The following is a 230,686-nucleotide window of genomic DNA, read 5'->3' on the forward strand; positions in this document are numbered from 1 at the left end:
TTTATCAGGATTATTATCCTTTGCTTTAAAAATTAAATGTACATGGCTTGGCATAATACACCAGCAGAATAATTGTAAACCCAGATTTGTTATACTATATTTCAAACTATCTACTAAAACATCATTATATAATGGCCTCACAAATACCTGCCTACCGCAGGCAGGCATCTATCCAATATACTGTTGCAAAACTTACAAAGTATAAACCTTCTTTATTGTAGAATTTATATTTACGGCTCATTACTATTCCTATTGTTTTTCTTGCTATTTGTTTACTATTCACACGCGGCACGCGTGCGCCAGCGAAGGGGTGGTTTGGAGTTGACTTCAATCTAGACTGGCTTTTATCCCAATACTTAATTAACATTTGGAAATTAACTTTTTGAAAACCTTTCTATTATCAATAATCTGAAACAAAACAGGATGAGAACCATCTGAATATATTTTCTTTTCGTATAACAAAACTTTAATTGAAGCCATTTGGTGTAAATATTGGTGTAAATATGGTGTAAACATTTACCTTAAAAACACGAATATAAACGAAAGCCACCGTATAATAAAATGGCTTGAAACAAAAAAGGGAACGTATTAAATACGTTCCCTTTTCGTTGATGTACGATAATGTGGAGAATATCGGATTCGAACCGATCACCTCTTCACTGCCAGCGAAGCGCTCTAGCCAAATGAGCTAATCCCCCAATAATAAATATTCAATAACCAGGTAAATTATTATTAAATATAAGCCATTTGCTTAATGCAGCAAAAATAGCAATTACTTTCTCTAAAGCAAATGAAAATTAATCTTTAAATCTGAGGGGAAAACAATTTTAAGATAAGATTATCCAGATATTAACTCAGTTGATTTTTCATGAAGTAATTCCTGGTAAGCATCAACAAATTGCGAAACATGAAATCCATCCATTAAGGCATGATTTGCATGAATTGAAACCGCCATAATTTTCTTTCCGTTTTCATCCCTAACTTTACCGAAAGAGATTTTTGGGCAGCTATCTTTATACGAGTAATTACGGGCATGAGACAATGAAGTAAAATTTAACCAGGGAATTGCGGAGTAATGAATTACATTTTCGCCCGATGAAGCAGGGACTAAACCAGTAGTATTTTTAACCCTTTCAATCTCTTTACTTGCGTCAAGTCTAAAATCTTCGAAGTTTTCATGAAAATCCATATAGCTAAATCCGAATGTTCCGTTGGGACGGTTAATGGTTGCAGATGCATGCACCTGCTCATATTTCCAAACCTCCCCATCAATAATTCGATATTTAAAGTTTTCGATTTGATTTGCAGCAACCAGCGATTTATGCAGGTAAAGTAAGAAGAACGAAACTTCAAGTGCTTTCGCTTCCTTGTAGGTCGCAGTGCAATCTACATCAACTGTAGCACCAAAAAATGGCTCTTCAAAAGCATTGAAAAAGTTAAAATGATCTTTTCTTAACCAAGTATTGATATCTATTTTTTCGTTCATGATATTAATTTTTTTAAAACATCAAATAGGCTTTCCATTTGATAAAAGTTAGGGTGTTCAATGGTATGTTCAATATGCTCATGCGCCCATGTAGTATGGTAAGGAATGTGAACGGCATATCCACCGATTGCTAAAACGGGCAATACATCCGATTTTAAAGAATTACCCAACATCAGAAATTCTTCTGGTCTACAATCCAAATGCTTCAGCAGTTTTTGGTAATCCTTTTCCTGTTTATTGCTCATAATTTCGATGTGATGAAAATAATGATCCAATCCGGATTTGGTGAGTTTCCGTTGCTGGTCTAGCAAATCGCCTTTGGTAGCCACTACCAATTTATATTTTCCATGCAAAGCTTTTAAAACTTCTTCCACACCATCTAATAATTCGATGGGCTTATTCAACATTTCCTGTCCCAATTGTATCGCTCTGTTTATAATTTCAGGATTTGCTTTACCCTCGGTTATCCTTAAAACAGTTTCAATCATGCTTAACATAAAGCCCTTAATACCATAACCATAAAGCGGTAAATTGGCGATTTCAGTTTTATACAATTCGGCCAAAATACTATGGCGAGGCAAATAATCTTCCAATAAACCCCAAAACTGTTCTTCCGTTTCGCGGAAATAAGGTTCGTTAACCCAAAGCGTATCATCAGCATCAAAGGCGATAACCTTTATTTTATTCTTCATTGTTATACTTACTTTAGTACCACAAAATTAAACCAATTCAAATCATTAAGAAAGGACATTTGTCTCGCTTAGAATTATGTTACGTACTAACCTTACCTTTTTAACCTTTATTGAGCGTTTTTATGCAGAAAACAATCAGCAAAAAAACATCAACCTAAAATCCTTTCCTGCCGGATTTAGATTTATAGCGCAAGGCGAAAAAATCAGAAACATTTACATTATAAAAGATGGAATAACCAAATGCTTTATATCTGAAGAAAACGGCAAAAATTTTATAATCGAATTTTTAGGTAAAGGCGAAGTTGTAGGCGAACTGGAAGCCATAAAAAAAATTGACTGCCTTTGTAATGTTGAAGCAATAAGTGAAGTAACCGCTTATGCCATTCCAGATCATTTTTTCTTAAAACTTACCGAAGAAAATACAGAATTCACTAAAATTTTACTCCAGGAATTATCTACCAGAATTATTCAAACCAGTTCCAGGGCTTCTTTTCAACAGCTTTATACTTTAGAATATGGCTTAATGAAATTGCTCAAACTACAAAAGGATGAAAATATTTCGGTATCTAAAGAAGATATGGCTGCTTACCTTGGGATTTCTGTAAGGAGTTTCAACAGAACCTTGAAACAACTTAAAGCAAAAACTAATTTTAGTGAAGATGATGATTTGAAAAAGCTTTTGGAAAGGTTGGGATAAAAGATTTATAGAATCTTTATTTGAAACCTACAATTTAAAGACCTTTTAATTGCTAAGGCCAATTCAATTTTTACCAGAAAAAGCAAATTCGACAGTTAACAATTAATTCAAATAAATCTTATTTAATCTTCACGATAATATTTCCGTTGATAAACTTAAAACAATAAAATCTTTCATTAATTTTAGAGCATACAGAATTAGCTTCTGGAAAAGATTATTAAATCAATAATTTCAATTTTAAAAGATGAATTTACAAGACGTATTCAAGAACAATGAAGAATGGATTGGCAAAAAATTAGCAAACAATCCTGATTATTTTACTGATTTGGCAAAAGGCCAAAGTCCTGAATTTTTATATATTGGTTGCTCCGATAGTCGGGTAACCGCCGAAGATTTAATGGGTATACAACCAGGGCAAGCTTTTATTCATCGCAATATTGCTAACCTGGTAAATAACGTTGATTTAAGCGTAATGACGGTTTTAAATTATGCCGTTCGCCATTTAAAAGTTAAACATATTATTGTTTGTGGCCATTACAATTGTGGTGGGGTTAAGGCTGCTATGCAACCAGCAGATATGGGGATTTTAAATCCCTGGTTAAGAAACATCCGCGACGTTTACCGTACGCATAAAGATGAACTTAACGCTATTGAGGATGAAGGCGTTCGCTACAACAGATTGGTAGAACTGAATGTTCAGGAGCAATGTGTTAACTTATTAAAAACCGCAGCTGTACAAGAAGCAATAACTTTAAGAGGTTTAACCGTTCAAGGATGGGTTTTTGACATCCACACCGGTAAAATAATTGATTTAAAAATCGATTTTGATAACATTTTAAAAGATATCAAAGAAATTTACAACCTTTTTTAATAAGGAAGTAGTCAATAATCTAGCCTTAAAAAACCTTGATTATTTGAAAGCGTAAAATCAACGAAAGTCTGAATTTTTGGGTTTTGAGCCTAAAATTCAGACTTTTCTTTTTATAAACCTATCTTCCCATCCAGCCGCCATCAACAGTTAAGATTGTGCCATGAACATAATCGCCTGCTTTTGATGCAAGAAAAACTGTCGGACCTTTAAAATCTTCTGGGGTTCCCCACCTACCTGCAGGAATACGAGCCAAAATTGATGTACTTCTATCTTCATCCTCTCGTAAAGCGGTTGTATTATCTGTAGCAATATACCCTGGTGCAATTGCATTAACATTTACGCCTTTAGCTGCCCATTCATTTGCAAAAGCTTTGGTTAATGATGCAATGGCACCTTTACTTGCAGCATAGCCTGGTACTGTAATACCTCCTTGAAATGATAATAAAGATGCTGTAAATATGACTTTACCACTTCCTCTCGCAACCATATCTCTACCAATTTCTCTTGTTAAAATAAAAGGGGCAGTTTGGTTTACAGCAATCACCTCATCCCACATTTCATCCGGGTGTTCGGCAATTGGTTTACGTAAAATTGTACCTGCGTTGTTTACCAAGATATCAATTACAGGATGATCTGATTTTACTTTCACCGCAAATTCTGTAACAGCCTCTCTTTTACTGAAATCGCATTGGTAAGCATAAAACTTTTTACCTAAGGCTGTAACTTCTTTTTCTATTGAGCTGCCTTCAAGTTCCAGACTAGCAGAAACGCCAATAATATCGGCACCAGCTTCTGCTAAAGCCAAAGCCATTGCTTTTCCAATTCCTCTTTTACATCCGGTTACCAAGGCAGTTTTACCAGCCAAATCAAATATATTTAACATCCTATTTTATGTATTTCCAAAATTTATTTTAGTTCTGTTATTGCACAATGGTCCATATCTCCATAATCCAAATTTTCGCCTGCCATTCCCCAAATAAATGTATAATTACTTGTTCCGGCACCTGAATGGATTGACCAATTTGGAGAGATTACAGCCTGATCATTCTGCATCCAAATGTGACGGGTTTCTTGCGGCTGACCCATAAAATGGCACACGCTTTGGCCTTCAGGAACCTCAAAATAAAAATAAGCTTCCATTCTTCTATCATGTGTATGAGCAGGCATAGTATTCCAAACACTTCCCGATTTTAGCTCTGTCATACCCATTTGCAACTGACAAGTTTGCAAAACACTATTTACCAAAAGCTTATTAATTATTCTATGATTAGCTGTTTCAGGCGCACCCAATTCTACAATTTCAGCATCGGCTTTACTTACTTTTTTTGATGGATAAGCATGATGAGCGGGTGCAGAATTGATGTACAATTTAGCAGGCTGGTTACCATCAACAGATTCAAAAGAAACTTCTTTAGTACCTTTACCAATATACAGGGCTTCCTTATAGTTTAGTTCAAACTTTTCGCCATCAGCTGTAACAATAGCCTTTCCACCTACATTAATTATCCCCAATTCTCTTCTTTCTAAAAAGAAATTTGCTTTTAAATCATCAGGATTTGGCAAATCTATTTTTTGCCCTACAGGCATTGCTCCACCAACAATATATCTATCAAAATGAGATAAAGTTAGATTCACTTGGTTTGCTTCAAAAACATTTTCTATTAAAAAATTTTCTCTTAAGGCAGATGTGTCCATTTGCTTAACCTCTTTCGGACTTTGAGCGTAGCGGCTTTCGAATGTATTCATTGATTAAATTTGAGATTGATTTTGGGTGTGAATGATAATAGCAAATATATTTATACAAAGGCTAATAAGTGAATGATTAGGTAAATTATTGCAATTAACGCTAACACAACGTTTTTTAATTTGACAATACAATCATTACAGGAACACATTGAATATACACAAACTTGTAACTGAATTATTTGTTAATCAATTGTATCATAAAATAACTCCGAAACATCAATGCGTTTAATACAATTAACCTGTCTATTTTTAATAGCAACATTTCTATCTTGCAAAACTGGCTCAATTAATTTATTTAAAGCTGCATCACCACATGAAACTTATCAGCGCAAACTGATTACTGCTGGTTTGGAGAACACCGCTTTAGGTTCTGCCTGGATTAATGCATCTACCCTAAGCACGCAAAAAGCGTTAAAGATAAATTTACCATATAAAGAAACTGGTTATTTTTCTGCCGAGAAGGCTAATGCTACAGCCTACAAATTTATCGCTACGAGAGGAGCAAAGATTAATATATCACTTAAGAAGAAGCCTGAAAATGGTGTAGCCATTTACCTTGATATTTGGCGTTTACCTACTGATGGTGAGGCTAAATTATTAGCATCTGCCGATACCTTAGGCAACGACATTCAGATTGATGTGGATGAAAGCGGAGATTATTTAATCAGGCTACAACCAGAACTATTAAGAAGTGCTGAATACACATTGGAATTAACATCAGGACCATCTTTAGGTTTTCCAACGAAAACAGGGCGGGCAAATATTGGTAGTTATTGGGGCGATGGCAGAGATAAAAATAATCGTAAGCATGAAGGTGTTGATATTTTTGGCTCTTTTAGAAGCCCTGTTGTAGCAACCAGCAATGGAACAGTGACAAGAATTAACGAAAATAATTTAGGCGGCAAGGTAATTTGGTTTAGGCCATCCGGTAAAGATTATACACTTTATTATGCCCATCTTGATGAGCAAATTGCTAAAGAAGGTGCCCAGGTTTTAGCAGGCGATACTTTAGGATTGATGGGAAATACCGGAAATGCCCGTACCACACCACCGCATTTGCACTTTGGTATTTACACTTTTGGTGGCGCTGTAGATCCATTACCATTTATAAATCCTACAATTAAAACTCCACCAAATGTTGCTGCACCAATTTCTAATCTAAATAAAACGTTAAAAACTTCAGGGAAAGCAAATTTGTTAGATGGCAATACAATAAATGCATCAAAACTTACACAGTTGCAAACCGGAACGATTGTTAACGTTAATTCGGCGACTGGAAACTATTACAAGGTTACTTTACCCGATGGGAATATTGGTTTTATTAAAAGTGCTGAACTCACGCAGATATCAAAACAGAATAAAAAAATAAAGGTTACCAATACAAACACCGCGATTTACGATAATCCAGATGCGTTAGCACGAATTAAGGGAAATTTACAAGCAGGTATAAATGTAAATGTATTGGGTAATTTTGGAGATTATAACCTTATTATTGATGAGGAATCAAATACTGGTTGGATAAAAAAATAGAAATGAAAATATATCAGAAAGCATTTGCAATACGAGAAAGAAAACGAGGATTTCACTTAATAACGGATGAAATTGTTAATGCTTTCCCTGAAATTGGAAATTTAAAAATCGGTATTTGCCAGGTTTTCATTCAACATACATCAGCTTCATTAACCATAAATGAAAATGCAGACCCTACTGTCAGAATAGATTTTGAAATGTTTTTTAACAAAGCTGTACCCGAAAATGATCCTGACTATGAACATGATTACGAAGGTTCTGACGATATGCCTGCACATTTAAAAGCTGCTTTACTTGGTAATTCAGTCACCATTCCAATTAGAAACGGCAAACTAGCTTTTGGTACTTGGCAAGGCATTTATCTATGCGAACACAGAAATTATGGCGGAAAACGAAATATAATTGTTACCGCTTGGGGAGAATAAAATATCCACAATTACTATTTATCAGGAACTTGTTCTCGTATTTCTTTGTGATTGTCTTGTATGGAGTTTCCTTCGGTTTCTATTTCTATTTCTTTAGTTGTTACTGCGTAGTGCGATGGATGAATTTCTGAACCGTAAGCTATTGCATAGGCTTTAGTAAACTCTGCCCCGAAATATAAAATGATTGATGAATAATATGTCCACAATAGCAAAATGATTAATGAACCTGCTGAGCCGTAAGTGCCGCCCACATTACTAGAACCAATATAAAATGAAATAGCAAATTTACCTATCATAAATAGCACTGCAGTAACTATAGCACCAGATATTACATCTCGCCATTTGATTAATGCATCTGGCAATACCTTAAAAATCACACCGAATATAAGTGAGATTACGCCAAGCGTTATAATTTGATTTATGATATAGAAAACTACAACAGATACACCTTGAAAACGAGCTTGCAATCGATCATTAAATCCATCTAAAACTGTTGTAATAGATAGTGAAACCAATAAGATAAACCCTAAACTTATTATCACTGAAAATGAAAGAAAACGATTTTGTAACATCTTCAGCCAATCTCTTTTTGGTTTAGGTTTTAAACCCCAAATCATATTAATGGAATCCTGAATATCGCCAAAGACAGTAGTTGCACCAATAAGCAGAGTGATTAAACCGATGGTAAAGGCCACTGTACTTTTGCCATTTAAGTAAGCGCCTTTAATTATTTCTTGTAACTCTAATGCAGTTTCTTTACCTAAAAAACCAGCCAATTGCCCGTAAACCTGACCTTCTGCAGCTTCTCTTCCTAAAAAAATACCACAAAGTGAGATGATAACCACTAGTAGCGGTGCCATCGAAAAAACGGTATAGTAGGCTAAAGATGCACTTAACTTAGTTACTTTATGAGTGGTAAAACCCTTAAATGAAGCTTTTAAGACCTCCCATATTCCTTTTATTGATACTTTCTTCCTTTTCATAAATGCTCCGGCTGATATATATCACAACCGAAGATTTTTACTTATTGTTTGAGAAACCTCAATAAAAGATTAGAAAGGAGCGTAATTGAATATTCTTAATCCTTTTAAAACACTTTAATTTTGAATATTAAATAGATACCATAAATGATTGGTAAGAATTCAATTTTTGCGTTACTTAATTTTTATCCAGGCTACAATATCGTTAATTAGTGTTGCTGATACGCTGGAGAATGCTTGGTATTGAGCACCTGTACCCTTTTCAACTTGCTGACTTAAAAGATGATTTAATTCAGGATAAAATTTAAACTCTGCATTTTTGTTATTTGCCAACCCAGCTTTCCATAAATCAAAATCCTGTTTTGAAACCTGATAATCATTTCCACCTTGTATAATAAAAATCCGTGGTTTAGTTAATTTTTGTGCAGCAGCAACCTGATTGTAATTGTTAAGGTCTATCCAGTAAGAAGCAGGTAAACCCAATACTATCGAATCTGGCTTAATCGTACCCAATTGAGTTATTCTACCTTTATCAATTTCTTTAATCGCCAAATCAAATTGCGATTTAGCATTTTTAGCGGTATCATTTGATTTCTCAAATAGATATTTATTTTGTTCCTCAATCATATCGGCCAATTTTCTTGCAGGTGCAGCGGCCAAAATAATTCCGCCTAAATCAGGCACAGCAGCTGCAATTCTTGGGGCAAGCATACCGCCTAAACTATGACCAAAAAGATAAATGTTTTTCAAATCAGCACCTGGAATTGTTTTTGCCATAGCCAGTGCCGATTGCGCATCATCCATAACTTCTTCCTTAACTGTAAAAGCCTTTCCAAATTCGTAAGGATAAATTAAAGTTCTTTTAACGTATCTGATAGATCCAATGCCTTGAGCCGCTAATCCTGCTGCCAAATCTTTAAATGGTTTATTTGGACCAATCGTTTCGTCCATATCACCAGGACCAGAACCATGTACAAAAACTACCATAGGAAAGTTTTTATTGTTTTTTGGCGTGGTAATCACCGCAGCAAGTTGATGCTTGGCATCGGTGATGTAAGCCTGCTTTTCTGAATACAATGTTGTATCTGCGTATGATGGAGCTAAGTATTTTGTAACTGATGGTTTAGGAGCAAGAAAAAATCCAACGATTTTTTGTGTCTTGTTAAATCCCAAAATGAAATTCTGAGAACCTCTTTCAAACTCGCCTTCTACAGTTACAGCAAAAAATTCTCCTTGGGTTTTACTTTGGGTTGCATCCAATGCTTTAGCCTTACCTAAACTTTGGTTAATATCTGTCCAAAGTTTTTTTAATTGCTCTTCTGATAATTTTGCTTTCACAGTTTCATCAAAATTGCTATAGGCTTCAGTATATTTTTCCTCTGTCAAAAGTTGAAAAAAGTTGTTGGCACTATTAAATAGACTAATTACGTTTTGTGAGAATGATGCTTTTGATATAAATAATAGCGCAAATACTAATAAAATGCTTTTTTTCATGAAGTTACAATGTATTGTTTATTGGTTTGATACACCAAAGTTAATAATATTTGATTCCTATTTTGTTAAATTAAAACGAATTGGTTAGTTTTTTATTTAAAAACCATCAATGGATTTTCACGCTATTAAGATGTCGAACAATAGCGTTCAATTCCAACCAGCTGTAAAGGTTAAATTGTGATATCAAAAAAGTAAAAAAAAATTTAACCTGCTCACAATAATTTCGATTCTCAGCGTTTATGTATGTGAGAGCGTTAATTTAGATGACGGGGATGCTGCTTCGGCGGAATCCCCGTTTCTTTTTATATCAGGCTTGATTCCTCTACTTTCTGTACATTAAAAAGGGATACCTTTTTAAAAATGTCCCTTTTCAGATATATGATAGAGTTACGAATTTTAACTTTTTATTTCATGCACACTTGAAGTGTTTTGAAAATCATTTGAGAAATTTTTGAACTTGCGAGGTTTTAAAATTATACACAAACCTAAACCGATAAGCACCAAAGCAGTTGTAATTTTCGATAGTTCAAAATCTAAAATGGTGATATCTCTCAGTGTAAATATTGCACCAATTATAGTTAAAGCCAACCAGCCACTACCTTGGAAATTTTTACGATACCCTATCCACAAACCAGCACCGAGCATGATGGTATGCCAGCTTAATACCCAATGTGGTATGTCAATTCCAGTATTTCGCAGCAAGAATACAGAACCGATTACAACGATTAAAATGCCTAAACCCATTTGTTTATCTGCGTGGTTTTTTTTGATTAGATTTTCCATGACCTTTGTTTTTATATATCAAATGTATCATGAAAATGAAAGCCGGAGAATGGCTTTTCTTTAAATTACTTTAATTTATCGGTGAGTGAAGCAAAAGTATCGGTAGAAAGATTCGGCTGTTTTTAAAGATTAAAAAAATATCGGTAAAACACATAATTGCCGTCATCCTGCTACTCAAAAACTAAAATTTTATCGCCTTCAGCCATAATCACACTAGATGTTAAGCCGATAAATAGTCCATGAGCCAGCAAGCCATCAATTTGATTTAAAGCGAGTGCAAGTTTTTCAGGTTTATCTAATAGTCCGAAATCAACATCTACAATATAGTTCCCATTATCACTTATAAAGGTCATCTCATCCTTTTTTCTTAATACAGCTTTGCCATTCAAAGCTGCTAATTGATTCAAAACATATTGTAAGGCCAGCGGAACAACTTCAACAGGAACGGTAAATGCACCGAGCCTATCTACTTTTTTTGATGAATCGGTAATTATAATTGAGTTCTTACTTAAGGAAGCAATGATTTTTTCTCTGAATAATGCTCCACCTCCACCTTTAATTAAATTAAGAGATTCTGTAAATTCATCGGCGCCATCTATGCTGATATCTATTGAGCCTAACGTTTCGAGTTTCAAGATTGGAATGCCTAAAGAAAGAGCCAATTCTTCGGTTTTTACAGAGCTTGCCGCAGCTTTTATTTTTAAACCAGCCTGAATACGCTTAGCCAATTCTTTTATTGCAAAAGTTGCAGTACTGCCTGTACCTAAACCAACAACATCATTATCATTAACAAGTTGAACAGCAGCCTTTGCGGCTGCTAATTTTTCTTGGTCTTGCTTATTCTTATCAATGCCTTCCATAAAAGCAAAAGTAGAGATTTAATATTTATTTGCTACCAAAACAAAGAGCAACTCAGCTATTGGAAAGAATATCTATAAAAAAATAATCTCTACACAATAAATCTATTTTACAGCGTTTATATATTCGAGAGCGTTAATTTAGATGATGGGGATTCTGCGAAAGTGGAATCTCCATTTCTTTTTTAAGGCAGTTTACAAATCAGCTATAAACAAGAAAGGTTGTATCATAAAACGAAATGTCATCCTGAGCTTGTCGAAGGACTTGCAAAAACTGCCCTTTGAGGCATTTCGACAGGCTCAACGTGACAAGATTCATAGATAAATGATTTATGAGACGGCCTCTTCCTTATTTAATTCAATATAGTTATAACAAATTAAAACCTTCCAACTAACGAAACCCCATAAGTTTTCGGATTTCCTAAATGTGCTGCTCCAAAATCGTAAGCATAATCTATATAAGTTTTATTGCCAAGGTTTCTTCCCCAGAAAAACAAATCGAATCTCTTATTCGATACGCCCAATTTAGCGTTGAACAAATTATAACCTTTTTGCTCAATTTGATTGGCCAAATCGTAAAACTGATTGCCAGTAAACAACCATTCTCCACGGGCAATTAAATTAATTTTTAATGATTTATCCAATTCGTAAGCGTATTGAAGTGCAAGCATAGAAGTAATTTGGGGTGTGTATATTTGTCTGTTGCCGTTTAAATTTACTGTGGCACCATTTTGAGGCAATTGTAGCGAAGTATATGTTGCATCTGTATAACCAAAATTATAATCTACATTTAAGCCTTTAACGGGCTTCGCAGAAAGTTCTAGCTCCAAACCTTTACTTGTTAGTTCGCCAGCATTTCTGGTAATCGTAACGGCATCTGGCAAAACCAATACAGGAATTTGTGCATCTGTTAATTTAATATAAAATGCGGCAACGTTGATGCTCAGGCGATCATCTAAAAAAATATTCTTAGAACCTATTTCGAAATTATTACTGTATTCAGGTTTGTATGCCACTAAGGGTAAAACCGATGGATCAGAACCTAGCTGTGTAATACCACCTGCTCTAAAACCTCTGCTATAGCTTGCATAAATAGTAGTATTATCTTCAATTGAATACGCTAAACTAAATTTTGGGGAAAAAGCTTTGAAATTTGCTGTTGCAGCGGTATCGTTTTGTGTAACAACAGGTTCCATACCATCCATTAAAAATTCGCCTAAAGCAGTTTGTTTTTTATGTTCGTAATCGTAACGCAAACCAACTGTAGCAGCCAACTTATCGGTGACAGCGTACGTTATTTGTCCGAATGCAGCCAAACCATAACTTTTACCTGTATTGGTATTTAAGCTGGTAAAAAACGGAAATGGTGCGCCAACCAAAGCTGCATCAGCACCAAAGTATGTTCCTTGCTTTACCGGACTGTTTTGATGAAAACCATATAAACCTGCAACCCATTTTAAGTTTGAATTATTAGAAGCCGGAGAACTCAGTTTAAATTCTTGCGTGTAAACCTGAACTTTATTAAAGTCTTTTCCATAGTTATTTACAATGGAAACACCATCTATTGGAGAGAAATCGCCATCTATTGGTTGTGTATAATAACGGTAATTTGATTGATAAGCAGTTTGAGAACTAAAATTTATTGATTCGCCAGCATAATTAGCAGATAATGAAGTATTAAATAAGTTATCTACCATCTTGGTTGTTGCATTCTGATTCAACACAAATGGATTTTCTAAAGCATCGTTAACCGAACCCGCTAGCGGGAAAGTACCATTATTACGGTTTTCGTTGTGCTTAACATTTAAGGTTAATGCAAATTTATCGCTTGCTAAAAACTTTAAATAATAGTTACCTAAATAGCCATGCAGCTTATCAAATTTAGAATTGTTAAAAGAATTGGTGTAAAAACCATCCATACGGTTGTACAAACCCGCAGCTCCAAAAAATAATTTGTCTTTTACCAGAGCCGTCCGAATACCTGCACTATATCGCTGCTGACCAAAATTACCCACATCAACGCCTGCAAAACCCGAAGTATAATTTGATGGTTGCTTTGTAATGATATTAATTACGCCACCCATTGCATTTCTGCCATAAAGAGTTCCCTGCGGGCCACGTAGCACTTCTATTCTTTCTACATCAAATAATGATGCGATGTAAGTATCCAAACCGAATTGATTTACACCGTCGATGTATGTTGCAACAGCAGGATCGTAAGACGTTGTTCCAATCCCTCTTATTGAAGTTATATTCCGACCATCACCAGGGTTACTGCTATAAAGATTTGGAACAATCGTAGCTAAATCACGTGTGTTTTGAATTCGGTAATCTGTTACTTTTTCTGCAGTAAATGCAGTTATTGCCGAAGGAATTTTTTGAATATTTTCTTCGGTTTTTTGTGCCGATACCGTTACTTCATCCAATCTGGAATTCGATTGCTGCAATACCACATTTAAGGTTTCACTTCCACTAACAAGTTTTATAATGGTAGCATAACCTATTGCACTAATTCTTAAATTTATTTTGCCTGATGGAACATTGTTTAACTCAAATTCGCCATTAGAATTTGTTACTGTACTTAAATTTGTATTTAAAACCTGAATATTTACAGCAGAAATTGATGCAGCATTTGCATCTTTAACTGTTCCTGTAATTTTACTTTTTTGCTGTGCATTCACTGCAAAGCAGATTAACATACTTATGCCTATCAACGATAAGATTCTTTTCATTTTTTCGCTCTATCCATTTTAAAATAAAACGGCTGGTGTTTCCACCAACCGTTTAACCAACTAAACTAACTATCTTTTTTTATTTATCCAATGAATTAATCCATGCAGCAATTTTTAAAGCATCTGCCTTAGTTACCTGAGGCATTGGCGGCATTTCTGTTGAATAACCCGGCCAGTTTTGAGGCTGAGGATTATGAATTAAATTATAAATTTTCTCTGGAGAATACTTGCGCTTTGCAATTTCTAAAAACGGCGGACCGATTTGTCTTTTAGTGGGATTATGACAAGCTAAGCAGGTATTTTTCGTCAACAATCCTTCTACCTCTTTATACGTTGGCGCTTTTGATGATGCTAATGTTGTACTAACTTTTGCCCGGGTAGTATTTGTGGCACTTTTTGCTTCTGGCTTAGTTCCAGTTGATGCCTTTGGTTTAGCAGAAGGTTTAACTGGCGTAGACGAAGCTTTCGGTCCGGATTCCGAATTTTTTGTGCTTACTTCACTCATCGGTAATTTATCCCCATCAGCAATTTGATTTAAGGTATAATAAGCTACAGGATGAACCAAAGAATAAAAACCTTCTTTATCACGAACACCATCTAAAGTTAACGTGTGGATATAATACTGACGAAGATTTGGAATGATAAGTCGTGCTTTCATACCATCGGCAGAAACTTTTACACCAGTAATTTTTAAGGTTTCTACATTTACCGGAGGCGAACCATAAACCGGATGATATTTATAAATAAAACTTTCTGCTGCATACGATGCCAAATCTTCTGCTGATTTACGATCAACAGGTTTTGTAAATTCAACCTCAAATCCATCTGGCATTGAACGAACAGCTTTCATTTCGAAAGGCACTTTGTTATTGTAAACCAAGCGTTCTAAACCTTCGTTTGCATCACCAGCCGAACCCCAACCACGGTTGGTTTCGCCAACAAATAATGAACCATCAGTACCCCATGCTAATCGCAATACACCAGAACGAAATCCTTTTCTAAATAAGAAAGCAGCACCTTGTTCCTCGCCTTTTACAGTTTCAAGGAAAATTCTTGAGATAATACTCATGCCTTGGTCGCCAGCTAAAATTTGCCCTGCAAAAGGACCAAATGTGTTTTCCGGAATTTTAACAGGTTCTGATGATGAGATGCCTAAAATGCCATAGGGCAACCAAACAGAAGGCAGACGTAATTCTGGAAACACTTTTTTCATGTCAAAAAGCGTTTTAAAGGTTTCGTTAACTCTGTTTTCTGGTTTGATGTACCTACCTTGTTCGTTTTTAATGCGGCGTTCATCTATATTAGCATAGAAAAAATCTGATTGTAATTTCACAGGAGAATCTGGTCGGTCGCTCCATTTTAAACTTGCCGGATGACCCATAAAATCACCTTTATTCACTTTCCATAAACCGCCTGATCCTACCCAATCGCCTTGGTTTTCGGTATAATAAAATTGATTATCAATCATGCCAATACCAGCAGGAGAACGAAAGCCAGCTGCATAAGGAGTCATTTTACCATCTTCGGTAATGTTCATAGCCCAGCCACGCATTGGCACCTTACTTTCTCCTCTCCACCATTCTTCATCGCCGAAAGCTACATTCGCTGTTACCAGAAATGTTCCATCAGCAGCTATTTTTGGTCCGAAGCTATATTCGTGGTAATGCCCGCTAATTGGCCATGCATAAACCGTTTCATAAACATCGGCTTTGCCATCCATATTTTTATCAACCAATTTGGTTAATTCGCCACGTTGCGCAACATAAATTGCACCGTTCTTTTGGGCTATACCTAAAATCTCGTGTAAACCTGTTGCAAACTTGCGGAAATAAGGTTTCGTGCTTGTTGGGTTTTCAACAATCCAAACATCACCTCTTCGGGTAGAAATTCCTAAATCTCCGTTTGGCATAGTAACTAAACCCCCAACTTCTAAAATTGGTCCTTCTGGTACACGTACTTTATTAATTCTGAAAAAATCTTCTTCCTTTGGTGTTTCCTGGGCAAAAAGCGCAGAGCAACTTAGGCTTAGCGCCATCATTGCTAATGTTTTAAATGTATATCTCATCGTAATACAGACTAAAATAAAATAGAGTAATTTAATTTGCTTCCAATTGCTATAATCAGTTGCTTTTTACCGTTAACATCTTTAAGGATTGGTTTTTCGCCATTTGGAAATTGAAGATAGTATGCTTTATCATCAACAACGTACAAGCCTTTAGCCACTTCATTTATGTCGGCCACTTCGCCTAAAAGCAAGTATAAATCTTTAGCAGGTTGCTCCAAAGTAACCTCTCTCGATAAACCTTGTCCGTTATCCAAAACCTTTACGGCATCGGTAACTTTATTTCCATAAATCTGGTATTTAAATTCCGGGCGATCTTGATTATCCATTACATAACCTTTAGTACGAAAGCCTGTTCCTGCGGTATCGGTCACCCATGCAGCATCAGCGGTTGCCAATTTTGAAATGGCCATTACCGGTTTTTTTGTAAAGCGGGTTACACTACCCAATGGGCGAGAAGTTCCGTTACCGCGACCATCCCACATTGGGGTTGCATCTAAGAAACCTCCATGCCAGCCGTGTAATAATGTTCCATTGTCTAAATCGTAACTGTAAGCGGTTTGCTGCGGACTACCAACTGAAATGGCATGCACAGAACGTACGCCTGGCATTACATCAACAAAACTTCTAATCATGGTATTAACTGGTGCATCTACATAAATTGGATCTGCTCCACCTCCGCCACGACGACCGCCTTGTGCAGCTGCTGCAGGAAGATCAGTAATGGAAATATTTCTGAAAGCTATAGAACCATGGTCGCCTTGAATGCGGATTGGTGCCATTGCCTTTTCTGTTCCGTAACCACCTCTTGTAGCACCCCAAAGTTCTACGTTTTCGTGAATGGTTACACCATTTAAATCAACACTAATTAACCTAGCATTTGCTGTTTTTTTACCTGAACCATCAAATTTTGGTGCCTGAAAAACAATTTTAATGTGCTGCCATAAACCTGGTGCTTTACTTGCGTTTTGGCGTGGCGCAATACCACCATAACCTTTTTCACCCTCGGGCTTGTCATTATCCCAACGTTCGTACAAACCGCCGTTGTTTGAAGAAAGCGGATTTTTAACTGTCCACGAATCTTCCAATTGTATTTCGTAATTGTTTTGTAGATAAATGCCAGAATTGGTTCCTCTTGCTGTAAGGTAATCCAGTTCTAAAACCATGTCGCCATATTCCTTTATTGTAGTTAAATCAAAACCTACTTTTTTTGGTTCAGATATGTTTAACAAAATACCAGTTCCTTTGGTACCTTTTATAGAATTTAGCTGATCTAGATTTACGGTAACATCACCCACTAAAGACCAAGAATTTCCGGGTTCTTTAAATGCTGATAAATCTGTAAGTGCAATGTTGGGTTGTTGGGCTAATGCCATACATGTTCCAAGCAACCAGATAAAGGCCGTTGACCCAATTTTTAAGACGTTAATCTTCATAATATTTGGTTTAGTTAATAGTGCTGTATTGGATAATCAATTTAGTGATTAATCTATCAATCTGTGCCAGATTGAGCTTGTCGAAATTTAAAAGTTTTCGACAAGCTTATCAGACAAATAATTTTTATAGTTTATTTTTCTGTAGATAATGAATATGGGAAATCTACCGGGTTCGACCCTCTTGTTTTGTTAGGCGTTGCCGACATATTAAAATTTAAAACGGCACCTTTTTGCAAACCACTATGGCTTATCCAGTTTTTAGAGTAGGCTTTTCCATCCATTTGTAGCGATTGAACGTAACGGTTTTCATTACTATTTGCAGCAGCATTAATTACAACAGTTTTACCATTTTCTAAAGTTAGCGTTACCTTTTTAAATAAAGGAGCTCCTAAAACATACTGATCCGTTGCAGGCGTTACCGGATAAAAACCCATTGCAGAAAATACGTACCAAGCAGAAGTTTGTCCGTTATCTTCATCACCACAATAACCATCGGGAGTTGCTTTGTACATTCTATCCATAGTTTCACGAACCCAATATTGAGTTTTGTATGGAGCACCACCGAAATTGTATAAATAAATCATGTGTTGTATGGGTTGATTTCCGTGAGCATATTGCCCCATGTTGGCGATTTGCATTTCACGAATTTCATGAATTACGCCTCCGTAAGCACTTTCATCAAATACAGGTGGCATCGAGAAAACTGAATCCAATTTAGTTACAAACTTTTCGTGTCCGCCCATAAGCTTGGCCAGGCCATCAACATCCTGAAAAACAGACCAGCTGTAGTGCCAGCTGTTGCCTTCTGTAAAAGCACCACCCCATTTAAACGGACTGAAAGGACTTTGGAATGTTCCATCTTGATTTTTTCCACGCATTAAACCCGATGATGGGTCGAACAGGTTTTTATAATTCATTGCCCTTTTCTTGAATACTTCTATTTCAGAGGCAGGTTTTTTCAAAGCCCTTCCTAATTGGTAGATGGTGAAATCATCATAAGAATATTCCAAAGTTTTTGCAGCGTTTTCATTTACCTTCACATCGAAAGGTACATAACCTAACTCATTGTAATATTTTACGCCGTTACGGCCAACAGCTTCTATTGGACCTTCGTTATTAGCGCCGTGTTTAAGTGCTTCCCATAAGGTATTAATATCATAGCCACGCAAACCTTTAATGTAGGCATCAGAAACAACAGAAGCAGAATTATTGCCAACCATAATGTTTGCATAACCCGGGCTGCTCCACTCAGGCAACCAGCCACCTTCTTTATAATCATTAATTAAGCCTTCCTGCATTTCTTTATTTATTGAAGGATATACCAGATTTAAGAAAGGATATAATGCTCTGAAAGTATCCCAAAAACCTGTACCAGCAAACATATAACCCGGTTTAATTTCACCAGTGTATGGGCTCCAGTGTACAATTTGGTTTTTAGCATCTAGCTCATATAATTTATTTGGAAAAAATAATGTACGGTATAGGCAAGAATAAAAAGTACGCATTTGGTCGATTGAACCACCTTCAACAGCTATTTTGCTTAAGGTTTTATTCCAAACGGCTTTTGCTTTAGCTTTAGTAGCATCAAAACTATCACCAGCCAATTCTCTTTTTAAGTTTAACTCTGCTTGTTCAAAACTGATAAAAGACGAAGCCGTTTTTGCAGTAACTTTTTCTCCTTTGGTGGTTTTAAAACCAATTACTGCACCTGTATGGTCGCTGGTAAGTTCTAAATCATTTCCAAGGGTTTTTCCACTCCAGGTTTTAGCCAAAGTAAAATCTTTATCGAAGTAAATAACAAAGTAGTTTTTAAAATTTTTAGGTAGAGGCCCACGAGCATATTTGGTTGTGTAGCCAATAATTTTTCTTTCTTTGGGAAAAATTTTAATGTACGAACCTTTGTTTTGTGCATCTACTACAACGAAAGAACTATCGGTTTTAGGAAAAGTAAATCTAAACTGAGCGGCTCTTTCTGTTGGTGTCAATTCTGTTGTAACATCAGCATCAGCTAAATAAACACTATAATAATAAGGTTTTGAAACCTCTGCTTTGTGGCTAAACCAGCTCGCACGGTCATCATCAGCAAATTTTAATTTTCCGGTTACAGGCATAATGGCAAAAGCACCGTAATCATTCATCCATGGAGAAGGCTGATGCGTTTGTTTAAAGCCACGGATTTTATCGGCATCATAAGTATATGCCCAACCATCGCCCATTTTTCCGGTTTGTGGAGTCCACATGTTCATACCCCAAGGCACGCCAACGGCTGGGTAAGTATTGCCGTTTGATAAGCTTGGTTTTGATTGCGAGCCCATCAAAGGATTAATCCATTCTATAGGATCGGTAATTTTGCCTACCTGTTGTGCAAAACTTCCCGTTGCTGCAAAACTTAATAAGGCGATGAATAGTTTTTTCATTATTTATATATCAGTTTATGTGTTTGCTAAAATTTTAGTGTTACCCAGCTTCTAAATTTGAGGATTTTTAACGTAGTCTGCCCAAAGTCCATCTAAATCTTTACCTGTTAAGTTAGTCCAGATTGCAGATGTATAAGTATGATCTCTTAATGATGCATCAACGGCTTTAATCGTTCCTGATTTAACATTTTTCTCAATCCAGGTGAAAAATCTAGCGGTAATGCGGTAGCTGTTTTTGTAAGAATGCTCAGGCTTTAAATCGGGCATAGTCCATTTTGCACCAGGGTTATCGATACCAAATTTCGAACGAACATAATCTGCAATACCTTCTGTTAACCAACCAGGACCAACACTTCTGCCATAATCCTGAACAATGTGCATTACTTCATGCGTTACAACATCAATATCTTCAGGATGCTTAACCATCCAAATCGAACTGAAAGTTACCTTTCCATTACTTGTCGCGGCAACACCTTTATAATTAGTATCAACAGAAAATTTTACTTCTTTTAATGTATTTGGATTATATTCTTTAGCTAATTTAGGATAAACCTCAAAAAAGGTTTCTATTAATCGCTTCTTTAGCTTCGGATCTAATTCAGCAAAGTTGCTTTCGAAACTTAATGTGTAGCCTTTTTTCTTAATGATTTCCTGGGCTTTTAATTGTGTTAAAGGAATCAGTGCAACAAAAAACAAAATGCTAATTAATTGTATTTTTTTCATGTGTTTAATTTTATATCTGATTTTTAAGTTGTGGTTTATAAATTATTTGCCAATAATCAGTAAGGAATAAAAATATTGATTTTAAATGATTACTAAATGGTTTTACCAATCTATCTAAAAAAAAGGTTTTACCCTTTATTAATAAAACTTTTTACCTCATCGCCTAAACTTTCGGCAGTATTTTCATGGCGGAAAGTTACATCGCAACAGCTTGCCGCACCAATTAGTGCTGCGTTTTCTTTTAGCTTCGTTACCCTAATATCTGCATCAATTGAATTGCCTTTTAAAGTTGCAATTAATTCTGGAGAAAATGCAGCAAATGCACCTGATATATTACCACCGATAATTACCACATCGGATTTATTTTTTTTGATAACCGGCATTAAAAACTGGGCTAGGTTGTACCCAAACTCCATAAAAACTCTGGTAGCCGAATAATCTGTAGCGTTTAAAGCTGTTAATTCTTTTACGCCTGCAACAGTATTATTACTCAGTTGCTGGTAACGTTTTACAAACCATCGGGTTGATAGGTAATCTTCAGCAATACCATTTAAAAATGGTGAGTTCCATAAATCAGCATCTTTTGCCACGCCACCTACGCAATAGGCAGAACCCAGTCCGGTGCCAAGCGTTAAACCTAAAACATTTGAATTACCCCGACCGGCTCCACCAAAAACTTCACCTTGTAAAAAACCTGCTGCATCATTAATAAAGTGAATGTTTGCAGCATCAATGCTTAATCTTTTAGATAGTTCATCTTTAATGTTTACGCCATAAAGCGCTTTAAATTTATCTTGATCTTTTATTAGTGATATGCCTTGTTCATAATCAAACGGACCTGGCATGGCAATTCCAATTAACTTAACATCACTTGGTGATTTTTCAAAAGCCTTTTTTATAATTTCACACCAAGCGGTCAATATTACTTCTTTACTCTCCTGCGAATCTATTGCATTACGTTCAATGGAATTGTGAACGATTGTTCTAGTTTCTAAATCTACTAACGCCGCCGTGATGTGCGTGCCACCTATGTCTACACCTAATGCAACAGGTTTTTCCATTGTATCTATCTTGTCTTAATAATTACTCCCCCGCAATATCCCAAAATCACTTCAGGCATTGCATTTATTTGCTTAAAGAAAATGGTTTATCTCCTTCTAATTGTCCTCTACTAAAATTTGGCTTGCTATCCATTTCAAATTTAAGCGTACCACCTTTAACAATATCGCTATGCGATAAAAAGTTGCGAGTATAGTTATTTCCGTTCAAAGTTGCCGACTTTATATAAATATTTTTCGGGCTGTTCGATGAAGCTTCTATTACAAATTTTCTTGAACCGACTAAATTAATTGTTATTTTATTAAACATCGGACTGCCGAAAACATATTCGCCACTTCCAGGTGTTACACTGTAGAAACCTAATGCGCTAAGAACGTACCAAGATGAGGTTTGTCCCTGGTCTTCATCACCTGGATAGCCGTTTTCTGTAGCGTTGTATAATTTTGTCATGACTTCGCGGGCATGAAACTGAGCTTTCCATGGTTCGTTTGCGTAATTGTACAGGTAAATCATGTGTTGAATGGGTTGATTTCCATGAGCGTATTGCCCTAAATTTGCCATAACCATTTCGGTCATTTCGTGAATCATACCGCCATAAGTTCCAACTTTAACTTTATTCGGCTCAGTGAAAACTGAATCCAGTTTCGCTACAAAGTTTTTATTCCCACCCATTAAATTAATCAAACCTTTGGTATCTTGAAAAACCGACCATTGCCAATGCCATGCATTCCCCTCGGTAAATGGTCCGCCCCATTCTATTGGGTCAAAATTTGGCGACCATTGTCCTTTAAGATCTTTACCTCGCATAAATCTTGATGAGGCATCATACACGTTTCGATAATTGTACATTTTACCTTCAAAAATATCGATGTATTTTTTATTCCCGGTCATTTTTGCCAATTGATATGCACAGTAGTCATCGTAAGCATATTCTAAAGTTTTGGCAGTAGCTTCACGATATTTCGGGTAAGGAACATAACCCATTTCATTGTATTCTTTAAAACCATCTCTGCCATTTGCTGGTCCCCATGGCCCCTTATTTGTTACTTCGTGAAGGTAAGCTTCTAATGCTTCTTTTGGATCGAAAGTTTTGATGCCTTTTGCCCATGCATCTGCAAAAAGAGAAATTGCATGATTACCAATCATACTTCCTGCTTCACTAGGGAAAGACCATGATGGCAACCAGCCGCATTGTTTGTAAGCATCTAACATCGCCTGCATATATTGCCCATGCATTTCTGGCTGTACCAATGTGTTTAGCGGAAATTGCGCCCGAAATGTATCCCAAAAACCGGTATCCGTAAACATATATCCTGGATGAACTTTGCCATCGTAAGGACTAAAATAATAAGGTTTTCCTTCAGCATTTAACTCATAAAATTTTCTGGAGAAAAGACTGGCTCTGAAAAAACACGAATAAAAAGTCTCTTTATCTGCTTGAGATCCGCCTTCAACTAAGATTTTACCTAAAGATTTATTCCAAACTGCAGCAGCTTTAGTTTTCGTTTGTTCTAAAGTCTTGTCGTTACCTAATTCGTTTTTTAAATTTAGTTCTGCTTGTTCTAAACTGATATAAGATGATGCAGTTTTTACCTGAACATTTGTACCTGCTTTAAATTCGACATAAGCACCTTTGCCCAATCCTTCCGCAACTACAGAATCTGCATTAACTACATTTTTTTTATTTTCCCAGGTTCCGTAGGATTTTATCGGCTTATCGAATTGAATAACAAAATAGCTTTTCCATTCTTTTTTAAATTCTTGTCCGTTACTTACATAACCTGTAATTTTATTGTCCTTGGGATAAATTTTAACGCCGCTGGTGCGGATATATCCATCTAAAACCAGGTAGCTTTTTTTCCCTTTCGGATAAGAGAAACGAATGTGTGCACCACGTTCTGAAGGAGAAATCTCGGTTGTTATCTGATTATCGAACTTTACTTTATAGTAATTTGGCTTGGCAATTTCGTTTGTATGGCTAAACTTAGCTTCACGCAGGTTTTCATCAACAATTAGATTGTCTATCATGGGCATCAAAGAAAAAACCGCGTAATCGCGAGTCCACGAGCTGCATTGATGCGCTTGCTGAAAACCACGAATTGCATATTTAAAATATTGATACTTCCAGCCATCACCATTTTTTCCGGTTTGTGGTGTCCAGGTGTGCATTCCAAAAGGTAATGCTGTTGTTGGATAAGTATTTCCTCGGGTTAATTCATGCTTAGAATTCGTACCCTGCAAAGTATTAACATACTGAACCAAATCTGTTTGTTGTGCAAACACATTAATGCTCAGCATGCAGAAAACAACAATGAAGGTATTTTTAAATTCCATTTAACGGGCTGACTTTAATTTTTAACACCCCACTTATCAGCCAATAACTTTATAAAATATCCACCAACTACACTCCTTGCCTGAAAACCAACTTTAGCACCAGTTGTTGTTTCATGCCAATCGTTAAGTGGTACTCGGCTTTCGGTTTCATTTGCAAACTTGTAAATCGGCTTAACAAACTTTTGAAAATCAGCCTGATTATCTGCAAGCGTTGCCGTCCACATAATCCAATCAGATTTGGTATAAGTTTTACGACTATCCAATGGTAAACCAAAAGCATTTTGCTTGGTTAAGTAATAATTAATTTCCTTTTTATAAACCGATTCAGGGAAAAGTTTTAGGCCTAACAGTTTATCCCAAACCAAGTTGTATTTCTGGCTCCAGGTATTTTTATCATTAAAGGTTAAGGCAAAATGATCACCATCGTTTGCCATTTGCTGCCACTTTTTCGCCATATCTAAAGCAATATTTCTATACTTCGAAGCTTCATCTGTTTTACCAAGTTGTTGTGCCAATTGTGCATAAGCACCAAGTGCCACAATCGCTTTTACAGATAAATTTGCATTTCTGGCAAGATGACCAGCAAAATCATCGGTACACAATTGGTTGGCTGGGTCAAATCCTTCTTTAGATAAATAATCTGCCCAGATGGACATTATAGGCCAATGTTTTTCGGCATATTTTGCATTGCCTTGCGCTTTAGCAATTGCAGCAGTTAAAATAATCATGTTTCCGGCTTCTTCAACCGGCATATCTTCGCCATAAGTTTGGCCATTTGCAAAAGGATAAGTTCCCAAATCGTGCGCCGGATAAGGTTTTTTCCATTTACCACTTTCAGAGTAATAGAAAATTCCGTTCAGCATACCCGTTAATAATTCAGGATTATAGATTAAATATTCTGGTGCAGATGGATAGGTAACATCTACCGTATTGATAAAACCGCCACTAAAGTTTTCTTTAGATAGAAATAAAATATCGCCATTTGGTGCATAAGCAATTTTATGGGCGGCAATACTTTGGCGATAAGCTAATTCACATAGTTCTGCATATTCTTTACCACCAGCTTTCTCCGCATCAGCATATAGTTGAGAATTAAATTCGCTGCATTTTTTTATAATGGCTAAGTAATCTCTATCTGCATTTACCAATTGTATTTCAAACTGCTCACCAGATTTTTTCCACATGGGAAGCAATTGTGTTCCAAAATATTCAACAGATTTAAGATCATCATAACCCATCATTAAATATTTTTCTACTGGATTTGATGTAACAGAGCCAAAAGGTATAATACTTGTAAGGTTTAGTTCTTTTCCATTCGCAGCATCAGCAGTTTTGGCATATTTTCCATTTAAAAAACCAGCCAAACTTTCGGTTTGCTTTGTAATATATTGAGTTGCTTTAAATTTCTCAGGAACAGCAACGTACAAATATCCCCAGTCTATTCTTACATCGTCACCCTTTTTCTGCAAAACTGGTTGTTCTGCTGTTCCGGCGCTTAAAATAGACAGATTACTTGCTTTGCTTTTCCTGGCTGTAACTTCCTGATCTGGTGTATTTACAGCGATATTAGTTGATGCACTAAAGTACAAATCAACTTGATGTGCTTTACCATCTTTAGATTTTACTGCATAGCTGATGTAGCTGATTGGCCTGGCGGTAAGTTTGATATCAGTTAATAGCAAAGGAGACGTAAACGTAACATCCAAATCCACTTCACCACAGGTGAAATTGTATTTGGTAGATGTGGCTTCAACCTTTACATGGTTTTGTTTAGCTAAACCAACAGGTGATTTCTGTGGAACTTCTTCGACGATTCCGGCATCCAGGTATCTTCCACCAGCGGTGTTTTTTACATGAATGGCCAACAAGTTTTCGCCGGCTTTTAAAACTCCTTCTTCAATAGGAATGTAAATGTACTCGTGTACCCAACCTGTTTTTTTATAAATTGATTTACCATTTATGGTTACATCAACATCATCATCGTGGTTAAGCTTTAAATATTTTTTTATCGCAGATGATTTAGCGAGAGAGAATTTTCTTCTGTAATATAAATCGTTGCTATCCCACTTGGTTTTAGCCGATTTATCATCGCCAAATGGCGCTGTTCCTTTTTGCCAATTGGCATCATTAAATGCAATATTCGCCCAATTTTCAACCGGCTTATCAAATGTATAATTTGCCTGGTAAGCTGCTTCATCAGCTTCTGGAAGTATGGTTTTGTATTCTTTTGATTCAGCACCTAAAAAACGGTAAAACTTATCATCTACTTTTAAAACGCCGGTTAAAGATTGATTTTTACCTGTCCAATGTTTTGTAACAGATTGATTTAGTTCATCTCCGAAAGACCAGATGCTAAAGTATGTATCATGTGTAATGAGCGGATATGCAGGGGCTTTATCCTGAGCATAAAGCTGAAATGTGGTGAGGAAGCTTAATATTAGAAATGAGTAATATTTTTTCATAAATAATGATTTGAAGCTTAGGCTTTTGGTTTAGTTTGGTTTCGATTGGTAAAACGATTTACCAATATTCAATATTAGCAAAAATGGGTGTAGGAAAATGCTACATGTTGTAATTTGTGAGTTACAAATGGTTTTGAGAAATAAAAAAGGTGCTCGTATTGAGCACCTTTTTTATTAAAAGTGTTAATTAATTATAACCAGGATTTTGGGTTAAATTACCGTTTAAATCTCTTTGTCTTTGAGGGATTGGATATAATGCTTTATTAGCAGCCGATGGAGTATGATCCCACCATGAAGCTGTAGCAAATTTACCAAAGCGAATTAAATCATCTCTTCTCATACCTTCAAAAATGAATTCTCTACCTCTTTCTGCAAGAAGTTCATCCATAGTTAAAGTAGCGGGTGTGTATGCTCTTGTTGCAAAATTAGTAGCAGTATAAGCACGTTTTTTGCAATCATTAATCAATTGAACTGCCTCTGCGTTAGCAACATTTCCGTTCTTACGCATAATTGCTTCCGCTTTAGCAAAATAAATCATAGTTAATCTGTAGATGTTCCAATCACCATTATTGTAATTTGCATCAATTGCAGGAATTCCACCAGGACCAGCAAACTGGTTACCAAGTTTATATTTATTAAAACGAACACCGCTGTTTTCTTCGCCTTCACTCATGTTAGAAACCGTAGAATTTGTTTTGTTTTTACGAATATTATCAACAAAAATAAGTTGAGAACCATTGTATTCTTCAGACGCTAATACTGGCTGAGTCGGTGCTACAAACTGAAACATTGGACCTTCTAATAACCATTCGCGTTTTCTTAAATCTTCATTTTCGTAGGTAGTAAATACACCTGGTATAAGTACAATACCATCGTTACCATTTCTACCACCACCATAAATTTGTTGTTGTTTAAAGTGATAAAATTCTCCTGGCCAAGAAGGCTGGAAATTTGCTACTGAATAATTGTATGCAATAGAAAAAATAACCTCTTTTGATAAATCATTAGTTGTTTTGAACTGATCTGTGATATTTGGATCTAAAGCCATTGCACCATTTTGAGCACCGCCATCACCAGCAATTAATTTATTAGCAGCAGCAATACAATCATCCCAACGTGCTGTACCTGTCCAAACTTCTGCATTTAAATACAATTCTACCAACATTGCATAAGCACCAGCCTGACTCATACGACCAAGCTGGCTACGAGATAATTTAGGAGCTTTATCAATGTTTGATTTTATTTCTGATTCGATAAAATTAAAAACATCCTTACGAGATTTTGTTTCTGGCTTGGCCGGAACACCAACTTGAGTAACGATTGGAATGTTACCAAATAAATCCATCAATTTTAAATAATGGAATGCTCTTAAAAGTTTTAATTCTGAAATAAAAGCATCTTTTTCTACCTGGGTAATACCCATTGAAGAAATTTCGCGTTTCTCAATGTTTTCAATAGGGTCATTACATAAACCCATACCCCAAAACATTAAAGACCATGCATTGTTAATTCCGCCTTCATCTGTTGTCCAGGTATGATAATGTAATCTTTTCCATTTACCTCCATCTTCCCCATGGCGACCTTTTGTAGGCCACGCCAACTGATCTCCAGACATCTCAGCCAGGCGCCACCAACCATCCTGCCCGGATGGTGTAACCCAGGCATTCGCATGGGTATATGGTCTTAAAACTGCTGATAAAACCTCTGATTTGTTGTTATAAAAGTTATCTGTTAATAGCTCGTTGTAAGCATTTTCATCTAACTTGGTACATGCATTAATAAGGCATAATACACCTGCAAGTAAAGTATATATAATTGATTTATTTTTCATTTTATTAATCTTTAAAATCCAATATTTAATCCAAATAAGAAAGAACGAGTACTTGGATAGGCACCACTATTATCTACACCAGGACCTGTACCATTATCATTAACAAAATCGGGGTCGCTACCTGTATATCCGGTAATAGTTGCTAAATTCTGACCAGTAGCGTAAATACGCATATTTCTTATCAATTTGGTTTTTAATTTGAAGTTATAACCAAGGGTAACCTCATCTAATTTTACAAAAGTTCCTCTTTCTAAATAGTAGTCAGAATACTGGTAAGTATCATTTATCTGGCTGTATTTGTCGAAAGTACTGCTTAATAAATTACCAGACCAGGTTTTGTTCGCGTAAGAAAGCGTATTTCTGTTTAAAATGTCGTAATCAAATTTACCTCTTAAAAATACCCTCATATCAAATTGTTTATATCTGAAATTGTTGCTTAATGAAGCGTAATACTTAGGAATTGCATTACCTATTCTTTGCAAATCAGTTACGTTTTTATCTCTGGAGTTGTTAATTTGAGCATTTGGTACAGCTTGTCCGGCTCTATTGTAAAACAACCATTTACCATCTGGTGTAAATCCAGCAAATTTCTTTCCCCAGAACTCCCCTAAATTACCACCTTCATAGGTAACAATAGCATCACCTAATGCACCAGCTCCACCAATTCCACCAAAAGTTTTAAATAGAACTTTGTACTCATCGTTTGAATAAGAATCTAGTTTATTACTTAACGTACTTGCTGTCGCATCAATATTCCAGCTAAAATTATCAGTATTATAAGCTGCGTAACTTAAAGCCAATTCTATACCTTTTGAAGAAATGGTACCTACGTTAGTGTAGATAGAACTTTGAACAAATGGAGGTTGAGGAGAAGTATAGGTATCTAATAAATCTTTTGTAGTACGTTTAAACAAATCTAAAGTACCCGATAATTTATTTTTGAATAAACTAAATTCTAAACCAATATTTGTTTCCATTTTAGTTTCCCATTTCAGGTTTGGGTTAGGATTTCTGTTTGGTCCATAAGTTTCTAAGTACTGACCATCAGGAAATAAATACCTACCACCGCCACCAAGCGTAACCCTTGAAGCGTTATTAGCAAAACCACTATTTCCCGTTTCACCGTAACCTGCTCTTAACTTTAAGTTATTAACCCAGGTAATACTTTTCATAAAGCTTTCTTGAGTAATATTCCACGCACCTGAAACAGCTGGGAAATTACCCCATTTGTTATTATCTCCGAAACGAGATGAACCCTCTCTTCTTAACGTCGCTGTTAATAAATACTTACCATCGAAGCTATAGTTAACACGTCCAAAGAAAGCAATTAGTGTGTTATCACTTTTTGCACTTCCAATTGATGCTTTACCTAAGCTTAAGGCAGTACCTTGACTTAAATTATCTTCATTAAATAAATCGTTTATAAATCCACGATTACTTGCTGATAAACTTTCACTCATACCATATCGGTAGCTATAACCTACCAATGCTGTTACATTATGTTTTGATGCTATTGTAGTATTGTATTGTAAAGTAGGTTCTAAAGCCCAATTCTGGGTTAAAAAATCAGATTTACCAGCATAACCACCACCAGGGAAGTCAGTATTTTCAATTGAATTTTCACTGGCTTTAACTCGGTAAGCACCATCAAATCCATTATCTCTTGTAACTGATCCAAAAATGGAAGCCTTTAAACCTTTAACAATATCCAAATCAACTTTAACGTCAGCAGAACTGGTTTGCTGTTTACGATATGATGTTTCTTGGAATAATCGGGCATATTCATTTGTACTTGTTAAATCAAAACGATAAGTACCATCTGGATTAAAGTTAGACAGCGTAGGGTTTTTGGTTTGTTCACTTTCCCAACCACCACCACCTAATAAATTGGCTCTGTTAAAATTTGTAACTAAATTGGCTTGAATTTTCAACCTATCGTCTAAACCAGTTTGGTTAATGTTAAATCTTAATGTGTATTCTTCACGCCCATTTTCTTTTGCAATTCCTTGCAAATCACGATAGTTTATACTTGCTCTATAGCTCGTTTTATCTGTACCACCACTAAAATTTAAATTGTGGTTTTGAGATAAGTTATCACGATTTATTAATTGATCAACAAAATCGGTTTCACTACCAAAATTTTGTTGTTTAATTTCTCCTGAAGCAATTCTTGCTTTATACTCTTCTGGTGACAAGAAATCTAAAAACTGATTGTAATACTCTTTCCTAGCATAGCCCGAATAGTTAAATTGAGGCGGACCAGACTTACCTTTTTTAGTTGTGATTAAGATAACGCCTGCATTCGCACTAGAACCATAAATTGCCGCGGCTGAACCATCTTTTAAAACATCAATAGATTCTATATCGTCTTGTTGTAATAAATCCGGATTACCACCAGGAATTCCATCAATAACAAATAAAGGGCTCGTACTACCTGTAACAGATACAACTCCACGTAGCTGAACACCTACCGCAGAATTTGGGTTAGAACCACTTCGAGTGATATTTAAACCAGCAACTTTACCCTGAATAAGGTCAAGAGCATTTCTGGATCCACTTTGTCTGAAATCTTCAGCACCAACATGAGCAACTGCAGAAGTAACTTCTCGTTGCAATTGAGTACCGTAACCTACCGCTACTGTAACCTCTTCTAATTGAGTACCTGCAGAAAGTGCAAGCTTAACACTAACCGTATTGTTTGAACCAATTGTAACTTTTTGTTCTTCGTAGCCGATGAATACAAACGATAGAACATCGCCCACATTTGCTTCAATACTGAACTTTCCATTCCCATCAGTAACTGTTGTTTTACTAGAAGTTTGATTTTTGATACTAACACCCGGTGCTGGAGAGTTCTTATCATCAACCACCGTTCCAGTAATAATTTTTTGCGTTTGAACTTGCTGCCACAGCTTGTTCCCCTTCAAGAATCCACTCGCCCCTTCCCACTCCGAATTCATTGAAAACGCAGGACCATTTAGCAATATAATTGCAGCAGATAGCCCCGTAATTTTGAGTAAATTAATTTTCATTAGCGGTTTTGTTAAATTTTAAATTGATTAGTTATAATATATTTTCTGTTACTCTTATTTTATACCATTTAAATGCTCTGATAACATTTAAATCGATTTACTAAATGACAAAAGTTTATCACTTTCAACTATATTTTTTAGAAATGATTTGTTGGTTTCCTCGTTGTACGCAAAGATTTGGCAGATACTTGTAGATGAATAAAATATCTACATAACATACAGCTAGGGTACTGCGAAAGTCTCATAAATAAATTTGGTTATAGTAAAACGTTTTACTACACCAATGATAGATAATATTTTTATTTAATAAAACGATTTAGTTGTAAAAATAACGTTACACCAAGAGAACTTATTTATAATGTTAATCTCTGATAATAAGTTTAGCTGGAATAATAACCTGCTGATTAGGAAGTTTAGTTTTAGATGATAACTGATTTAATAACAGCTTAATAACCGTTTCGGCAATATCTTCTAATGGTTGCTGTATGGTTGATATGCCTGGAGTATGCAATTCGAAAGCTTCGTGATCATCGTATGCGATAACAGAAAATTCGGAACCTATTTCCTTCTTTATTTGTTTCAATACTTTTAATCCGCTTATAGCTAAGTAATTGGTTGCAAAAAGAACTGCATCTATTTTTTGATTATTAAATAAATTTTTAATTTGGTTTATGGTTGTTTCTTCATCCTGATTGAAATGAATTTTCAGTACCAATTCTTCGCTGTAAGCCAAACCACTATCTAGCAAGGCTTTCTTGTAACCATCAAAACGTTCGGTAATTTGTTCTACATCAATATCTGTAGTAACTAAGGCAATATTCTTCTTGCCTTGTTCTACAAAACTTTCTATGGATTGGTATGATGCATTAAAATGATTGGCTCCAACATAATTCACATTTACATCAGCCAAATTTCTGTCAAACAAAATAACCGGTTTATCATCGCTCAACAGCATTCGAATATCTTCTTCAATACCTTTAATTGGCGAAATGATATAAGCATCAACTTTACGCGTTTTAAACATATTTATCAGTTCCTGAGCTTTCTCAACGCTATTTTCTGTGCTTGAATAGATGATTTTATAGCCTCTTTTGTAAGCTTTATCTTCTATCAACCTAGCTATTTTAGCGAAAAAGGAATTAGAAATATCTTCTACTATTAAACCGATGATGTTAGAATTTCCTGTCCTTAAACTTCTGGCAATCTGATTGGGTTTATAACCACTTTCTTTTATAATTTTTTCTACCTTCTCAATTACAGCCTCACTAATAGATTTCTCTTTAGCTTTACCATTAATAATAAAGGAAACTGTTGTAATAGAAACATTTGCTTTAATGGCAATATCTTTAATGGAGAGGGCTTTCATCGTACAGATTGATTAATTATGAACAAAGCCAAAACTAACCAAAAAAACGAGATTTAAGATACCACTCCATTTCTCCCATATTTATGATTTAGGCTTTTAAATAATTCAGTATAAGTTTTGCCGTTTTTGCCGATGCTCCTGGCGTTCCCATAAGGGAAAGCAATGCATCATAGTTGGTTAACATTTCAACTCGGCTTTTGCCATCTACAATTAAAGCCAACTCCGAATTTACTTTGTCCGTACTGCATTCTTCTTGAATAAGTTCGGTAACTATCTTTTTATTTACGATAAGGTTTACCAAAGAGATAAATTTTATTTTAACCAACATCCTGGCAATGGCAATTGAAATTGCACCGCCTTTGTAAACAACAACTTGAGGAACCTTAAACAATGCCGTTTCTAATGTAGCCGTACCTGATGCAACAATAGCAGCATGAGCATTATGGAGCAAATTGTAGGTGTTGTCAAATAAAAGCTTAACCTTTTTATCGCCAATAAATTGATAGTAATAGTTTTCGCTAAAGGTAGGTGCTGCAGCAATTGCAAATTCGCAGTCCGGATAATTATCTGTGATACTCAACATTACGGGCAATAATCGTTCTATTTCCTGCTTTCTGCTTCCGGGCAATAAAGCAATGATTTTACCTTCCCCAAAACGATTATTTTCCCTAAACTTAGAGTCGGGCTTGAATTGAGCAATTTCATCTAAAAGAGGATTACCTACATAATCAACCTTCATTCCCCATTCCTTGTAAAAATCGACTTCAAAGGGTAAAATGCAGAACATATGATCTACAACCTTCTTAATTTTAAGTACTCGCTTTTGATTCCATGCCCAAACTTTTGGCGAAATGTAGTAGCAAACCTTAATCCCGTTAGCTTTTGCAAATGCTGCAATTTTCAAATTAAAACCCGGAAAATCTATCAGAATGATTACATCGGGTTTCCAATCGATGATATCGTTTTTGCAGGCGTTTAAATTTTTATAAATGGTTTGGAGATTTAACAAAACTTCGGTGAAACCCATAAACGCCATATCGGCATAATGTTTTACCAACTGGCCACCCTCGGCTTGCATTTTATTGCCGCCAAAAAACCTAAAAACAGCACCGCTGTCTTCTGCCTTTATCGCCTTCATTAAATTTGCACCATGTAAATCGCCTGATGCTTCTCCTGCTACGAGGTAGTATTTCATAATTGATGGAAAATGTTTTAATGCTTTATGAATGATGGTAGATGGTGGATGGAAAATGGTAAATGGATGATGGTAGATGGATGATGGTGGATGGGAGATGGAAAATATCATGTTAGCTAGCGGTTACATCATCCATCTACCATTTTCCATCTTACATATTACTTCCATCTTACATATTACTTCCATCTTACATCCTCCATCTTACATATTACTTCCATCTTAAAAAACTTTATAATAGAAGAAGACAAAAGCGCATACAAATGTTGCCGCCAATATGCCTCTGCCAATATTTTCTTTATAATGTTTAAAAAAATACTGCATGCTATAGGCATTAATAGCAATGGCACCAATGTATAACAAATCGGCTTTTGCTAAGTGAAATACATGATTTATAATGTAAAAAACGATTATAGAAAGGATGGCCGGAAATACTAAACCTATCGCCAAGCCTATCCATACAGAATCTTTAAGTTTAATTATTTGATGAATCATTGCGTTTAATTAGCCTAGGTTTAAGCCATCAGGAGCGTTAATGTTTTTCTTATCCGCTCCTACTGATTTCTCTTCGTTAAAAGTCCACCCGTTTAAAATTGGAATGGCATGGTGTGCAGTTAAATCGAACTGAACCGGCACAACCGAGACGTAATTATGTTCTAGTGCCCAGACGTCCGTATCTTCTCCTTTATCGAAATTCTGAAAAACACCTGTTAACCAGTAATAAGGTCTTTTATATGGGTCAGTCCTTTCTTCAAATTCTTCTGCCCATTTCGCATTTGCCTGTCTGCAAATTTTAATACCTTTTATATTATTGCCTTTCGGGAAATTTACATTCAACAAAGTTGCTTCGGGCAAACCATGTTCTAAAACCTGTTCACAAATGGTTTTGATGTACTTTTTACAATGTGTAAAATCTGCATCTTGTGCAAAATCATCTAATGAAAATCCTACTGAAGGAATTTTTTCGATTGCTCCTTCTACAGCGGCAGACATTGTGCCTGAGTAAATCACATTGATGGAATTATTTAAACCATGATTAATCCCAGAGACACATAAATCGGGCTTTTTACCTTTAAATATTTTGTTTACAGCAATTTTAACACAATCTACAGGAGTTCCACTACACTTGTACATTTCTACACCAGGATACAAATCTACTTTATCAAAACGAATGGGTTTGCCGATTGTTATTGCATGCCCCATTCCACTTTGTGGGCTGTCAGGCGCAACTACAACCACATTACCTAATTCCTGCATAACTTCCATCAGGTTTTTAATTCCTGTTGCCGTTATACCATCATCATTAACCACCAAAATATTGGGTTTTGTATTTTGCTTCGTCATTCGGTAAAAATACAGATTATAAAAATTGTAGTTGTAATAAACTAAAATTTTATCTGTTAAAAATTGTCGCAGATTCGCATATAAGGAAAATATAATGTTTTATAAAAAATCTACTAATGTAGTGTCAAAAAGCGCTTTTAAACATGAATTAAAAATTATTTCATTCAATAACTTAAACCCTATATATTTGGGCAAATAACTTATTACTGGCGAATTGTATTTGTAAGTGTTCCCAACTCATTACAATTATATTTTCGTTGCCATAAACCAAACTCAAATAAATGAAATTTAAACTATTTACCCTGGCTTGCTTTCTATTAACTGGAACGTTTGTTAATGCACAAACTTACCAATGGAAAACAAGCAATTCTGGTGGTTACACTTACAAATATGTAACTAGCGACCCTTCTTCAACCCGTTTTTACACCTTGAAAAATGGCCTGACTGTAATTCTATCGCCAAATAACAAAGAGCCAAACATTCAATTTCGCATGAGTGTTAGAGCGGGTAGCAATACCGACCCAAAAAATGCGACAGGTTTAGCGCATTATTTAGAGCATCTTTTATTTAAAGGAACCGATAAATTCGGAACGGTAGATTGGGCAAAAGAAAAACCTTATCTCGATAAAATCGATGCACTTTATGAAAAGTACAACAAAACAACCGATGCAACCCAGCGTAAAGAAATTTACAAGGAAATAGATAAAACTTCTGGTGAAGCATCGAATTTTTCTATCGCTAACGAGTACGATAAAATGATGTCGGGTATTGGCGGTAATTCTTCAAATGCACATACCTGGTACGAAGAAACTGTTTATAACGAAGACTTTCCCTCAAACGCAACAGATAAATTTTTAGCCATTCAGGGTGAACGTTTCCGCAAACCTATTTTCCGCATTTTTCATACTGAACTAGAAGCCGTTTACGAAGAGAAAAATCGAGGTTTGGATAACGACCCAAATAAATTGGATGAAGCAATGATGGCATTGTTGTTTCCAACACACAACTACGGACAGCAAACCACCATCGGTACAATTGAGCATTTAAAAAACCCATCACTTGTAGAAATAAGAAATTATTACAACAAGTATTATGTGCCAAATAATATGGCAGCAATTTTCACAGGCGATTTTAATCCTGATGAAATGATAAAAAAGGTGGATAAAACCTTCAGTTACATGGTTTCAAAACCCGTAACACTTTACAATCCTGCTCCAGAAAAACCATTAACAAAAATTCAAAAAGTTGATGTTTATGGCCCAAGTGCAGAAATGGTAGAAATTTATTACCGTGGTTATGCAGAAAACACACCTAATAGCATAATGCTCAATTTAATTAAAAGCATTTTGTTTAATGGTAAAGCTGGCTTAATTGATATTAATTTGAACAAGCAGCAAAAAACGCAACGCTCAAGCGCAAGCTACCAACAAATGAAAGATTATGGTGTGTTTAATTTATCGGCACAACCTCGTCAAGGACAATCGTTAGAGCAGGTTTCTAAGTTATTATTAGAGCAGATAGACCTTTTAAAACAAGGAAAATTTGACGATGAACTTTTAAAAGCCATTGTAGCAAATCAAAAACTTAGTTTTTTACAGGCTTTTGATAGCAATAATAACAGAGCTGAAAATTTATCTAATGAGTTTATTTTAAACAGAGGAACCAAATGGGATAAAAGCCTAAGTGAAATTGAAGCAACAGCTAAAATAACGAAAACGCAAGTGGTAGCTTTCGCAAACACTTATTTTAAAGATGATTATGTAATTGGTTTTAAGCACAAAGGTGAAGACAAAAACATTGTAAAAGTAGAAAAACCAACCATTACACCAATTAATGCAAATGGAAGTTTAACTTCTCCTTTTGTAAGAAATGTTTTAGATGCGCCTACAAAACCAATGGCACCTAAATTTTTAGATTACAAAAAAGATATTACAACTGGTAAGGTTGGAATTGCTGATGTTTTAACAACCAAAAATACAGAAAATTCTATCTTCAGAATGACCTACAGATTTAACCACGGAGCAAACAATTACAAATTATTGCCTTACGCTGCTGGTTACTTGCCATTTTTAAGTACCGATAAATATACTGCAGAAGATATTAGCAAGGCATTTTACAATATTGCTTGTACTTATAGCCTAAACGTTGGTACAGAAGTAACAACAATTAATATAAGTGGCTTGCAAGAAAATTTTGATAAAGCAGTAAGCTTGGTTGAACATATTTTTGCTAATGTTAAACCTAACGAAAAAGCATTGGCTGATTTAAAAACAACAATTTTAAAAAGTAGAGAAAATAACAAATTAAACAAAGGTCAAATTATGGCTGGATTAACATCGTATGCACAATACGGAAGTGTTAACCCTTACAATAACGTTCTTTCTAACGAAGATGTTAAAAACATGAAAGCAGAAGATTTAATTTATCTTTTGAAAAACCTGAGTAATTACGAACATGTGATTACGTATTATGGTCCTAAAGATGTTTTAGCTTTTACTACTGAGCTTAAAAAAGAGCATTTATTGCCTTCAGAATTTACACCTGCAGCGCCTGCAAAGATTTACAGCTATACCGTTCAGGATACTAACAAAATATATTTTGCCAACTATGATATGGTTCAATCTGAAATTCGTTGGTTGAGAAACACAGGCTTATACAACAAAACAGACAGGGCAAATATTGAAGTGTTTAATAATTATTTTGGTGGTGGTATGGGTTCTATTGTTTTTCAAACCATTAGAGAATCTAAAGCATTGGCTTACTCCACTTATGCTACTTACCAATCTCCTGATAAAGCAGACAGACAATACAGCATGATTGCTTACGTTGGCAGCCAGGCTGATAAAATGACTGACGCAGTTAACGGAATGAATGAATTGTTAAATGTTTTACCACAAAGTGATAAATCTTTCGATGGTGCAAAAGCCAACGTTTTAACCTATTTAGAATCAAACAGAGTAACTAAAGATGGCATTTTCCAATACTATTTTGCGGATAAAAAATTAGGCTATGATTATGATTCGAGGATTGACTTATACAGTGCATTAAAGCCAATCACTTTTGCCGATATCAAAAATTTCCACGACCAAAAAGTGGCTAATAAACCATATACCTATTTAATTGTAGCATCTGATAAAAAAGTTAAATTAGAAGATATGCAAAAATTTGGTAATGTAACTACTTTAACGTTAGAGCAAATTTTTGGGTATTAAAAAATAGAATGTAGAAGGTAAGAAAACCTAAAATATTAAACTTATAGAGCAGCTTTCTTTAATAGAAAGCTGCTTTTTTTTACTCGAAACTTAATAAATTGAGTTCGATTCTTAAACTTAGTAAGTTTGCTATTTTATCGCCGTAATGCTTGTATGATACGTCTTGCTGAATTTATTTCAGCATCTTTCCTGCAAAAAAGACCCTGAAATAAATTCAGGGTGACGTAAACTAAAAAAGCAGCTTTAATAATGCTGATCTTTTTTTGCCCTTTGCTGTCTGCACCATGTATCCCCCTCTGGAGGGGGTAAGGGGGAGGATTTTATGTTAACTAGAGTTCGATTCTTAAACTTAATATTTTGCTGTTTTATCGCCGTAATGCTTGTATGATACGTCTTGCGGAATTTATTTCAGCATCTTTCCTGCATAAAAGACCCTGAAATAAATTCAGGGTGACGTTAACTAACCTAAAACTTAGTATTTATTCCTTTGATAATCAACTACTATTCCGTTTGCGAACATATTTCTACCGCTAGTGGTTATTTTACTGCTTGATGGGGTTTCAACAATCAGCACAGAATTTCTGTTTCCAACCATTATTTTGGTTGTGGCAGAAACATTTTTAGCAATAAATTTTTGTGCAATCGCGTCGTATAAATCTACTTTTTTATTGCCTTTAATGTTATAGATGATGCTTTTGTTCTCCTGATAAGGATTGTAGATTAAATATGTTGGATAAGCTTTGCTTCGATAGAAATCAGTTGCGAGAACATCTAATTTTAAGATTCCATCTACATTAGTTTTTGCCACAATTGAGCCGAAAATACCTACATGTCCGCTTCCATAAACACTAAATTGTGAGACTGCAGGATTTTTCCCGGGCACCCATTTTGGTCCATCGCCTTGTGCCACCGGACTAATTTTATCTGTATAAAGCGTATCAAAGGTTGAAGATTTCGCAAAACCTTCGTAAGCTATAACACCTTTGGTAACCGCAGCAAATTGAGGAATTGTTTGTCTGTTCGCTGGCATGTACTGAGGGTAAAAAAAACGAGAAGCATTTACGGCATTTAACATCCATTTACCAATTGCATTTGCATAAGCAGGTTTGTAACGCACTATTGGTACTAAAGGCCAGGCTGCATCAAAAGTATTCATTAAAAAACCATAACCACCATGATCAACCGTGCTGCCAACCACACCAGAAATATCATACCCATTCCACTTGCCTGTTAAAACGCCCCAACCCTCACGACAAACGGCAGTGCCATCGAAAGTCCAGCCCAAGAGTTTTTCAACATCAAAATTGGTTCCTTGTTCTACATTCATTCTTGCAGCCAGATAAGCTCCAAAAGGCATTAATAATTCGTAAGTTGGGTTTATTTTATTTGCTTCTAAAGCAGTCATAGCACTAATTGCACCTTTGAGGTAACGCTTATCTCCAAATTTTTTATAAGCGGCATACAAAACCCAGGCATGGCCAGCAGCTGCATCTTGTTGTGCACAAATCAGATTTTTCATCGGTTTCATTTGTGCATAATCAAAATACGAATAATTGTAATTGCCATTCAAAATAGAATCTGCTTTGTAGAACTTGTCGGCAATGCTTTTGGCAATCCAATCGAAATCTTTTTCGTTAGGATATTTTTCGCAAATGGCATAAAATAGAAGATTGGGATAAACATCATACCACCAATCTCTGCCATAACCTCCACCCAAAAGCGCAACTTCTGGTGCGGTATTATTCATCATGATATTCCATTTGGTATCGCTATTGAAATAATTTTTAAGCATGGCAACATAGTTCATATTGCCTTGTTTGCTTTTATCAATTCCGATTAAAGTTGCACCTAAAACTGAACCCATGTTTGCTAAAGCTTCATGAAACATGCCTTTGTTATGCTGCGCTCCTTGCCGAACGTCGCCAACAGCGGTATAGATTCCCATTACAGGCTGAGCGAAATTTTTATTCGTGCTATCCATCCAAACCATTGGCCAATAATCGCCCTTTGCTTTAAAGTTGTAAATAGTTTTATCAAAATTTTGCGCCATTAATTTCCAATCTATAATTTTTAATGGCTGGGGTAAATTAGCCATTTCATCTACCCTTGCTAGCTTAAGTTGTTTAACCTGAGCTTTAACAAAACCACAACCAAAAATAAATATGGTTGTAAAAATTATTTTTGAAGTAAATCTCATAACATCTGAATTTATTTTATTTTGTTAGCAAAGCTTATTCTAACATTTGGTCTGGATAGTCTAAAATTTGAAATACTTATTCGGTAATGTTATAAATTAATTTGGATAATATTTCCTGAATAGAGAATTGAGCGCCACAAACAAATTCATCTGATGCACCGTAATAAATTGTTAGTTCATCCCCATTAATAATATGTCCGTTGGTAAAAACAACCTGACCAAAAAAACCATTTAATTCGTAATCTTCCGTTGGTTTCATAATAGGTTCATCTGTTTGGGCTAAAACTTTTGACGGGTTATATAAATCCATAAGAAAGGTGCCTAAACAATATTGGTTCTCGGCATTGGCACCATGGTAAATTTCAAGCCAGCCTTTATCGGTTTTAATTGGCGCTGCACCAGCACCAACACGTTCACTATCCCATTTATTTTTTCGTGTTTTAAGAATACATTTATGATTTCCCCAGTGAATACCATCGAGAGATTCGCCAAGCCAAATGTAGTTGCCGCCTAAACCGACGCTACTTGGTCGATGAAGCGCATAAAACTTTCCACTTATTTTTTCTTCAAAAATTGCACAATCTTTATTATGCGGCGGAATAATCATACCATGTTTTTCAAAAGATTTCCAATTTTTAGTTGTTCGCATGCCGACACCTACACCATGTTCTGAAACTGCCGTAAACGTTAGGTAATAAGTTTTTTCAATTAAAGCAACCCGGCAATCCTCAATGCCAAATGTTTCATCAGATCCTTCACCTTGTAACAAAGGATAATCTGAGGGTTCATAAAAATTTAGGCCATCTTCACTACAAAATAACCTTAAATGAGAAAGTGTTGTTAAATAATCTACACCTTTATAATTAATTACACGAGGATCGCTGGCTATCAGATTTGGATCACTTTCCTTTATTTCGATAATTTCAATTCCATTATCTTTCAAAATTGGAAAAGAAATTACGCCGTCTTTTTGCTGAGGTCTTTCTGCTACACGGATAAGCAACCAGATTTTATTCTCAAATCTAAACACTCCCGGATTCAAAAGACAGGCAATTTCTAAACCTTCATAACTAGGCACTAAATCTTTTGGCGATAGAATTGGGTTTTGTGTAAATCTTTGAGCGATATCTGCCATAATAAATTGTTATTAAACAAAACAGGCAACCGTAATTGATTGCCTGTTTTTATTACACTTTATAAATTTATTTATAATGAATTAATCCATTTCACTAATTCATCTCTTCCTTTGCCTGTTTTCTGCTGCAATTTTCCCAATAACTCATCATCCTGACCTTCTTCATGTTTTAAATCATCGTCAGTTAATTCAGCATAGGCTTGTTTTACCTTGCCTTTTATCTCATTCCATTTGCCTTTTAATTCTAACTTATCCATGTTGCTATCGTTTTATATGTTTTACTATTTGTTTTTGTTATTAATCAACAAATAATAATTACACATTGTTTCAAATACAATAAAATTCTTTCGATCATCAAAAAATAATATCCATCATTATTTTTTAGCTATTATTTGTGTTACATTTAAATATCATTCCTATTTAAAGTAAAACATTATTAACTAAAACCTAAAATTTGATGAAAAAACTACTATTAAGTTTCTTTTTATCTTTTTGTGTAATTTCTTTTGTCTTTGCTCAAGACAAAGTGATTAGCGGAAAGATAACCACACCAATTGCTGAACCAATTCCCGGTGCCAGTATCTCAGTAAAAGGGTCGCCAGCAATTGGCACACAAACAGACGCATCAGGAGTTTACAAACTATCTGTTCCTGCTAACACAAAAATACTCGTTATTAGTTTTATTGGCTATAAAAGTAAAGAAGTTGCAGTAAGTGGCTCAACGATTAATGCAAGCCTAGAAGAAGAAAATACAACCTTAACTGATGTTGTTGTGGTTGGTTATGGTACGCAATCGAAGCGTGATTTAAAAGGATCTCAGTCTTCAGTAAGTGCAAAAGATTTAGAAAATCTTCCTGTAACTTCATTTGAGCAAGCTTTGCAAGGTAAGGCAGCAGGTGTTTTAATATCTGCTCAAAATGGTAAACTTGGTCAAGGTATTACAGTAAGAGTTAGGGGTGCTGCATCCGTAACTGCGGGTAGCGAACCACTTTATATTGTTGACGGCATTCCTATAACTTCAGGAGATTTGTCAAGCACATCTGCACCAACGAGCGCATTAGCAGACATCAACACAAACGATATTGAATCTATCGAGGTATTAAAAGATGCTTCTGCATCAGCTATTTACGGGGCAAGGGCATCAAATGGTGTGGTTTTAATAACCACAAAGCAAGGTAAAGTTGGTAAAACAACCATTAATTTTAGTGCTTTAGGTGGTATTAGTACTCCATCAAACCATAGAGAATTTTTAGATGCACAGCAGTATGTTCAAATTCTACGTAGAGCTGGTGATGGTGCTGCAAATCAAGATTTTTTAAACGGCGATTACGCAACTTTAGCAGCAGCTAAAGCAGCATATTCGGCTAGCGTAGAAAGCAGATTGACTCGCTATTCGGCGGGTAATACCGATTATCAAACTTATAAAATAAACTCAAACTGGGAAGCTGCATCTTTTCAAAATAATCCAGTTACACAGCAATACGATTTAAATTTAACCGGCGGTAACGAAAAAACAAAATTCTATATTGGTGGTCAAGCTTTAGATCAACAAGGTATTATTGTTGGAAACAGTTACAAACGTTATAGCGGTAGATTAAATTTAACCAATAAGGTTACAGACTTTATTGAGGTCGGTGTAAACTTAAATTTCTCGAATAGCATAAACAATAGATTATCGAATGATAACGCTTTTTCTAGTCCGTTACAATCAGTTGCTTTATCTCCAATTACACCATTCATCGATCCTCGTTCTGGCTTAATTAGTGGAACTTTACCAGGAGCTGCATCTAACTACCCTGTTTACTACAATCCCTTTATTGGCATTGATAATTCATCTTACAAAGCAACTGTTTACCGTACAATTGGTAAAGCCTTTGCAAATGTTAATTTAGCTAAAGGATTAAAATTCAGCACCGAATTTTCTATTGATAACTTAAATCAAAATGAAGAGGCCTATTATGGTGCTTTAACGTTTAGAAATACAGGAACATCAAATGGCGATGGTTTAAATATTTCGACTTTTGTTATTAATACCAACACCAATAACTTCTTTAGTTATAACACAAATATTGGCGATAAAGGTAAATTTGATGCCATTTTAGGAACAAGTTATCAGAAATCGACAACAAAATATAGTACTATAGAGGGCCAGGATTTCCCAAGTGATTCTTACATTAAATTAGGAAGTGCGGCTACTAAAGTTACTGCAACGAGTAATGAAAGTGCATTTAGCTTCTTATCTTATTTCTTTAGAGCGAATTATAAATATAACGATCGGTATTTAGTTGGTTTTAGTGTTAGAGCAGATGGTTCATCACGTTTCGGTGCAAACAATAAATATGGTTACTTTCCTGCAGGTTCATTAGCTTGGATTGCATCAGAAGAAGATTTCTTAAAAACGAGCGAAACCATCAGCTTATTAAAAGTGAGAGCAAGTTATGGTTTAACTGGTAATGCACAAATTGGTAATTATTCTGCTCGCGGTTTATTTAGTGGAACAGGTGCTTATGGAGGTTCTGCAGGACAAATCCCCTCTCAAATTGCTAATCCTGACTTAACCTGGGAAAAAACAACTCAACTAGATCTTGGTTTAGACTTCGGTATTCTTAAAAACAGAATTACGGGCACGTTTGATTACTATCAGAAAAAAACTACTGAATTATTATTAAATGTTCCAATTCCTCAAACAACTGGTTTCTCTATTAAAACCCAAAACTTAGGTAAACTAACAAATACAGGTTATGAATTAGGCATAAATACGGAGAATTTTGTTGGCGCATTTAAGTGGTCAACCGCTTTAACTGCATCGATAAATAATAATAAAATAACCGATTTAGGTGGACAGGTTTTAAATACAAACGAGATCAATGCCGCAATAGCTGGTCAACCAATTGGTGTGTTTTATTTACCAGAATATGCGGGCGTAAATCCTGCGAATGGTGATGCAATATATTACTTAAACACGGTTGACGCTAATGGTAATGTAAATCGGACTACAACAAACGACATTAACCAAGCACAAAGAATTTTTGCAGGCAATCCAAATCCTAAATATATCTTCGGTATAAACAACTCTTTCACTTACAAAAACTTTGATTTGAGTGTGTTTTTGCAAGGTGTAAGTGGAAACAAAATTTTTAATGCTGGCGGGCAATATATGAGCGCAAGTGCATCAAATGGTTATGATAACCAAACTGCCGACCAAATGGCTTATTGGGATAAACCAGGCGATATCACTTTGGTTCCAGAACCACGTTTGTTTTATGCTAACGGAGTTGGAAACTCTACAAGATATTTGTCTGACGGTAAATACATTCGCTTAAAAACTTTAACATTAGGTTATACATTCACTCCTGAGGTTTTAAGCAAAATTAAATTAAGCAAACTGAGGATCTTTGCTACAGCGCAAAACTTAGCAACAATTACAGGTTACAAAGGCTGGGATCCAGAAGTAAACGCCGATTATCAATCTACAAATATTAATCAAGGTGTAGATTTCTATTCAGCTCCACAACCAAGAGTAATATCATTCGGTATAAACATTGGCCTATAATTTCAAAAAGAGAATCATTATGAAAAAGACATATATATATAAATTAATATTTGCATCAATGCTTTTATCTGCAGCATCTTCTTGCAAAAAGGCCTTAGAAATTAACCCTGTAGATACTATCGAACAAAGCCAGGCTTTACTTACCTCTAAAGATGTTGAAGTTGCTTTGGTGGGAAGTTACTCTGCTTTTGGAAGTAGAAACTTTTACGGAGGTCGACCGTTTTTAATGGCCGATTTTTTAGCCAATACTAACGCAATTGAATGGTATGGTACTTATGAAGAGCTTACTCAAACCATCAATAAATCACTTTTAAAAACAAACACATTTGTTGATAATGTTTGGGCCGATGGTTATACAGCTATTAACGATGCTAATAATGTAATTGCAGCTATTGCTAAAGTTGATGCGGCTAAAAAGAACAAAGTAGAAGGTGAAGCCAAATTTATAAGAGGCGCTTCTTACTTTGAATTGGTTAGGCTATTTAGTAAGGCTTATAATGATGGGAGCCCAGCAACAAACTTAGGTGTGCCTATTGTTTTAACACCAACAACTGCTATAACTGATGCAAGCTATGTTAGCAGAGCAACTGTAGCAGCAGTTTATACGCAAGCAATTACTGATTTAACTGATGCAGAAGCTAAATTACCTGCAACAAATGGGTTTTTCGCAACAAAATCATCGGCAGCAGGTATGCTTGCAAGATTATATTTACAAATGGGAAATTATGCGGCAGCAGCAGCAGCAGCAAATAGAGTAATTACCTCGAATAATTATTCTTTAAATGCTGCCTTTATTGATGCCTTTCCGGCAATGGGTTCAACGCCCGGTGTCAATTCATCTGAAGATATTTTCGCTATGCAGGTTACAACTTTAACAGGTTTTAATGGCTTTAATGAATTTTATGGTTCATCAACCTATGGAGGTAGAGGCGATGCGGTAATTTCTCAAGCTTGGATTACCAGCACTTATGCAGCTAACGATGATAGAATAAATGCTTTTTATGATGATGGCGATATGTTCACATCAAAGTATGCAAATGTATATGGAAATGTTCCTGTAATGAGGTTATCAGAAATGTATTTGATTAGAGCTGAGGCTAATGTTCGTTTAGCACCCGCTGCTCCGGTTGGAGGCAGAACGCCTTTACAGGATTTAGCTGTTGTAAGAAGCAGAGCTGGTTTAACAACAACAACTGCAACCTTAGCAGATATTTTAAACGAGAGAAAACTAGAACTTGCTTTCGAAGGTTTTGCTTTACACGATGCAAAAAGAACGCAAACTAATATTGGTTCTATCGCATGGAATGCAAACAACTTAGTATTTCCAATTCCTCAAAGAGAGATGGATGCAAACAAAAACTTAGTACAAAACGCAGGTTATTAAAAAACCAATTAAATCAAAAAAAATGCCTCCCAAAATCTGGGAAGCATTTTTTGTTTAACCTAATTAAAAATTATTGCTTTTTCGCCGCCTCAATAATTTCATCAACTACCGCCGGATCAAGCAAGGTTGATGTATCGCCTAAATTCCCTGTATCACCTTCGGCAATTTTCCTCAAAATCCGCCGCATAATTTTCCCTGAACGTGTTTTTGGTAAACCTGAAACAAATAATATTTTATCAGGCTTAGCAATTGCGCCAATAACGCGAGTTACAGTTTGTAAAATATCTTTTTTAGTTAATTCGGCTTCACCATGCATTTCCGGATTGATAACAAAAGCGTAAATTCCTTGACCTTTAACATCATGCGGGTAACCCACAACTGCACTTTCAACTACTCCGGCATGCATGTTTATTGCATTTTCAACTTCAGCTGTACCAATTCTATGGCCCGAAACGTTAAGAACGTCATCCACGCGGCCTGTAATTCTATAATAGCCATCTTCATCACGCAGGCAACCATCACCCGTAAAATATAAGTTTTCGTAAGTAGAAAAATAAGTTTGCTTACATCGTTCATGGTCGCCGTAGGTTGTACGTAACATACCAGGCCAGGGGAATTTTATACAAAGATTTCCGCTTATGCCGTTGCCTTCGATTTCTTTGCCATGTTCATCAACCAGAATTGGTTGAATACCAGGTAATGGTAAAGTGGCAAAACCCGGTTTTGTTGGCGTTACCGTTGCAATTGGAGAAATCATGATGCCGCCAGTTTCCGTTTGCCACCAGGTATCAACGAGAGGTGCCTTACCATGTCCAATTTTTTCATCAAACCAATGCCATGCCTCTTCATTAATTGGCTCTCCTACCGAGCCTAATACACGAATAGAGCTTAAATCTTTTCCGATTAGCGGTTCTTCTCCAAAACTCATCAGCGACCGAATGGCCGTTGGAGCAGTATACAACGTATTTACCTTGTGTTTTTCTATAATATCCCAGAAACGCGATGGATTTGGATAAGTTGGAATTCCTTCGAACAAAACTGAAGTTGCTCCCTGCGAAAGTGGCCCGTAAACGATGTATGAATGTCCTGTAATCCAGCCAATATCAGCTGTACAAAAATAAACTTCACCAGGTTTGTAATTAAAAACATTGGTAAAAGTATAACCTGCATAAACCATATAACCGCCACAAGTATGCACAACGCCTTTTGGTTTTCCAGTTGAGCCTGATGTGTAAAGAATAAATAACATATCTTCCGCATCCATTTCTTCCGCTTCGCAGATATCGTTAACATGTTTCACTTCATCTTCCCACCAAACATCTCTGCCTTTTAACATCGAAACCGGTGTACGAACATGTGTTAAAACAATACATTTTTCTACAGTTGGGCAACCAATTAATGCATCATCAATTACCTCTTTTAAAGGAATTTGTTTATTTCCACGATAAGCGCCATCAGCGGTAATTACTAATTTACATTGTGAATCATTAATTCTATCGGCGATTGATTTTGCAGAAAAACCACCAAAAATAACCGAGTGTACCGCACCAATTCTTGCGCAAGCTAAAACCGCAATTGCCAATTCAGGCACCATTGGCATATAAATGCAAATGCGGTCGCCCTTCTTAGCTCCGTTTCTTTTTAAAACATTTGCAAAACGACAAACACGTTCATGAAGCATTTTATAAGTATAAGTAACAGACTCTTCTTCAGTATTATTTGGCTCCCAAATAATAGAGGGCTTATCTCCATTAGCCGCCAAATGTCTATCCAGGCAATTTTCTGTTATATTCAATTTTGCGCCTTCAAACCATTTAATTTCTGGGTCTTTGAAATTCCATGATAATACTTTATACCAAGGTTTACGCCATTGGAAATTTTGTGCAACCTCTCCCCAAAACTGTTCAGGATTTTCTACACTTTTTTTATAATCTTCTTCGTACTGCTTAAAAGATGTGATTTGCATTTGCTCGATGATTTTTTTATTTAGTACCGGCTAATTTAAATAAATATTAATACTTGAAATGATGAAATCGTATCAAAATATATACTTAATAACCATTTTAAAAATATATTAAAATATTTGGCTACACTATTGCCGTTTACAATTATTATTCAGATATTTGCACACTCTTAAAAAAATTAAGCGGACGATATTAACAACTATATTTACAAGTCATGTCAAGAGTTTGTGATTTAACAGGAAAAAAAGCAATGGTAGGTAACAACGTTTCTCACTCAAACGTTAAAACCAAACGCAAATTTTACCCAAACCTACAACTTCAGAAATTTTATATTCCTGAAGAAAACCGTTGGATTACGTTGAAAGTTTCTACTTCAGCGATAAAAACCATCAATAAAGTAGGCATTAGCGAAGCGATTAACCGTTTCGTAAAAAAAGGATTTTTGTAAAAAACATTAACTGTTGAGATTAACAGTTTTCAATTTATATTAAAATGGCAAAAAAAGGTAACAGAGTTCAGGTTATTTTAGAATGTACTGAACATAAAGAAAGTGGCATGCCCGGTATGTCTAGATATATTTCTACCAAAAACCGTAAAAACACTACAGAAAGATTAGAATTGAAAAAATTCAATCCGGTATTGAGAAAAGTAACCGTACACAAAGAGATAAAATAATTGAATGATAGATTGATTGAATGATTGAATTTCATACTCACTCATTCTAACATCCACTAATTCAATCATAAAAATTTTTAGAAAACATGGCAAAGAAAGTAGTTGCAACCCTTAAAACAGGTACAGGTAAAGAATATTCGAAAGTAATTACAATGGTTAAGTCACCAAAAACTGGTGCTTATTCATTCAAAGAACTTATCGTACATAACGACCACGTAAAAGATGCTATCGCATCTAAATAAGGTTAATATTTTTAATTAAAATATTAAAGGCCGTTCCGTATTTATCGGGAGGGCTTTTTTTGTTATATAAAATTATGCCTTAGAAATATTTGGTTACCTTTATGTCAATAGCACAAAACCTGCACTCTACCTACCCAATTCTTAGAAAAATATAAACACTAATGGGCTTATTCGATTTTTTCAAAAAAAAAGAAAATGCACCTGAAGCTCTGGAAGCTTTGGATAAAGGTTTGGAAAAAACCAAAGATGGTTTCTTTAATAAAATAACAAAAGCAGTTGCAGGAAAATCTTCTGTTGATGATGAAGTGTTAGATAATTTAGAGGAAGTACTCGTAACATCCGATGTTGGCGTAAGTACTACATTAAAAATTATCAAACGTATTGAAGAAAGGGTATCAAAAGATAAATACTTAAATACATCCGAACTAAATTTTCTTCTTCGTGATGAAATTCAACTCCTTTTATCAGAAAACAACAGCAACGATTTTCGCCAGTTTGAATATGGCGACCACAAGCCTTATGTGATAATGGTTGTTGGCGTAAATGGCGTAGGTAAAACTACAACAATTGGTAAACTTGCCCACAAACTAAAAGAAGCAAACCTTAAAGTTGTTTTAGGTGCTGCTGATACATTTCGTGCCGCTGCTGTTGACCAACTAAAACTATGGGGCGAGCGTGTTGGCGTTCGTGTTGTGGCTCAACCGATGGGTTCCGACCCTGCCTCAGTTGCTTTTGATACCTTACAATCTGCAGTGGCCAGCGGCGAGGATGTGGCAATTATTGATACGGCGGGTCGTTTACACAACAAAGTTGGCTTAATGAACGAACTTGGTAAAATCAAACAAGTTATGCAAAAGGTTGTTCCGAATGCACCTCATGAAATTTTATTGGTACTCGATGCATCTACCGGGCAAAACGCATTTGAGCAGTGTAAACAATTTACAGAGGCAACTGATGTAAATGCCCTAGCCATTACAAAATTAGATGGCACAGCTAAAGGTGGCGTGGTTATAGGTATTTCAGATCAATTTAAAATTCCTGTAAAGTATATTGGCGTTGGCGAGAAAATAGGTGATTTACAGCTTTTTGATAAGAAAGAGTTTGTGAATAGTTTGTTTAAGTAGAGATTTTTATAATTTTTAGCACTTCGTGTGTGATTTCAATGATTGGAAGATTTCACTGATTTTTAGTAATTTCAGGAATGGAAGTTTACGAAAATCGTGAGTTAACGCAAATTATTATAGGTTTCTGCTATAAAATTCACACCCAAATCGGACCAGGTTTTCCTGAGAAGATATATGCTAATGCTTTAAAAATCAAACTCCATAAAGCCAATTTAGAATTTTGTATTGAAAAAGAATTTGCAGTTGAATTCGAAAATCAAATAATTGGAAAATTTCGCTGTGATTTAGTTGTAGAAAATAAAGTAATAGTTGAATTAAAAGCAGTAGCAGGTTTCCAACCTAAGTTATTCAAAAGTCAAGTTATTTCTTATTTAAAAGCAAGCAATATTAAAACAGGATTATTAATTAACTTTGGAAACTCAAGCTGTGAAATAAACAGATTTGTAGTATAGGACCGAATTCTGTCTTATCCTAAATCTGTGCAATCCTACATCAGTGTAATCAAACCGAAGGAAAATTGACCCTGTGCTATCAACGATATGAATACCAAAATAATAAAAAGTAAGCCATTAATTAAGCAACCTAAAATCAATGTGATTACGTTAGGTTGTTCAAAAAATATATATGATTCGGAAGTTTTAATGGGACAGCTTCGTGGTAATAACTTAAATGTTGTACACGAATCTGATAAAATGGGTAAAGATGATATCGTTGTAATTAACACCTGCGGCTTCATCGATAATGCTAAACAAGAATCTATCGATACTATCCTGCAATTCAGCGACTTAAAAGCAGCTGGAAAAATTGGAAAGGTTGTGGTTACAGGTTGTTTATCCGAACGGTACAAACCAGAGTTAGAATCAGAAATTACAAACGTTGATGCATTTTTTGGCACAAATGATTTACAAAATATTTTACATGAATTAGGTGCGAATTACAAACACGAGCTTATTGGCGAGCGTTTACTAACAACACCATCTCATTTTGCTTATTTCAAAATTGCAGAAGGCTGTAATCGTCCTTGTTCTTTTTGTGCTATACCACTTATGCGTGGTAAACACTTAAGCAAGCCAATGGAAGAATTGATTAACGAAGCTAAAATTCTCGCTAAAAACGGCACTAAAGAACTCATTCTTATTGCGCAAGATTTAACTTATTATGGCTTAGATTTATACGGTGTTCGTAAATTAGATGAGTTGATGCGCCGTTTATCTGATGTTCCTGGAATTGAATGGATTCGTTTACAATATGCTTACCCTTCGGGTTTCCCAATGGAAATTTTGGATGCCATGAACGAGAGAGATAATATTTGCAAGTATTTGGATATGCCACTGCAGCACATTACCGACAACATGTTGAAGTCAATGCGTAGAGGTACAACCAAACAAAAAACGATCGATTTAGTGAATCAAATTAGAGATAAGGTTCCAAATATTGCTATGCGTACTACGTTGATATGTGGCTATCCTGGTGAAACTGAATATGATTTTCAGGAGATGAAAGATTGGGTTGCTGAAACAAAATTTGATAGATTAGGGTGTTTCACTTATTCTCATGAAGAAAAAACGCATGCACACACCTTAATTGATGATATTCCGGATGAAGTAAAACAACAACGCGTTGATGATATTATGGAAATTCAACAGGGTATATCTTTCGATATTAATCAGGAAAAAGTTGGTAAAACCTTTAAAGTTTTGGTCGATAAAAAAGAAGGAGAATTTTTCATCGGCCGAACAGAATTTGATTCACCTGAAGTTGATAATGAGGTGCTTATCAACGCCTATACCGGCTACGCTGCTAACGGAAGTTTCGTTAATGTTAAAATAGATAGAGCTGAAGATTTCGATTTATACGGTCAAATTGTATAAATACAAAAAAAGCATGATTGAATATTCAATCATGCTTTTCTATTAAATTTAACTTTTAATTACTTCTTTTCAACTCTGGTTTTAATTTGACTTGGTTTTAACCAAATTTTTGCTCCTTTAGAGTTTACGTAATATTTTTCGTTTTTTGAGTTGATGTACACATCAGAGCCATCTGGTGCCATTTTACCTTTCCAGGTTTTATCAGCTACTTTCGAACCACCTTTAACGGCAACTTCAGCAGTTTTATTACCAACAGATTTAGCACCTTTACCAATTGCTTTACCAGTTTTATCTAAAGTTTTACCAACCTCAGTTTTCTTTTCTTGTGCGTTTACATTAAGGGTTAAACCACCAATTAATGCGATTGATAACAATCCTATTGCAAATTTCTTTTTCATGACAGTTATATTTTATTTGAATGAATAACGTTTAGGATTAGATTTTGTTTCAGCATGAAACAGTTTTAAAGTTTACTAAAATTAAAAATTCAATAGCTTCTAATTTTAAATAAATCTACTGGTTTTTTAGGTATTAATTTATTAACGCTGTAAGAAATATACGACTGGGGATTCAAAATTAATTTAGCTTCTCTGCAAGTAATTTCATCTCAATATGAGGCGACCTACCTTCATATAAAATGTTATGAACCGCTTTACAAATAGGCATTTCCACATTGTGCTCGTTATTTTTAATATGCATGCATTTTGCGGCGTAATATCCTTCAGCTACCATATTCATTTCCAACTGAGCGGATTTTACGGTATAGCCCTTCCCTACCATATTGCCAAAAGTTCGGTTTCTACTAAATTGCGAATAAGCTGTTACCAACAAATCGCCTAAATAAGCAGACTCCATAATATCACGGTTTATTGGATGAACAGCATCTACAAACCGCTTAATTTCTCGGATAGCATTACTAATTAAAACGGCCTGAAAATTATCGCCATAACCAATTCCATGACAAATTCCACTGGCTACTGCATAAATATTTTTCAGTACCGCTGCATATTCTGTTCCAAAAATATCATCAGAAACATTAGTTTTAATATACCTGGTATTTAAAAAAGAGGCGAAGTTTGATGCCTTTTTTAAATCTGTACAAGCGATGGTTAAGTATGAAAGTTTTTCGAATGCAACTTCTTCTGCGTGACAAGGACCGCTTACCACAAGAATATCGTGATAAGGGATACCATATATTTCATGCAGAAATTCGCCGATTATTAAATTATCTTCAGGAACAATTCCTTTAATTGCAGAGACTATTTTTTTACCCTTTAAATCTTCGGCAGTGATACTTGAAAGCGTATCTTTTATAAATGCAGCAGGCACATTCAAAATAACATAATCTGCTTCTTCTATAATGCTATGTATGTTTGATGAGATATTATCTGGTAATAATTTAATCTCAACAGAACTTATATAATGTGGATTATGTTTAAACTTTTTGATGTGGTCGATTGCTTCGGTATTGCGCATCCACCAATAAATTTCTTTTTCCGTTAAATTATCGGATAGCATTTTTACAATGGCAGTTGCCCAGCTTCCGCCACCAATCATTGCTATTTTAGGTATCATGATTAAAAAGGTTTTAAGGTAAAACTGTAAGCTAAATGGTAAAAGGTGTAAGGCTTATGGCTTAGACTATTTGCCTCAAACCTTAAATCTTACACCCCAAACCTTATATTATACCTTACACATTGCAAGATAGTATTTCTTGCGATTAATTATACCTTACTTTTTGGCGTCTTTGCTAAACAATTGGTCTTTAGTGGTTTTCTCTACCACCATTCCATCTTTTAACTTGTTTTGAATAGCAGAATATGGTCCTGTAACGATCTCCTGACCAGCCTTGATGCCTGATTTTACGATTATAAATTGATCATTTTGAATTCCTGTACTTACTTCACTTTGCTTAACTTTTTTGGTTGCAGCATCGTAAACATAAACAAACTGCTTAACAGTTTTATCTGCCAGTTTTGATTTTTGCTTGTCGCCATTTTCCTGATTATTTGCAGTTGCAGAAGCATCGACAGATTTATTTTTACTATCGGTAAAAACGGCCTGAATTGGAACGGATAATCCTTTTAAAGACTCACTTTCAATATCAACTGTTGCAGACATGCCCGGACGGAAAATTGATTGTTGTTTACCAGATAACTCTTCAGTAATTCTGATTTTTACCGAGAAGTTTGTTACCTGATCTACAGAAGTAGAAGTTGTGGTTCCTACGGCTGTTGATGAACTTGCAATTTCAGTAACTGAACCTCTAAATTTTTTATCAGAAAATGCATCAACTTCAATTGAAGCTTTATCGCCAACTTTAACTCGTGTAATATCGTTTTCATTAACATCTACATTCACTTCCATTGATGATAAATTCGAAATACGCATAATCTCAGTTCCGGCCATTTGTGAAGTACCTAAAATACGATCGCCAAGTTCTATTGATAATTTTGAAACCACACCATCTACAGGAGCGTAAATTGTAGTTTTAGCTAAGTTTGCACCCGCTTCTTTTACATTTGCACCTGTTTGCTGCAGTGTAAATTTAGCTCCGGTAACATTTTCTTTAGCACTTGCTAAATTTGCTTTTGCTGTTAAATAAGCAGCTTTGGCAGCATCGAATTCGGATGCTGAAATTACCTTTTTGTTGAATAATTCAACATTACGTTTGTAAGTAGCTTCTGAATTGACAAAATTTGCCTGGTTTTGAATTAATTGTTGTTGAGCTGCAGCAACACTTGCTTTTTGAGCATTGAATGAAGCAACTGTTCTTTCATAACCCGATTGCAATACATCTGGTCTAACTTTACAAAGTAATTGTCCGGCTTTAACAATATCTCCTTCTTTAACTTTAAGTTCAACCACTTCGCCCGATACTTCAGAACTTAATTTTACTTCTGTTTCAGGTTGTATTTTACCACTAGCCGTTACGGTTTCAACAACGGTTCTATCAGATGCTTTTTCTGTAGTTACTTTTTCGGTTTTATCGCCGCCAATAACACCGGCAAGTCTTAATCCGATTAGAACAACCAGGATAACACCAATGGTAATTAAAATGTGCTTTAGTTTCATAATTGTTTAATGTATTGTACGATTGGTTAATTGTTAAATTGTTTTTCTTCGGGATGATTACACTGGTAAAATGATTTTACAGATGTTATTCCTTGGTCTTTTGGCTTAAAAAGTAATCTGTTTACCTAAATAATAGTCAATAACTTTGGCCCTGAATAATAAGTCGTATTTAGCTTGTATAAAATCAATTTCAGCTTTGTTTCTATTGGTTTGTGCTGTACTAAAATCCAATGAGTTAACTAAACCAACATTATAACGTTGTTCAACAACGTAAAATGCATCTTTTTGAGCATTAAAAGCATTTTGTGTTGAGCCGTAACGACTTTGAGCTGCTTTTAAATCTGTTGCTGCCTGAAAAATAACTTTATTTAAATTATTTTTGGCAAGCTGCTCGCTAGTTAATGTATTGTTATATGTAATTTTCGCTCTACGAACGTTCGAACGTGCAGTAAATCCGTTGAAAATTGGAATTTGCAAACTCATTCCAATGCTTTGACCTAAACGCTGATTAATCTGATCTGCAAATGATGATTGAGGAAATGCGCCAGCATAGTTAAACTGATAAGAATAAGAGGTATTAATTCCGGCACCTAAACTTAACGATGGAGCATAAGCACCTTTTGCAACAGCTATAGCTTGTTTAGCAGCAAGCGATCTTAGGTTCGCCAGTTTTATATCAGGAAATATATTTAATGCATTATTATAAATTTCTTCAGTACCTGCTGTTGTAGTTACAGCCTTTAAATTATCAATTAAAGGTGCCTGAACAACAAATTTTTGACTTGGCTGCATTTCCATAAGCTGACCCAAAGTTAGGTAAGAAATTGAAAGTGCATTTTGGGCATTTGTTAAGTTAAGTTCAGCGGTTGCAACCTGCGATTTTGCCTGAGAAACATCGGCTAAGGTTTTATTACCTGCATCAAGTAAAGCATTTTCTCTAACTAAAGTTTTATTCGCAATATCCAATTGTTCTTTGGATGCCCGTTCTAAATCAGTGTTATACAAAACCTGAAGATAAGCTGTAACAACATTCAAGATTAAATCGTTTTTAACTTTCTCTACATTCGTTTGATCTGCCTGTAGCAGTAGTTTGTTCTGTTTTATCTGATTAATTTTAGAGAAACCCTGAAACAAATCAACATTGGTACTTAAATTACCACTTGTAAATAAAGATGTTTGATTGGTAACTTGGAAAGTGGTTTGATCCAAACCACGACCGAAAGTTAAATTTGGATTTACACTGGCATTTAAGTTTGGATACAAAGCATATTTAGATTGCGTTAAATTCTCATCAGTTATAGCAGCACTAAACTGAGCCTGTTTAATGGTAAGGTTATTTTTCAAGGTATTATCAACCGCTTGTTGGATAGTAATTACTTCTTGCGCCTTAACAGCTTGACTAAAGCTTAGAGCAACCAATAACGTAGCGCCTGTAAAAAACTTTGTTTGGGTAAACATTTTCATAATTTGTTTCAAATCTATATAAACAACTTTAATAATTTCAATCTATCCGGGCAATTACTAACTTTGATGTAATGTACCTGGTCAAATCGCCGCTTCTGCTTAGATGGTATTATCCATCATTATTATGGAGTAAACCCCGAACCGAAAAAGTTATTTATTTGACCTTTGACGATGGACCTATACCCAATGTTACAGATTTTGTATTAAAAACTTTAAAAGCTTTTAATGCTAAAGCGACTTTCTTTTGCATTGGCGATAATATAACTAAACATCCGGAAGTTTTTAATCGCGTAAAAAAGGATGGTCACGCTATCGGAAACCATACTTTTAATCATCTTAAAGGATGGATAACCGATGATGAAATCTATGTTCAAAATGCTTTAAAATGCCAGCAATTAACCCAAACAAACCTGTTCCGTCCACCTTACGGAAGGATAAAAAAAAGCCAGGTTAAGAAGTTAGTTGCCAGTTACCAGTTACCAGTTACAGGTTTACAAGCCGAAACCGGTAACAAGCAACACAAAACACACAACACATCGCCACAAATTGTAATGTGGGATGTTCTAAGTGGTGATTTTGACCAAAAGCTTGCTCCTGAAAAATGCTATCAAAATGTGATAAAAAATACTAGAAATGGCTCGATTATAGTTTTTCACGATAGTTTAAAAGCATTTGACCGTTTAGCGTATGCATTACCTAAGGTTTTAAAATATTTCTCTGATAAAGGTTTTACTTTTTCAACGCTTTAATAATTAGCGATTGTTGTGCCAACAACATAACGGCCTAAACAGTAACATTTTAAGAAAATTCTCATTTCTAAAATGTTCGTTTCCGAACATTTGCGTTCGGTATTGAACACTGTTTGACCAACCATTCCTATTAACACTAACCCGAAGTTATTAGCCCCGATTGAACGAAAAGCCCGCAGCGCAGCGAGGACTTGTAGAGAAAGCGGGAACAAACTTTAATTGAAAAACAGGCATTGCGCTTCAAGATAATTTGATAATGATTATCATATTCTATTTAGAATTCTTCCAAATAATACAATGATCCTGGTATGACTGTAAGAGGTGCATTTTTTTTGTAAATTCGCAGCTATTAGAATAGAAGTATTACCTTTTAACCAATAAAATCGATGGCTTTTGATATAGACATGATTAAAAAGGTGTATGCAAACTTCGGTAGCCGCGTTGATGCAGCTCGTAAAGTAGTTGGCAGACCTTTAACATTATCTGAAAAAATATTGTATGCTCACCTTTGGGACGGAGATCCGAAAAAAGCATTTTCTCGCGGAACTGATTATGTAGATTTCGCACCAGACCGTGTAGCAATGCAGGATGCAACTGCTCAAATGGCGCTTTTGCAATTTATGCAAGCTGGTCGCCCGCAAGTAGCAGTACCATCTACTGTTCATTGCGATCACTTAATTACGGCTAAAGAAGGTGCTGCAATAGATTTGCCTCATGCAAAAACAGAAAGTGCTGAAGTTTTTGACTTCTTATCATCTGTATCAAATAAATATGGTATTGGTTTCTGGAAACCAGGTGCTGGTATTATTCACCAGGTTGTTTTAGAAAATTATGCATTCCCGGGTGGAATGATGATTGGAACTGACTCGCACACTGTTAATGCAGGTGGTTTGGGTATGGTTGCAATTGGTGTTGGCGGTGCTGATGCATGTGATGTTATGGCTGGTTTACCATGGGAATTAAAATTTCCTAAATTAATTGGTGTAAAATTAACAGGTAAGTTAAACGGCTGGACGTCTGCTAAAGATGTTATTTTAAAAGTTGCCGGTATTTTAACCGTAAAAGGTGGTACAGGTGCAATTGTAGAATATTTTGGCGATGGTGCCATTAACTTAAGTTGTACAGGTAAAGGAACCATTTGTAATATGGGCGCCGAAATTGGCGCAACTACCTCTACTTTCGGATACGATGAAAGTATGGAACGTTATTTACGTGCTACTGGTAGAGATGAAGTTGCAGATGAAGCAAATAAAATTGCAGCGTATTTGACAGGTGATGACGAAGTTTACGCAGACCCTGAAAATTATTTCGACCAAGTTATTGAAATTAATTTAGATGAATTAGAGCCATATTTAAACGGTCCCTTTACACCAGATTTAGCTACTCCGGTTTCTCAAATGAAAACTGAAGCAGAGAAAAACGGCTGGCCTTTAAAAGTAGAATGGGGATTAATTGGTTCTTGTACCAACTCATCGTACGAGGATTTATCAAGGGCAGCTTCTATAGCGAACCAAGCTATAGAAAAAGGTTTGGTTACTAAATCTGCTTTCGGTATTAACCCAGGTTCTGAACAAGTTCGTTATACAGCTAATCGCGATGGTTTCTTAAAAACTTTCGAAGATTTAGATGCTACAATATTTACCAACGCCTGCGGACCATGTATTGGCATGTGGGATAGAACAGGTGCAGAAAAAGCAGAGAAAAATACTATTGTACACTCATTCAATAGAAATTTTGCTAAACGTGCCGATGGAAATCCAAATACTTTTGCTTTCGTTGCTTCGCCAGAAATGGTTGCTGCAATTGCAATTGCAGGAGATTTAGGTTTCAATCCATTAACAGATACTTTAACAAACGATAAAGGCGAGCAGGTAAAATTAGACCCACCTACTGGTGATGAATTGCCTACAAAAGGTTTCGCGGTAGAAGATGCAGGTTTTCAGGCTCCTGCTGCTGATGGTTCATCAGTAGAGGTTTTGGTTTCTCCGACTTCGCACCGTTTACAGTTACTAGATCCTTTTACACCTTGGGAAGGAACAGATTTAAAAGGTTTGAAACTTTTGATTAAAGCTAAAGGTAAATGTACAACCGACCATATTTCTATGGCGGGTCCGTGGTTAAAATTCCGTGGGCATTTAGATAACATTTCTAACAACATGCTTATCGGCGCAGTAAATTACTTCAATGATAAAACGGATAATGTTAAAAATGAATTAACTGGCGAATATGGTCCTGTTCCTGCTACTCAACGTGATTACAAAGCCGCTGGTATTGGTTCAATTGTAGTTGGTGACGAAAACTATGGTGAAGGTTCATCTCGTGAACACGCCGCTATGGAACCTCGTCATTTGGGTGTTCGTGCTGTATTGGTAAAATCATTTGCCCGTATTCATGAAACTAACCTTAAAAAGCAAGGTATGTTAGGTTTAACCTTTGCCGATAAAGATGATTACGATAAAATTTTAGAAGACGATATTATCGACATTTTAGGCTTAACGGAATTTGCACCAGATAAACCGTTAATATTGGTTTTACACCATGCAGACGGTACTGAAGAGCAGTTCGCTGTTAATCATAGTTACAATGCCCAGCAAATTGAATGGTTTGTAGCCGGTGGTGCTTTAAATATTATTAGAAGAGACGCTGCTGCAAAGGCTGCACTTTAAGAATAAGGATAAAAGAACAAAGAGATAGGGTTTAATAAAAACTCTTGTAATTATCTTTATTCATTAATCCAAATAAAAAAATCCCGTTTTGATTAATTTCAGAACGGGATTTTTTTATTATCGTCAATTTTAATTATGCACAAGCTCATAAACCCTTTGCATAAAAGTTGCCTCTTCAATTTTCTCAAAAAATTCCCGCCACTCCTCTCTGGTAAATACCAAGCTAATATCAGGAAATGGTGTTGAAAGAATTACAACCTCTTTACCATCAGGTCGGTTTTCTATATAATTATTAAATTCAAGTTTTTTGGTTGCACAGTAAAAAATATCAAATTGTTCAAATGAAAAGTTCATGAGTAATCCTGCCCTCCAAATATTTAAAACACGACAGTTACAACATTGTGCGATTGTTATATTTTCATTTTGAGCGAGAACTAATGTTTTACACATAAGAAAATAATTAAATTGAACGATAGTGCCTGATTTACCCGCACACATTAATGCGGGCAAACAGGACTTATTAATCAACAAAAACTAACCAAAATATAATGTTGAATACTTTCAAAACCACAATTCAAATATACATTATTTAGATTAAGTCTAAATAAAAATATAATAATTTTTCACAAAAAAAGCAAGCATTTGATTGTGCTTGCTAAAATCATGTTTTCAAGAGTGTTTAATACACCAATTTCGGTTTACCGTCTGCGCATTCAATACGTTTGGGCGCTAGTATCAATGCACAATCTGAATACAATTTCCATTTTTCATTAAATGCTTTTTCTTTCTGCGTGTATTGTTCTACCTTTTGAAGAAATAATGCAGTATCTATTTTAGCTGAGTATGCGATAAAACTACTTGCCCCACCACAGCCTTTGGCTCCAATTGGAACTATTCGCCAATCAGCAGCATTATCACAGCTAATCTGGTCAGACATTTTTAGAATATCACTCATTAATAAACTTTAATTCCATTTCATCTCTTTCTTTTGATTTAGAAAGGACACTATCATCTTTGCAAGATATAATTGTACAAATTATTACAATAAATAATGCAGCTGAGCTGGTTTTGAGAATATTCATTTATGAAATGGTTTATAATTTGAACATATAACGCATTCCTTTAATAAAACGCTACAAGCAGATTAAGACTTCAAAAACTTCTGCCACCAATAACCAGAGTTTTTTATTAATCTTTCCTGTGTTTTAAAGTCAGTATGTACCAAACCAAACCTTGCATTAAAACCCTCTGCCCATTCAAAGTTATCCATTAGTGTCCAGGCCATATAGCCAGTAATCGGCATACCTTCATTTTTAGCTTTAAGCAAGGCGGAAAGATATAATTGAAAATATTCTATCCGCTCAGCATCATTCACCTTACCATCGGTTACCTTGTCATGGTAGGCTGCTCCATTTTCAGTAATCATAATATTTTTCACATCGGGGTAAGAAGAGAATTGTTTTATAATATTGTAAAAACTGTCTGCATTAATTTCCCAGCCCATTGCTGTATGTGGTTTTTTTCTGCTTTTAGCTTTAACTTCCCAAGCCTGAATTACAGGAATAAAAGCATTGTATTTTACGGTTAAAGGAAAATAATTTTGCAAGCCAATGAAATCAAAGTCAAATTTATAACGGTCGATGTGCCGCCAGGTTCCGTATTCAATCTGAAATTTCTCCAATACATCCCAGTCAGCAGATGGGAAACCCAAGCCTAAAGTTGGCTCGATAAAAAGCCTGTTCATTAAACAATCTACCCTTTTTGCGGCAAGAATGTCGTTATCACTTTGTGTATAAGCTAAAATTTCGGAGCATGAAAATGTTGTACCAATGTTTGCATTATTTATTTCTGCTCTAAGTATTTTACCTCCTTCTGCTTGTGCCAAAGCGGTATGGTGAACCGCCGAAAAAAAATTAGACAAGCCTGTTTTACCTGGCGCATGAACCCCAAGCATATAACCTAAAGAAGTATAGCCAAAAGGCTCATTGATCACAATCCAGTTTTTAACCTTATCTCCGTATTCAATTGCACAAATACTTACAAAGGTATTAAACGCTGCATTAATGCTAAAGCTTGTCCACCCACCTTCATCTTCTAAAGCCTGAGGCAAATCCCAATGGTATAAAGTTATATAAGGTACTATGCCATGCTCCAGGCATTCATCAATTACATTATGATAAAACCGGATTCCTTCAGGATTTACCTCTCCCTTGCCAAAAGGTAAAATTCTCGACCACGCTATTGAAAATCTAAAGGTTTTAAAGCCCAAAACTTTAACTAAAGCAATGTCTTCTCTAAACCGATGATAAAAATCGCAGGTTACATTTATTTTGTGCCCCTTTTTTATTTTACCACTTTTAGCAGCAAAGGTATCCCAAATAGAAGGACCTTTGCCATACATATCGGATGTACCTTCTATTTGAGCTGCTGCAGTTGCAACACCCCATAAGAAATCTTTACCAAAATCTGTGGATTTTATCATTCCGTATATTTATCCTATAAATATGAGAAGTTAATGTTAACAGATGATTAAACTTTAGTTTACTAATCGAGTGTTAAACCAATCTCTTTTAATAAAATGGCTGCGTTAAATGTTTCGCAAGGACCATTTTTCAATTTATAATCAAACAACATTTCGCCATTATTTATCGTAATATCAAAATGGTAATTACGCAATGTATGTTGATTTTGTTGCTTCAAATCTGCCAATTGCAAATCATGTGTAGCAAAAAGTGCTGGCGTTTTTTCGGCAATTAGTTTTTCTACAAATACCTTAGAACCCAAATATTTATCACGACTGTTGGTACCACGCAACATCTCATCGATTAAAACAAAAGTATTTTTATCTGTAACTAAGTTATTTAAAATCATTTTTAAACGATTTAATTCAGCCTTAAAAGTTGATGTACTTTCATTTAACGAATCTTTAATACGCATATACGTATTTATGGAAAATACGGACAAATTCATTGATTTAGCACAAACCGGAGCACCAGCATAAGCCAAAACCATGTTAATACCCAATGTGCGCAAAAATGTACTCTTTCCGGCCATATTTGAGCCGGTAACAATATCAACAGTAGGCGTAGTTTCTAAATTGAAATTGTTTACGATGCGCTTGCTTTCTTTAATTAATGGATGACCAATTGCAGTTGTTGATAACGAAAATAACTCTTCTACTTCAGGAAAAACCCAAGCTGGCTGATTATGGCTAAGTGTACCAAAAGAAATTAATTCTTCAAAATCGCCAAGATAATTTAGAGCCGATATTACGTTTTTAGATGAAGACTCTACCCATTTATCCAAACTTATGCAACACCTAAAATCCCATAAAAGCAATGCGTTTAAAAGGCTTCCAATCATCAAGTTTAATCTGGAATCGAAGTTCTGGATGATTTTGGAAAGACTTTTTATCTGCCCACTAACTGGAGTATCAGAATCAAATAAATTTAAAATATAGCTGCTTTTCCATTTTTGATTTTCTGTCCAGCTGATTGCTTTTGCGTATTCGTTTAATAAATTTGAGCCGCCGCTAAAACTATGAAAAACCAAATCTATTTTACTACTAAAACGTGAATTCCAAGCGATGTGCGCAAAGAAGAAAAAGGAGAAGAGTTTCCAAAAAACACCTCCATAAAATAGCCCACCAAGCAGCAAAAACACAGTGATAAAAGGGACTAATCTGACATAAAGCCTTAAAAAAGAATTCTTGGTAAATACTAATTGTTCGCCGAGCTTACTTTGCAACTGTTCTTTTATAAGTTCTACCTTATTTGTATTATGACCTAAAAGATGTGCTCTAAACTCAAAGGTTTCGTTAATATAAACCGTTATTTCCTTTATCGATTCCTGGCGTTGCCGAATATTTTCCTTTGTACTTTTATTGGCAAAACTGGCCGCCAAAACATCATTTCCACTTTTTGTACTGCAACGATTAACCAACTCAAATAAAGATGAAGCACCAAAAACATCAAGTTCGGAAGTGTAAGGATGAGCGTCTGATTCGAAAGCTGATCCATTATTATAGCCATTTTCCAAGCCACTTAAACTGTGTAGTTCATTTTGGTAAATCCATAACAGTTTCTTTTCAAATTCTAGCTGACTATCTAATTTACTTTGTTTACGAACAATAAATACAAATCCGAAAACAGGAATAATCATTAGAAATTGAACAACTATTCTCCAAATATCATCGGCAGAATTTAAAAGCAATACAAAAAACAGAACCTCAACCATAAAAAGGCCTATCCTAATAAATGACAACTTATCGATTAGCTTTTTAGTATTTTCGATGTTCACGGAGGCTTCAGCGAGTTTTTGGCTGTATTTGTCTATTATTTGCTGTTGTGTTTTAACCATAAGGTTTCGTAAATTAGATATTCTGTAAAGGTATTAAAGCGCGTGATAATATATTTTGTTGATGCATTTTTATCTAAGTTTGTAGCACAAAAGTGATAAATACCAGTAAAATTTAAATGAAGATTACCCTCATCGCCATTGGCAAAACAGAAGATAAGTACTTAATTGAAGGCATTGAAAAATACATCAATCGTTTAAAGCATTATATTAACTTTACATTTCTGGCAATTCCTGATGTTAAAAACGTTAAAAATTTATCAGAAGCACAACAGAAAGCGAAAGAGGCCGAGCTATTGAACAAACAAATTAATAATGGTGATGTTGTTATTTTGTTAGATGAAAAAGGGAAAAAATATAGTTCAGTAGAATTTTCGAATTACCTGAACAAACAAATGGTTGGAAGTGTACAGCACCTCATTTTTATTATTGGTGGTCCTTACGGTTTTGATGATACGATTTACAAAAGAGCAAATGGGCTAATATCTTTATCAGACATGACCTTTTCACATCAAATGATTCGTTTGTTTTTTGTGGAGCAACTGTATCGGGGTTTCAGTATTTTAAAAGGAGAGCCTTATCATCATGCATAATATGGATGATGTAAAATGGATGTGGAATTTTATTAGCTAATTATATAAATTTGGTGTGGAATTGAATAAATAAGATCATCATTAAATAAAAAAATATGTTACTAGATAAATATAAAAGACAATATAGATTTAAAAGCAGACAAAGTGGAAGCGACAAATATTTTTGGATTAGCATAATTGCATCTTCTCTTATTTGCGGTTTAATCTGGTATTTCTCGAAATAAAAAATGCCTATCTAAGCCAAGTCTTTAACAAAAAATAGCCGCAGACTAACAGATTGTAAAAAGCTAATTTTTAATCTGTTAATTTGTGGCTAAAAAAATCGAAGCAGCACAGCACTTCAATACAATAAAAAGGAGTTTAAACTCCTTTTTTACTTGTCATACTAGCTTTCTTAGCTGGTGCAGAAGTTTTTGTTGTTGCTTTAGCACTTGCAGATGCTTTAGAACCTGTAGCTTTTTGCTTTTTATCAGCAGCAGCTTTTTCTTCAGATAATTTAACTTCAGCTGGCGAACCTGGTGTTTCAGGAGTTTCTTCAGTAAACAAAGGCAACTCTTTAATAATGTTATACCAGCCAATTATTTTTTTCATATCAGAAGCATAAACTTTATCTTCATCATGTCCTGGTGCAACCTCGTTAAAATAAGCACGAAGAGTGGACGTGTCTGCTTTGCTATCAGGTGTTGTTCCTTTAGCTGAAATTTTAGTAAAAACATCAACCAATTTAATTTCTTCCTCCTCACCGTAAACAGTAATATCTTCTAACGATGCAAGTTTGGTATTTGTGATGTTCGCCACAACTTTAAGTTTTTGAGCGTCTAGACCCTCTAAAATATACCCAACTTTATTTTGTCCTACCAGTTTAAACAAACCTGGCCTGCCCGAAACGGCAACTATTCCTCTTAAATTCATAATAATATTTTTTAAGCGTTTAGCGGATGGTATTTAGCGAATTACGCATATCGCCAAACGCTTAGCGCAATTTAATCTTCTACTATTTCAACGCCTAAAATTTTATCTCCCTGACGGATATCATCAACAAGATCAACATTTTCTATCGCTTTACCAAATACCGTATGAACGCCATCTAAGTGAGCTGTATTTGTTCTACTGTGGCAAATGAAAAATTGCGAACCACCTGTATTACGACCTGCATGTGCCATTGACAACACACCACGATCGTGATATTGATTTTCACCATCCAATTCACAATCTATTTTGTAACCCGGACCACCAGTACCAGGCATTCCTGTTGCGCCATCTTTTGAATTAGGACAGCCCGTTTGAACCATGAAATTAGGAATTACACGGTGGAATGTTACACCATCATAAAACCCTTCGCTTGCTAATTTTTTAAAGTTTGCAACTGCTTTCGGAGCATCTTTTTCAAAGAACTCTACAGTTATATTACCCTTTTCGGTTTTTATTATTGCTTTACTCATATCAATTTTTATTATTAAAATTACCTTAATGGCTATTAAACTTTTTAAGGAACCGCAAAAATAACAAAATTGTATAAATAGAACATCTTTAAAGATTTAAATTGCAAATAATACTTCAAATTTTCAGAAAACTACAATATTTTGTAAATGAACAGTAAAGTAATTCTTGGCATCTTCAGCCCCGCCATACGCTGTAGCCCTCGTAAAAACTCGGGGCTGCCGCTTCTGTCGGGTTTAAAAACAGAGGTAAAATTTTCTTCGCTTAGTTTTTAGGAGCAAGCTTATATGTTCTTAAATCTCTTATATGGTAAAGAATTATCTGCCTAGCTTGTGTTCTCTGTGAATTCCTTTGCGACCTCTGCGGTAAAATACATTTAAGGAGAGTGAACAATTTAATTTTTAGAAAGCAAGGGTAATAAGATTTTCGGAAACTGCAGTTGTGCACCAAACACATTAATCATTGCTTACTACTTTATAAAAGCAAATTAATTGCTAAGCATCTTTAAATTAACCTGAAACCAATCCAAGAATAAAGGCAAGCATATAAATCATTAAAATTTTAATAAACAGACTAAATCAGGTATTTTAGTGTTTTATGTAAATATGTTAACTAAGAAAAAGTATTTCATTTTGGTTTTCTGCTTGCTGTTAGGGTTGTGGGCAAAAGCATCATCTTTATTAATTTATATGGATGAAGACCAAAAAAACCACCTTAAGGCTTATGGAATTGCATACTGGACAATCAGCAAACAAGTTGAAGTAGATTGGCTTCTGAATTATAGAGGAGGGAGTTTTTTAATCAAATACAATAAAACGGTGGAAGATGAGTGCAAAATCAGAGGTGTTTCTTACGAAGTTTTAGCTGATGGAAAAGTGGTTAATTTATTAAATGAAATAAGCGACCCATCGGTAAACATGGAAATGGTGAAACTGGAAAAAACACCAAAAATTGCTGTTTATTCGCCAAAAAGCAAGCTTCCTTGGGATGATGCCGTAACGCTTGTTTTAACTTATGCCGAAATCCCTTATGATGTAATCTATGATGATGACATATTGCAAGATAAGCTAAGTAAATATGATTGGCTTCATTTGCATCACGAAGACTTTACTGGTCAGTATGGCCGCTTTTGGTCTTCTTTCAGGTATGCAAACTGGTATCAGGAAGATGTTAAAAATCAAGAAGCCTTAGCAAAAAAAATGGGTTATAAGAAGGTTTCTGAAATGAAACTCGCCGTTGCCAAACACATTAAAGAATATTGCGCAGGTGGCGGATTTATGTTTGCCATGTGTTCTGGAACAGATAGTTTTGACATCGCTCTAGCAGCAGAGGGTGTTGATATTTGCGCAGCTATGTTTGATGGTGATGGTGCCGATCCTAATGCTCAATCAAAACTCGACTTTAATAAAACTTTAGCATTCCAAAATTTTAAATTGGACAACAATCCGATGAATTACGAATTTTCGGATATAGACGTAACCAACAGCCGCGGATTAAATGAATCGAACGATTATTTTACTTTATTCGATTTTTCTGCTAAATGGGATTTGGTTCCAACCATGCTAACTCAAAATCATGATAAGGTAATTAAGGGTTTTATGGGCCAGACCACTGCTTTTAAAAAGAACTTAATTAAAACAAGCGTTACCGTTTTGGGCGAAAACAAAGGTGCCGCAGAAGTTAGATATTTGCATGGTGAAATTGGTAAAGGCCAGTTTACCTTTTATGGAGGCCATGACCCAGAAGATTATCAGCATGCTGTTGGTGACCCACCAACTGATTTAAACTTACACCCCAACTCTGCAGGTTACAGATTGATCTTGAATAACGTTTTGTTTCCCGCTGCAAAGAAGAAGCCACAAAAGACTTAATCACGAGTTAGCGGTTTGGTTTTACCAAATTATTTGTGTTTGAGAATTATATCTGTTTTCCGTGACTTCTGTGATTCTGTGGCTATTATTTTTTACCAGTTTTTTCCTGCAGAAACGCAGAATAACACAGAACTAAAAGCATATTTTCCGTGCCTTCTGTAATTCTCTGGCTATTATTTTTTGCCATTTTTTTCTCGTATAAGCGCACAGAACTATTGAGCTCCCGAAAAACAGTGCTCACCAAACCAATTTCAATGAATATAAAACACGTCGCTTTTTCAATTATTCCTGATTTCTATACAGCTTTTTTAAGGTGGCATTTGGTACAGGAAGTAGCACATTATAAATAAAATCATTAAAAAAATACGCTGTAAACCAACATTTTAGCAGCTAAATTTGTAACAGGCGTGATACTTTGGCATAGCTTTTGGAAATGGGGCTGTTAATTAACAAGGTTTCGACCTATAAAATTTAAAAAGAAGATTCTTTATCTAAAAGAAAAAATATTATGAAAAAGTTATTATTAAGTGTGTCGGTTATTTTATTAGCAACAGGTGCTTTTGCACAAAACAAAATGTCAGGTTCTGATGCAAGATTTGGATTAAAAGCAGGTGTTAACTTAGCAAGATTTCACTCAAGCGGTACCACTGGTTCTGATTCTTTTAACGAAAATGTTAAAGACAATGTAGGTTTTAGTGTTACAGGTTTCGCAGATTTTGGTGTTGGAAACAATTTCTTTATCCAACCTGGAATTTCATTGCAAAATAAAGGTGCTAAATTTGAATCAACAAGTTCAATCACTTCTGGTAATACTACGATTACTAACGTATCTACTAACAAAACAAGCTTAATGGCTATAGAGGTACCAATTAATGCAGTATTCAGAATCCCTACTGGTGATGCTGGTGCAGTTCAAATTAGTGCTGGCCCTTATGTTGGCTTCAACATTTCTGGTAAAAACAAAATAGAAAACACTACTACAACACTAAACAACACCACAAATACAAGCACTGTTGTAAATGGTTCAGATGAAAATGATTTATCATTTGGTAGCACAACAGACAAAAATTATGGCAGTACAGACTTTGGTGCTAACTTCGGTTTAGCTTACCGCACAACTTCAGGTTTCTTAGTTGGTGCTAACTATGGTTTAGGTTTATCTAATTTAATTGCTAAAGATTCTAGAGTTGGTGATGCAAAATTAACCAATCGTGTATTAGGCTTTACAGTGGGTTATTCGTTCTAATCAACCTGCTTACAAAGGAAGCGTCTCAATCTAATAAATTGAGACGCTTTTTTTTACCAATGAAATTAATCGTAAAAATTCCAGGTTACACCAAATTTTAATAATGCATCTGGCATTGGATAGCGATTTACAGTAAAATATCCAGGCGAAATTAATCCTTGATTCAGGTAATCGTACTTTACAAAAATATTTGCACGTTTTAAATTCGCCTTCAAAAAAACATCAACAACAGGTGTAGATTTTAAAACCGTTTCATCGCCAACATAGAATTGTGACAGCGCCGGCGAATAAGAGTAATTTGCATAAGCAGTATTATATCTTACATCAAAACCTATATTAGTTTTTAATACCTTAAAAAAGGTTTGGTCAAAATAAATACTATTACAAGTATAAAACTCTGGCGTTCTTAAAACACTATTATTATCAGTTTTTTGATAAGCTAAGTAATTCTCCAACACAAATTTTCCAAATCTCCATTTTTTAGAAATATCTATTCGAATTAAATTTATATCAGTGCTTTCCTGAATTGGCTTAGCATTAACATCGTTAATGCCTTTTATAGTTGTTTCAAAATAAAGATAATTACTAGTTAGAAAGTATTTCGCTCCCGCTTCCAACATTAATTTATCGTTTATATAATTGAATGACAGATTTGCAACTTTTGTGTTTTTTAAGTCAGCGTTTATCCAGGTAAAATGATTTCCATTGTAGTAATTAAAAATTTCTGATGGCGATTGATTTTGAAGATAAGCCCCTAATTCTATCCTTCCAATGGTTTTACTCAAAGCAATTCTGCTTTTCGCCTCATATAGGAAATCTCCTGCATTTCTACCTTGAAAAATCTGTTGAACATCAAGATTCAAATCAATATTACTTGTTAAACGATATCCTAAAGCACCCAACAAACTTAAATTTTGAAATCCGAAAGATCTGTCTTCGTAAGTAGAACCATTACTTCTTGAGCCTAATGAGCGATACTGATAATAATCGTGACGGATACCAGCATCAACTTTTAATTCGTTTTTAATAACCGATGATTTTTTTGGCCTTAAAAAGAAACTGTAGATAAATTCATTTTTTACATGCTGCACATGGGTAGAGTCATTGGTAAAAAAGTCATCAACATTACCATCCCGTTTGGTTAACGCTCTGGGAATTGCCGTATTGTCATCATCTTCATTTTTAGAGAAATCGTAGCTATCATTATTGTATTCTACTGTGTACGTAATTTTGTTTGTTGGCTGAACAGAGCCATTTATGGTAGTCGAACTATCTATACGACCAACATAATAAGTCTGTTTTAAGAATATAGTATTTTTACGATACAGATTTCTGGCTGTTGATAGACGCGTTGCTTCTGCATCTCTGCTAATTTTATCATAACCAGGCTCAAAAATACTGCTATCACTTCTAACACCGCCGTTTTCGAATGCACGCATGGTATTAAAAATAGCGGATGCCCACATATTATATCTCTTACTCGGAGATTGATACCAGCTGAATAAAGCTATATTTAAATTATCTCCTCTTTGCCTGCTGTAAAAACCTCGCGAATCCATACGGTTAAAGTTGAAACCTGCATTCCAGTTTTTCTTTATGTTTTGGCTATGTATGCCTCTAAATAATTGTTCTTTCTGACCTGCACTTATTAAATATAAGCTTGTAAAAGGCGACCTCGCTTGATAATAAATAATATCTTCAGGTGTTAGCGCATAGTTATCCAACGAGTGGAAGCCAACATCAAAACCTATGCGTTTAGCTGGTTCAAACAACAGCGGCCGTGCAGCTTGGCCCATACTACCAGTAGTAATATAAGGATGCTTTGGCTGCATTAAAGGACTATAATTTTGAATATTTGTTGTTGATGTATCTAAAGGTAAAAGCACAATACTGTCTTTACTTAAAGATAACTTTGTAAAACGAATATATTTCGCATTAAAAACCACAGAATCTTTAGCTCCTTCTTCCTTTTTACGTAAAGAATCGAGCTCTTTGTTATTACCAACATTTGTTTTTAAATCTTGCGCTAAAGCATCCTTTTTACCGATTAACAGTAAGATTACAAAACAGAACAGAACAACTTTACGCATTTTATAATTCAGCAATTAGTCTGGTTAAAATTTCAGTCATTTTAGGTTCAGCCTTTGCCGCTGCAGCTAAAATTTCATCTAAATTAAAGGGCTGCAAATCTTCGGGAAAACCCTCATCGGTTAAAACAGATATTGCAAAAACAGGTAAACCTGCATGGTTAGCAACGATTACCTCCGGCACAGTACTCATTCCTACAGCATCGGCTCCAATTAAACGAAGGTATTTGTATTCCGCTTTAGTTTCTAAATTAGGGCCAGATACAGCAACATAAACGCCTTTATGGCAATTTATATCAACATCATTTGCAATTTTTAAAGCTTTGGCAATAATACTTCTTTTATATGGCTCGCTCATATCAGGAAAGCGAGGGCCTAATTCACTTTCTATTAAACCTCTAAGCGGGTTATCAGGTTGAAGATTTATATGATCCTCAATAATCATCAAATCGCCTTTTTTAAATTCAGGATTTATAGAACCTGCAGCATTAGAAACAATTAAATTTTCAATGCCTAAACCTTTCATAACCCTTACAGGAAAAGTGATTTGTTGCATGCTGTAGCCCTCGTAATAATGCAAACGCCCCTGCATGGCAATAATTTTTTTTCCGTTTAAGGTTCCAAAAATTAATTTACCGCTATGGAATTCTAAAGTAGATATTGGAAAATTTGGGATATTGGAGTACATCAACTGAAACTCCACCTCTATTTCTTTGACTAAACCACCCAAGCCTGTACCTAAAATGATACCAACCTCGGGTTTAAAGTTTTCAGTTTTACGCTTTACATACTCAACTGTTTCTTCTATTGCTCTTAACATAGTTTAAAATAAGTTCATCAAAGATAATCTTATCTTCCTCAAATAATTCAACCTCTATTGGTAAAAAATATATTGGCAAACTTAGAGGTAAATCTTCAAATCCGATAGCTCTTAAACGCTTACTATCCTTTTCTGTTGTGATGATAACTTTTTTGGTATTGTTTGACTTATCGAATGCAGATACAAATTTTTTAATTTCTTCTGATGAAAATCGATGATGATCGGCAAAGGCTTCGTGGTGAATGTTTTCTGTATACTTCTGTAATTCTTCAATTAAAGGTTCAGGATTTGCAATTCCCGTTAAAAGAAAAATTTCAAAGCTTTTGATGGACTCTAATGATAAAGTCTTATCGCTGTTTATTGCCCTCAAATCGCCATATTTTAAATAAGAATGCAAAACAGGTTGATTGTTGTTTGGTTGTAATTCGTTTATTGATGCTTGCTGAGCCACATGCAGCAATGGAACTGGTGATTTCGTAACCAACAATACATCAGCTCTTTTACGTGATGAAAAAACATCTCTTAAATTACCAGCTGGGAGCAAAAATTGCAAAGTTCCTAATTTTCTAAACTCAAAGAGTAAAATGTTAAAACCAGCTTTTACAGCCCGATGTTGAAAAGCATCATCAAGAATAATTAAATCGTGATTTTCTTTTAGTTTTTCAATTCCCATCATACGGTCTTCGCAAACGGCAACGGTTACATTTTCAAATTTATTAAAATATTGTAATGGCTCATCGCCAATGGTTTCAGCAGTTGAACTTACGTTAGCTAAAATAAATCCTTTAGTTTTTCGCCCATATCCCCTGCTTAAAATGGCAATCTTATAATGGGCTAAAAGCCTTACTAAATACTCTGTTGTGGGCGTTTTTCCAGAACCCCCAACGGCTAAATTACCCACACAAATAACAGGTAATTCGAATTTAATCGATCGCATGATACCCCAATCGTATAGTTTTTTACGAAGGATAATTGCTAAACCATATATTAATGAAAAAGGAAGAAGTAAAAGACGTAAATAGTTAAGTAGCATACCGTGTTAGTTTCAAAAATACAGATAATTTAAAAAAATTTGGCATCGCCTTTAGCGATGGCTAATTAATCAACCCGCAACAGACAGAAAGGTTTGTAAGACTTTTACTGAAATCTATTTTTTAAATTCCCAGCTGCTAAAAGTCATTTATTTGCTATCAATACTTAAAATTCAGTATTATTGTTATCAACAAAAAATGATTTAATGTCTTCAAAACGTTTAGTAGTTGGCCAAGGCCAAATTAGTGGATATATTTCTATATTTTTAGCCATTTTGGCTTTGCTTGGAATTTTGTGTTTTCACTACCCCGAAAAGCTTACAACACCAGAATTTCGTGAAATTTATACAAAAAATAGTATGGAATTTTTAATGCTTGGTGGAGTTATTGCATCTTTCTTTTTTGCTGGTCTAAGCATTATTTTGAGCAAAAAATTAAAATTTGGATGGCCAGGTTTTGCTTTAGCAGCTTTGGCTGTAATTTTAGGAGCACTTGGTGTTGAGGGTAGAGATGTTGCAAAATCAAGCTGGCACTTCGGATTAGACTGGATGATTTTAGACTTACTTTTAATGGTTGCAATTTTTGTCCCGCTAGAACTATTCTTCCCAAAAAACACTGAGCAAACTAAATTTCATGAAGAGTGGCGAACAGATTTAACATACTTCGTAATTAGTCATTTATTTATTCAGTTTTTCGGTATTGTTACGCAGAAACCTGCGGTATTATTTTTTGGCTGGATGGGTTTAGACCAACTGCATACCTGGATACAAAGTTTACCTTTTGCCATAGCTTTATTTTTGGCGTTTTTCAGCACAGATTTATTTCAATATTGGGCACATCGCTTTTTCCATACCAGAGTTTCCTTGTGGCGTTTTCACTCCATTCATCACTCTACACAAAACATGGATTGGTTAGCAGGCAGTCGTACGCACTTTATCGATATCTTTTTTACGAGAGCAATGACGTTTATTCCTTTGTACATTTTAGGTTTTTCGTCAACTGTTTTTAATGTTTACATTATTTTTATTGCCATTCATGCCGTTTTAATTCATGCCAATACCAGGATTAATTTCGGCCCGATAAAGTACATTTTCACTACGCCACAATACCACCATTGGCACCACTGCGAAGACCCAAAATATTACGGCCATAACTTTGCATCAATATTTCCTTTTATCGATATGATTTTTGGAACTTATTATTTACCTAAAAATGAATGGCCAGCCGGAACCGGCGTTCATGAAGCATCGTACCCGAAAGGTTTTGTCAATCAATCTATTTATCCCTTTACAAAAAGTCCGTTTGATACCGATTTAAATATGGAAGAACGGAGTGATAGGTAGATATTTCTCTCCCGCAGAGATTTAAGAAGATTAACGCAGATTTTATAGGCAGCAGTTTTATGCCTATATCATTGTATGTGTCTCCACTACAAGTGTTCGGAAGCGTTAGACGATCATCTAATGCCTTAATCAAAAGCAATTTATTAAGCTAAAATTATTTTAATTAACTGGTTTTTCTGAACTATTGAGCGCACGTACGATAAATATTTAGTGTCGTATTTTACTATATAACGATGATATAAGTCTAGTATAAAAAAAATTGCTTGTCGAACAAAGGTGGATGTAAAGTGTTACATTGTAATATCTTTAAAACTATATGCCGCTTGAAACAGAAATCTTAATAATTGGTGGTGGATTAGCCGGTTTAACCGCAGCTATACATCTTCAAAGACTAGGCTTAGCAGTAACTCTAATTGAGAAACAAACTTATCCTCATCATAAAGTTTGCGGCGAATATATTTCAAATGAAACTTTACCATACCTAAATTGGCTCGGTATTCATGTAGATAATCTGTTGCCTACACAAATAACAAATTTAGAATTTACAGCCATTTCAGGCAAATCTGTTAATACAAAATTACCATTAGGTGGTTTTGGTTTAAGCCGATATGCAATTGATGAATTCTTATACAATATAGCTATTAAAAAAGGAGTAAGCATTTTTCATGATACTGTAATCCATGTGAATTATACGAATAACCAGTTCAATATTGAAACCGCTGCAGGTAAAACTTTTAGAGCAGCTCATGTTATTGGCGCTTATGGTAAGCGAGCATTAATTGATGTTAAATTAGAGCGTGAATTTATCATTAAAAAATCTCCTTATCTGGCAGTAAAGGCACATTATAAGTCAAATTTTCCCAACAACCTGGTTAGCTTAAACAATTTTAAAGGTGGTTATTGTGGGGTTTCAAAAGTAGAAAACGACACATTGAACATTTGCTATTTAGCCAACTACAATAGCTTTAAAAAGTATAAAAGTATTACCGCTTATCAGGAAAATATTTTGTACCAAAACAAAAATCTAAAGAATATTTTTGAACAATCTGAAATGATTTTTGATACGCCGCTTACGATCAGTCAAATTTCTTTCGATGCAAAAGAACCCATTTTCAACCATATTTTAATGATTGGAGATACAGCAGGATTGATTCATCCGCTTTGTGGAAATGGAATGGCTATGGCCATTCATAGTGCTAAAATTGCATCTGACCTTTTAAACAAACACTTTAAAGGGGAAATTAATTCAAGAGCAGAATTAGAGGTAAGCTATGCCAAAAGTTGGAAAGAATTATTTAATAACAGATTAAAGATGGGGCGAGTGCTAAGTTCCATTTTAAAAAACAACATACTCGAAAGCTTTGCTATGAATTCGATTACAAAAATGCCTTTTGTATTTAATAAAATAATCAAGCATACTCATGGCCGACCAATTACAATTCCAAATTAATGGCAATAGATACAAGTTATAGAAGCAATGCCCCTGAAATGATGGATGATTTCCAAATGGAAGGAGAAATTTTAAGAGATGCCTTAGATAAAATCGCAAGGATCAATCAACTACTTGGAGGCAACAAGGTTACACTTAGTGGAATCAAAACCTTAATATCAGGCAAACCAAATAAAGAAATTATACGTATTACTGATATAGGTTGCGGTAATGGAGATATGTTAAGAACATTAGCTGATTACGCAAGTAAAAACAACCTAAACTTTGTTCTAAAAGGAATAGATGCCAACAAATTTACGATAGAACACGCTGAAAATCTATCTAAAAACTATAGCAACATTTCATACGAATGCAGCGATATTTTTGATGATTTAGCCAAAGATGAACCTTGTGATATTATTATTTGTACATTAACGTTACACCACTTTAAAGATGAAGATATTATTAAACTTTTGGCAAATTTTAAATCATCGGCAAAAACAGGAATAGTAATAAACGACTTAGAAAGAAGCGCATTGGCATATAGACTTTTTAAGGTTTTATGTTTTGCATTTGGCTTAAATGATATGTCGAGAGAAGATGGCTTAGTTTCTATCTTACGCGGATTTAAGAAAGCAGATTTACGTTCATACACAGAAAAATTAAATTTAAGATATAGTTCAATTAAATGGAAGTGGGCTTTTCGATACCAATGGATAATTAAATCAGTATGAGTGTAATTGTTAAAGCAGTTGGTAAAGCATTACCAGAATTTTGGAGAGCAACAGAAGATATAATTCCTTTTTTAGATATTTGGCTAAAAGACCAGGATGAACGATTTATTAGAAAAGTTAAAAAGATTTTTGAGGGTGCAGCCGTAGATAAGCGATATTCATTCATGTCGCCTGAAGAAGTTTTCAGCAATTTAAGTTTTGAGCAAAGAAATGACATTTACATAAGAGAAGGCATAAAATTAGGCGTAAAGTGTTTAGAAACTGCGCTAGAAAAAGCAAAATGGCAGCCAAAAGATTTAGACTATATTATTACTGTTAGTTGTACAGGCATTATGATTCCATCTTTAGATGCTTATTTAATTAATGCACTAAAACTTCGTCAGGATATTGTTCGGCTACCGGTAACAGAAATGGGTTGTGCTGCCGGAGTTTCGGGAATGATTTACGCTAAAAACTTTTTAAAGGCTAATCCTGGTAAACGCGCTGCTGTTATCGCTGTAGAATCGCCAACTGCGACTTTCCAACTTAACGATTTTTCGATGGCTAATGTGGTTAGTGCTGCTATTTTTGGAGATGGTGCCGCTTGCGTTTTATTGAGTTCGAACGAAGAAGATGATGGTCCGGAAATTTTAGCCGAAGAAATGTATCACTTTTATGATGCAGAAGAAATGATGGGTTTTAAATTAACCAATACCGGATTACAGATGGTTTTAGATGTTGAAGTACCCGAGACAATTGCCCTTCATTTCCCTGAAATTATTCATCCCTTTTTAGCCAAAAATAATCTAGAAATTAGCGATATCGACCACCTGATTTTTCATCCCGGAGGGAAAAAAATTATACAGGTTGTAGAAGAATTATTTGGAAAATTAGGCAAAAACATAAACGAAACAAAAGAAGTTTTAAGGCTATATGGTAATATGAGCAGTGCCACGGTTTTATATGTATTAGAAAGTTATATGAACAAAAATCCTGCTCCTGGAGAGAAAGGATTAATGCTCAGTTTTGGCCCTGGTTTTTCGGCACAAAGAATTCTTTTAAAATGGTAATATGAATCTGCAAGAAATAATTAAAAAATTACCTTACGGAAAAGATTTTTTATTTGTTGATGAACTATTACAAATCGATAAAAATGGAGCAATTGGCACCTATACCTATAAAGATAGTTTATCATTCTATGAAAGCCATTTTAAAAACGAACCCATAACTCCAGCAGTAATTCTAACAGAAACTATGGCTCAAATCGGTTTGGTTTGTTTGGGTTTATTTCTTTTAAAAGACGAATTGAATAATGAAAAAACATCATTGGTTATGACATCAAATTCTATTGATTTTCTAAAACCTGTTTATCCCAGTGAAAAAGTATGGGTAACAAGTGAAAAGATATATTTCCGCTTTAATAAATTAAGTTGCAAAGTAAAAATGGAGAATATTCTGGGCGAAGTTATATGTAAAGGAACTATTTCTGGAATGTTAATTTCTAACCCTGATGAATAGCAATCGGGTAGTAATAACTGGTTTAGGTATTTGTGCGCCAAATGGCACAACAATTCCTGAATTTACGAATGCTATAAAAAATGGTATTTCAGGAATAACACATCAACCTGATCTAGAAGCCCTCGGTTTTTCATGCCAAATTGCAGGAAAGCCTCAGCTCAGTGAGGAAAGGATTGCACAATATTTTACGCCCTTAGAACTACGAAATTTAAACAGCACCGGAATTATTTATGGTGTTGTAGCAGGCTTAGATGCCTGGAAAGATGCGGGTTTGGAAAAAAGTGATGATGAAGAACCTGACTGGGATAGCGGAACAATTTTTGGTACTGGAACCTCAGGAATTGACAAATTTAGGTGGGCGATTAATAAAATTGATGACATGGAAATCCGAAAACTCGGAAGTTCAGTTGTTATACAAACCATGGCAAGTGGTGTAAGTGCATTTATTAGTGGCAAATTAGGCTTAGGAAATCAAATAAGCACAAATTCATCTGCATGCGCAACGGGTGCCGAAAGCCTTTTACTTGCTTACGAAAGAATTAAATCTGGACAGGCAAAACGTATGCTTGCCGGCAGCACAAGTGATAGCGGGCCATACATTTGGGGCGGTTTCGATGCCATGAAAGTTTGCACATTTAAGCACAATAATGAGCCTGAAAAAGGAAGCAGACCGATGAGCTTAATGGCAAGTGGTTTTGTACCCGGAAGTGGTGCAGGTGCATTGGTTTTAGAATCACTTGATTCTGCTTTGGCAAGAAATGCGAATATTTATGCCGAGGTTTTGGGTGGTCATTTAAATTCTGGTGGGCAAAGGGGTACAGGAACCATGACAGCACCAAACCCCATGGCAGTTCAACGCTGCATTCAGAAGGCTGTTGAAAATTCGGGAATACAATTACACGAAATTGATGTGATTAACGGTCATTTAACAGCTACGAGTAAAGATGCCCTCGAAATTGAAAACTGGAAAATTGCACTTGGTTCATCTGCTGATAACTTTCCTTATATAAACTCTTTGAAAGGAATGATTGGCCATTGTATCAGTGCTGCCGGAAGCATCGAATGTGTAGCATCAGTTTTAGAATTAAATCAAGATTTTATCTTCCCAAATATAAATTGCGAAGATGTTAACCCAGAAATAACTACTTTGATAAATAAAAATCGAATTCCTCAAACACTCATCAAAAAATCGTTCAATATTCTGGCTAAGGCTAGCTTTGGCTTTGGCGATGTAAACGTTTGTCTGATATTAAAAAAATATACCCATGAATAAAAATGAAATTATTTCAGCACTGAAAACTATTATACAACCTTACAGCGAAGAAACTTTAGCTTTAGAAAACATTGATGAAAACACCGATTTTATTGCCGATTTAAAAATAAATTCAGCCAATCTGGTTGATATCGTACTCGATATCGAAGAAGAATTTAAAATTGAAATTGATAATGATTCTATGGCGAAAATGTTAACTGTTAAAGCCACTGTAGAAATTATAGATAGCAAGCTAAATGCTGGGAAATGATATCGTAGATTTAAATCTTGCCAGGGTACAAAGTAATTGGAGACGTAATGGCTACCTTGAAAAAATCTTTACGCAAGAGGAACAACTCCTTATCAACTCGGCAACAAATCCCGATTTAATAGTTTGGTTGCTTTGGAGTATGAAAGAATCGGCTTATAAAATTCATAACCGTAAAACCGGTATACGGAATTTTGCGCCAAAAAGTTTCCAGTGCAAATTATTATATATTGATACTAAAAAGTCGTTTGGTTTCGTAAAAAGGAATGAATTATTGTTTTTAACGAAGTCAGAAATAAACAGCACGTTTATACATACCATAGCAACCAGCGAAGATTTAATTTTCAAAAACCTTATAGTTAAACGAGTTTACAATCAATCCAACTATTCAAATATCTTTAATCTTTCAAAAAGATTTTATCTCGCTCACAATGAAGCATCCCTTCCAGAAATTACCAACCTTAAAACAAAAACTAAACATATTACATCTATCAGTCACCACGGAGAATATTTAAGAATTGTTTTCAATAAGAAATCGAAAACCGAATGAATAAGCATACCGACTTCCCCTTACTTTCTTTACAGTAGAATAGAATTGCATCCCTCAAAAACCCTTATCTTTGCCCAAATCATAAAAAATATACTATGCTTAAAGGATTTTTTAACGTACCCATTCCGGTAAACGAACCTATATTAAATTATGGCCCAGGCAGTAAAGAACGCGTTCTTTTAAAAGAGGCACTTGCTGAAGCTCGCTCACACCAACAAGATATTCCGATGTATATTGGTGGTAAACAAATTCACACCATTAAAAAGGGTAAGGTTGTTCCTCCACACGATCACCAACACGTTTTAGCCCAATTTAGCATTGGCGACAAAACTCATATTACACAAGCCATTAATGCTGCTTTGGCTGCAAAAGAAGACTGGGAAAACCTTTCTTGGGAGCACAGAGCGGCAATCTTTTTAAAAGCTGCTGATTTAATTGCGGGCAAATACCGTTATAAATTAAATGCAGCGACTATGCTTGGTCAAAGCAAAAATGCCTATCAAGCAGAAATTGATGCGGCTTGTGAACTCATTGATTTCTTACGTTTCAATGTAAGTTACATGGCCGATATTTACAAACAACAACCGCCTGTCTCTCCCCGTGGCAACTGGAACCGTGTAGAACAACGCCCGTTAGAAGGTTTTGTATTTGCACTTACTCCATTTAACTTTACTGCTATTGCTGCTAACTTACCTGCTTCGGCAGCGATGATGGGCAATGTTGTAGTTTGGAAACCTGCTGATACTCAAATTTACGCAGCCAACCTTTTAATGGAAATTTTCCGTGAGGCGGGCGTACCTGATGGTGTAATCAATTTAGTTTATGCCGATGGCCCGGAAACTGGCGATGTTATTTTTAACCATCCAGATTTTGCAGGCATTCATTTTACAGGTTCTACAAAAGTTTTCCAGGAAATTTGGAAAACAATTGGTACAAATATCCATAAATATAAATCCTATCCTCGTATTGTGGGCGAAACTGGTGGTAAAGATTTTATCCTGGTTCACCCATCGGCGCAAACCGATATTGCGAGTACTGCAATTGTTCGTGGTGCTTTCGAATACCAGGGTCAAAAATGTTCGGCTGCAAGTCGTGTTTACATTGCCGAAAGCCTTTGGCCAGAAATCAAGAAGTTAATGTTACGCGATTTGGCGACATTCAAAATGGGTGGAACTGAAGATTTTACCAATTTTATTAATGCTGTTATAGATGAGCGCTCATTTGATAAATTAGCGAAATACATTGACCAAGCTAAGAAAGATAAAGGGGTAGAAATTATTGCTGGTGGTAACTACGATAAGAGCAAAGGCTATTTCGTTGAACCAACTGTTTTAGTAGTTGACGACCCGAAATACACCACCATGTGCGAAGAATTGTTCGGCCCGGTTTTAACAATCTACGTTTATGCAGATAAAGATTTCGATTCGATTTTAAAGGTTATCGACACCACTTCTCCTTATGCTTTAACTGGCGCATTAATCGCACAAGACCGTTACGCAATTGATAAGGCATCGCATGTTTTACGCAACGCAGCCGGCAACTTTTACATTAACGATAAATGTACAGGTGCAGTTGTTGGACAGCAACCATTCGGTGGCGCCAGAGGTTCAGGCACAAACGATAAAGCCGGCTCGATGATTAATTTGTTGCGTTGGGTTTCTCCTCGTACCATTAAAGAAGTTTTCGAATCGCCAACGGATTATCGTTACCCGTTTTTAGCAGAGGATTAGTTATTGAGTTTAGAGTTGACAACTTTCTGGCAATATTGCTTAAAAGTTGTCAACTCAATAAATTTTCAAAACCCTTGAACAATCAGGGGTTGTTCTTTTTATAGGGATTTGTAAAGCAAAGGCAATGATAACTTTACTGGTAGTCGGGCTTTACGCTAAATCTTTTTTGTAATAGCTAACAAATTCTTTCTAACCTGCTATTAAAGTTGTCAACTCTTAAAAAACAAAAAAGTATACCGCTCCAATCCCGTTTAAGATATTTGGTTTTTGCAACTATTTAGGGCTGCAGGGCGTAAGATGCACAATCTTAAATTCCTCAAACCCGACAGTAGCGTAAATCCTTTTGATTGCTTTTTAAAGTTACTAACTCTCTTAAGCAGCTGGCCATTCAGAGTTAGTAACTTTGCAAGAAAAAGATTGCAGCGCATGGCGGGACTACAGCATCCACGATACACTAAACAGTCATTTCCAAATCCTTATCACTCTTTTAAAACCATCTTTGCTTTCCACTGTTCTTAATAAAAAAAACATCATGGCTAATCAAAACGAAAATTTAAAAGATAAAAACGCGGATAATGCTGCAGATAAGACAAATATGCCAGATGGATTGGTTCCCCGTCATCACAGCGATGAAAATAACGAAAAAAACAAAGTAAAATCTGATGCGGGTAACCTGGGTAGAAATTTTGGAAAAGGCGATTTTGGTTCGGAAGAAGCCCGTGAAGATTCTGAAAAAGGAAACGAGGGACACGCAGGCAACATGCCGAATAGTAAAGAAAAGTAAAGAGGATGTATCATAAATAAAATTATTTTTGAAACTTGTTACGTTGAGCTTGTGGAAACGCCCTCAAAGGCAATTTTTTACAAGTCTTCCGACAGGCTCAAGATGACATTTCATATTTATGATACAACCTCTTTGTTATTTAATACCGGCGAATTTATTGATAAGCCAATTTATTTTATAAAACCCTCAAACTGCCAAAATATAAGTCTAGACTTTTTAACTATTGTGGCCTTAAATGCTATAACCAGCTTACAATACCAGTTTCTACATTATAATTCGCGCCTACTATTTTTATTTTCCCATCTTTTTCCATTTGGTTTAAAGTGGTACTTTGGTTGCGAATATCTTTTATGGTTTGCTTTACATTTTGTACGTTCAATCTTTCCAACAAATCATCATTTTTAGACGAACGTTCTTCTCCTTCTGTAATAACTTCATTAATAATTGCATTAAAATGATCTACTAAATGAATAAGGTTTTCCATTCCTGTCTCTCGGATTGCAGCAGAATCTAATCCTCCTTTTAAAGCTCCGCATTTTGAATGCCCTAAAACAACAATTAATTTAGATCCTGCAACATTACAGCCAAATTCCATAGAACCCAAAATATCTTGGTTCGCAAAATTCCCAGCTATTCTCACACTAAAAATATCTCCTAATCCTTGGTCAAAGATCAATTCTGCAGAAGTACGACTGTCTATGCAGCTTAATATTACAGCAAATGGCCATTGTCCTGACCTGGTATCATTTACTTGTGCTAGTAAATCTCTGTTGGCTTTTAAATTTTGTACAAATCTTTCATTACCCTCTTTTAGTATTTCAAATGCTTTTTCAGGGGTAATTGTTGCTTGTGTTTCTAAAGTATGTGCCTTCATTATTTTTTATTATTTATTTCTTCTACAATCTTGTTATTTAATTTTGGTACAGTGTAATGTTTCTGTACGTTTTCTAAGGTTACTATAATGCCTTTGGTATAGGCATTATGTTTGTAATTGAAAATGGTTTCTAATACATCGGGGTCGATATACCGGGCATTAGTACCATCAATAATTACATTTGTTTCTCGTGGAATATTCGTTAAAACAACCTGTATAGCGGCTTTATTTAAAAAGGAAACTTCCTCTGCCAGTTTAATTCTAATGTTCTTTTTATCGCCCTCATTGGTAATTCTATAGAAAAAAGGATTACGCATGTTTGTCCGCAATAAGTAGAAAATTGAAACCAACATACCTACTGCAACGCCTTTTAGTAAATCGGTAAACAATACCGCTACAACGGTTACAACAAATGGCACAAACTGATCCCAGCCTTTATGGTACATGTGTTTAAATAGGCTGATGCGTGTTAGTTTATAGCCTGTTACCAATAAAATTGCTGCCAAACATGAAAGCGGAATCATATTAATTACCTGCGGAATAAATAATAGCGAAAGCAATAACCAAATACCATGAAAAATGGCTGACATTTTGGTTCTACCTCCTGAATTTACATTCGCAGAGCTTCTAACAATTACCGAAGTCATTGGTAAACCACCTACCATGCCGCTGGTAATGTTTCCTATACCTTGTGCAATTAATTCGCGATTTGTTGGCGATACGCGTTTAATCGGATCTATTTTATCAATGGCTTCGATACTTAATAAAGTTTCTAAACTTGCTACTACCGCAATGGTTACAGCAACGATATAAACATTCTTATTGGCCAGTTGAGAAAAATCGGGCAAGGTAAACAAGCCTAAAAATTCGCCAAAACCGTTAACAACAGGAATTTTCACCATCTGATCAGCCCGAAGTGGATGATCTGTCCCGGCGAAAATTATTGTACCAATAATACCTAATGCCACAACTAATAATGGTGCAGGCACAATGGCAAGTCTTGGAAATTTTGGCCATATAATTAAAATCGCTATCGATAACAAACTGATAACTACTGCTGCCAAACTGAAATGGCTTAGTGCAGCAGATATTGCAGAAAAAGTATTTTCATGATCTTGTTGAAAGAAACCTTCATCACCACTAAAATCAGTGTCGACACCCAAAGCATGTGGAAGTTGTTTTAAAATTAAGATTAATCCAATAGCAGCCAGCATACCTTCAATTACACTCGAAGGAAAATAATTACCAATTGTACCCGCTTTTACCAAACCTAAAATTAATTGAAAAACACCTGCCAGTACTACGGCTAGCAAAAACGTTGGATAACTTCCAAGCGATGTAATTGCACCTAGAACAATTACAGTTAAACCCGCTGCCGGACCACTAACACTCAGCTGTGAACCACTAAATGAAGCAACAACGATTCCACCAATAATACCAGTTATTAAACCGGCAAATAAAGGTGCACCAGAAGCCAGTGCAATACCTAAACATAATGGCAAAGCAACTAGAAAAACGACTATACTGGCGGGTAAATCTTTCTTTAAATTCTTTTTGAGAATATATTTTTTCACATCCGAGCCTGAAAAGGCCGGGTTAAACTTTTGCATAACGATATAATTATCAGGTAAATTTTAACGAATAAAATCTTGGTGTTAAAGCAAAGTGAATTTAGATAAATTCAATATATACCAATTAATAGCTATGTATTGTTTATCCATAAATTCTATCGAGAAAAATGCGATTCCACCTAAATTTAGCTAAAGTTAGGCGGCGGTGTTGGTACGGTAGGATGATATGGATCTACATATCGTTTGAAATGCTCAATAAAACTACTCTTCAGCACAAAATGACTTGAGGAGAACTCATAAGAAAATATTGGATGACTTAATTCAACAAATTTAAACTCGCTGAACTTCGATGTGTCTTTGGCGGTATCTTTACCGCCATCATGCTCTAACTCAATTTGCATGATAACAGCATTCATAATTTCTTTATCAATACAAGTACAAAAAACCGGAGCGCCAGAAATAGTCATCTTCGCGGTGAAGATGAGCATAAATGCAGCAACGATTATAAACTTGTATTTCCTTAAAAACATTTATTTTATTCTAATCTCGTTTTAATTTAGTTACAAAAATAAACGGATAATTGGTTTTTCAATACTTTAAGCTGTAAAAAAAATGTAATATAAGTGATTGACAAGAATTTAAACATCAAATTACTCAAATCTCGCAGGTTTTAAAAACCTTCAAGGTTTATTAAGAGCAACAAAAAAGAATTTCAGGTTTGTAAATAAAGATTCAGGTTATTGAGTAAATAACAACATATCAACCTTGCAATACCGATTGTAATTTTTAATTTTAAAATCTCATGTCATTAATATGGATAAGAAAATAGCATTACTTAAAGATAAAATAAATCAGGCAAACCTCGGTGGCGGGCAGGTGAGAATTGATAGTCAGCATAAGAAAGGAAAATTAACAGCCAGAGAACGTATTCATTTTTTAATGGATGAAGGCAGTTTTGAAGAAATTGGCATGCTGGTTACGCACCGCAGCACTGATTTTGGTATGGAAAGTGAAAAGTATTTAGGCGATGGTGTAGTTACAGGTTATGGCACAATTAATGGCCGTTTAACCTATGTTTTTTCTCAGGATTTTACTGTTTTTGGTGGTTCTTTATCAGAAACCCATGCAGAAAAAATTTGCAAATTAATGGATATGGCCATGAAAAACGGCGCTCCATTAATTGGTTTAAACGACAGTGGCGGTGCTCGCATTCAGGAAGGTGTGGTTTCTTTGGGTGGCTATGCCGATATTTTTTACAAAAATGTTCAGGCTTCTGGAGTTATTCCACAGCTTTCAGCAATTATGGGCCCCTGTGCAGGTGGTGCAGTTTATTCTCCTGCCATCACAGATTTTATTTTGATGGTTGAAAATACCTCATACATGTTTGTAACCGGACCAAATGTGGTAAAAACAGTTACGCATGAAGAAGTAACCTCAGAAGAGCTTGGTGGGGCAAGTACACATGCAACTAAATCAGGGGTAACACATTTCGCTTGTGCAAACGAGATTGATGCAATAGCTCATGTTAAAAAGCTTTTAAGTTATATGCCTCAAAATTGTGAGGAAATGGCAGAACCAATCCCATACGAACCAGGTGATGAAAGCAGGATTGAGCTGAATACTTTTATGCCTCAAAATGCATCGCAACCTTATGATATTAGAGAGATAATTTCAATCGTTACAGATGTAGATAGTTTTTTGGAAGTTCATAAGGATTTTGCAGAAAACATTGTAGTTGGTTTTGCTCGATTAGCAGGCAGAAGTATTGGAATTATTGCTAATCAACCTGCTTATCTGGCAGGTGTATTAGATAGCAATTCATCTACTAAGGCGGCTCGTTTCGTTCGCTTCTGCGATTGCTTTAATATCCCGTTACTCGTTTTTGAAGATGTTCCAGGTTTCTTGCCCGGCACAGATCAGGAATGGAATGGCATTATCACCAATGGTGCAAAATTACTTTATGCTTTTAGTGAAGCAACTGTTCCGCGGATAACAGTAATCACCAGAAAAGCTTATGGCGGTGCTTATGATGTTATGAACAGTAAACACATTGGTGCAGATATGAATTACGCATGGCCAAGCGCCGAAATTGCGGTGATGGGTGCAAAAGGAGCAGCAGAAATTATTTTTAAAAGAGAAATTACATCAGCAGAAAACCCTCAGGAAAAATGGTTGGAGAAAGAAAAATTGTATTCAGATATTTTTGCAAACCCGTACCGGGCAGCCGAACGTGGTTTTGTTGATGAAGTTATCGAACCTGCCCAAACAAGGATTAAATTAATAAAAGCTTTCAAAATGCTCGAAAATAAAGTTGTAAATAATCCAAGAAAAAAACACGGAAATATACCTTTGTAGGGATGGGAGATGGAAGATGGGTAATGGAAGATGGGAAAGGGAAAATGGCTGATGGGAAAGGGAAGATGGATGATGTAGTAAACAACCATCATCCATTTTAACATTTTACATACTTTATATCCAAATTTGCTATGTTTAATCTAACATGAGTCAGTCGGAAGCTCCATCATCCATTTTACATTTCTACATTTTAAATATTTTATGTATCCCAAATTTGCAAGGTTTAATCTAACATAAGTAAGGCGGAAGCTCCATCATTCATTTTACATCCTCTAAATTTACATCCGGTAGTGGAAGATTTAGGACACAACCATCATCCATTTTACATTATACATATTAATCCATTTTACATCCTTTAAATATGTTAAAACGAGCCGATATAATTTTAATGGCCTTTTGCACAGGCTTAATTGTTGCAAACATTTACTACTGCCAGCCTTTAGTTATTCTTGTTGCTAAAGATTTTAACCTTACAGAAAGCCATGCTGGGCGAATTACCTATTTAACACAGATTGGTTATGCCTTAGGTTTATTTCTTTTGGTTCCGCTTGGCGATATGTTCGAGCGTAAAAAACAAATATTAATTATAACAGGCCTGGCCATTGTGGCACTTTTAGCTGCCGCTTTTTCAACAACCTTTTTCTTACTCGAAATTGCTTCCATTTTAATTGGTGCCTGCTCTATTGTTCCTCAACTCATTTTACCATTGGCAGCCAACCTAAGTTCTGATGAAAATCGAGGTGCTAATATCGGTATGATTATGAGTGGCTTACTAGTTGGTATTTTAGCATCAAGAGCCTTAAGTGGAAGTATTGGATTTTGGCTCGGCTGGCGAGCAGTTTATTTTATGGCTGCCGGCATTTGTGCTTTACTAATTGTATTAATGGCCAAGCGTTTCCCACAGAGTTATCCTGCTTTTAAAGGGACATACAAAGAATTAATGAGTTCGATGTTTAGTTACATCAAAACGCAGCCAGCTTTACGCGAAACATCAATAATTAATTTTTTAGCCTTTGCAATTATTAGTGCCTTCTGGACAACCATGGTTTTGTTTTTGGCAAACCCACCGTTTAGTTTTCAAACCCTACAAATTGGTTTATTTGGAATTGCAGGCGCAGCTGGTGCATTAGCTGCACCATTAGTTGGAAAACTCAGCGACGGCAACAATCCACGTAAAAACTTATTGATTGGCTTTATCCTTCAAATCATCAGCATTGGATTATTTTACTTTACTGGAAACCATTTGTATTTATTTGTAATTGGAATTATATTGATTGATATCGGTCAGCAGGCAATTCATGTGACTAACCAAACCAGAATTTACACGCTAATACCTGAAGCGAGAAATAGATTAAACACCATATTTATGTCGGTAAGTTTTATTGGCGCAAGTTGCGGTTCTGCTTTAGGTTTATTCCTTTGGGATAAAGGCGGCTGGAATTTATTTTGTTACGGAATGACGGGAATTATCGTTCTAAATAGTTTAATTTACACATTCTACGGAAGAAAACAATAATAATCTGGAAACATTAATTCAAATAGAGCAAATTTTTCCATCACTAACCTGGCGGATAAGGCACGAAGCAATGTACCCGGACATGCCTTTCGATGCTGTAAAATTAAAAGACGATTTTGAGGGTATACATTTCGGATTATATGCAGACCACAAATTATCTGGTGTGGTTTCCTTATTTCCACAAGGTGATGTTTACCAATTTAGAAAACTTGCGGTGTTGCCAGCAGCTCAAAAACTAGGTTATGGCACTAAATTGATGGACTATATCTTAGATTTTTGTAAAATTCAGAAGGCAACCGAGCTTTGGTGTAACGCCCGTGTTAATGCAAAGGAATTTTATTTTAAATTTGGCTTCCGCGAAACAGATGATACTTTTTTTAAAGACGGCTTTGATTTCGTAGTGATGGAACTGGGATTTTAGATTGTAGATTTACGATTTAAATCACCCAGATTTAAAAAATTAAAATTCAAATAAATAAAAACTAGATTTCGATTTGTTTTGCTCCATACCAATCTAAATTCGTAAATCTAATATCGTAAATCAAAATCATGGCGAAGAAAAAAGAAGACGAAAAGAAAAAACATGTTGCTGTTGTAACCAAAAAATCGTTACAATTTCTTGAAGAATACATAAACAACCCCGCTCCTACGGGTTATGAATGGGAAGGACAAAAACTATGGCTTAATTACCTTAAACCTTATATTGATGAACATTTCATTGATAACTATGGAACAGCAGTTGGTGTAATCAATCCTAAAGCAGATTACAAAGTGGTAATTGAAGCACATGCTGATGAAATTTCGTGGTACGTAAATTACATTACTGCCGATGGTTTAATTTATGTGATTCGTAACGGCGGATCTGATCACCAGATTGCACCATCGAAACGAGTAAATATCCATACTGAAAAAGGTTTGGTTAAAGCAGTTTTTGGCTGGCCTGCAATTCATACTCGCCATGGAGAAAAAGAACAAGCCCCTGAATTAAAAAATATCTTTTTAGATTGTGGTTGTACAACAAAAGAAGAAGTAGAAAAATTAGGTATCCACGTTGGTTGCGTAATCACTTATGAAGATGAATTTATGGTTTTAAACGACCGTTATTATGTTGGTCGTGCCTTGGATAACCGCGTTGGTGGTTTTATGATTGCCGAAGTGGCCCGCCTGTTAAAAGAGAACAAAAAGAAGCTTCCATTCGGCTTATACATAGTAAATTCTGTACAGGAAGAAATTGGTTTACGTGGGGCAGAAATGATTGCACAACGCATTAAGCCTGATGTGGCAATTGTTACTGATGTAACACACGACACAACCACACCAATGATTAACAAAAACATTCAAGGCGATTTAGCGGCAGGCAAAGGCCCTGTTGTTTCTTATGCTCCGGCAGTACAAACCAACCTGAATAAGTTATTAATTAAAGTAGCAGAGAAAAATGATATTCCATTCCAACGCCAGGCTTCATCACGTTCCACAGGAACAGATACCGATGCCTTTGCCTATTCAAATGGCGGCGTTCCTTCGGCTTTGATTTCTCTACCATTACGCTACATGCACACAACGGTAGAAATGGTCCATAAAGAAGATGTAGACAATGTAATCAGCTTAATTTATGAAAGTTTATTAAACATTAAAGATGGTCAGGATTTCAGAGAGTTTAAATAATAAATTATGGATGAGGTAAATTATCAGAAAATTATTTTTAAAACGTTTTTAAAGTTGCTGCTAATGATTTTCATCTTCGTTTCTATAAATAATTGGCCTCAAATTAAAGGTAGCATTCATGGGGAAATCCCACCTCTGAATGTATGGCTCGACCATAGCATTAGGGTTAGCAACGTCTTTTTTATTATCGTGGCAACAATTTATTTCTTTTACGTTGAATTTAAAAAGCAGAAAGAATTAGTTGACGGACATTCCAACTAAATAAAAAGACAAATAATAATTAGGCTTGAAGTTATTTCTTCAGGCCTTTTTTATAACTTGTATTATCGATCTTTAACATCAATTACTAAATGAAAAAAATAGTTTTACTCCGCCACGGACAAAGCCTTTGGAACTTAGAAAATCGCTTTACAGGCTGGACTGATGTCGATTTATCAGAAAGCGGATATCTGGAAGCTAAAAGAGCAGGTCAGCTTTTAAAGAAGCATAATTTTAACTTCGATATTGCTTTTACATCGTTGCTAAAAAGGGCTATTAAAACACTTCATATCGTTCTTGAAGAACTCGATCACCTTTGGATTCCCGAGCAGAAGACCTGGCATTTAAATGAACGATTTTATGGTGCTTTGCAAGGCCTTAATAAAGATGAAACAGCGGAAAAATATGGCCTTGAACAAGTAACAAAATGGCGAAGAGATCCTGATGAAGAACCGCCTGCAATAACTAAAAGCGATGAAAGATATCCAGGAAATGATTTACGTTATCAATTTTTAAAACCTGAAGAATTGCCTTTAACCGAAAATTTGAGTGATACCATTGGCAGAGTTCTGCCGTTTTGGAATGAAGCAATAGTACCGGCGATTAGCATGAATGAAAAAGTTATAATATCGGCCCATGGTAATAGCTTGAGGGCACTAATTAAATACCTTGATAACTTAAGCAATGAAGAAGTTACAGCGTTGGAGATTCCAACAGGTACACCGCTTGTTTACGAATTAGATGATAATTTGCAGAAACTAAGACATTATTATCTGGAGTAACATATTTCCTAAATTGGAAACATTCCAGGCTGTGTAAATTGATTAAATAATTTTTACATTCAATTATCTATTAAAATGGCAAAAAACAAAACAACAGAAAACGCTGATAGCGTTACTACATTTCTAAATAAAATTACCGAAGAAATTAAGCGTAAAGATAGTTTCGAGTTAGTTAAGATATTTGAAGAGGTATCAGCTCATGAAGCTAAAATGTGGGGTACTGCGATTGTTGGTTTTGGAAGCTATCACTACAAATATGCAAGTGGACATGAAGGCGATGCACCACTCGCTGGCTTTTCGCCCAGGAAAGATGCGTTCGCATTATACTTTTTATTCAACAACGATGATAGAGAAAGGTTACTTGAAGTATTTGGCAAACATAAAAGCGGAAAGGCTTGTGTGTACATTAAAAAACTTAGCGACATCAATCCTTCTATTTTGAAAGAAATGATAATTACTTCGATTGCTGAAATTAAGAAACTGTATCCTGAATAGAGAAATGGGTTTTATTTGCCACAAGCAGTAAACTTGCCGAATAAAACTGTATTAAACGGATAGCCCGAAGACCAATTTAAACCACAACATCTATTTTTATTATGGTCGCGTATTTGTAGCCAAGGCTTTTCGGGCAAGGACTATTAGTGAAAGCAGGACTGATTTTTACAAAGAATTACTGTATTTACTTTTTAAATTATTTTTAAGCTTGTAAATAAGCAGTTACGCTACATTTTAGGTCGGTTTATTTTGCAATATTTGATTATTCTTTGTCAAATAACCAAACCGGATTATGTTTAAAAAACTACACTTCTATTTTTTAATATCAAGCGCTTTCATTTCAATAAATGCAGCAGCACAAGATGCCGTAAGCTATCAACTTCCACCTAAAGAAATTGCTGATTTGTTGCTTGCCAAACCAACACCCGGTGTTAGCATTGATGATAGAGCAGAATGGATTTTATTTAGTGAACGGAATTCGTATCCATCTGTTGAGGAGTTAGCAATGCCCGAATATCGTATTGCTGGATTACGCTTAAATCCAAATAACTATTCGCCAAGCCGCATTACTTATATTAACAATTTCAGTTTAAAGAACATTAAAGCTGATAAAACATTTCCTGTTACCGGTTTGCCCGCTCCTTTGTATGCGAGTAACATCAGCTGGAATCCTTCGCAAAATAAAATTGCCTTTACAAATACCACGCAAAAAGGTGTCGATTTATACATTATAGATATTGCTACAAAAAAAGCAACAAAAACCAATAAGGCCTTTTTAAATGTGGTTTTAGGTAGTGGTTTAACATGGTTAAATGACAACACAATTATTTATAGAGCCGTAACTAAACCAGCTACTTCTGCACCGATAAAACCGCTTATGCCTAAAGGCCCAACAGTACAGCAAAATTTGGGTAAAGCAGCGCCAAGTCCTACCTATCAGGATTTAATTAAATCACCTTATGATGAGCAACTTTTCGAATTCTATGGCACATCGCAACTGGTAAAAAACACGGGCGGTGTAGAAATGCCAATTGGTAAACCTGCAATTTATAGTTCAGTGAGCTTATCGCCTGATAAAACTTTTATGCTAATAGAAACCATTCGTAAACCATTTTCTTATTTGGTCACTGCAAACGGTTTTCCATCTACTGTTACCGTTACCGATTTAACTGGTAAAGCGGTTAAAGTTTTGGCAGAATTACCATCAGCTGAAGGAACACCTTCAGGATACGATAATATGCAAAACCTTCCTCGTGGTTTTGATTGGAGAGACGACGAACCGGCAACCATTATCTGGTCGAAACCGTTAGATAGTGGTTTAATTAAGAAAAACGTCCCTTTTCATGATGCAGTTTATTCCTTAAGTGCTCCTTTCTCAGGAACTGAAAAAGAATTATTTAAAACGCAAACCCGTTTTCGCGGTGTACAATGGGGCGATGCAAATTTAGCTTTGGTTATGGAAGGTTTAAGAAGTAAGCAAACCAGCAAAGTAAGCAGATATAACCCAACAACAGGTGCTTTAGAAGAATTATATAGCCGCAACCAAACTGATGCATATGGTAACCCAGGTACACCAGTAACTACAAAAAATAAGTACGGTCGCTCAGTAATTCATACCATAGATAATGGCACGAAACTTTTAATGAATAATACTGTTGGCTCTTCAGATAAAGGCGATTTGCCATTTTTAGCAAAATTTGATTTAGCAACTAAAAAGAATGAAATTATTTGGCGTAGTGCAGAAGGTACATTTGAGTATGTAAGTGATGTTATAGACCCAGAAAAGCTTGTTTTGCTTACCAGAAAAGAAAGTCAGAAATTGGTTCCGAATTATTACATTAAAAATCTGGTACTTCGAGTTGCCGATAGGCCTGTTACTGCCTTCTCAAATCCATACCCTTCTTTAGATGGTGTTGTAAAAGAAAAAATTTCTTACAAAAGGTCTGATGGTGTTGATTTAACAGGTGATTTATATTTACCAAAAGGCTACAATAAAGAGAAAGATGGCCTGCTTCCAACTATTATTTGGGCTTATCCCCGCGAGTTTAACTCTGCTGCCGATGCGGCTCAAATTCGTGGCTCAAAAGATAAATTCACCACAATTTCATGGGGTTCTCCAATTTACTGGGTTACCCGTGGTTATGCAGTTTTAGATAACGCAGAAATGCCAATTGTAGCAAAAGATGGCAAAAAACCAAATGATACCTTTATTGATCAATTGAGTTTAAATGCAGAAGCAGCAATTAATAAACTTTCTGATTTGGGCGTTGGCGATAGAAAACGCATGGCCGTTGGCGGACACAGTTATGGCGCATTCATGACCGCTAATCTTTTAGCACACACCAATTTGTTTGCGGCAGGCATTGCTAGAAGCGGCGCTTATAACCGTACTTTAACACCGTTCGGTTTCCAAAACGAAGAACGTACATATTGGCAAGCTCCTCAGTTATATTACGAAATGAGTCCGTTCAGTTATGCAGATAAAATTAAAACACCGTTGTTGCTAATCCACGGAGATTCTGATGATAACACAGGTACTTTCCCGATAAATAGTGAGCGTTTATTTGCTGCAATTAAAGGCGCTGGCGGAACAGTTAGATTTGTATTTTTACCTTACGAAGCACATGGCTATAGAGGTAAAGAAAACATATTGCATGCCCTTTGGGAGCAGGATCAATGGCTTGAAAAATACGTGAAGAACAAAAAATAAAATCTCGATCACATCTACAAAAAATGCCCCGAAATCCGGGGCATTTTTTGTTTAAATTAGCGTTATTCATGGTTAATAACTAGTTTTACATTTTCCGAAACCAAACCCCAACATTCAAATTACTTATTTGTTTACCACTTATGGATTACATTGATTACTATAAAGTTCTTGAAATTAACAAAGATGCGACCACAGATGATATTAAAAAAGCCTATCGGAAACAGGCAAGGAAATACCATCCTGATTTAAATCCTAATAATGAAGAGGCAAATAAAAAATTCCAGCAAGTAAATGAGGCGAATGAGGTTTTAAGCGATCTGGAAAAACGAAAAAAATATGACCGTTATGGTAAAGACTGGCAACATGCCGATCAATTTAATGCTCAACAACAAAACAAGCAATCGCATGGAGCAGGCAGAGGTGGATTTTCAGGTTTTGGAGGAGAGGATTTTTCAGACTTTTTTTCATCTATGTTTGGTGGTGGCGGCGGTCGAAGTAGCAGCAGATCGCCTTTTAAAGGGCAGGATTTTACAGCAGAATTGAACCTTAATTTAATTGATGCTTATACAACCCATAAACAAACGCTTACTGTAAATGGAAAACAGGTTCGCATAACAATTCCTGCCGGTGTAGAAAATGGACAAAAAATAAAACTTCCCGGTTACGGAGCGGCAGGACCAAACAATGGGCCTGCAGGCGATTTATACATTACATTTAACATTGCCGAACACCCTAAATTTAAGCGAAAAGGAAATAACATTTACATTCAGGAAGACGTTGATTTATATACAGCAGTTTTAGGTGGAGCGAAAATTGTTGAGACGTTAAATGGTAAGGTAAAACTCAATATACCTGCCGGCACACAACCTGACACTAATTTAAGACTTAAAGGAAAAGGATTCCCATTTTATAAAAAAGAAAATCAATTCGGTGACTTATACATCAAATGGCAAATTAAAATACCAACAAATTTAAATAATCAACAAAAGGAGTTATTCGAAAAGCTTTCCAAGTCTTAACCAATTACCGAAACTATTTTCCTTTCGGTTTAAGACTTTGTAACCATAATAAATTTAAATCAGTTCTGGTAAGCAATAAATTAATTTTTAACGAATGGCCTTAAAAGGATGCAATAAAAATCCTTTTTTTAATATTAGTTTATTAAATTGGGGCATTAAAACCTTAAAATAATGAGTGATTCTGCTTCAAAATTTATCGAAAAAATAAAAGCTTCTTATGCGCCAACAGGCTCATATATTTACCTCGGGGCGGGCATTTTAGATGGGCAGGTTTATGAGGATGCCGAAGTAAATCTATCCTTAAAAATGATGAACAGGCATGGTTTAATTGCCGGCGCAACTGGTACAGGAAAAACCCGCACCCTTCAATTACTTTCAGAACAGCTTTCTGATGCTGGGGTTCCGGTTTTTATGCTTGATGTAAAAGGCGATTTATCTGGCTTAAATCAACCCGGAAGCATAAATCCAAAAATTGAAGAAAGAGCTGCTCAATTAAAAAAATCTTTTACACCAACGGGCTTCCCTGTAGAAATTTACTCTCTTTCCGGAAAACTTGGCGCACAGATGAGGGCAACCGTTTTAGAATTCGGGCCAACACTTCTATCAAAAGTTTTAGATTTAAACGATACACAATCTGGTGTAATGGCTGTTATCTTCAAGTATGCTGATGACAACAAAATGCCAATAATCGACCTAAACGATTTAAAGAAATTAGTTTCATATTTATCAGAAGGAGCTGGTGCTGCTGAAATTAAAGAAAGTTACGGCACCATTTCAACCGCAACATCCGGAACCATTTTAAGAAAAATCGTCGCCATTGAACAGCAAGGTTTAGCCGGAATGTTTGGTGAAAAATCTTTCGATTCAGAAGATTTATTTGAGCGTGTTGACGGTAAAGGCGTTATCAGCCTTTTAAACATTGCAGATGTTCAAAATCAACCTGTTTTGTACTCTACATTTTTGCTAAGCTTGCTTGCTGAACTTTTTAGCACATTGCCTGAAGTTGGCGATTTAGACAAACCAAAATTGGTTTTCTTTTTTGATGAAGCACACTTACTTTTCAACAACTCTTCTAAAACTTTTTTAGAGCAGATTGAAACAATTATCAGATTAATCCGATCAAAAGGTGTAGGTGTTTTTTTCTGTACGCAATCGCCAACCGATGTTCCTGAAAGTGTTTTAGGGCAATTAGGAAATAGAGTTCAACACGCGCTTAGGGCTTTTACACCAAACGATGTAGATGCTCTGAAAAAGACAGTTAACACTTATCCAAAATCTGATTTTTATGAAATTGATAAGGTTTTAACCTCATTAGGAACTGGCCAAGCTTTAGTTACCGTATTAAATGAAAAAGGAATTCCAACTGAAGTATCTGCAACAATGCTTACTCCACCAAGGGCTGTAATGGGACCTCTAACTGCCGCAGATTTTGATAAAGTTGTTTCTGGAAGTGCGATGTATACTAAATACAAAGACCCGATTGATCCAGAAAGTGCTTATGATATTTTAACCAAAAAAATTAATGATCAAACTATCGCATCCGAACAGCAAAAACAAGAAGTTGAAGCACAAAAACAAGCTAAAATTGAAAGCAAGCCAAAGTCTGGCGAGAAAAGTTTAGTAGAACAGGTTATGGGGGCAACAATTACCCGTCAGATTGGTAAGGAAATTGTTCGTGGCCTTTTTGGCATGTTAACAGGAAAGAAAACACAAAGCAAAAACGGCGGTGGTTTCTTCGGATTTTAAATTAGTAATACGAAAATTCAATTATCTGCTATTACTGCTTTAACGAGTAAATTTTTTAGATTTTAAACCAATAATAAACCTATTATTGCTTTATTTAAAAAAAATCAGGATCTTAATAAATTATTTTAGTCATTAAATAAAATTAAACGCTTCCCTAATCAAAAATCAATTAGGGATTATTATTTTCGCAATATGAAACCTACGTTATTAATCCTAGCTGCCGGAATGGCAAGCCGTTACGGAAGCATGAAACAAATTGATGGATTTGGCCCTAATGGGGAAACCATTATCGATTATTCGATTTACGATGCAATCAATGCCGGCTTTGGCAAGGTTGTATTTATTATCAAAGAAGAATTTGTAGAAAACTTTAAAGCCATATTCGAACCAAAATTAAATGGAAGAATTGAAACGGATTATGTTTTCCAAAACTTTGATTTAAAACAATTTGGCATAGAAGAAGAAATATATAGAGAAAAACCTTGGGGTACGGCTCACGCAATTCTTTCGGCAAGAAAAGTGGTAAAAGAACCATTTTGTGTAATTAATGCAGATGATTATTACGGATACGACGCATTTAAAAAAATGGTCGATTTCCTGTCTGATGAGTCTTCAGAGAGTAATTTCTCCATCATAGGTTATGAGGTTGGCAAAACACTTTCAGAATTTGGTGCTGTTTCTCGTGGTGTTTGTAAAGTAGATGCATCAGGCAATCTGGAAGAAATTGTAGAACGCACAAAAGTTTATCCGAAAGATGATAAAATATTTTATGAAGAAGATGGTGAAGAATTTCCACTAAGTTTTGACACCCCAGTTTCGATGAATTTTTGGGGCTTTACCCCTGCTGTTTTCAAAATAACAGAAAAATTATTTGTAGAATTTGCATTAGCCAATAAGGATAAACCTAAAGCCGAATTCTTCATTCCTTTAATAGGCGAGAACTTAGTAAAAAGTGGAGAAGCAACTTTTAAAGTAGTACCGACTTCAAATAAATGGTTCGGCGTAACTTATAAAGAAGATAAACCTTATGTTCAAGATAGTATTAACCAATTGGTTAAAAACGGAACATATCCTGAAAAACTATGGAATTAAATTTAGATTCTGAAGTTTTAAAAGCATACGGGTACAATAAACAAAATATTAAAATTGCACAAATAGGTACGGGTTTAATTAACCGTACTTATTTGCTTTCTACCCAAGCAGAAGCAAAACAATATATCCTTCAAAACATTAATACTTCAGTTTTTAAAAATCCAAATGCAATTGCTGATAATCTCAAAAAAATTGCGGATTACCTGTTTAAAAGATATCCTGATTATCTTTTCATAAAATCAATTTCTACGATTAATGGGGAAGAAATGGCTCTGGTTAATAACGAGTACTGGAGAATGCTGCCATATATTCCTAATACGGTTTCGTTAGACGTACTAAGCGAACCAGATCAAGCTTACGAAGCAGCAAAACAGTTTGGAAAACTATGCCGATTGCTGAATAATTTTAAGGCGTCTGCTTTAGAACCAACAATTCCAGGTTTTCATGATTTAGCTTTCCGTTTTGACCAATTTACATCTGCTTTAAACGAAACATCTAAAGAACTAAAAGCGCAAGCAAAATACGAAATTGATAATGCTTTAGAACATAAATACATTTTAGATTACTTTAAATCTTATTCTCACAGAGCAGATTTCCCAGATCGGGTAATACACCACGACACAAAAATTAGCAACGTGTTACTTAACTCAAAAACATTCGAGGGCATTTGTGTTATCGATTTAGACACGATTATGCCAGGTAAATTCATCTCAGACTTAGGCGACATGTTGCGTACTTATCTCTGTGCGTTTTCAGAAAATGAAATTGATTTAAATAAAGTTAAAATACGCCTAAGTTATTTTGAAGCTACGGTTAAAGGTTATTTATCTGAAATGAAAAACATCCTAACTGATACAGAAAAAGAATTAATTTTATTTTCTGGCAGATATATAATCTACATGCAGGCCTTACGCTTTTTAACCGATTTTTTGAACGGAAACCGCTATTATCCAATAAATTATCCGACACAAAATTTGGATAGAACTAAAAATCAATTTAAGTTACTTCAGGAAATTTCTGCAAATGAAAAAGAATTGCAAAGTATAATCGACGAGAATTTGTAAATCTTGAATAATGAAAAATTAGATATTTGATTCTCTTTTCAGACAGGCAATTGAAAAAGCGTGAATATCTAGTTTTTGAAGGATTAAATTATGCAATCTAAATGTTACTTGTTTTTTTCTTAAGAAAAAACCATTTGCCAATTTCTATCGTAAGTACTCCAATTATAAACTTAAACAAAAAACAAAAAGCATGAAAAAGCAATTTTTAAGTCTAGCAATGGGTGTAACATTTTTAGCTTCTATCGTAGCTTGTAGTTCTCCTAAGAAAGATTCATCTGCAGACAGTACAGTAGTAGATTCTAGTGCAATGGCAATGGATACTACAGCAACAGAAACCGGTGTTGAAGTTGGCGGCGCAATGATGGTGCCTTCAAAAAACATTGTAGAAAACGCAATTGAATCTAAAGATCACACAACATTAGTAGCAGCAGTAAAACAAGCAGGTTTAGTTGAAACTTTAAGCGGTACAGGACCATTTACAGTATTTGCTCCAACAAACGAAGCATTTGCAGCAGTTCCTAAAGCTACTTTAGATGGTTTGATGAAACCAGAAATGAAAGCAGATTTAACTAAAATTTTAACTTACCACGTAGTTCCTGGTGCTTTAAAAGCTGCAGATTTGAAAGATGGTGAAGAGTTAACTACTGTACAAGGTGGTAAACTTAAAGTATCTGTTAAAGATGGTAAAGTGATGATTAACGGTGCAAACGTAACCATTGCCGATGTTGTTTCCAGCAATGGAATTACACACGTTATCGATGGCGTTTTAATGCCAAAATAATCTGGATTATTTTTGTTATCACCTTTCATTAATTTACAGCATTAAAATGCTAAAGAACTTCTGAAATTCAATACAACAAAAATTTATATTAAAAAAAAGCGTCCCGATGTAAAATCGGGACGCTTTTTTTATGGTTACTCAACTGAAAATTGTCAGTTAAAAACTAAAGATTGACTATTTTTTCTCTTCGTCTTTTACTTCTTCGAAATCAACATCAGTAACATTATCGCCACCAGCTTGAGGCTGACCATCAGCTTGTGGTTGTTCACCACCGCCTTGAGGTTGCTCACCAGCTTTGTACATTTCTTCTGAAGCTACATTCCATGCATTTTGCAATTCAGCTTGTGCTGCATCGATATCTGCAAAGTTACGAGACAAGTGTGCTGCTTTTAATTTTTCTAAACCAGCTTCGATTGGTGCTTTTTTATCAGCAGATAATTTATCACCAAACTCTTTTAATTGTTTCTCAGTAGAGAAAATTAATGCATCAGCACCGTTAATTTTATCAGCTTCTTCTTTTTGCTTAGCATCATCTGCAGCATTAGCTTCAGCTTCTTCTTTCATTTTCTTAATCTCTGCATCAGTTAAACCAGATGATGCTTCGATACGGATTTTTTGCTCTTTACCAGTAGCTTTATCTTTAGCACTTACATGTAAAATACCGTTAGCATCAATATCAAAGGCAACTTCTACCTGAGGCACACCACGTGGAGCTGGTGGAATACCATCTAAAATGAAACGACCAATTGTACGGTTTTGACCAGCCATAGGGCGCTCACCTTGTAAAATATGAATTTCTACTGATGGCTGATTATCAGCTGCAGTTGAGAAAGTTTCTGATTTTTTAGTTGGAATCGTTGTGTTAGACTCAATTAATTTAGTCATCACACCGCCCATAGTTTCAATACCTAATGATAAAGGCGTAACGTCTAATAACAATACATCTTTAACATCACCAGTTAAAACACCACCTTGAATAGCAGCACCGATAGCTACAACCTCATCTGGGTTAACACCTTTACTTGGCTCTTTACCGAAGAAAGCTTTAACTGCTTCCTGAATTGCTGGAATACGTGTTGAACCGCCAACTAAGATAATTTCATCGATATCACTTGTGCTTAAACCTGCATTTTTCAAAGCCGATTTACATGGATCGATAGTACGTTTAATTAAATCGCCAGCCAATTGCTCAAATTTAGCACGAGATAATGTACGCACTAAGTGTTTCGGTCCGCTAGCATCAGCAGTAATATAAGGTAAGTTAATTTCAGTTGATGTAGTGCTCGATAACTCAATTTTAGCTTTCTCTGCAGCTTCTTTCAAACGTTGTAAAGCCATTGGGTCTTTAGCCAAATCCATGCTGTTTTCAGCTTTGAATTCTTCTGTTAACCAATCAATAATAATGTGGTCAAAGTCATCACCACCTAAGTGTGTATCACCATCAGTAGATTTTACTTCGAAAACACCATCACCTAATTCTAAAACAGAAACATCATGCGTACCACCACCACAATCAAAAACAACAATTTTCATGTCTTTGTGTGCTTTATCTAAACCATAAGCTAAAGCAGCTGCAGTTGGCTCGTTAATGATACGTTTTACAGTTAAACCTGCAATTTCACCTGCTTCTTTAGTAGCCTGACGCTGTGCATCATTAAAATAAGCAGGTACAGTAATAACCGCTTCAGTAACTTCCTGGCCCAAGAAATCTTCAGCAGTTTTTTTCATTTTTTGTAAAATCATTGCAGAAATCTCTTGTGGAGTATATTTTCTGTCGTCGATTTCTACGCGAGGTGTGTTGTTATCACCCTTAACAACTTTATAAGGTACACGTCCGGCTTCTTTCGCACTTTCGTCGAAGCTGTTACCCATAAAGCGTTTAATCGAATATATCGTTTTTGTTGGGTTGGTTATAGCCTGACGTTTAGCAGGCTCGCCAACTTTACGCTCACCGTTTTCTGCAAAAGCAACAATAGACGGTGTAGTACGTTTACCCTCACTGTTTGCGATAACTACAGGCTCATTGCCCTCCATTACGCTCACGCAAGAGTTTGTTGTTCCTAAGTCTATTCCAATAATTTTTCCCATTGTATTTTTAATTTCTCTTTTAAAGTATTATAATTTCTACTGCTATTAAACAATGCTTGTGCCAATCGGTGTTTGGCAGATATTATTGCTAAAAGACTGATAAAATGTAAAAAAGGAGGCGATAGATTACTGACAGTGTGACAGAAAGAAGACTAAAGATTAAAGCCAAAAAGCTGGAGTGAAAATTAAATTTTAGAAAATACTTTGAAAATGAAAGTTAGAATCTTTTCGGGAACACCTGCCCCGCTGTCCACTTTACTCCGTTACACTTCGTGTTCGCTTCCATCGGGTTTATGAACGAAGTTTGAAGCTCTTGGGTAAGAAAAAACTCACCTCCATAAAAACTACCTCAACCCTCCTTGAAAATAAAGAAGAAATGTGGTTACTGAAGGTATAAAAATTTCTTCTAAAATGTTCGGTTAAAAGCACAGAATATTATTTAACAAATATTATTGCCACAATAAAAACTTTCGAAGTAGCGAGAACTGGCATTAGAAGATTTGGAATTAAATACCAATAAATCTTTATTTCAATTTTATTTCATAAACCAGTGAAATAAGAAATACTAAGAATGTTGTACAAATCTTAAATTGCCAGAAGAGTTCACACGGCTTAGGATTATGCCTAAAGATTTGTTGAGAATTTACAACAAAGCTTCGCAAGTCTTAATTTTTTTTTACTTTTTTATCAAGAAAAAAGTAAAAGCCTGCCTGGATAAGGCAAACCCAAAAATAATTGTATCTTCATTTTACCAAACAAAATAATATGCAACTAGCAGCACAAATTTTAATCGGCTTAATCGCCATTATCCACATTTACATCCTTTGGTTAGAAATGTTCGCATGGACAACCAAAGCACCGAAAGTTTTTACTATTTTACCCAAAGAACTTTTTCCTCAAACCAAAGTATTGGCAGCAAACCAGGGATTGTATAATGGATTTTTGGCCGCGGGCTTAATCTGGTCATTATGCATTAGCGACCATCAATGGAAATTCTATGTAGCAATATTCTTTTTAAGCTGTGTTCTAATTGCAGGAATTTATGGAGCAGCAACAGCAAGTAAAAAGATACTTTTTGTACAAAGCGTACCAGCATTAATTGCGTTGATTTTATTGCATTTGTAATTTTTCGTGGATAGGCAGGATTACAAGATAAGAGTTTCGATTTTTACTGTATAAGATATTTAAGAATCATGTAAACTGGATCTATGTTAAGATCGACTTTACTTCTTACATTCCTATATGGTGCATAATTCTCAAAATCTATTCCGTTACCTCTAGAAGTCTGTTATTACAATTCTAATAATCTTTCCAAGTGATGATAGCCAATCCCAAAATATTCTTTACTCGCTTTAATTTTCTGTAGAACTACCATTTGCTCCTCACTTATCGGACTTCCGATTAAAGACTTCGGACTTTTCTTAACTCCTACAACCAATACATTCTTTGGCGTATGCGCATCAGAAATAAATTCAAAAACCTTAGTCTTATATCCAAAGTATTCCAGAATTAAAGCACGAATCCCATCAGTAACCATTTCTGCCTGACGCTCTAAAAAGATGCCGTACTTGGTCAAAAACGAAACATCATTTTTTACTTTGTTTTTTTCAATCTCTCTGCGGATTTGTTTATGACAGCAAGGCGCAACTACAATTAATTCGGCTCCAGCTTTAATACCTTTAAAAATGGCATCATCTGTTGCAGTATCGCAAGCATGAAGCGCAATTAGTAGATTTACATTTCCTGCATTGTAATCTTCTATCGTTCCTTGCACAAAATTTAGTTGATCAAAAGCAGATTTCATTGCGACATCATTACATAAATCAACCATATCCTGACGATATTCAACACCAACAACCTCAGAATTTAATTTCAAAACCGAATGTAAATAATCGTACAAAGCAAAAGTTAAATAACCCTTACCCGAACCCATATCTGCCACCTTTTTAATCGTTCCATCAGGCAATTCTTTAATTAAAGAGCTTAATATTTCGATATAATGGTTAATCTGACGAAACTTATCCTGGGCATTTTTAAAAACTTTTCCATCAGCATCTGTAATCTTTAGTGCAGTTAAATATGATTTAGATTCTGCTTTAATTAATCTCAACTTCTCCTTATCATGACTACCGTCTGGAATAATCTTAGTTGATGGCGGCAATTCTCTTAAAACAATTTTTCCATTGTTCAATTCTTCAAAAACCAAATCCTTTTCTGTGGTGAACAATGTTCCAATTTTAAAACCAGTTTGTATATATTCAGAAACTAAGTTTAAGACTTCCATTAAATCGAAGTTCTTTACAACATCGCGGGTTTTGTATCGAAAGGTAAATGCAAATTTATCTTCACGTTTAATGATTACCCTTCTTACCAAAATCTGTTTCAGAGCCTCTTCTTCACCTTTATAATTCCCAAAAGTAATTTTTACAAAGTTTTGCAAATTTAAGCTATCTTCTACTGCAGATATGAATTGTTCTAAATGTTCTGAAAATACCATCAATTAAATTTATACCACAAAGATAAATCATTTTATTTGGAGCGCAATCTCGTGAAATAATGTAACAAATGAGCGACCAAGAAAATCTCCCGAATGTTGAAAATTTTTCAATTCAATAAATAATTATAAACTGAGAATCGCTTAACCAAAATAACTAATACGATTTAGGAATAAAAATTATCAACATTAATCTGTAATGATTCCAAAATAGAAAATGATTGATAATGTATTTTCTATTTCCAAAATTTAGTTTTAGATTAGGATTTTGATTATTTTCATAAACTTAATTCATGAGTGACTTTCAAATAAAAAAATCGCCAATTGTTTACGATGCCATTGTAGTTGGTTCAGGTGCGGGTGGTGGTATGGCTGCTTACGTACTTGCAAACGCAGGCCAAAAAGTTTTAATGCTCGAAGCTGGTCAATATTTCGACCCAAGATTGGATTCACATCAATTAAAATGGCCGTGGGAATCTCCTCGTCGTGGTGCAGGAACAACCCGTCCATTTGGAGACTTTGATGCTTCGTATGGTGGCTGGGAGTTAGAAGGAGAACCATATACTCAAAAAAATAAAACAGAATTCGAGTGGTTTAGGTCGCGTATGCTTGGCGGTCGTACGAATCATTGGGGTAGAATTTCATTGAGAATGGGTCCGCAAGATTTCAAACCAACTGATGGTTTAACAGATGAGTGGCCAATTACCTACAATGATGTGAAGCCTTTCTATGACAAGGTAGACCGAATGATAGGCATTTATGGAACGGTAGAGGGTTTAGAAAATGAACCTGATGGGATATTTATGAAACCACCAAAACCAAGATTGAATGAGCTTTTTATAAAAAAAGGTGCTGAAAAAGCAGGTGTCAAAGTAATTACAGGCCGTGGAGCAGTAATGACAGAATCCATAAAGGGAAATAACGACCGTGCTCCTTGCTTTTATTGTGGTCAATGTGGCCGAAGTTGTAAGGTTTATGGTGATTTCTCATCTTCTTCCTGCCTAGTTATCCCTGCTGTAAAAACTGGTAATTTAACAGTAATCACCGATGCTATGGTGCGTGAGGTAATCACAGATAAAGATGGAACTGCAAAAGGTGTTTCTTACGTTAATAGAAAAGATCTACAAGAATATCAGGTTAATGGTAAATTGGTTATTTTAGGTGCTAGTGCATGCGAATCAGCTCGTATTCTCTTAAACTCAAAATCTTCTGCTCACCCAGGTGGCCTGGCTAACAGCAGTGGTGTAGTTGGAAAGTATTTACACGACTCTACTGGTGCTGGCGTTTCTGGTTTTTTACCTCAATTAATGGATAGGAAACGTTACAATGAGGATGGCTTAGGGAGTGTGCACATTTATTCGCCTTGGTGGCTGGATAATAAAAAGCTAAACTTTCCCCGTGGCTATCACATTGAATATGGCGGAGGAATGGGTATGCCATCATACGGATTTGGTGGAGGCGTTTCAAAAATAAACGGAATGGTTCCAGATCGGAATGGAAACAAAAAAGAAGCAGGAGGTTACGGTAAATCTTTAAAAGATGATTATCGTCGCTTCTATGGTACAAATGTAGGAATGGCTGGTAGAGGAACAGCGATTGCTAGGGAAGACAATTATTGCGAAATAGACCCTAGTATGGTTGATAAATATGGTATTCCTGTACTAAGATTTAATTATACCTGGGCTAAAGAAGAGATTCTCCAGGCGAAACACATGCAAGAAACCTTCCTTTCTATTATGAAAGAAATGGGCGCAGTAGTTACTTCCGAAATTCATGGAGCAGATACAAATTATGGCTTATTAAATCCAGGAAAAATTATCCATGAGGTTGGAACAATCCGCATGGGCGATGACCCTAAAAAATCCGCTTTAAACAAATACTGTCAGGCGCATGATTGTAAAAATTTATTCGTTGTTGATGCTGGCCCTTTCGTACAGCAAGGTGATAAAAATGCAACATGGACCATTTTAGCCTTATCAATGAGAACCGCTGAATATATTTTGGCAGAAAAGAAAAAACAAAATATTTAAGAATTATGAACAGACGTGATTCCATAAAAGCATTAGGTATAACAGCACTAAGTACAGCTGTATTGGTTGAAGCCTGCAAACAACCAGAAACCAAAACTGAAGTTGCAGCGCCTAAGGAAACGGCCAAAGAAGCAGGAAGAGAACAATGGGAAATGGACAGGGACAAAAACCTTAAATCTGAAACATTTTTCACTAAACATGAAATGGCTACAATTACAGTTTTGGCAGATATAATAATTCCCAAAGATGACGTTTCAGGAAGCGCATCGGATGCGAAAGTTCCTGAGTTTATCGAATTCATCGTAAAAGATATCCCTGATCATAAAGTGCCAATGCGTGGTGGCCTAAAATGGTTAGATATTTATTGTTTTAATAAATTCCACAAATCATTTATTGAGGCATCAGAAAGTGAACAAATATCAGTAGTTGATGAAATTGCTTATCCTAAAAAAGCACGATCAGAAATGCAGGCAGGAGTTGCTTTTTTTAATAGAATGAGAGACTTAACAGCATCTGGGTTTTATACAACTGAAATTGGCGTTAAGGATATTGGTTATGCTGGTAATGCACCCAATCAGTGGGCTGGAGTACCTGATGATGTTTTGAAAAAATACGGCATGCAAAATGTAAAAATTTAATTTAGCAAGCTCATTTTTTCGACCATAGCGGAGAAATCTTTGTAATCAATTCAAAGATTTCTCCCTATTTACCGAAGTGACGTATATACTATATCCGTTTTTAAAGCTACTATTCAATAATTAAAATCAAACCTTTCCCTTTTTCAACCAAAATAGATTTTCCATCAGAGTAATTTCCTGCTGATTGAAATTTATCGATATTTGGAGCTGAAATTTTCGCTTTATCGGCTGTTATACCTAACTTATTCCAATCAATAGCCAGATTAATCTTAGTATCACTTTCATCCCAACTTGCCAAGGCAACCATCACTTTATTCTTTTGCTTATATACCGTAGTTAAAACTTTTGGATTATCAGTTTTAACAGGGCAGTTTCGCTCCAGTAACCTATCATCTTCGAGTCTTTAATCCCGAAGTCGCTCCACACTTTCCACAATGGTTTTGGGTCGCTCTTGTCCGACCAACCCAAGCGGCTCGTCATTCCATAAATCATTCCTCTCCACGGATTTCCATCATCTTGTAGCATTTCTCCCATTAAACCAAAAGGTATTCCACTCACCTCCGTTAAAAAGAAATCAGGATTATTTTTTTCATAATCAAAATATTCACCAAACCACAATCGGTTTAGGTAAGGGAAATGTTCCATGTATAAAATGGCGCTATTGTTAAAACCATCGCTTTTATTATACTGGTTTGCTGAATGCAAATCAATAATGCCTGGATGGTTATTTTGCGTTAAAACACGCTTTATCCGCTTCATTGTCACTCGGTCAAAAGCAACATCATCTAAGTAAACACCATCAATACCTACATTATTTACCAACCAATTCATGCCCTCCACATAATAATTATGCCAACGATTCATTCCACTATTAATGATTGCTGCATCTTTAATCTCAGGCACAAACCATGCAGCGATATAATTAGAATCTAAATGCTCCTGCAACCAACTGAAACCACCACCTTTTCCTGGCGAATAAACTTCAGTACCCAAACTTCTCAAAGCCGGCCACTCGTAAGCATGGTTGGAAAGCTCGCGAACAGTATTGTAAATTTTGACTTTTAATTCCTTTTGGTGTGCATTATCAACATAACTTTTCATCTTTTCCCATTCAATGAAAGGATAATTTATCCAAGGATTGATTGGCGTAGCGTGGTGAATATTTACAACCGTAGCACCAGTCGATTTAATAGAATCTAAATCTCCATACTTATGATAGAAGCGATTATCCCATTGAAAATTAGTATCCAATAAATGAAAAGGAGTTATTAGCAAATTAAAATTATAATATAGCACATCACCTTTTTTCATAGTCCTTGGCCCTGTAAAATTATCAGCCAGCATCGAACTTCCTTTTACATTAATCTGGATACCACCTTTGTTTTCATTCCCCCAAGATTTTGGAAGCAACAAAGGCTTTTGCAAATAAAAATTGGTGTTTAACGGGCGAACATAGTTTTCATCTCTCAAATTATAATATAAACCGGCGTTAACATTACCAATCCAAACTGCATCTTGATTTTTATTTGCTACATCCCACTTCCATTTTAAAGTATCTGGTCTTACTCCGCCTTTTTCGCCTAAACCCATCAGGTATTTTGTAGAACTCTTTTCAAAAGGAATGTGGAAATTAATATTGCTAAAATTTACATCCTTTAATGCTGTAACTTTTACAACATAATGCACATAGCCATCAAATTCTAATGCACCTTCCAAATCCATTTCTAAATTCTCTGAGGTATTTGTTGCCACCCATTTTACTATTCCCGCTTCTTTATTTGTAATTTGAAAATTACTAGACGTAAATTTCTCTTGAGTTTTAGGTGTATTGTAAAAATGAAAATGAAAAGGTTCGTATAATATATTATTTGGCTTTTCGGAATAAGCGGTCATCTCATCATTAAAAAAAGTTTGTATCTGTTTTGGGAAGCCATCTGCATTAATTTCAAATTTTCTGCCGAGCAATGAAATCATGTTCCCCTCAACTGTTAGCGGCGTGTAAGGTGCTACTACAGTATTTGCTTGCGCCATGGTAGAATTTAACCAAGTTAAACGGGTTTGTTTACTCGGAGTTCCAACACCGGCATCGGCCAAAACTTGGTTGGATACGGTCAATTTTAAATCTACAATGCTTGATTCACCGTTTGATTTAATTGTTAACCTTCCATTGTAGATACCGGCAGTTGTCGTGCTTGGAATATCAATTGTAATCCACATAGGCTGCACCTTTCCTGCTGCCACATTTACAACTTGTGTTAAAGGTTTATTGTTATAACTAGTGCCGTTTGTATTTAAACAGTTTATAAATTTTGATGGAATCACCTTTCCTTTTAATGTTCTTAAATCTCCAAAAGTAACCTTAACATTTTGCAAGTTTTTTAAAGCATAAATACCCAATTGAAATGCATAATTTTCACCTCTATTAGCAGAGCCACAAAAAGATTTAGACACTCCCTTTTGTATCCACCGATAGGGCAAATCGTTTTGCATTTTGATGGGATACATTCTATCTTCCGGAAAAACGATAAAAGATGTAGCTGCATATTTTGATTTTAAAGCAACTGTTTCTTTCGCTGTTGCAATAACTTCCATAGGATAGAAAGAGTTAAATGCATCAACAGATTGAATTTCTAAAACAGGTGAATTAACAGGTACCTTGTTAGATTTATTGGGGGCAGTGTAATTCGCCTTTAAATAAACGCCTTTGGGATAATTACTTCTACCTTCATTTTTATAAGGTAAGTAATAAACAAAGTATTTACCTCTGTTGGTGGCTTCAAAATAAATATCTGCACTTTCACGATTAAAGTTTTCAACTCCCAAAACCTTAACGTCATTGCCATTTGCATCTTTTATAATTAGCTTCTTATTTTCTGGGTGTTCGTCTCTTCTTCTCCAATCTATTTTGGTATGTGCCACCCTTCCACTTCCATTATAAAGAACAATAACCCTATGGTTACCTAAAGAATCTGCATTCCATTGATTGTTTCCATTTGTATATTTTAAAGTTTGCGCATTTAAAGAAGATGCAAAGCAAAGCAGGCAGATGAAGATAAACTTAAATGTCATTACAGATATTAATTTAGGCTAATTTATAGATACCGAACTGAAATATCGCTTTGTAATGAAAAAATGAGGCAAACGTTTGATTAAAGGATATTATTGTAAACAAAAAAAGTCCTGTTCGAGTGAACAGGACTTTTCAAAACTTAAAGTATAGTGAATTAAACTATTCTCCTTTTGATTCTTCTGTAGTTTTTTCAACAGCAGGAGTTTCTTCAACGGGAGCAGATTCTTCAGTAGTTTCAGCTTTTGCTTCTGTAGCTTTAGGTGCTGCAGCTGTTTTACTTCTACCACGACGAGTTGTTTTCTTCTCTTCTTTAGCTTCTACATCTTTACCGTAAACAGTATTGTAATCTACCAATTCAATTAAAGCCATTTCAGCATTATCACCTAAACGATTATTTAATTTAATGATACGTGTATAACCACCCGGACGGTTTGCAACTTTCTCAGCAATTTCGCGGAATAAAATTGTTACTACTTCTTTATCTTGTAAGTAAGCAAATACAGTACGACGAGAGTGTGTAGTATCACTTTTAGATTTAGTGATAATTGGCTCAACATACATACGTAAAGCTTTTGCTTTAGCTAAAGTTGTTGTAATTCTTTTGTGCAAAATAAGTGATGAAGCCATATTAGCTAACATCGCTTTTCTGTGGCTTGCGGTTCTACCTAAGTGGTTTACTTTTTTACCGTGTCTCATTGTTTTTTAATTGAGTGCATACCGTCTCGTTGCAATTAAGCTGAGGGAATTATGCACTGTGAAATAATATTTAATTTTCAACCTCAATTCACAGCTTTCAGTTTCTAGAACTGAAAACAGTTAACTGAATACTGAATTATTCTTCGTCTAATTTAAATTTAGACAGGTTCATACCAAATGATAAACCTTTTGATTTTACTAATTCTTGAATCTCAGTTAAAGATTTTTTACCAAAGTTTCTGAATTTCAACATATCAGCAACGTCGTAAGATACTAAATCAGCTAAAGTACGAATATCAGCAGCTTTTAAGCAGTTTAATGCTCTAACTGATAAATCCATATCAACTAACTCAGTTTTTAAGATTTTACGCATGTGTAAAATTTCCTCGTCAACTTCTTTAGTTTCTTCTTTTGCTTGAGATTCTAATACTAAGTTCTCATCAGAGAATAGCATAAAGTGTTGGATAAGAATTTTAGCCGCTTCTTTTAATGCCTCTTCAGGATGAATTGAACCATCTGTAGAAATATCTAATACCAATTTCTCATAATCCGTTTTTTGTTCAACACGGAAGTTTTCAATTGTATATTTTACGTTTTTCATTGGAGTGTAGATCGAATCGATAGCGATAACACCTACAACAGCATCAGCAACTTTATTTTCTTCAGCAGGTACATAACCACGTCCTTTATTGATGGTTAATTCCACTTCTAAAGTAACAGATTTATCCATATTGCAAATAACATGCTCAGGATTTAATACTGTAAAGTTGTTAGAGAATTTAGTGATATCACCAGCTTTGAACTGATCCTGACCGTTAACAATGATAAATACTTTTTCAGCATCACCAGAATCACCAGTTTTCTTAAAACGTACTTGCTTTAAATTTAAGATGATATCAGTTAAATCTTCTACAACACCTTTCATGGTAGAAAACTCATGCGAAACGCCTGAAAAACGAATAGTAGTAATAGCATAGCCTTCTAATGAAGAAAGTAAAATTCTTCTTAAGGCATTACCAATTGTTACACCGAAACCGGGCTCTAAAGGACGAAATTCAAATATGCCATCGAAATCAGTTGATTTCTGCATGATCACTTTGTCTGGTTTCTGAAATGCTAAAATTGCCATTTATATTTTTTTAAATTCGTTATTGAATATATAGTAACATGAAAAAAGTTAATTACCCTTTTGAGGTAATTAACTATATCATTTATTACTTTGAGTATAACTCGATAATTAAGTTTTCCTTAATGTTTTCAGGAATCTCGTCGCGTTGTGGATAAGTTAAAAACTTACCTGTTAATTCGCCAGAATTCCACTCTAACCAAGCAAACTTGTTAATAGTTCTGCCTGCAACTGAGTTACTAATTGATTCTAATGATTTTGATTTCTCACGAACCGCAATCACATCACCAGCTTTTAACTGATATGACGGGATATTTACAACTTCACCATTTACAGTTACGTGTTTGTGGCTAACCAACTGGCGTGCACCAGAACGAGTTGTTGCAATACCTAAACGGTAAACTGTATTATCTAAACGTGCTTCTAATAATTGAAGTAAGTTATCACCGGTAATACCAGCACGAGAAGATGCTTTTTTAAACAAGTTACTGAACTGTTTTTCTAATACACCATAAGTGTATTTAACTTTTTGTTTCTCCATTAACTGGATAGCATATTCAGATTGTTTTCCTCTTCTTTTTGATGAGCCATGTTGCCCAGGAGGATAATTTTTTCTGTCTAACACTTTATCAGGACCGAAAATTGGTTCTCTGAATTTACGTGCGATTTTACTTTTTGGGCCTGTATATCTTGCCATTTTTGTTGTGTTTTAAAGTATCATCCAACCTTTAGCTGGCGATTCTTAGCTTTAAAATTAATTAAACTCTTCTCTTTTTAGGAGGACGACATCCGTTATGAGGAAGTGGAGTGATATCTTTGATAGACATTACTTCAATACCTGCTACTTGTAAAGTTCTGATTGCAGATTCACGACCTGAACCCGGACCTTTTACAAATACTTCAACTTTACGTAAACCTAAGTCAAATGCAACTTTACCGCAATCTGAAGCTGCTTGACCAGCTGCATAAGGTGTGTTCTTTTTAGAACCTTTAAAGCCCATTTTACCAGCAGAAGACCATGAGATAGTCTGTCCGTTGTTGTTCGTTAACGTAACGATAATGTTGTTAAACGTAGCGTTAATATGTGCCTGACCAACAGACTCTATAACAACAATACGCTTTTTGGTAACTTTTTTACTCTTAGCCATTTTTTCTTTTAGATTTTAGATATGAGAATTGAAGCATGAGATTTTCTCTACCCCGGCACTCAGTATCCTAATTTTTATCTTTTTAATCCAGATTTGAGCAGATTTAGATGCAATTCTAAAACCTCACTTCTCACATCTATCTATTATTTAGTAGCTTTTTTCTTGTTAGCAACTGTTTTTCTCTTACCCTTACGAGTACGTGAGTTGTTTTTAGTACGCTGACCACGAGAAGGTAAACCTTTTCTGTGACGCAAACCACGGTAACAACCAATATCCATTAAACGTTTAATGTTTAATTGAACCTCTGAGCGTAAAGCACCTTCTACTTTTATCTCATCGTTAATCATTGTACGAATTGCTGATAACTCATCATCAGACCAATCTTGTACTTTTTTGTTAAGATCTATACCTGCTGTTGTTAAAATACGTTGTGCAGTCGTTTTACCTATACCGTAGATATATGTTAAACCAATCTCTCCTCTTTTGTTTCTTGGTAGATCAATACCTGAAATCCTTGCCATATTTATTTATGTTTTATAGTAACTCCGAACGGCGGGCCACCGTTGTGCGGTTTATTACAATATTTTTAATTACCCTTGACGTTGTTTGTATTTAGGATTTTTCTTGTTAATAACGTAAAGTTTACCTTTACGACGAATAATCTTACAATCAGCGCTACGTTTTTTAATTGATGATCTAACTTTCATTTTATTTATATCTATAAGTGATGCGACCTTTTGTTAAATCATACGGAGACATCTCTAATTTTACTTTATCACCAGGAAGAATTTTGATGTAGTGCATCCGCATCTTTCCTGAAATATGCGCAATTATCTCATGTCCGTTTTCGAGTTCTACTCGAAACATAGCATTAGATAATGCTTCTCTTATTACTCCGTCTTGTTCAATTGAGGCTTGTTTAGCCATATTTTATTGATTGTTACTTAATTAGCTGCTTCTAAACAGGGTTGCAAAATTAAATAAAAATTTTTAATTATTTAATTTTTTTTTTGTAAAACTTCTTCTATTAAAGAAAAGGTCGATAAAACGTCTGCTTTGCCCTTTTTAATTGCTACTGTATGTTCAAAATGTGCTGAAGGTTTATTATCACTACTTGTTACTGTCCATCCATCACTATGGAATTTAACGCCTGCCAAGCCTGCATTAATCATCGGTTCAATTGCGATTACCATTCCTTCTTCAAGTTTAGGTCCGCTACCGCGTTTTCCATAATTAGGAACTTCTGGTTTCTCGTGAAGTTTTATACCAACACCGTGTCCTACTAACTCTCTTACCACACCAAATCCATTCGATTCTGCATATTGTTGAACAGCGAAACCGACATCTCCAACCCTCATCCCGGCAACTGCCTTTTCAATGCCTAATTCAAGGCATTTTTTGGTAACCTCTACCAACTTCTGCTTTTGGGCATCTACATTCCCAATGGAAAAAGTATATGCTGAATCGCCGAAATAATTATTTTTAATTACGCCACAGTCAACAGAGATTAAATCACCTTGCTCTATTACATAATCACTTGGAAAACCATGAACAACTTGCTCATTTGGTGATATACATAGAGAATTGGGAAAACCATTGTAATTTAAAAATGCAGGTATTGCTCCGTTATCACTAATAAATTCGTAAGCCAGTTTATCCAACTGATTTGTTGTAACTCCAGGACCAATAATTTTAGCTACTTCAGCTAAAGTTTTGGAAACCAACAGAGAACTTTCTCTTATTAACTCAATCTCTTCTAAAGATTTGTAATAAATTTTAGACATTCATTTTAGTTTTGAATGCGTAAATTTTGAATGAGTAAATAGCTAAAAAGCAATTCACTCATTCTATCATTCAAAATACTATAATTCATTTTACAATGCGGCGTTACTACTTGCAGCAGGAACTCCTGTTCTACCAGTAACACGACCCGTTTTCATTAATCCATCGTAATGACGCATTAACAAATAACTTTCAATTTGTTGTAAAGTATCCAAAACAACACCAACTAAGATTAGTAACGAAGTACCACCAAAGAAGTGAGCAAATTCTTGTTTAATACCAAACTTAACAGCTATTGAAGGCAATACAGCAATAATGGCTAAAAATACAGCACCTGGAAAAGTAATTTTAGAAATTACATCATCAATAAAAGTTGATGTCGCAAAACCAGGTTTAACACCAGGGATAAAACCACCGTTCTTCTTCATATCATCACTCATTTGAGTTGGATTTACAGTAATTGCTGTATAGAAGAAAGTAAATGCAATAATTAAAAACGCAAAAGTTAAGCTGTAAGCTAACGATGTTGTGTTACTGAATTGTATTAACCACGAACCTTGTAATGAAGGAACAAACTGAATTAAAGCACCTGGAATAAACATTAATGCTTGTGCAAAAATGATAGGCATTACACCTGCTGCATTAACCTTTAAAGGAATGTATTGACGAACACCACCAAATTGACGATTGCCAACTATCTTCTTTGCATACTGAACAGGCACCTTACGAACACCTTGTACAATTAAAATAGTAAACATTACAATGGCAAATAGAGCAACAACTTCCAACACTAAAGCAACAGGGCCACCACCAGTACTTGATGCCCCAACTTTATCAGAAAATTCCTGACTGATGGCTTGTGGTAAACGAGCAATGATACCAGTCATGATAATCAATGATGTACCATTACCAATACCTTTATCTGTAATTTTTTCACCAAGCCACATTACAAATAATGTACCGGCTGTTAAAACAAATGTAGACACGACGTAAAACATCGTCTGACTCATTACAGGTAAAATTGCCTCTGGCGGAACTTGTGTTTTAACATAACCAACAGATTGAACAATCGTGATGGCTACTGTCAAATAACGTGTAATCTGGTTGAGTTTTTTTCTACCACTTTCGCCCTCTTTCTGCATTTTTTGGAAAGTCGGAACAGCAATACCTAATAGTTGCACCACAATGGATGCTGAGATATAAGGCATTACCCCTAAAGCCAAAATAGAAACACGAGAGAAAGAACCTCCGGCAAACATATCAAGTAAGCCTAAGATACCTGACTTTTCGTTAGCTCCTAAAGCTGATGGATCTACACCTGGTAAAACCACATGAGATACGAAACGGTATACCAAAAGAATCATGACCGTAAATAATATACGCTCTTTTAATTCCTGAATTTTCCAGATATTACTTAAAGTAGTAAATAGCTTCTTCATTTATTAATTACAATTTTACAATTGAACCACCTGCTGCTTCAATAGCTTTTTGTGCGGTTGCAGAAAACGCATGTGCTGTAACATCTAATTTTGCTTTTACTTCACCACGACCTAGAACTTTTACTAAGTCATTTTTAGAAGCTAAACCATGCTCTTTCAAAATAGCAAAATCAATTGTTGTTAAATTGAATTTTTCTGCTAATTCTTGAATTACATCTAAATTTACACCAACATATTCAGTACGGTTAATTGGTTTGAAACCAACCTTAGGCACACGGCGTTGTAAAGGCATTTGACCACCTTCAAAACCAATTTTGGTTTTGTGACCAGAACGAGAACCAGCACCTTTATGGCCACGAGTTGAAGTTCCACCACGACCAGAACCAGTACCACGACCAATTCTTTTACTGTTTTTTACTGAACCTGTAGCAGGTTTTAAATTACTTAAATTCATTTCTTTGAATTTGTGTTGCCCTTCGCTTTCACTAAACAGGTACAACGATAAATAAATAATGATTGAATTTTGAATAATTGAATTTTTGCATTATGCTCATTCCATCATTCAAAATTCATCACTCAATAATTCTACTAAATTGTCTCAATAGCTACTAAATGATTCACTTTGCGAACCATACCAATGATTTGTGGAGTAGCTTCTACTTCAACGCTTTGATTCATTTTAGATAAACCTAAAGCCTGAACAGTTCTTTTCTGGCGCTCGCTTCTGTCGATAACGCTTTTAATTTGTGTTATTTTGATCTTAGCCATGATATTATCCGTTAAAAACTTTGTTTAAATCGATACCACGAGTTTGAGCTATTGTATATGCATCACGCATTTTTGTTAATGCATCAACAGTTGCTTTTACCACGTTGTGAGGATTTGATGAACCTTTAGATTTTGCAAGTACGTTATGTATACCAGCACTTTCTAAAACAGCACGCATTGCACCACCTGCAATAACACCCGTACCTACTGCAGCTGGTTTGATTAAAACAAAACCACCCGAGAATTTACCAATTTGCTCATGAGGAACAGTACCATGTAATATTGGAACTTTAACTAAATTCTTTTTAGCATCATCCACACCTTTAGCAATTGCTTCGGTTACTTCTTTCGCTTTACCTAAACCAAAACCTACTACGCCGTTTTCATCACCAACAACAACAATTGCTGAGAAGCTGAAAGTACGACCGCCTTTAGTTACTTTGGCAACACGTTGTATACTAACCAAACGATCTTTTAATTCGATATCGGTGGTTTTTACTCTTTTTATATTGATAGTTGACATCTTACTTTTTCTTCAGATTAAAATACTAAACCAGCTTCGCGGGCACCCTCTGCCAACGATTTGATACGTCCGTGATATAAATAACCGTTTCTATCGAAAACAACTTCTTTAATACCTGCAGCGATAGCTTTTTCAGCAACTAACTTGCCTACTGCTACTGATTGCTCACTTTTATTTCCTTTACTTGCAAAATCTTTAGATAAAGATGATGCTGAAGCTACTGTTGTACCTGTAACGTCGTTAATTACCTGAGCATAAATCCCTTTATTGCTTCTAAATACAGATAACCTTGGGCGTTCTTCCGAACCAGTAAGTCTTTTTCTGATCCCTTTTTTAATACGATCTCTTCTTGATAATTTTTTACCTGCCATGATTACTATTTTTTAGATGCTGATTTACCTGCTTTTCTTCTTAACACTTCACCTACAAACTTGATACCTTTACCTTTATATGGTTCTGGTGCACGTAACGAACGGATTTTCGCTGCTACCTGGCCAATCAACTGTTTGTCAATACTTTCTAAAATAATTTTAGGTGTTTGACCTTTTTCTGATGAGGTGGTTACTTTAATCTCTTCTGGTAATTGAAATACATAATGGTGAGAATAACCTAAAACTAAATCTAATGTATTACCTGTGTTTGTAGCACGGTAACCAACACCTACTAATTCTTGAGTTAATTTATAACCATCCGTAACACCAATAACCATATTGTTAAGCAAAGAGCGATATAAACCGTGTAATGCTTTGTGTTTCTTTTGTTCTGAAGGACGATTTACCGATAAAATTCCGTCTTCCTGACTTACAGTGATATCTGAATCTACTGCTTGTGTTAATTCACCTTTAGGGCCTTTTACACTTACAACGTTATCTTTCGATACGGTAATTGTAACACCTGCAGGGATTGTAATTGGGGCTTTTCCTATTCTTGACATTGTGCTGTTCTCCTAATAATTAATAAACGTGACACAATACCTCACCACCAATATTTAATTTGGCTGCTTCTTTATCAGTCATTACACCTTTAGAAGTAGATAAGATTGCGATACCTAAACCGTTTAATACTCTTGGCATATTTTCAACACCAGCATAGTTTCTCAAACCTGGTTTACTAATTCGCATCAAAGTACGAATAGCAGGAACTTTAGTTATTGGATTGTATTTCAAAGCGATTTTAATAGTGCCTTGAACTGTTGTATCTTCAAACTTGTAGTTCGCGATGTAACCTTTATCGAAAAGAACTTTAGTAATTTCTTTTTTAAGGTTTGATGCAGGAATTTCTACAACACGGTGGTTGGCCTTAATGGCATTCCTTACTCTTGTTAAATAATCTGCTATTGGATCTGTATTCATTTTTTATTGTTTTTGATAGTGGTTTCCTTCTGCTACCCAGCTGTGGGACCTTCTATCGGTTAATTTTATTTTTAGTATCAAGACATAAGTATCAAGTATCAAGAAACCATTCGGTCTCGATACTTGATACTCAGTACTAGCTACTTTATATTACCAAGATGCTTTTTTAACACCCGGTATTTTACCGTCTAGTGCCATTTGTCGAAACGTAACCCTTGAAATACCAAAGGTACGCATGTAACCACGTGGGCGACCAGTTAATTTACAACGGTTGTGTAAACGTACTGGAGATGAGTTTCTAGGTAATTTATCTAAACCCTCGAAATCTCCTGCAGCTTTCAATACTGCACGTTTTTCAGCGTATCTAGCTACCAATTTTTGGCGCTTAACTTCGCGTGCTTTTACACCTTCTTTTGCCATTATTCTGCTGTTTTTTGATTTTTAAATGGTAATCCGAATTGCTTCAATAACTCTAAAGCTTCAACGTCAGATTTTGCCGAAGTTACGAAAGTTATATCCATACCTAAAATTTTATTGATTTTATCGATATTAATCTCAGGAAAGATGATTTGCTCAGTAACACCTAATGTGTAATTACCTTTTCCATCAAAACCTTTATCATTAATACCTTTGAAATCACGAATACGTGGTAAAGCTACAGAGATCAAACGATCTAGGAACTCGTACATATTGTTATCACGTAAAGTAACGCGTACACCTACAGGCATACCTTTACGTAATTTAAAGTTTGAGATATCTTTTTTAGATTGGGCAGGAACCGCTTGTTGACCAGTAATGGTTGACAACTCAACGATTGTAGTGTCCATAATCTTTTTATCTGTTACAGAAAAACGACCAACACCCTGATTGATACAGATTTTCTCCAATTTAGGAACCTGCATTACAGTTTTATACTGGAATTTTTCTTTTAACGCAAGTACAACTTCTTCTTTGTATTTGCTTTTTAGTCTTGGTGTAGTAGCCATTATTTAATCTCCTCTCCTGATATTTTAGCAACTCTAACTAATTTACCTTCTGCATTAGCTTTACGGCCAACGCGGGTAGCTTTACCAGATTTTGGATCAACCAACATCAAGTTAGAAATATGAAGAGCAGCTTCTTTTTTAATAATACCACCGTTAGGGTTTGCAGCATTTGGTTTAGTATGTTTAGATACTAAGTTAACGCCTTCTACAATGGCTCTGTTTTTTGCAATGATTACTTGCAATACTTTTCCTTGCTGACCTTTTGAATCGCCGGCAATGATTTTAACTAAATCTCCTGTGCGGATTTTTAATTTTCCTGGTATAATTATTTTATTTCCCATTTTATAATACCTCCGGTGCTAATGATACAATTTTCATGAATTGTTTTTCACGCAGTTCTCTCGCAACCGGGCCAAAGATACGTGTACCTCTTGGCTCATCCTGTGCGTTCAATAATACAGCTGCATTATCGTCAAAACGGATATAAGAACCATCTTTACGACGGATTTCTTTTTTAGTTCTTACAACAACTGCTTTAGACACTGTACCTTTTTTAATATTACCTGACGGTAAAGCGCTTTTTACAGTAACAACCACTTTATCACCAATTGAAGCATAACGTTTGCCGGTTCCACCTAGCACACGAATTACTAATACTTCTTTAGCGCCGCTATTATCAGCAACGTTTAATCTCGATTCCTGTTGTACCATCTTATTTAGCTCTTTCTAAAATTTGTACCAATCTCCAGTTCTTGTTCTTACTCAAAGGACGAGTTTCCATAATTAATACAGTATCACCGATACCGCATTCATTTTTCTCATCGTGAGCCATAAATTTGGTAGTTTTCTTTACGAACTTACCATAAATCGGGTGCTTTACTTTACGCTCAACGCTCACTACAACAGATTTATCCATCTTATTGCTCACCACCAACCCGGTTCTTGTTTTTCTTAATTGTCTTTCCATTTCGACTCTCAAATTAATTAGTTTCAGTAGCTGACTCAGTATTCTTTACTTTAGTCAGTTCAGTGTTTAAACGGGCTATGTCTTTCCTTACTTTAGCAATACGTGAAGGATTTTCGATAGCTGAAATAGTGTGTGCGAACTTTAATTTTGATAAGTTCTCTTTTTCTTCCGCAATCTTAGCTACTAATTCTTCTTTTGAAAGCCCTGTGATTTCTGAATTTTTCATTTTTATTTTTCTTTACGGTTGAGTGTAGCGGTTATAATAAACAAGTATTTACAACATTCATCTCAACAACTTTACTATGCTTCTACGTAATCTCTACGTACTACAAATTTAGTTTGGATTGGTAATTTTTGTGCTGCTAAACGTAATGCTTCTTTAGCAACTTCTAAAGGCACACCTTCAGCTTCGAAAATTACGCGCCCTGGTCTTACTACTGCAACCCAGTATTCAGGAGCACCTTTACCTTTACCCATACGTACTTCAGCAGGCTTTTTAGTTACCGGTTTATCCGGGAAAATCCTGATCCATACTTGGCCTTCACGTTTCATGAAACGAGTTACGGCAATACGGGCAGCCTCTATCTGGCGACTTGTGATCCAAGTTGCTTCTAAAGATTTGATACCGAAAGATCCGAATGCTAATTCAGCTCCACGTGAAGCTAAACCCTTCATTCTGCCTTTTTGCATCTTCCTGAACTTCGTTCTTTTTGGCTGTAACATTTTATTTTGTTCTAATCGTTAAACGATGTTAATAAATCAATTATTTACGAGGACCTCTGTTAGCGCCTGCGCCACCACCTCTATTTGCTCCGGGACCACCTTGACCTGGACCACGACCACCACCTTGGTTTCCACCACGTCTGTCGTTACCACCGCCACGTCTGTCGTTGCCACCACCTCTGTTATCTCTTCCACCGAAAGCTGGTTTGTCTGATGCTCCTTTAGGACCGTTATTTGTTGCACCAATATTTGGAGACAAATCACGTTTTCCATAAACCTCACCTTTACAAATCCAAACTTTAACACCTATTTTACCATAAGTAGTCAAAGCTTCTGCTAAAGCGTAATCAATATCAGCACGGAATGTATGCAAAGGCACTCTCCCTTCTTTGTACTGCTCAGAACGTGCCATTTCAGCACCACCTAAACGACCAGAAGTCATGATTTTAATACCTTCAGCACCCATACGCATTGTAGATGCGATAGAAGATTTCATTGCTCTACGGAATGAGATCCTTGCTTCTAATTGTTTTGCTACACCTTCTGCAACTAATTGTGCATCAAGTTCTGGGCGTTTAATTTCAAAGATGTTAATTTGAATTTCCTTTTTAGTCAATTTCTTTAACTCTTCTTTAATTTTATCAACCTCAGCACCTGCTTTACCGATTACAATACCTGGGCGAGCTGTGTGGATAGTTACAGTGATACGTTTTAACGTACGTTCGATAACTACTTTTGCAACACCACCTTTAGCAATACGAGCAGAAAGGTATTTTCTTATTTTCTCATCTTCAACTAATTTATCGGAGTAGTTGTTGCCACCGAACCAGTTAGAATCCCATCCTTTGATGATACCTAACCTGTTACCTATTGGATTTGCTTTTTGTCCCATTTCCTAAAATTAGTTTTGAGTTGTTTCTGTACTTTTACTATCTACAATCAGCGTTACGTGGTTAGAACGTTTACGAATTCTATATCCACGGCCTTGAGGAGCCGGACGTAAGCGTTTAAGCTGACGGCCACCATCTACCATAATTGTTTTTACAAACAGTTGGTTTTCTTCAGGGCGAGCACCTTCATTTTTAGATTCCCAATTTTTGATAGCAGATAATAATAATTTCTCAACTCTTATTGCTGCTTCTTTATTAGTAAACTTTAAAATGCTTAATGCTTTTTCTACACGTTCACCTCTGATAAGATCTACAACCAAACGCATCTTACGCGGTGAGGTTGGACAATTGTTTAATTTTGCTATTGCTTCCATTGTCTAATTATTTTTTCTTTTCAGCGTGTCCTCTGAATGTTCTGGTTGGAGCAAATTCTCCCAACTTGTGACCAACCATGTTTTCTGTAACGTACACTGGAATAAATTTATTTCCATTGTGTACAGCAAATGTATGATTCACGAAATCTGGTGAAATCATTGATCTGCGAGACCAAGTTTTGATTACAGACTTTTTGCCTGAATCATTCATAGAGTTTACTTTTTTCTCTACGTTATGGTCAATATAAGGTCCTTTTTTTATCGAACGAGCCATTATTTCTTCCTTCTCTCTATGATGTAACGATTAGAATATTTTTTAAGTTCTCTGGTTTTGAAGCCTTTAGCTAAAACACCATTTCTTGAACGAGGGTGACCACCTGATGATCTACCTTCACCACCACCCATTGGGTGATCGACAGGGTTCATCGCTACCGGTCTAGTTCTCGGACGACGGCCCAACCAACGTTTACGACCTGCTTTACCTAATACTTCGTTTGCGTGATCTGAGTTAGATACAGCACCGATTGTAGCAAGACAAGTAGTCAAGATTAAACGGGTTTCGCCAGAAGGCATTTTTAAAGTAGCATATTTACCATCGCGGGCAGCTAATTGTGCGTAAGCACCTGCACTACGAGCTAATTGTGCTCCTTTTCCAGGATGGATTTCTACGTTGTGAACGATAGAACCTAATGGAATGTTCGATAATTTTAAAGTGTTACCTACTTCTGGAATTGCAGTATCGCCCGATAATAATACCGAACCAACTTGTAATCCTTCAGGAGCAATAATGTAACGCTTCTCGCCATCTGCATAATGTAATAATGCGATGCGGGCAGTACGGTTTGGATCGTATTCTACAGTAGCTACTGTAGCAGGAATATCAAATTTATCGCGTTTGAAGTCGATTAAACGATATGATTTTTTGTGACCACCACCCATGTAGCGCATAGTCATCTTTCCTGTATTGTTACGTCCACCAGACTTATTTGATGATACAACCAATGATTTTTCGGGCTTGGTTGCTGTAATCTCCGTAAAGCTGGCACCAACTCTAAAGCGGGTTCCCGGAGTAACTGGTTTAAATTTTCTTAAGCCCATAGTTATAATTAATAATTAAATTAAAGATTTGCGTAATAATCTATTGTTTCACCGTCTTTTAACGTTACGATAGCTTTTTTATATTTCGGGCTACGACCAGAAACAAAACCTGCTTTTGTGTAACGAGACTTAGCTTTACCATCTACAACCATGGTGTTGATTGAAGTAATGGTTACACCATAAAGTTTCTCAATTGCAGATTTGATTTGCAATTTATTTGCTTTGTGGTTTACACTAAATGTAAAAACGTTTAATTTTTCAGTTAAAGCTGAAGCTTTTTCGGTTAATATTGGTTTTTTTAAAATTTCCATATTACTTGGCAAATGCCTCCTCCAAAGTTTTAACAGAATCTGTGGTTAAAACTAGTACACCTGCATTTAACACATCATATGTGTTTAAATCTGCTGCAGTAATTACTTTAGTTTTTTCAACGTTTCTGCTTGATAAATAGATATTATTATTTTGTGCAGGTAAAACCAATAAAGTTTTTTCGTTACCTACGTTTAACGCAGCGATTAAGTTTATGTAGTTTTTAGTTTTAATGGTATCGAAACTAAAATCTTCTAAAACTACCACGTTGTTATCTTTCGCTTTGTAAGCTAAAGCTGATTTACGTGCTAATACTTTTAATTTCTTATTCAATTTAAAACTGTAATCACGTGGTTGAGGACCGAAAACACGACCACCACCGTTAAATAACGGAGATTTAATGCTACCGGCACGGGCACCACCTGTACCTTTTTGTTTGTATAGCTTGCGGGTAGAACCTGCAATCTCATTACGTTGTTTAGATTTGTGAGTACCCTGACGTTGGTTAGCCAAGAATTGTTTCACATCTAAATAAATCGCGTGGTCGTTAGGCTCAATACCGAATACCGATTCAGGAAGTTGCACCTTGGCACCTGTTTCTTTACCTGAAATGTTTATTACTTTAACTTCCATCTGATTACTTATCTAAGATTACGTAAGAACCTTTAGCTCCTGGAATGGAACCACTAACTACTAATAAGTTTTGCTCAGTATAAACTTTCAAAACTAGTAAGTTTTGAACTTTCACTCTGTCTCCACCTGTTCTTCCAGCCATGCGCATTCCTTTGAATACACGTGAAGGGAATGACGATGCTCCCAATGAACCTGGGGCACGTAAACGGTTATGCTGACCGTGAGTCTGCATACCAACACCGGCAAATCCGTGGCGTTTTACAACACCTTGAAAACCTTTACCTTTTGAGGTACCTACAACATCAACAAAATCGCCTTCTGCGAAAGAATCAACTGTTACAACATCACCTAAATTAAGTGCAGTTGTAAACGAATCAAATTCTACCAGCTTGCGTTTTGGAGTTGTGTTTGCTTTCGCGAAATGGCCTTTTAACGGTTGAGTTGTGTTTTTCTCTTTTTTCTCATCGTAACCCAATTGGATTGATGAATACCCGTCTACTTCTTCGGTCTTCACTTGTGTAACTACACAAGGCCCAGCCTCGATTACAGTACATGGAATGTTTTTTCCATCTGCATCGAAGATACTGGTCATTCCTACTTTTTTTCCAATAATTCCTGACATTTTATCTTTTCTTTTTAACACCCATCGAAGCAGTAGGGCTTCGTTCAAGGTGGTTGTTCGTCCCTTTTAAGGGAGGGCAAAAATAGGAAAGATTTGTTAATATTCAAATAGTTAGCGAAATATTTTTTCAAATAATTTGCTGATACGATGGGATTTAGGCTAAAAAGGGTGATTAATGTGCCAAGCCACCATTTAAACTGATGGTTATGATGGCTAATATGATTAATCCAATTAATACATAGAGATAATCTCTTTCGATTAAAAAGCTAAAAATTGCGAAAACAATACGAGCGATCGGCGTAAATATGAGCATCAGGATACCGAATTGTACAATGGCATCGCCCTGAAAAGTTAAAACACCTTTAAAAATTGCATTAATTGATGAAAATTTAGAGAGCTCAGGTTTAAAAACTTTATAATCTGTTATCGCACCCTTATTATGAACCAAGAAAATTGTACCGCCAACTAAAACAATACTCATGGAAATAATTACTCCCGCACGTAGCAGCGTGCCCAGAATTACCTGAATGTCTTTATCGTTTAAATTTTCTTTATTAACTGTATTCATTATAATCCGCTTATACCTTTATAAATCATTTGCAGTGCTAAAAAAGTAACAACCACAGCAAAAACTATTTTAAGCTTATCTGTTTTTGTTTTCAATAAAATCTTTGAACCAATTGATGCACCTGTTAAAACGCCGATACATACAGGCATTGCAATCCCAGGATCAATTTGACCGCGATGCAAGTATACTACAGCACTTGCAGCAGCTGTAACGCCCATCATAAAATTGCTCGTGGTTGTAGATACCTTAAAAGGCAATCGCATAATGTTATCCATTGCAATAACTTTTAAGGCACCGCTACCGATACCCAATAAACCTGAAAGTGTTCCGGCAAAAAGCATCATTAAAAACCCACCAGGAATATGTTTAACAGCATATTTATGCTCTACACCTTTATCAGGATAAGAACCATTCAATTTGAAAAAATTAGCCCATTTATCTGAATTATCCAAAGTAGAATGATCTACCTTTTTCTTTAAAGTCATGATGGCTGAAAAAATAAGAATGCAGCCGAAAATTATGGCGATGTAATTTGCGTTGAGGTAAACGGCAACAATTGCCCCACAAACCGCTCCTATCGTTGTAGCAATTTCGAGAAACATTCCAATTCGGATATTAGTGATACCCTCTTTTACATAAGCCGCTGCCGAACCCGATGAAGTTGCAATAACCGAAACGATAGAAGCGCCAATTGCATAATGAATATCTACACCTAAAGCCAAAGTTAATAGTGGAATAATGATAACGCCTCCGCCTAAACCTGTTAAGGAGCCTAATAACCCGGCTAAAAGGGCGCCTACTAAAACGATAATTGTAAATAACAAAACCGACATGCGGGCAAATATAAGCGACTGTTGTTGGCTAAACGAAAAATTTATCGAATAAAATAAAGTCTATATGTTATATGGATGAAGTAAGATGGGAAATGGAAAATGGTGTGCTAAATAAATAAGGAGATTTACTCACGCCTATTTTCAAAGAGAAAATCGCAAATACAATCGAATTAATTAAGGAAATGAATAAACTTTGGCAATGGCATTTTAAATAACTCCCGCTTCTCTAAGCCTTTGAATAATTTTCTCCGCATCAATGGTATCATATTCACTCTTAAGATAAATATCAGCTAAGTAAACAGTTTGATGGTCAATTAAAACATAGGTAATTATTCTTGCTCCTCCAGATTTTCCTTTGTTGGAACCAGAAATGGCTAAGCGAAGTTTGTAAATATTTTGACCAAGATGAACACCAAGAGTTGGATTGATTTCAAGCTCATCAATTAAATCCGAAATATCATACTTAATTAATTTGTGCTTTTTTGATATCTTTTTTACCTCTCTATCAAAGTTAGATAAAGTTTTAACACTATAACTCATCTAAAAGTTCTCTGGCATTTCTAAGTTTAATCTTTCCTTCCTGATGTAACTTAATTTGTTCGAATGAATTTTTAAGACGATTGTAAATAGCTTGTTCACCCTCATTTAAAGGCTCTTGTTCTGAATTTGTTGTTTTATTTTCAGCATAACTCAAACCCAAAGCTTCTAAAATAGCTTTAACAGCCTTTTCAGTTTTCTTATTCTCGATTTTCACAGTTAAAGTAGTCATACTAACAAAGTTAAGAATTAATTTTAAGGATAAATTAGATGATCAAAATAATTAGAAGTTATAAAATTCCATCTTGCCTACTTGCCCAACCTTTTAATCATTTCTGCGCTTAAATCTCTTCCATCATTTAAACGATTGGCAAAAAACGACTTGGCTGCTTCAAAATGTTCTTTATAACCTTTCAAATCGCCGTAACCAATTATCGATGCCCATTCATGCACTGCGGTATGAAATTCCAAATCATCGCCACGGATGGACTTATCGTAAAGTGCGGTATGAATCGATTCTTCTAACATGGCCTCGTTCTTGAAAAGGTATTCGGCAATTCCTAAACGCAATTTGAAAGGTGGGGTTTGACAGATTAAGTTATCATAAGGATTTACGCCCATCTTGTACCATGCATAAACCATACTTAACAAACTCAAGTGTGAATTTGGTTTTTGTTTGTGATCCGCATCTGATAAGCTAAACTCTTTCATAATTTTATCATCCAGCAATAGTAGATTTCTACTTTCGTGAAAAACAAAATCGCGGGCTGCATAAATTTTAGTCCTGAACTCGGTTTCGTTTTCGCAAATCATCAGTTTATACAACTCAGACTCTGCTTGTGCATAATATTTAACTTGTTTTTGAGCATAAGGATTCAAAATGGCTAAGCCGGCATAGATGTGAGATTTGTAACTAAATATTCTTAGCGTGGTTAAAATTTTCACATTATCAATTCCGCCTGCATAGGCTGGGTTATCCCATGGAAAAAATCCTGCATTTTTCCAGGCGGAGCCCATGCTTTCGAAGCCCATGTGGGTAACCGCCTGTGTATCGGCTACAATTCTATCATGTTCTTTGTAATCATCTAACTCAATTATATTCGATTTAAGCGATTTATAAATTTCTAATGCTTGATTGTATACCTCATCAGTGGCACGGTGTCTAACCACAACTAAAGTTTGTCCTTCAGGACTAAAAGCTGGCCCATGTAAAGAATGGCAAGTTACAATTTGGGTTTCCTTTGGTAGATATTTTTCAAATGCTGCAATTTCTGGATGCTTCACTGAGGTTTGCCCGGCAACAATGGCACCGTACTTAGTTGATAATGCAAAAGCAGCAACCACTTCATCTATCTTCTCTGCCTCAACACAATAAATAATGAAATCAGATTTTCTGGAAACTTCATGACCATCAATTAATACTTCTATGTTTTTTGGTTCGAGTTCTTTTTTTAAATCATCAAAACGTAAAGGCATATCAGCTCCGCACACCTTGTAACCTGCATTTGCAAATGATAGGGCATATAATTTCCCCATATCACCCAAACCAATAATTCCTATTTGCATGAAACAAATGTAATCTATCAGAAATTAATTTATAATAAATTGTATAAAAATGTAGTTTTACATTTTAACATTACATTTAAACTATGCAAAAATTCAAACACATCCTTTATTGTTTAGGGGCGTTATTATTTTTAAACGTCTCATTTGCCCAGGCACAACAAGATACTTCGAAAAATACTGATCCATCATTAAACGGGCAGTATCAGTTCATGTTAAAAAAATCGAAAAGCCTTTATGGAGCAAGATTAATTAATCCTTCCAGGTTATCATCTTTGTGGAAAAGTGTAAGCGATACTTTGCGAAAAGAAAGAAAGCAATTACAGGAGGCAAAACAGCAAATTAAATCGCAAGCAGATAATATTGCAAGTTTAAAAGGCGAAGTAACAGGGAAAGAGAGTTCTTTAGCTAGCGCAACGGCATCGGTAAACGAAATTACTTTTCTAGGCATCTCTTTTAATAAAGGCACCTATAATACAATTGTTTGGGCAATAATTATTATTCTTGCTGCCGGTTTGGCGATTGTAATTTTGCAAACGGGCAAGTTTAGAAAAGAAGCCACTTATAGAACACAACTTTATCAGGAGGTTGCTGATGAATTTCAGGCGCACAAGGTAAAAGCAAAAGATAAAGAAATGAAGCTTGCCAGAGAATTGCAGGATGAAAGAAATAAATGGGATGAAGGCGGTCGACGATAACATTGAATTAGTACACAAAAAGCCAATTTTGCAGATGCAAAATTGGCTTTTTTTTGATACGTTAATTATTTACAGCTTCTACGTTTCTGAAGGAAAAGATATGCCTTTAATGTTTCGGTATAAATCTACAGCATACAAATCAGTCATGCCGGATACGAAATCCAATACGCTTTGCGTTCTCGAATAAATATCTGTTAAATCTGTATGGTATTGTTTTGGAATTAATTTAACCAACTTTTTGTAATAGTGTGTATTGTTATGAATTAATGCTGGCACAAATTCTTCGAGCAAACCTGCCATAATTTTGTAACCAGCAACTTCTTTTTGAATAACAGAAGAAAAATTATAAATCCTTTCAACCGAAACTTTTTCAACCGCTTTCCACGCCGAGCGGTAAGGCTCCGGTATTAAATCAGTAAGGCTTTTATTGAGGCTTCCATTTAACAATGACTCCTGTTCGCGATAAAAAATATCGGCACAAGTTTTTGTTAATGTATTTATAGCTTTCGCTCTTAATAAACCAATTTTTGCATCATCATCTTCATAATCGTTTGTTAATCTATCTTCAATTGTTTTAGAATTGGCAAATGGCAGCAAATATCCTTTAACTTCCTCATAAGAAAGAATTTTTAAACGATGTGCATCCTCAAGGTCGATTATGCTATAACAAATATCATCTGCAGCTTCTACAAGATAAACCAAAGGGTGGCGTTTGTAAATAAGATATTCATTGGTTTCTTTTTCTAAACCCAATTCATTGGCAATTTTTTCGAAAGACTCTTCTTCAGATTGAAAAAAACCATACTTCTTTCTATGTAATAACTCTTTTCTTTTCCCGGCGATAGAAGCACATGGATATTTTGCGATTGAGGCAAGTGTAGAATAAGTTAATGCATAAGCATCGTTACCCTTGCCTTTTAAGGGGTGTGTTAAGATTCGGATTGCATTTGCATTTCCTTCAAAATTTATTAAGTCATGCCATTGTGCATCATTCATATCTTTTTGATACACTTTACCATCACCATCTGTAAAATACCTGGAAATAGCAGCTTCGCCAGAATGACCAAAGGCAGGGTTACCCAAATCATGAGCTAATGCTGCTGCTGCAACAATGTTTCCGACTTCGGTAATAAGTGGTGCATCCTTTATAAGCTGAGGATTTTTGGATTCAATATTATTAAGAAAAATATTTGCCATAGAGCGGGCAACACTTGCAACTTCTAAACTATGTGTAAGCCTGTTATGCACAAAAACACTTCCAGGTAAAGGAAAAACTTGTGTTTTATTTTGCAACCTTCTAAAAGGTGAAGAAAAAATTAGTCTGTCATAATCACGCTGAAAATCTGAACGTGCTTTATCAGAACTTGCTCCGTACTGCTCTTGCCCAAAACGTTTATTAGAAAGTAATTTTTTCCACTCCATTTAACTTCATCTCTTAATTAGGCTACGAAGTTAATCAAAAGCGAAAAGGGCAGTGAAATTTATCCTATAATTTTTAACCTCATGAAATCGAAAGTGAAGACAGCAAACCATTTAAATTTTAATATGTTACCCTATAATGAAAACGAACGCATATAATAAAGAAGAACACATTGAAGGTTATGTTGGTTCTGAAAAAAGCACTGCTGAAAAATCTGATGTTCAGAAAAAATATGAAAAGCAAAATGAGGGAAATGAAGTTACTGCATACGGTAAAGAAACAAGCGAGCTGATAAATGGAAATACTTTAGCTAAAGATGGTTTTGATAATACAGGGACGCAAGGGAAAGATTCATTAAGCGATGATGGTTTTAATGGTGTTGACAAAAATACAAATGTAGAAAGTGCAGAAAGCCATACCGGAAGTTTATCAAAAGATTTCGAAAATAAACCTAAAACAGAATCATCACAGCGTGACGAGGACGATGTGTTAAACACAGGAATTTAAAAAATAGATTATGAGCTTATTAAAATATGTAGTTCTTGGAGCAGCCGCAGTATATGGTTTCAAGTATGCAACAAGGAAAAGGGCAATAGATGGTAAATCCTTTATAGATGATTTAAGAGATCAAACTCCTGATTATTTAAATAAGGCTAAAAAATTTGGTGAAAGGATGAAGCAAGACTTTAGCCAAACAAACCAGATGTATTAAATTAAAGTCCAGCAAAGTGCATGATTTATTGTTTAATGAGTAATGCGATTGCTCATTAAATAATTTTTCCACCTATGCCTTTATCCTGATTCTCATTTCTTGATGAAACATCATCATTAATAACAAGATTAATATTTTTTAATTTTGAAGATGCGTCCAATTCATCATTCTTTTCCTGTTGTTCATTTAAAAAATGTTGATGCTTTTCATCCGGCTCATTTTTTTTCTTTATCAAATCTAAATTTTCAATATGGCCATAGGTATCATTGTCCCATTCGCCTTGATTTTCGCTACTTAAATGTTGACTTGCATCTTCTTTTAGATTTTCTTCGCTTTGATTTTTACCTCTATTCATGCCAATATGATTATTAATGGTTAGATATCTAGATAACAATTAATTTATTAAAAAGGTTTAGCATTATTTCGTATAGTGGTTAACAAAAAAAATTGCAGTTAGTTAAATTCATTTCTGTAATATGAACAATTTGTTCGATTAAAATCAATTATAGATTAGCAGATTTAATTAAAAAACTTATATTTGAATTAGCTATATAATAACATATCAATTACTTTTCTTTTTTAAAATACATCAGGGTTTTAGCTGTTATCCTTTAAATTTTTAAAAAATTAGTCCACTTAAAAAAGTGCTAAAATAATGCCATTATACGTATTTATATGACGATTTTAGGTATAAACACGTACTTTACGATACCAAAATATTTAGATATTTGAGCTAAATCAAACTGTTTTACATAATTATAAATTGAAAAGCGCAATAAAAGTACTACTTGCTGAAGATCACACTATTGTAAGAAATGGCATCATCGCTTTATTAGATGATGAGCCTAATATAAAAATCGTAGCAGATGCAAAAAATGGCCACGAAGTTTTAGATTATTTAAACTCGGGTATTCAAACAGATGTTGTTCTGACCGACATAAACATGCCAGATATGAACGGCATAGAATTGATTTCAAATTTACGTACAAATTTTCCGGATGTAAAAATATGCGTATTAACCATGCTTGATGATGAGAAGCATGTTAACCAATCTTTAGATGCAGGAGCATCTGGGTATTTATTAAAAAATGTAAATATTGCGGAGATAATTTTTGCCATTAAACAAATTACACTGGGTTATAAATACATTTGTACAGGAATTTCATTAAAACTTTTATCTCAAATTAATCTCCGAATTAACACTGGTTCAGCCCATTTAAAATCAGATGTTGAAGTATCAAAAAGGGAAATAGAGATTTTGGGCTTAATAGCTCAAGGTTACACAAACAGCGAAATTGCTGAGAAACTATTTACAAGTAAAAGGACAATTGAAGGAAACCGTCAGAATTTGTTAGAGAAAACAGGCACTAAGAATACAGCTGCTTTAGTAAATTTCGTAGTGAGAAACAGAATTATTGATTGATAGATTCTAAAGGAATTTAACTAAACATCATTTTGTGATAGTCTGATTTACTTCCTGAGAAATAGATGTGGTTACTTAATTGACAATTGAGTTAATCTATACCTTTTCTTTGCTCCACATATCCTTTTGCTTTTTTTGTATCGGATTTGCTTGAGCCATTGGTATCTCTATTTTTCGGCGGGTTTTCCATTCTACTTTCTTCTAATTCGGTAAAATCGCCGCCTTTTTGATTTGATACTTCGCCGTGCGACGATGGTTTTTGATTTTCATCATCTGTTTTAGCAAAATCTTGGCCTTTAACAGGCTCTTGGTCATTTTCTATTTTTTTCTTATTATCCATATCAGCGATTTGTATTATGGCTTAACTCAGAATTTGGTCTTTTGTTTTAGGCAGAGTTGTTGTATTGCGAAAAAAAATAAATTATAGATATCTCTAAACTAAAAAAGTCCCGATTTTCATCGGGACTTTTTAATTCGCTTTAAAATCTATCACACTTTGATTTCAACTTCAACACCGCTAGGTAATTCAAGTTTCATTAAAGCATCAACTGTTTTAGAGTTAGAGCTATAAATATCTAATAAACGCTTGTAAGCGCATAATTGAAATTGCTCTCTAGCTTTTTTGTTTACGTGTGGAGAACGTAATACAGTAAAGATTTTTTTCTCTGTAGGAAGTGGAATTGGTCCGCTTACAACTGCACCCGTAGGTTTAACAGTTTTTACGATTTTCTCAGCAGATTTATCTACTAAGTTATAATCGTAAGATTTTAATTTAATTCTGATTCTTTGGCTCATCTTATTTAATTTATGATTTCTTGTTAGAGCTATTAACAACAGAAACCGGATTTATCTTTTTTAGTAGCAAGTATTTAGTATCGAGTATCAAGACGTAATGTCAATCTTGATACTTTTATCTTGATACTTGATACTTTTATCTTTATACTAACTAATCTATAGCTTTTACTCTACCTTTTGATTTAGCAATTACTTCATCCTGTACGTTTTTAGGCGCAGCTTCGTAGTGGTCAAATTCCATTGTAGAAGTTGCACGACCTGAAGTGATTGTACGTAACTGCGTTACATAACCAAACATTTCAGAAAGAGGCACAGTTGCTTTAATTACCTGAGATCCGTTACGAGTATCCATACCTAATAACTGACCACGACGACGGTTCATATCACCGATAACATCACCCATGTTTTCTTCAGGGGTTAAGATTTCAATTTTCATGATTGGCTCCATCAAAGTAGGTTTACATTTAGGTAAAGCCTCACGGTATGCCATTTTAGCTGCAAGCTCAAATGATAAAGCATCTGAATCGACCGCGTGGAATGAACCATCCGTTAAACGAACTTTCATATCAGGAAGTGGATAACCCGCTAACACACCATTTGCCATTGAAGCAGCAAAACCTTTTTCTACCGAAGGAATAAATTCACGTGGAATTGAACCACCTGTAATTTCGTTTACGAATTGTAAACCACCTTTTTCAAAATCAGCATCAATTGGAGAGATAACAACCGAAATATCGGCAAATTTACCACGACCACCTGATTGTTTTTTATACGTTTCACGGTGAGTAGTTGTACCGAAAATTGCTTCTTTGTATGCTACTTGTGGTGCACCTTGATTAACTTCAACTTTAAATTCGCGTTTTAAACGGTCAATTAAAATATCTAAGTGTAACTCACCCATACCAGAGATAACAGTTTGACCAGTTTCTTGATCAGTTTGAACTCTAAATGTAGGATCTTCTTCAGCCAATTTACTTAAGCCCATACCCAATTTATCAACGTCAGCTTGAGTTTTAGGCTCAATAGCTAAACCGATAACTGGCTCAGGGAAGTTCATTGATTCAAGAATGATTGGGTGTTTTTCATCACAAAGGGTATCACCTGTTTTAATATCTTTAAATCCTACTACCGCAGCAATATCTCCAGCAGCCACATTAGGCACCGGGTTTTGCTTGTTAGCATGCATTTGGAAGATACGAGAAATACGTTCTTTGTTTTCTGAACGTGTATTGTAAACGTAAGAACCCGCTTCTAAGTTACCCGAATAAACACGGATAAAACATAAACGACCTACGAATGGGTCAGTTGCAATTTTAAATGCTAAAGCTGCAAATGGCTCATTAATGCTTGGTTTTAATAAAACTTCAGCACCTGTATCTGGGTTAGTACCAACAACACCTTCGCTATCCATAGGTGAAGGCAATAATTCCATCACATAATCAAGCATGGTTTGTACACCTTTATTTTTGAAAGATGAACCACAAACCATAGGTACAATTTTAGCATCTAATACTGCAGCACGTAAAGCATCTAAAACTTCGCGTTCTGTAATTGTTTCAGGAGCATCAAAGAATTTCTCCATCAACGACTCATCGTAATCAGCTACAGATTCTAATAACTTTTCTCTCCACTCCGCAACTTCATCAATCATATCTTCTGGAATAGGCACTTCAGTAAAGGTCATACCTTTATCATGCTCATTCCAAACGATACCACGGTTGTTAATTAAATCAACCACACCTTTGAATCCGTCTTCAGCACCGATAGGCAATTGCAATGGAACTGCATTACTACCTAACATATCTTTAACTTGCTTAACAACTTTTAAAAAGTCAGCTCCGGAGCGGTCCATTTTGTTAACGAAACCAATACGGGCAACATTATAGTTATTAGCTAAACGCCAGTTAGTTTCCGATTGAGGCTCAACACCATCAACTGCAGAAAACAAGAACACTAAACCATCTAATACGCGTAACGAACGGTTTACCTCAACGGTAAAATCCACGTGTCCTGGTGTATCGATAATGTTCATGTGGTAAGCCTGACCTCTGTATTTCCACTCAACCGTAGTTGCAGCAGAAGTGATCGTAATACCACGCTCTTGCTCTTGTGCCATCCAGTCCATTGTTGCAGCACCTTCGTGTACTTCACCAATTTTATGACTAACACCAGCATAATAAAGGATACGCTCAGTTGTTGTAGTTTTACCTGCATCAATGTGAGCTGCGATTCCTATATTTCTTGTAAATTTTAAATCTCTTGCCATTGTTTTTATTAATGAATGAATGACAAAATGATTGAATGAGTGAATGTGTATAACACGACTCATCATTCAATCATTCAATCATTCAAAATTCAATCATTTGAATGTTTAGAATCTGAAGTGAGAGAACGCTTTGTTAGCCTCAGCCATTTTATGCGTATCTTCTTTCTTTTTAACAGCAGCACCTTCACCTTTAGCAGCAGCTACAATTTCACCAGCTAATTTCTCTTTCATGGTTTTTTCACCACGTTTACGAGCATATGAAATTAACCATTTCATACCTAAAGCTGTTTTACGCTCTGGTCTAACCTCAGTTGGAACCTGGAAGTTAGCACCACCAACACGACGAGATTTAACCTCTACAGCTGGCATAATATTAGTTAAAGCACGTTTAAATATCTCTAAACCGTTTTCACCTGCTTTTTTCTCAGCAATTTCAACAGCATCATAAAAAATAGAGTAAGCGATAGATTTTTTACCATCGTACATCATATTATTTACAAAACGAGTTACCTGAACATCATTAAATTTTGGATCAGGAAGAATAATTCTCTTTTTTGGTTTTGACTTTCTCATTTCTTATTTCCTCCCGATTATTTCTTTTTACCTTTTGTTGGTGCCGCAGCTACTTGTCCTGGTTTAGGACGTTTAGTACCATATTTAGAACGACGTTGATTACGACCAGCTACACCTGATGTATCTAATGCACCACGGATGATGTGGTAACGTACACCTGGTAAATCTTTAACACGACCACCACGTATTAAAACGATTGAGTGTTCTTGTAAGTTGTGACCTTCTCCAGGAATGTATGCATTAACCTCTTTACCGTTCGTTAAACGAACACGGGCTACTTTACGCATTGCTGAGTTTGGTTTTTTAGGGGTAGTGGTGTACACACGTGTACATACACCTCTTCGCTGTGGACAGCTGTCCAACGCTGGAGACTTACTCTTGAACTCCAGTGCTACTCTACCTTTTCTAACTAATTGTTGAATGGTTGGCATTGTGCTTTTTTAATTTTTTATTTAATTATCTACCGCTCCCCCGGCATCCTTACAGATAGCCCATAAAACGGACTGCAAAAGTAGAACAATTCTTTTTAAAAATCAAGGGGTTAGCGCAAAAAGTTTTCGGTTCGCAATTATCAGTTTTGGGTTGATGATTAAGGAGTTGCAAATTCTTTTGCAAATCCATTAACACACTCGTCATCGCTGAACTTGTTTCAGCATCTTAATAGTATAATTATTATCTTTTTTTTGGAAAGCAATTGCAGCAGCTCTTTTGTTAGGTTCGGCCCCGCTAATGCTTCAAGCTGCAAAAAAATGCAGGCTTTACGCGTATATCGGGTTTAGCAAACAATGGCTTGAGCGTTATTAAAAAAGCCTGCCAGATTAAATCAAATCTAAATCTATAACTATAGGAATCTTTTAATCTGTGGCTAGCATTTCACATCAACAACGAACGGTCGTCTTCCTGAACTTGATTCAGGATTTCAATATCCAAAACTTAATAAGCTCCAATTAAACTTTCAGCTGGAATATTCAAAACCTCATGCAATTTTCTAATCATACTTAAACTCAATTTGCGCTTACACTTAGTATTTCAGATTGACCACTTCTCACTACAAACATTTTTGACAGTTCTGTTTGAGTTTTACCCAATTGATCTAATCTAAATTTTATAGCTTCAATCGGAGATGAGGGCATTATTGGGTAATTTGCTTCTTCATAATGCTCAATTAATAGTGTAATTAATTCAAGTTCATCGGCTTGGTCAGATCCCAAAACAATATCTTCCTGCAGTAATGAATATGCTTTTTCTAAAGCCAATTCATACTCTTCCTCAGTTTTAATTATTTTTAACATAGCTAATTTCCTCCACTTTAATCTTGTCACAATTGATTTCTAAATTAATTACAATCCTTAAAACCATCTTTCAGCACCCTTAATTTAGCAACCGCAGCTTCTAATTCTTTTGGTGCTTTACCATAATCGAAAGTAATTTTATATTGCTTACCTTCTACATTTACCGAAATCCACTCTGCGCCACCATCGGCACAATCCGGGCAACCGATAACTTCAGGTAAAGTTGAAATTTTATCTGCATTAACATTAAGCAAATCTCTTAGTGCATTCACTTCAGCTTCAGAAATTGTTTTAGTGCAGGTTTTGGTATCTGGCGCTTGTCCGTTTTTACTTTTTGAGAAGGTAAGTTTTAAATTACTGATTAAAAGATTTTGCGAGCAATAACCGGCACACATTCCGAAAGAAGTTCCATAACTAATGCTATCCAAATCCTTTATTTTATTCTTTTTACAGGCCAACAACATCGTAAAACATAAAAAACCAATAAGGAGAAAATTTTTCATTAATTCAATAGATTTAAGTTTAATAAAGATATAATTTAAAAAGTTGTAAAGTTATAAAGTTATAAAAAAATGGCCACCTGATAAAACAGGCGGCCATCATTGCTAAAATCAAAATTGGGTTTTTTTTAAAGTTTTACGTAAGCCTCAAAGTTAGCCAAACATGGATATGGCGTACCTTCTAACAAAGTAATTTTTACATATCTGATTGGTGCTGCAGGAGAAACCGTAAATTTTTGTTCGGCAGTTGTAGCCGGGTTAAAGTTTCTGTTATCACCAAGCTGCGTAAAGTTAGTTCCATCTGTACTGCCGGAAATAGAGAATTTAGTAAAGCCTTGTTTAGCATCGGTATGTGCATTTAAACCGATATAGCTAGGCAGACTGGCTTTTTTCATATCTACAATAATCCAGTGTGGATATGGGTGCAATACATCATAGTCGGCTTGCCAAAACGAAGGCATACTTGCAGCTGTAGGGCTTTTTGCCGAAATAACATCAACAACATATGCAGCCAGGTTGGTCTCATCGCCAGGATAGTTTACTTCACTTGATGCCGTTGCTATCCAACCTGTTTTACCTAAGGCTACATCTGTAATTGGTACTCTCTCTTGCAAACCTTTTACACTAAACTCTGCTAAAAAAGTAATAGAGCCAGTTTGTGTGGCGGCTTTTTCTAACGCTGTTAATTTAATAAAGCGTACGTTTCTGGCCGGACTAACTACAAAAGCCTGCTCCGTAGTTAAAGCCGGATTAAAAGTAAACTCACCAAAGTTTACAAAGGTGGTTCCATCGGTACTGCCTTCAAGCCTAAACTTAGTAAAGCCTTTTACGCTGTTTTGCCTGGCTGTTAAATTTACCTGCGTAATTACACTTTGCTTTTTCATATCAACCAGCAACCAATGCGGGAAGGGCGTTTCGCCACCAGTGTAGTTGGTATGCCAAATGGTGTTTACATCTCCATCTAAAACCGCAGTTGCAAGACCAGTGTTTTCACCGGTTAATTGCTGACTTGAAGCGGTTATAGTCCATTTAGATCTATCAAGAATAGTTTCCTCCAGATTAGAAGTTAGCTCAGGGCTTTTATCCTTCTTGCAGGAACTAATTACCCCTATTACAAAGAGTAAAATCAATAAGCCAGATAATTTTATTGTTTTCATTTTGTTTTTTTAGTTAGTTGGTAAAGTTGTTAAGTTTACGGCTGGTTCTACCCCGGTAGCGGTGCGGATAAAGTTGGTGTTGTTTGGAACAAAATCATTAAAAAATGCTCCGTTTTGTAAGTAAAACTTACCGTCTTCTACGCCACCCTTAAAATCCATACGCTGTTGAGTAGAACCTGTTGGGTCGCAGGTAAATCTCGCCGAAGTAATTTCAGTCCAGATACCTGATGTACTTCTTGTCCACATGTTATTATATAAGGCTTTTCTCCCTGTATAACCTAAATCAACATTAAAGTTTTCGAGGAAAGAGTTTAACCCTGTAACATAAGTTGTGGTTGATGGTCTTTTAAAAGTAGCCATGAATTTCCACAAGCCTAATTCAGGGGCAAAAAACCACGATGAATATATTGTATTGCCTGTGCCATCGGGTTTTATCTGGGTTAAAAATTTATACGTATTTCCGGCTTTCCACTTGTACACTAAATAACTCTGTCCGCCAGTACCTTCGCCTGCAAAATTACCATTAACCACATCTGCACCTTTGCTGGTAAGTACTGTTTTACCGCCAGAGTCGGCATCCCAAACTGAGAATAACACCCATCGTTCGGTAGTTGATTTAACCTGAATACCGAAATAACCACCATTAAAACCGTTAGACATATAGTAAGAGCCAATATTATCTTGCCCTGCCGGCACGGTGATTTCGTTATACATCCATTCGTTATCACCAGCCGGAGCGGTATAGTTTAAATGTACCGATGGCCCTCTTCTAGACCAGTAAAACTGATTATCAGTACTCACACTTGCATATTGTAAATTGCTTGCGGTAGCGGATCCACCAATCATAATATCCGAAACCTCGGCAAAGGTTGTTCCTTCTTTACTTATACCTTGCAAATCTACTTTCACATAACCTGTAGTTTCAATATCAACCACCCCGGCCGGATATACCGCAGCTGTAGTACCGCTTAGTGTTACCTCAAAAGAAGTTCCATTAACACTTAGTTTAACTACACTTTTTCCAGTAATTACACTTCCTTTAATGGCCATATTTAATTTACCTGCCTGCCCGACTTTAAAATATGTACTAATTACACTACTCGTGTTTTTCCAGTTAGATAAAGTTGAGCCTATTGTTTCAGTTGCATCAGCAGCTGATTGGGTTATGAAACTATTCCCCTGTACTGGGATGGCTATACCAGTTTCTATTACTACGGGGCGAAGCTTAAAAGTATTCTCTTCGGTTTGCCCGCTTTTTTTGCAGCAAAATAACAAGAAGCCGAAACTCAGTAATGTTAATACACTATATATTAGTTTCATATCTTGATGATTAAGGGTTTTGAGCAAGATTTTTATTATTATCAATCTCATATTGAGGAACATAAAAAATAATCCGCGCATCTGTAGGTAAAATGGTTTGAGTAATGTTTGTATTTGGTGTGTTATTTAGTGCGTGTGTTCCAGGATAATTTCTGGTCATTGGTCTGTTATTTCTAAACAAATCATAAGCACGCTGACCTTCGAAAGCGAACTCAAGTCTGCGCTCTTCCAATACAACATCTAAAATCGTTTTTCCTGCAGTTGATATTCCTGCAACAGTTAAAGTTGGGATACCTGCACGTGTACGAATTGTATTTACATCATCTAAGGCAAGTTGTGCATTACCCAATTTGGTATTAGCCTCAGCCTTGTTAAGGTACATTTCTGCCAGGCGTAAATAAACCGGTGAACTTAAATTGGCAATTCCTTCTTGCAAATTGTATTTTGTAACATAGTACATTGGCACATTTGGAGAAATTTTAGTGTTTACCTGCTGTACACCATTAATTTTGTATGGTGCAATAAAACTGTGTCTTAAATCTGCAGGGTTTTTATCCAATTCTATCATGTATTGTTGTGAAGCATAAATCTCACCATAACCTGTGTTTCCCTGGGCACCAGGTGTAGATAAAGCGCCCGGTGTCCCGCTATAATACATAGAACCAATTGCTCCAAAATCCTGATCTTCGGTTTTAGTATAACGAATTGCAAAAATGGTTTCAGTGTTTGCTTCAGGTATTTTAGTAAAATAGCTGGAATAATCTGCTCCCTGTAATAACTTATAGCGACCAGAGTTGATTACCAGATCAGCATATTTAATGGAATTAACATTATCTCCCATATTTAAATAAATTCGGGATAATAAAGCATAGGCCACTTCTTTTGAAGCAAAAATATCTGACTTGGCTACGGACATTAAATCTGCTGCTTTTAATAAATCAGAAACTGCGGCATCATAAACCTCTTTAACTGTATTTCTGGTTGGCGAGGCTAGATTTGTACCTTCTTTTAAAATTGGCACCCCAGGATTAGCACCATTACCCTGGGTGTAGGGTCTTCCAAAAACACGTACAAGGTTAAATTCCATCATTCCCTTTAGAAATAAATTCTCTCCTTTTAACTGTTTTAAATCAGCGGTTGCATTATCCGGAATTGCAGCGATAATTTTATTTGCAGCCACAATTACATAATAAGCTTGTTTCCAAAAGTTAGCACCATGTGTACCTGTCGGGATATGTGTGTAACGGTAGCATCTTGATAAATCATCTGAAGAAGGCTGGCCTTGAGCAATATTATCTCCCTGATATTCGGTTAAGAAATGAGCACTCCTAACATAAGTTGCATTTCGAAGTACAGCATAGGTACCAATGGTAGCAGTTTCAATATCACCAGGATTTGTTAATGCAGACTGGTCATCAATTGCGGTTGATGGTTTAACTTCCTTTTTACATGCGCCGACACCACAAATCAATGCAATTGCTATTGTATATAATTTTATTTGAATCTTTTTCATTTTTTTCCTCTCCTATAAACCAATGTTTACACCAAACAATACCTTTTTATTAAGTGGATACCTGAAACTAGACACTCCTGAAGTCAAATCTACTTCAGGGTCTATACCCGAAAACTTAGTTCCTGTCCAAAGGTTATCTCCGCTTACAAAAACTCTGGCGCTGCTAATTTTAATTTTACTTAACCAGCTATCTGGGATTTGATAACCTAAGGTGATGTTTCGCAAACGAATGTAACTTCCGTCTTCAAGGTATCTTGTAGATTGCTGATTTGAATCGTGATTACCACCCAAAACTGGTTTAGGATGTGTAGCAACATCTCCAATTTTTTCCCATCTGTTCCAACCTGATTTTAACACCATTGCATTATAGCTTTCGTACAAACCATCATTATCAAAATAAGCACGGCTATCGTTATACACTTCGTTTCCGTAAACAAAATTGAAGAAAGTACTTAATGAAATACCTTTGTAAGAAAAAGTATTGGTAAAACCACCAGTAAATTTTGGTGTAGCAGATGTACCTGTATATTGACGCGTAGCCTGAGCATAAGTATTCGTTACTGCAATATGTTGTACACCATCTGCATCGGTAATTACTTTTTCCCAAAGCGGATCGCCGTTATTTGGATCTACACCTGCCCAAATTGGCATTTTCCAATCAAAAATATCGCGGCCAACAGCACTTGGCTGAGACCCTCCCGGATTAATGGCATCTTTATCGTTGGTTAATTTTAGAATTGTATTTCTGTTAAATGCCATGTTTAAATTAGTTTCCCATTTAAATGCTCCGGTAAAATTCTTAGTGGTTAAATTAAACTCCAGTCCTCTGTTTTTTAATGCTCCAACGTTATCAAAATAACCTTTGTAACCTTCAGTAGAAGGAAGTGGAACAAAGAATAATAGGGCATTCGAACGTTTATCATATAAATCAACACTTAAATCTATACGATTCCAAAAACCGATATCGAAACCGATATTAGCTGTTTTTTGTTTTTCCCAGGTTAAATTAGGATTTCCTTTTTGAGAAGGGCTTGCTCCAGGAAGACCCCCATAACTAGCACCTGTATCAATAGAATACAAACCTAACGATGGATAATCACCAATTTCGGCGTTACCGGTTGTTCCATAACTTGCTCTTAATTTTAAGAAACTAATCGGCTTAATGCCCTTTAAAAATTGTTCATTGCTTAAAATCCATGAGGCACCCATCTGGTAAAAATCACCTCCACTTTTGTTTATACCAAAACGTGAGGAATTTTCATGTACAAAAGATGCGATTGCAAAATATTTACCTGCATAATTATAATCTACCTGACTTAAATATTTACTAAAGTTATATTCATTTGTGCCGCCAGATGGATTACTAATAATATCAGTAGCTGTTGACATAACCGGACGACCAGCAGGTAAGTTTTTACCATTTAAATTGGCTTCATCATAATATGATTTCTCTGCCTCGCCTACTGCTAAAACAGTCAGGTGATTTTCGCCAAAACTATTTTCATATTTTAATCTGTTCGAGCTTAACAACCTATTTTTATATGTTGTAGAGTTGTATAAAGAACCATTTGTTGCTCCTCCTTCTTTAGTTCTTTTATCATAATAGTCTACAGAAAAAGTGTTGTAAAAAGTTGTTCTATTGTAACTTGAAAAAGTTAAGTTTTTAACGATATTATAATCCAGGTTTACATCGGCACTTAAATTTAGGCTCCTTGCGTATGAGAGGTTGTATTGTGTGGAGTGTAAAAAGTTTTCTACATCACGTCCTAACCAGCTTGGCGTAATTCGCGGATCAACTGGCGTGCCGTCAACATTATAGGCAGGATCGAAAGGTAAATTTAAATATCCATCACCCAAACTATTGCTGTTTGCATAGTTATCTCTGGTAAAAACACCATTTAGCAACAAACTCAATTTAAGCTTTTTAGTTAACTGGCTACTTAAATTTGTACGTAAATTATAGGCATTTTTATCATTGCTAATTACTGTGCCCTGCTCCCTGTAAAAATTTCCTGCTACATAATACCGGGTTTTTTCAGTACCTCCTGAAGCTGAAACAGTGTAGTTTTGAGTCATACCGTCGCGTGTAGCCAAATCCCACCAATTGGTATCATTATTTAATACTGAAGAATTAGGATTTGAAAACGTTTTTTGGTAATCGTACAGCTGCTGGCTATTCATCAATTTGAATTTACCAGTAGATGGTGAGTTAAAGCCTACAACCGAATTGAATTCTATTTTGGATTCACCAGCTTTACCAGTCTTAGTAGTTACTATGATAACACCACTACCAGCACGTGAGCCATACAAACCAGTTGCTGCAGCATCTTTTAATATAGTTATAGATTCTACATCATTTGGACTGTAAGTTGCACCCTCCGAACCATAAGCGCCCAAAATATTTCCATCAACTACTAAAAGTGGAGCAGTACCGCCGTTTATACTACTAATACCTCGGATATTGATTTTTGGTGCTGCCGTTGGATCTCCTGATGCAGATGAAACCACAACACCTGGTGCTTTACCCTGAATCATTGAAATTACATCGTTAGAGGCGACACCTTTTAGTTTTTCTGCTGAAATTATAGAAACAGAACTAGATAATTCTCCTTGCTTTTTTGTAGAATAACCTACAACAACTACATCTGATAAATTATTATTTTCTTCTATTAAAGTAATATTGAATATGGTTTTACCCTGAACAGAAATTTCCTGGGTTTTGTAGCCCACAGATTTTACAATTAAAATTCCATCGGCAGGCACTTTTATTACGAAATTACCTTCTCCATCGGTTGAAGTACCAACGCCCAAGTTAGATTTCAAACTGATTGTTGCACCAGGGATTGGACCAGATTTATCAGTTATTTTGCCCTTAATCGTTATATCATCCGCAAGTGCTGGTTTATAATGAATAATTTTTAAGGTGGTTTTGTTACTTAGGATGTTTGCCGCCTGACTGTTGTTTAGCCATAACAAGCCAACTCCTCCCAGTAATAGTAAAGATTTGATCTTCATTTTGTTATTTATTAGTTCGTTGATAGGTTGTTTTGAGTTCGTTTATATTTTCTTAATTTCATTCATAGGCAACTCATTTTTAGTAATACTATGGAAGTTTTTCTTTCGAAATTTATACGCTAGCTCGGCAATTTTTATCAGGATGCACGTAAAAAACAATCTTTTTAATTGATTATGATAATGGACATTCCATATAAAAAACCTAATTTATATGATTAGAAGACCACTTTTTTTTCAAACACTACGCAAACGTTTGACAACAAACCTCATAAACGTATCATTAAGCGTTTAAAAGATTTCGGATGATTTACAAAAGGCTTAAATTTTTCCTAAAGAAAATCCAATCTATTTTTTTAAGCGATTTTAATTTGATTTAGAATAAAAGAAAGATTGAAAACAAATTATGTGTGCGGGTTTACTTTGAGAAATACATAGTCATCTTAACAACAACAAACGTTTGCGTTGAGATTTATAAGAGACTGAATAATAAAATGGAATTATCCCTGGCTCAGAATATAAAAACCAGTAAGAAAAAATATACTTTACTAAACTTTATTTAATATTTAAAACTTAGTTAATCGTAATAAGAGAATTATTTTTTGCGATTTTTAGTTCTGTAGCAGTTTGTGCGTTTAAAATAAAATGGTAAAAGCAGTTTATTAGTACTTTACTAAAAAGTTAACTGATTTCATTTTGCAACATTAATAAAACTCTACAAAAAATGAAGAATTGATGAATTATAGCAATTCAAATTTTATTAAATCTTTACTTATTAAAAGTATCCAGATACAAATCTTCCACCTTTTTACGAGCCCAATCCATTCTACGCAAAAACTTTAAACTCGATTTAATGCTTTGATTATTATTAAAACAATCTATTTTTATAAGCGAGCCCAATTTCTCCCACCCATAGTGTAGCTGAAGATCTGTTACAATTTTTTCAAGTGTAATACCATGCAAAGGGTTGTTTTTTTGTTCGCTCATATTTTAAAGTTAAATCATTTATTTTTCTCAGAATTATATAATATATCAAAACAATCATCCTCCAACTGCTGTTGCATCAATTTCAATTAGCATACCTCTTAAAGCTAATCTCGTTACGGGTATAAGAGTGTTAACAGGAAACTTTAAATCAGGCCAAATTTTAGTCGATTCCTCTATTATAACCTGATGTTTTTCATCATCATAATTCACAACCAATGTGGTGAGTTTAGCAATGTTTTGCATTTTTAAACCTTTACTTGATAAAGCAATTTCAATGTTATCGAAAACGATTTTAACCTGGGTTCTAAAATCTTCGCTTAAAACTCCATCGGTTCTACTCCCGCCCTGACCTGCAACAAATACAAATAAATTATTTGCAGCGACTGATGCAACATGAGAATAGCCATGCGCTCGCGGATCGTAAATACCTTCCGGATTACTTATCTCTAATAGATTTTCTTTCATTACTTTTTTCATGGCGCTAAACTAAAAATTAAGGGTGATCAAAATGTTTACCTTTTGCAATAAAAAAGCCCTCAATTTTATCGATTGAGGGCTTTTCAAAAATTTGAAATCTAAATTAGTTTGATGGCGCATTCCAGGTATTGTTATCTGGATTAGAATCTGGCAATACTTTATTCGGGTCTAAAACAACAGATATAACTTCTTCAGTTGTTGGATAGCGAACCAGCCATGTTGTATTCTTCATCCAAACATCAACAGGAAGTTTTATGACATCTGTTTTACCGCTTTTGGTTTTTACCTGAAGGATGATTGGCATTGGCATTTTTTCCAAATTATTTACCCTTATTGTGTAAGCTGTAATTTTATCATCAGTTTTCACAGCTTGAACATCAGCAATAGCTTGGTCCATTTTCCAGTTATTCAAGAACCAGCTTCTCCAGAACCAGGCTAAATCTTCACCTGCTCCATTCTCCATAGAACGGAAAAAATCGAATGGTGTTGGATGTTTAAAAGCCCAGTTTTTTATGTACTCGCGGAAGGCATAATCAAATCTATCCTCACCTAAAATTTGATTTCTTAATAAATCCAATCCCCATCCTGGCTTGCTATACAAGTTGACACCAATATTTCTCTCGGCCATACCATCGGGCATTAACATAATATTTTCTAATGCAGGGTTACCAATTGCCGATTTACCAACACGATTCATATCTGTAGGGCGAGGTTTATATTCGCCATTATTGAAATTCTGAGCAGAAATGCCATTAATGAATGTGTTAAAGCCTTCGTCCATCCAACCATATTTACGTTCGTTCGAACCCACAATCATCGGGAACCAGCTGTGTCCAAATTCATGGTCGATTACACCCCAGGCAGCTCCTTTTTTAGCTTTCCAACCACAGAAAACGATACCCGGATATTCCATGCCACCTATGTTTGTAGCAACGTTAACTGCCATTGGGTACGGATACTCAAACCATTTTGTTGAATAATGCTCGATGGTAGATTTTACATACTCTACACCACGACCATAGCCATCAGCACCATTGCTTTCTATTGGTTGTGCGGAAACCGCTAAACCTTTTCTTCCACTTGGAAAATTTATGCGGGCCGCATCTAAAACAAATGATTTTGATGAAGCCCAGGCAGCATCTCTGGCATTGATAATTTTAAATTTCCAGGTTAATTTATCTTTTGCCGGGCGAGATTTAGGATCAGTAACTTCTTCTGCCGAACGAATGTGAATTGTTGCGTCGCTTGCTTTTGCAGCATTCCATCTTTTTAATTGTTCGGCCGTGAAGACCTCTTGCGGATTTAATAATTCACCCGAACCCATAACAATATGATTTGCTGGAGCAGTAATTGCAAAGTTTATATCACCATACTCACAATAAAACTCACCTCCACCCCAATAAGGTAAAGTATTCCAACCCAAAACATCATCATACACACACATCCTAGGAAACCATTGCGCAATTGCAAAAATTTCTCCGTTTTGCGTAGTTAAGTGTCCTGTTCTATCTGAGCCTTCTTTAGGAACGGTATAAGAATAATCCATTTTTATGGTAACAATACCTCCATTGGCAGCTAATGGTTGAGCCAAACGAATTTGCATTCTGGTGTCTTCTATAATCGAGGTAAACTTTACAGCACCAGCTTTTTGAGATACATTTAAATTCTGAATTTTGTAGCCACCATCAAAAGCTTCGCCCTGAGCACCATAACGGCTACGGGCAGGCGTAACTTGTTTACCACGAGAGCCATCTTTGAAAGTATTTTGATCTAATTGTAGCCATAAATATGGCAACTTATCAGGACTATTGTTTTTATAAGTGATTGTAACTGTTCCACTAATTATATTTTTAGTTTCATCAAGGCTGGCGGTAATGTTATAATCTACTCTGTTTTGCCAGTATTTAGCACCTGGAGCACCATTTGCTGAACGAAATTCGTTTCCATTTTGAGTATAAAATAAGGGCCCAAATGCATCTGCTGGGCTATAATTTGTTGTAGGAACGCTTTGTGTGGTGGAAGCTTGCTGAGCAGATGCAGAGAATGCAACAGTCAGACAAACTAAACACGTTGTGAATAATTTATTTAGTCTGATATTCATAATGTTTATGTATTTGGCGGCAAATATAAAAAATAAGCACAAACAGAAATGAGTGTGCTTACATTGTTACTTTACAAGACTTTTAGATTTATAATTATAAAGCTTAAATTGTTTGAAAAGCAAGTAATCAATACTCAATTAAATGAACAAGATTAGGATTAGTTTTTCTTACCTAAATCAGGTAAATCTTGTAGCTTTCTTTCTTTTGGCGATAATTTTAACCAGGCATGATAAGCTTGTACAATGTAATAGGAATATTTAAATGGTCTTTCTGACTGTACTTTCAGAACTGAAGGGCGATAAATAATCATAAAATTTTTAAGGTCTTCACCTTCCAACTTAAGCAGATTATTAATATTTTTTTCGCTAAAGTTTTCATCTATTTCTGCTAAATATTTTTCTCTTTCTTCTAGTTCTGCTTCTTTTCGTTGTTGGCGTTTATATTTTCCATAACCTAAATTAAGACTAAGTCCACCAACCTTATCAGTCATTTTTTTTCTATCCAAATTACCTCCTGTGCCCATTAAGGTATATTTTTCTGCTTGTTTATCAGGAGTTAGAATTTCTTTATTAATTTTTACACCTTTAATGTTAACATCAGCTAAATTATTATTTTTCTCTACCATGTAAATGGTTTTAGGCAATAAGTTAGTTATGTACAAGGTATCAGTTACGTATCCAACCAAAGAAAATTCCAGTAAATCGCCAATTTTTGCACTGGTGGTAAACTTTCCTGCAGCATTTGCACTGATTATTTTTTTATTACTCAGATTCCTTACAGTTACACCAGGCAGCGATATGTTTTTTTTAGAAAAATCATAAATGGCACCTGTTGCCACTGTGGTTTGTGCGAAAGCTCCAAAAGGAATAGCAATTAATAAAACAACAATCAGCTTATACATATTCAAAAATAGATTAGTTTGAATGTTAAAATGACGATTTAACAAACTTTAACATTCAAACAACACGATTAGCCAAGTGTTTCAATATAATTGTTTTCTTCAAAAGAAATTAAAATGGCTTTATTATCTTTTTCGATAACAGGTCTTTTAATTGCGCTTGTATTATTAATTAAATAAGTAATTGCTTTATCCTGATTATCAATTTCTAACTGTTTTTCTTTCGAAAGCTTTTTCCATGTTAATCCTTTACGGTTTAAAACCTTTTCCCACCCAAAAGTATTACACCAATCGTTTAATTTTTCTGCAGTAATTCCTTTTTTCTTAAAGTCATGAAAATCGAAATCAATTTTATGTGCTTTTAACCAATCTAAAGATTTTTTTACTGTATTACAATTTGGTATTCCGTATACTGTCATTAATTTAAATTTATTAGTAATTTTTTTGCTCAAAGATAATTGAATTGAGTGAATGATTGAGTTTTGAATTAGAATGTAATTGGCTAAACATCTTAAAATCCTTGCATCATTTAAATTCGGGTAATTCATCACATTTTTCTATTATTCCATCACATTTATAAAGTTTATTCAATTTAGCTAAGTAAAATTGCACCATCAAATCATCATAAAATGAACATTAAAGATTTACAAAAGGTAGAATTTTGGGTATCAACAGCTTTATATGTGTTGGTTGTTATCTTACTAATTTCAGGTGCCGATGGCCGGATTAATAATGATAACTATTATCAATTTAGAGGTGCAGATTTAGAATACTCTTATTTTTCAAATTATCTAGTCCCTGAATTGTTTCGATTCACAATTTTGTATCTAAGTTTTTTAGCTATAAACTTCTCCATCATTCCTGCCCTAATCAACAAGAAAAATGTTGTAGCCAATAGTTTCTTTTTAGCAGGAATTTTCGTTTTCGGTGGCTTAGTATTTAGCATTTGTAAAACCTATACCGATGCATACCTATTAGATGAATATGATGATTTACAACACGCCTACAATAGAATATTCTTTAAAGGATACATATACAGTATGTGGTCTATTGTAATTATCTCATCTTATGCGCTATTAAAAACCTTTATAAAACATTTAAGTGAAAATAAGTATAAAGATGCTAGTGAAAACACTTTGGCAAAAGTAGATATGTCTTTCGGCTTAGCATTTTGGTTTGTTGGTTTATTGTTGTGGATATCTACAAATTCGGCTATAGAAATTAGCGTATGCTGGACATTGGTAATCTTCTCATCGATTGGCATTGTAATTTATTCTATATACAACCTTTTACCAGAAAATTTTGCAAAAGGTAAACCATTCAAAGTTTACTTTTGGCAGGTTTTTTTCATATCAATTCTTTTAGCAGTTCCTTTGGGTTTAATATCAACCCTATTTATTTGGCGAGTTGAAACGTTTTTCATTGTTTTTCTTTTTCACCTCCCAACACAGTTAATTATTAGCGCACCATTATCATGGTATATTTATAAAAGACGATTGGCCAATCGAACAGAAATTAAAACCCTAAAAACTGAATTAGGCAAATCAGATGCAAGCCTGAGTTTCTTGCAATCACAAATTAATCCTCATTTTTTATTTAATGCTTTAAATACGCTTTTTGGAACTGCCTTACAAGAAAACGCAGAGCGTACTGGTGAAGGCATACAAAAGCTTGGCGATATGATGCGTTTCATGCTCCACGAAAACATGCAGGATAAAATTTCACTAACCCGCGAGGTAGAATACCTAAGCAATTATATAGACTTACAAAAACTTCGAACTTCACGATCGGCTGATATTAAAATTGAAACACAAATTGATGAGCAATTAAACAACCTACAAATTACACCTATGCTTTTGATTCCATTTGTAGAAAATGCATTTAAGCATGGTATTAGCTTACAACAGCCATCGCATATTAAAATTACACTGCAAACTAAAGAGCAAACACTTTACTTTGATGTTCATAACAGCATTCATTTAAAAGCAGACAACGACCCTGAAAAACTAAAAAGTGGTATAGGTTTAGAAAATGTAAAACAACGATTGGCTTTACTTTATTTTGGAAAACATGAATTGATTATCCGCGAAAGTGCCAAAGAATTCTTCATCCATTTAACGCTGCAATTAGATTAGCAATTGCTTTTTTTTGAAAACGAAAGTTCTTACCATCAAACGGTATGCAGCCCCGCTATCGCCAATAGTCCTCATTCGTGCCTCACTCCGGGCTATTTGGCTTTATCGGGTTTATAAACAAAGGTTTTGCTGTAAATTGCCAAGAGCTTAAAATTTTGTTAAATAGCCCTCGCTAGCGCACGCGTGCCGCGTGTGATATATTAGTATGTAGAACTATAAAAGGAACAAGTATAAAAAATGAGTTTTAAAGTTGAATATTTATGAGGGCATTATAGTTTCACACGCGGCACGCGTGCGCCAGCATTCGGGACTACTTTGCCAAGGATTACCGGTTAAGCGCTACAGAAAAATAATTTTTAGAAAGAATTTTAAATCAAATCGTACCTTTAAAAATGATTGCAATTGCTATAGATGATGAGCCAATAGCGCTCGAAATTATTAGGTCGCATGCATCAAAAGTGCCATTTATTGAATTGAATGCTACTTTTACAAATGCATTCGAAGCCATAAGTTATTTGCAGCAAAATAAAATCGACCTGATTTTTCTGGATATAAAAATGCCTGATATAAGTGGTATTGATTTTCTTAGAAGCTTGAGCAAACCGCCAATGGTGATATTTACCACTGCATATACCGAACATGCAGTACAAAGTTTTGAGCTTGATGCTGTTGATTATTTGTTAAAACCCTTTTCGCTATCTCGATTTTTAAAAGCTTGTAATAAAGTTCACGAATTATATAATTTTCGTAATCAGCAATTAGGAGCCAAATCTGAATATATTTTTGTTAAAGATGGTTACGAACAAATTAAAGTAGAATTAAGTGAAATATTGTATGTTGAAGCTTCGGGAAATTATACCCAAATACAGCTAAAAAACAAGCTTTTAAGTTCGAGAATTACCATTAACGATTTAGCCGAATTGCTACCAAAAGCCGATTTTATACGTTGCCATAGAGCCTTTATTGTAGCAAAAAGAAAAATATCAAAATTCGACCGCAGCCAGATATGGGTTGGAGAAAAGATTATCCCAATAGGAGCAACTTATGGCAATCTACAACTGATTTGATAAACTTACAACATTTAAACATTAACCACTTTAACATTCCAAGCTTAGTCTTATCTTTGTTGCATGTCAAGTCAATTAAAAAATCTATCAGATTTTTCTCATACAACGGTTCCAAATGGTGCAAACTATAAATTCGGAATAATTGTTGCCGAATGGAATGCTGAAATTACAGGCGCATTGTATAATGGTGCTTTAAAAACTCTGCTAGATAATGGAGTAAAGGAAGAAAATATAATTTCTTTACCTGTACCAGGCAGCTTTGAATTAACAGGTGGTGCCGAAATTTTATTGAGCAAAAAAACTGATTTAGATGGTGTAATTTGCCTAGGCTGTGTAATTCAAGGTGATACCAAACATTTTGATTTCATTTGCGATGCTGTTGCTCAAGGACTAACAAATGTTGGAATTAAATATAGTAAGCCGGTTATTTTTGGTGTGCTAACAACAAATAATTTAGAGCAAGCTCAAGATCGTGCAGGAGGCAAACACGGCAATAAGGGCGATGAAGCTGCAATTACAGCAATTAAAATGGCCGATTTTTCTGCAAACATATTAATATAGCCTTTTAATAATTATTTGTACCTTAGGATTTTAAAATTACTATCTGAATGAAAAAAGTTGCCATCCTGTTATTGGCGGTGTTCTGCACCATTACCATTTTAGAATCTTGTTCTTCTAAACTTTGCCCTGCATACAGCTCGTATCCAGAAGGTAAACGTAGAAGAAACTAATCTTCAATTTCATTTTCTCATTTTTAGGTCATTTACAGAACTTTATGTTTTGCTAAGTGTTTACCTATAAACATATTTATAAAATATCATGACCTGGGTTAACTTAACTTCAATAGAGCAACTTGACGAAATAAAAAACGCAAGTGGCTTCAGCCTTATCTTCAAGCACAGTACACGTTGTTCTATAAGCATGATGGCTCGCAAAAATTTCGAAATGGATTGGGATGTAATTCCAGAAGACACCAAACTTTACTTTTTGGATTTAATTAGCTACCGTGATATTTCAAATAAAATTGCCGAAGTTTTTCAGGTGGCTCACCAATCTCCTCAAGTCTTATTAATTAAAGATGGAGATTGCGTTTTAGAATCTTCACATAGTGATATCTCTGCAGAGGAAGTAGCCGAAGTGATAGCCTCTTAGTTAATAAAGCCAAAATCAATATTATTTACAATATACTTTAGCCACAGATTACCAGATTAAAAACTAAAAATCTGTTAATCTGTGGCTATCAAAATTAAATGGTTTCTATTTTTAATATTTGTGACGTTCTGCTTCGGGTTGATTTACAAAGTTCTGTATCATTAGCTAAAGCTTTTCCATAAGTAGGAATCATCTCTTTAACTTTTGCTTGCCATTCAGGAGTTGCCAAATCTTCCTTAAAACATCTATCTAATAAATCAAGCATAATAGAAACAGCTGTTGAAGCACCTGGTGAAGCGCCTAATAATGCAGCAATAGACCCATCAGCAGCACTTACCACTTCGGTACCGAACTCTAAAATACCACCTTGTTTTTCATCCTTTTTAATAACCTGAACACGTTGTCCTGCATATTCCAATTCCCAGTCTTTTAGCTCAGCTGTTGGAAGATATTCTTTCAAGGCTTCTAACCTATCTTCAGGAGATTGCCTTACCTGATCAATTAAATATTTGGTTAAATCAAGATTATGCAATCCGGCCGAAAGCATTGGGCGAATATTATTAAATTTAATTGATTTTGGCAGATCAAGGAAAGATCCGTTTTTCAAAAATTTAGTAGAGAAACCTGCATAAGGGCCAAATAACAACGCTTGCTTACCATTTATCATTCTGGTATCCAAATGCGGAACCGACATTGGTGGTGCACCAACTGCTGCTTTACCATAAACCTTTGCATGGTGCTTGGCAATAATTTCTTCGTTAGTACATTTTAACCATTGCCCGCTAACCGGGAAACCGCCAAAACCTTTTCCTTCAGGAATATCAGATTTTTCGAGCAAAGGTAAAGAACCACCACCAGCACCGATGAAAACAAATTTTGCAACTCGTTTATGCTTATCGCCACTTTCTAAATCTTTAACTTTTATGCTCCAGTTACCATCTTTATTTTTTTTCAAATCACGAATTTCATGATTAAAATAAAGGCTAACATTACTCTGGTCTTTAAGGTGATTAAACATATCACGGGTTAGCGACCCGAAATTTACATCGGTACCCAAATCCATTTTAGTTGCAGCAACTTTTTCGTTTTTCTTACGCCCATCCATAATTAATGGGGCCCAGTCTTTTACTATTTCAGTATCTTCTGTATACTGCATGTCGCTAAATAAATCGCACTTATGCAAAGCATCATAGCGTTTTTTAAGATAGTCTACATTCTTTTTTCCCCATACAAAACTCATATGAGGAATTTTTCGAATAAAGTTTTCTGGATTAGAAACCAATCCTTTTTCGATAAGATAAGCCCAAAACTGTTTAGAAACTTCAAAATGTTCTGCAATTTGAACAGCTTTTACAGTTTCTACCGTCCCATCTTTTTTTTCAGGGGTATAATTTAACTCACAAAAAGCAGAGTGACCTGTACCGGCATTGTTCCATGCATCAGAACTTTCTGCTGCCGCAATATCAAGCCGCTCGTAAATTTCTATGCTTAAATTAGGTTCTAATTCTTTTAATAAAACACCAAGGGTTGCACTCATTATGCCCGCCCCTATTAAAATTACATCTGTGTCAGTTTTACCAACTGTCTTATTCTTTTTTGCCATCTTATCTTAAAGGAGTTGCAAATTTAGAATCATTTCAAACATGTCACGAATTTTTAATAAAAAATTGCTAAAAAATTAGAATTAAATATTGTTTTACAAACTTTACAAACAAAATCTAAACCGGAAAAAACTTGTTTTAAGGGTTTATTCAGAAGTGAATAGAAATACATTAGTTAAAAGCAGAATTTAAATTGCTATTCTTTTAAAATGGGCGAATTATTAGTAATCTGAGCAATTAATTTGTTCATCTAAACATATGTTAGTTTAAATCTTTAATATTGATCTACACCATATTATTACAACCTTCAAACATTTCAACGTTACAACATTTCAATCCTAATCCTTAACTTTGTATCATGATTGATTTACCGGTAGTACCTGCTGTGACTGAAGTTAAACGTAAACCAGATTGGTTACGTGTGAAATTGCCTGTTGGGAAAGAGTATGCTCAAGTTCGCAGTTTGGTTGATACGCATAAGCTTCACACGATTTGTGAAAGTGGCAATTGTCCAAATATGGGCGAATGTTGGGGTGCAGGAACAGCAACCTTCATGATTTTAGGAAATATTTGCACAAGAAGCTGTTCATTCTGCGCTGTTGCTACTGGTCGTCCTTTAGCTGTTGATATTGATGAGCCTAATCGTGTAGCCAATTCGGTAAAATTAATGGGCGTTAAACATTGTGTTATTACATCAGTAGATCGCGATGACTTGAAAGATGGAGGTTCAATTATTTGGGCAGAAACTTTACAAGCCATCCGTAAAGAAAGTCCGATTACAACCTTAGAAACTTTGATTCCTGATTTCAGAGGAATTTGGAATAATTTATACCGCGTTTTAGAAGAACGTCCTGAAGTGGTTTCACACAATATGGAAACCGTTAAGCGCTTAACCAAACAAGTACGTATTCAAGCAAAATACGACAGAAGTTTAGAGGCTTTAAAAAGAATATCAGAATTTGGTTTAAGAACAAAAACAGGAATTATGCTTGGTTTAGGAGAAACTAAGGAAGATATTTTTGAAGCAATGGATGATTTGGTTGCTAATGGTGTTCATATTTTAACTTTAGGTCAATATTTACAACCAACTCGTAATCACCATCCTGTAGTAGATTGGATTCATCCCGATACTTTTGCAATGTATAAAGAAGTTGGTATCGCAAAAGGCTTAAAGTATGTTGAAAGTGGGCCTTTAGTTCGTTCATCTTACCATGCAGAAAAACATCTGTTCCCAATAGAGGGAATAATTTAATTTAATAGTTTATATATTATTTACCTAGTAATAAATCCCTCATAGATAATTAATTATTTGATTATTGTTGATTGCTATTTGGTTTTGATTACAGGTTATTATTTATTATTTATAAATAGCATTCCTAAAAAGAATATGTTTGTAAAACATTTTTTTGGTTTTATTGTTGTGAGTTGTATCTTAGTAACCAATAGTGACTGCATTAAAAAAATTAACCCTATCTGAGCCTGAACTTGTTTTAGCATTGCAATCGAAAGATCCGGCAGTACTAAAAACATTGTATAGCATGTACTCGTCTGCTCTGTATGGCGTTATTTCCCGTATTATAACCCATACCGAATTGGCTGAAGATGTTTTACAAGAAACCTTCGTTAAAATTTGGCAATCTGCAGCACATTATGATAATGCAAAAGGTCGTTTATTCACGTGGATGATGAATATTGCTCGTAATCTTTCTATTGATAAGCTTAGATCTAAAGATTTTAAAAATTCACTCAAAAACCAAGATATAGAAAATAACGTAAGTTTCGTTGATGAACAAAACAAGGTAACCTTTAATCCTGATGTAATGGGGGTTAAGCAACTTGTAGAGAACTTGAAACCTGATTTACAGTCTGTTCTCGATTTAGTTTATTATAAAGGCTTCACACATGTAGAAGCCGCAGAGAAATTAGATTTGCCATTAGGTACGGTTAAAACCCGAATCAGATTGGCTATTATAGAATTGAGAAAGAGTTTTAATTGAGTGTGGAAAATTTAAAAGCATATATCGAATCTGGAGTACTTGAGTTGTACGTTTTAGGTGATTTATCACCAGAAGAAATCGTGCAGGTTGAAGAAATGGCATCTCGTTACCCTGAGATGAAAAATGAAATAGCAGCCATGGAGCATGCTATTGAAAAGTATGCTATGCAAAATACTGTAGAACCATCTGCAGATGTAGAATTAAGATTATTCGAGAAGCTGGGATTAAATGATGTTGAAGAGAATGAGGTTATTTCTACACAACCAGCCTATATTGAAGAACCTAAAATTGTACGTTTAGATGGAAGTGACGGCAAAGTGAGAACTTTACGTTATGCTTTAGTAGCCTGTGTGGCATTGTTAGTTGTAAGTACTGTTTCATTATTTATTACTTATAATAAACTTGGCGATGCTCACGACCAGATTGCAAGTTTAAATCTGGATAAACAAAAGTTTGCTGGTGTAGTTAGCAAATTAGAATACGAAAATAGCGGATTGGAAAACATGGCAGCCATGGCCGATAGCCAAGAATGGGCAACCATAAAAATGGCTGGTCAAGCTTTTAGTCCAAAATCAAAAATGAAAGTTTATTGGAATAAAAAAGATAAAAGTGTTCTAATTAATTATGTAGCCATGGATTTACCCAAAACAGATGAGGCTCACGAATATCAATTATGGGCTTTGGTAAATGGAAAACCTGTTAGCCTAGGTGTTTTCGGAAAAACTGATTCTACGGATAACGAAGCGATAATTAAAATGCAAACCATACAACAGGCTCAGGCTTTTGCTGTAACATTAGAGCCAATGGGCGGAAGTGTAAATCCAACTATGGAAAAACTAACCGTAATGGGTGGTGTTTAACTTAAATAACAATTGAAAATATAAAAAATCCGATAGTTCAAAACTATCGGGTTTTTTTGTTTATGACTTTTGAACATACTTAACTTCTTCATAAGGTTGAACCAGAACCCAACCCTCTCCAAAAAATTCTAGCTGAAAAGATTCGCCACTGCCTCTACCAATAAATGAACCAAAAGTTAGGTTCGTTTTAATGTTAGGCGATAAATTTTCTGACCATGCTACAGTTGCATTTGGATCGGTATAAACAGGCTGATTTGCACTGACTCTTAACAAAATTGGCTCGCCATGTGTTGTGATGGCAATATAACCACTACCTGAAAGTTTCACTTGAAATAAGCCTCCGCTCATCATCCCTGCAATACTTTTCAGCATTTTAATTTCGTTTTTAATACTATCTTCAAGTGCCAAAACATCATTTCCATTCACAAAAATCGATTCGTTTTGAAGCTTAATAATTTTAACTTTTTTACCTTCATCTGCAAGATAAAGTTTACCTGTTCCTACCGCATGCATAAGTGAAGTTCCTTCACCAGAAATCGCTTTCTTTATCAAGCCACCCAATCCTTTGCTTAATAAGCCTTCTCTTTTAAAATCAATATTACCGATGTAAGCAACCATAGAACCTGCTTTCGCCATTATTTTCTGATTCTTCAAATTAACTTCCAGCATGGCTGGTTTTTCCAATTCGAAAAAATCATTTTCATTTGGATTTTCAGCTGACTCATTAATTAACTCGGCTAAAGTGTACTCTTTTTTTGATTCCATAGTTTAGTTTTTGTTGTTTAATTTCAATTTATCTTTGAGAGAAAGATATCAATTCTTAATCAAAATTTAAATCAAAATGAATTGAAACAGAAAATTACATCAACATATTAATTTCCTTTGAAATATTTTTTGCAACCTGAGATGCATTTACCACTACCCTATCTCCCGCCAAACCATCTCCTGTTTTCCCGTGAATATAACAAGCTAAAATCGCAGCATCTACTGAAGTGTATTTTTGAGCTATAAAAGCTGCAATTATTCCTGTAAGTACATCGCCCATTCCACCTTGTGCCATTGCAGGATTTCCGGTTGGATTAATGTATACCTTGCCATTTGGCAGACAAATAAATGTATATTGATTTTTAAGCACAATAACTATTCTTAATTTTTGAGCCTGTTGCTTTGCCATTTGTACCCTATCCCACCAATCATTTTGCTCGCCAAACAATCTGTCAAACTCCTTCATGTGTGGTGTTAGAATCGAGTTCTTAGGAATTTTTTCAATTAAATCAGGCCTTTCAGAAAGGATATTTAAAGCATCTGCATCAATTATTAAAGGCTTATTTAATGAGATTAAACTTTCCAATAGTTTTTCATTTTCTGCATAAACACCTAAACCTGGGCCAATTGCCATTGCGTCATATTTAGCAGGATTTTCTATTCTGAAGTATTCATCTCGTGGTAAAGCCATTACTTCAGGTAAAGAAGTATTTAAAGCAACTAATCCACTTTGCGGAATACAAGCTGTTATTAAACCTGCTCCAGTATACAGGCAAGCCATTGATGAAAGTAAAGCGGCACCCATGGTGTTGGTGTTGCCTGCAATTATTAATGCATGTCCGTATGTTCCCTTATGACTGAATAATTTTCTTGGCTTAAGGATATTTTGAATATCACTTTTCTCCAGTAAATAGAAATCTGAATCTTGTTTTTGAATAAAATCTTCATCTAAACCAATATCTACAGCTTCATAAAATTCAGTTGCTTCTACAGATTCTGGAAAGAAAAAATTAATTTTTGGTCGCTGAAAACAAATTGTTTTATAAGCTTTAATACCATTGTATTTTTTAACAATTTTTCCGTCTGCAGGAAAACCTGTTGGCACATCAACAGCATAAACTTTTTTGTTCAGTTTATTTATTGCTTTAATTAATTCGGCATAATTCCCATCCAAAGGTTTATTTAAACCTGAGCCTAAAATGGCATCTATAATTAAATCAGGTTTAATATTTTTTAGTTCTGATGGTTGATTAATAACTACTTTCTTACATCCCAATTCATCTATTCGTTGCAGGTTTATTGTAAAATCATTACTTTGCTTAGCACTGAAATTAACAATATATATCTTTATATTTTCGTACCGGTTAGCTAATAAAATATGAGCTATAGCCAATCCATCGCCACCATTATTACCTTTACCACAAAAAATAGCAATGCTTTTATCGGCATCAAATTCATTACGCAAAAAACTTTGGACAAATGCCCGGGCAGCCTTTTCCATTAAATCAATAGAAGCAATTGGTTTATTGGCAATGGTAAATTCATCCGCCTTGCGCATTTGAGTAGAAGTGAGCAATATTTGCATATAACTAATATAGTATTATACTGCCAGAATGCGAAAGTAGGTTGCGGTTTGATTTTTTTTTACCACAAAATTGGGTTAAGCGAAATGATTAAATATTATTTTTTTAACATCTAATCTATTTATAAAAGGATAAAAATCACTACATTAAACTGCCAAATCTAATAGCAGATAATCAACCCGGGCAGATTAATTATTCTATTTAAATTTTGTAATAAATTTTAAAGATGATACAGATAGAAGGCTTGAAGAAGACACTTACACCTTTTATGCTTTGGGGCTTAGGTGTTGGCTACGTGATTTCTGGAATGTATTTCGGGTGGAACCTTGGCCTAGAAAAAGGCGGAACATTAGGCATGGCTATCGCTACAGTTGTGGTAATGGTTATGTATATTACTTTTAGTTTCAGCTATGCAGAATTGGCTTGTGCCATTCCAAAAGCTGGTGGTGTTTTTGATTATGCAAATAAGGCTTTGGGTAAAAACTGGGGATTTGTAGCCGGAATTGCACAAATGGTTGAGTTTATTTTTGCCCCTCAAGCTATTGCTTTTGCCATTGGTGCGTACTTTAATGCATTTTTTCCGCAAGTTCCAATTCTATCAAGTGCGATAGTAGTTTATTGTATTTTTACCGCTTTGAATATTTATGGTGTAAAAGCAGCAGCATCTTTCGAAGTTATTATTACTGTTTTGGCTGTTGGCGAATTACTTTTATTTTCGGGTATTACCTTACCAAAATTTCGTACAGAAAATCTAATTCATAACAGTTTCCCTAACGGATGGAATGGCGTTTTTTCAGCGATACCTTTCGCAATTTGGTTTTTTCTGGGGATTGAGGGTATTGCCAATGTTGCAGAGGAAACCAAAAACCCACAGAAAGACATAAGCAAAGGATTTGGCTGGGCGATTATCACCCTAGTTACACTTTGTGTTCTTGTTTTCATTTCTACAATTGGAATTGGCGGTTGGGAGGCAATAGTTTACAAAAACGGTAAATCGGGCGAAACATCTGATTCACCTTTACCCTTAGCGCTTTCGATGATAATGGGAGACAATCATTTCATGTATCATTTACTAATTACTGTTGGTTTATTTGGCTTGGTGGCTTCATTCCATGGATTAGTTTTGGCCGCAGGGCGTTCTACTTACGAAATGGGTAAAGTAAAAAGTATTCCTGCAATTTTAGGTAGAATATCTCCTAAATTTAAAACCCCTGCAAATGCCTTAATTGGTAATATGGTTATTGGAATAATTGCTTTATTATCTGGACAAACAGCTGAAATAATTATCATTTCGGTATTTGGAGCACTAACGTTATATATTATTTCGATGATTTCTTTAATGGTTTTGCGCAAGAATGAACCTGAAATGATTAGACCGTTCAGCGTTCCTGTTTATCCGCTCTTCCCACTTTTGGCTTTTATAATTGCATGTGTTTCTTTCATCGCAATGCTGATTTATAATCTTAAATTAGGATTAATTTATTCGGGCATCGTGTTTGGTATATTCCTTCTATACAAAATTTTTAAAAAGGCAGATTAATGAATACGACTAAAGAAATTCTGGATTATGTAAAAAATCATCCCTCAGGAAAAGTTAAAATTGCCGTTGCTGATATTGATGGTATTTTAAGAGGAAAGTATATTGCCGCCGAAAAATTTGCTTCGCTTTTAGATGGAAGATTGGGCTTTTGCGATGTTACTTTTGGTTGGGATGCCGGAGATATTGCCTATGATAACGGAAAATACACCGGCTGGCACACAGGCTATCCTGATGCTCAGGTTAAAATTGACATCACTACTTTCAGAAAAATTCCCTGGGAAAATAATGTACCTTTCTTCCTGGGCGATTTTATTGATGATAAGGATGTGGCAAATTACGTTTGCCCAAGGCAATTGCTGAAAAAAATTACTATAGATTGTGAAAGCCAGGGTTTTTCGCCCCTCTTTGCTCAGGAATTTGAGTGGTTTAACTTTGCCGAAACACCCGAATCTTTACAGGAAAAAAATTTTAGTAATTTAAAACCTTTAACACCAGGCATGTTTGGTTATTCTGTTTTAAGAAGCACACTTAAAAATGAATTTATGAGCGATTTGTTCGATTTGCTGAATAAATTTAACATCCCGATTGAAGGTTTACATACCGAAACCGGACCAGGTGTTTACGAAGCAGCGATAATGTATAGCCATATTTTACAAGCTGCAGACCAGGCCATTCTATTTAAGACTTCGGTTAAGGAAATTGCTTATAAACATGGGGTTATAGCTACATTTATGGCCAAGTTTAATGAAAATTTACCTGGTTGCAGCGGTCATGTACACCAGAGTTTGTGGGATAAAAACAATAAAACCAACCTTTTTTATGATGAAAAAGACAAGGATAAGATGAGCGAGACAATGAAAAGTTATATCGCTGGTCAGTTACATTGTTTGCCTCATATTTTGCCTATGCTTGCACCAACAATTAACAGTTACAAGCGTTTAGTTGAGGGTGCTTGGGCACCAACAACAGTATCCTGGGGAATTGATAATCGCACAACAGCTTTAAGGGCGCTTCCTGGGAGTAAAAAAGCCACACGTTTAGAAACCAGAATTGTTGGCTCCGACACCAATCCCTATCTGGCACTTTCTGCTTGTTTAGCTGCAGGAATGTATGGAATAAAAAACAAACTCAAGTTAGCGCAACCTGCCACAAAAGGCAATGGCTATACTGATTTATCAAACGGGGTTTTATCTCGTAATTTATTCGAAGCAACACAGAAAATGAAAAATTCTGATTTAGCTAAAGAATTATTGGGAGCAAATTTTGTGGAACATTTTACCATGACCCGCGAGTGGGAATGTAAGCAATATGCGAAGGTAGTAACCGATTGGGAATTGAAAAGGTATTTGGAAATAATATAGGTAACTAGAATAAAAGCAGAAATTTACATCATATTAATTTGCATTTTATAAGGCCAACGTAGTGTTTCTTCGTTCTAATTTAAACCGGCATAACAAATTTTTGAGGATGCATTACCCAAGCCAAAGTACAAAACTTAAATACAAAAATTTTAAGCCGGCACTTTTGTTTCTTTTGGTGTGAAAAGAAAAAAGCCTGTCTGGCCAAGACAAATAAACACCCCGCTCTTCGGGCACCCGTCTAAAAGATGGGAATTGAAAAAATAAAAACAACATCAAATGATATTCGATAAAATCCATCAATTTAATTTCCCAACTACTATTCGTTTTGGTGCAGGTGCGGTAAAAGAATTGCCTGCTTATTTGCATAAAAATAATTTAAAAAATCCGCTTATTGTAACCGATCCAACGATAGCGCAATTGCCCTTCTTTAAAAAGATTGTGGAGGATTTAAATAGTAAAAATATTTCGGTTGAGGTTTTCAGCGACATTCATAAAAACCCGGTTAAAAGCGATGTTTACAAAGGTGGCGATGCTTGGGATGCCACAAATCGTGATAGTATTATTGGTATAGGTGGTGGTGCGGCTTTAGATGTTGCAAGAGCAATTGTTCTTCGTATTAATCATAGGGAAGACTTATTCAAATATGATGATTTAATTGGCGGCGACATTTACGTAATCAACAATGTTCCTCATTTTATTACCATTCCAACTACATCAGGAACAGGTAGCGAGGTTGGTCGAAGTGCAATTATTGCAGATGATGAAACGCATCAAAAAAAGATATTATTTTCGCCAAAACTAATGGCACAAATCGTTTTCGCCGACCCTGAATTAACAATGGATTTGCCACCATTTATAACCGCAGCAACAGGAATGGATGCCCTAACACATAACATGGAAGCTTATTTAGCAAAGAATTTCCACCCAATGTGTGATGGAATTGCATTGGAGGGTATAGCATTAATTAAAGATTCTTTAGAGCGTGCAACAAATAATCCGGATCTACAAAGCCGTAGTAAGATGTTAATGGCTTCTATGATGGGTGCAATAGCATTCCAAAAAGGTTTGGGCGTGGTTCATTCATTGGCTCACCCTCTTTCTTCACTTTTAGATACGCACCATGGTTTGGCAAATGCCGTAAACATACCTTATGGCATGCGGTTTAACATTGCAGGTTTTGAAGACCGTTTCCAAAAAATTGCCCGAACTTTAGAATTAAAAGATGAAACAGGCGATACTGTTGTTAAATATCTGTTCGATTTAAATACAAAGGTTAACATTCCGCATAAATTGAGTGATATTGGCGTTAAGCATGAACACATAGAAACACTTGCCGATTTGGCTTTTGCCGATTTTGCACATCCTAACAATCCAAAAACAGTAAGCAGAGAAGATTTTAAGCAACTATATTTAAGTGCTTTGTAATATAATTAACCCCAGATAAACACAGATAAAAGTTGATTAGATACTAAGGAATTTAATACATCAAATCTGTCCTCACCTGTGAAAATCTGCGGTAAAAAAACTATTTATGTCTGATAAAATAATTATAGGCGTTACCGATTGCAGCAAATTTGATATTTACAGCAAATGGGTTTTATCCTACAATGAAAATGTAGAAGTTATTCAGCTTGGTTATAAATTGAATAATTTCGATGAAATTGAACATTGCCAGGGTATAGTTTTAACTGGCGGTGAAGATGTTCATCCGAAGTTTTATAATAAATCTGAATATTATCCTTATTGTTATGATGACGATATCGACGAGCTACGTGATGAATTTGAATTTAAGGTTTTAACATATACCGAACAAAACGAAATCCCTGTTTTAGGCATTTGCCGTGGGATGCAGGTTGGAAATGTATTTTTCGGCGGAACACTAATTCCTGATATCCCAACCTGGGGAAAATTTAACCATTCAAAAATGGAAGATAAAAGCGACCGCTATCATGAAATTATTGTAAATCCATCTTCATGGTTAAATAGAATTGTTAATGTAGATAAAGGATTAGTGAATAGCAATCATCATCAAAGTACCGACAGAACTGGTGAAGGATTGGTGGTTAGTGCCATTTCGCCGGATGGCGTTACTGAAGGAATGGAAAGGCTTTACCAGGAAGGGAAATCGTTCCTGGTATTTGTCCAATGGCATCCTGAAAGGTTAGAAGATCAGCAAAGCCCATTTAGCAAAAACTTGCATGAGGCGTTTTTGAAGGCGATAAAAGAGGGAAGCTGAAAGACTAAAGACCAAAGCAGAAAGACTAAAGCTAAAAAACCAAAGACAAATCTGCAAAATCATCTCAATAAGTGTAATCAACCCGAAGGAAAAATCAGTGCCATTGTTATATGAAAATCATCAATCCAGCAACCGAAGAAATTATATCCACTTTAGAAGAAGATAATCAAGCTTCACTTCAAAGCAAATTTCAAACCTTGAAAAAAGCACAGCCTAATTGGGCCAAGTGTTCGTTGCAAGAAAGAATATCAATCCTTTCAACTTTCAGCAACATTATGAAAACCGAAATTGAAGGCTGTGCTTTAATTTTAACCAACGAAGTTGGAAAACCCCTGCAGCAATCCCGTAATGAAATTAATGGCGCAAGAGCAAGAATTAAATGGATGCTGGATAATGCAGAAAAGTATCTTGCAGACGAGATGATGGTTGAGGAACCTGGATTGAAAGAAATCATTAAATACGAACCTTTAGGTGTTGTTTGCAATATTTCGGCATGGAATTATCCGTATTTAGTTGGTGTAAATGTTTTCATTCCTGCTTTGCTAAGTGGCAATACAGTGATGTATAAGCCATCTGAATATGCAACCTTAACAGGTTTACAAATAGAAAAATTACTAAAAAAAGCTGGTGTTCCTGAAGATGTTTTTAATGTTGCAATTGGTGCTAAGGAAACAGGAACAGCTTTACTCGATATAAATTTTGATGGCTACTTTTTTACAGGCTCATATAAAACAGGTAAATTTATTTATGAAAAAGTAGCCTCAAAAATGGTTCCTTGTCAGCTGGAGTTGGGTGGAAAAGACCCATTATATATTGCTGAAGATGTTGCTGAAGTTACAAATGCTGCCATAAGTACTGCTGATGGTGCTTTCTATAATAACGGGCAAAGCTGTTGTTCTGTAGAGCGCATTTACGTTCACGAAAAAAATTATGAAGATTATTTAACAGCATTTGTTAATGAGGTTCAAAGTTGGAAAAGCGGTTTGCCAACTGTTGATGGAGTATATCTTGGTTCGCTAACCAGAAAAGAACAGATTGCTGTTCTAGAAAATCAAGTTAAAGACGCTTTAAACAAAGGTGCAAAATTACTTACAGGAGGCAAATCAGGAAATGGTAAAGGTTACTTTTTCGAGCCAACCGTTTTAACTAATGTAACCAACGATATGCTCGTGATGCAGGAAGAAAGTTTCGGCCCAATTATCGGTATTATGAAAGTAAAAGATGATGAAGAGGCTTTAAAAATGATGCAGGATACCGACTATGGCTTAACGGCCTCAGTTTATACGGCCAACCAAGCACGGGCAGAAAAAATATTAAGTCAGTTAGATTCCGGTTCAGGATATTGGAATTGTTGCGATAGGGTAAGTGCCGCCTTACCCTGGAGCGGACGCAAATATTCTGGTATTGGTTCAACACTATCTCATCAAGGTTTAAGGGCTTTTACAAAACCAAAAGGCTATCATTTAAAAGGATAATTCCGTAATCATATAAATAAAAGCAACTATTAAAAATCTTTTTTAATAAATTGCGGATTAATACTTATTCGGTTTATCCGCAATTTATTAATAATGAAAAAACAATTCCTGATTACCATTTGCTGCATTCTTGCGTTCAACTCGTATGCACAAACCATTGTAAGCGAAAGCGAAATTGGCGATGCTGAAAATGCAATTTCTCAAACACAAATCGCCATAATTCCTGAACCTGTTTCGTTAATGAAAAAGACAGGAACATTTACTTTGCCCGAAAATGTTAGCATTCAGGCATCTAAAAATGATGAATTAAAACAATCAATAGCTTTCCTCTCGGAAAGGATCGAAAAAGCAACCGGAAAATTTGTGAGTTCGGTTACAAATGCCAATCATCCAACAATAAAATTTATTTTAAACAATCAAGCTGATAGCCAGTTAGGCTTAGAAGGCTATAAGCTTAATGTCAATCCAACACAAATTGTAATTACGGCAAATAAACCTGCAGGCATTTTTTGGGGTGTTCAATCATTAATTCAACTTTTTCCTGCCGAAATTGAAAGTAAAGAAGTAGTTGAAAATGTAAAGTGGAAATTACCATGTGTAGATGTTATTGATTATCCGAAACTAGGCTGGAGAGGTTTAATGTTCGATGTAGCCCGTCATTTTTTCACAAAGCAAGAAGTTAAGCAGTTTATTGATGACATGGTTCGTTATAAATTTAATCTTTTGCATTTGCACCTTACTGATGATGAAGGCTGGAGAATCGAAATTAAAGGTTTACCAAAGTTAACTGAGGTCGGTGCCTGGAACGTAAAAAAAGTAGGAACGTTTGGCGATTTTATTCCGCCAACTGCCGATGAGCCGCGTACTTATGGTGGTTTCTATACTCAAGAAGATATTAAAGAGTTGGTTCAATATGCACAAGAGCGTTTTGTAAATATTATGCCCGAAATTGATGTCCCGGGTCATAGCTTAGCTGCAATTGTTTCATACCCTGAATTATCTTGTACACCCGAAGCGGCAAATTACAAAGTTAGATCGGGAGAAAAAATTATGGACTGGAGCCGTGGTGCACCACCAACTGCCTTGGTTGATAATACACTTTGCCCAGCCAATGAGAAAGTTTATGTTTTTCTCGATTCGGTAATTACGCAAGTAGCCAAGCTTTTTCCTTTCGAATACATACACATGGGTGGCGATGAAGCACCACATAATTTCTGGGAAAAGAATGATCAGGTGAAAGCTTTAATGCTACGAGAAGGCTTAAAAACCATTCCACAGGTTCAGGCGTATTTCGAAAAGCGCCTAGAGCAAATTGTAATTTCAAAAGGAAAGAAATTTATGGGCTGGGATGAAATTTTAGAAGGTGGCGTTTCGCCCACAGCATCGGTTATGAGTTGGAGAGGAATAAAATACGGCATCGATGCCTCGAAAGAAAAACACAATGTGGTGATGAGTCCAACTGATTTTGCATATCTGGATTATATGCAGGCAGATGCTGTTACCGAACCAAAGGTGTATGCCTCATTAAGATTGAACAAAGCATATCAGTTTAATCCAATTCCTGCTGGTGCAGACCCGAAATACATTATTGGTGGACAAGCAAATCTTTGGACAGAGCAAATTTTCACTTTTCGCCAAGTACAATACATGCTTTGGCCTCGTGCTTTTGCTATTTCAGAATCTGTATGGAGCCCAATTGAAAAGAAAAACTGGACAAATTTTGTTGACCGTACAGAAGAACATTTTAAACGTTTGGATTTAGCCGAAGTAAAATATTCACCAGCGATTTACGACCCAATAATTAATGTAAAACGTTCACCAGATAGGCAATTGATGATTGAATTAACTCCGGAAGTTGATGGGCTTGATATTTATTACAGTTTTGACAATTCAACGCCCGATCGTTTCTATCCAAAATATACTACGGCATTGGTTCCGCCAAAAGATGCAAGCGTATTAAGGTTAGTTACTTATAAGGGAAAGCAACCCATGGGCAGATTAATTAGTATTCCCGTTGCCGATTTACAGAAAAGAGCGAGATAATGGGAAAAGAGATTGAACGGAAATTTCTTCTAAATCATACTAAATGGCACAACATAAATAAAACAGAAGGAAAGCATTTCAGACAAGGATACATCCTAACTGAGCCAACTAAAACTATTCGGGTAAGAATTACCAATACACAAGCTTGGTTAACCATAAAAGGTATTTCAGTTGGCGCATCAAGATTAGAATATGAATATGAAATTCCTTTACATGAGGCATCTGAACTATTAGATAACTTTTCAGAATCTGCGCTGGAAAAAATCAGGTATGAGATTATGCATCAAGGTAAACTTTGGGAAGTTGATGTATTTTTAGGAGAAAACGAAGGTTTAATTGTAGCTGAAATTGAGCTTTCATCAGAAGATGAACATTTCGAGCTACCCGAATGGATTGCGGAGGAAGTTACCCATGAAAAGAAATATTACAATTCAATTTTAACAATCCATCCATTTAAAAATTGGAGTTATTGATGTAATCAAATAAAAATATTTATGAAATTATTAGGTTTGTAAATCCAAGTAACGATTTATGGTAACTGGTTTGTACTATTTATTGTTATGCAAAAAATTTATAAACAAGAGCTTAAGAAGTTATCAGATGTAAAAAATCCGCAGCATTACAAATTTTACGGATTTTTTTTGTTTTGGCTAATAGTCATTTAGAGCGCAGTCGAGAAATTTTTAAACCACAGTTTTAAATTATTAAATAAGCCTCAGTTCCAAAGGTCATAATAATTAGGCACGAATCAATTCTGCTTCATTGGTTGAATTTTACATCTTTAAAAACAGTTTTTGTCTTAGCGATTGCATTAAAATTGCTTCGTACCTCGCAATAACGAATCGTTTTAATCTCTTACAACCCCATTTCTTTTTTAAGGAACTTTCCTGTTAAACTTATCGGGTTTTGAACCAAACCTTCGGGGGTGCCTTCGAATAGAATTCTACCGCCACCAGCACCACCTTCTTCACCCAAATCAATAACCCAATCAGCAACTTTAACCACATCTAAATTGTGTTCGATAACTAAAATTGTATTGCCTTTATCAACCAACTCATTTAACACACCAAGCAAAACGTTAATATCTTCGAAATGCAAACCAGTAGTTGGTTCATCTAAAATATAAAAGGTTTTTCCTGTATCTTTTTTAGATAATTCTGTTGCCAATTTAACGCGTTGTGCTTCTCCACCAGATAAGGTAACGGATGATTGACCCAGAGTGATGTAGCCTAAACCAACATCTTTCAAGGTCTTAATTTTACGATAAATGATAGGAATATGCTCGAAATAAACACAAGCATCCTCAATACTCATGTCCAAAACATCACTAATTGATTTCCCGCGGTAGCGAACTTCTAATGTTTCGCGGTTGTATCTTTTACCGCCACATTCTTCGCAAGGCACCTGAACATCGGGCAAGAAATTCATTTCAATAACCTTCATTCCACCACCTTGGCAAGTTTCACAACGACCACCTTTTACGTTAAAAGAAAACCGACCGGGTTTATATCCACGAATTTTTGCTTCGGGTAGTTGCACAAAAAGGTTTCTGATGTCAGAAAAAACACCTGTGTAAGTTGATGGATTTGAACGTGGCGTTCTTCCAATCGGTGCCTGGTCAATTTCAATAACCTTATCAATTTCTTTTAAGCCACTAATTTTCTCGTAAGGCAACGGCGTTTTCTTCGCCCTGAAAAAATGATGATTTAAAATTGGGTATAAGGTTTCGGTTATTAAACTTGATTTACCGCTACCTGAAACACCGGTTACGGCAATAAATTTACCCAGTGGAAAATCGACAGAAACATCTTTTAAATTATGTCCGCTGGCTTTGATAATAGAAAGTTTGTGTCCATTACCTTTTCTGCGGTTTTTTGGTGTTTCGATACTTTTCTTGCCATTCAAATACGCCGCTGTTAAAGTATTTGATTTTAGAATTTGCTTTGCAGTACCTTCGGCAACAATTTGTCCGCCGTGAATACCTGCACCTGGCCCCACATCAATAACCCAGTCTGCTTCTAAAATCATATCCTTATCATGCTCTACAACCAAAACAGTATTACCTAAATCACGTAAGTTTTTTAGCGCCTTAATTAAACGTTCGTTATCACGCTGGTGTAAGCCAATACTTGGCTCATCCAAAATGTACATCACATTCATTAGTTGCGAACCAATTTGAGTGGCTAAACGAATACGTTGTGCTTCACCACCCGAAAGTGTGCGGGCCGTTCTATCAAGCGTTAAGTAGGTTAAACCAACATCGGTTAAGAAACCGATTCGGGCTTTAATCTCCTTTAAAATTTCTTTAGCAATAATATTCTGGCGCTCAGAAAGCCTTTCATCAACGTTTTCAAACCAGCTGCGCAGGTTGGTAATATCCATTGATGCCAAATCAAAAATATTCTTGCCATCAACCTTAAAATGTAAACTTTCTTTTTTTAACCTTGCGCCATTACATTCCGGACAAGTTTTCAGCTTACGAAAAGCCTCCATGTCATCAACGGCATTCTCCCCTCTTTTCTCGTTTTGCTCTTCGAGCATTTTAATTATCCCATCGAAAGTTATATTATAATTCTGAACATTCCATTTATTATATTCAACCTCAACTTTTATTAAATCGTGGGTTCCGTTTAATATGATATTGATAACCTCATCGCTTAATTTTTCAATCGGCGTTGATAAGGAGAAATTATATTTTTTAGCAAGCGATTTTAAAACCTGAAACATCCAGGTATCGCGGTATTCGCCAAGGGGTGCCAAACCACCATTTAAAATGCTCAGTTTCGGATTCGGCATTACCGATTCCTTATCTACAACGAAAATATAACCCAAGCCATCGCAACGTTCGCAAGCGCCATAAGGCGAGTTGAAAGAGAAACTATTTGGCTGTGGTTCATCGTAAGAAATCCCCGTTGTTGGGCACATTAAGAATTTACTAAAATGGGCAACATGATTGTCTTTATCGCTAATCTTAATTACACCTTTACCCATTTTCATGGCAATTTGCAAAGAATCTAACAGGCGTTTTTTATCTTTTTCATCAATGATTAAACGATCGATAACAACTTCAATATCGTGAATTTTATACCTATCTACCTGCATTTTAGCGCTGATATCTTTTATCTCCCCATCAACACGAACTTTAACATAACCTTGTTTACGTACCTGTTCAAAAAGTTCGCGGTAATGACCCTTTCTACCTTTTACAATTGGTGCTAAAATGTTTACCGCAACACCATCAAATTTTTTGAAAACATTTTGAAGAATCTGGTCTTCGCTCATGCGTTCCATTTTCTCTCCGGTATTGTACGAATAAGCATCTGCAACACGGGCATAAAGTAAACGCATAAAATCGTAAATCTCGGTAATGGTACCAACGGTTGAGCGTGGATTTTTACTGGTGGTTTTTTGTTCAATGGCAATTACCGGACTTAACCCTGAAACTTTATCAACATCAGGACGCTCCATGCCACCCATAAACTGGCGACTGTAAGCACTAAATGTTTCCATATAACGGCGCTGACCTTCAGCGTAAATGGTATCGAAAGCCAATGAAGATTTACCGCTGCCACTTAAACCAGTTATTACAACCAGTTGGTTACGAGGGAAACTAACATCAATATTTTTTAAATTATGTACCCTTGCTCCGTAAACTTCTACATCTTTTTGCTCACCAAGGTCGATAGATTTATTGCTCATACTTTATTAAAAATTGGAGAGAATTTTGGGCTGAAAATAACCCGAGTTCCAATCTGCAAAAATGCTAAAAATTTTATCAAAAAGAAAGTGTAAGTAGAACTGTATTAAGGATTAATTGTCATAATGCCGGCTTCTATTTCTAAGGAAACCGGATGATAACCCAAAGCGCATGTAGCCGTAATGATCTTTAAAATAAATGTTGTAATTATCTTCTCCGTAATAACCAACTGCGGCCATTAAAAAAACATTATTCATGAATGGAAAACTATAATTAAAATTAATTTCTGCATTTAATCTTTTTTGAAGATTAGCCAAACCTTTGGATGGAATTTTGTTCACCGCATAAGTGAGTTCCGTATTTAAGCGCCAAATCTCTTTCTCAGATTTAACCTGCGGTTTTCTTTTCATCATTCTTTCAATTTCGCCATATTTACGCCACGAGAAATTGTATAGTAATCTCGTAAAACCAAAGCCTTGATTAAGTGCTGGTTCATATCTGAACCATTTATACCATTGAAAACCGACACGATGATTGTAGGAATAATAACTATCATTAGAACTGCCTGAATTTAAATGACCAAAGCGGTAGGAAAGCGCCAGATTGTTGGCGTTAAAATTTCCCGTTCGTGTATTTATGGTGCCGTCAGGATTAACAGCATCTTCATCCTGGCCATTAGAATGATGGGTAAAAGCCAATTCTGCGTATTTGTAGTTTAAGGGTGCTGGATTTAATCGAGCATAGAAAATACCTCCAAACCTATAACTTGGTGTTCGAACACCCGCAGAAAACTCCTTTCTAACACGAACAGTATAATCGGGCACTGCGGCGAAAGCAACTGGTGATTTATAACTTCCAAATAACATAAAATTCCCAGTTAATCTTCCATTAATGACGTATTTCGATGGCGCCCCAAGTTCACCTGCTGGCGAAGAATAAGAAAATTCAGCATTTTCTTTATATAGATTAACATAAGCCTTATTAGCAACTTCCCTACTTATGGCAAGTGAATCCTTATCAATTGTTTGGGCGAATAGAAAGGAGTGCGTTAAGTTTAAAAATAAGAACGAGAGAAGATGCTTTTTCATTAAGCTATAAACGTTGATACAGGGTTATTGGTTTTATGTTTTTTAGAATTGGTTTTATAAAATTAGTTTGGAAGTTAAGTTAAACGTTTATATTCGTTTATAAACATTTAAAATGGATGAGTTGCACAAAGTAGCAAGTTATAGCCAATACTTCCCGACAAAGTTCAATAAATTACAATTTTGAATTTGTTGTCTAAACAGTTAACTTTGTTTTGTGAATAACGACAGACAGGTAATTGCTTATAAGAATTATTTTCTCGATTTCTACGAAGCACAAACCGATAAAGTTCAGGCTAAAATCGAATGGACTTTGAATTTAATAAAGGTTACGCCAAAAGTTCCCGAAAAGTTTTTTAAACATATGCAGGGAACTAAAGGGCTTTATGAAATCCGAGTAGAAGTTGGAAGTAATATTTACAGAATATTTTCATTTTTCGACAAAGGAAATTTGGTGGTTCTAGGAAATGGTTTTCAGAAGAAAAGCCAAAAGACACCGAAACAGGAAATTGAAAAGGCACTTAAAATAATGGAGGAATATCAAAATGACATCTAAAAGGAATATTACGACACTTGACGAAATCCTCGACAAGAAATATGGAGAAAAAGGCAATCCTAAACGTGAAGAATGGGAACAGCAATTTGAAGCTTTTCGACTTGGTGCTTTACTTGAAGAAGCCCGAACAAAATTAGGAATGACACAAGAGCAACTTGCTGAAAAATGCGGGACCAACAAATCCTACATTTCCAGAATTGAAAATGACGCTTCCGACATCAGACTTTCTACTTTAATGAAAATCATTCAGAAAGGTTTAGGCGGACATTTAAAACTGACCCTTCAAGTTTAAAAATCGTACTGGCTATAACTGCAAATTTGCCCTCGCTGGCGCACGCGTGCCGCGTGTGAATAAAACACAAATAACAATGAGCCGTAAGTACAAATTCTACAATAAAGAAGGTTTATACTTTGTAAGTTTTGCAACAGTATATTGGATAGATACCTGCCTGCGGTAGGCAGGTTTGAAAGAGCAGGACTTATAAAAGTAGTAATGTAAAAAAGGAAGCCAGTTTTGCCAACGCAACAATAAACCAATTGAATTATGGAGTACAGAAGTAATTAGCTACAACCGGATTATCTGCATGATAATCCGGTTGTAGTAGGTTTTGTAAATGAGGTGTGGCATTGGAAATATAGTAGTGCCGTAGATTATAGCGGAGGTAAAGGATTAATTGAAATTGAGTATTTATGATAGTTTTAGTTTGCGTAATACACACGCGACACGTGTGCGCCAGCGTGTGGTTACCTTAAGGTCTGATATTTGAGATACGATGGTAATTTCGTTGAAAACTTTATTGATGAAGACAGACTCCAGAGTAGATATATTTGGTTAATACATCAAAGTAAACATGGAGAATTATGGTTTGGAGGAGCAAATCCGGGTGGTGTATATCAATTCAACGGCAAGTCTTTTGAAAGAAAATATTAAAAGAAGTACGAACGCGTAAAGCATTTACAAAAATCAATAAAATGGCAGACAAAAATAATTTTGAAGTAATCATCATAGGTGGAAGTTATGCAGGTCTTTCAGCAGGAATGGCTTTGGGTAGAGCATTAAGAAATACCTTAATCATAGACAGCGGAAAACCTTGCAACATTCAAACACCACTTTCTCATAACTTTTTAACACAAGACGGAAAAACACCGAAGGAAATATCAACACTCGCAAAACACCAAGTTCAAGAATATAAAACCATTAAATTTTTCAATGGTATTGCAATAAGCGGTAAAAAAACAGAAAAGGGTTTTGAAATAGAAACAGAAAGTGGCGATATTTTTAAGGCTAAAAAATTAGTATTTGCAACAGGTGTAAAAGACATAATGCCAAAAATTAATGGGTTCTCCGAATGTTGGGGAATTTCTGTTATTCATTGTCCTTATTGTCACGGTTACGAATACAGTAACGACAAAACAGGAATACTTGCGAATGGAGATATAGCTTTTGAATTAGGTAAATTAATCAATAATTGGACAAAAGATTTAACAATTTTTACAAACGGAAAATCAACTTTGACTGTTGAACAAACTGAAAAACTAACAAAACACAATATTAAAATAAGCGAAACTGAAATCGAATATTTTAACCATAATAATGGACATTTAGAAAGTATTGTTTTCAAAAACGGGACAACTAAAAACCTTAAAGCCTTGTATTCCAGGCCATTTTTTGAACAAAATTGTACTATTCCACAACAATTAAATTGTGAAATCACAGAACAACATTATATTAAAATTGACCCTTTCCAAAAGACAACTATTCACGGAATATATGCTTGTGGCGACAGTACAAGTATGATGAGAACGTTATCTTACGCAATTGCAATGGGTGGAATGGCAGGCGGAATGGTAAACAGAGAATTAATTGAAGAAACTTTCTAAATGGACAAGAAAGCTGCGCATAACAAGGGTTCGTATTTTGGTTGTTTTAGAGCCAAATTCGGTATTGAATGGATGGTGGACTTTGACCCAAATTTTAATGGAAATGTATAATCAGAAAATAACGAGGGCCTAACAGCGATTTGGCATAAACGGCTTTTAGGTGCTCCATGAGCACATTTTTTCTTAATCAAAGTTGGTTCTATGCATCAGCCTTGATAGCTTTGGGATGGTGAAAACCGCCAATTTCTTTTTGCTGCCAAAAGTTACGCGTCATCGTAAGGCTACTCCAAAAAGATAGACAAACTTCCAGGCATTTCAAAACAATTAAAAATAATTTCAAAAAAATTTGCGAAACCGAATAGTTGCGTATATATTTGCAACCAATTAGTTTCATAACTAAATTTAACTCCAAATGAGAAGAGATGTTTTCCAGGCAATTGCCGACCCAACAAGACGGGCCATTATTGCATTAATTGCATTACAGGCAATGACTCCAAATGCGCTTGCCGAAAACTTCAATACAACCCGGCAAGCGGTTTCAAAACACCTCCGGATTTTGACAGAATGCGAATTAGTAAAACAAGAACAACAAGGAAGAGAAATTTACTATTCGCTTGAAATAGAAAAAATGAAAGAAATAGACAGTTGGTTAGCCCAATACAGGAAAATTTGGGAAACCCGTTTTAATCAGCTCGACCAGGTATTATTAACACTTAAAAAATAGAAAAAATGAAAAACGATTTGCTATTTGATTTTACTGTTGACAAATCATCAAAAACGGTATTCATAAACAGAGAATTTGCTGCCGAACTTTCGCTGGTTTGGGATGCCTTTACAAAACCAGAAATACTTGATCAATGGGTAGCACCTAAACCCTGGTCGTCAAAAACAAAATATATGAATTTTGAAGTTGGCGGAAAAAGATTTTATGCTATGGTAAGCCCTGAAGGACAAGAGCGCTGGTCAATTCAGCAATATACCTCAATTACCCCAAAAACCAATTTTAAAATGTACAATACTTTTGCAGATAAGGATGAAAATCCTGAATTGCCTGGTTCTGAATGGGATTACAATTTCAGTGAACAAAGCGGCAAGACAAAATTAAGTATTACTATTTACAATGAATCGCTTGCCCGCTTAGAAAGAATGATTGAGATGGGCTTTAAAGAAGGTTTTGAAATTACAATTGATAACCTGGAAAATCTTTTGGAAACTTTATCCAAAAAATAAGTTTCATTACTAATACTGTACCTAAAGAATTAAACATTTAATAATCTAAAAAATAAAATTATGGCACTTATCAATCCTCACATTAACTTCAACGGAAATGCCGAAGAAGCATTTACCTTTTACAAATCAGTATTTGGCGGAGAATTCGCAAAGATTATTCGTTTCAAAGACCTTGCAAGTCCTGAGTTCAGAGTTGCAGAAAGCGAAGAAAATAAAATTATGCATATTGCTTTGCCTATCGGTAAATGTAATATGTTGATGGCAAATGATGTTCCGGAAATTCTGGGAAAGATAAACGAAAATGAGAACAGAAGTAAAATTGCGATAAGTGCGGAAAGTAAGGAAGAAGCAGACAGATTATTTAATGGGCTTTCAGTAGGAGGACAAATAGAAGGGCCTATTGGTGATAGTCCCTGGGGTTCATATTTTGGTTGTTTTAGAGACAAATTTGGTATTGAATGGATGGTAGAATTTACCCAACAATAATAATGGAAAAAAAACAAAGGCTAGCCAGCATCGCTTTAACGTAAACCATTTTTGCTAAACCATCCCGTTCTACAATAGCTAAACATAAGTTTAAAGTTGCCAGTTAGCCCTAAAAACCACTAATAATCTCAATATTAGAAAAATAATCGATTTATCATTTATATATAATACTTAGATGGCGTAATGCAAGCACCTGTGGAGGATGAGGAAGATAAATCGGGCATTTTCGAATATAGCGGTTGGGTTGCCTCTTATGCCGGCGAGCTTAGTGGTAAGGTTCTGCAAAAACTAAATGCAACCTGCACATGTTCTTTTGGGCAGAAAAACACTTGAAAATTTTGCTGCTTACTGGCCTGAATGTGTAAACTTTTGGCCTGGCATTAATGAGGTGACAAAATATTCATTATCCAAGATAATGAATAAATCAGATTGGAATAATTCTGTATTTCTCGAAAGCCTTTCAGATATTGAAAACCTAAGGAAATCAGAAGGCTCCGAAATTAAAGTTTGGGGAAATGGCGAACTTCTTCAACTGCTATTTAAAATAATTTAGTAAAAGAACTTTGCCAAAAAATTTACCCATTAACATTTAGTAAGGGAAAAAATTTATTTGATGATGGCCCCATTCTGGCAGCATTTGAATTAACAGAGAGTTTTGTAACGACAACTGGTATAATTATAGCCAAATATAAATGGGCAGGAAAAGTAAATACTGGATAGGAGGTTAAGGCATGTAAAACCTACCACTCAATCGTTGTTCCATTCTCCGTTGGGTGTCCGGTACAAACTAAAACCCTTCCCCTTTCAATTTCATTATCAGTTAACACTTCGTTATAATCCATTCTTACGCTACCCTTCGTACAATTGGCTACGCAAGTGCTACAAACACCTCCGCGACAACTGTATGGCAATTTAATTTTATGTTCTAGCGCTACATCTAAAATTCTTTTCGGCCAGGGTACATCGAGGTTATAAATTTCACCTCTAAAATTTAATATCACGGAATAAGTATTTTTATCAACTTCTTTCGCTGCAGAACCATCATCTTCATCCACTTCATCTTCAGGCAATACAAATGTTTCGCGTTTTATTTGCTCGATGTAGAAACCCATACCTAATAAAGTAATGCGACATAAGTCCATGTAAATAATCGGCCCGCAGGAGTAGAAAAGTGCATTATCCCGGTTAAAAACCAAATGCTCTTTCAATAATTTTTCAATGTAAAATTTGTTTAACCTCGCCGTCATCAGGTTTTTGCTGTTACTAAAAACGAAGATAATTTTTAACCTATCAGGATATTTGCTTTGCCAGTCATTAAGTTCATTATAAAACAAGGTATATTCTAAAGAGCGATTGCTGTACACGAGTGTAATTTTCGATTTCTTTTCACGAACAAGTGCGGTTTTCATGATGGAAATTAATGGTGTGATGCCTACACCTGCGGCGAAAAGAAAAACATCACGCTCTAAATTTTCTTCCGGCAAATAGGTAAAAATGCCTTGAGGCGCTTGAGCGAAAAGAAAATCACCAACAGCGGTTTTATGGTGTAACAGCCTTGAAATTTCTCCATTCTCAACCCGCTTTACTGTAATCGATAGTGGCTCATCAACATCAGGCGAGCTGTTAAAAGAATAAGAACGGCGGATTTCTGTATGTTTTCCTTCGAATACTAGGGATATAAATTGACCGGCTAGGTATTTTGGATAGTCTAAATCAACAGGTTTTAGCTGAAGTGTAATATTATCGCCGGGCTGGTTTATAATTTTATCGATTCTAAGTTTGTACATTTAGTTTAGCTATGATTTCAAAGATAAAATATAGCCACAGATTCGCAGATTATTTTTTTAATAATTTCATTCAATACACTAATCAAATCTGCGGCAAAAAACATATATATAATAGAAAATACATTTGAATATTATTTTTACAAAGGAAAAACGATCATCTTGAACTGCTTCAAAATCTAATTGGAATATGGTGTTTAGATAAGACTCTGAAATGAATTCAGAATCACGGACAAATTAAAAAAAAAGCGCCCTGATTAATTCAGGACGCCTTACCAAATGCTTGTCTTTTATTTACTATTCTACATTGTATGCCAATAATTCTTTCGGTTTACTGTAACCGTAGCGAACAGGATGTTCAATAATCTGTTTCATAGAAATTACTTTATAAACGTAACCACCGGTTTCACGATTAAGTTTCATTTTATAGTAATTGTCTTGATTTTGATTATTAATCTGCTTGCGTAATCGGCCATCACCAACATTGTATGCCGCAGCAACCAATGTCCAGCTTTCCAAACCTTTATACATCTCTTTAATGTATTTGCATGCTGCAACGGTAGATTTACGCAAATTATAGCGATCATCATTTCTTCCGCTAACTTTTAACCCATAAGTACGAGCAGTACCCGGCATAAACTGCCAAACGCCTGCTGCACCTTTTGGCGAAACTCCTGATTGCATACCCGATTCTACTAAAGCTAAATACTTAAAATCATCGGGAATTCCATAGGCAGCTAAAATAGGTTCGATAATCGGAAACCATTCGGCAGCTTTTCGCTGTAAACGATGCGTTTGCGTATTGCCATAAGAATGAGCTGCAAGGATTTTTTTCATTTTGCGTTCTACCTTTTTATCGCCTAAAGGCAAGGTTTCTTCAGCAAAATTTAACTGTGCCATTAAAGATTTTTTCTCTTCTTCAGGCTTTTCAATTGGGGGTATTGTAGTGTTTAATTTCTCTTCTTTTAAAAGACTTTGTTGTGCTAAGGGCATTTGGTAAGCGAACACTTTTGCCATAATAAATAGTGCTGCCACTACTACAAATGGTACGATGTGTTTCTTTAACATTTTCCTCCTTTTTTTGGTGAACTTATAAAAAACGTTGACAAAGGTAAAAATTAATAATCAGATTACCAACTAGTTACGAATTTAAGTGCTAAAATCTAGGTTTAAAGTGCTTTAAACCTAGATTTAAATTTTGATTTTCATCACGTTTTACTTACGTTAGAAGCTATTTTTCAACAAAATTTTATCAACGCTCCCGATTGTTAATTTCAGCTATTTTACATAAATTTGCAGCCCGCATTTCAGGTGCGGCTAAAAGCGTATCATGATAAACAAAAACAACAGGAACAGTCGGGATGACAAGTCCAATCCGGGAAGCCGAAAAACCGAAGGCAGAAGTAGCGCTGGTGGTTCTGACAGAAAAAGATCAGAAGACAAAGATAGTAAATTCAAAAAATCATCCGATTCAAAAACAGGCTTCAGACCTAGAAGCGCAGACAGTAAAGATTTCAAATCAAAATCTTTCGGAGACAAAAAAGATTTCAAGCCAAGAGGCGATCGTAATTTTAAATCGAGAGATGAAGAACCTAAAGGTTTCAAATTCGGCGATAGGGAATTTAAATCAAAAGATTCTACTTCAAAAGGCAGCGAACGTGATTTTAAACCAAGAGAAGGTGGTTCTAGAGATTATAAACCAAGAACTGGCGATAGAGATTTTAAGGCAAAAGAAGGTGGTTCGAGGGATTTCAAGCCAAGAACTGGAGACAGAGATTTTAAACCGAGAGATAATAAAGAAAGTGGAACAAGAGATTACAAACCAAGAGGAGATCGTGATTTCAAATCTAAGGATGGAGATTCGAGAGATTTTAAACCGAGAGAAGGTGGTTCGAGAGATTACAAGCCAAGAACGGGTGAAAGAGATTTCAAATCAAAAGATAGTAAAGAAGGTGGATATAAAGATTTCAAGGCAAGAGGCGCAAGGAATGATGATTTCAAACCAAGTGCAGGAAGTTCAAGAGATGTAAAGCCAAGAGAAGGTGCTGATAGCAGACCGTTTAGAAAACGCGAAGAAAACCAGCCAAGAGATACAGAATTTAACCGTGAGGAAAGAACTGTAATTAAACAAGGGCGAAAAACTAATGAAGATAAAGGCTTAATTCGCCTTAACAGGTATATTTCAAATGCAGGTATTTGCTCTCGCCGTAAAGCCGATGAGTTAATTGCTGCCGGCATTATTACCGTTAATGGAGAAGCAGTGACTGAATTAGGTCATAAAGTAGATCCTGCAAAAGATCAGGTTCGCTATAACGGAGAACTACTTAAACGCGAAAAGAAAGTTTACGTATTATTAAATAAACCTAAAGATTACATTACAACAACGGATGATCCACAGGAACGCCGTACGGTAATGCAATTGGTAGATAAAGCTAGTCGCGAACGTATTTATCCGGTTGGTCGTTTAGATCGGAATACAACTGGTTTGTTATTAATGACAAATGATGGTGATTTAGCTGATAAATTATCGCACCCTAAAAATGGCATCACTAAAATTTACAATGTTGAATTAGATAAATCCTTATCACAAGGGGATTTAAACAAAATTCAATTCGGTTTAGAATTAGAGGATGGACTAATTAAACCTGATAACATTTCTTATGTTTCTGGTGGCACTAAAAAAGAAGTTGGCATCCAGATACATAGCGGTAAAAACCGAATTGTTCGCCGAATTTTCGAACATTTGGGTTATAATGTTGAAAAACTTGACCGTGTGGTTTATGGCAATTTAACTAAAAAAGATTTGCCAAGAGGAAGATGGCGTTATCTTGAGGAACATGAATTAATTCAGATTAAACACCTAATTAAATAATATTTAAGGCAATCGAAAGGTTGCCTTTTTTGTTAAATGGTTTAATTAAATTAAGTTTAGCGGCAGACTCGCAGATTTTTTTTTAGACATATTTATCAGCCATAGGAACACAGATGTACACGGAATATTTACTTATTCATTTTCTGCCATCTCAACATCTAGCAAAAACAATCTATATGTTTCCGTGATAATTCCTATTTACGGGAATTCGTCTTCACTTTCCAGTATTCATTTTTCTTTTCTCATATTTGTTATTAATCAAAAACATTACTATGAAAAAGTATAACCTCCTTTTGTTACTTATGTCAATATCCTTCGCAGCATTAGCGCAGCAAACCAACTATAATCTTTTAATCGGAACGTACACCAATACGCCTGCTAAAAGTGAGGGTATTTATACCTATAACTTTAATACTTTAACTAGCAGTACCAAACTTAAAAGCATAGCTAAAAACGTTGCTAACCCCAGCTTCATTGCCATATCGCCTGATAAAAAATTTGCTTACTCCGTTAATGAAACAGGAAGCACCAGTACAGTTAGCGCTTTTAAATACAATTCTGTAAATGGAAAACTTACATTTCTAAATAAAGTTGAAAGCGAGGGTGCAGATCCATGCTACATTACTGCGGATAACGACAATGTTATTGTAGCGAATTACAGCGGAGGCAGTCTGGCCGTTTTTAAGCGTAAAGCCGATGGCTCGTTAAATACCGCAGCACTTATTATAAAACATAGTGGAAAAAGTATAGATCCCAAAGGAAGGCAGCAAAGTGCGCACGTACACATGGTAAAGTTTACCCCGGATAGGAAATTTTTAATTTGTAACGATTTAGGCGAAGACCAAATTTACATTTATAGCTATTTCCCTAAAAGCAATAAAAAAACTCTCAGCATAAAAAACGTTTTAAAAACTACCCCAGGTAGTGGCCCAAGACACATTACATTCTCTCCTAATGGCAAGTTTGCTTATTTAGCACATGAATTTAATGGCAGTATAACTGGTTATTTTTATGCTAACGGTAGTTTAAATAAAATTCAGGAAATTGGAACAACACCTAAAGAATTTGAAGGCCGTATTGATGGTGCTGATATACATGTTTCTGCCGATGGAAAGTTTCTTTATGAGACAAACAGAGGTGATGCAAATACAATTTCTGTTTTCTCTATCCTATCCACAGGAATTTTAAGATTTGTTGAAACGGTAAGTACTTTAGGCAAAGGACCAAGAAATTTCTCTATAGATCCGAGCGGTAAGTTTTTATTAGTTGCGAATCAATACACGAACGATGTTGTAATTTTTAAACGCAATAAACTTACAGGCAAATTAACTGATAGTGGTAAAAAGATAGAAGTTGCCGCACCAGTTAATTTAGTTTTTACGAAGTAAAATAGATATTTAAATTCTAAAATAATATCTATTTGGATATAAAATTTTGTTAAAAAAAAAGCTCCAAATTTGGAGCTTTAATATTTTAAGCCGGTTCAGCAACCTTTGCCACATTGCGATAAGGAAAATCGCTGAATATATGTCTGCGGGCAAAACGACCTGGTGAATCTGCGTTAACTAATTTTACATAGATGGCTTTCGGCACATCGAAATACTCGTAGGCGCTTCCATCAAAAAACTGAATATTTAATACTTGTTGTTTGTATTCAAAATCAAGGATGTTAGATTTAGTAATCGTTTCTGTATAAGTTTCGATGTTTTGTTCACGAGTTTCGGGTGCAACACTTACTAAAAAGTGATAAGCTTCTATAATATCTTTACTTCTTGCTTCTGCTTCTAATTTTTCTTCTTCCTGTTGAAATTTATCTGGGTGACAATCTTTCATTAATGTGCGGTACACAGATTTAAGATCTTTTAATTCAGCATTTTTATCTACGCTTAAAAGCTTTCTATAATCAACAATTTTTTTCATCTAACTATTTTCTATTATGAATACAATACTTTGAAATATTTATCAAAAGTTTCAAGGGCGCAAAGGTACAATTTATAATCGTTTGATTTTGAAAAATTTTTGTTTCAGTTAAAAAATTTATTAATCGCTAAAATAATAAGCTACAGATTAACAGATTTTTGCAATAAAAAATCTGTTAATCTGTGACAAAAAATCGAACAATCAACCAAGCACTATTTAGGCAATCCATTCTCTGTTTTTACTTCTTCTAAAATCGGAGTTGCGACCGATTTTACAGATTTATGCATCACATCATTTTTCTGTTCGAAAATAACAATATCATTTTTACCTGTTTTTAACCAGCAACCAGGGATATACAAAGTTTGCTGCGGACCAACGCTCCAATAGCGACCGATGTTGATACCATTAATAAAAACAATACCTTTACCCCAATCACGCATATCCAAAAAGGTATCGCCAGTTTTAGCAAGTGCGAAACTACCTTGATAAACTGCGGGTTTCCCTGCAGTTGCTGTATTTTTAACAGCGGTTAAATTGGGTGCAACATCCATGGGTAACTTGTACATATCCCAATTACCGGTTATGGTTTCACCATTGATAATAACCGGAGAAATAATTCCTTTTGTACTGTTAATAATTTTTGCACCATAGTTTATTCGACCCATATTTTCTACAACAATATCAAGCGTAGCGTTGAAAGGAATATCTATATCGCAATCGTATTTTTTATAATAACTGTTTAATTCGGCAACTTTAGTACCGTTAACATAAATAATTGCATAATCACGTAGTCCATTTAATTCCAATTTTCCGCTAATAGGCTGTTTAAATTTCTTACTGTACCAAACGTAACCATGCCCTTGATTTAACTCTTCAAAAGTTAAGGGTTTATCATCATTTACAGGTTTAATTTTGCTTTTGATATCTTCCAAATCAACAGCTTTTGCCAAAGTAATGTTTGCAATTGTGATTACCGGATTTTTGGCAGGAACTGCGGGCGTTTCTGTAGTTTTAAGCAAATTACGTAAAGCGATGTATTTTTCTGTTGCCCAACCTGCTTCGCTTATTGGTGCATCGTAATCGTAACTGGTTAAATCTGGCTGAATATCATGTTTATTATCATAATTTGCGCCAGAAGTAAAACCAAAGTTTGTACCACCATGAACCATGTAATAATTAAAAGACACGCCTCCATCTAAATATTTCTGCGTTTGTTTTACTACGCTTTCAGTAGAAACTTTTGGAAATGGCTCTGCCCAATGATCCAACCAACCCGGGTAGAACTCTGCAACCATATAAGGACCTTTACCGCCATTATATTTATTTACAACTTCTTTCAACTTAGCAACATCATCCTCGCCATTTGCGGTTGGCAATGCGCCTGGCAAAGCACCACCTTCAAAAAGCCAGCTACCATCGGATGTGAAAAACGGCACATTAAAACCTACATCTTTTAACTGTTGAAACACTGTAGCACTATATTTCTTATGGTTTTCCAGGCTGATGTCTTTTCTTTGCGAAACGTAAGACCCAAATTCGTTTTCGCCCTGAACCATAACGATTGGTCCGCCGTTGGTAACCAGGAGATTTTTAACCTGACTGTATAATGCAGTAAAATAAGCTTTGGTAGCAGAAAGATATTGCTGATTATCTCCACGAATAACCATTCCTGGCACTTTTTGAAGAAACCATGGATAACCACCAAATTCCCATTCAGCACACACATATGGGCCTGGACGAAGAATTACAAAAAGACCTTCTTCTTGTGCGATTTTAATGTATTCGGCAATATTTTTATTATCAGACTTAAAATCCCAAACGCCTGGAGCTGTTTCATGGTAATTCCAAAAAACATAGGTTGCCACGGCATTCAAACCCATTGCCTTCATCATTTTTAAACGATGGCGCCAGTAAGGTTTTGGGATACGAGCATAATGCATTTCGCCACTATGAATTTGCACAGGCTTTCCATCTAAAAGGAAGTTTCCATCGGCAATAGCGAAGGTGTGTTTTACAGAATTGGTTTTGGTTTGTGCATTAGCGTTTACTACAAAAGCCAGCAGCAAAAGCAAAGTAAAAATTTTGGTTTTCATTGTGTTTATTTTATTCAAAGGTTCATATCCGAAACTCGGATATCTAAGACATATATTTTAAAAAAAATTTCATCCCTGAAGAAGTTTTGATGAAAAAACTGATAAATCAGCATTTTCCATTCAAAAAATTCCATTTCAAGTCAAACGTTTGATTGCGTTCAACGCATCGAAAACAAAGATTTTTTTCTTTCAATAATATGCTCAAACCTTTAAATATAAGTGTTTAAGGCACAAAAAAACAAATTTTAGTATTTAGGTTGTAAAGAATTTTCGATTACTTCTTTATAATAATTAATATAAGAAGGAAGGATTTTTTTTAAATCGAAATCTTGCGCTCTGGTAAAAGCATTTTCTTTAAAGCGTTGTAAAGTTTCTTCATCCTTTAATATTTCAATAGCATGAGCAGCCATGGAATCAACATCACCGATCTCACTCATATATCCGCAAAAGCCATCTATATTTAGTTCTGGTAAGCCTCCTGCATTTGTTGTTATCACCGGAACTTTACAAGCCATGGCCTCTAAAGCAGCTAATCCAAAGCTTTCAGATTCGGAAGGCATTAAAAACAGATCGGAAACAGAAAGAATTTCCTCAACTGCATCTTGTTTACCTAAAAAGCGAACATGGTCGCAAATATTTAAAGTACGGCATAGTTGTTCATCATACGCACGCTCAGGACCATCTCCAACCATTAATAATTTTGAAGGTATTACTGCTTGTACCTTTTCGAAAATTCGAATTACATCAGCAGTACGTTTTACTTTTCTGAAATTACTGGTATGAATTAAAATACGTTCATTATTTGGCGCAATTGCTTTTTTAAAATGGTCTTTAGCCTGTAACCTGAAACGGTTGAAATCGATAAAATTGGGAATTACTTTAATGTCTTTAGTGATTTCGAAATGGTTATAAGTATCGTCTTTTAAATCTTGAGAAACGGTAGTAACGCCATCACTCTGATTTATGGAGAAAGTAACAACGGGCTTGTATGTCGGATCTTTACCAACTAGAGTAATGTCTGTTCCGTGAAGTGTAGTTACAACAGGAATATGAATGCCATAGCTTGCTAAAATTTGCTTTGCCATAAAAGCCGCAGATGCATGAGGAATTGCATAGTGAACATGCAAAACATCCAACTGCTCGAAACGAACAACATCTACAACTTTACTTGCCAATGCAGATTCGTATGGGGCGTAATCAAACAAGGGATAATTTCTTACAGAAACTTCATGGTAAAATAAGTTTGCAGAAAAAAAATCGAGCCTTGCCGGCTGACTGTAAGTTATAAAATGAACCTGATGACCTTCGTTAGCAAGTGCTTTACCAAGTTCTGTTGCAACTACTCCACTACCGCCAAAAGTGGGGTAGCAAACAATTCCTATCTTCATTTATAAATGTATTGTTGTTACAGCAAATGTAACCCAATTATATCTAATTTGTGTGTAAGGCTATTGCAATAAAAATGTGAGTATGGCACTAAGATTTAACCACAGACGCACAGATTTTAAAATTATTTGTTAATGCAATAATTTATTGAAGCTTGCTGAATAATCTGCAACACCTAATAAAGCACAAATTTTTTAAATTGAATCAGCTCATTATAAAAATTAATAACTAATCCAACTTTAGGCTTCGACATTATCAATTGGTTAAATAATATGAGTTCGCTATTACCAATGTTGAATGGTACAGACTTTATTTCGACGATAATATTATCATTCACTACAAAATCTGAATAAAATTTATGCTCCAAAACCATCCCATTAATATTTACAGAATATCTTTTTTCTGTTTGATATTCAATATCTTTTGCTTTTAATTCGGTTTCGAATTCGGTTTTATAAATACATTCATTTAGTCCTGAACCTAATGTTTTATGAATATTTGATGCAATTTCTATTAATGCCAAACATTCTTCCCTGAAAGGAAAATCGCTTGGATTGTAATTTTGAGTCATAATAAATGAGTTGTTAATTAGTAGCAAAAAAATACGCTCCATTACTAGGAGCGCACTTCGACCATGAACTAAAAATTTATTTATAATCGTAAACTATTTTTGGTTTTTTGTAACCTAGTTTACGTTCTTCTCCCTGGATTTCTGTTCGAATATCTTCAACTCTGGAAATTTGCTTATTAAATCGATCCAATGCCTTTTGGGCATCATCTGAGCTGATTTTAGCCTTTTTTGATAGTTTTTCCATTGCTTTTAAATCAATAGAAGAACCAGATATGGTTTTATTATTACTATTACTGACTTGCTCTGCAGATGATTTTGCGTAGCCATTAGCCTCAAGCAATTTTAATCTAAGTTTTTCAACCTCTTCTTCTTCTTTGGCTTCATTTATTTTAAGTTCCAATAACTTAATACCAGCCTTTAATACCTCAACCCTGGTGGATAAAATACTAACGGAATCTTTAGAAACTCTCGACATATAGGTTTGAGCGATAACAGGAGCTGCAGCCACGGTAAAAAAAAAGATGATAAATATTTTTTTCATAGTGGAATATTTAATCCAATATGTATGCCCGAATTTAAATGGGCTTGAAGAGCTAATGAATGCTCATTTAAGAAAAGGCGAAAAAATTATCGCTGAAATTTGAGGAAAAAAATCCCCAATTTATTCGAGTTATTTAGAATTTTTCATTTCATCCTTAATCACAAGGAACAACTCATTTGGTCTTTGGGTACCGATAAAATATTCCAGACCATCACGATCTTTTAAAACTACTGCATCTTTTCCAGACGAATAAAATCGGATGGTACCTTTGGTATGTAAATTGTAAACGGGATTATTAAAAAAGTATCTGCTGTAGGTTGCTTTTCTAACATCAACAATACTATTCAAATCAATTTTAACACGTTTTGTAGTCCAAAGACCATCTAAAATTAAACTTCCATTATCTACAATAATTTTATATTGAATTAAAAAAAGCAATAGCATTGAAACACCGATAATGCCGAAACCAACAACGAGGAACAAATCTTGAGTATTATCACGATCGCGTTCGTATACATAAGCAGCAAAGCAGAATGCAGCCATTATTAGCCTAATAAAAATGCGAACATAATCCCTGCCGATGTATTGTTTTTCGATATATGCGTATCTGCTCTCCACTTATTTAATTTTGAGTTCGAATATAGCAACTTTTTTTGTTGCCTTAGTTAATTTGTAACGGTTATCCTGTCTCATACCTGTAATCCAAATAACATCGCCGTTACCATTAATTAAAATGGGGGTTTTTACCTTTAAATGAAGGGGTACCTTTTCATCAATAAAAAAATCACTAATCTTTTTAAATCCTTTCATACCCATTGGGATAAACTTATCGCCGTTTTGCCAATGCCTCAGAATTAAAGGAAATTGTAAAATTTTATAATCAACAAAAATTTTATTTTTATCAGCTTCAAATTTCAAATCTTCAGAAACTGTAACCTTAAAATAATTATCGTTTAATTCGAATTCAGAATCGTTTAGATGAATCGTTTTATGTTGATGTTTTATAAAATCTATCTTACTGATGATTAAACTTTCTCTATCAATTGTTGCCTGATGACTTGGGCTAAAAAATTTAATACCGCTTTGTTTATTTAACGAGTTGATAATCTCTTCCACCACATGCTCGATAAAGTTATATGGTTTCAGCAATTCAAAAAGTAATAGCTTTTGTGGATTTAATGATTTAATTTTTTGTAAAGGAATATAAACACCATCATTTTTAGCTGAAATAATTTCTCTTGCAATGCTATTAACCTGCAATCTCAAAAACATTTCAATCTCGGCAAAACGCTTAATATTCTGGTTAAATGTTTCTTCTAAACTAGGATTAATAGCTTTAAGGTGTGGAATTACATCGATTCGAAGCCTGTTTCTGGTGTAATTCGTGCTTAAATTTGAACTATCTTCAACAAAGGCGATGTTATTATCATCAATCAAATTGTTAATTTCCCCGCGATTTAAAAAAAGTAATGGCCTAACTAGCTTATCACGTTTTGGCAAAATACCGTGCAAACCATTAATGCCTGTTCCTCTAACCAGATTAATTAATACGGTTTCAACCGCATCATTTTGATGGTGTGCTAAGGCAATAAAATCATAAGCATGGCTAATCCTTATTTCCTCAAACCAATTGTAGCGTAAAACTCTGGCTGCCATTTGGGTAGAAATTTTATTTTCACCAGCATATTTTTTGGTATCGAAATGCGTTACATAAAAGGGCAGGTTTAAAGATTGTGCAAGCGTTTTAACAAAATGCTCATCTCTTTGAGATTCATCAGCCCGTAAATTGAAATTACAATGCGCTACACCAATATCAATTCCAATAGCCTTAAAAAGATGCAACATTAATACCGAATCTTTTCCTCCGCTTACGGCCAATAGTATTCTATTACCATTTGTAAACAGTTGTTTCTGTTCAATATAATCCTGAAATCTTTGTAAGGGTAACATCCACCAAAAATATTTAATTTTAACCGGTTTCCAACGTTCGGAACAAAAAACTAACTTTGTAAAGTGCAAAAAATATTTGTCTTTCTTTTTTTACTGATTTGCCCGATTTTATTATTCGGTCAGCAAAAAGGTTCTATTATAAAAATCGTAAGTTCTGACAGGATAACCGGAAACATGAAATTAAAGGTTTCTTACCTTATAAATCCGGTTTTTCAACAAGATAACGCAATTTTAACCTGCGATAGTGCGGTGCTTTATACAGAAAGAAATTACTTTGAAGCGTACAAAAATGTTCACATCCAGCAATTAACAACAGACATTTATTCTGATGAGTTGCAGTACGACGGGAATAAGAAGCATGCCCACTTAACAGGAAATGTTAAAATGGTTGATCCAAAATCTACTTTAACCACAAACATTCTGGATTATAATATGGTGGCCAAAATCGGTACTTATACCAATGGCGGTAAAATTGTAACTCAAGATCAGGGCGTTACATTAACCAGTAAAAATGGCTATTACTTTAACACCACCAGCGATGCTTATTTTAGATATAACGTTGTAGTGGTAACACCTCAAAGTACCATAAAATCGGATACGATGCGCTATAATGTTGATACCAAATGGACGTATTTTTATGGGCCAACCAACATTAAAGGCAAGGATGATAACTTATACACTGAAAATGGCGCTTATAATACCTTAAATGAAGATGCTTATTTCGGGAAAAAGAATTTATATACACAAGGAACAAAATCTTTAAAAGGAGATAGTTTGTACTATTACGGTAAAGTTGGTTATGGTAAAGCGGTAAGAAATATCGTTTTCACGGATAAGAAAGACGGCACTAAAATGTTTGGCGATTTGGGCTTTTATTACAAGATTGATCAACGAACATTAGTAACTAAAAACGCCTATATAGATCTAATTTCGGGAGATTCGATAACGGTAAATAATAAAAAGCGCCCTGATACTTTACGTCTTGGTGCCGATACTTTGCAAACGCAAATGGTGTTGCAAAAAACTTTGAAACTAATTCCTAAAATATCTGTAAAAGCGGATAACCAGGTTGGTGAGGATGAAGAGGAAACGGAAAAACCTGAAAAAGCACCAAAAATTACTGTCATGCCTTCAGATAATAAAAACCAAAAAACTACTAACCGTGATACAAAGGCTAAACGCGGAGAAAAACTTCCGCCAAAAAAAACCGAAAATATTCCTGATAAGATAAAAGATAGTTTAAAAACCAAAATTGATTCTTCAACTATAAATTTAGCTAAAGCAAAAACAGATACACTTTTGAAAGATGTAAAAATTAAAGCTAAAGCTGATTCGGTAGTTAAAGTTTTATCAAAAGTAAAAGTAGATTCATTACAAAAAAATCTATTAAAAAAAGGCATTAAAGACACTTTAAATAAAGTTATTTCAAATCTAAAACCCGGTATTTTAAAACCCGATTCTGCAATTAACCCACTTGATACGATAACAACTCGAATTATTAAAGCCTATCATAACGTAAAAATTTTTAAAAGTAATATTCAGGCTAAAACGGATAGTTTATTTTATACCAATGCCGATTCTACATTGCGCTGTTTTGGCAATCCGATTATTTGGTCAGAAGGTTCGCAAGTTGTTGGCGATACCATTTATGTTCAGTTTAAAAAGAATAAGTTAAACAACTTACAAGCTTTTCGAAATGCTTTCTTAGTAAATACACCAGCCGATTCATTGCGGTTTAATCAGATTAAAGGTCGTTATATGACCGGTTTTTTCGCTGAAGGAAAACTCAAAACTTTATACGTCGACGGAAATGCAGAAAGCATTTATTACACACAAGATGATAGCACAAAAGTTTATAAGGAGATGAACCAAACGGTAAGTAGCCGCATAAAATTTACGTTTAAAAATAATGATATTGATGATATTGTTTACATTAACAGTATTGAAGGCGCTTTAAATCCTGAGGTAAAAACCGAAAAAGATAATGTTTTGAAAGGCTTCTCATGGAAACCGAAAGAGAGGCCAAAGTCAAGGAAAGAAGCAATTGGCGCTTCGGGTAGCAAAGCTAAAGCTAAGCCGAAAACTACACCTGCAAAAGCAACACCAAAAACCGTGACTAAGCCGCTTGCTAGTAAATCACCTGTTGTGAGTAAACCAATTGTGCCTAAATTTATACCTAAAACCGATTCGTTGCCAAATTTTGGCATTAAACCAATTTTGCCCAAAAAGGATACGACTAAAGTAGCTCCAAAACTCTTATTTAAACAATAAACTAGGATTGACTATCCCAATCTCATTATAAAACTTACTTTGTTAAAAACGCTAACATTTTTTTCAAGGCAATTGCTCGGTGGCTGATTCTATTCTTTTCCTTCATATCCATTTCTGCAAAAGTAATCTCATAGCCATCAGGTTGAAAAATCGGGTCGTAACCAAAACCTTTGTCACCAGCCAATTCGGCTCTTATCGTTCCATTTATTACGCCTTCAAACAAATGGTTTTCGCCATTTTGCATTAAAGAAATAACGGTTTTAAATCTTGCATTTCGATTGTTAATTCCATTCAATTTCTTTAATACTAAATTGGTGTTCTCCAAACTATCACGACTACCAGAATACCTTGCAGAATATACTCCAGGCTCGTTATGTAGTGCTTCTATCTCTAAACCACTGTCATCCGCAAAACAATCTAAATTAAAATGTTCTGCAACAAAATTACTTTTAAGTGTAGCATTCCCTTCTAATGTATTGGCAGTTTCAGGGATGTCCGTAAAACAACCAATATCTTCCAGGTTTAAAACTTCATACTGCCCAATTAAAGCAGCACGAATTTCTTCGGTTTTATGTTGATTATTGGTTGCAAAAACAAGTTTTTTCATTAGATTAAATTAAAATCGAACCTTTTACTTAATTTTTTGAAGGTGAGCCCAAAGTGCTTTCTTTTCAGCAAGATTACCATCCAAATCGTGCAGATTAGGTGCAAAAATCATCCTGGTTTTTTCATGGATCAGGATGTCATTTTCCCAAACGAAATTTAATTTTAGGTGATTGGTTTCAACACCAAATGCCAGCATCAATTGGGGCCTAAAAAATTGCTTTAGTTCCGCGTAATCAGTTCCGCTATGGTTGGCATAATTTAAAAGTGCAAAATCCGGTGTACTTAAGTCAATGGCTTTTACAATTTTCCGAAGCAATTCCCGCCCCTGTTCTGTACTTACATCATTAACTGAATCGTTAACTAAAATTAATACAGACTTTCCATTTCCACCTAAAAACTTAAACACTTTCGACTGAATTGGCTCCTCTGCTACAAGTAGAATTTCGACGTTTTCAGAATAATTATTTACCGAAAGCTTAGGTTTTTCATCATCTAATGGTAAGATTTTTATGCTTTCTACAGGTTTTTCTACAGCAACAATTTCAACCATATTTTCAGAAGAAACAGCCTCATTATTAGCAGGAACACCGATTTTTACGGTATTATCTTCAACTAAAAAAACATCTTCCGTAAAAAATAATCGTAAAGCATTAGCATTGTTGGTAACCTGACTTTCCATTCGTATTTTTGCGGTATAATAATATCTGTTAAAATTAGTTAAATATCTTATAATAGCCCCGCTTATTGTTACTTTTATCCATTAAAATTTATAGAACCTTCTGTGTGAGAAAAGCTTATTGCTTATTTTTTTTCGGTTTGTTGTGTAGTTCGGCGTTTGCACAAAACGTTGCCACAATTAGCAGTAAACCTTTAAGCAGCAAAGAGTTTATGTGGGCATACAAAAAAAGTCATAATGGAAACAGCGCCTCAGATTACAACGAATTACTGACCTATTTAAATTTGTACATCAACTTTAAACTAAAAGTATTAGATGCCCGCGAAATGGGACTTGATAAAAGCGACACTTACCAGGAAGAGATTAAAACATACGAAGGTGCCTTAGAAGTACATAAAAAAGTTATTAATTCCAATAAAGAACACGATTATCTACTTAATGAATACCGCGAAGGTGTTTTAATGTTTAATGTTTCTGAGCAAAAAATATGGAACAAGGCGCAGGAAGACGAACAGGCAATTGATGATTACTACAAAAAAAATAAACAAAATTACAACAAACCATTAAGTGAGGTGAGGGGTGAGGTAATTGCCGATTATCAGCAGAAACTGGAAGATAATTGGCTTAATAGCTTAAAAGAAAAGTACCCGGTTAAAATTAATGAGAATGAATTAAGGAAATTAATTAAGCTTTAATTTCATCAAATTCAATTAATTAAACCATTAGTATTAAATTTGCAAAATATAATAAACAGAATGAAGAAAGTTTTTTTAGTAGTAACTGGTTTGATTAGCTTGTTTTTAAATAGCTATGCTCAAAAAAATAACGTAGATAAAGTTGCTGCTGTAGTAGGTAATGGTATTATTTTATTATCCGATTTAAACCAACAATACACACAATATTTATACCAGGGAAATCAACCTAACCCAAGTATTAAATGTATGATTTTACAGCAAACTTTAACACAAAAACTGCTTAAACAACAAGCAGAAATAGATTCAGTTATGGTAGAAGACAATCAGGTAGATGATGAAGTAAACAGAAGAATGCGTACGATGATGCAACGTGCCGGTGGCCAGGAGCGTTTAGAATCGTTTTTAAATAAATCTTTATTGCAATATAAAGATGAAATGAGGCCTTCGATAAAAGATGAATTGCAGGCCCAGAAAATGCAGAGTAAAATTACCGAACACATTAATGTTACGCCAATGGAGGTTGAAAAGTATTTCAAATCTTTGGGCGATAGTGTTCCAGAATTCAACACAGAAGTTGAGGTTGGTGAAGTAATTTTAAATCCTCAGTTAACAAAAGCGGAGAAAGAAAGATTTCGCGATAAAATTGAGGCTTTACGTTTGCGAATAAAGGGTGGTGAAGATTTTGGCGCTTTAGCAAAAGCTTATTCAGAAGATCCGGGTTCAGTTGGAGATGGAGGCGATTTGGGTTTCTTCGATAGAAACCAGATGGCTAAAGAGTTCACTTCATGGGCTTTTAAACTTAAAGCTGGTGAAATGTCTCCTGTATTTGAAACAGAATTTGGTTTCCATATTTTACAGGTAATTGAGCGCCGTGGTGAACAGGTTCATGCACGCCACATTTTAATCATGCCAAAAAGCACTCAATCAAGTTTAGACAGAGTAAAACTCCACGCGGATAGTATTTACAACAATTTAATGGCTAAAAAATTAAGTTTCGCCGCGGCAGCTAATTTATATTCTGATAATAAAGAAACTAAATATAACGGCGGAATGATGCTTAATGCAGAGGATGTGCAATCAAGAAGTACCTTTATTCCTTTATATAAGTTAGACCCATCTATATTTTTAGTGATTGATACCATGAAAGTTGGCAGCATTTCAAAACCAAACCTATTTACAGGAGCGGATGGGAAACAAGGTTACCGTTTATTATATTTGAAATCGAAAATCCCGCCTCACAAAGCTAATTTAGCACAGGATTTTCCGAAAATAAGAGATGCGGCACAAGCAGATAAAATTAATCGTACATTGAGCGAGTGGTTCGAAAAACGTCGTGAAAGCACATTTATCAAAATTGATGATGAATTTGAAACTTGTCCTGAATTAAAAATCTGGACTAAGAAAACTACTGAAACCAAGTAAATGCCGATGCAGTACAATAACGAAGTAGAAGCTGTAGATGCACTTCATCAATCTTTCAACAATATAAAAGCCGAAATAAGCAAAGTTGTAATTGGGCAGGATGATATTATAAAATCTGTTTTAATCGCCATTTTTAGTAACGGACATTGTTTGTTGGTTGGTGTACCAGGATTAGCAAAAACTTTACTTGTACAAACTGTAGCATCGGTTTTAGATCTTGATTTTAACAGAATTCAATTTACACCCGATTTAATGCCAAGCGATATTATCGGAGCAGAGATATTAGGAGAAGACAGGCACTTTAAATTTATTAAAGGACCTGTTTTTTCAAACATCATATTGGCTGATGAGATTAACCGCACACCGCCAAAAACTCAAGCTGCTTTATTAGAAGCCATGCAAGAGAAATCTGTAACGGCTGCAGGCCAAACGCATATTTTACCAAAACCATTTTTTGTTTTGGCAACACAAAATCCTATTGAGCAAGAAGGCACTTATCCCCTTCCCGAAGCGCAATTAGATCGCTTTATGTTCAACATTCAGTTAAACTATCCTGCTTTTGCAGATGAATTAACGATTGTAAAAAACACCACAAGTAACAAAACAATTCAGCTGCAAAAAATTATTCATGCAGATGATATTCAATATTTCCAGAAACTGATTAGAGATATTCCTGTTACGGATAACGTTTTAGAATATGCTGTTAAACTTGCCGCTAAAACCCGTCCGAATAGTGAATTTGCTACAGATGCTATTAACAAATACATCAGCTGGGGCGCTGGTCCAAGAGCTTCGCAATTTTTAGTTTTAGGCGCTAAATGCCATGCAGCAATTTCAGGAAAGTATGCGCCAGATATTGAAGATGTTCAGGCTGTTGCAGAACCCATTCTACGCCATCGTATTGTACGTAACTATCGTGCAGAAGCGGAAAGTTTATCAATAGAAAAAATTATAAAGGATTTGTTGTAAATCTATTCGCACAGAAATTAAAGTCAAATCTTTATATTTTAAAATTGTTATTATCTTTACCACTCAATTTACAAAGCATAAATTTTTAAATCAAAATATTCGATATGTCAGCGCACGATTCACACGCACCAGTTCAGCAAACAACAGGCATTTGGGCTTTACCATTAACCGCATGGATTATTGTATTAATTCTTTGCGTTGTGTTTACCAGACCAATTTTTCAACATGAAGAAGAATCTACTTCATCACATGACAAAACAGAAATGCCGGCTCACGAAAAAACAGAACCTGCACCGCAACACTAAAATTATTTAGATAGATATTTAAAAAAATAAATGCGCTGATTTGGTCAGCGCATTTATCTTTATATCCGTATTTTGTTATTTAATCTGTCCGATAAGATTAGGATAATCTGTTATAATTCCATCTACACCTAAGCTTTTAAAATATTTAATTTCTTTAACTGTATTTACCGTCCATGGAATAATTTTAATACCCATTGCATGGCAGCGATCTACCAAACCTTTACCAACTAAAACAGAATAAGGACTATAAATTGTTGGTTTGAAACCTAATTTTTCAATGTAATCTTCAAATGGTTCTTTCTCGTCTATTAATAGCGATGTCTGAATCTTTGGGTATTTTTCATGCAAATACTGCAACGTTCGCATATCAAAAGATTCGATTATTACTCTTTTAGAAATCTTTTTAGCATTTACAACATCCATAATCAAATCAACAAATTCTGCGGGTTCGGGTTGAAACTCATTATCACCATTTTTAATTGTTTTAGTTTCTATACTGTAAACAGGTTTAGCCAGTTTATTTTCTTTAACATAATCTTCAACAGCATCAATGGTTTCTGAAAGCAAAGGTTTGGAAGCCTTAAATTTCATTTGGCCAGGAAAACGGCTGTGAACTTTACTTCCAACATCAAACTTCTTAATCTCCTCATAATTCATTTTATAGATATTGAAGTCTTTTTGATTTTTTAGAGTGATGGCTTTTCCGTTAGGCTGAAGAGAAATTTCATTATTGAAATAAGGTTCTTGCGATAATACAACTTGTTTATCCTTCGAAATAACAGCATCCATTTCCAAAGTACTTACACCTAAATCTAATGCTTTTAGCATGCCTCGAATTGTGTTTTCGGGCATTATACCACGAGCACCAGCTTTTCCTTGCAAATCGAATTTTTGTTTTTGTGCAGAAGCAGCTATGAATATTAAAATAAATATTGGTAAAAGAAGTGTTTTTTTATACATGAAATTCGTTTTAGGAATAAACGCAAAATTAAAGATTTTAGGTATAAAAAAAGGGCTTTCTTTTTACGGATAGCCCTTTTCAAAATTCACATTAAATATTATCTATCTGCGGGTACAAAAGCCTGAACAATTAAATTCCAACTTGCATCAGCAGCTTTTTGGTAAACAAACACATAATTAAAGCTTTCGCGCAAATCGGCTTTATAATCAACTGTTGCAATACCATAGGTATAAGCCAAATCACTTCCTAATGCTTTATCAACACCTGTTGTTTTTAAATTAATTTTACTAATCATTCCATTAAAAAATGAAAGAATTTTTTCCTTACCATCTATAGCATTGTTACCTGGAAATAACAAACGGGCATCGGCAGTTAAAAAACCGCCAAATGCAGCAATTCCATGTGTTTTAAGAAAGGTATTAAGTGTTTTTTCTGTTGTAAGAATAACATCTTTACTTGCTTTTTGATCCTTTTCATTCAGAAATTTCGGAATATAACGGTCTTTAGGCTCTTCAAATCTAATAGTCGTTTTTTCCAGCGGTTTATTACTTTCAGTTCCTAAATCAATAGCTAACTTCCATGTTCCATTCTCAGCTTTCCAAATAGAAAGATATTGACCATATTTTTTATCTGTTTTACCAATTTCGTAATTCCCTGTAGTAAAACCTAAATCTCCGCTGCGAGATACTTTGGCAAGATTTGGCTCCCAACTTACTTCGTTCATACCTTTTGCCTGACCTGCATAAAATGTTTTAGCACTAACAGGATTTGGCCTGAAAACTAAAGTATTTGCGGATGAATATTCTATATAAGAATCTTTATCTCCTTTTTTAGTAATCGATTTTGCAAATTCTTTTTCTGCGTTTACAAGCGATTTAGTAGTTCCATCACTTTTTTGAGCAAAAGAACTTAAAGCCAAAGCAACTGCTACAGTGGTTGAAAATAATTGTTTCATTTGTGTTTTTAATAAGGTAATGGCGAATATAAATTTTTCTTTAAGGTATGTTTCTAAAAGTAATTAACAATTGAACATTTTACTTTTCTCGATAGATGGTTTCAAGTACGGTTTGACCAGTTGCTTTTAATGTATTTTTATCAATGTTTGCCAAATTATCAAGTTGTGTATGCCAATTGATATAGAAACCGCTATTGTCGTTGTAATGAATAATATCAACTGAAGGTACACCTGCTTTATTCATCCAAAAATGATCATCAACCAGTTTGCCACTTGGAATACTTACAAAATAGGATGAGTATCCAATCTCACTACCAATATTCCAAATTTTGTTAACTATACTGGGAGCAGACTGACGGGAAATTTCATCTTGAGTAAATTGAGCATTTCCACCTCCAACCATATCCAGGTTAATTCCATACATTGCCTTATATCCTGTAGCTATTGCATTCTTTGACCAGTATTGAGATCCTAAACACCATGTTGTTTCATCCGGCGTTTCATCATTTGCTTTTCCGTAATCTTCCAAATCCCACAAAACGAAATCGATACCAATATTTGGCTGTTTTTGCTGCATTTGACGAGCCATTTCTAGAATAACAGCTACACCACTTCCGGCATCATTTGCTGCATCAAAAGGCTTATTATGTTTAGTAGTATCGGTATCCTGATCTGAAAACGGACGAGCATCCCAATGGGCTGTAACTAAAACGCGATTCTTTTTTTCTGAGCCAAAACTTGCCAATATATTTTTCATCTGATAGTTTTTACCATCATAAGTAATGGTTTTAGAGCCTTGAATTTTTACTTCTGCACCGAACGATTTTAATTTGGCAACCAGATAATCGGCACATTTTTGATGAGCAGCCGTACCTGGAATTCTCGGGCCAAAATCTACCTGAACTTTAGTATAAGCGAAAGCAGAATCAGCGTTAAATTCTGGCGAAACCAATTTTACAGCTTGCGTAACAGTTTCAGTTTGTTCCGTTTTTTTTTCGTCTTTACATGCCTGAAAACCAAGTATAGCAATTACAGGCAGTATTAAAAGTTTTTTATTCATGGGAAGTTGAGGTTGAGATTAAGGCTGAGGTTGGGTGCTAACTAAGATTTACTCCAGGTTGTGCCCTCTTTGCTATCTTTAAGTTGAATCCCTAATTCTTGTAATCCAATTCTTATTTTGTCTGAGGTAGCGTAGTCTTTATTTTCCTTCGCTTCTTTACGTAAATCGATAACCATTTCCAAAACGCTGTTCAATTCTAAATTATCAGATTCTTCATCCTTTAAGCCTAGAATGTCAAAAACGAAATCGTTAATTAATGCCTTCAATTTTTCTAGTTCAGAAGCTGAAATTTTGCCATTGCCATCATACACAGTATTGATAATTCGAACCGCTTCGAAAAGTTCAGCAATTAAAACCGGACTGTTAAAATCGTCGTTCATTGCATTAACGCAATTCACTTTTAAGGTATCAATATTAAATTCGTTCGCTTCAGAAGTGGTCAACTTATCCAACAAACTAACTGCCGCCATTAAACGCCGGAAACCTTTTTCAGAGGCATCAAGCGCATCATTAGAAAAATCTAATGTGCTACGATAATGCGCCTGCATCATAAAAAACTTAACTGTCATCGGGCTATATCCTTTTTTTAACAAAGGATGGTCGCCAGTAAATAATTGCAAGGGTAGAAAACCATTTCCTGCCGATTTAGACATTCGCGTTCCGTTTACAGTAAGCATATTGGTGTGCATCCAGAAACGTGCTGGCTGTTGATGACTGCAAGCTTCAGACTGCGCAATTTCGTTGGTATGATGCGTAGCCGCTAAATCCATTCCGCCGCCATGAATATCAAATTCAGCACCTAAATATTTAGCACTCATTGCCGAACATTCGATATGCCAACCCGGAAAACCCCTCCCCCAAGGCGATTGCCATTGCATTAAAGTTTCAGGCTTTGCTTTAATCCAAAGTGCAAAATCCAATCGGCCTCGTTTCTCATCCTGTCCGCCCAATTCACGGGTGTTATTCAGCATGTCTTCAAGGTTTCGGTTGGTCAGTATTGTATAGTTATATTCTTTGCTATATTTTTCTACATCGAAATAAACATTTCCTCCAATTTCATATCCATATCCATTTTCGATAATAACTTTTATCATCTCAATTTGTTCAATAATATGCCCGGTAGCTGTTGGTTCTATGCTTGGCGGTAAAGTATTAAACATCCGCATAACATCATGAAAACCAAGTGTGTACTTTTGTACAATTTCCATTGGCTCCAATTGCTCTAACTTTGCCCGTTTTGCAAATTTATCATCGCCTTCATCTCTATCTCCTTCTAAATGGCCAGCATCGGTGATATTGCGAACATAACGAACCTTAAAACCAGAATATTTCAGGTACCTGAAAATTAAATCGAAAGACATAAATGTGCGGCAGTTGCCTAAATGCACATCGCTGTAAACTGTTGGTCCGCAAACATACATCCCAACATTGGGCGCATTTAAGGGCTGGAATTGTTCTTTTTTACGAGAAAGCGTATTGTAAAGCTGTAAGCCGGTATTCATATTGCAAATGTAATATTATTTAGAAAGTTAAAACCTTTAAAATTGTATTGTTTGAGTTATGATTTTCTATTAACATTTTTAATAATTTGAAAAGCAAAACCTGTTTTTCAATTAATGTCCGTCCTGCTTTTTCATTTCAAGTCCTCGCTTCGCTGTGGGCTTTTCACTTCAATCAAGTTTAAACTTCAAAAACCAGTAAACTATGGCAAAACAAAATGCTCAAAGTAGAAATACTATCATCTGATATTTCTACTTTGAGCATCAATTTAAAGACTCAAAAGAAGCTTAATTCTTTAGCTTTGCTTTAAATACTTTTTCCAATTTTTCTAATTTTGGTAAAATCACTAACCTGCAATATGGCGCATCAGCATTGTTTTTGTAGTAATTTTGATGATAACTTTCGGCAACATAGAAAGGTTTTGCAGCTTCAATTGCAGTTACCACCTTTTTACCATAAGCATTTGTAGCATTTAACTCTGCTTTATATTTTTCGGCTAATTCTTTTTGGTCTTGAGTATGGTAAAAAATAACTGAACGGTATTGCGTGCCACTATCTGCACCTTGGCGATTTAACGTTGTCGGATCGTGGCTTTTCCAAAAAACTTCCAATAAATCTTTGTAAGTTATTTGCATCGGGTTATATGTAATCTCCAAAACCTCGGCATGACCAGTAAAACCTGTACAAACTTCTTCGTATGTAGGATCAGCAACTTTACCGCCTTCGTAACCCGATTTTACTGAAACTACACCTTTCAATTTTTGAAATATAGCTTCTGTACACCAAAAGCAACCCATACCAAAAGTTGCCTTTTCGGTTTTCTTACCCTGTGCATTAGCCTGATTTAAGGCCAATACCGATAATAAAATTAAAATTATTCGTTTCATGTTGTTTGTGTGTTGATTTTTCGAAAGCTTTTACAAAATAATTTAGCTTTTCATCTACTATATTACGAAATAAAGTTATCGAAAGTTTCTATCCAATTAATAATTGATTTTGCATGACAATTACAACATTTTGTGGATTCTACTGTTGATGTTAGTAACTTAAAATATTGATAATTAAAATTTTATAAAGCTAAATTTTATCACCTAAACACTTATTAACAATTCTTTTTTAAATTCGTATAATATTAAAATATAAAATTATGTCTACACCCTATATTCCATGTCTAGATTTGGGTTCATATATCAACGGAACCAAAGAAGAGCGCAAAAAGTTTTCTGATGAGCTTGGCAGAGCTTTTAACGATTCGGGTTTTGTAACCATTACCAATCATGGTTTAAGTCAGGAGTTAATTGATAAACTTTACGAAAACATTAAAGCTGCTTTCTCTTTGCCAACAGAAACCAAAAGGAAGTACGAAAAGCCAGAATTAGCTGGTCAACGTGGTTATACTAGCGCAGGTAAAGAAACTGCAAAAGGTGCCAAAACACCAGATTTAAAAGAGTTTTGGCAAATTGGCCAGAACGTTACAGATGGAGATCCTGTTAAAAATGAATATCCTGATAATGAAGTTTTGGAAGAGTTACCCAATTTTAATAAAGTTACAGGTGATACTTACAAAAAATTAGAAGAAAATGGAACCCATCTTTTACGTGCTATTGCTACGTATTTGGAATTGCCAATTGATTATTTTGATAAACATGTGCATAATGGAAATTCGATTTTAAGGGGTATTCACTATTTCCCTATCGAAAATCCGGAAACTATTCCTGATGATGCTGTGCGTGCGGGAGCACATGAAGATATTAATTTAATTACATTGTTAATTGGCGCAAGTGCCGATGGACTTGAAGTTTTAACCCGCAGCAATGAGTGGTTGCCAATTAAAGCGCATCATACAGATATTGTTGTAAATGTTGGCGATATGTTGCAACGTTTAACCAATAACAAGTTAAAATCGACTACCCATAGAGTTGTAAATCCACCACGCGAACTGATGAAAACTTCTCGCTTTTCGGTGCCATTTTTCTTGCATCCGCGTAGCGACATGGATTTAACAAGTTTACCATCAACTATTGATGCCGAACATCCGAAAATATACAGCGATATGACAGCTGGCGAATATCTTGATGAAAGATTAAGAGAGATTGGATTGAAGAAATAATTTTTAGACGGATGTGAGGAGTTTAGCACTGAATAAAACTTAATTGAGTAAAGGCATCGGCAAAAAGTCGGTGCTTTTTTGTTGTATAAAGATTATATATTTGGCTACTCATCCAATATGTAGACTATATTCCGCTAAAAATTTATTTATGTCAGAAATAATTACATACGGAGATTATCAAAACTTATTCAACCTTTTTAAATCCATTTATCCACTAAGTAACGAATTGAAAGTTGCTATTGTTAATAACAGCGAAGTTATTGAGGTTAATAAAAAAGTTAAGCTTTTAAGCGTTGGCGAACGCAGCCACACCATTTATTTTGTAGTTAAAGGCGCTGCGAGAGTTTACTACCTAAACAAAGAAGGAAAGGAAACCAATACTTGGTTTTTATTTGAAAATGAACTGCTAATATCTGTATACAGCTTTTACACTGGCAACCCAAGTTTCGAATATATCGAAACATTAGAAGATTGCAAACTCATTGCCGTTAAAAGAGAAAAGTTAGATGAAATGTATTTAAAGTATATGGAATTTAACTTTTCGGGAAGAAAATTAACCGAATTTTACCATATGCGAAATGAAATACAGGCAAATGATTTGCGGATGTATAGTGCAAAAGAGCGCTACGAACATTTAGTTGAACGTAATCCAGCGTTATTTCAAAGGGTATCGCTCGGTCATATTGCATCGTATTTGGGTATATCACAAGAAACACTTAGCAGGATTAGAAAACAAAAATAATTTTTTGACTTTTGTCAAAAGTTGGGTGATTTTAAGCATGTAGGTTTGAACAACAAATTCAAAATCTATGTTAGTTATAATCTTTATCGTATTCGGCGGCTGTTTTCTTTTAGAAAGAATTAAGCCAGGCTGGAAATTGCCAAACGTATCAACCTGGACCATCAGAGTTTTGGGTGTAAACTTCATTCAGCTTGGCATTGTTGTTTTAGCTGGTTTTACCTGGGAAAAATGGCTTTCTTCAGTTTCTTTATTCCATATTTCAAATTATGTACCTAATTGGCTCGGTGGAATTATTGCTTATTTTATCGCCACATTTATTTTTTATTGGTGGCATCGCTGGCGTCATACTTTGGATTTTTTATGGCTGGGCTTCCATCAAATCCACCACAGTCCGCAACGACTTGAAGTGATTACTTCTTTTTATAAACATCCTTTAGAGATGATTGTAAATTCGATAATAGGAAGCCTATTAGTATATACTTTATTAGGTTTAAACCCTGAAGCAGGTGCAATTTATACCCTATGCACGGCACTAGGTGAATTTTTCTACCATACTAATGTGAAAACACCACAATGGATTGGTTACATTTTTCAGAGACCAGAAATGCATCGAATTCATCATGAATACGAAAAACACAGTAATAATTATGGAGATATTGTATGGTGGGATATGTTATTCGGGACCTATGAGAATCCAAAAGAATTTAAAGCTTCATGCGGTTTCGATAACGAAAAGGAACAGAGATTGCTTGATATGATCAAATTTAAAGATGTACATAAAAATTAACCTATTCACCAAAAGAACACATCAATTTATATATATTACATAATAATTAATTTTTTATATTAACTACATGAAAAAAATCATTTTAATAAATCTCATTATACTTACGAACACAACGTTCATCTTTGCTCAATCCACAAGCATTAAAGATTTGTATTGGGATTATACAATGATAAGAATGACTGAAACAGAACGACCTAAAGCGATTGCATTGGCTACGGATGTTTTAAAACGCTCTTCAGAATTAAATGCGAAGCAAATTGCAAATGCAACTTACCACTTGGGCAGGTTATATGAAGAAACCAAACAAATGAACCTGGCAATTCCATATTATGAAAAAAGTATTCAGCTAACACCTGGTTATTACGTTCCGTATTTGGCTTTAGGCAATTACTATTTCAAAAACTGTAAAGATTTAATTGTAAAAATGAATGCTGCAGCCGAAGCTAAAGATTTAACTACACATACAAAACTGACTGAAGACTATAAAAAGCTAGCAAAAAAAACTACTGCTTATTTAGAGAAATCTTATGCTTGCGATCCTGATGATGAAACCCTAAAGATGATTAATTATTTACACCAAACATCTAAAAATTCTGCAGCTTTAACTTCGCTTGATGATCGTATTAAGAAACTTACTGAAGGTTGTATTACTTTGCTGGATGATGAGTAAATTTCAAACCTATAAGGTTTAAAAACCTTATAGCTTTAGGACAAAACTATTTCCTTGATTCATCAATGGCTTTATTCACAACATCCTGAATACGACCTCTAACTTTTAAGTTCGATAATTTATCGGTTACTGTTGGGTTAACACGGTTTGACAGAAAAACGTAAACCAATCCTCGTGATGGATCTACCCAAACACAAGTTCCGGTATATCCGGTATGTCCGTAGGTTTGTGGCGAAGCTAAATCTGAAGGATAATGTTTTGTCGTATCGGGATCCCAACGATCGAAACCTAAACCACGACGACTAACTGCCGATTGTTTCGAGGTAAACATATCTACCGTTGCCGGTTTAAAATATTCTTCACCTCCATAAGTACCCCGATTTAATAGCATCTGATAAATTATGGCCAGGTCATTTGCGCTGGAAAACAAACCTGCATGACCAGAAACACCACCAGCCAATGCTGCACCCTGATCATGAACGTAACCAATTAACAAAGTTTTCCTGAAATACTTATCATCTTCAGTTGGTATAATCTGATCGGCTTTAAAACGATTTCTTGGTAAAAACCCGGCAGTTTGCATACCTAAAGGTTTATAAAAATTCTCATAAGCGTATTGATTTAATGGTTCTTCGCTGATATGCTCTACAATATCCTTCATTACGTACATACTGATATCGCTATAAACGTACTGACCACGAGTTTTTATTGGCGAATTCAGCATTTTTGGCCACATAAAATCCTTAAAAAATCCTTTTTTGATGTAATAATTATCTGCAACTTTTGTTGGGTAAGCGGCAGAAGAATCTCTACTATAATCGCCCGTTTTAACGTAATCGTGAAAAGGAATAAATGGAATAAAACCAGCCTGATGCAACATTACTTCTCGAACCTGAATATTATTCATTGGTGTGATTCTGGCTTTTGGAATGTAGGCACCAATATTTGTATCAAGTTTTAATTTACCTTCTTCAAAAAGCCGCATTACCGATGGTGTTGTTGCGGTAACTTTTGTAACAGATGCTAAATCAAAAATATCGGTTAATTTATCAGGTAAAGTAGAATCGTAAGTATGGGTTCCATAAGATTTGTTAAAAATAACTTTCCCATCTTTGGCCACTAGAACCACCATTCCAGGTGCTGCCCGCTGACTGATTGCTTCAGCGGCAATGGCATCAATTTCTTTTAAATTATTTGAGTTTAAGCCCGCGTCTTCAGGAACGGTATATTTTAACCTTGTTGCTGTTGTTACAGAGCCCGAACCAATGGTATATTTTGCAGAATAAGAAGTAGTAAGTTTATTAGTTGCAGCTATTCCTCCAAAAATATATTGTGGAACAATTGCTGCTGCATCCACCGAATTTTGGGCAGTCCAAACAACTGGTGATTTTAAATTATCAAAAACTTTTAATCCGGTTCCATTTCCAAAATAAGAAATTATTACAGATTTACTTTTGCTTATACTGTTAATAAAGCTAATGTATTTTGGCTTACTAATATTCTGGTCATCAATGGAAACCAGAATAGTATTAAAGTATTTTAAATCATCCTCTAAATCACTTAAATTCAAACTGTCTTTAAAAGAATCAGCAGAGAACGATGTAATCTTATCATATTTATTGGCCAAACTATCAAACACGGTGCTGTAAGTAAAACTTAAACTTACGGAGGCTATATTTTTTTTATCAAGAGATTTTAAAGGAACAATATTATCCTGGTTATTTAATAAAACAGTTGATTTTGTTATGGTATTGGCAATAGAAAGTTTTTTTTCATTTGTAGCATGCTCTTGCGCACAAGCCATTAAACATAAAATGTTAAAGAAACTAGCTGCCGCCAGAATAAATAATCTATTTCGCTTCATATACTTTTTCTCCGTTCAAATAGGTTTTTAATACTTTCGTTTTTAATATTTTTTGAGGTGATGATTTTAAAATATCGTTATCCAGAATTACAAAATCAGCAAACTTACCTATTTCCAAGCTTCCTTTTTCATTTTCTTCGAAGTTTGCTTTTGCAGCCCAAATGGTCATTCCCTTTATCGCTTCTTCTGGTGTTAAAGCATTCTCCATCTGGAAACCACCTTTTGGAAAACCCTTAGCATCTTCACGCACGGTTGCAGCATAAAACGTTAATAACGGATTAATGTTTTCTACCGGAAAATCAGTTCCTAAAGGAATCCAACCATTTTGTTTTAGCAATTGTTTGTAAGCATAAGCATCTTTTAAACGTTGAGCACCTAGCCTTTGTCCGGCCCAATACATATCTGATGTTGCATGTGTTGGCTGCACCGAAGGAATAATGCTTGCTTTTCCGAACAAATCAAAATCATATGAATTAACAACCTGTGCGTGTTCAATTCTCCAGCGTTTGTCGTTTTTACCTTTTAAAACATTATTATAAATCTTCAGCATAACACGATTTGCAGAATCGCCAATAGCATGGGTACACATCTGAAAGTTATGTTCAGCTATTTTCGCTGCTACTTCCTGGTAATGTTTTATATCACTTAATAAGAAACCTGATTTCTGTGGCATATCGGTATAAGGCTTTAATAAACAAGCACCACGAGAACCCAAAGCGCCATCTGCATAAACTTTAAAAGCACGTACGTTTAATCTATCGGTTTTTATTGCGCCACGTTTAAATAAGTAATTGTAATTTGGTTCCGCATCAGATAGCATTACGTATAAACGCATTTTAAGTTTATTTTCTTTTTGCAGTTTCTCTATAAAATCAACTGCTTCAAAACCCAACCCACAATCATCAATAGTTGTTAAACCAGCTGCAAAGCAATTTCGCTGTGCATCAGTTAAAATCTTTTCTGCAAGTTTTGCATCGGGCGATGGTATTTTACTTTCGACCAAAGCCACGGCGTTATCAATTAAAAGCCCGGTAAGTTTACCATTTTCGGTTACCATATCACCACCTGTTAATTTCTGTTCGAATTTAATTCCGGCATCATCAAAAGCTTTTTGATTTGCAATTGCCGCATGGCCATCAATTCGATTTAAAAAAACGGGACGATTAGGGAAAAGTTCTGTTAGCACTTTATTTGTCGGAAAGGCTTTATCTTCCCAATCATTTTGGTCCCAGCCATTACCAATTAACCAACCATCAGGATGTGTTTTAGCAAAAGCTGTTAATCTTTGAATTACCTCTTCCCATGATTTTGTTTCACGTAAATCTGCCGTTTGAAGGCTTTGTCCGTAGCCAAAGAAATGTGCATGTGCATCTATAAAACCAGGATACACAGCTTTCCCGGCTGCATCAATTTCATCTGTAGCTTTATATTTCTTTCTGATTTCATCGGATTTACCAACAGCTAATATTTTGCCATCTTTTACCGCGAAAGCTTCGACGGTGTCGAATTTAGAATTTACAGTATAAACCTTCGCGTTGTAAACAATTACATCGGCTTGCTCCTTGCCACAAGAGGATAGAAAAGCGATTAAAATTAATGCGTAAATGAATGATTTCATATCGATAAAGATAGAAATTTGAAATCGTTTGCAGTGTAAATTGAATTTTACAAAATCTCGAATACCTAACCTTGCAGGTTTTAAAACCCTGTGAGGTTTATATTAATTCGAAAACAAACTTTGAATCTTTATCGTAAAAAAGGGATTGCGGGTTGATAGAAAAGTCTTTTGTTTTTGACCGAAAGAAAAGTGTTGAGAATAATTAAAAGAAAATTAATTATATATAAAGCGGCTAAAGTAATGAACATGCTTTCAATACCACCTAAAAAACCAAAATGAAACATTTTTCCAGAAATGAGTAAACAATAAATTATAACTAAACCGATGCTCCAGGTAATTTGAAAATTCAAAAGTCTTTTACCATCAGCATCTGAGTATTTATCTCTTTTTAAAACCCATAAAATTAAAGGAATAATAAATCCTAACAAAGGAAATAGTAAAAAACTCAATGCAGATAAATTTAAAACTGGTAGAAAGTACTTGTCTCGTTGCACAGCTTGAACTTTCAGATCTTCAGGTTTCAGATTAAATGCTTCTGCAATTCTAATTAAAGTATCTCCTCTGGGGTCAGTTTCATCTAATTCAATTCGCTGTATGGTTCTCAGGCTTAACTGCGCTTTTCGTGCTAATTCTTGCTGACTAAATCCATGTTGACTACGAAGTTCTTTAAGTTTATCTGATAATTTCATAAAGATGTTGATTAAGCGTTTGAGCAAATGTAAGTTTATAGATTAAATTTAACACAAGACTTGTTTACGTCATTTTTACGACAATCAATTTTAAGCATTTATCCACAGTCATTTACATGTTGAGTTTTAAGCAAAACGCATTTCTTAAGCTTATTTCTTTTCCTTGGTCTGTGTCCCCACAGACCGAAACTTTCAAATTAAAAAAATTTCTCTATTGCGCTCGAAAGAAAGGGAAAAAATTTTGCATTTAGAAACCGAACCTTCGTTTTTAAACTGGCCAATAACGGCGGCCCTGAGTTTTTCTACGAGGGTTACAGCGGTTGGCAGGGCTGCAGTTTCAGGAAATCTTATTACCCTTGTTTTCTAAAAAAAAATAGTTCAATCTCCTTAAATGTATTTTACCGCAGAGTTCGCAAAGGAATTCACAGAGAACACAAAGTTAGGCAGATAATTCTTTACCATATAAGATTAAGATAATATAAGTTTGCCCCTAAAAACTTACCGAGAAAACCTTCCCTCTGTTTTTTAAACTGGACAATAGCGGCAGCCCCGAGTTTTTCTACGAGGACTACAGCGGTTGGCAGGGCTGTAAAACCCCAATGAAATGCTAACGATAATTTCTAAAAAAATAAAGCTTAAATTATAGGAAATTTTAGGTATTAGTATGTAAAAAAGATAAGAATATTAATATAAAATCCTCCCCTTTGTCCCCTCCAGAAGCGGATACAAGGTGCTGATAGCAATGTGCAAGAACTGTATAGTTAATAGTTAATTTTTATGGCATTTGTTACAAATTTTTAATCATATTTACCCACAGTCATTTACATGTTGAGTTTTAAACAAAACGCATTCCTTAAGCTTATTTTGCATAATTTAGCAAATTCACTTTGCCATATTACATGACTGATATTATTCACCTCTTACCTGATGCTGTTGCCAATCAAATTGCTGCTGGAGAAGTTGTTCAACGACCTGCTTCTGCAGTAAAAGAATTGCTAGAAAATTCTATCGATGCTGGTGCAGATAAAATTCAGCTATTAATAAAAGATGCGGGTAAAGCATTAATTCAGTTAATTGATAACGGTTGTGGTATGAGTGTTACCGATGCCAGAATGTGTTTCGAACGCCATGCAACATCAAAAGTTAAAAAAGCGGAAGATTTATTTGCCATTCGCACCATGGGTTTTCGCGGCGAAGCAATGGCATCCATTGCTGCAATTGCTCAGGTAGAAATGAAAACCCGCAGGCATGAGGATGAAATTGGTAGTTGCATAACAATTGAGGGTGCTTTGGTTACCGCTCAAGAACCTGTTGCCACAGCACCAGGAACACAAATTTCTATCAAAAACTTATTTTTTAATACGCCTGCAAGAAGGAATTTCTTAAAAAGTAACCCGGTAGAAATGCGCCACATTATTGATGAATTTACTCGTGTTGCATTGGCCCATCCTACCGTCTTTTTCAGTTTACACCATGATGGCACCGAGATTTTCAACCTCCCGAAAGGTAATCTAAAACAGCGCATTGTTCATATATTCGGCAATAATTATAATGAACGTTTAGTTCCTGTTGAGGAAGATACAACCATAATTAATGTTAAAGGATATATTGGCAAACCCGCTTTTGCAAAGAAAACCAGAGGCGAACAGTTCTTTTTTGTAAATAATCGCTTTATTAAAGACCCATATTTAAATCATGCCGTAAGCTCGGCTTTTGATGATTTATTGCCCGATGATAGTTATCCGCTTTACGTTTTATTTATAGAGATAGACCCGGCAAAGATTGATGTAAATGTTCACCCAACTAAAACAGAAATCAAATACCTGGATGAAAAATCTATTTATGCAATTTTAAAATCGGCTGTTAAACGTTCAATTGGGAGGTATAACATTTCACCGACTTTAGATTTTGATCAGGAAACAGGTTTCAGCAATATGATTTCGCCAAAAGCGGTTGAGGATATTATACCACCGAGCATAAATTTCAATCCTGATTTTAATCCCTTTGCTACAGAGATAAATTCGGTTTCTGGCTATTCATCATCGCCGAGAAATTATGAAGCAAAACCTAGTGCTAAAAACTGGGGCTCGCTTTATGAAATAACCAAAGAACCAGTGGTTGAACAAACCACATTTTACACCGATGATACAGTTTTAGAAACAAAACAGAAACAATATATGCAGTTGCATAATCGTTATATTATTTCTCAAATCAAATCGGGTTTAATGGTTATCGACCAGCAAATGGCACATGAGCGCATCCTTTACGAGCGTTTCTTACTACATCTTGATGATAGAAAAGGTGCCTCGCAGCAAAGCTTGTTCCCACAAACCATAACGCTTAACGCAAACGACTTTGAATTGGCAAAAAGTTTATTAGAGGATATAAAAAGTTTAGGTTTTGATGTTCGGGAATTCGGAAAAAACACATTAGTTGTTGAAGGAATTCCTGTTGATTTAGGTAGCTCAAACATTAATGAGACACAATTGTTTGAACAGCTGATTGAAGGCTTTAAAAACACACAGCAAGAATTAAAATTAACCAAACGCGATAGCTTAGCAAGAAGTTTAGCTAAAAACAGTGCAATAAAAGCTGGTACTGCTTTAGGTCAAGAAGAAATGAACACTTTAATTGATGAACTTTTCGCCTGCAAAACTCCTAACTTTGGAGTGAGTGGAAAGCCTATTATCCAAACTATAACTTTAACTGAGTTGGATAAAAAATTTGAGAAATAGAGGGTGAGGGTTATGGCTAAGGTTGAGATTAAGGCGAAGGTTGAGGCGAAGATGAAGGAAAAAAAAATAAAGACTAAGGTTGAGTAGAGCGAAAACGAAAGACGAAATACCAAAAACGACACAATTAAATGAATAACATATATATACCACCGGTTGTAAAAAACCTTTTAATAATAAACATTTTGTTTTTTGCAGCTACGTGGCTTTTTCAGAAACAAGGCATAATAAACTTAGAAGATACGCTTGCAGTTTATTATTTTGATTCGCCCAAATTTAGATTTTGGCAACCTTTAAGCTACATGTTTATGCATGGAGGATTTGCCCATATATTCTTTAATATGTTTGCTTTATATTCTTTTGGTAGTTTGTTAGAATCGCGATGGGGAGCAAAAAAGTTTATCATTTTTTACTTGATTACTGGATTAGGCGCTTTAGCATTGCAGTGGGCAGTACAAGCTTTTGAGGTACATCAATTAATAGGGCATGTAACCATGTTTGATGGTTGGCAGAAGGAAATTACAAGTCAATCTCAAGTACAAACACTGGGATCAATATACTACGGCGGTATGCTAGGCGCTTCTGGTGCAATTTTTGGTTTATTAGTAGCCTTTGGTATGCTTTATCCTAACGCAGAACTTTATATTATGTTTATTCCTGTTCCTGTTAAGGCAAAATACATTATACCAATTTATATTCTTGTTGAACTATCTTTAGGTGTTGCTCAATTTGAAGGAGATTCTATTGCACACTATGCACATTTGGGCGGTGCTTTAATTGGGTTTATACTGGTTAAGATCTGGAAAGACAAAAACGATACATTTTACACGCTTTATGAATAATACTTTCAAAGATTTAAGATTTAAGATTTTCAAATCTGGCAATCCACTTTTCTTTTATATTGGTATAAATGTTATTTTATTTTTGGTAACTGCAGTAACAGGTATATTCGTTTTTTTAAGTGGCAGTTCTTTAAGTTTTAAATCGTGGTTGTTTGAATATGTTGGTTTACCAGCAAGCTTATCTAATTTACCAGAAAGATTTTATACCATTTTAACGTATATGTTTTTTCATACAGATATTTTCCATATTCTTTTTAATATGCTTGGTTTATACTGGTTTGGAAACATATTTATGAATTTCTTAAAAAGCAGGCAATTCCATTTTGTTTACCTGTCGGGTGGCCTTTTCGGTGGTTTATTTGCTGTTGCCTTTTTAAATATTTTCCCGGTTTTTTCTGGTTCGTTAGAAAATACTAACATAGTTGGTGCATCTGCAGCGGTGATGGCAATTATATTTGCGGCAGCAACCTTAGTACCCAATTACACCATAATGTTGCTATTTTTTGGTGAGGTTAAAATTAAATGGATAGCACTTGTTTATTTCATTTTAGATTTTTTATCAATCGGATCAGCAAATGCTGGTGGTAGTTTAGCACATATTGGCGGTGCAATTTTAGGGTTTGCTTACATTAAAAGCCTGCAAAATGGTAGCGATTGGAGCAAAATTTTTGAGAAAAACCCGAAATTAAGAGTTGTAAAAAATGAGCAGCCAATAAAAAAGCCTACTTTTAAGGATGTTTCACAAACAGAAATTGATGAAATTTTAGATAAAATATCAACATCCGGCTACGATAAATTGACAGCGACAGAGAAGGAAAAATTATTTAAAGCAAGTAAAGATTAAATGTCAAAGCCAAATTCTAAATATACTTTTTTCGACAAAATATTTCTGCCTCTAACTGTTGTAGCGGTTATTTCCCTGTTGCTTGGAACAATTGCAGGAAACATAGATCCTCGAAAAAATATTTTATTAGCATACTTCGCATTAGCCTATCCATATTCTCTTTTAATATGTATTCTTTTTTTTATTTGGTGGGCAGTTAGAAAAAGATGGATATTTTCAATTGTAATTATTTTTGTAATTGCAATTGGATATAAGACTCTTCATGCAACTTTCGGTTTTGGCGGTATTGAAGGCACATCAAAAAAAGAAGAAGGTAGCATTAGAATAATGACGTATAATGTGCACAGTTTTAAGCTTTTTGGAGAAAATAATACCATATCTGTTAAAGATAAAATGCTTACGATTGTACAGGAACAAAACCCTGATGTGATATGTCTCCAAGAATTTTATACTAGGCACAAAGGCGATTTTAATACCATTGATAGCTTGAAAAGACTATTGAACACTAAATATTACTATTTTAAACCAGTAGAAAACAATACTTACGAAGCCTTTGGATTAGCGATTTTCTCTAAATACCCTATTAAGAACAAAGGTGATATTATGTTTGATGGTCACGGTGACAATATGAGCATTTATGCAGATTTAGATATTGATGGCAAAATGCTCAGGGTTTTTAATGTTCATTTTCAGTCCATCAGTTTTCAACCTCAAGATTATGAATTCATCGATCAGCTAACAAAAAAAACCAGAGGTAAATTATATGCTTCTAAAAGAATTTTAAAAATGCTTAGGTATGCTTTTGTTAAAAGAAGTGATCAGGTGGATATTATGAAAAAAGAAATGGCTGCCTGTAAAACGCCATATTTAATTGCAGGCGATTTTAACGACACACCTGCTTCTTACGCTGTAAACCAAATAACAGATGGTTTAAAAAATACATTTGCTGAAAAAGGCTCGGGCTTTGGCAAAACTTACAATGGAAAATTTCCTAATTTTCAGATAGATTATATTTCTACATCCAAAGATTTTGAAGTGCTAAATTACCAAATTACAAGGGCCAAGCTTTCTGATCATTTTCCAGTTAGAACAGATTTAAAATTTATTGATAGAAAATAAATATCTTATCAGACTGATCCGCAGTAAATTTTAAGATATTAAATCATTTTTCTTACCATACATCAACAATCAATTTTAACTTATTTCAGATATTTGTTTCCTAAATTGAAAATAAAATACATAAAAATATGAGTTTATTAGAAGCATTAAACTGGCGTTATGCCGTTAAAAAAATGAATGGTCAACCAGTTGAACAGGAAAAAGTAGATAAAATTATCGCCGCTGCGCATTTGGCTCCAACTTCATCGGGTTTGCAACCTTTTAAGGTAATTGTAATAACAGATCAGGAATTAAAAGAAAAGATTGCACCTATTGCATTTAATCAGTCTCAAATTATAGATTCTTCTCATTTGTTAGTTTTTGCGGCTTTCGAAGATTATACTGAAGAAGGCATCGATGCATTTTTTAGCTATATGAATGCGGAGCGTGGGTTACCTGATTCTGCAACTGATGCTTACAAAGCACAGCTTAAAGGAATGATTTTAGGAAGACCTGCAGAAGAAAACTTTAATCACGCAGCTCGTCAGGCTTATATTGGTTTTGGTATGGCACTTGCAGAGGCTGCCTTATTAAAAGTAGATTCGACGCCAATGGAAGGCTTTAATGCACCTGCACTTGATGAGCTTTTGGGTTTAAACAAGCAAGGTTTAAAAAGCGTTACATTATTGCCACTAGGTTATAGAGATGAGGCTAACGATTGGTTAGTTAATCTTAAAAAAGTACGTAGACCGCTAGGTGAATTTCTAATCGAGCGCAAATAAGTTCCCATCTTAAAGCATAAGTTAATAGCCGGTTTTACTACAAGTAAAATCGGCTTTTTTATGTGAAAAAATGTTAAACCCTTTTGCAGGTTATGCGCTCTATATATATTTGGATATATTTACATCCTAAGTAATTAATTTCCTGTTCATGAAGATTTTTAGAATTCTATCTATTGTAGTTTCTTTTTTGTATTTGCTAAACTTTTCCGCCTCGGCACAAACTGATACTGTTAGTATTAATACCATAATAACTAAAACCAATAAAGTTTTAAATGATTATCCTGCTGAGAAAATTTATCTTCATTTTGATAAACCATATTACGCAGTAGCAGATACAATTTGGTTTAAAGCTTATGTTACCGAAAATCAAAATTTTCTTTCAGCAATAAGTAAAATCATTTATGTAGATGTAATTAATCAACGCGATTCTTTAATTCAAACCTTAAAGCTTCCGCTAAACGGCGGTTTGGCTGAAGGTAACATTCCATTATCCATTGAGAATTACAAACAAGGAAACTATCATATCAGAGCATATACTATGTGGATGTTAAATGCTGATGACCCAGCATTTTTTAATAAGACATTTTATGTAGGTGAAGCAATTGATAAAGAAGTTAAAACTCATATATCTTACAAAAACACATCAACAGATAAGCAAGAGAAAATTGATGCCAGGATACAGTTCAAAGATTCAAACAACAAGCCTTATGCAAACAGGAATGTAAATTGGCAGGTTGTAACCAGTTACACATCCATCGCAAAAGGAAGAGGTACAACTGATGCAAGTGGCTATTTAACAATTAGCATGTCTGCTAACCAAAAGGCAGAGTATCAACTACAAAAAGGCGAACTAATTACAAGTATTAACACAACGGATAAAGATATAGTAAACAATACCTTCCAGCTAAAAAATGCCATTATTAATAAAGACGTACAGTTTTTTCCCGAAGGTGGAAATCTAGTTGCAGGGCTAACAGGCAAAGTTGCATTCAAAGCTGTTAAAAGTGATGGTTTGGGTATAAATGCTAAAGGTGTTGTTTCGGATAATGATGGTAAACAAGTTGCCACATTTACTGCGCAACATTTAGGCATGGGCAGTTTTACTATGCTGCCAGAAGCTGGCAAAACCTATAAAGCGAGTTTAACTTATGCTGATGGAACCACACAAACTGTAAACCTTCCTGCAGTTGTAGCTTCGGGTATTTCTATAGTTATCAATAATACCGATGATGAAAATATTGCTATAAAAATTGCTTCTAACGATGCATTTTTTCAACAAAATCAGGGTAAAAAGTTTTATGTGATTGCGCAAAGCAAAGGTGTTATATGCTACGGTGCGCAAACAGCACTATCAAATAAAGAATATAGCACAACAGTTTCTAAAGCTAAATTTCCTTCAGGCATTGCTCAGTTTACATTATTTACAGAAAGCGGTAAACCACTAAGCGAAAGAATCGTTTTTGTTCAGCATAAAAATGGTTTAGCTCTAGCTTTAACAAGTCCTGCTGTTTCTTACGGTATAAAGAAAAAAGTTAAAATAAACCTTGCCGCTAAAAAAGATGGTTTACCTGTAGATGGTAACTTCTCGGTATCGGTTGTTGATGAAACTAAAGTTCCATTTAATGAGGATGGTGCAAGTACTATTTTTACAGGTTTACTGTTGAGCAGTGATTTAAAAGGTTATATCGAAAAGCCAAACTATTATTTTAATGTTCCTGACGCGAAGAAAGCAGCAGATTTAGATATTCTTCTTCTAACTCAAGGTTATCGAAATTATTCCTACACTGATATTATTGCCAATAAACTTCCAAAAATTACATTTTTACCTGAACAAGGGATAGAATTTTCTGGTATTTTAAGATTGAGTAATGGCATCCCGGTTAGAAAGGGTGCGCTGCTCCTTACCATTCCTGATAAACGCATTAATATGGAAGGAACTACAGACCCCGTAGGAAATTTTAAATTTTCAAATCTGGTATTTAACGATTCTTCTAAAGTAACCATTACAGCAAAGTATAATGTGAATTATAAAAACATGACTTTAAGCTTAAACGGTTCACCAATACCTTCCGTTAGCAGAAATTTTAGCGGCGCAGATGAAGTGCTTAACATAGATAGCACGCTAACAACCTACTTAGATAATAGCAAAAAACAATATGCATATCTGCACACTCTTAAAGATGTAACGATTAAAGCTGCGGCAATTCCTAAAGTAAGCCATAAAGATTATCCTGCATTAACTGGATTATCTGCTGTTGCAGACCATGAGATTACGGGAGACAGACTAACTGGATGTAACTTACTTATAAATTGCCTGCAAACAATGGCCACTGGAACAACTTATATCGATAACATTTTCTATGTAACAAGAGATTATAATCAAGGAAATAAAACCCCAATGGGTATTTTTATTAATGGTATGCTTATGGACGTAAATCAACTGGCTTCTATCGACCCTTCAAGCGTAGAATCAGTAGAAATCTTTCTGAAAGATGAACTTGGTTTAGTTAATAGGGCAAATAATATCAACGGAGTTATCGTTATTAACCAGAAAAAAGCACCTAAAGGAACAAAAATTTCTAAAAGCCAGTTAATGGATATGCTTCCCAAATATTATGAACTTACTTTTTCTCCTCAAGGTTATAATAAAGAGCGCCAATTCTACATGCCTAAATATGATGTTCCGGCAAATTTAAACCGAAATGATTTACGTACCACCATTTACTGGAACCCAAAAGTTGTAACGGATAAAGCTACAGGATTAACATCTTTCGATTTTTACAATGCAGATGGGAAAGGCCAGTATAAAGTAGTTGTTGAGGGTATAGATGGAACAGGAAACATTGGAAGATCTGTTTTCAGATATACCGTTAAGTAGGCATATAACCTCAGTGGGTATAAATTCAATTTCAAGTAACTCAATATTAAATAGATTGCTTCAACTGATTGCACACCCCTTCATTCAGTTCGCAATTACGTGCTCAAAAAGTCGGTTTTGCGAGGAAATTTTTCAGCCGATTAGCAATCTTTCCTGCTGCAACTTATTTTTTTCTTTCAAAAAAGATTTTACCAAATCTGATGAGGCAACTTTTCGCCCTTTAAACCTGCAATAATATTTTTCGCCACTAAATTTGCCATAGCACTTCGAGTTTTCTGCGTTGCAGAACCAATATGTGGCAGAACGGCAACACTTTCCATATTTAGTAAAGAATTATCCTTATTCATTGGTTCAGGATTAGTAACATCCAAGCCTGCACCCCAAATTATTTTTTGTTGAAGGGCAAAAATTAAATCTTGCTCATTATGAATTCCCCCTCTTGCAGTGTTGATGAAAATTGATTCAGGCTTCATTTTTTTAAAAACCTCAATATTAAACTTATCTTTTGTTTCTGGTGTTAATGTGGTATGAACAGATAGCACATCGCTTTGCTTAAGTAATTCATCAAAAGAAACATATTTTGCATCAATTTCATTTTCTGCTTCTTCGTTTTTATTCCTGTTATGGTAAACTACCTGCATTCCATAAGCACCAATACATTTTTTTGCCATTTCCATTCCAATTTTACCCATGCCAAAAATACCTAAGGTTTTACCGTTCAGTTCAATTCCAAGTTCTGGTGTTGGCTCATAATTTTGCCACTGCCCGTTAATAATTTTTTTATGCAGGTAAAATGCCTTTCTGGAAACAGCAAGCATTAATAAAAAAGCGGTATCGGCAGTGGCTCCGCTTAAAACACCAGGTGTATTTCCGACAGGAATATTTAAGCTTTTTGCTTCTTTAATATCAACATTATCAAAACCAACAGCATGCAAGGCAATAACTTTTAAATGCTTGCAAGCATTAAGAAAATCGGCATTAATTTTATTTGGCCCAACGCTTATAAAAGCATCAACATCCTGGCAGGCGCCAATTAATTCTTTAACCGTAATTTGTCTGTTTTCTTTCCACCAGGTTACAGCTATGTTGTTTTCTTCCAATAATTTAACCCCGCTTTCTGCAATATTGCCACTTATAAAAACTTTCATACTATAGTTAACAGCAAAATTTTTAAGATGTTTCTAACAATATTATGGCACTATAATATTAAGTGCTTGATAGGTATGGGCACTAAAATAGCCTAATGCATTATTAGATATATTAGTGGTTGGGTTTGCTGGTGTTGTACCCTGATTTGGACCACGACCAGACTGCTCGCTTAATGCATACCAGTAATCAAATATGTTAGAATCTATGGTTTCCATTTCTACTTTCACCTTATCTTTACTATTCAATTCATCACTATCGTTATTATCGTTGCCGGATTTGAAAAATAGCTGTATCCTGAGTTGATTTCCATCGGTCAGGCGATCGTTAGACACATAAAATCGTTGAGAAGCATTGTCGTTAACATATAAATTGAAATGATAAAAATTGGTTTCACTTTTTGGATCAACAAGGTAAGCGGCAGCAGTTTTTCGTTCGTTGCCAAAGAAATTATTGCTTACAATACCAATAGAATCTAACTTAACAATAGCAGGCATTTTAGAGGTTGCCGTATAAGTTTTACCCTCAACAACTACTTTCATTGTATAAGTAACACCTGGTACGCCACGCATTCCAAAAGCATAAATACCTGGCTGAGTTTCTGCAAAATTATAAATATTTCCTCTTGAATCACTCACGGTAACAACTGCGCCAGAAACAGATGGGTATTTATTCTGTCCATCATAAGCAATAGATTTACTTATTTTTATTTGTTGAGCAAGTAACCTATTGTCAATTTTCCCTTCTATTACCAATTGTGGCTCGGCGTTGTTGGTATCTATTTCAATAATTTTCTTACATGAGGAGAAAAGTATAGATGCTATTGAAAAGTACATTAAAAATTTTTTCATCATGTTAAAATTTAAAATTCCAGGTTATCGAAGGGATTAAACCAAATAAAGAGGTTTGTTCTGCCACTGTTCTACTTGGGTCATTCGGATCGTTAATAAACTCAATTGAATAAGGATTTTTTCTTGCTAAAGCATTATAAATGCCAAAGTTCCAGCTGGATTGAAATCTACCCTTATTTTTTCCTTCAAGCGTTGCGCTTAAATCTAATCGCATATTATATGGCATTCGCCCGGCATTTCTTTCTGTATAATAAAAAACAGTTTGGTTGTTAATAGCATATTTCCCTGCCGGAAAAGTTACTGCGTTACCCGTACTATAAATAAAACTCGAAGAAAATGTCCATCGTTTGTTCAAATTATAAATGCCAACAACCGAAATATCGTGTGTTCTATCTTGCCTTGCCGGGAAATAATTTCCGTTATTTAATTCAGCGAATTTTCTTTCCGTACGCGATAAAGTATATCCTACCCAGCCATTAAGTTTACCGAATTTCTTTTTTAAAAATAGTTCCAGGCCATAAGCTCGTCCGCTTCCATATAGTAATTCTGATTCTATGTTACTATTGGCAAGTAATTGGGCTGCATTTTTATAATCGATTTGGTTTTGCAGCCATTTATAATAAACCTCTCCTGAGAGTTCGTAGTTATTATCTTCCAGATTTTTAAAATAACCCAATGAAACCTGATCAGCAATTTCGGGTTTAATATTATTGCTGCTTAAAACATATTGATCTGTGGGCGAACTTGAAGTAGCATTTGTTAAAATATGAATGTTTTGCGTATTGCGGTTGTAAGATGCTTTTACAGAATTTTCATCATTAAAAAGATAACTTAGCGAGAAGCGAGGCTCCAGATTGAGGTAGTTTTTATAAAATTTACCACTCTCGGCTCTGTCAGTAGCTAAGATGTTGCCTGCATTATCATAAGTGCTAAAATTACCAGGACCTAATAACGAAAACGCTGCAAGGCGAAGACCGTATAGAAAATTTAGCTTTTCTGTAACCGCCCATTCATCAGAAATATAAGCCGCTGTTTCCAATCCATAACGTTTTTGTTGAGTTAGTGGATTTACCTGAGATTCTTGTGTAGTGGTAATATCAATTGGAGAAATACGATGATGTGTCGTGTTTAAACCAAAACGAATGGTGTGTTTGTTGCTAAAATATTGAAAATCCTGTTTGAAGTTAAAATCGCGAACCAGGGATGTTGCCTTAAAATTAGTAACGTCGTTTAACAATCTAACCGTATAGTTGTAGTTGTTGTAAATTAATGATGTATTGGAAAAAAGCCTGTCGCTAAAAATATGATTTAAACGCAAGGTTGTAGTCACATTACCCCAATTGTTTTCAAACAAATCTTTTACGCCAATATTATCCTTACCAAAATAACCGGACAAATAAATGGTGTTTTTATCGTCTATCTTGTAATTGGCTTTGGCGTTTATATCATAAAAGTTAAGTGTACTTCCATTAATTGCCGAATCGGGCGATAGCCTTAAAAACAAATCGATATAGGTTCTTCGAAAACTCACCATAAAAGAGCCTTTGTCTTTTACAATCGGTCCTTCGGCTTTAAACCTCGATGCGATTAAACCAATACCACCCTGAAACTTAAATTCTTTATTGTTACCGTCATCCATTTTAACATCTAAAACTGATGATAACCTACCACCATATTGTGCAGGCATACCACCTTTGTAAAGACTAACATCTTTAATTGCATCGGCGTTAAAGGTTGAAAAGAAGCCTAATAAATGCGATGAATTGTAAACTACAGCTTCATCGAGGATAATTAAATTCTGATCCGCAGCACCACCACGAACGTAAAAACCCGTATTACCTTCGCCGCCTGATTTTACACCGGGTAACAATTGTATCGTTTTTAAAATATCTTTTTCACCCAGCAAAACGGGAATAGAATTTAGAGATTTCATATCAACCCGCTCTAAACCCATTTGTGCGCTACGAACATTTTCATTTTTTCGATTTGCTGCACTTACGGTAACCTCATCCAAATCATTTGCCGATTTAAGTTCTTCGTTTAACTTAATATCTTTATTTAAAGTGATGGTTCTAGTGATGGAAACATAACCCGTATAACTAACTACCACGGTGTATTCGCCTTCGGGTTGCGTTAATGCATAATAGCCATAACTATTTGTTAAAGTGCCGACAGAAGTTTTACCAACTAACTTAACGGTAGCCCCAATTAATGTTTCACCCGTATTGGCATCGCGAATTGTACCGCTAAGGTTAAATTTATTTTGAGCCGCCGCGAAATTGTAAAAAAAGAAAAGTAAAAAAAATGGCAGGTAATGTTTTATCGGCATAAAGAGAAAATGTATTTACAATTGAAATGCAAATGTACAAATTACAGTTATCTAAATTAACGGATAAATTTATACCGGTATAAACAAATTATTACTGATTAGGATAGATACCAATATGATGAGATCTTAATAAATATGGATTAACGTTCTTATTCCCTGCTGTTTGAAACGATATTAATTTTGATACTTGCATTGGCATGTGGCAGTTAATACAATTTGCTTTTAAAAAACCTTTTGCTAAAGTTTTTGCGCTGTGCTTTTGTGTTTGGTGGCAACTCATGCATCTTTGAGCATATACCAGCATGTTGCCTTTTACATTTTCATGCGTGTTGTGGCAAGATTGGCAAGTCATTTCGCTTTTTTGGTAACAGAGACTGCCTTTTAACATTGCAGTTTGGTTCCCATGAACATCGGGATTGTCGCCACTAAAAGAAACAAAATCTTGTGCATAAAAGTTATCAAGGTTATCTCCCGGCTTAAAATTAAAAACATCTTGAATGGATGTTAACGTGTTGCCTGAATGGCAAACTCCACAAGCATCCATTTTTTGTTTTCTACTTAAGGTTTTATAAATGGCAATAAATTTAGGTTTCTTTTCTTCGGGATTTTCCAAGTGAAAAACTACATGTTCTTTAGCCGGACCATGGCAACGTTCGCAATCTATTCCGCTAATTAAAGTTCCTTTTTGCAGGTCTTCTTCTGTAGATAGCGAAGTGGTTTCTTTGATTTCTGTTTTAATAAATGAGCTGTGGCATTGCAAGCAACGTTTAGTAATTGGCCTATCGAAATACATCGCATTGGCCGGAAAACCCGGACTATTAGCCCAGGTATTAATTTCTGAGAAATGAGATAGTGGCAACTGAAATAATTTATTACCTTTCCAATAGGCATAGGTAAATGCTTTCTCTCCCGAACCAAAATAAATATCAAATCGTTCTGCTCTAACTTGCTTACCATCTAGGTAGCCAACCTGGTAAAACCCGCTATCTCTTCGTTCTACTTTAATTTTCAGCCGTTCGTTAAAAGCAAAAGTATTATCATCAGCAGCAACCAATTTTTCAAGTTTGTTGTTATCTACACTACCAGAACTTAATCCATGTGCATTATGTACAAATGATTTAGAAACATCAGCATGGCATTTTACGCAGCTTGCAGCACCAGCATAATTTTCTCCCCTAGAATCGGGTGGTATGTTATCAGCCTCACTAATACAACGCGAAAGTGCCAGGATGACCAGCATCATGACACCTAAAATAAAAATTACGCGTTTGTTACCTTTTAACACAAGTGCTTTCTGCTTATTTTACAAATTGAATATAGCTAAAATTATAACCGCCTGTATCTGAAATAACCCTTATAACCTGTTTACCAGCAGCAAGAGGAATATTTGGTAAATCGAAGGTTGCGAACTTTTTTGCCCCATCGGTTTTTGGAACCTGAATGCCTGAAGCAACAGTTTTTCCGTTAATGGATATTGTTAATTTGCCATCGTTATTTGCAGATGCGGTATTTAATTTCAAAGTGTAATTTCCTTTTGATAATACATTTACGGTGTATTGCAACCACTCTCCTTTTTCGATGCTATTAACAAAATACTTCTCATACAACACAGAATCTTTCGAAATATCAACTCCATCGTTTCTATATATTCGTCCACGATTACCTGCTGTTCTTTTATTGGTTACGGTATGGTAATCTGCTGTGTCCAAATCGAAATAGGCATAATTGTTTTTTCCTAAATCGTAATCAACTGCATAAATTATAGCGCCATTTTTTATGTTATGTGCTTTAAATGGTTTAGTTTCATTAGAATGTGGCTGGCGAATCATGGCATCGATAACATCTTTATGGATGATTGTATTTTCCAATTTAGTGTAAATCGCTAATTCCATTAAACCGCTATAAACATTGCTTTCTTTAGGTTTGTCGCCACCATTATTTATGTAATTTACTACACTATTGTAATTTGGGTTGGAGCGTATTTCCATTGGATTATTAAAGCCAACTTTTTTTAATGGCCACCAAGCCCAACCAATATTATTTCGTTCTAAAAGGCTGATGGCATCTGTAAACCAGGTGTTTGAATTCTCACCAGTTTCGCCTAGCCACACTGGTACATTTTGCTCATCTCTGGCTTTTATCATATTTGATATGGAAGCCTGGTCATTATAATTCCAATATTTATGAAAGCTAAGCACCATATTTTTATCCCATAAAGGAAAAATGCCATTGTAATTGTTTCCCCAACCATTGCCTTCTATAATTAGGATGTGTTTCTCATCAACATTTCGTATTGCTTTGGTGATATCTACCATTAGTTTTCTTAGCAGAGCATTTACTTTCTCTTTCGTTCCATTTTTATCATCAGCAGGATTTGTAAAACCATAATTAGGCTCATTAATAATGTCGTAAGCACCAATCCATTCCTCATTTTTATATCGCTCGGCAAGCTTTGCCCAAAGTGCAATTGTTTTTTGCTGATTGGCTTCACTTTCCCAAAGCATAGGTTTTGAATCGTCTCTATCTGCGATATTGGTATCATTTCCTTGTCCGCCAGGTGTTGCATGCAAATCCAATATCAGGTACATTTTGTTGGCTTTACACCAGGCAAGCAAACTATCTGTTAAAGCAAAACCTCTATCTAACCAGGTATTTTTACCAGCCACAGGTTCCTTTTCTACAGGTAAAGTATAAAGGTTATAGTGCATAGGTAAACGAATAGAATTAAACCCCCAGGCTTTTAACGAATCGATATCAATTTTTCGGGTATGATTATTTAACCAGGCATCGTAGAACTCTTGGGTTTGTTTAGTGCCCATTAAATCTTCGAGCTTTTCTCTAATTTTATGTTGTTGCCCGTCTTTATTTATTTTTAGCATGTAACCTTCCTGCAGCATCCATCCACCCAAACCAAAGCCACGAAGTAAAATATTCTCGCCTTTGGCATTAACAATTTTCTTTCCTTCGGCTTTTAAAAAGCCTTGGGCAACAGATTGAAATGATAACAGCGTTAAGCCAAGAAAGCACACAAGCTGAATACGTTTTTGAAATTGGAGCATTATATATTTTGAATACATAGTAGAGTTATTGCGGGTTATTTTACCAGATGTAAGTTGAAACGGAACCTTTTTCTAAAGTTGTAGAAATTATTTTTCCGTTATAACTAATGTTGAAAGTTGTATTTGTACTACCGG

Annotated in this window: 213 protein-coding genes, 1 tRNA gene and 1 pseudogene (1 of these 215 cut by a window edge); 87 read left to right on the forward strand and 128 right to left on the reverse strand. The window is 35.2% G+C overall.

Translation table 11 applies throughout. From position 1 onward, the window contains the following. Positions 1-624: 624 nt before the first annotated feature. The 3 genes from IEV50_RS00010 to IEV50_RS00020 form a co-directional block, all read right to left on the reverse strand. Positions 625-698 (reverse strand) — tRNA-Ala (locus tag IEV50_RS00010). A gap of 140 nt (positions 699-838) precedes the next feature. Beyond that, positions 839-1,486 carry a chloramphenicol acetyltransferase gene (locus tag IEV50_RS00015; protein WP_188411145.1) on the reverse strand — a complete coding sequence of 216 codons (648 nt, stop codon included), beginning with the start codon at positions 1,484-1,486 and terminating at the stop codon, positions 839-841. Beyond that, the gene (locus IEV50_RS00020; RefSeq protein ID WP_188411147.1) at positions 1,483-2,178 is read right to left on the reverse strand and encodes an HAD family hydrolase; all 696 of its coding nucleotides are present in this window, start codon (positions 2,176-2,178) and stop codon (positions 1,483-1,485) included. Before IEV50_RS00020 ends, IEV50_RS00015 begins: the two co-directional genes overlap by 4 nt. A gap of 76 nt (positions 2,179-2,254) precedes the next feature. Between IEV50_RS00020 and IEV50_RS00025 the strand changes: the two genes are divergently transcribed. Together IEV50_RS00025 and IEV50_RS00030 are read left to right on the forward strand one after the other, a co-directional pair. After that, entirely contained in the window at positions 2,255-2,875 is a 621-nt protein-coding gene (locus tag IEV50_RS00025) for a Crp/Fnr family transcriptional regulator (RefSeq protein ID WP_188411150.1), read from the forward strand. Between the two features lie 244 nt (positions 2,876-3,119). Next, positions 3,120-3,746 (forward strand): carbonic anhydrase, encoded by a 627-nt coding sequence (locus IEV50_RS00030; protein ID WP_188411152.1) that lies wholly within the window; start codon positions 3,120-3,122, stop codon positions 3,744-3,746. Positions 3,747-3,864: 118 nt separating this feature from the next. Here the strand turns inward: IEV50_RS00030 and IEV50_RS00035 are convergent, their stop codons facing one another. Further along, positions 3,865-4,629: an SDR family NAD(P)-dependent oxidoreductase gene (locus tag IEV50_RS00035; protein WP_188411154.1), complete on the reverse strand. Its 765-nt coding sequence runs from the start codon at positions 4,627-4,629 to the stop codon at positions 3,865-3,867. Between the two features lie 23 nt (positions 4,630-4,652). Continuing rightward, the gene (kduI, locus tag IEV50_RS00040; RefSeq protein WP_188411156.1) at positions 4,653-5,492 is read right to left on the reverse strand and encodes a 5-dehydro-4-deoxy-D-glucuronate isomerase; all 840 of its coding nucleotides are present in this window, start codon (positions 5,490-5,492) and stop codon (positions 4,653-4,655) included. Positions 5,493-5,711: 219 nt separating this feature from the next. On the opposite strand from kduI, the gene IEV50_RS00045 reads away from it, so the two are divergent. Both IEV50_RS00045 and IEV50_RS00050 read left to right on the forward strand, forming a co-directional pair. Further along, positions 5,712-7,022: a M23 family metallopeptidase gene (locus tag IEV50_RS00045; protein ID WP_188411158.1), complete on the forward strand. Its 1,311-nt coding sequence runs from the start codon at positions 5,712-5,714 to the stop codon at positions 7,020-7,022. A gap of 2 nt (positions 7,023-7,024) precedes the next feature. Continuing rightward, complete coding sequence (locus IEV50_RS00050; protein ID WP_188411160.1) at positions 7,025-7,447, forward strand: secondary thiamine-phosphate synthase enzyme YjbQ; 423 nt, start codon at positions 7,025-7,027, stop codon at positions 7,445-7,447. Positions 7,448-7,461: 14 nt separating this feature from the next. Here the strand turns inward: IEV50_RS00050 and IEV50_RS00055 are convergent, their stop codons facing one another. The 18 genes from IEV50_RS00055 to surE form a co-directional block, all read right to left on the reverse strand. Then, positions 7,462-8,430 (reverse strand): YihY/virulence factor BrkB family protein, encoded by a 969-nt coding sequence (locus IEV50_RS00055; RefSeq protein WP_188411162.1) that lies wholly within the window; start codon positions 8,428-8,430, stop codon positions 7,462-7,464. 171 nt (positions 8,431-8,601) lie between these two features. Next, positions 8,602-9,921: a DUF3887 domain-containing protein gene (locus IEV50_RS00060; protein ID WP_188411164.1), complete on the reverse strand. Its 1,320-nt coding sequence runs from the start codon at positions 9,919-9,921 to the stop codon at positions 8,602-8,604. 396 nt (positions 9,922-10,317) lie between these two features. After that, positions 10,318-10,704: a LiaF transmembrane domain-containing protein gene (locus IEV50_RS00065; protein ID WP_188411166.1), complete on the reverse strand. Its 387-nt coding sequence runs from the start codon at positions 10,702-10,704 to the stop codon at positions 10,318-10,320. 170 nt (positions 10,705-10,874) lie between these two features. Further along, positions 10,875-11,564, reverse strand: a complete 690-nt coding sequence (gene rpiA / locus IEV50_RS00070; RefSeq protein WP_188411168.1) for a ribose-5-phosphate isomerase RpiA — start codon at positions 11,562-11,564, stop codon at positions 10,875-10,877. A gap of 374 nt (positions 11,565-11,938) precedes the next feature. Beyond that, the gene (locus IEV50_RS00075) at positions 11,939-14,293 is read right to left on the reverse strand and encodes a TonB-dependent receptor (RefSeq protein WP_188411169.1); all 2,355 of its coding nucleotides are present in this window, start codon (positions 14,291-14,293) and stop codon (positions 11,939-11,941) included. Positions 14,294-14,372: 79 nt separating this feature from the next. Further along, the gene (locus IEV50_RS00080) at positions 14,373-16,358 is read right to left on the reverse strand and encodes a c-type cytochrome (RefSeq protein ID WP_188411171.1); all 1,986 of its coding nucleotides are present in this window, start codon (positions 16,356-16,358) and stop codon (positions 14,373-14,375) included. Positions 16,359-16,369: 11 nt separating this feature from the next. Then, the gene (locus IEV50_RS00085; RefSeq protein ID WP_188411173.1) at positions 16,370-17,791 is read right to left on the reverse strand and encodes a 3-keto-disaccharide hydrolase; all 1,422 of its coding nucleotides are present in this window, start codon (positions 17,789-17,791) and stop codon (positions 16,370-16,372) included. Between the two features lie 131 nt (positions 17,792-17,922). Beyond that, positions 17,923-20,208, reverse strand: coding sequence for a GH92 family glycosyl hydrolase (locus tag IEV50_RS00090; RefSeq protein ID WP_188411175.1), 2,286 nt, complete (start codon positions 20,206-20,208; stop codon positions 17,923-17,925). A 51-nt stretch (positions 20,209-20,259) separates the two neighbouring features. Further along, positions 20,260-20,931 (reverse strand): basic secretory protein-like protein, encoded by a 672-nt coding sequence (locus IEV50_RS00095; protein ID WP_188411176.1) that lies wholly within the window; start codon positions 20,929-20,931, stop codon positions 20,260-20,262. A gap of 128 nt (positions 20,932-21,059) precedes the next feature. After that, entirely contained in the window at positions 21,060-21,992 is a 933-nt protein-coding gene (locus IEV50_RS00100) for an ROK family protein (protein WP_188411179.1), read from the reverse strand. 64 nt (positions 21,993-22,056) lie between these two features. Then, the gene (locus IEV50_RS00105) at positions 22,057-24,324 is read right to left on the reverse strand and encodes a GH92 family glycosyl hydrolase (protein WP_188411181.1); all 2,268 of its coding nucleotides are present in this window, start codon (positions 24,322-24,324) and stop codon (positions 22,057-22,059) included. Between the two features lie 14 nt (positions 24,325-24,338). Further along, the gene (locus tag IEV50_RS00110; protein WP_188411183.1) at positions 24,339-26,786 is read right to left on the reverse strand and encodes a glutaminase family protein; all 2,448 of its coding nucleotides are present in this window, start codon (positions 26,784-26,786) and stop codon (positions 24,339-24,341) included. Positions 26,787-26,973: 187 nt separating this feature from the next. Further along, complete coding sequence (locus IEV50_RS00115; RefSeq protein ID WP_188411184.1) at positions 26,974-28,617, reverse strand: RagB/SusD family nutrient uptake outer membrane protein; 1,644 nt, start codon at positions 28,615-28,617, stop codon at positions 26,974-26,976. Positions 28,618-28,628: 11 nt separating this feature from the next. Next, a complete protein-coding gene (locus IEV50_RS00120) occupies positions 28,629-31,649 on the reverse strand; it encodes a SusC/RagA family TonB-linked outer membrane protein (protein ID WP_229746561.1) in 3,021 nt (1,006 codons plus the stop codon). A 361-nt stretch (positions 31,650-32,010) separates the two neighbouring features. Continuing rightward, positions 32,011-33,015: a LacI family DNA-binding transcriptional regulator gene (locus IEV50_RS00125; protein ID WP_188411185.1), complete on the reverse strand. Its 1,005-nt coding sequence runs from the start codon at positions 33,013-33,015 to the stop codon at positions 32,011-32,013. A gap of 88 nt (positions 33,016-33,103) precedes the next feature. Continuing rightward, positions 33,104-34,210, reverse strand: a complete 1,107-nt coding sequence (gene lpxB, locus IEV50_RS00130) for a lipid-A-disaccharide synthase (RefSeq protein ID WP_188411845.1) — start codon at positions 34,208-34,210, stop codon at positions 33,104-33,106. Between the two features lie 219 nt (positions 34,211-34,429). After that, positions 34,430-34,702, reverse strand: a complete 273-nt coding sequence (locus tag IEV50_RS00135) for a stationary phase survival protein SurE (RefSeq protein WP_188411186.1) — start codon at positions 34,700-34,702, stop codon at positions 34,430-34,432. 9 nt (positions 34,703-34,711) lie between these two features. Further along, positions 34,712-35,551, reverse strand: coding sequence for a 5'/3'-nucleotidase SurE (gene surE, locus IEV50_RS00140; protein ID WP_188411187.1), 840 nt, complete (start codon positions 35,549-35,551; stop codon positions 34,712-34,714). A 281-nt stretch (positions 35,552-35,832) separates the two neighbouring features. Here surE and IEV50_RS00145 point away from each other — a divergent pair, with 281 nt between their 5' ends. Next, positions 35,833-38,763, forward strand: a complete 2,931-nt coding sequence (locus IEV50_RS00145; protein ID WP_188411188.1) for a M16 family metallopeptidase — start codon at positions 35,833-35,835, stop codon at positions 38,761-38,763. Positions 38,764-39,235: 472 nt separating this feature from the next. Here the strand turns inward: IEV50_RS00145 and IEV50_RS00150 are convergent, their stop codons facing one another. From IEV50_RS00150 to IEV50_RS00160, 3 genes are all read right to left on the reverse strand, one after another. Beyond that, on the reverse strand, positions 39,236-40,960 hold the full coding sequence (locus tag IEV50_RS00150; protein ID WP_188411189.1) for a hypothetical protein: 1,725 nt from the start codon (positions 40,958-40,960) through the stop codon (positions 39,236-39,238). Between the two features lie 76 nt (positions 40,961-41,036). Continuing rightward, positions 41,037-42,095, reverse strand: coding sequence for a glycoside hydrolase family 130 protein (locus tag IEV50_RS00155; RefSeq protein ID WP_188411191.1), 1,059 nt, complete (start codon positions 42,093-42,095; stop codon positions 41,037-41,039). Positions 42,096-42,166: 71 nt separating this feature from the next. Next, on the reverse strand, positions 42,167-42,352 hold the full coding sequence (locus IEV50_RS00160) for a CsbD family protein (protein ID WP_109926271.1): 186 nt from the start codon (positions 42,350-42,352) through the stop codon (positions 42,167-42,169). A 200-nt stretch (positions 42,353-42,552) separates the two neighbouring features. Between IEV50_RS00160 and IEV50_RS00165 the strand changes: the two genes are divergently transcribed. Together IEV50_RS00165 and IEV50_RS00170 are read left to right on the forward strand one after the other, a co-directional pair. Next, positions 42,553-45,648, forward strand: a complete 3,096-nt coding sequence (locus IEV50_RS00165; protein WP_188411193.1) for a SusC/RagA family TonB-linked outer membrane protein — start codon at positions 42,553-42,555, stop codon at positions 45,646-45,648. 19 nt (positions 45,649-45,667) lie between these two features. Next, complete coding sequence (locus IEV50_RS00170) at positions 45,668-47,032, forward strand: RagB/SusD family nutrient uptake outer membrane protein (protein ID WP_229746562.1); 1,365 nt, start codon at positions 45,668-45,670, stop codon at positions 47,030-47,032. Between the two features lie 70 nt (positions 47,033-47,102). On the opposite strand, the gene acs is transcribed toward IEV50_RS00170, so the two are convergent. Then, a complete protein-coding gene (gene acs, locus IEV50_RS00175; protein WP_371870261.1) occupies positions 47,103-49,010 on the reverse strand; it encodes an acetate--CoA ligase in 1,908 nt (635 codons plus the stop codon). A gap of 200 nt (positions 49,011-49,210) precedes the next feature. On the opposite strand from acs, the gene rpmB reads away from it, so the two are divergent. From rpmB to rimO, 6 genes are all read left to right on the forward strand, one after another. Next, on the forward strand, positions 49,211-49,444 hold the full coding sequence (gene rpmB / locus IEV50_RS00180) for a 50S ribosomal protein L28 (protein ID WP_025145121.1): 234 nt from the start codon (positions 49,211-49,213) through the stop codon (positions 49,442-49,444). A 44-nt stretch (positions 49,445-49,488) separates the two neighbouring features. After that, positions 49,489-49,671, forward strand: a complete 183-nt coding sequence (gene rpmG / locus IEV50_RS00185; RefSeq protein ID WP_010599807.1) for a 50S ribosomal protein L33 — start codon at positions 49,489-49,491, stop codon at positions 49,669-49,671. Between the two features lie 86 nt (positions 49,672-49,757). Continuing rightward, positions 49,758-49,913, forward strand: a complete 156-nt coding sequence (locus tag IEV50_RS00190; RefSeq protein WP_010599808.1) for a DUF4295 domain-containing protein — start codon at positions 49,758-49,760, stop codon at positions 49,911-49,913. A gap of 161 nt (positions 49,914-50,074) precedes the next feature. Continuing rightward, positions 50,075-51,037, forward strand: coding sequence for a signal recognition particle-docking protein FtsY (ftsY, locus tag IEV50_RS00195; protein ID WP_188411195.1), 963 nt, complete (start codon positions 50,075-50,077; stop codon positions 51,035-51,037). A gap of 77 nt (positions 51,038-51,114) precedes the next feature. Continuing rightward, the gene (locus tag IEV50_RS00200) at positions 51,115-51,489 is read left to right on the forward strand and encodes a GxxExxY protein (RefSeq protein WP_188411197.1); all 375 of its coding nucleotides are present in this window, start codon (positions 51,115-51,117) and stop codon (positions 51,487-51,489) included. A gap of 87 nt (positions 51,490-51,576) precedes the next feature. Next, positions 51,577-52,908, forward strand: coding sequence for a 30S ribosomal protein S12 methylthiotransferase RimO (gene rimO / locus IEV50_RS00205; RefSeq protein ID WP_188411199.1), 1,332 nt, complete (start codon positions 51,577-51,579; stop codon positions 52,906-52,908). A 59-nt stretch (positions 52,909-52,967) separates the two neighbouring features. On the opposite strand, the gene IEV50_RS00210 is transcribed toward rimO, so the two are convergent. From IEV50_RS00210 to IEV50_RS00225, 4 genes are all read right to left on the reverse strand, one after another. After that, positions 52,968-53,306 carry a hypothetical protein gene (locus IEV50_RS00210; protein ID WP_123204625.1) on the reverse strand — a complete coding sequence of 113 codons (339 nt, stop codon included), beginning with the start codon at positions 53,304-53,306 and terminating at the stop codon, positions 52,968-52,970. 178 nt (positions 53,307-53,484) lie between these two features. Continuing rightward, positions 53,485-54,483 carry an NAD(P)H-dependent glycerol-3-phosphate dehydrogenase gene (locus tag IEV50_RS00215; protein WP_229746564.1) on the reverse strand — a complete coding sequence of 333 codons (999 nt, stop codon included), beginning with the start codon at positions 54,481-54,483 and terminating at the stop codon, positions 53,485-53,487. 156 nt (positions 54,484-54,639) lie between these two features. Continuing rightward, positions 54,640-55,983: an efflux RND transporter periplasmic adaptor subunit gene (locus IEV50_RS00220; RefSeq protein WP_188411202.1), complete on the reverse strand. Its 1,344-nt coding sequence runs from the start codon at positions 55,981-55,983 to the stop codon at positions 54,640-54,642. A gap of 105 nt (positions 55,984-56,088) precedes the next feature. After that, complete coding sequence (locus IEV50_RS00225) at positions 56,089-57,447, reverse strand: TolC family protein (protein WP_188411204.1); 1,359 nt, start codon at positions 57,445-57,447, stop codon at positions 56,089-56,091. A 71-nt stretch (positions 57,448-57,518) separates the two neighbouring features. Between IEV50_RS00225 and IEV50_RS00230 the strand changes: the two genes are divergently transcribed. Both IEV50_RS00230 and IEV50_RS00235 read left to right on the forward strand, forming a co-directional pair. After that, positions 57,519-58,196, forward strand: coding sequence for a polysaccharide deacetylase family protein (locus IEV50_RS00230; protein ID WP_188411206.1), 678 nt, complete (start codon positions 57,519-57,521; stop codon positions 58,194-58,196). 386 nt (positions 58,197-58,582) lie between these two features. Beyond that, complete coding sequence (locus IEV50_RS00235) at positions 58,583-60,862, forward strand: aconitate hydratase (RefSeq protein ID WP_188411208.1); 2,280 nt, start codon at positions 58,583-58,585, stop codon at positions 60,860-60,862. Positions 60,863-60,991: 129 nt separating this feature from the next. Here IEV50_RS00235 and IEV50_RS00240 read toward each other — a convergent pair whose 3' ends face one another. From IEV50_RS00240 to IEV50_RS00255, 4 genes are all read right to left on the reverse strand, one after another. Beyond that, a complete protein-coding gene (locus IEV50_RS00240; protein WP_188411210.1) occupies positions 60,992-61,312 on the reverse strand; it encodes a hypothetical protein in 321 nt (106 codons plus the stop codon). 229 nt (positions 61,313-61,541) lie between these two features. Then, on the reverse strand, positions 61,542-61,817 hold the full coding sequence (locus tag IEV50_RS00245) for a hypothetical protein (protein ID WP_188411212.1): 276 nt from the start codon (positions 61,815-61,817) through the stop codon (positions 61,542-61,544). Between the two features lie 189 nt (positions 61,818-62,006). Beyond that, positions 62,007-63,344, reverse strand: coding sequence for a GH1 family beta-glucosidase (locus IEV50_RS00250; RefSeq protein ID WP_188411214.1), 1,338 nt, complete (start codon positions 63,342-63,344; stop codon positions 62,007-62,009). A gap of 62 nt (positions 63,345-63,406) precedes the next feature. Further along, positions 63,407-65,221: a MutS-related protein gene (locus IEV50_RS00255; RefSeq protein ID WP_188411216.1), complete on the reverse strand. Its 1,815-nt coding sequence runs from the start codon at positions 65,219-65,221 to the stop codon at positions 63,407-63,409. 116 nt (positions 65,222-65,337) lie between these two features. On the opposite strand from IEV50_RS00255, the gene rlmH reads away from it, so the two are divergent. Further along, positions 65,338-65,811, forward strand: a complete 474-nt coding sequence (gene rlmH, locus IEV50_RS00260; protein ID WP_188411217.1) for a 23S rRNA (pseudouridine(1915)-N(3))-methyltransferase RlmH — start codon at positions 65,338-65,340, stop codon at positions 65,809-65,811. Between the two features lie 360 nt (positions 65,812-66,171). Here the strand turns inward: rlmH and IEV50_RS00265 are convergent, their stop codons facing one another. Together IEV50_RS00265 and IEV50_RS00270 are read right to left on the reverse strand one after the other, a co-directional pair. Beyond that, positions 66,172-66,723, reverse strand: a complete 552-nt coding sequence (locus tag IEV50_RS00265; RefSeq protein WP_188411219.1) for a DUF5606 family protein — start codon at positions 66,721-66,723, stop codon at positions 66,172-66,174. 71 nt (positions 66,724-66,794) lie between these two features. After that, positions 66,795-67,253 carry a peptidylprolyl isomerase gene (locus tag IEV50_RS00270; protein WP_123204613.1) on the reverse strand — a complete coding sequence of 153 codons (459 nt, stop codon included), beginning with the start codon at positions 67,251-67,253 and terminating at the stop codon, positions 66,795-66,797. A 687-nt stretch (positions 67,254-67,940) separates the two neighbouring features. On the opposite strand from IEV50_RS00270, the gene IEV50_RS00275 reads away from it, so the two are divergent. Next, positions 67,941-69,122, forward strand: a complete 1,182-nt coding sequence (locus IEV50_RS00275) for an asparagine synthetase B (RefSeq protein ID WP_229746565.1) — start codon at positions 67,941-67,943, stop codon at positions 69,120-69,122. A gap of 508 nt (positions 69,123-69,630) precedes the next feature. Next, positions 69,631-70,368, forward strand: a complete 738-nt coding sequence (locus IEV50_RS00280) for a porin family protein (protein ID WP_188411223.1) — start codon at positions 69,631-69,633, stop codon at positions 70,366-70,368. A gap of 65 nt (positions 70,369-70,433) precedes the next feature. Here IEV50_RS00280 and IEV50_RS00285 read toward each other — a convergent pair whose 3' ends face one another. The 3 genes from IEV50_RS00285 to lpxK are packed head-to-tail and all read right to left on the reverse strand — an operon-like array spanning position 70,434 to position 74,308. After that, positions 70,434-72,458 (reverse strand): putative porin, encoded by a 2,025-nt coding sequence (locus IEV50_RS00285; RefSeq protein ID WP_188411225.1) that lies wholly within the window; start codon positions 72,456-72,458, stop codon positions 70,434-70,436. Position 72,459: 1 nt separating this feature from the next. Next, positions 72,460-73,275 (reverse strand): purine-nucleoside phosphorylase, encoded by an 816-nt coding sequence (locus tag IEV50_RS00290; protein ID WP_188411228.1) that lies wholly within the window; start codon positions 73,273-73,275, stop codon positions 72,460-72,462. Then, positions 73,247-74,308, reverse strand: coding sequence for a tetraacyldisaccharide 4'-kinase (gene lpxK / locus IEV50_RS00295; RefSeq protein ID WP_188411230.1), 1,062 nt, complete (start codon positions 74,306-74,308; stop codon positions 73,247-73,249). The genes IEV50_RS00290 and lpxK overlap by 29 nt, the downstream gene beginning before the upstream one ends. Before the next feature lie 180 nt (positions 74,309-74,488). On the opposite strand from lpxK, the gene IEV50_RS00300 reads away from it, so the two are divergent. The 10 genes from IEV50_RS00300 to IEV50_RS00345 all read left to right on the forward strand — a co-directional run bounded on the left by IEV50_RS00300 (position 74,489) and on the right by IEV50_RS00345 (position 83,893). Next, a complete protein-coding gene (locus IEV50_RS00300) occupies positions 74,489-75,649 on the forward strand; it encodes a sterol desaturase family protein (protein ID WP_229746566.1) in 1,161 nt (386 codons plus the stop codon). Positions 75,650-75,965: 316 nt separating this feature from the next. After that, a complete protein-coding gene (locus tag IEV50_RS00305) occupies positions 75,966-77,099 on the forward strand; it encodes an NAD(P)/FAD-dependent oxidoreductase (protein WP_188411233.1) in 1,134 nt (377 codons plus the stop codon). Continuing rightward, positions 77,099-77,812 (forward strand): methyltransferase domain-containing protein, encoded by a 714-nt coding sequence (locus IEV50_RS00310; protein ID WP_188411235.1) that lies wholly within the window; start codon positions 77,099-77,101, stop codon positions 77,810-77,812. The genes IEV50_RS00305 and IEV50_RS00310 overlap by 1 nt, the downstream gene beginning before the upstream one ends. Further along, positions 77,809-78,861: a type III polyketide synthase gene (locus IEV50_RS00315; RefSeq protein ID WP_188411237.1), complete on the forward strand. Its 1,053-nt coding sequence runs from the start codon at positions 77,809-77,811 to the stop codon at positions 78,859-78,861. Before IEV50_RS00310 ends, IEV50_RS00315 begins: the two co-directional genes overlap by 4 nt. 1 nt (position 78,862) lies before the next feature. Next, the gene (locus IEV50_RS00320; protein ID WP_188411239.1) at positions 78,863-79,309 is read left to right on the forward strand and encodes a 3-hydroxyacyl-ACP dehydratase FabZ family protein; all 447 of its coding nucleotides are present in this window, start codon (positions 78,863-78,865) and stop codon (positions 79,307-79,309) included. Next, the gene (locus tag IEV50_RS00325) at positions 79,302-80,582 is read left to right on the forward strand and encodes a beta-ketoacyl-[acyl-carrier-protein] synthase family protein (RefSeq protein ID WP_188411241.1); all 1,281 of its coding nucleotides are present in this window, start codon (positions 79,302-79,304) and stop codon (positions 80,580-80,582) included. Before IEV50_RS00320 ends, IEV50_RS00325 begins: the two co-directional genes overlap by 8 nt. Further along, a complete protein-coding gene (locus IEV50_RS00330) occupies positions 80,575-80,832 on the forward strand; it encodes an acyl carrier protein (RefSeq protein ID WP_188411243.1) in 258 nt (85 codons plus the stop codon). Before IEV50_RS00325 ends, IEV50_RS00330 begins: the two co-directional genes overlap by 8 nt. Continuing rightward, positions 80,819-81,379 (forward strand): 4'-phosphopantetheinyl transferase family protein, encoded by a 561-nt coding sequence (locus tag IEV50_RS00335; RefSeq protein ID WP_188411245.1) that lies wholly within the window; start codon positions 80,819-80,821, stop codon positions 81,377-81,379. Before IEV50_RS00330 ends, IEV50_RS00335 begins: the two co-directional genes overlap by 14 nt. Positions 81,380-81,474: 95 nt before the next feature. Continuing rightward, on the forward strand, positions 81,475-83,109 hold the full coding sequence (gene pruA / locus IEV50_RS00340; RefSeq protein WP_188411247.1) for an L-glutamate gamma-semialdehyde dehydrogenase: 1,635 nt from the start codon (positions 81,475-81,477) through the stop codon (positions 83,107-83,109). A gap of 532 nt (positions 83,110-83,641) precedes the next feature. Next, a complete protein-coding gene (locus IEV50_RS00345; RefSeq protein ID WP_188411249.1) occupies positions 83,642-83,893 on the forward strand; it encodes a hypothetical protein in 252 nt (83 codons plus the stop codon). 238 nt (positions 83,894-84,131) lie between these two features. On the opposite strand, the gene IEV50_RS00350 is transcribed toward IEV50_RS00345, so the two are convergent. From IEV50_RS00350 to IEV50_RS00360, 3 genes are all read right to left on the reverse strand, one after another. Next, positions 84,132-84,767 (reverse strand): carbonic anhydrase, encoded by a 636-nt coding sequence (locus tag IEV50_RS00350; protein WP_188411251.1) that lies wholly within the window; start codon positions 84,765-84,767, stop codon positions 84,132-84,134. Then, complete coding sequence (locus IEV50_RS00355) at positions 84,767-86,377, reverse strand: SulP family inorganic anion transporter (protein ID WP_188411253.1); 1,611 nt, start codon at positions 86,375-86,377, stop codon at positions 84,767-84,769. The genes IEV50_RS00350 and IEV50_RS00355 overlap by 1 nt, the downstream gene beginning before the upstream one ends. A gap of 146 nt (positions 86,378-86,523) precedes the next feature. Continuing rightward, complete coding sequence (locus IEV50_RS00360) at positions 86,524-86,826, reverse strand: hypothetical protein (protein WP_229746567.1); 303 nt, start codon at positions 86,824-86,826, stop codon at positions 86,524-86,526. A gap of 325 nt (positions 86,827-87,151) precedes the next feature. Here IEV50_RS00360 and IEV50_RS00365 point away from each other — a divergent pair, with 325 nt between their 5' ends. From IEV50_RS00365 to IEV50_RS00425, 13 genes are all read left to right on the forward strand, one after another. Continuing rightward, positions 87,152-88,693: an acyl-CoA carboxylase subunit beta gene (locus IEV50_RS00365; RefSeq protein WP_188411257.1), complete on the forward strand. Its 1,542-nt coding sequence runs from the start codon at positions 87,152-87,154 to the stop codon at positions 88,691-88,693. A gap of 361 nt (positions 88,694-89,054) precedes the next feature. Beyond that, positions 89,055-90,209, forward strand: a complete 1,155-nt coding sequence (locus IEV50_RS00370; protein WP_229746568.1) for an MFS transporter — start codon at positions 89,055-89,057, stop codon at positions 90,207-90,209. An 82-nt stretch (positions 90,210-90,291) separates the two neighbouring features. Further along, positions 90,292-90,630, forward strand: coding sequence for a GNAT family N-acetyltransferase (locus tag IEV50_RS00375; protein WP_229746569.1), 339 nt, complete (start codon positions 90,292-90,294; stop codon positions 90,628-90,630). A gap of 128 nt (positions 90,631-90,758) precedes the next feature. Then, the gene (locus tag IEV50_RS00380) at positions 90,759-91,874 is read left to right on the forward strand and encodes a M42 family metallopeptidase (RefSeq protein WP_188411261.1); all 1,116 of its coding nucleotides are present in this window, start codon (positions 90,759-90,761) and stop codon (positions 91,872-91,874) included. 6 nt (positions 91,875-91,880) lie between these two features. Further along, positions 91,881-92,135: a hypothetical protein gene (locus IEV50_RS00385; protein ID WP_188411263.1), complete on the forward strand. Its 255-nt coding sequence runs from the start codon at positions 91,881-91,883 to the stop codon at positions 92,133-92,135. A gap of 89 nt (positions 92,136-92,224) precedes the next feature. Continuing rightward, complete coding sequence (gene gpmA, locus IEV50_RS00390) at positions 92,225-92,914, forward strand: 2,3-diphosphoglycerate-dependent phosphoglycerate mutase (protein ID WP_188411265.1); 690 nt, start codon at positions 92,225-92,227, stop codon at positions 92,912-92,914. Between the two features lie 75 nt (positions 92,915-92,989). Next, the gene (locus IEV50_RS00395; protein WP_188411267.1) at positions 92,990-93,409 is read left to right on the forward strand and encodes a DUF1801 domain-containing protein; all 420 of its coding nucleotides are present in this window, start codon (positions 92,990-92,992) and stop codon (positions 93,407-93,409) included. 292 nt (positions 93,410-93,701) lie between these two features. Further along, positions 93,702-96,119 carry an alpha/beta hydrolase family protein gene (locus IEV50_RS00400; protein ID WP_188411269.1) on the forward strand — a complete coding sequence of 806 codons (2,418 nt, stop codon included), beginning with the start codon at positions 93,702-93,704 and terminating at the stop codon, positions 96,117-96,119. 140 nt (positions 96,120-96,259) lie between these two features. Beyond that, a complete protein-coding gene (locus tag IEV50_RS00405) occupies positions 96,260-97,138 on the forward strand; it encodes a DnaJ C-terminal domain-containing protein (protein WP_188411271.1) in 879 nt (292 codons plus the stop codon). 171 nt (positions 97,139-97,309) lie between these two features. After that, positions 97,310-98,884: a helicase HerA-like domain-containing protein gene (locus IEV50_RS00410; protein ID WP_188411273.1), complete on the forward strand. Its 1,575-nt coding sequence runs from the start codon at positions 97,310-97,312 to the stop codon at positions 98,882-98,884. Positions 98,885-99,076: 192 nt separating this feature from the next. Then, on the forward strand, positions 99,077-99,976 hold the full coding sequence (locus tag IEV50_RS00415) for a nucleotidyltransferase family protein (RefSeq protein WP_188411275.1): 900 nt from the start codon (positions 99,077-99,079) through the stop codon (positions 99,974-99,976). After that, on the forward strand, positions 99,967-101,040 hold the full coding sequence (locus tag IEV50_RS00420) for a phosphotransferase enzyme family protein (RefSeq protein ID WP_188411277.1): 1,074 nt from the start codon (positions 99,967-99,969) through the stop codon (positions 101,038-101,040). Before IEV50_RS00415 ends, IEV50_RS00420 begins: the two co-directional genes overlap by 10 nt. Before the next feature lie 190 nt (positions 101,041-101,230). Continuing rightward, a complete protein-coding gene (locus tag IEV50_RS00425; protein WP_188411279.1) occupies positions 101,231-101,821 on the forward strand; it encodes a fasciclin domain-containing protein in 591 nt (196 codons plus the stop codon). Positions 101,822-101,995: 174 nt separating this feature from the next. Here the strand turns inward: IEV50_RS00425 and dnaK are convergent, their stop codons facing one another. Further along, positions 101,996-103,909: a molecular chaperone DnaK gene (gene dnaK / locus IEV50_RS00430; protein WP_188411281.1), complete on the reverse strand. Its 1,914-nt coding sequence runs from the start codon at positions 103,907-103,909 to the stop codon at positions 101,996-101,998. 765 nt (positions 103,910-104,674) lie between these two features. Between dnaK and IEV50_RS00435 the strand changes: the two genes are divergently transcribed. Then, positions 104,675-105,034, forward strand: a complete 360-nt coding sequence (locus tag IEV50_RS00435; RefSeq protein WP_188411283.1) for a DUF1304 domain-containing protein — start codon at positions 104,675-104,677, stop codon at positions 105,032-105,034. Positions 105,035-105,200: 166 nt separating this feature from the next. Here IEV50_RS00435 and IEV50_RS00440 read toward each other — a convergent pair whose 3' ends face one another. Further along, positions 105,201-106,406, reverse strand: a complete 1,206-nt coding sequence (locus IEV50_RS00440; RefSeq protein WP_188411285.1) for a class I SAM-dependent methyltransferase — start codon at positions 106,404-106,406, stop codon at positions 105,201-105,203. A gap of 290 nt (positions 106,407-106,696) precedes the next feature. Between IEV50_RS00440 and IEV50_RS00445 the strand changes: the two genes are divergently transcribed. Continuing rightward, entirely contained in the window at positions 106,697-108,433 is a 1,737-nt protein-coding gene (locus tag IEV50_RS00445; RefSeq protein ID WP_188411287.1) for a GMC family oxidoreductase, read from the forward strand. A 5-nt stretch (positions 108,434-108,438) separates the two neighbouring features. Beyond that, positions 108,439-109,071 carry a gluconate 2-dehydrogenase subunit 3 family protein gene (locus IEV50_RS00450; protein WP_188411289.1) on the forward strand — a complete coding sequence of 211 codons (633 nt, stop codon included), beginning with the start codon at positions 108,439-108,441 and terminating at the stop codon, positions 109,069-109,071. A gap of 109 nt (positions 109,072-109,180) precedes the next feature. On the opposite strand, the pseudogene IEV50_RS00455 reads toward IEV50_RS00450, so the two are convergent. From IEV50_RS00455 to IEV50_RS00625, 35 genes and pseudogenes are all read right to left on the reverse strand, one after another. Then, positions 109,181-112,140 (reverse strand): annotated as a pseudogene (locus IEV50_RS00455) (glycoside hydrolase domain-containing protein). A gap of 160 nt (positions 112,141-112,300) precedes the next feature. Then, a complete protein-coding gene (gene rplQ / locus IEV50_RS00460) occupies positions 112,301-112,837 on the reverse strand; it encodes a 50S ribosomal protein L17 (RefSeq protein ID WP_188411291.1) in 537 nt (178 codons plus the stop codon). Between the two features lie 136 nt (positions 112,838-112,973). Then, positions 112,974-113,966, reverse strand: coding sequence for a DNA-directed RNA polymerase subunit alpha (locus IEV50_RS00465; RefSeq protein WP_056097531.1), 993 nt, complete (start codon positions 113,964-113,966; stop codon positions 112,974-112,976). A gap of 85 nt (positions 113,967-114,051) precedes the next feature. Continuing rightward, the gene (gene rpsD / locus IEV50_RS00470; RefSeq protein ID WP_123206880.1) at positions 114,052-114,660 is read right to left on the reverse strand and encodes a 30S ribosomal protein S4; all 609 of its coding nucleotides are present in this window, start codon (positions 114,658-114,660) and stop codon (positions 114,052-114,054) included. Between the two features lie 61 nt (positions 114,661-114,721). Then, the gene (gene rpsK / locus IEV50_RS00475; protein ID WP_055910073.1) at positions 114,722-115,111 is read right to left on the reverse strand and encodes a 30S ribosomal protein S11; all 390 of its coding nucleotides are present in this window, start codon (positions 115,109-115,111) and stop codon (positions 114,722-114,724) included. 143 nt (positions 115,112-115,254) lie between these two features. Next, entirely contained in the window at positions 115,255-115,632 is a 378-nt protein-coding gene (rpsM, locus tag IEV50_RS00480) for a 30S ribosomal protein S13 (RefSeq protein ID WP_056869760.1), read from the reverse strand. A 69-nt stretch (positions 115,633-115,701) separates the two neighbouring features. Further along, positions 115,702-115,818: a 50S ribosomal protein L36 gene (gene rpmJ, locus IEV50_RS00485; RefSeq protein ID WP_010599887.1), complete on the reverse strand. Its 117-nt coding sequence runs from the start codon at positions 115,816-115,818 to the stop codon at positions 115,702-115,704. Between the two features lies 1 nt (position 115,819). Beyond that, a complete protein-coding gene (gene infA, locus IEV50_RS00490) occupies positions 115,820-116,038 on the reverse strand; it encodes a translation initiation factor IF-1 (RefSeq protein ID WP_010599888.1) in 219 nt (72 codons plus the stop codon). 71 nt (positions 116,039-116,109) lie between these two features. Further along, positions 116,110-116,895, reverse strand: a complete 786-nt coding sequence (gene map, locus IEV50_RS00495; RefSeq protein WP_188411293.1) for a type I methionyl aminopeptidase — start codon at positions 116,893-116,895, stop codon at positions 116,110-116,112. A 90-nt stretch (positions 116,896-116,985) separates the two neighbouring features. Then, positions 116,986-118,332, reverse strand: coding sequence for a preprotein translocase subunit SecY (secY, locus tag IEV50_RS00500; protein ID WP_188411295.1), 1,347 nt, complete (start codon positions 118,330-118,332; stop codon positions 116,986-116,988). 7 nt (positions 118,333-118,339) lie between these two features. Next, positions 118,340-118,786 (reverse strand): 50S ribosomal protein L15, encoded by a 447-nt coding sequence (gene rplO / locus IEV50_RS00505; RefSeq protein ID WP_188411297.1) that lies wholly within the window; start codon positions 118,784-118,786, stop codon positions 118,340-118,342. A gap of 134 nt (positions 118,787-118,920) precedes the next feature. After that, entirely contained in the window at positions 118,921-119,100 is a 180-nt protein-coding gene (gene rpmD, locus IEV50_RS00510) for a 50S ribosomal protein L30 (RefSeq protein WP_123206884.1), read from the reverse strand. A gap of 4 nt (positions 119,101-119,104) precedes the next feature. Continuing rightward, positions 119,105-119,623, reverse strand: a complete 519-nt coding sequence (gene rpsE, locus IEV50_RS00515) for a 30S ribosomal protein S5 (RefSeq protein WP_188411299.1) — start codon at positions 119,621-119,623, stop codon at positions 119,105-119,107. A 17-nt stretch (positions 119,624-119,640) separates the two neighbouring features. Beyond that, positions 119,641-119,994, reverse strand: a complete 354-nt coding sequence (gene rplR / locus IEV50_RS00520) for a 50S ribosomal protein L18 (protein ID WP_188411301.1) — start codon at positions 119,992-119,994, stop codon at positions 119,641-119,643. A gap of 5 nt (positions 119,995-119,999) precedes the next feature. Next, positions 120,000-120,557, reverse strand: coding sequence for a 50S ribosomal protein L6 (gene rplF, locus IEV50_RS00525; RefSeq protein WP_188411303.1), 558 nt, complete (start codon positions 120,555-120,557; stop codon positions 120,000-120,002). Positions 120,558-120,576: 19 nt separating this feature from the next. Further along, entirely contained in the window at positions 120,577-120,975 is a 399-nt protein-coding gene (rpsH, locus tag IEV50_RS00530; RefSeq protein WP_056869756.1) for a 30S ribosomal protein S8, read from the reverse strand. Positions 120,976-121,125: 150 nt separating this feature from the next. Then, positions 121,126-121,395 (reverse strand): 30S ribosomal protein S14, encoded by a 270-nt coding sequence (gene rpsN, locus IEV50_RS00535; RefSeq protein ID WP_123206887.1) that lies wholly within the window; start codon positions 121,393-121,395, stop codon positions 121,126-121,128. Beyond that, complete coding sequence (gene rplE / locus IEV50_RS00540; protein ID WP_188411304.1) at positions 121,395-121,961, reverse strand: 50S ribosomal protein L5; 567 nt, start codon at positions 121,959-121,961, stop codon at positions 121,395-121,397. The genes rpsN and rplE overlap by 1 nt, the downstream gene beginning before the upstream one ends. After that, positions 121,961-122,302 carry a 50S ribosomal protein L24 gene (gene rplX, locus IEV50_RS00545; protein ID WP_188411305.1) on the reverse strand — a complete coding sequence of 114 codons (342 nt, stop codon included), beginning with the start codon at positions 122,300-122,302 and terminating at the stop codon, positions 121,961-121,963. Before rplX ends, rplE begins: the two co-directional genes overlap by 1 nt. A gap of 1 nt (position 122,303) precedes the next feature. Then, the gene (gene rplN / locus IEV50_RS00550) at positions 122,304-122,672 is read right to left on the reverse strand and encodes a 50S ribosomal protein L14 (RefSeq protein ID WP_010599900.1); all 369 of its coding nucleotides are present in this window, start codon (positions 122,670-122,672) and stop codon (positions 122,304-122,306) included. A gap of 1 nt (position 122,673) precedes the next feature. Continuing rightward, positions 122,674-122,928, reverse strand: coding sequence for a 30S ribosomal protein S17 (gene rpsQ, locus IEV50_RS00555; RefSeq protein WP_010599901.1), 255 nt, complete (start codon positions 122,926-122,928; stop codon positions 122,674-122,676). Positions 122,929-122,941: 13 nt separating this feature from the next. Further along, positions 122,942-123,154, reverse strand: a complete 213-nt coding sequence (rpmC, locus tag IEV50_RS00560; protein WP_055910078.1) for a 50S ribosomal protein L29 — start codon at positions 123,152-123,154, stop codon at positions 122,942-122,944. A 74-nt stretch (positions 123,155-123,228) separates the two neighbouring features. Then, on the reverse strand, positions 123,229-123,651 hold the full coding sequence (rplP, locus tag IEV50_RS00565) for a 50S ribosomal protein L16 (protein WP_010599903.1): 423 nt from the start codon (positions 123,649-123,651) through the stop codon (positions 123,229-123,231). Positions 123,652-123,691: 40 nt separating this feature from the next. Next, positions 123,692-124,543 (reverse strand): 30S ribosomal protein S3, encoded by an 852-nt coding sequence (gene rpsC, locus IEV50_RS00570; protein WP_188411306.1) that lies wholly within the window; start codon positions 124,541-124,543, stop codon positions 123,692-123,694. 9 nt (positions 124,544-124,552) lie between these two features. Continuing rightward, positions 124,553-124,915: a 50S ribosomal protein L22 gene (rplV, locus tag IEV50_RS00575; RefSeq protein WP_029282697.1), complete on the reverse strand. Its 363-nt coding sequence runs from the start codon at positions 124,913-124,915 to the stop codon at positions 124,553-124,555. A gap of 7 nt (positions 124,916-124,922) precedes the next feature. Beyond that, on the reverse strand, positions 124,923-125,189 hold the full coding sequence (gene rpsS, locus IEV50_RS00580) for a 30S ribosomal protein S19 (protein ID WP_010599906.1): 267 nt from the start codon (positions 125,187-125,189) through the stop codon (positions 124,923-124,925). Continuing rightward, positions 125,189-126,013 (reverse strand): 50S ribosomal protein L2, encoded by an 825-nt coding sequence (rplB, locus tag IEV50_RS00585; RefSeq protein ID WP_188411307.1) that lies wholly within the window; start codon positions 126,011-126,013, stop codon positions 125,189-125,191. Before rplB ends, rpsS begins: the two co-directional genes overlap by 1 nt. Before the next feature lie 20 nt (positions 126,014-126,033). Continuing rightward, entirely contained in the window at positions 126,034-126,324 is a 291-nt protein-coding gene (gene rplW, locus IEV50_RS00590; RefSeq protein ID WP_056097517.1) for a 50S ribosomal protein L23, read from the reverse strand. 1 nt (position 126,325) lies between these two features. Continuing rightward, complete coding sequence (gene rplD / locus IEV50_RS00595; protein WP_123206893.1) at positions 126,326-126,955, reverse strand: 50S ribosomal protein L4; 630 nt, start codon at positions 126,953-126,955, stop codon at positions 126,326-126,328. A gap of 4 nt (positions 126,956-126,959) precedes the next feature. Beyond that, positions 126,960-127,577 carry a 50S ribosomal protein L3 gene (rplC, locus tag IEV50_RS00600; RefSeq protein ID WP_188411308.1) on the reverse strand — a complete coding sequence of 206 codons (618 nt, stop codon included), beginning with the start codon at positions 127,575-127,577 and terminating at the stop codon, positions 126,960-126,962. 172 nt (positions 127,578-127,749) lie between these two features. After that, a complete protein-coding gene (locus tag IEV50_RS00605) occupies positions 127,750-128,145 on the reverse strand; it encodes a DUF1634 domain-containing protein (protein ID WP_188411309.1) in 396 nt (131 codons plus the stop codon). Beyond that, positions 128,145-128,978 carry a sulfite exporter TauE/SafE family protein gene (locus IEV50_RS00610; protein ID WP_188411311.1) on the reverse strand — a complete coding sequence of 278 codons (834 nt, stop codon included), beginning with the start codon at positions 128,976-128,978 and terminating at the stop codon, positions 128,145-128,147. The genes IEV50_RS00605 and IEV50_RS00610 overlap by 1 nt, the downstream gene beginning before the upstream one ends. Positions 128,979-129,185: 207 nt before the next feature. Then, positions 129,186-129,518 (reverse strand): type II toxin-antitoxin system RelE/ParE family toxin, encoded by a 333-nt coding sequence (locus tag IEV50_RS00615; protein WP_188411313.1) that lies wholly within the window; start codon positions 129,516-129,518, stop codon positions 129,186-129,188. Beyond that, positions 129,508-129,747: a hypothetical protein gene (locus IEV50_RS00620; protein ID WP_188411316.1), complete on the reverse strand. Its 240-nt coding sequence runs from the start codon at positions 129,745-129,747 to the stop codon at positions 129,508-129,510. The genes IEV50_RS00615 and IEV50_RS00620 overlap by 11 nt, the downstream gene beginning before the upstream one ends. A 77-nt stretch (positions 129,748-129,824) precedes the next feature. After that, the gene (locus IEV50_RS00625) at positions 129,825-131,081 is read right to left on the reverse strand and encodes a prephenate dehydrogenase (RefSeq protein ID WP_188411318.1); all 1,257 of its coding nucleotides are present in this window, start codon (positions 131,079-131,081) and stop codon (positions 129,825-129,827) included. An 83-nt stretch (positions 131,082-131,164) separates the two neighbouring features. On the opposite strand from IEV50_RS00625, the gene IEV50_RS00630 reads away from it, so the two are divergent. Continuing rightward, the gene (locus IEV50_RS00630) at positions 131,165-131,776 is read left to right on the forward strand and encodes a hypothetical protein (RefSeq protein WP_188411320.1); all 612 of its coding nucleotides are present in this window, start codon (positions 131,165-131,167) and stop codon (positions 131,774-131,776) included. 78 nt (positions 131,777-131,854) lie between these two features. On the opposite strand, the gene IEV50_RS00635 is transcribed toward IEV50_RS00630, so the two are convergent. Next, positions 131,855-133,198, reverse strand: a complete 1,344-nt coding sequence (locus IEV50_RS00635) for a deoxyguanosinetriphosphate triphosphohydrolase (RefSeq protein WP_188411322.1) — start codon at positions 133,196-133,198, stop codon at positions 131,855-131,857. A gap of 136 nt (positions 133,199-133,334) precedes the next feature. Here IEV50_RS00635 and IEV50_RS00640 point away from each other — a divergent pair, with 136 nt between their 5' ends. Both IEV50_RS00640 and IEV50_RS00645 read left to right on the forward strand, forming a co-directional pair. Then, a complete protein-coding gene (locus tag IEV50_RS00640) occupies positions 133,335-133,703 on the forward strand; it encodes a hypothetical protein (protein ID WP_188411324.1) in 369 nt (122 codons plus the stop codon). Between the two features lie 10 nt (positions 133,704-133,713). Further along, complete coding sequence (locus IEV50_RS00645) at positions 133,714-133,908, forward strand: YtxH domain-containing protein (RefSeq protein ID WP_188411326.1); 195 nt, start codon at positions 133,714-133,716, stop codon at positions 133,906-133,908. Between the two features lie 55 nt (positions 133,909-133,963). Here the strand turns inward: IEV50_RS00645 and IEV50_RS00650 are convergent, their stop codons facing one another. After that, positions 133,964-134,263: a hypothetical protein gene (locus IEV50_RS00650; RefSeq protein ID WP_188411328.1), complete on the reverse strand. Its 300-nt coding sequence runs from the start codon at positions 134,261-134,263 to the stop codon at positions 133,964-133,966. 408 nt (positions 134,264-134,671) lie between these two features. Here IEV50_RS00650 and IEV50_RS00655 point away from each other — a divergent pair, with 408 nt between their 5' ends. Then, entirely contained in the window at positions 134,672-135,331 is a 660-nt protein-coding gene (locus tag IEV50_RS00655) for a response regulator transcription factor (RefSeq protein WP_188411329.1), read from the forward strand. Positions 135,332-135,422: 91 nt separating this feature from the next. On the opposite strand, the gene IEV50_RS00660 is transcribed toward IEV50_RS00655, so the two are convergent. The 16 genes from IEV50_RS00660 to IEV50_RS00735 form a co-directional block, all read right to left on the reverse strand. Beyond that, complete coding sequence (locus IEV50_RS00660) at positions 135,423-135,671, reverse strand: hypothetical protein (RefSeq protein WP_188411331.1); 249 nt, start codon at positions 135,669-135,671, stop codon at positions 135,423-135,425. Positions 135,672-135,820: 149 nt separating this feature from the next. Further along, on the reverse strand, positions 135,821-136,126 hold the full coding sequence (gene rpsJ / locus IEV50_RS00665) for a 30S ribosomal protein S10 (protein WP_008244591.1): 306 nt from the start codon (positions 136,124-136,126) through the stop codon (positions 135,821-135,823). 151 nt (positions 136,127-136,277) lie between these two features. Continuing rightward, positions 136,278-138,392 (reverse strand): elongation factor G, encoded by a 2,115-nt coding sequence (gene fusA, locus IEV50_RS00670; protein WP_188411333.1) that lies wholly within the window; start codon positions 138,390-138,392, stop codon positions 136,278-136,280. A gap of 105 nt (positions 138,393-138,497) precedes the next feature. Beyond that, positions 138,498-138,965 carry a 30S ribosomal protein S7 gene (rpsG, locus tag IEV50_RS00675; RefSeq protein WP_123206905.1) on the reverse strand — a complete coding sequence of 156 codons (468 nt, stop codon included), beginning with the start codon at positions 138,963-138,965 and terminating at the stop codon, positions 138,498-138,500. Between the two features lie 17 nt (positions 138,966-138,982). Next, positions 138,983-139,396: a 30S ribosomal protein S12 gene (gene rpsL, locus IEV50_RS00680; RefSeq protein WP_008244597.1), complete on the reverse strand. Its 414-nt coding sequence runs from the start codon at positions 139,394-139,396 to the stop codon at positions 138,983-138,985. A 573-nt stretch (positions 139,397-139,969) separates the two neighbouring features. Continuing rightward, positions 139,970-140,287, reverse strand: a complete 318-nt coding sequence (locus tag IEV50_RS00685) for a helix-turn-helix domain-containing protein (RefSeq protein ID WP_229746572.1) — start codon at positions 140,285-140,287, stop codon at positions 139,970-139,972. A 14-nt stretch (positions 140,288-140,301) separates the two neighbouring features. Continuing rightward, positions 140,302-140,760 (reverse strand): hypothetical protein, encoded by a 459-nt coding sequence (locus IEV50_RS00690; RefSeq protein ID WP_188411335.1) that lies wholly within the window; start codon positions 140,758-140,760, stop codon positions 140,302-140,304. 125 nt (positions 140,761-140,885) lie between these two features. Next, entirely contained in the window at positions 140,886-141,914 is a 1,029-nt protein-coding gene (locus IEV50_RS00695; protein WP_188411337.1) for a discoidin domain-containing protein, read from the reverse strand. 9 nt (positions 141,915-141,923) lie between these two features. Next, positions 141,924-143,234, reverse strand: coding sequence for a DUF3472 domain-containing protein (locus IEV50_RS00700; protein WP_188411338.1), 1,311 nt, complete (start codon positions 143,232-143,234; stop codon positions 141,924-141,926). 10 nt (positions 143,235-143,244) lie between these two features. Further along, a complete protein-coding gene (locus tag IEV50_RS00705; protein ID WP_188411340.1) occupies positions 143,245-144,747 on the reverse strand; it encodes a RagB/SusD family nutrient uptake outer membrane protein in 1,503 nt (500 codons plus the stop codon). 12 nt (positions 144,748-144,759) lie between these two features. After that, a complete protein-coding gene (locus tag IEV50_RS00710) occupies positions 144,760-147,762 on the reverse strand; it encodes a SusC/RagA family TonB-linked outer membrane protein (RefSeq protein WP_188411341.1) in 3,003 nt (1,000 codons plus the stop codon). A gap of 765 nt (positions 147,763-148,527) precedes the next feature. Beyond that, positions 148,528-148,746: a VF530 family protein gene (locus tag IEV50_RS00715; protein WP_188411342.1), complete on the reverse strand. Its 219-nt coding sequence runs from the start codon at positions 148,744-148,746 to the stop codon at positions 148,528-148,530. 54 nt (positions 148,747-148,800) lie between these two features. Further along, positions 148,801-149,223, reverse strand: coding sequence for a RidA family protein (locus IEV50_RS00720; RefSeq protein ID WP_229746573.1), 423 nt, complete (start codon positions 149,221-149,223; stop codon positions 148,801-148,803). 103 nt (positions 149,224-149,326) lie between these two features. Continuing rightward, entirely contained in the window at positions 149,327-151,324 is a 1,998-nt protein-coding gene (locus IEV50_RS00725) for a M1 family metallopeptidase (protein ID WP_188411343.1), read from the reverse strand. 158 nt (positions 151,325-151,482) lie between these two features. After that, positions 151,483-152,226 (reverse strand): hypothetical protein, encoded by a 744-nt coding sequence (locus IEV50_RS00730; RefSeq protein WP_188411344.1) that lies wholly within the window; start codon positions 152,224-152,226, stop codon positions 151,483-151,485. Positions 152,227-152,294: 68 nt separating this feature from the next. Beyond that, the gene (locus tag IEV50_RS00735) at positions 152,295-152,642 is read right to left on the reverse strand and encodes a Spx/MgsR family RNA polymerase-binding regulatory protein (RefSeq protein ID WP_188411345.1); all 348 of its coding nucleotides are present in this window, start codon (positions 152,640-152,642) and stop codon (positions 152,295-152,297) included. A 210-nt stretch (positions 152,643-152,852) separates the two neighbouring features. Between IEV50_RS00735 and IEV50_RS00740 the strand changes: the two genes are divergently transcribed. The 4 genes from IEV50_RS00740 to ytxJ all read left to right on the forward strand — a co-directional run bounded on the left by IEV50_RS00740 (position 152,853) and on the right by ytxJ (position 156,577). Next, positions 152,853-154,358: a sensor histidine kinase gene (locus IEV50_RS00740; protein WP_229746574.1), complete on the forward strand. Its 1,506-nt coding sequence runs from the start codon at positions 152,853-152,855 to the stop codon at positions 154,356-154,358. 392 nt (positions 154,359-154,750) lie between these two features. Beyond that, positions 154,751-155,425 (forward strand): LytR/AlgR family response regulator transcription factor, encoded by a 675-nt coding sequence (locus IEV50_RS00745; protein ID WP_188411346.1) that lies wholly within the window; start codon positions 154,751-154,753, stop codon positions 155,423-155,425. Between the two features lie 63 nt (positions 155,426-155,488). After that, entirely contained in the window at positions 155,489-155,986 is a 498-nt protein-coding gene (ribH, locus tag IEV50_RS00750) for a 6,7-dimethyl-8-ribityllumazine synthase (protein WP_188411347.1), read from the forward strand. A 258-nt stretch (positions 155,987-156,244) separates the two neighbouring features. Then, a complete protein-coding gene (gene ytxJ / locus IEV50_RS00755; RefSeq protein WP_188411348.1) occupies positions 156,245-156,577 on the forward strand; it encodes a bacillithiol system redox-active protein YtxJ in 333 nt (110 codons plus the stop codon). Between the two features lie 94 nt (positions 156,578-156,671). Here the strand turns inward: ytxJ and IEV50_RS00760 are convergent, their stop codons facing one another. After that, positions 156,672-158,180, reverse strand: coding sequence for a malate:quinone oxidoreductase (locus tag IEV50_RS00760; protein ID WP_188411349.1), 1,509 nt, complete (start codon positions 158,178-158,180; stop codon positions 156,672-156,674). Positions 158,181-158,536: 356 nt separating this feature from the next. Here IEV50_RS00760 and lipA point away from each other — a divergent pair, with 356 nt between their 5' ends. From lipA to IEV50_RS00775, 3 genes are all read left to right on the forward strand, one after another. Further along, entirely contained in the window at positions 158,537-159,430 is an 894-nt protein-coding gene (gene lipA, locus IEV50_RS00765; RefSeq protein ID WP_188411350.1) for a lipoyl synthase, read from the forward strand. Positions 159,431-159,623: 193 nt separating this feature from the next. Next, positions 159,624-160,175, forward strand: coding sequence for an RNA polymerase sigma factor (locus IEV50_RS00770; RefSeq protein WP_188411351.1), 552 nt, complete (start codon positions 159,624-159,626; stop codon positions 160,173-160,175). A gap of 2 nt (positions 160,176-160,177) precedes the next feature. Then, entirely contained in the window at positions 160,178-161,035 is an 858-nt protein-coding gene (locus IEV50_RS00775; protein WP_188411352.1) for an anti-sigma factor, read from the forward strand. 60 nt (positions 161,036-161,095) lie between these two features. On the opposite strand, the gene IEV50_RS00780 is transcribed toward IEV50_RS00775, so the two are convergent. Next, complete coding sequence (locus IEV50_RS00780) at positions 161,096-161,800, reverse strand: AIM24 family protein (RefSeq protein WP_188411353.1); 705 nt, start codon at positions 161,798-161,800, stop codon at positions 161,096-161,098. A gap of 94 nt (positions 161,801-161,894) precedes the next feature. Continuing rightward, entirely contained in the window at positions 161,895-163,385 is a 1,491-nt protein-coding gene (locus IEV50_RS00785) for an NAD(P)H-hydrate dehydratase (protein ID WP_229746575.1), read from the reverse strand. A 224-nt stretch (positions 163,386-163,609) separates the two neighbouring features. On the opposite strand from IEV50_RS00785, the gene eat reads away from it, so the two are divergent. The 7 genes from eat to IEV50_RS00820 all read left to right on the forward strand — a co-directional run bounded on the left by eat (position 163,610) and on the right by IEV50_RS00820 (position 172,511). Continuing rightward, the gene (gene eat / locus IEV50_RS00790; protein WP_188411354.1) at positions 163,610-164,923 is read left to right on the forward strand and encodes an ethanolamine permease; all 1,314 of its coding nucleotides are present in this window, start codon (positions 163,610-163,612) and stop codon (positions 164,921-164,923) included. Further along, positions 164,923-166,284 (forward strand): glutamine synthetase family protein, encoded by a 1,362-nt coding sequence (locus IEV50_RS00795; RefSeq protein WP_188411355.1) that lies wholly within the window; start codon positions 164,923-164,925, stop codon positions 166,282-166,284. Before eat ends, IEV50_RS00795 begins: the two co-directional genes overlap by 1 nt. 276 nt (positions 166,285-166,560) lie before the next feature. Continuing rightward, positions 166,561-167,709 (forward strand): iron-containing alcohol dehydrogenase, encoded by a 1,149-nt coding sequence (locus IEV50_RS00800; protein WP_188411356.1) that lies wholly within the window; start codon positions 166,561-166,563, stop codon positions 167,707-167,709. 106 nt (positions 167,710-167,815) lie between these two features. Next, positions 167,816-168,520, forward strand: coding sequence for a gamma-glutamyl-gamma-aminobutyrate hydrolase family protein (locus tag IEV50_RS00805; RefSeq protein ID WP_188411357.1), 705 nt, complete (start codon positions 167,816-167,818; stop codon positions 168,518-168,520). A 110-nt stretch (positions 168,521-168,630) separates the two neighbouring features. After that, positions 168,631-169,995: an aldehyde dehydrogenase family protein gene (locus IEV50_RS00810; protein ID WP_188411358.1), complete on the forward strand. Its 1,365-nt coding sequence runs from the start codon at positions 168,631-168,633 to the stop codon at positions 169,993-169,995. 93 nt (positions 169,996-170,088) lie between these two features. Beyond that, positions 170,089-172,038 (forward strand): beta-N-acetylhexosaminidase, encoded by a 1,950-nt coding sequence (locus IEV50_RS00815; protein WP_188411359.1) that lies wholly within the window; start codon positions 170,089-170,091, stop codon positions 172,036-172,038. Next, entirely contained in the window at positions 172,038-172,511 is a 474-nt protein-coding gene (locus IEV50_RS00820; RefSeq protein ID WP_188411360.1) for a CYTH domain-containing protein, read from the forward strand. Before IEV50_RS00815 ends, IEV50_RS00820 begins: the two co-directional genes overlap by 1 nt. A 382-nt stretch (positions 172,512-172,893) precedes the next feature. Here IEV50_RS00820 and uvrA read toward each other — a convergent pair whose 3' ends face one another. After that, the gene (uvrA, locus tag IEV50_RS00825; RefSeq protein WP_188411361.1) at positions 172,894-175,737 is read right to left on the reverse strand and encodes an excinuclease ABC subunit UvrA; all 2,844 of its coding nucleotides are present in this window, start codon (positions 175,735-175,737) and stop codon (positions 172,894-172,896) included. Positions 175,738-175,848: 111 nt separating this feature from the next. Continuing rightward, positions 175,849-176,823 (reverse strand): hypothetical protein, encoded by a 975-nt coding sequence (locus IEV50_RS00830; RefSeq protein ID WP_188411362.1) that lies wholly within the window; start codon positions 176,821-176,823, stop codon positions 175,849-175,851. A 214-nt stretch (positions 176,824-177,037) separates the two neighbouring features. Between IEV50_RS00830 and IEV50_RS00835 the strand changes: the two genes are divergently transcribed. The 8 genes from IEV50_RS00835 (at position 177,038) to IEV50_RS19555 (ending at position 181,526) form a co-directional block, all read left to right on the forward strand. Beyond that, positions 177,038-177,376 carry a type II toxin-antitoxin system RelE/ParE family toxin gene (locus tag IEV50_RS00835; protein ID WP_188411363.1) on the forward strand — a complete coding sequence of 113 codons (339 nt, stop codon included), beginning with the start codon at positions 177,038-177,040 and terminating at the stop codon, positions 177,374-177,376. Continuing rightward, a complete protein-coding gene (locus IEV50_RS00840; RefSeq protein WP_188411364.1) occupies positions 177,366-177,668 on the forward strand; it encodes a helix-turn-helix domain-containing protein in 303 nt (100 codons plus the stop codon). The genes IEV50_RS00835 and IEV50_RS00840 overlap by 11 nt, the downstream gene beginning before the upstream one ends. Before the next feature lie 680 nt (positions 177,669-178,348). Further along, positions 178,349-179,257, forward strand: coding sequence for an NAD(P)/FAD-dependent oxidoreductase (locus IEV50_RS00845; protein ID WP_188411365.1), 909 nt, complete (start codon positions 178,349-178,351; stop codon positions 179,255-179,257). Positions 179,258-179,669: 412 nt separating this feature from the next. Continuing rightward, positions 179,670-179,981 carry an ArsR/SmtB family transcription factor gene (locus IEV50_RS00850; RefSeq protein ID WP_188411366.1) on the forward strand — a complete coding sequence of 104 codons (312 nt, stop codon included), beginning with the start codon at positions 179,670-179,672 and terminating at the stop codon, positions 179,979-179,981. Between the two features lie 5 nt (positions 179,982-179,986). Next, positions 179,987-180,487: an SRPBCC family protein gene (locus IEV50_RS00855; protein WP_188411367.1), complete on the forward strand. Its 501-nt coding sequence runs from the start codon at positions 179,987-179,989 to the stop codon at positions 180,485-180,487. Between the two features lie 60 nt (positions 180,488-180,547). Beyond that, on the forward strand, positions 180,548-180,973 hold the full coding sequence (locus tag IEV50_RS00860; RefSeq protein WP_188411368.1) for a VOC family protein: 426 nt from the start codon (positions 180,548-180,550) through the stop codon (positions 180,971-180,973). A gap of 183 nt (positions 180,974-181,156) precedes the next feature. Next, positions 181,157-181,306, forward strand: coding sequence for a hypothetical protein (locus tag IEV50_RS19550; RefSeq protein ID WP_229746576.1), 150 nt, complete (start codon positions 181,157-181,159; stop codon positions 181,304-181,306). Positions 181,307-181,388: 82 nt separating this feature from the next. Continuing rightward, positions 181,389-181,526: a hypothetical protein gene (locus tag IEV50_RS19555; protein WP_229746577.1), complete on the forward strand. Its 138-nt coding sequence runs from the start codon at positions 181,389-181,391 to the stop codon at positions 181,524-181,526. Positions 181,527-181,713: 187 nt separating this feature from the next. Here the strand turns inward: IEV50_RS19555 and IEV50_RS00870 are convergent, their stop codons facing one another. Together IEV50_RS00870 and IEV50_RS00875 are read right to left on the reverse strand one after the other, a co-directional pair. Next, on the reverse strand, positions 181,714-182,760 hold the full coding sequence (locus IEV50_RS00870) for a ferredoxin--NADP reductase (protein ID WP_188411369.1): 1,047 nt from the start codon (positions 182,758-182,760) through the stop codon (positions 181,714-181,716). A 294-nt stretch (positions 182,761-183,054) separates the two neighbouring features. Continuing rightward, entirely contained in the window at positions 183,055-183,825 is a 771-nt protein-coding gene (locus IEV50_RS00875; protein ID WP_188411370.1) for a lytic transglycosylase domain-containing protein, read from the reverse strand. 262 nt (positions 183,826-184,087) lie between these two features. Here IEV50_RS00875 and IEV50_RS00880 point away from each other — a divergent pair, with 262 nt between their 5' ends. After that, positions 184,088-185,629 carry a pseudouridine synthase gene (locus IEV50_RS00880; protein WP_188411371.1) on the forward strand — a complete coding sequence of 514 codons (1,542 nt, stop codon included), beginning with the start codon at positions 184,088-184,090 and terminating at the stop codon, positions 185,627-185,629. A gap of 302 nt (positions 185,630-185,931) precedes the next feature. Then, complete coding sequence (locus IEV50_RS00885) at positions 185,932-187,017, forward strand: lactonase family protein (protein WP_229746578.1); 1,086 nt, start codon at positions 185,932-185,934, stop codon at positions 187,015-187,017. Positions 187,018-187,102: 85 nt separating this feature from the next. On the opposite strand, the gene IEV50_RS00890 is transcribed toward IEV50_RS00885, so the two are convergent. The 7 genes from IEV50_RS00890 to tilS all read right to left on the reverse strand — a co-directional run bounded on the left by IEV50_RS00890 (position 187,103) and on the right by tilS (position 194,090). After that, positions 187,103-187,549 (reverse strand): KTSC domain-containing protein, encoded by a 447-nt coding sequence (locus IEV50_RS00890; protein WP_188411373.1) that lies wholly within the window; start codon positions 187,547-187,549, stop codon positions 187,103-187,105. A 212-nt stretch (positions 187,550-187,761) separates the two neighbouring features. Further along, the gene (locus IEV50_RS00895; protein ID WP_188411374.1) at positions 187,762-189,642 is read right to left on the reverse strand and encodes a glycoside hydrolase family 35 protein; all 1,881 of its coding nucleotides are present in this window, start codon (positions 189,640-189,642) and stop codon (positions 187,762-187,764) included. Positions 189,643-189,887: 245 nt separating this feature from the next. Next, positions 189,888-191,030, reverse strand: coding sequence for an N-acetyl-alpha-D-glucosaminyl L-malate synthase BshA (gene bshA, locus IEV50_RS00900; RefSeq protein ID WP_188411375.1), 1,143 nt, complete (start codon positions 191,028-191,030; stop codon positions 189,888-189,890). Between the two features lie 173 nt (positions 191,031-191,203). Next, positions 191,204-191,599 carry a GxxExxY protein gene (locus IEV50_RS00905; protein ID WP_188411376.1) on the reverse strand — a complete coding sequence of 132 codons (396 nt, stop codon included), beginning with the start codon at positions 191,597-191,599 and terminating at the stop codon, positions 191,204-191,206. A 76-nt stretch (positions 191,600-191,675) separates the two neighbouring features. Next, a complete protein-coding gene (locus tag IEV50_RS00910; RefSeq protein ID WP_188411377.1) occupies positions 191,676-192,140 on the reverse strand; it encodes a hypothetical protein in 465 nt (154 codons plus the stop codon). A 129-nt stretch (positions 192,141-192,269) separates the two neighbouring features. Beyond that, entirely contained in the window at positions 192,270-192,758 is a 489-nt protein-coding gene (locus IEV50_RS00915; RefSeq protein WP_188411378.1) for a hypothetical protein, read from the reverse strand. After that, positions 192,759-194,090 (reverse strand): tRNA lysidine(34) synthetase TilS, encoded by a 1,332-nt coding sequence (gene tilS, locus IEV50_RS00920; RefSeq protein WP_188411379.1) that lies wholly within the window; start codon positions 194,088-194,090, stop codon positions 192,759-192,761. It abuts the gene before it with no gap. Positions 194,091-194,153: 63 nt separating this feature from the next. Between tilS and IEV50_RS00925 the strand changes: the two genes are divergently transcribed. Next, entirely contained in the window at positions 194,154-196,361 is a 2,208-nt protein-coding gene (locus tag IEV50_RS00925) for an OstA-like protein (protein WP_188411380.1), read from the forward strand. 34 nt (positions 196,362-196,395) lie between these two features. Here the strand turns inward: IEV50_RS00925 and rdgB are convergent, their stop codons facing one another. Beyond that, positions 196,396-196,968 (reverse strand): RdgB/HAM1 family non-canonical purine NTP pyrophosphatase, encoded by a 573-nt coding sequence (gene rdgB, locus IEV50_RS00930; protein ID WP_188411381.1) that lies wholly within the window; start codon positions 196,966-196,968, stop codon positions 196,396-196,398. Positions 196,969-196,992: 24 nt separating this feature from the next. After that, a complete protein-coding gene (locus tag IEV50_RS00935) occupies positions 196,993-197,646 on the reverse strand; it encodes a hypothetical protein (RefSeq protein ID WP_188411382.1) in 654 nt (217 codons plus the stop codon). Between the two features lie 104 nt (positions 197,647-197,750). On the opposite strand from IEV50_RS00935, the gene IEV50_RS00940 reads away from it, so the two are divergent. From IEV50_RS00940 to IEV50_RS00955, 4 genes are all read left to right on the forward strand, one after another. Beyond that, positions 197,751-198,338: a hypothetical protein gene (locus tag IEV50_RS00940; RefSeq protein WP_188411383.1), complete on the forward strand. Its 588-nt coding sequence runs from the start codon at positions 197,751-197,753 to the stop codon at positions 198,336-198,338. Between the two features lie 60 nt (positions 198,339-198,398). Continuing rightward, the gene (locus IEV50_RS00945) at positions 198,399-199,760 is read left to right on the forward strand and encodes a peptidylprolyl isomerase (protein ID WP_188411384.1); all 1,362 of its coding nucleotides are present in this window, start codon (positions 198,399-198,401) and stop codon (positions 199,758-199,760) included. 6 nt (positions 199,761-199,766) lie between these two features. Next, entirely contained in the window at positions 199,767-200,729 is a 963-nt protein-coding gene (locus tag IEV50_RS00950) for an AAA family ATPase (RefSeq protein ID WP_188411385.1), read from the forward strand. Between the two features lie 104 nt (positions 200,730-200,833). Then, entirely contained in the window at positions 200,834-201,034 is a 201-nt protein-coding gene (locus IEV50_RS00955) for a hypothetical protein (protein ID WP_188411386.1), read from the forward strand. Between the two features lie 75 nt (positions 201,035-201,109). Here the strand turns inward: IEV50_RS00955 and IEV50_RS00960 are convergent, their stop codons facing one another. The 5 genes from IEV50_RS00960 to msrA form a co-directional block, all read right to left on the reverse strand. Next, on the reverse strand, positions 201,110-201,994 hold the full coding sequence (locus tag IEV50_RS00960) for a glycerophosphodiester phosphodiesterase family protein (protein WP_188411387.1): 885 nt from the start codon (positions 201,992-201,994) through the stop codon (positions 201,110-201,112). Positions 201,995-202,092: 98 nt separating this feature from the next. Then, on the reverse strand, positions 202,093-202,950 hold the full coding sequence (locus IEV50_RS00965; RefSeq protein ID WP_188411388.1) for a nuclear transport factor 2 family protein: 858 nt from the start codon (positions 202,948-202,950) through the stop codon (positions 202,093-202,095). A 79-nt stretch (positions 202,951-203,029) separates the two neighbouring features. Further along, a complete protein-coding gene (locus IEV50_RS00970; RefSeq protein WP_188411389.1) occupies positions 203,030-204,010 on the reverse strand; it encodes a M28 family peptidase in 981 nt (326 codons plus the stop codon). A 41-nt stretch (positions 204,011-204,051) separates the two neighbouring features. Then, the gene (gene cysS, locus IEV50_RS00975; protein WP_188411390.1) at positions 204,052-205,512 is read right to left on the reverse strand and encodes a cysteine--tRNA ligase; all 1,461 of its coding nucleotides are present in this window, start codon (positions 205,510-205,512) and stop codon (positions 204,052-204,054) included. A gap of 285 nt (positions 205,513-205,797) precedes the next feature. Continuing rightward, entirely contained in the window at positions 205,798-206,397 is a 600-nt protein-coding gene (gene msrA, locus IEV50_RS00980; RefSeq protein ID WP_188411391.1) for a peptide-methionine (S)-S-oxide reductase MsrA, read from the reverse strand. 260 nt (positions 206,398-206,657) lie between these two features. Between msrA and IEV50_RS00985 the strand changes: the two genes are divergently transcribed. The 4 genes from IEV50_RS00985 to IEV50_RS01000 all read left to right on the forward strand — a co-directional run bounded on the left by IEV50_RS00985 (position 206,658) and on the right by IEV50_RS01000 (position 209,819). Beyond that, entirely contained in the window at positions 206,658-207,620 is a 963-nt protein-coding gene (locus tag IEV50_RS00985; protein WP_188411392.1) for an isopenicillin N synthase family dioxygenase, read from the forward strand. A 148-nt stretch (positions 207,621-207,768) separates the two neighbouring features. Further along, positions 207,769-208,362, forward strand: coding sequence for a Crp/Fnr family transcriptional regulator (locus tag IEV50_RS00990; protein ID WP_188411393.1), 594 nt, complete (start codon positions 207,769-207,771; stop codon positions 208,360-208,362). Between the two features lie 67 nt (positions 208,363-208,429). Further along, positions 208,430-209,149: a sterol desaturase family protein gene (locus tag IEV50_RS00995; RefSeq protein ID WP_188411394.1), complete on the forward strand. Its 720-nt coding sequence runs from the start codon at positions 208,430-208,432 to the stop codon at positions 209,147-209,149. Positions 209,150-209,216: 67 nt separating this feature from the next. Next, positions 209,217-209,819 (forward strand): hypothetical protein, encoded by a 603-nt coding sequence (locus IEV50_RS01000; RefSeq protein WP_188411395.1) that lies wholly within the window; start codon positions 209,217-209,219, stop codon positions 209,817-209,819. A 46-nt stretch (positions 209,820-209,865) separates the two neighbouring features. Here IEV50_RS01000 and IEV50_RS01005 read toward each other — a convergent pair whose 3' ends face one another. The 3 genes from IEV50_RS01005 to IEV50_RS01015 form a co-directional block, all read right to left on the reverse strand. Beyond that, positions 209,866-211,683, reverse strand: coding sequence for a serine hydrolase domain-containing protein (locus tag IEV50_RS01005; protein ID WP_188411396.1), 1,818 nt, complete (start codon positions 211,681-211,683; stop codon positions 209,866-209,868). Next, positions 211,670-213,301, reverse strand: a complete 1,632-nt coding sequence (locus tag IEV50_RS01010) for an amidohydrolase (protein ID WP_188411397.1) — start codon at positions 213,299-213,301, stop codon at positions 211,670-211,672. The genes IEV50_RS01005 and IEV50_RS01010 overlap by 14 nt, the downstream gene beginning before the upstream one ends. Positions 213,302-213,429: 128 nt before the next feature. Further along, a complete protein-coding gene (locus tag IEV50_RS01015) occupies positions 213,430-213,990 on the reverse strand; it encodes a helix-turn-helix domain-containing protein (protein ID WP_188411398.1) in 561 nt (186 codons plus the stop codon). A gap of 899 nt (positions 213,991-214,889) precedes the next feature. On the opposite strand from IEV50_RS01015, the gene mutL reads away from it, so the two are divergent. The 6 genes from mutL to IEV50_RS01045 all read left to right on the forward strand — a co-directional run bounded on the left by mutL (position 214,890) and on the right by IEV50_RS01045 (position 223,166). Beyond that, positions 214,890-216,725, forward strand: a complete 1,836-nt coding sequence (gene mutL / locus IEV50_RS01020) for a DNA mismatch repair endonuclease MutL (RefSeq protein WP_188411399.1) — start codon at positions 214,890-214,892, stop codon at positions 216,723-216,725. A 128-nt stretch (positions 216,726-216,853) separates the two neighbouring features. Further along, positions 216,854-217,564, forward strand: a complete 711-nt coding sequence (locus tag IEV50_RS01025; protein WP_188411400.1) for a rhomboid family intramembrane serine protease — start codon at positions 216,854-216,856, stop codon at positions 217,562-217,564. Continuing rightward, a complete protein-coding gene (locus tag IEV50_RS01030) occupies positions 217,557-218,408 on the forward strand; it encodes a rhomboid family protein (RefSeq protein WP_188411401.1) in 852 nt (283 codons plus the stop codon). The genes IEV50_RS01025 and IEV50_RS01030 overlap by 8 nt, the downstream gene beginning before the upstream one ends. After that, entirely contained in the window at positions 218,409-219,527 is a 1,119-nt protein-coding gene (locus IEV50_RS01035; protein WP_188411402.1) for an endonuclease/exonuclease/phosphatase family protein, read from the forward strand. A 128-nt stretch (positions 219,528-219,655) separates the two neighbouring features. Further along, entirely contained in the window at positions 219,656-220,288 is a 633-nt protein-coding gene (locus IEV50_RS01040) for a nitroreductase family protein (protein WP_188411403.1), read from the forward strand. A 148-nt stretch (positions 220,289-220,436) separates the two neighbouring features. Continuing rightward, positions 220,437-223,166: an alpha-2-macroglobulin family protein gene (locus IEV50_RS01045; protein WP_229746579.1), complete on the forward strand. Its 2,730-nt coding sequence runs from the start codon at positions 220,437-220,439 to the stop codon at positions 223,164-223,166. Between the two features lie 188 nt (positions 223,167-223,354). Here the strand turns inward: IEV50_RS01045 and IEV50_RS01050 are convergent, their stop codons facing one another. The 6 genes from IEV50_RS01050 to IEV50_RS01075 all read right to left on the reverse strand — a co-directional run. Beyond that, positions 223,355-224,314: a 2-hydroxyacid dehydrogenase gene (locus IEV50_RS01050; RefSeq protein ID WP_188411404.1), complete on the reverse strand. Its 960-nt coding sequence runs from the start codon at positions 224,312-224,314 to the stop codon at positions 223,355-223,357. Positions 224,315-224,356: 42 nt separating this feature from the next. Continuing rightward, a complete protein-coding gene (locus IEV50_RS01055) occupies positions 224,357-225,166 on the reverse strand; it encodes a DUF4249 domain-containing protein (RefSeq protein ID WP_188411405.1) in 810 nt (269 codons plus the stop codon). Between the two features lies 1 nt (position 225,167). Then, positions 225,168-227,492, reverse strand: a complete 2,325-nt coding sequence (locus IEV50_RS01060; RefSeq protein WP_188411406.1) for a TonB-dependent receptor — start codon at positions 227,490-227,492, stop codon at positions 225,168-225,170. A gap of 91 nt (positions 227,493-227,583) precedes the next feature. After that, positions 227,584-228,735 carry a multiheme c-type cytochrome gene (locus IEV50_RS01065; protein ID WP_188411407.1) on the reverse strand — a complete coding sequence of 384 codons (1,152 nt, stop codon included), beginning with the start codon at positions 228,733-228,735 and terminating at the stop codon, positions 227,584-227,586. Positions 228,736-228,790: 55 nt separating this feature from the next. After that, on the reverse strand, positions 228,791-230,551 hold the full coding sequence (locus IEV50_RS01070; protein WP_188411408.1) for a cellulase family glycosylhydrolase: 1,761 nt from the start codon (positions 230,549-230,551) through the stop codon (positions 228,791-228,793). 40 nt (positions 230,552-230,591) lie between these two features. Continuing rightward, a protein-coding gene (locus IEV50_RS01075) for a glycoside hydrolase family 30 protein (RefSeq protein WP_229746580.1) crosses the window boundary here: on the reverse strand, positions 230,592-230,686 show its 3' end. 1,273 nt of this gene lie beyond the right edge of the window; 95 of the gene's 1,368 nt are visible here — the last part of the coding sequence; its start codon lies off the right edge, out of view — the gene reads right to left on this strand; it ends in the stop codon at positions 230,592-230,594.

This window comes from Pedobacter mendelii, assembly GCF_014635725.1.
GTDB lineage: Bacteria > Bacteroidota > Bacteroidia > Sphingobacteriales > Sphingobacteriaceae > Pedobacter > Pedobacter mendelii.

Excerpts from the sequence above, each read along its gene's own strand:
- IEV50_RS00015 (WP_188411145.1), bottom strand. The coding sequence starts at position 1,486 with ATGAACGAAAAAATAGATATCAATACTTGGTTAAGAAAAGATCATTTT.
- IEV50_RS00020 (WP_188411147.1), bottom strand. The coding sequence starts at position 2,178 with ATGAAGAATAAAATAAAGGTTATCGCCTTTGATGCTGATGATACGCTT.
- IEV50_RS00025 (WP_188411150.1), top strand. The coding sequence starts at position 2,255 with ATGTTACGTACTAACCTTACCTTTTTAACCTTTATTGAGCGTTTTTAT.
- IEV50_RS00030 (WP_188411152.1), top strand. The coding sequence starts at position 3,120 with ATGAATTTACAAGACGTATTCAAGAACAATGAAGAATGGATTGGCAAA.
- IEV50_RS00035 (WP_188411154.1), bottom strand. The coding sequence starts at position 4,629 with ATGTTAAATATATTTGATTTGGCTGGTAAAACTGCCTTGGTAACCGGA.
- kduI (WP_188411156.1), bottom strand. The coding sequence starts at position 5,492 with ATGAATACATTCGAAAGCCGCTACGCTCAAAGTCCGAAAGAGGTTAAG.
- IEV50_RS00045 (WP_188411158.1), top strand. The coding sequence starts at position 5,712 with ATGCGTTTAATACAATTAACCTGTCTATTTTTAATAGCAACATTTCTA.
- IEV50_RS00050 (WP_188411160.1), top strand. The coding sequence starts at position 7,025 with ATGAAAATATATCAGAAAGCATTTGCAATACGAGAAAGAAAACGAGGA.
- IEV50_RS00055 (WP_188411162.1), bottom strand. The coding sequence starts at position 8,430 with ATGAAAAGGAAGAAAGTATCAATAAAAGGAATATGGGAGGTCTTAAAA.
- IEV50_RS00060 (WP_188411164.1), bottom strand. The coding sequence starts at position 9,921 with ATGAAAAAAAGCATTTTATTAGTATTTGCGCTATTATTTATATCAAAA.
- IEV50_RS00065 (WP_188411166.1), bottom strand. The coding sequence starts at position 10,704 with ATGGAAAATCTAATCAAAAAAAACCACGCAGATAAACAAATGGGTTTA.
- rpiA (WP_188411168.1), bottom strand. The coding sequence starts at position 11,564 with ATGGAAGGCATTGATAAGAATAAGCAAGACCAAGAAAAATTAGCAGCC.
- IEV50_RS00075 (WP_188411169.1), bottom strand. The coding sequence starts at position 14,293 with ATGAAAAGAATCTTATCGTTGATAGGCATAAGTATGTTAATCTGCTTT.
- IEV50_RS00080 (WP_188411171.1), bottom strand. The coding sequence starts at position 16,358 with ATGAGATATACATTTAAAACATTAGCAATGATGGCGCTAAGCCTAAGT.
- IEV50_RS00085 (WP_188411173.1), bottom strand. The coding sequence starts at position 17,791 with ATGAAGATTAACGTCTTAAAAATTGGGTCAACGGCCTTTATCTGGTTG.
- IEV50_RS00090 (WP_188411175.1), bottom strand. The coding sequence starts at position 20,208 with ATGAAAAAACTATTCATCGCCTTATTAAGTTTTGCAGCAACGGGAAGT.
- IEV50_RS00095 (WP_188411176.1), bottom strand. The coding sequence starts at position 20,931 with ATGAAAAAAATACAATTAATTAGCATTTTGTTTTTTGTTGCACTGATT.
- IEV50_RS00100 (WP_188411179.1), bottom strand. The coding sequence starts at position 21,992 with ATGGAAAAACCTGTTGCATTAGGTGTAGACATAGGTGGCACGCACATC.
- IEV50_RS00105 (WP_188411181.1), bottom strand. The coding sequence starts at position 24,324 with ATGGAATTTAAAAATACCTTCATTGTTGTTTTCTGCATGCTGAGCATT.
- IEV50_RS00110 (WP_188411183.1), bottom strand. The coding sequence starts at position 26,786 with ATGAAAAAATATTACTCATTTCTAATATTAAGCTTCCTCACCACATTT.
- IEV50_RS00115 (WP_188411184.1), bottom strand. The coding sequence starts at position 28,617 with ATGAAAAATAAATCAATTATATATACTTTACTTGCAGGTGTATTATGC.
- IEV50_RS00120 (WP_229746561.1), bottom strand. The coding sequence starts at position 31,649 with ATGAAAATTAATTTACTCAAAATTACGGGGCTATCTGCTGCAATTATA.
- IEV50_RS00125 (WP_188411185.1), bottom strand. The coding sequence starts at position 33,015 with ATGAAAGCCCTCTCCATTAAAGATATTGCCATTAAAGCAAATGTTTCT.
- lpxB (WP_188411845.1), bottom strand. The coding sequence starts at position 34,210 with ATGAAATACTACCTCGTAGCAGGAGAAGCATCAGGCGATTTACATGGT.
- IEV50_RS00135 (WP_188411186.1), bottom strand. The coding sequence starts at position 34,702 with ATGATTCATCAAATAATTAAACTTAAAGATTCTGTATGGATAGGCTTG.
- surE (WP_188411187.1), bottom strand. The coding sequence starts at position 35,551 with ATGACGAAGCAAAATACAAAACCCAATATTTTGGTGGTTAATGATGAT.
- IEV50_RS00145 (WP_188411188.1), top strand. The coding sequence starts at position 35,833 with ATGAAATTTAAACTATTTACCCTGGCTTGCTTTCTATTAACTGGAACG.
- IEV50_RS00150 (WP_188411189.1), bottom strand. The coding sequence starts at position 40,960 with ATGAGATTTACTTCAAAAATAATTTTTACAACCATATTTATTTTTGGT.
- IEV50_RS00155 (WP_188411191.1), bottom strand. The coding sequence starts at position 42,095 with ATGGCAGATATCGCTCAAAGATTTACACAAAACCCAATTCTATCGCCA.
- IEV50_RS00160 (WP_109926271.1), bottom strand. The coding sequence starts at position 42,352 with ATGGATAAGTTAGAATTAAAAGGCAAATGGAATGAGATAAAAGGCAAG.
- IEV50_RS00165 (WP_188411193.1), top strand. The coding sequence starts at position 42,553 with ATGAAAAAACTACTATTAAGTTTCTTTTTATCTTTTTGTGTAATTTCT.
- IEV50_RS00170 (WP_229746562.1), top strand. The coding sequence starts at position 45,668 with ATGAAAAAGACATATATATATAAATTAATATTTGCATCAATGCTTTTA.
- rpmB (WP_025145121.1), top strand. The coding sequence starts at position 49,211 with ATGTCAAGAGTTTGTGATTTAACAGGAAAAAAAGCAATGGTAGGTAAC.
- rpmG (WP_010599807.1), top strand. The coding sequence starts at position 49,489 with ATGGCAAAAAAAGGTAACAGAGTTCAGGTTATTTTAGAATGTACTGAA.
- IEV50_RS00190 (WP_010599808.1), top strand. The coding sequence starts at position 49,758 with ATGGCAAAGAAAGTAGTTGCAACCCTTAAAACAGGTACAGGTAAAGAA.
- ftsY (WP_188411195.1), top strand. The coding sequence starts at position 50,075 with ATGGGCTTATTCGATTTTTTCAAAAAAAAAGAAAATGCACCTGAAGCT.
- IEV50_RS00200 (WP_188411197.1), top strand. The coding sequence starts at position 51,115 with ATGGAAGTTTACGAAAATCGTGAGTTAACGCAAATTATTATAGGTTTC.
- rimO (WP_188411199.1), top strand. The coding sequence starts at position 51,577 with ATGAATACCAAAATAATAAAAAGTAAGCCATTAATTAAGCAACCTAAA.
- IEV50_RS00210 (WP_123204625.1), bottom strand. The coding sequence starts at position 53,306 with ATGAAAAAGAAATTTGCAATAGGATTGTTATCAATCGCATTAATTGGT.
- IEV50_RS00215 (WP_229746564.1), bottom strand. The coding sequence starts at position 54,483 with ATGATACCTAAAATAGCAATGATTGGTGGCGGAAGCTGGGCAACTGCC.
- IEV50_RS00220 (WP_188411202.1), bottom strand. The coding sequence starts at position 55,983 with ATGAAACTAAAGCACATTTTAATTACCATTGGTGTTATCCTGGTTGTT.
- IEV50_RS00225 (WP_188411204.1), bottom strand. The coding sequence starts at position 57,447 with ATGAAAATGTTTACCCAAACAAAGTTTTTTACAGGCGCTACGTTATTG.
- IEV50_RS00230 (WP_188411206.1), top strand. The coding sequence starts at position 57,519 with ATGTACCTGGTCAAATCGCCGCTTCTGCTTAGATGGTATTATCCATCA.
- IEV50_RS00235 (WP_188411208.1), top strand. The coding sequence starts at position 58,583 with ATGGCTTTTGATATAGACATGATTAAAAAGGTGTATGCAAACTTCGGT.
- IEV50_RS00240 (WP_188411210.1), bottom strand. The coding sequence starts at position 61,312 with ATGTGTAAAACATTAGTTCTCGCTCAAAATGAAAATATAACAATCGCA.
- IEV50_RS00245 (WP_188411212.1), bottom strand. The coding sequence starts at position 61,817 with ATGAGTGATATTCTAAAAATGTCTGACCAGATTAGCTGTGATAATGCT.
- IEV50_RS00250 (WP_188411214.1), bottom strand. The coding sequence starts at position 63,344 with ATGATAAAATCCACAGATTTTGGTAAAGATTTCTTATGGGGTGTTGCA.
- IEV50_RS00255 (WP_188411216.1), bottom strand. The coding sequence starts at position 65,221 with ATGGTTAAAACACAACAGCAAATAATAGACAAATACAGCCAAAAACTC.
- rlmH (WP_188411217.1), top strand. The coding sequence starts at position 65,338 with ATGAAGATTACCCTCATCGCCATTGGCAAAACAGAAGATAAGTACTTA.
- IEV50_RS00265 (WP_188411219.1), bottom strand. The coding sequence starts at position 66,723 with ATGAATTTAAGAGGAATAGTTGCCGTTTCGGGCAGGCCAGGTTTGTTT.
- IEV50_RS00270 (WP_123204613.1), bottom strand. The coding sequence starts at position 67,253 with ATGAGTAAAGCAATAATAAAAACCGAAAAGGGTAATATAACTGTAGAG.
- IEV50_RS00275 (WP_229746565.1), top strand. The coding sequence starts at position 67,941 with ATGGATGAAGACCAAAAAAACCACCTTAAGGCTTATGGAATTGCATAC.
- IEV50_RS00280 (WP_188411223.1), top strand. The coding sequence starts at position 69,631 with ATGAAAAAGTTATTATTAAGTGTGTCGGTTATTTTATTAGCAACAGGT.
- IEV50_RS00285 (WP_188411225.1), bottom strand. The coding sequence starts at position 72,458 with ATGCGTAAAGTTGTTCTGTTCTGTTTTGTAATCTTACTGTTAATCGGT.
- IEV50_RS00290 (WP_188411228.1), bottom strand. The coding sequence starts at position 73,275 with ATGTTAAGAGCAATAGAAGAAACAGTTGAGTATGTAAAGCGTAAAACT.
- lpxK (WP_188411230.1), bottom strand. The coding sequence starts at position 74,308 with ATGCTACTTAACTATTTACGTCTTTTACTTCTTCCTTTTTCATTAATA.
- IEV50_RS00305 (WP_188411233.1), top strand. The coding sequence starts at position 75,966 with ATGCCGCTTGAAACAGAAATCTTAATAATTGGTGGTGGATTAGCCGGT.
- IEV50_RS00310 (WP_188411235.1), top strand. The coding sequence starts at position 77,099 with ATGGCAATAGATACAAGTTATAGAAGCAATGCCCCTGAAATGATGGAT.
- IEV50_RS00315 (WP_188411237.1), top strand. The coding sequence starts at position 77,809 with ATGAGTGTAATTGTTAAAGCAGTTGGTAAAGCATTACCAGAATTTTGG.
- IEV50_RS00320 (WP_188411239.1), top strand. The coding sequence starts at position 78,863 with ATGAATCTGCAAGAAATAATTAAAAAATTACCTTACGGAAAAGATTTT.
- IEV50_RS00325 (WP_188411241.1), top strand. The coding sequence starts at position 79,302 with ATGAATAGCAATCGGGTAGTAATAACTGGTTTAGGTATTTGTGCGCCA.
- IEV50_RS00330 (WP_188411243.1), top strand. The coding sequence starts at position 80,575 with ATGAATAAAAATGAAATTATTTCAGCACTGAAAACTATTATACAACCT.
- IEV50_RS00335 (WP_188411245.1), top strand. The coding sequence starts at position 80,819 with ATGCTGGGAAATGATATCGTAGATTTAAATCTTGCCAGGGTACAAAGT.
- pruA (WP_188411247.1), top strand. The coding sequence starts at position 81,475 with ATGCTTAAAGGATTTTTTAACGTACCCATTCCGGTAAACGAACCTATA.
- IEV50_RS00345 (WP_188411249.1), top strand. The coding sequence starts at position 83,642 with ATGGCTAATCAAAACGAAAATTTAAAAGATAAAAACGCGGATAATGCT.
- IEV50_RS00350 (WP_188411251.1), bottom strand. The coding sequence starts at position 84,767 with ATGAAGGCACATACTTTAGAAACACAAGCAACAATTACCCCTGAAAAA.
- IEV50_RS00355 (WP_188411253.1), bottom strand. The coding sequence starts at position 86,377 with ATGCAAAAGTTTAACCCGGCCTTTTCAGGCTCGGATGTGAAAAAATAT.
- IEV50_RS00360 (WP_229746567.1), bottom strand. The coding sequence starts at position 86,826 with ATGCTCATCTTCACCGCGAAGATGACTATTTCTGGCGCTCCGGTTTTT.
- IEV50_RS00365 (WP_188411257.1), top strand. The coding sequence starts at position 87,152 with ATGGATAAGAAAATAGCATTACTTAAAGATAAAATAAATCAGGCAAAC.
- IEV50_RS00370 (WP_229746568.1), top strand. The coding sequence starts at position 89,055 with ATGTTAAAACGAGCCGATATAATTTTAATGGCCTTTTGCACAGGCTTA.
- IEV50_RS00375 (WP_229746569.1), top strand. The coding sequence starts at position 90,292 with ATGCCTTTCGATGCTGTAAAATTAAAAGACGATTTTGAGGGTATACAT.
- IEV50_RS00380 (WP_188411261.1), top strand. The coding sequence starts at position 90,759 with ATGGCGAAGAAAAAAGAAGACGAAAAGAAAAAACATGTTGCTGTTGTA.
- IEV50_RS00385 (WP_188411263.1), top strand. The coding sequence starts at position 91,881 with ATGGATGAGGTAAATTATCAGAAAATTATTTTTAAAACGTTTTTAAAG.
- gpmA (WP_188411265.1), top strand. The coding sequence starts at position 92,225 with ATGAAAAAAATAGTTTTACTCCGCCACGGACAAAGCCTTTGGAACTTA.
- IEV50_RS00395 (WP_188411267.1), top strand. The coding sequence starts at position 92,990 with ATGGCAAAAAACAAAACAACAGAAAACGCTGATAGCGTTACTACATTT.
- IEV50_RS00400 (WP_188411269.1), top strand. The coding sequence starts at position 93,702 with ATGTTTAAAAAACTACACTTCTATTTTTTAATATCAAGCGCTTTCATT.
- IEV50_RS00405 (WP_188411271.1), top strand. The coding sequence starts at position 96,260 with ATGGATTACATTGATTACTATAAAGTTCTTGAAATTAACAAAGATGCG.
- IEV50_RS00410 (WP_188411273.1), top strand. The coding sequence starts at position 97,310 with ATGAGTGATTCTGCTTCAAAATTTATCGAAAAAATAAAAGCTTCTTAT.
- IEV50_RS00415 (WP_188411275.1), top strand. The coding sequence starts at position 99,077 with ATGAAACCTACGTTATTAATCCTAGCTGCCGGAATGGCAAGCCGTTAC.
- IEV50_RS00420 (WP_188411277.1), top strand. The coding sequence starts at position 99,967 with ATGGAATTAAATTTAGATTCTGAAGTTTTAAAAGCATACGGGTACAAT.
- IEV50_RS00425 (WP_188411279.1), top strand. The coding sequence starts at position 101,231 with ATGAAAAAGCAATTTTTAAGTCTAGCAATGGGTGTAACATTTTTAGCT.
- dnaK (WP_188411281.1), bottom strand. The coding sequence starts at position 103,909 with ATGGGAAAAATTATTGGAATAGACTTAGGAACAACAAACTCTTGCGTG.
- IEV50_RS00435 (WP_188411283.1), top strand. The coding sequence starts at position 104,675 with ATGCAACTAGCAGCACAAATTTTAATCGGCTTAATCGCCATTATCCAC.
- IEV50_RS00440 (WP_188411285.1), bottom strand. The coding sequence starts at position 106,406 with ATGGTATTTTCAGAACATTTAGAACAATTCATATCTGCAGTAGAAGAT.
- IEV50_RS00445 (WP_188411287.1), top strand. The coding sequence starts at position 106,697 with ATGAGTGACTTTCAAATAAAAAAATCGCCAATTGTTTACGATGCCATT.
- IEV50_RS00450 (WP_188411289.1), top strand. The coding sequence starts at position 108,439 with ATGAACAGACGTGATTCCATAAAAGCATTAGGTATAACAGCACTAAGT.
- rplQ (WP_188411291.1), bottom strand. The coding sequence starts at position 112,837 with ATGAGACACGGTAAAAAAGTAAACCACTTAGGTAGAACCGCAAGCCAC.
- IEV50_RS00465 (WP_056097531.1), bottom strand. The coding sequence starts at position 113,966 with ATGGCAATTTTAGCATTTCAGAAACCAGACAAAGTGATCATGCAGAAA.
- rpsD (WP_123206880.1), bottom strand. The coding sequence starts at position 114,660 with ATGGCAAGATATACAGGCCCAAAAAGTAAAATCGCACGTAAATTCAGA.
- rpsK (WP_055910073.1), bottom strand. The coding sequence starts at position 115,111 with ATGGCTAAGAGTAAAAAAGTTACCAAAAAGCGTATTGTTGTTATAGAG.
- rpsM (WP_056869760.1), bottom strand. The coding sequence starts at position 115,632 with ATGGCAAGGATTTCAGGTATTGATCTACCAAGAAACAAAAGAGGAGAG.
- rpmJ (WP_010599887.1), bottom strand. The coding sequence starts at position 115,818 with ATGAAAGTTAGATCATCAATTAAAAAACGTAGCGCTGATTGTAAGATT.
- infA (WP_010599888.1), bottom strand. The coding sequence starts at position 116,038 with ATGGCTAAACAAGCCTCAATTGAACAAGACGGAGTAATAAGAGAAGCA.
- map (WP_188411293.1), bottom strand. The coding sequence starts at position 116,895 with ATGTCTAAAATTTATTACAAATCTTTAGAAGAGATTGAGTTAATAAGA.
- secY (WP_188411295.1), bottom strand. The coding sequence starts at position 118,332 with ATGAAGAAGCTATTTACTACTTTAAGTAATATCTGGAAAATTCAGGAA.
- rplO (WP_188411297.1), bottom strand. The coding sequence starts at position 118,786 with ATGAATTTAAGTAATTTAAAACCTGCTACAGGTTCAGTAAAAAACAGT.
- rpmD (WP_123206884.1), bottom strand. The coding sequence starts at position 119,100 with ATGGCTAAGATCAAAATAACACAAATTAAAAGCGTTATCGACAGAAGC.
- rpsE (WP_188411299.1), bottom strand. The coding sequence starts at position 119,623 with ATGTCAACTATCAATATAAAAAGAGTAAAAACCACCGATATCGAATTA.
- rplR (WP_188411301.1), bottom strand. The coding sequence starts at position 119,994 with ATGGCAGGTAAAAAATTATCAAGAAGAGATCGTATTAAAAAAGGGATC.
- rplF (WP_188411303.1), bottom strand. The coding sequence starts at position 120,557 with ATGTCAAGAATAGGAAAAGCCCCAATTACAATCCCTGCAGGTGTTACA.
- rpsH (WP_056869756.1), bottom strand. The coding sequence starts at position 120,975 with ATGAATACAGATCCAATAGCAGATTATTTAACAAGAGTAAGGAATGCC.
- rpsN (WP_123206887.1), bottom strand. The coding sequence starts at position 121,395 with ATGGCAAAAGAAGGTGTAAAAGCACGCGAAGTTAAGCGCCAAAAATTG.
- rplE (WP_188411304.1), bottom strand. The coding sequence starts at position 121,961 with ATGGCTACTACACCAAGACTAAAAAGCAAATACAAAGAAGAAGTTGTA.
- rplX (WP_188411305.1), bottom strand. The coding sequence starts at position 122,302 with ATGGGAAATAAAATAATTATACCAGGAAAATTAAAAATCCGCACAGGA.
- rplN (WP_010599900.1), bottom strand. The coding sequence starts at position 122,672 with ATGGTACAACAGGAATCGAGATTAAACGTTGCTGATAATAGCGGCGCT.
- rpsQ (WP_010599901.1), bottom strand. The coding sequence starts at position 122,928 with ATGGAAAGACAATTAAGAAAAACAAGAACCGGGTTGGTGGTGAGCAAT.
- rpmC (WP_055910078.1), bottom strand. The coding sequence starts at position 123,154 with ATGAAAAATTCAGAAATCACAGGGCTTTCAAAAGAAGAATTAGTAGCT.
- rplP (WP_010599903.1), bottom strand. The coding sequence starts at position 123,651 with ATGTTACAGCCAAAAAGAACGAAGTTCAGGAAGATGCAAAAAGGCAGA.
- rpsC (WP_188411306.1), bottom strand. The coding sequence starts at position 124,543 with ATGGGACAAAAAGCAAATCCAATAGGTAACAGGTTAGGTATCATCAAA.
- rplV (WP_029282697.1), bottom strand. The coding sequence starts at position 124,915 with ATGGAAGCAATAGCAAAATTAAACAATTGTCCAACCTCACCGCGTAAG.
- rpsS (WP_010599906.1), bottom strand. The coding sequence starts at position 125,189 with ATGGCTCGTTCGATAAAAAAAGGACCTTATATTGACCATAACGTAGAG.
- rplB (WP_188411307.1), bottom strand. The coding sequence starts at position 126,013 with ATGGGCTTAAGAAAATTTAAACCAGTTACTCCGGGAACCCGCTTTAGA.
- rplW (WP_056097517.1), bottom strand. The coding sequence starts at position 126,324 with ATGGAAATTTTAAAAAAACCAATATTAACCGAAAAAGCTTCAGCTTTA.
- rplD (WP_123206893.1), bottom strand. The coding sequence starts at position 126,955 with ATGGAAGTTAAAGTAATAAACATTTCAGGTAAAGAAACAGGTGCCAAG.
- rplC (WP_188411308.1), bottom strand. The coding sequence starts at position 127,577 with ATGTCAGGAATTATTGGAAAAAAAGTAGGAATGACCAGTATCTTCGAT.
- IEV50_RS00605 (WP_188411309.1), bottom strand. The coding sequence starts at position 128,145 with ATGAATACAGTTAATAAAGAAAATTTAAACGATAAAGACATTCAGGTA.
- IEV50_RS00610 (WP_188411311.1), bottom strand. The coding sequence starts at position 128,978 with ATGTCGGTTTTGTTATTTACAATTATCGTTTTAGTAGGCGCCCTTTTA.
- IEV50_RS00615 (WP_188411313.1), bottom strand. The coding sequence starts at position 129,518 with ATGAGTTATAGTGTTAAAACTTTATCTAACTTTGATAGAGAGGTAAAA.
- IEV50_RS00620 (WP_188411316.1), bottom strand. The coding sequence starts at position 129,747 with ATGACTACTTTAACTGTGAAAATCGAGAATAAGAAAACTGAAAAGGCT.
- IEV50_RS00625 (WP_188411318.1), bottom strand. The coding sequence starts at position 131,081 with ATGCAAATAGGAATTATTGGTTTGGGTGATATGGGGAAATTATATGCC.
- IEV50_RS00630 (WP_188411320.1), top strand. The coding sequence starts at position 131,165 with ATGCAAAAATTCAAACACATCCTTTATTGTTTAGGGGCGTTATTATTT.
- IEV50_RS00635 (WP_188411322.1), bottom strand. The coding sequence starts at position 133,198 with ATGGAGTGGAAAAAATTACTTTCTAATAAACGTTTTGGGCAAGAGCAG.
- IEV50_RS00640 (WP_188411324.1), top strand. The coding sequence starts at position 133,335 with ATGAAAACGAACGCATATAATAAAGAAGAACACATTGAAGGTTATGTT.
- IEV50_RS00645 (WP_188411326.1), top strand. The coding sequence starts at position 133,714 with ATGAGCTTATTAAAATATGTAGTTCTTGGAGCAGCCGCAGTATATGGT.
- IEV50_RS00650 (WP_188411328.1), bottom strand. The coding sequence starts at position 134,263 with ATGAATAGAGGTAAAAATCAAAGCGAAGAAAATCTAAAAGAAGATGCA.
- IEV50_RS00660 (WP_188411331.1), bottom strand. The coding sequence starts at position 135,671 with ATGGATAATAAGAAAAAAATAGAAAATGACCAAGAGCCTGTTAAAGGC.
- rpsJ (WP_008244591.1), bottom strand. The coding sequence starts at position 136,126 with ATGAGCCAAAGAATCAGAATTAAATTAAAATCTTACGATTATAACTTA.
- fusA (WP_188411333.1), bottom strand. The coding sequence starts at position 138,392 with ATGGCAAGAGATTTAAAATTTACAAGAAATATAGGAATCGCAGCTCAC.
- rpsG (WP_123206905.1), bottom strand. The coding sequence starts at position 138,965 with ATGAGAAAGTCAAAACCAAAAAAGAGAATTATTCTTCCTGATCCAAAA.
- rpsL (WP_008244597.1), bottom strand. The coding sequence starts at position 139,396 with ATGCCAACCATTCAACAATTAGTTAGAAAAGGTAGAGTAGCACTGGAG.
- IEV50_RS00690 (WP_188411335.1), bottom strand. The coding sequence starts at position 140,760 with ATGAAAAATTTTCTCCTTATTGGTTTTTTATGTTTTACGATGTTGTTG.
- IEV50_RS00695 (WP_188411337.1), bottom strand. The coding sequence starts at position 141,914 with ATGAAAACAATAAAATTATCTGGCTTATTGATTTTACTCTTTGTAATA.
- IEV50_RS00700 (WP_188411338.1), bottom strand. The coding sequence starts at position 143,234 with ATGAAACTAATATATAGTGTATTAACATTACTGAGTTTCGGCTTCTTG.
- IEV50_RS00705 (WP_188411340.1), bottom strand. The coding sequence starts at position 144,747 with ATGAAAAAGATTCAAATAAAATTATATACAATAGCAATTGCATTGATT.
- IEV50_RS00710 (WP_188411341.1), bottom strand. The coding sequence starts at position 147,762 with ATGAAGATCAAATCTTTACTATTACTGGGAGGAGTTGGCTTGTTATGG.
- IEV50_RS00715 (WP_188411342.1), bottom strand. The coding sequence starts at position 148,746 with ATGAGCGAACAAAAAAACAACCCTTTGCATGGTATTACACTTGAAAAA.
- IEV50_RS00720 (WP_229746573.1), bottom strand. The coding sequence starts at position 149,223 with ATGAAAAAAGTAATGAAAGAAAATCTATTAGAGATAAGTAATCCGGAA.
- IEV50_RS00725 (WP_188411343.1), bottom strand. The coding sequence starts at position 151,324 with ATGAATATCAGACTAAATAAATTATTCACAACGTGTTTAGTTTGTCTG.
- IEV50_RS00730 (WP_188411344.1), bottom strand. The coding sequence starts at position 152,226 with ATGTATAAGCTGATTGTTGTTTTATTAATTGCTATTCCTTTTGGAGCT.
- IEV50_RS00735 (WP_188411345.1), bottom strand. The coding sequence starts at position 152,642 with ATGACAGTATACGGAATACCAAATTGTAATACAGTAAAAAAATCTTTA.
- IEV50_RS00740 (WP_229746574.1), top strand. The coding sequence starts at position 152,853 with ATGAACATTAAAGATTTACAAAAGGTAGAATTTTGGGTATCAACAGCT.
- IEV50_RS00745 (WP_188411346.1), top strand. The coding sequence starts at position 154,751 with ATGATTGCAATTGCTATAGATGATGAGCCAATAGCGCTCGAAATTATT.
- ribH (WP_188411347.1), top strand. The coding sequence starts at position 155,489 with ATGTCAAGTCAATTAAAAAATCTATCAGATTTTTCTCATACAACGGTT.
- ytxJ (WP_188411348.1), top strand. The coding sequence starts at position 156,245 with ATGACCTGGGTTAACTTAACTTCAATAGAGCAACTTGACGAAATAAAA.
- IEV50_RS00760 (WP_188411349.1), bottom strand. The coding sequence starts at position 158,180 with ATGGCAAAAAAGAATAAGACAGTTGGTAAAACTGACACAGATGTAATT.
- lipA (WP_188411350.1), top strand. The coding sequence starts at position 158,537 with ATGATTGATTTACCGGTAGTACCTGCTGTGACTGAAGTTAAACGTAAA.
- IEV50_RS00780 (WP_188411353.1), bottom strand. The coding sequence starts at position 161,800 with ATGGAATCAAAAAAAGAGTACACTTTAGCCGAGTTAATTAATGAGTCA.
- IEV50_RS00785 (WP_229746575.1), bottom strand. The coding sequence starts at position 163,385 with ATGCAAATATTGCTCACTTCTACTCAAATGCGCAAGGCGGATGAATTT.
- eat (WP_188411354.1), top strand. The coding sequence starts at position 163,610 with ATGATACAGATAGAAGGCTTGAAGAAGACACTTACACCTTTTATGCTT.
- IEV50_RS00795 (WP_188411355.1), top strand. The coding sequence starts at position 164,923 with ATGAATACGACTAAAGAAATTCTGGATTATGTAAAAAATCATCCCTCA.
- IEV50_RS00800 (WP_188411356.1), top strand. The coding sequence starts at position 166,561 with ATGATATTCGATAAAATCCATCAATTTAATTTCCCAACTACTATTCGT.
- IEV50_RS00805 (WP_188411357.1), top strand. The coding sequence starts at position 167,816 with ATGTCTGATAAAATAATTATAGGCGTTACCGATTGCAGCAAATTTGAT.
- IEV50_RS00810 (WP_188411358.1), top strand. The coding sequence starts at position 168,631 with ATGAAAATCATCAATCCAGCAACCGAAGAAATTATATCCACTTTAGAA.
- IEV50_RS00815 (WP_188411359.1), top strand. The coding sequence starts at position 170,089 with ATGAAAAAACAATTCCTGATTACCATTTGCTGCATTCTTGCGTTCAAC.
- IEV50_RS00820 (WP_188411360.1), top strand. The coding sequence starts at position 172,038 with ATGGGAAAAGAGATTGAACGGAAATTTCTTCTAAATCATACTAAATGG.
- uvrA (WP_188411361.1), bottom strand. The coding sequence starts at position 175,737 with ATGAGCAATAAATCTATCGACCTTGGTGAGCAAAAAGATGTAGAAGTT.
- IEV50_RS00830 (WP_188411362.1), bottom strand. The coding sequence starts at position 176,823 with ATGAAAAAGCATCTTCTCTCGTTCTTATTTTTAAACTTAACGCACTCC.
- IEV50_RS00840 (WP_188411364.1), top strand. The coding sequence starts at position 177,366 with ATGACATCTAAAAGGAATATTACGACACTTGACGAAATCCTCGACAAG.
- IEV50_RS00845 (WP_188411365.1), top strand. The coding sequence starts at position 178,349 with ATGGCAGACAAAAATAATTTTGAAGTAATCATCATAGGTGGAAGTTAT.
- IEV50_RS00850 (WP_188411366.1), top strand. The coding sequence starts at position 179,670 with ATGAGAAGAGATGTTTTCCAGGCAATTGCCGACCCAACAAGACGGGCC.
- IEV50_RS00855 (WP_188411367.1), top strand. The coding sequence starts at position 179,987 with ATGAAAAACGATTTGCTATTTGATTTTACTGTTGACAAATCATCAAAA.
- IEV50_RS00860 (WP_188411368.1), top strand. The coding sequence starts at position 180,548 with ATGGCACTTATCAATCCTCACATTAACTTCAACGGAAATGCCGAAGAA.
- IEV50_RS19550 (WP_229746576.1), top strand. The coding sequence starts at position 181,157 with ATGCAAGCACCTGTGGAGGATGAGGAAGATAAATCGGGCATTTTCGAA.
- IEV50_RS19555 (WP_229746577.1), top strand. The coding sequence starts at position 181,389 with ATGAATAAATCAGATTGGAATAATTCTGTATTTCTCGAAAGCCTTTCA.
- IEV50_RS00870 (WP_188411369.1), bottom strand. The coding sequence starts at position 182,760 with ATGTACAAACTTAGAATCGATAAAATTATAAACCAGCCCGGCGATAAT.
- IEV50_RS00875 (WP_188411370.1), bottom strand. The coding sequence starts at position 183,825 with ATGTTAAAGAAACACATCGTACCATTTGTAGTAGTGGCAGCACTATTT.
- IEV50_RS00880 (WP_188411371.1), top strand. The coding sequence starts at position 184,088 with ATGATAAACAAAAACAACAGGAACAGTCGGGATGACAAGTCCAATCCG.
- IEV50_RS00885 (WP_229746578.1), top strand. The coding sequence starts at position 185,932 with ATGTCAATATCCTTCGCAGCATTAGCGCAGCAAACCAACTATAATCTT.
- IEV50_RS00890 (WP_188411373.1), bottom strand. The coding sequence starts at position 187,549 with ATGAAAAAAATTGTTGATTATAGAAAGCTTTTAAGCGTAGATAAAAAT.
- IEV50_RS00895 (WP_188411374.1), bottom strand. The coding sequence starts at position 189,642 with ATGAAAACCAAAATTTTTACTTTGCTTTTGCTGCTGGCTTTTGTAGTA.
- bshA (WP_188411375.1), bottom strand. The coding sequence starts at position 191,030 with ATGAAGATAGGAATTGTTTGCTACCCCACTTTTGGCGGTAGTGGAGTA.
- IEV50_RS00905 (WP_188411376.1), bottom strand. The coding sequence starts at position 191,599 with ATGACTCAAAATTACAATCCAAGCGATTTTCCTTTCAGGGAAGAATGT.
- IEV50_RS00910 (WP_188411377.1), bottom strand. The coding sequence starts at position 192,140 with ATGAAAAAAATATTTATCATCTTTTTTTTTACCGTGGCTGCAGCTCCT.
- tilS (WP_188411379.1), bottom strand. The coding sequence starts at position 194,090 with ATGTTACCCTTACAAAGATTTCAGGATTATATTGAACAGAAACAACTG.
- rdgB (WP_188411381.1), bottom strand. The coding sequence starts at position 196,968 with ATGAAAAAACTTGTTTTTGCAACCAATAATCAACATAAAACCGAAGAA.
- IEV50_RS00935 (WP_188411382.1), bottom strand. The coding sequence starts at position 197,646 with ATGGAAAGTCAGGTTACCAACAATGCTAATGCTTTACGATTATTTTTT.
- IEV50_RS00945 (WP_188411384.1), top strand. The coding sequence starts at position 198,399 with ATGAAGAAAGTTTTTTTAGTAGTAACTGGTTTGATTAGCTTGTTTTTA.
- IEV50_RS00950 (WP_188411385.1), top strand. The coding sequence starts at position 199,767 with ATGCAGTACAATAACGAAGTAGAAGCTGTAGATGCACTTCATCAATCT.
- IEV50_RS00955 (WP_188411386.1), top strand. The coding sequence starts at position 200,834 with ATGTCAGCGCACGATTCACACGCACCAGTTCAGCAAACAACAGGCATT.
- IEV50_RS00960 (WP_188411387.1), bottom strand. The coding sequence starts at position 201,994 with ATGTATAAAAAAACACTTCTTTTACCAATATTTATTTTAATATTCATA.
- IEV50_RS00965 (WP_188411388.1), bottom strand. The coding sequence starts at position 202,950 with ATGAAACAATTATTTTCAACCACTGTAGCAGTTGCTTTGGCTTTAAGT.
- IEV50_RS00970 (WP_188411389.1), bottom strand. The coding sequence starts at position 204,010 with ATGAATAAAAAACTTTTAATACTGCCTGTAATTGCTATACTTGGTTTT.
- cysS (WP_188411390.1), bottom strand. The coding sequence starts at position 205,512 with ATGAATACCGGCTTACAGCTTTACAATACGCTTTCTCGTAAAAAAGAA.
- msrA (WP_188411391.1), bottom strand. The coding sequence starts at position 206,397 with ATGAAACGAATAATTTTAATTTTATTATCGGTATTGGCCTTAAATCAG.
- IEV50_RS00985 (WP_188411392.1), top strand. The coding sequence starts at position 206,658 with ATGTCTACACCCTATATTCCATGTCTAGATTTGGGTTCATATATCAAC.
- IEV50_RS00990 (WP_188411393.1), top strand. The coding sequence starts at position 207,769 with ATGTCAGAAATAATTACATACGGAGATTATCAAAACTTATTCAACCTT.
- IEV50_RS00995 (WP_188411394.1), top strand. The coding sequence starts at position 208,430 with ATGTTAGTTATAATCTTTATCGTATTCGGCGGCTGTTTTCTTTTAGAA.
- IEV50_RS01000 (WP_188411395.1), top strand. The coding sequence starts at position 209,217 with ATGAAAAAAATCATTTTAATAAATCTCATTATACTTACGAACACAACG.
- IEV50_RS01005 (WP_188411396.1), bottom strand. The coding sequence starts at position 211,683 with ATGAAGCGAAATAGATTATTTATTCTGGCGGCAGCTAGTTTCTTTAAC.
- IEV50_RS01010 (WP_188411397.1), bottom strand. The coding sequence starts at position 213,301 with ATGAAATCATTCATTTACGCATTAATTTTAATCGCTTTTCTATCCTCT.
- IEV50_RS01015 (WP_188411398.1), bottom strand. The coding sequence starts at position 213,990 with ATGAAATTATCAGATAAACTTAAAGAACTTCGTAGTCAACATGGATTT.
- mutL (WP_188411399.1), top strand. The coding sequence starts at position 214,890 with ATGACTGATATTATTCACCTCTTACCTGATGCTGTTGCCAATCAAATT.
- IEV50_RS01025 (WP_188411400.1), top strand. The coding sequence starts at position 216,854 with ATGAATAACATATATATACCACCGGTTGTAAAAAACCTTTTAATAATA.
- IEV50_RS01030 (WP_188411401.1), top strand. The coding sequence starts at position 217,557 with ATGAATAATACTTTCAAAGATTTAAGATTTAAGATTTTCAAATCTGGC.
- IEV50_RS01035 (WP_188411402.1), top strand. The coding sequence starts at position 218,409 with ATGTCAAAGCCAAATTCTAAATATACTTTTTTCGACAAAATATTTCTG.
- IEV50_RS01040 (WP_188411403.1), top strand. The coding sequence starts at position 219,656 with ATGAGTTTATTAGAAGCATTAAACTGGCGTTATGCCGTTAAAAAAATG.
- IEV50_RS01045 (WP_229746579.1), top strand. The coding sequence starts at position 220,437 with ATGAAGATTTTTAGAATTCTATCTATTGTAGTTTCTTTTTTGTATTTG.
- IEV50_RS01050 (WP_188411404.1), bottom strand. The coding sequence starts at position 224,314 with ATGAAAGTTTTTATAAGTGGCAATATTGCAGAAAGCGGGGTTAAATTA.
- IEV50_RS01055 (WP_188411405.1), bottom strand. The coding sequence starts at position 225,166 with ATGATGAAAAAATTTTTAATGTACTTTTCAATAGCATCTATACTTTTC.
- IEV50_RS01060 (WP_188411406.1), bottom strand. The coding sequence starts at position 227,492 with ATGCCGATAAAACATTACCTGCCATTTTTTTTACTTTTCTTTTTTTAC.
- IEV50_RS01065 (WP_188411407.1), bottom strand. The coding sequence starts at position 228,735 with ATGATGCTGGTCATCCTGGCACTTTCGCGTTGTATTAGTGAGGCTGAT.
- IEV50_RS01070 (WP_188411408.1), bottom strand. The coding sequence starts at position 230,551 with ATGCTCCAATTTCAAAAACGTATTCAGCTTGTGTGCTTTCTTGGCTTA.